This window comes from Pseudomonas sp. FBCC-B1565 (genome assembly GCF_059133265.1).
The window spans coordinates 4,405,904-4,632,548 of sequence record NZ_CP101438.1 but is presented as its reverse complement, the minus strand read 5'-3'; the positions used below and the strand labels follow the sequence as shown (position 1 = coordinate 4,632,548).

General features: G+C 61.3%; 208 protein-coding genes, 12 tRNA genes, 3 rRNA genes and 4 pseudogenes (2 of these 227 cut by a window edge). 119 read left to right on the top strand and 108 right to left on the bottom strand.

The window, feature by feature from the left end; genetic code table 11:
- The 5 genes from lpdA to NL123_RS21350 all read left to right on the top strand — a co-directional run.
- A protein-coding gene (gene lpdA / locus NL123_RS21370) for a dihydrolipoyl dehydrogenase (protein ID WP_058427888.1) crosses the window boundary here: on the top strand, positions 1–108 show its final stretch. It extends 1,329 nt beyond the left edge of the window; 108 of the gene's 1,437 nt are visible here — the last part of the coding sequence; the start codon falls outside the window, past its left edge; the stop codon is at positions 106–108.
- Positions 109–312: 204 nt separating this feature from the next.
- Entirely contained in the window at positions 313–1,479 is a 1,167-nt protein-coding gene (gene sucC, locus NL123_RS21365; RefSeq protein WP_003190011.1) for an ADP-forming succinate--CoA ligase subunit beta, read from the top strand.
- Positions 1,479–2,360, top strand: coding sequence for a succinate--CoA ligase subunit alpha (gene sucD / locus NL123_RS21360; protein WP_003172813.1), 882 nt, complete (start codon positions 1,479–1,481; stop codon positions 2,358–2,360). The genes sucC and sucD overlap by 1 nt, the downstream gene beginning before the upstream one ends.
- Before the next feature lie 417 nt (positions 2,361–2,777).
- A complete protein-coding gene (gene brnQ, locus NL123_RS21355) occupies positions 2,778–4,091 on the top strand; it encodes a branched-chain amino acid transport system II carrier protein (RefSeq protein ID WP_058427887.1) in 1,314 nt (437 codons plus the stop codon).
- A gap of 142 nt (positions 4,092–4,233) precedes the next feature.
- Positions 4,234–4,971: a DUF599 domain-containing protein gene (locus NL123_RS21350; protein ID WP_071489580.1), complete on the top strand. Its 738-nt coding sequence runs from the start codon at positions 4,234–4,236 to the stop codon at positions 4,969–4,971.
- Between the two features lie 90 nt (positions 4,972–5,061).
- Here the strand turns inward: NL123_RS21350 and NL123_RS21345 are convergent, their stop codons facing one another.
- Positions 5,062–5,304 (bottom strand): hypothetical protein, encoded by a 243-nt coding sequence (locus NL123_RS21345; RefSeq protein WP_058427885.1) that lies wholly within the window; start codon positions 5,302–5,304, stop codon positions 5,062–5,064.
- A 156-nt stretch (positions 5,305–5,460) separates the two neighbouring features.
- Between NL123_RS21345 and NL123_RS21340 the strand changes: the two genes are divergently transcribed.
- The 4 genes from NL123_RS21340 to NL123_RS21325 all read left to right on the top strand — a co-directional run bounded on the left by NL123_RS21340 (position 5,461) and on the right by NL123_RS21325 (position 9,169).
- Complete coding sequence (locus tag NL123_RS21340; RefSeq protein WP_494356290.1) at positions 5,461–5,937, top strand: PaaI family thioesterase; 477 nt, start codon at positions 5,461–5,463, stop codon at positions 5,935–5,937.
- Positions 5,934–6,386, top strand: a complete 453-nt coding sequence (locus NL123_RS21335) for a PaaI family thioesterase (protein ID WP_248487262.1) — start codon at positions 5,934–5,936, stop codon at positions 6,384–6,386. The genes NL123_RS21340 and NL123_RS21335 overlap by 4 nt, the downstream gene beginning before the upstream one ends.
- Positions 6,387–6,475: 89 nt before the next feature.
- Positions 6,476–8,380, top strand: coding sequence for a molecular chaperone HtpG (gene htpG / locus NL123_RS21330; protein ID WP_494356289.1), 1,905 nt, complete (start codon positions 6,476–6,478; stop codon positions 8,378–8,380).
- A gap of 66 nt (positions 8,381–8,446) precedes the next feature.
- Complete coding sequence (locus NL123_RS21325; RefSeq protein WP_494356288.1) at positions 8,447–9,169, top strand: dienelactone hydrolase family protein; 723 nt, start codon at positions 8,447–8,449, stop codon at positions 9,167–9,169.
- Between the two features lie 97 nt (positions 9,170–9,266).
- Here the strand turns inward: NL123_RS21325 and NL123_RS21320 are convergent, their stop codons facing one another.
- Positions 9,267–10,133 carry a pirin family protein gene (locus NL123_RS21320; protein WP_494356287.1) on the bottom strand — a complete coding sequence of 289 codons (867 nt, stop codon included), beginning with the start codon at positions 10,131–10,133 and terminating at the stop codon, positions 9,267–9,269.
- A 64-nt stretch (positions 10,134–10,197) separates the two neighbouring features.
- Positions 10,198–10,614: an OsmC family protein gene (locus tag NL123_RS21315; RefSeq protein WP_248487270.1), complete on the bottom strand. Its 417-nt coding sequence runs from the start codon at positions 10,612–10,614 to the stop codon at positions 10,198–10,200.
- A 140-nt stretch (positions 10,615–10,754) separates the two neighbouring features.
- Between NL123_RS21315 and NL123_RS21310 the strand changes: the two genes are divergently transcribed.
- Both NL123_RS21310 and NL123_RS21305 read left to right on the top strand, forming a co-directional pair.
- A complete protein-coding gene (locus NL123_RS21310; RefSeq protein WP_248487272.1) occupies positions 10,755–11,777 on the top strand; it encodes an amidohydrolase family protein in 1,023 nt (340 codons plus the stop codon).
- A gap of 105 nt (positions 11,778–11,882) precedes the next feature.
- Positions 11,883–11,978 (top strand): annotated as a pseudogene (locus NL123_RS21305) (hypothetical protein); the annotation flags it as partial.
- Between the two features lie 179 nt (positions 11,979–12,157).
- Here NL123_RS21305 and fabB read toward each other — a convergent pair.
- From fabB to NL123_RS21280, 5 genes are all read right to left on the bottom strand, one after another.
- Entirely contained in the window at positions 12,158–13,378 is a 1,221-nt protein-coding gene (gene fabB, locus NL123_RS21300) for a beta-ketoacyl-ACP synthase I (RefSeq protein WP_016979549.1), read from the bottom strand.
- Positions 13,379–13,389: 11 nt separating this feature from the next.
- A complete protein-coding gene (gene fabA / locus NL123_RS21295; protein ID WP_010211704.1) occupies positions 13,390–13,905 on the bottom strand; it encodes a 3-hydroxyacyl-[acyl-carrier-protein] dehydratase FabA in 516 nt (171 codons plus the stop codon).
- 249 nt (positions 13,906–14,154) lie between these two features.
- Positions 14,155–16,056 (bottom strand): ATP-binding protein, encoded by a 1,902-nt coding sequence (locus NL123_RS21290; RefSeq protein WP_248487274.1) that lies wholly within the window; start codon positions 16,054–16,056, stop codon positions 14,155–14,157.
- Positions 16,053–16,982, bottom strand: a complete 930-nt coding sequence (locus NL123_RS21285) for an ABC transporter substrate-binding protein (RefSeq protein ID WP_248487276.1) — start codon at positions 16,980–16,982, stop codon at positions 16,053–16,055. The genes NL123_RS21290 and NL123_RS21285 overlap by 4 nt, the downstream gene beginning before the upstream one ends.
- A 1-nt stretch (position 16,983) precedes the next feature.
- On the bottom strand, positions 16,984–19,104 hold the full coding sequence (locus NL123_RS21280) for a TonB-dependent receptor plug domain-containing protein (RefSeq protein WP_494356286.1): 2,121 nt from the start codon (positions 19,102–19,104) through the stop codon (positions 16,984–16,986).
- Between the two features lie 195 nt (positions 19,105–19,299).
- On the opposite strand from NL123_RS21280, the gene NL123_RS21275 reads away from it, so the two are divergent.
- The 9 genes from NL123_RS21275 to NL123_RS21235 all read left to right on the top strand — a co-directional run bounded on the left by NL123_RS21275 (position 19,300) and on the right by NL123_RS21235 (position 27,145).
- A complete protein-coding gene (locus NL123_RS21275; protein ID WP_248487280.1) occupies positions 19,300–20,325 on the top strand; it encodes an NAD(P)H-dependent glycerol-3-phosphate dehydrogenase in 1,026 nt (341 codons plus the stop codon).
- Between the two features lie 10 nt (positions 20,326–20,335).
- Positions 20,336–20,683, top strand: a complete 348-nt coding sequence (locus tag NL123_RS21270) for a DUF4389 domain-containing protein (protein ID WP_248487282.1) — start codon at positions 20,336–20,338, stop codon at positions 20,681–20,683.
- Positions 20,680–21,129 carry a phosphohistidine phosphatase SixA gene (sixA, locus tag NL123_RS21265; protein WP_248487284.1) on the top strand — a complete coding sequence of 150 codons (450 nt, stop codon included), beginning with the start codon at positions 20,680–20,682 and terminating at the stop codon, positions 21,127–21,129. The genes NL123_RS21270 and sixA overlap by 4 nt, the downstream gene beginning before the upstream one ends.
- 85 nt (positions 21,130–21,214) lie before the next feature.
- The gene (locus NL123_RS21260; protein ID WP_494356285.1) at positions 21,215–22,864 is read left to right on the top strand and encodes an AMP-binding protein; all 1,650 of its coding nucleotides are present in this window, start codon (positions 21,215–21,217) and stop codon (positions 22,862–22,864) included.
- Positions 22,865–22,894: 30 nt separating this feature from the next.
- Positions 22,895–23,338 carry a hotdog fold thioesterase gene (locus NL123_RS21255; protein WP_071496211.1) on the top strand — a complete coding sequence of 148 codons (444 nt, stop codon included), beginning with the start codon at positions 22,895–22,897 and terminating at the stop codon, positions 23,336–23,338.
- A 97-nt stretch (positions 23,339–23,435) separates the two neighbouring features.
- Positions 23,436–24,239 (top strand): alpha/beta fold hydrolase, encoded by an 804-nt coding sequence (locus NL123_RS21250; protein ID WP_494356284.1) that lies wholly within the window; start codon positions 23,436–23,438, stop codon positions 24,237–24,239.
- Complete coding sequence (locus NL123_RS21245) at positions 24,236–25,090, top strand: alpha/beta hydrolase (protein ID WP_494356283.1); 855 nt, start codon at positions 24,236–24,238, stop codon at positions 25,088–25,090. The genes NL123_RS21250 and NL123_RS21245 overlap by 4 nt, the downstream gene beginning before the upstream one ends.
- 102 nt (positions 25,091–25,192) lie before the next feature.
- On the top strand, positions 25,193–26,011 hold the full coding sequence (locus NL123_RS21240) for a DUF4892 domain-containing protein (protein WP_494356282.1): 819 nt from the start codon (positions 25,193–25,195) through the stop codon (positions 26,009–26,011).
- 72 nt (positions 26,012–26,083) lie between these two features.
- A complete protein-coding gene (locus NL123_RS21235; RefSeq protein ID WP_310862795.1) occupies positions 26,084–27,145 on the top strand; it encodes an AI-2E family transporter in 1,062 nt (353 codons plus the stop codon).
- Here NL123_RS21235 and NL123_RS21230 read toward each other — a convergent pair.
- Both NL123_RS21230 and NL123_RS21225 read right to left on the bottom strand, forming a co-directional pair.
- The gene (locus NL123_RS21230; protein ID WP_494356281.1) at positions 27,142–28,176 is read right to left on the bottom strand and encodes a sensor histidine kinase; all 1,035 of its coding nucleotides are present in this window, start codon (positions 28,174–28,176) and stop codon (positions 27,142–27,144) included. The genes NL123_RS21235 and NL123_RS21230 overlap by 4 nt on opposite strands.
- The gene (locus tag NL123_RS21225) at positions 28,176–28,943 is read right to left on the bottom strand and encodes a response regulator (protein WP_445764755.1); all 768 of its coding nucleotides are present in this window, start codon (positions 28,941–28,943) and stop codon (positions 28,176–28,178) included. The genes NL123_RS21230 and NL123_RS21225 overlap by 1 nt, the downstream gene beginning before the upstream one ends.
- Positions 28,944–29,199: 256 nt before the next feature.
- On the opposite strand from NL123_RS21225, the gene pyrF reads away from it, so the two are divergent.
- The gene (pyrF, locus tag NL123_RS21220) at positions 29,200–29,898 is read left to right on the top strand and encodes an orotidine-5'-phosphate decarboxylase (protein ID WP_010211681.1); all 699 of its coding nucleotides are present in this window, start codon (positions 29,200–29,202) and stop codon (positions 29,896–29,898) included.
- A 132-nt stretch (positions 29,899–30,030) separates the two neighbouring features.
- Here pyrF and NL123_RS21215 read toward each other — a convergent pair whose 3' ends face one another.
- Positions 30,031–31,038 (bottom strand): NADP-dependent oxidoreductase, encoded by a 1,008-nt coding sequence (locus NL123_RS21215; protein ID WP_494356280.1) that lies wholly within the window; start codon positions 31,036–31,038, stop codon positions 30,031–30,033.
- Positions 31,039–31,263: 225 nt separating this feature from the next.
- Here NL123_RS21215 and NL123_RS21210 point away from each other — a divergent pair, with 225 nt between their 5' ends.
- The 4 genes and pseudogenes from NL123_RS21210 to NL123_RS21195 all read left to right on the top strand — a co-directional run bounded on the left by NL123_RS21210 (position 31,264) and on the right by NL123_RS21195 (position 35,723).
- A complete protein-coding gene (locus NL123_RS21210; protein ID WP_494356279.1) occupies positions 31,264–32,025 on the top strand; it encodes an SDR family oxidoreductase in 762 nt (253 codons plus the stop codon).
- Between the two features lie 203 nt (positions 32,026–32,228).
- Entirely contained in the window at positions 32,229–33,641 is a 1,413-nt protein-coding gene (locus tag NL123_RS21205) for an aminotransferase-like domain-containing protein (RefSeq protein WP_494356278.1), read from the top strand.
- A gap of 114 nt (positions 33,642–33,755) precedes the next feature.
- Positions 33,756–34,817 (top strand): annotated as a pseudogene (locus NL123_RS21200) (HAMP domain-containing protein); the annotation flags it as partial.
- Positions 34,806–35,723, top strand: a complete 918-nt coding sequence (locus tag NL123_RS21195) for a methyl-accepting chemotaxis protein (RefSeq protein ID WP_494358332.1) — start codon at positions 34,806–34,808, stop codon at positions 35,721–35,723. The pseudogene NL123_RS21200 and the gene NL123_RS21195, both read left to right, overlap by 12 nt.
- A gap of 36 nt (positions 35,724–35,759) precedes the next feature.
- Here the strand turns inward: NL123_RS21195 and NL123_RS21190 are convergent, their stop codons facing one another.
- Complete coding sequence (locus NL123_RS21190) at positions 35,760–36,572, bottom strand: alpha/beta fold hydrolase (protein ID WP_494356277.1); 813 nt, start codon at positions 36,570–36,572, stop codon at positions 35,760–35,762.
- 170 nt (positions 36,573–36,742) lie between these two features.
- Entirely contained in the window at positions 36,743–37,513 is a 771-nt protein-coding gene (locus NL123_RS21185; protein WP_058427172.1) for a hypothetical protein, read from the bottom strand.
- 360 nt (positions 37,514–37,873) lie between these two features.
- On the opposite strand from NL123_RS21185, the gene NL123_RS21180 reads away from it, so the two are divergent.
- The 6 genes from NL123_RS21180 (at position 37,874) to NL123_RS21155 (ending at position 38,545) form a co-directional block, all read left to right on the top strand.
- Positions 37,874–37,949: transfer RNA gene (locus tag NL123_RS21180), tRNA-Glu, on the top strand.
- A gap of 3 nt (positions 37,950–37,952) precedes the next feature.
- Positions 37,953–38,028 (top strand) — tRNA-Gly (locus tag NL123_RS21175).
- Between the two features lie 104 nt (positions 38,029–38,132).
- Positions 38,133–38,208: transfer RNA gene (locus tag NL123_RS21170), tRNA-Glu, on the top strand.
- A 3-nt stretch (positions 38,209–38,211) separates the two neighbouring features.
- Positions 38,212–38,287, top strand: a tRNA-Gly gene (locus tag NL123_RS21165).
- A gap of 103 nt (positions 38,288–38,390) precedes the next feature.
- Positions 38,391–38,466: transfer RNA gene (locus NL123_RS21160), tRNA-Glu, on the top strand.
- 3 nt (positions 38,467–38,469) lie between these two features.
- Positions 38,470–38,545, top strand: a tRNA-Gly gene (locus tag NL123_RS21155).
- Positions 38,546–38,634: 89 nt separating this feature from the next.
- Here NL123_RS21155 and NL123_RS21150 read toward each other — a convergent pair.
- Complete coding sequence (locus tag NL123_RS21150) at positions 38,635–39,426, bottom strand: response regulator transcription factor (protein WP_248487306.1); 792 nt, start codon at positions 39,424–39,426, stop codon at positions 38,635–38,637.
- Positions 39,427–39,565: 139 nt separating this feature from the next.
- Between NL123_RS21150 and NL123_RS21145 the strand changes: the two genes are divergently transcribed.
- Both NL123_RS21145 and NL123_RS21140 read left to right on the top strand, forming a co-directional pair.
- Entirely contained in the window at positions 39,566–40,669 is a 1,104-nt protein-coding gene (locus NL123_RS21145; protein ID WP_071496199.1) for a polyamine ABC transporter substrate-binding protein, read from the top strand.
- A gap of 59 nt (positions 40,670–40,728) precedes the next feature.
- A complete protein-coding gene (locus NL123_RS21140) occupies positions 40,729–40,980 on the top strand; it encodes a hypothetical protein (protein ID WP_071496198.1) in 252 nt (83 codons plus the stop codon).
- 11 nt (positions 40,981–40,991) lie between these two features.
- On the opposite strand, the gene pdxR is transcribed toward NL123_RS21140, so the two are convergent.
- A complete protein-coding gene (pdxR, locus tag NL123_RS21135) occupies positions 40,992–42,497 on the bottom strand; it encodes a MocR-like pyridoxine biosynthesis transcription factor PdxR (RefSeq protein WP_494356276.1) in 1,506 nt (501 codons plus the stop codon).
- Positions 42,498–42,575: 78 nt separating this feature from the next.
- Here pdxR and NL123_RS21130 point away from each other — a divergent pair, with 78 nt between their 5' ends.
- Complete coding sequence (locus NL123_RS21130) at positions 42,576–44,237, top strand: M24 family metallopeptidase (RefSeq protein WP_494356275.1); 1,662 nt, start codon at positions 42,576–42,578, stop codon at positions 44,235–44,237.
- Between the two features lie 31 nt (positions 44,238–44,268).
- Here NL123_RS21130 and NL123_RS21125 read toward each other — a convergent pair whose 3' ends face one another.
- The 6 genes from NL123_RS21125 to NL123_RS21100 all read right to left on the bottom strand — a co-directional run bounded on the left by NL123_RS21125 (position 44,269) and on the right by NL123_RS21100 (position 51,482).
- Positions 44,269–46,008 carry a dipeptidase gene (locus tag NL123_RS21125; RefSeq protein WP_494356274.1) on the bottom strand — a complete coding sequence of 580 codons (1,740 nt, stop codon included), beginning with the start codon at positions 46,006–46,008 and terminating at the stop codon, positions 44,269–44,271.
- Between the two features lie 95 nt (positions 46,009–46,103).
- The gene (locus NL123_RS21120) at positions 46,104–47,321 is read right to left on the bottom strand and encodes a phospholipase D-like domain-containing protein (protein WP_494356273.1); all 1,218 of its coding nucleotides are present in this window, start codon (positions 47,319–47,321) and stop codon (positions 46,104–46,106) included.
- 50 nt (positions 47,322–47,371) lie between these two features.
- Positions 47,372–48,019, bottom strand: coding sequence for a MotA/TolQ/ExbB proton channel family protein (locus tag NL123_RS21115; RefSeq protein ID WP_494356272.1), 648 nt, complete (start codon positions 48,017–48,019; stop codon positions 47,372–47,374).
- A 17-nt stretch (positions 48,020–48,036) separates the two neighbouring features.
- Positions 48,037–50,319, bottom strand: coding sequence for a TonB-dependent receptor (locus NL123_RS21110; protein WP_248487316.1), 2,283 nt, complete (start codon positions 50,317–50,319; stop codon positions 48,037–48,039).
- Positions 50,320–50,343: 24 nt separating this feature from the next.
- Positions 50,344–51,072, bottom strand: a complete 729-nt coding sequence (locus NL123_RS21105; RefSeq protein WP_248487317.1) for an energy transducer TonB family protein — start codon at positions 51,070–51,072, stop codon at positions 50,344–50,346.
- A gap of 2 nt (positions 51,073–51,074) precedes the next feature.
- Positions 51,075–51,482, bottom strand: a complete 408-nt coding sequence (locus tag NL123_RS21100) for an ExbD/TolR family protein (RefSeq protein WP_005786670.1) — start codon at positions 51,480–51,482, stop codon at positions 51,075–51,077.
- A gap of 190 nt (positions 51,483–51,672) precedes the next feature.
- Between NL123_RS21100 and NL123_RS21095 the strand changes: the two genes are divergently transcribed.
- Together NL123_RS21095 and NL123_RS21090 are read left to right on the top strand one after the other, a co-directional pair.
- Positions 51,673–52,227 carry a GNAT family N-acetyltransferase gene (locus NL123_RS21095; protein ID WP_248487318.1) on the top strand — a complete coding sequence of 185 codons (555 nt, stop codon included), beginning with the start codon at positions 51,673–51,675 and terminating at the stop codon, positions 52,225–52,227.
- Complete coding sequence (locus NL123_RS21090) at positions 52,224–53,798, top strand: alkaline phosphatase D family protein (RefSeq protein WP_494356271.1); 1,575 nt, start codon at positions 52,224–52,226, stop codon at positions 53,796–53,798. The genes NL123_RS21095 and NL123_RS21090 overlap by 4 nt, the downstream gene beginning before the upstream one ends.
- Before the next feature lie 88 nt (positions 53,799–53,886).
- Here NL123_RS21090 and NL123_RS21085 read toward each other — a convergent pair whose 3' ends face one another.
- Positions 53,887–54,513, bottom strand: a complete 627-nt coding sequence (locus NL123_RS21085) for an alanyl-tRNA editing protein (RefSeq protein WP_248487322.1) — start codon at positions 54,511–54,513, stop codon at positions 53,887–53,889.
- 89 nt (positions 54,514–54,602) lie between these two features.
- Here NL123_RS21085 and NL123_RS21080 point away from each other — a divergent pair, with 89 nt between their 5' ends.
- Positions 54,603–55,547, top strand: a complete 945-nt coding sequence (locus NL123_RS21080; RefSeq protein ID WP_494356270.1) for a LysR family transcriptional regulator — start codon at positions 54,603–54,605, stop codon at positions 55,545–55,547.
- Here the strand turns inward: NL123_RS21080 and NL123_RS21075 are convergent, their stop codons facing one another.
- Both NL123_RS21075 and NL123_RS21070 read right to left on the bottom strand, forming a co-directional pair.
- A complete protein-coding gene (locus NL123_RS21075; protein ID WP_010211653.1) occupies positions 55,548–55,955 on the bottom strand; it encodes a PA2817 family protein in 408 nt (135 codons plus the stop codon). It abuts the gene before it with no gap.
- A 75-nt stretch (positions 55,956–56,030) separates the two neighbouring features.
- Complete coding sequence (locus NL123_RS21070; RefSeq protein WP_494356269.1) at positions 56,031–58,478, bottom strand: acyl-CoA dehydrogenase; 2,448 nt, start codon at positions 58,476–58,478, stop codon at positions 56,031–56,033.
- A gap of 158 nt (positions 58,479–58,636) precedes the next feature.
- On the opposite strand from NL123_RS21070, the gene NL123_RS21065 reads away from it, so the two are divergent.
- The 4 genes from NL123_RS21065 (at position 58,637) to NL123_RS21050 (ending at position 61,814) form a co-directional block, all read left to right on the top strand.
- The gene (locus NL123_RS21065; RefSeq protein WP_093514444.1) at positions 58,637–59,296 is read left to right on the top strand and encodes a transglutaminase-like domain-containing protein; all 660 of its coding nucleotides are present in this window, start codon (positions 58,637–58,639) and stop codon (positions 59,294–59,296) included.
- 57 nt (positions 59,297–59,353) lie between these two features.
- Entirely contained in the window at positions 59,354–59,971 is a 618-nt protein-coding gene (locus tag NL123_RS21060) for a glutathione S-transferase family protein (RefSeq protein WP_494356268.1), read from the top strand.
- A gap of 134 nt (positions 59,972–60,105) precedes the next feature.
- Complete coding sequence (locus NL123_RS21055) at positions 60,106–61,038, top strand: ABC transporter ATP-binding protein (RefSeq protein WP_248487330.1); 933 nt, start codon at positions 60,106–60,108, stop codon at positions 61,036–61,038.
- The gene (locus tag NL123_RS21050; protein ID WP_012723134.1) at positions 61,035–61,814 is read left to right on the top strand and encodes an ABC transporter permease; all 780 of its coding nucleotides are present in this window, start codon (positions 61,035–61,037) and stop codon (positions 61,812–61,814) included. The genes NL123_RS21055 and NL123_RS21050 overlap by 4 nt, the downstream gene beginning before the upstream one ends.
- Before the next feature lie 119 nt (positions 61,815–61,933).
- Here the strand turns inward: NL123_RS21050 and NL123_RS21045 are convergent, their stop codons facing one another.
- Positions 61,934–62,473 carry a TetR/AcrR family transcriptional regulator gene (locus tag NL123_RS21045; RefSeq protein ID WP_248487332.1) on the bottom strand — a complete coding sequence of 180 codons (540 nt, stop codon included), beginning with the start codon at positions 62,471–62,473 and terminating at the stop codon, positions 61,934–61,936.
- A 91-nt stretch (positions 62,474–62,564) separates the two neighbouring features.
- Between NL123_RS21045 and NL123_RS21040 the strand changes: the two genes are divergently transcribed.
- The 4 genes from NL123_RS21040 (at position 62,565) to NL123_RS21025 (ending at position 67,296) form a co-directional block, all read left to right on the top strand.
- Positions 62,565–63,758: an MFS transporter gene (locus NL123_RS21040; RefSeq protein WP_248487334.1), complete on the top strand. Its 1,194-nt coding sequence runs from the start codon at positions 62,565–62,567 to the stop codon at positions 63,756–63,758.
- 44 nt (positions 63,759–63,802) lie between these two features.
- Entirely contained in the window at positions 63,803–64,114 is a 312-nt protein-coding gene (locus NL123_RS21035; protein WP_058427201.1) for a cupin domain-containing protein, read from the top strand.
- Between the two features lie 107 nt (positions 64,115–64,221).
- Positions 64,222–65,370 (top strand): TDT family transporter, encoded by a 1,149-nt coding sequence (locus NL123_RS21030; protein ID WP_071496180.1) that lies wholly within the window; start codon positions 64,222–64,224, stop codon positions 65,368–65,370.
- Positions 65,371–65,427: 57 nt separating this feature from the next.
- On the top strand, positions 65,428–67,296 hold the full coding sequence (locus tag NL123_RS21025; protein ID WP_494356267.1) for an MFS transporter: 1,869 nt from the start codon (positions 65,428–65,430) through the stop codon (positions 67,294–67,296).
- Between the two features lie 109 nt (positions 67,297–67,405).
- Here NL123_RS21025 and sugE read toward each other — a convergent pair whose 3' ends face one another.
- From sugE to rdgC, 3 genes are all read right to left on the bottom strand, one after another.
- Positions 67,406–67,720, bottom strand: coding sequence for a quaternary ammonium compound efflux SMR transporter SugE (sugE, locus tag NL123_RS21020; protein WP_003237114.1), 315 nt, complete (start codon positions 67,718–67,720; stop codon positions 67,406–67,408).
- Positions 67,721–67,825: 105 nt separating this feature from the next.
- Complete coding sequence (locus tag NL123_RS21015; RefSeq protein WP_494356266.1) at positions 67,826–68,791, bottom strand: bile acid:sodium symporter family protein; 966 nt, start codon at positions 68,789–68,791, stop codon at positions 67,826–67,828.
- Between the two features lie 140 nt (positions 68,792–68,931).
- Positions 68,932–69,852 (bottom strand): recombination-associated protein RdgC, encoded by a 921-nt coding sequence (gene rdgC / locus NL123_RS21010; protein ID WP_034103031.1) that lies wholly within the window; start codon positions 69,850–69,852, stop codon positions 68,932–68,934.
- Between the two features lie 159 nt (positions 69,853–70,011).
- On the opposite strand from rdgC, the gene NL123_RS21005 reads away from it, so the two are divergent.
- Positions 70,012–70,087: transfer RNA gene (locus NL123_RS21005), tRNA-Val, on the top strand.
- Between the two features lie 19 nt (positions 70,088–70,106).
- Positions 70,107–70,183 (top strand) — tRNA-Asp (locus NL123_RS21000).
- Positions 70,184–70,356: 173 nt separating this feature from the next.
- On the opposite strand, the pseudogene NL123_RS20995 reads toward NL123_RS21000, so the two are convergent.
- Positions 70,357–70,488: pseudogene (locus tag NL123_RS20995) on the bottom strand (sigma-70 family RNA polymerase sigma factor); the annotation flags it as partial.
- A 201-nt stretch (positions 70,489–70,689) separates the two neighbouring features.
- On the opposite strand from NL123_RS20995, the gene NL123_RS20990 reads away from it, so the two are divergent.
- From NL123_RS20990 to NL123_RS20970, 5 genes are all read left to right on the top strand, one after another.
- A tRNA-Val gene (locus NL123_RS20990) sits at positions 70,690–70,765 on the top strand.
- Between the two features lie 19 nt (positions 70,766–70,784).
- Positions 70,785–70,861 (top strand) — tRNA-Asp (locus NL123_RS20985).
- 304 nt (positions 70,862–71,165) lie between these two features.
- On the top strand, positions 71,166–72,749 hold the full coding sequence (locus NL123_RS20980; RefSeq protein WP_494356265.1) for a BCCT family transporter: 1,584 nt from the start codon (positions 71,166–71,168) through the stop codon (positions 72,747–72,749).
- 27 nt (positions 72,750–72,776) lie between these two features.
- On the top strand, positions 72,777–74,786 hold the full coding sequence (locus tag NL123_RS20975) for a CocE/NonD family hydrolase (RefSeq protein ID WP_494356264.1): 2,010 nt from the start codon (positions 72,777–72,779) through the stop codon (positions 74,784–74,786).
- Positions 74,787–74,869: 83 nt separating this feature from the next.
- A complete protein-coding gene (locus NL123_RS20970; protein WP_248487340.1) occupies positions 74,870–75,805 on the top strand; it encodes a LysR substrate-binding domain-containing protein in 936 nt (311 codons plus the stop codon).
- Between the two features lie 3 nt (positions 75,806–75,808).
- Here the strand turns inward: NL123_RS20970 and NL123_RS20965 are convergent, their stop codons facing one another.
- The 3 genes from NL123_RS20965 to NL123_RS20955 all read right to left on the bottom strand — a co-directional run bounded on the left by NL123_RS20965 (position 75,809) and on the right by NL123_RS20955 (position 79,013).
- Positions 75,809–75,931: a hypothetical protein gene (locus NL123_RS20965; protein ID WP_255337134.1), complete on the bottom strand. Its 123-nt coding sequence runs from the start codon at positions 75,929–75,931 to the stop codon at positions 75,809–75,811.
- A 110-nt stretch (positions 75,932–76,041) separates the two neighbouring features.
- A complete protein-coding gene (locus NL123_RS20960) occupies positions 76,042–77,208 on the bottom strand; it encodes a catalase family protein (protein ID WP_494356263.1) in 1,167 nt (388 codons plus the stop codon).
- Positions 77,205–79,013 carry a di-heme-cytochrome C peroxidase gene (locus tag NL123_RS20955; protein ID WP_494356262.1) on the bottom strand — a complete coding sequence of 603 codons (1,809 nt, stop codon included), beginning with the start codon at positions 79,011–79,013 and terminating at the stop codon, positions 77,205–77,207. Before NL123_RS20955 ends, NL123_RS20960 begins: the two co-directional genes overlap by 4 nt.
- A 258-nt stretch (positions 79,014–79,271) precedes the next feature.
- Here NL123_RS20955 and bamJ point away from each other — a divergent pair, with 258 nt between their 5' ends.
- The 4 genes from bamJ (at position 79,272) to NL123_RS20935 (ending at position 81,672) form a co-directional block, all read left to right on the top strand.
- Positions 79,272–80,003: a BamJ family beta-barrel-assembly machinery protein gene (gene bamJ, locus NL123_RS20950; RefSeq protein ID WP_028615781.1), complete on the top strand. Its 732-nt coding sequence runs from the start codon at positions 79,272–79,274 to the stop codon at positions 80,001–80,003.
- Between the two features lie 408 nt (positions 80,004–80,411).
- On the top strand, positions 80,412–80,870 hold the full coding sequence (locus tag NL123_RS20945) for a YkvA family protein (RefSeq protein WP_248487346.1): 459 nt from the start codon (positions 80,412–80,414) through the stop codon (positions 80,868–80,870).
- A 92-nt stretch (positions 80,871–80,962) separates the two neighbouring features.
- Positions 80,963–81,304: a helix-turn-helix domain-containing protein gene (locus NL123_RS20940; protein WP_248487348.1), complete on the top strand. Its 342-nt coding sequence runs from the start codon at positions 80,963–80,965 to the stop codon at positions 81,302–81,304.
- Positions 81,301–81,672, top strand: a complete 372-nt coding sequence (locus tag NL123_RS20935) for a hypothetical protein (RefSeq protein WP_005786715.1) — start codon at positions 81,301–81,303, stop codon at positions 81,670–81,672. The genes NL123_RS20940 and NL123_RS20935 overlap by 4 nt, the downstream gene beginning before the upstream one ends.
- On the opposite strand, the gene NL123_RS20930 is transcribed toward NL123_RS20935, so the two are convergent.
- Positions 81,669–83,438, bottom strand: coding sequence for a bifunctional diguanylate cyclase/phosphodiesterase (locus NL123_RS20930; RefSeq protein ID WP_248487350.1), 1,770 nt, complete (start codon positions 83,436–83,438; stop codon positions 81,669–81,671). The genes NL123_RS20935 and NL123_RS20930 overlap by 4 nt on opposite strands.
- A gap of 118 nt (positions 83,439–83,556) precedes the next feature.
- On the bottom strand, positions 83,557–85,638 hold the full coding sequence (locus tag NL123_RS20925) for a carboxy terminal-processing peptidase (RefSeq protein ID WP_494356261.1): 2,082 nt from the start codon (positions 85,636–85,638) through the stop codon (positions 83,557–83,559).
- A gap of 138 nt (positions 85,639–85,776) precedes the next feature.
- Here NL123_RS20925 and NL123_RS20920 point away from each other — a divergent pair, with 138 nt between their 5' ends.
- Positions 85,777–86,739, top strand: a complete 963-nt coding sequence (locus NL123_RS20920) for a zinc-binding dehydrogenase (RefSeq protein WP_494356260.1) — start codon at positions 85,777–85,779, stop codon at positions 86,737–86,739.
- Positions 86,740–86,865: 126 nt separating this feature from the next.
- On the opposite strand, the gene NL123_RS20915 is transcribed toward NL123_RS20920, so the two are convergent.
- From NL123_RS20915 to NL123_RS20890, 6 genes are all read right to left on the bottom strand, one after another.
- A complete protein-coding gene (locus NL123_RS20915) occupies positions 86,866–87,519 on the bottom strand; it encodes an HAD family hydrolase (protein WP_494356259.1) in 654 nt (217 codons plus the stop codon).
- Positions 87,520–87,550: 31 nt separating this feature from the next.
- The gene (locus tag NL123_RS20910; RefSeq protein ID WP_494356258.1) at positions 87,551–88,540 is read right to left on the bottom strand and encodes an ABC transporter ATP-binding protein; all 990 of its coding nucleotides are present in this window, start codon (positions 88,538–88,540) and stop codon (positions 87,551–87,553) included.
- Positions 88,537–89,337 (bottom strand): ABC transporter permease, encoded by an 801-nt coding sequence (locus tag NL123_RS20905; protein ID WP_071496161.1) that lies wholly within the window; start codon positions 89,335–89,337, stop codon positions 88,537–88,539. Before NL123_RS20905 ends, NL123_RS20910 begins: the two co-directional genes overlap by 4 nt.
- The gene (locus NL123_RS20900) at positions 89,324–90,160 is read right to left on the bottom strand and encodes an ABC transporter permease (protein WP_494356257.1); all 837 of its coding nucleotides are present in this window, start codon (positions 90,158–90,160) and stop codon (positions 89,324–89,326) included. Before NL123_RS20900 ends, NL123_RS20905 begins: the two co-directional genes overlap by 14 nt.
- Positions 90,157–90,963 carry an alkaline phosphatase family protein gene (locus tag NL123_RS20895; protein WP_248487359.1) on the bottom strand — a complete coding sequence of 269 codons (807 nt, stop codon included), beginning with the start codon at positions 90,961–90,963 and terminating at the stop codon, positions 90,157–90,159. Before NL123_RS20895 ends, NL123_RS20900 begins: the two co-directional genes overlap by 4 nt.
- 126 nt (positions 90,964–91,089) lie before the next feature.
- Complete coding sequence (locus tag NL123_RS20890; protein WP_248487361.1) at positions 91,090–92,166, bottom strand: ABC transporter substrate-binding protein; 1,077 nt, start codon at positions 92,164–92,166, stop codon at positions 91,090–91,092.
- Positions 92,167–92,513: 347 nt separating this feature from the next.
- Here NL123_RS20890 and NL123_RS20885 point away from each other — a divergent pair, with 347 nt between their 5' ends.
- The gene (locus tag NL123_RS20885; protein WP_033900319.1) at positions 92,514–93,239 is read left to right on the top strand and encodes a UTRA domain-containing protein; all 726 of its coding nucleotides are present in this window, start codon (positions 92,514–92,516) and stop codon (positions 93,237–93,239) included.
- On the opposite strand, the gene NL123_RS20880 is transcribed toward NL123_RS20885, so the two are convergent.
- Genes NL123_RS20880 through NL123_RS20845 form a run of 8 tightly spaced genes read right to left on the bottom strand, consistent with a single transcriptional unit; the run spans position 93,220 to position 99,376 of the window.
- Positions 93,220–94,179 (bottom strand): metal ABC transporter substrate-binding protein, encoded by a 960-nt coding sequence (locus NL123_RS20880; RefSeq protein ID WP_494356256.1) that lies wholly within the window; start codon positions 94,177–94,179, stop codon positions 93,220–93,222. The two genes, NL123_RS20885 and NL123_RS20880, sit on opposite strands and share 20 nt — an antisense overlap.
- Positions 94,179–95,078, bottom strand: a complete 900-nt coding sequence (locus NL123_RS20875; protein ID WP_034103083.1) for a metal ABC transporter permease — start codon at positions 95,076–95,078, stop codon at positions 94,179–94,181. Before NL123_RS20875 ends, NL123_RS20880 begins: the two co-directional genes overlap by 1 nt.
- Positions 95,075–95,821 (bottom strand): metal ABC transporter ATP-binding protein, encoded by a 747-nt coding sequence (locus NL123_RS20870; RefSeq protein WP_494356255.1) that lies wholly within the window; start codon positions 95,819–95,821, stop codon positions 95,075–95,077. The genes NL123_RS20875 and NL123_RS20870 overlap by 4 nt, the downstream gene beginning before the upstream one ends.
- A complete protein-coding gene (locus NL123_RS20865) occupies positions 95,818–96,738 on the bottom strand; it encodes a metal ABC transporter substrate-binding protein (RefSeq protein WP_058426941.1) in 921 nt (306 codons plus the stop codon). Before NL123_RS20865 ends, NL123_RS20870 begins: the two co-directional genes overlap by 4 nt.
- Before the next feature lie 19 nt (positions 96,739–96,757).
- On the bottom strand, positions 96,758–97,318 hold the full coding sequence (locus tag NL123_RS20860) for a DUF6162 family protein (protein WP_248487367.1): 561 nt from the start codon (positions 97,316–97,318) through the stop codon (positions 96,758–96,760).
- Positions 97,315–97,644, bottom strand: coding sequence for a hypothetical protein (locus NL123_RS20855; protein WP_494356254.1), 330 nt, complete (start codon positions 97,642–97,644; stop codon positions 97,315–97,317). Before NL123_RS20855 ends, NL123_RS20860 begins: the two co-directional genes overlap by 4 nt.
- Complete coding sequence (locus tag NL123_RS20850) at positions 97,641–98,177, bottom strand: PA2404 family protein (RefSeq protein ID WP_248487369.1); 537 nt, start codon at positions 98,175–98,177, stop codon at positions 97,641–97,643. Before NL123_RS20850 ends, NL123_RS20855 begins: the two co-directional genes overlap by 4 nt.
- Positions 98,174–99,376 carry a PepSY-associated TM helix domain-containing protein gene (locus tag NL123_RS20845; protein WP_248487371.1) on the bottom strand — a complete coding sequence of 401 codons (1,203 nt, stop codon included), beginning with the start codon at positions 99,374–99,376 and terminating at the stop codon, positions 98,174–98,176. The genes NL123_RS20850 and NL123_RS20845 overlap by 4 nt, the downstream gene beginning before the upstream one ends.
- 288 nt (positions 99,377–99,664) lie before the next feature.
- On the opposite strand from NL123_RS20845, the gene leuC reads away from it, so the two are divergent.
- Both leuC and leuD read left to right on the top strand, forming a co-directional pair.
- Positions 99,665–101,083, top strand: a complete 1,419-nt coding sequence (leuC, locus tag NL123_RS20840) for a 3-isopropylmalate dehydratase large subunit (protein WP_248487373.1) — start codon at positions 99,665–99,667, stop codon at positions 101,081–101,083.
- On the top strand, positions 101,080–101,694 hold the full coding sequence (gene leuD / locus NL123_RS20835; protein WP_248487375.1) for a 3-isopropylmalate dehydratase small subunit: 615 nt from the start codon (positions 101,080–101,082) through the stop codon (positions 101,692–101,694). Before leuC ends, leuD begins: the two co-directional genes overlap by 4 nt.
- 126 nt (positions 101,695–101,820) lie before the next feature.
- On the opposite strand, the gene NL123_RS20830 is transcribed toward leuD, so the two are convergent.
- The 5 genes from NL123_RS20830 to soxR form a co-directional block, all read right to left on the bottom strand.
- Positions 101,821–102,735: a LysR substrate-binding domain-containing protein gene (locus tag NL123_RS20830; RefSeq protein ID WP_205347691.1), complete on the bottom strand. Its 915-nt coding sequence runs from the start codon at positions 102,733–102,735 to the stop codon at positions 101,821–101,823.
- Positions 102,736–102,813: 78 nt separating this feature from the next.
- On the bottom strand, positions 102,814–104,118 hold the full coding sequence (locus NL123_RS20825) for a dicarboxylate/amino acid:cation symporter (RefSeq protein ID WP_494356253.1): 1,305 nt from the start codon (positions 104,116–104,118) through the stop codon (positions 102,814–102,816).
- A 100-nt stretch (positions 104,119–104,218) separates the two neighbouring features.
- Positions 104,219–105,094, bottom strand: coding sequence for an alpha/beta fold hydrolase (locus NL123_RS20820; RefSeq protein ID WP_494356252.1), 876 nt, complete (start codon positions 105,092–105,094; stop codon positions 104,219–104,221).
- 126 nt (positions 105,095–105,220) lie between these two features.
- Complete coding sequence (locus NL123_RS20815) at positions 105,221–105,682, bottom strand: VOC family protein (protein WP_248487382.1); 462 nt, start codon at positions 105,680–105,682, stop codon at positions 105,221–105,223.
- 97 nt (positions 105,683–105,779) lie between these two features.
- On the bottom strand, positions 105,780–106,229 hold the full coding sequence (gene soxR, locus NL123_RS20810; protein WP_248487384.1) for a redox-sensitive transcriptional activator SoxR: 450 nt from the start codon (positions 106,227–106,229) through the stop codon (positions 105,780–105,782).
- A 99-nt stretch (positions 106,230–106,328) separates the two neighbouring features.
- Between soxR and NL123_RS20805 the strand changes: the two genes are divergently transcribed.
- On the top strand, positions 106,329–106,694 hold the full coding sequence (locus NL123_RS20805) for an antibiotic biosynthesis monooxygenase (RefSeq protein WP_494356251.1): 366 nt from the start codon (positions 106,329–106,331) through the stop codon (positions 106,692–106,694).
- Here NL123_RS20805 and NL123_RS20800 read toward each other — a convergent pair.
- From NL123_RS20800 to msuE, 4 genes are read right to left on the bottom strand one after another with little or no spacing between them, the layout of a single operon-like run.
- A complete protein-coding gene (locus NL123_RS20800; protein ID WP_248487386.1) occupies positions 106,683–107,786 on the bottom strand; it encodes a sigma-54 interaction domain-containing protein in 1,104 nt (367 codons plus the stop codon). The two genes, NL123_RS20805 and NL123_RS20800, sit on opposite strands and share 12 nt — an antisense overlap.
- Positions 107,787–107,797: 11 nt before the next feature.
- Positions 107,798–108,985: an acyl-CoA dehydrogenase family protein gene (locus NL123_RS20795; protein WP_494356250.1), complete on the bottom strand. Its 1,188-nt coding sequence runs from the start codon at positions 108,983–108,985 to the stop codon at positions 107,798–107,800.
- A 19-nt stretch (positions 108,986–109,004) separates the two neighbouring features.
- Positions 109,005–110,144: an FMNH2-dependent alkanesulfonate monooxygenase gene (ssuD, locus tag NL123_RS20790; protein WP_494356249.1), complete on the bottom strand. Its 1,140-nt coding sequence runs from the start codon at positions 110,142–110,144 to the stop codon at positions 109,005–109,007.
- Between the two features lie 9 nt (positions 110,145–110,153).
- A complete protein-coding gene (gene msuE, locus NL123_RS20785) occupies positions 110,154–110,717 on the bottom strand; it encodes an FMN reductase (RefSeq protein ID WP_058426944.1) in 564 nt (187 codons plus the stop codon).
- A 401-nt stretch (positions 110,718–111,118) separates the two neighbouring features.
- Here msuE and NL123_RS20780 point away from each other — a divergent pair, with 401 nt between their 5' ends.
- The 3 genes from NL123_RS20780 (at position 111,119) to NL123_RS20770 (ending at position 114,641) form a co-directional block, all read left to right on the top strand.
- Positions 111,119–111,388, top strand: coding sequence for a hypothetical protein (locus tag NL123_RS20780; protein WP_028615811.1), 270 nt, complete (start codon positions 111,119–111,121; stop codon positions 111,386–111,388).
- Positions 111,389–111,622: 234 nt separating this feature from the next.
- Entirely contained in the window at positions 111,623–112,783 is a 1,161-nt protein-coding gene (locus NL123_RS20775; RefSeq protein WP_494356248.1) for a cysteine desulfurase family protein, read from the top strand.
- A 49-nt stretch (positions 112,784–112,832) separates the two neighbouring features.
- Positions 112,833–114,641, top strand: coding sequence for an aminopeptidase P family protein (locus NL123_RS20770; RefSeq protein WP_248487390.1), 1,809 nt, complete (start codon positions 112,833–112,835; stop codon positions 114,639–114,641).
- A 46-nt stretch (positions 114,642–114,687) separates the two neighbouring features.
- Here the strand turns inward: NL123_RS20770 and NL123_RS20765 are convergent, their stop codons facing one another.
- The 4 genes from NL123_RS20765 to rhtA form a co-directional block, all read right to left on the bottom strand.
- Positions 114,688–115,278: a 2-hydroxychromene-2-carboxylate isomerase gene (locus tag NL123_RS20765; RefSeq protein WP_248487392.1), complete on the bottom strand. Its 591-nt coding sequence runs from the start codon at positions 115,276–115,278 to the stop codon at positions 114,688–114,690.
- 36 nt (positions 115,279–115,314) lie between these two features.
- Complete coding sequence (locus NL123_RS20760; RefSeq protein ID WP_248487394.1) at positions 115,315–116,046, bottom strand: SDR family oxidoreductase; 732 nt, start codon at positions 116,044–116,046, stop codon at positions 115,315–115,317.
- Positions 116,047–116,155: 109 nt separating this feature from the next.
- Positions 116,156–116,437 (bottom strand): hypothetical protein, encoded by a 282-nt coding sequence (locus NL123_RS20755; protein WP_248487396.1) that lies wholly within the window; start codon positions 116,435–116,437, stop codon positions 116,156–116,158.
- 164 nt (positions 116,438–116,601) lie between these two features.
- Entirely contained in the window at positions 116,602–117,489 is an 888-nt protein-coding gene (gene rhtA, locus NL123_RS20750) for a threonine/homoserine exporter RhtA (protein ID WP_494356247.1), read from the bottom strand.
- A gap of 697 nt (positions 117,490–118,186) precedes the next feature.
- Here rhtA and NL123_RS20745 point away from each other — a divergent pair.
- The 6 genes from NL123_RS20745 (at position 118,187) to mrdA (ending at position 125,509) form a co-directional block, all read left to right on the top strand.
- Positions 118,187–119,723, top strand: a 16S ribosomal RNA gene (locus tag NL123_RS20745).
- A gap of 82 nt (positions 119,724–119,805) precedes the next feature.
- Positions 119,806–119,882: transfer RNA gene (locus NL123_RS20740), tRNA-Ile, on the top strand.
- 30 nt (positions 119,883–119,912) lie between these two features.
- Positions 119,913–119,988: transfer RNA gene (locus NL123_RS20735), tRNA-Ala, on the top strand.
- A gap of 249 nt (positions 119,989–120,237) precedes the next feature.
- Positions 120,238–123,129: ribosomal RNA gene (locus tag NL123_RS20730) — 23S ribosomal RNA — on the top strand.
- A 155-nt stretch (positions 123,130–123,284) separates the two neighbouring features.
- A 5S ribosomal RNA gene (gene rrf, locus NL123_RS20725) occupies positions 123,285–123,400 on the top strand.
- The 16S, 23S and 5S rRNA genes sit together here with 2 tRNA genes alongside, the layout of an rRNA operon.
- Before the next feature lie 216 nt (positions 123,401–123,616).
- The gene (mrdA, locus tag NL123_RS20720; RefSeq protein WP_494356246.1) at positions 123,617–125,509 is read left to right on the top strand and encodes a penicillin-binding protein 2; all 1,893 of its coding nucleotides are present in this window, start codon (positions 123,617–123,619) and stop codon (positions 125,507–125,509) included.
- On the opposite strand, the gene NL123_RS20715 is transcribed toward mrdA, so the two are convergent.
- The gene (locus tag NL123_RS20715) at positions 125,510–125,911 is read right to left on the bottom strand and encodes a GFA family protein (protein ID WP_248487402.1); all 402 of its coding nucleotides are present in this window, start codon (positions 125,909–125,911) and stop codon (positions 125,510–125,512) included. It lies immediately after the preceding gene.
- A gap of 97 nt (positions 125,912–126,008) precedes the next feature.
- Here NL123_RS20715 and NL123_RS20710 point away from each other — a divergent pair, with 97 nt between their 5' ends.
- On the top strand, positions 126,009–126,476 hold the full coding sequence (locus tag NL123_RS20710) for an SRPBCC family protein (protein WP_248487404.1): 468 nt from the start codon (positions 126,009–126,011) through the stop codon (positions 126,474–126,476).
- A gap of 44 nt (positions 126,477–126,520) precedes the next feature.
- On the opposite strand, the gene NL123_RS20705 is transcribed toward NL123_RS20710, so the two are convergent.
- Both NL123_RS20705 and NL123_RS20700 read right to left on the bottom strand, forming a co-directional pair.
- Entirely contained in the window at positions 126,521–127,108 is a 588-nt protein-coding gene (locus tag NL123_RS20705; protein ID WP_494356245.1) for a hypothetical protein, read from the bottom strand.
- An 87-nt stretch (positions 127,109–127,195) separates the two neighbouring features.
- Positions 127,196–129,406, bottom strand: a complete 2,211-nt coding sequence (locus NL123_RS20700; protein ID WP_494356244.1) for a TonB-dependent receptor — start codon at positions 129,404–129,406, stop codon at positions 127,196–127,198.
- A gap of 198 nt (positions 129,407–129,604) precedes the next feature.
- Here NL123_RS20700 and NL123_RS20695 point away from each other — a divergent pair, with 198 nt between their 5' ends.
- The 4 genes from NL123_RS20695 to NL123_RS20680 all read left to right on the top strand — a co-directional run bounded on the left by NL123_RS20695 (position 129,605) and on the right by NL123_RS20680 (position 133,996).
- The gene (locus NL123_RS20695) at positions 129,605–131,962 is read left to right on the top strand and encodes a DNA polymerase II (RefSeq protein WP_494356243.1); all 2,358 of its coding nucleotides are present in this window, start codon (positions 129,605–129,607) and stop codon (positions 131,960–131,962) included.
- Positions 131,963–132,032: 70 nt separating this feature from the next.
- Positions 132,033–132,611, top strand: coding sequence for a GNAT family N-acetyltransferase (locus NL123_RS20690; RefSeq protein WP_248487412.1), 579 nt, complete (start codon positions 132,033–132,035; stop codon positions 132,609–132,611).
- Positions 132,612–132,623: 12 nt separating this feature from the next.
- Positions 132,624–133,256: a glutathione S-transferase N-terminal domain-containing protein gene (locus tag NL123_RS20685; RefSeq protein ID WP_248487413.1), complete on the top strand. Its 633-nt coding sequence runs from the start codon at positions 132,624–132,626 to the stop codon at positions 133,254–133,256.
- A 164-nt stretch (positions 133,257–133,420) separates the two neighbouring features.
- On the top strand, positions 133,421–133,996 hold the full coding sequence (locus NL123_RS20680; RefSeq protein WP_248487415.1) for a DUF4174 domain-containing protein: 576 nt from the start codon (positions 133,421–133,423) through the stop codon (positions 133,994–133,996).
- A 26-nt stretch (positions 133,997–134,022) separates the two neighbouring features.
- On the opposite strand, the gene NL123_RS20675 is transcribed toward NL123_RS20680, so the two are convergent.
- The 15 genes from NL123_RS20675 to NL123_RS20605 form a co-directional block, all read right to left on the bottom strand.
- Positions 134,023–135,048, bottom strand: a complete 1,026-nt coding sequence (locus tag NL123_RS20675) for an acyltransferase family protein (RefSeq protein ID WP_248488190.1) — start codon at positions 135,046–135,048, stop codon at positions 134,023–134,025.
- Between the two features lie 61 nt (positions 135,049–135,109).
- Positions 135,110–136,519, bottom strand: coding sequence for a murein biosynthesis integral membrane protein MurJ (murJ, locus tag NL123_RS20670; RefSeq protein ID WP_494356242.1), 1,410 nt, complete (start codon positions 136,517–136,519; stop codon positions 135,110–135,112).
- Complete coding sequence (locus NL123_RS20665; protein ID WP_494358331.1) at positions 136,519–137,946, bottom strand: O-antigen ligase family protein; 1,428 nt, start codon at positions 137,944–137,946, stop codon at positions 136,519–136,521. The genes murJ and NL123_RS20665 overlap by 1 nt, the downstream gene beginning before the upstream one ends.
- Before the next feature lie 2 nt (positions 137,947–137,948).
- Entirely contained in the window at positions 137,949–139,052 is a 1,104-nt protein-coding gene (locus tag NL123_RS20660) for a glycosyltransferase family 4 protein (RefSeq protein WP_248487419.1), read from the bottom strand.
- Positions 139,043–140,260: a glycosyltransferase family 4 protein gene (locus NL123_RS20655; protein ID WP_248487420.1), complete on the bottom strand. Its 1,218-nt coding sequence runs from the start codon at positions 140,258–140,260 to the stop codon at positions 139,043–139,045. Before NL123_RS20655 ends, NL123_RS20660 begins: the two co-directional genes overlap by 10 nt.
- An 8-nt stretch (positions 140,261–140,268) precedes the next feature.
- A complete protein-coding gene (locus NL123_RS20650) occupies positions 140,269–141,597 on the bottom strand; it encodes a GH39 family glycosyl hydrolase (RefSeq protein WP_248487422.1) in 1,329 nt (442 codons plus the stop codon).
- Positions 141,587–142,777, bottom strand: coding sequence for a glycosyltransferase (locus NL123_RS20645; protein ID WP_494356241.1), 1,191 nt, complete (start codon positions 142,775–142,777; stop codon positions 141,587–141,589). The genes NL123_RS20650 and NL123_RS20645 overlap by 11 nt, the downstream gene beginning before the upstream one ends.
- On the bottom strand, positions 142,777–144,768 hold the full coding sequence (locus NL123_RS20640; RefSeq protein WP_248487427.1) for a GumC family protein: 1,992 nt from the start codon (positions 144,766–144,768) through the stop codon (positions 142,777–142,779). Before NL123_RS20640 ends, NL123_RS20645 begins: the two co-directional genes overlap by 1 nt.
- A 15-nt stretch (positions 144,769–144,783) precedes the next feature.
- A complete protein-coding gene (locus tag NL123_RS20635) occupies positions 144,784–145,560 on the bottom strand; it encodes a polysaccharide biosynthesis/export family protein (RefSeq protein WP_248487429.1) in 777 nt (258 codons plus the stop codon).
- A gap of 29 nt (positions 145,561–145,589) precedes the next feature.
- Complete coding sequence (locus NL123_RS20630) at positions 145,590–146,501, bottom strand: glycosyltransferase family 2 protein (protein WP_248487431.1); 912 nt, start codon at positions 146,499–146,501, stop codon at positions 145,590–145,592.
- A gap of 1 nt (position 146,502) precedes the next feature.
- Positions 146,503–147,963 carry a mannose-1-phosphate guanylyltransferase/mannose-6-phosphate isomerase gene (locus tag NL123_RS20625; protein WP_071495168.1) on the bottom strand — a complete coding sequence of 487 codons (1,461 nt, stop codon included), beginning with the start codon at positions 147,961–147,963 and terminating at the stop codon, positions 146,503–146,505.
- Positions 147,963–149,402: an undecaprenyl-phosphate glucose phosphotransferase gene (locus NL123_RS20620; protein WP_248487434.1), complete on the bottom strand. Its 1,440-nt coding sequence runs from the start codon at positions 149,400–149,402 to the stop codon at positions 147,963–147,965. Before NL123_RS20620 ends, NL123_RS20625 begins: the two co-directional genes overlap by 1 nt.
- A gap of 431 nt (positions 149,403–149,833) precedes the next feature.
- The gene (locus NL123_RS20615) at positions 149,834–152,317 is read right to left on the bottom strand and encodes a TonB-dependent siderophore receptor (protein ID WP_494356240.1); all 2,484 of its coding nucleotides are present in this window, start codon (positions 152,315–152,317) and stop codon (positions 149,834–149,836) included.
- Between the two features lie 106 nt (positions 152,318–152,423).
- On the bottom strand, positions 152,424–153,374 hold the full coding sequence (locus tag NL123_RS20610) for a FecR domain-containing protein (RefSeq protein WP_494356239.1): 951 nt from the start codon (positions 153,372–153,374) through the stop codon (positions 152,424–152,426).
- Positions 153,361–153,876 (bottom strand): sigma-70 family RNA polymerase sigma factor, encoded by a 516-nt coding sequence (locus NL123_RS20605; RefSeq protein WP_071489720.1) that lies wholly within the window; start codon positions 153,874–153,876, stop codon positions 153,361–153,363. Before NL123_RS20605 ends, NL123_RS20610 begins: the two co-directional genes overlap by 14 nt.
- Before the next feature lie 160 nt (positions 153,877–154,036).
- On the opposite strand from NL123_RS20605, the gene NL123_RS20600 reads away from it, so the two are divergent.
- Entirely contained in the window at positions 154,037–154,666 is a 630-nt protein-coding gene (locus NL123_RS20600) for a LysE family translocator (protein ID WP_494356238.1), read from the top strand.
- 168 nt (positions 154,667–154,834) lie between these two features.
- On the opposite strand, the gene inhA is transcribed toward NL123_RS20600, so the two are convergent.
- The gene (inhA, locus tag NL123_RS20595; protein ID WP_248487443.1) at positions 154,835–155,515 is read right to left on the bottom strand and encodes an isonitrile hydratase; all 681 of its coding nucleotides are present in this window, start codon (positions 155,513–155,515) and stop codon (positions 154,835–154,837) included.
- Between the two features lie 90 nt (positions 155,516–155,605).
- On the opposite strand from inhA, the gene NL123_RS20590 reads away from it, so the two are divergent.
- The gene (locus NL123_RS20590) at positions 155,606–156,610 is read left to right on the top strand and encodes a GlxA family transcriptional regulator (RefSeq protein WP_494356237.1); all 1,005 of its coding nucleotides are present in this window, start codon (positions 155,606–155,608) and stop codon (positions 156,608–156,610) included.
- Here the strand turns inward: NL123_RS20590 and NL123_RS20585 are convergent.
- The 5 genes from NL123_RS20585 to NL123_RS20565 form a co-directional block, all read right to left on the bottom strand.
- The gene (locus tag NL123_RS20585) at positions 156,544–157,458 is read right to left on the bottom strand and encodes an alpha/beta fold hydrolase (RefSeq protein WP_494356236.1); all 915 of its coding nucleotides are present in this window, start codon (positions 157,456–157,458) and stop codon (positions 156,544–156,546) included. The two genes, NL123_RS20590 and NL123_RS20585, sit on opposite strands and share 67 nt — an antisense overlap.
- Positions 157,459–157,536: 78 nt before the next feature.
- On the bottom strand, positions 157,537–158,097 hold the full coding sequence (locus NL123_RS20580; protein ID WP_494356235.1) for a GNAT family N-acetyltransferase: 561 nt from the start codon (positions 158,095–158,097) through the stop codon (positions 157,537–157,539).
- Positions 158,094–158,567, bottom strand: coding sequence for a cysteine hydrolase family protein (locus tag NL123_RS20575; RefSeq protein WP_071495158.1), 474 nt, complete (start codon positions 158,565–158,567; stop codon positions 158,094–158,096). Before NL123_RS20575 ends, NL123_RS20580 begins: the two co-directional genes overlap by 4 nt.
- Positions 158,568–158,616: 49 nt before the next feature.
- Complete coding sequence (locus tag NL123_RS20570) at positions 158,617–160,443, bottom strand: glycoside hydrolase family 15 protein (protein WP_494356234.1); 1,827 nt, start codon at positions 160,441–160,443, stop codon at positions 158,617–158,619.
- A complete protein-coding gene (locus tag NL123_RS20565) occupies positions 160,436–161,236 on the bottom strand; it encodes an SDR family oxidoreductase (RefSeq protein ID WP_248487455.1) in 801 nt (266 codons plus the stop codon). The genes NL123_RS20570 and NL123_RS20565 overlap by 8 nt, the downstream gene beginning before the upstream one ends.
- A 253-nt stretch (positions 161,237–161,489) precedes the next feature.
- Here NL123_RS20565 and NL123_RS20560 point away from each other — a divergent pair, with 253 nt between their 5' ends.
- The 16 genes from NL123_RS20560 to NL123_RS20485 all read left to right on the top strand — a co-directional run bounded on the left by NL123_RS20560 (position 161,490) and on the right by NL123_RS20485 (position 176,191).
- Positions 161,490–162,194: an HAD family hydrolase gene (locus NL123_RS20560; RefSeq protein ID WP_494356233.1), complete on the top strand. Its 705-nt coding sequence runs from the start codon at positions 161,490–161,492 to the stop codon at positions 162,192–162,194.
- Between the two features lie 25 nt (positions 162,195–162,219).
- Complete coding sequence (locus tag NL123_RS20555; protein ID WP_248487458.1) at positions 162,220–163,443, top strand: transaldolase family protein; 1,224 nt, start codon at positions 162,220–162,222, stop codon at positions 163,441–163,443.
- Positions 163,440–164,168 (top strand): sulfotransferase-like domain-containing protein, encoded by a 729-nt coding sequence (locus NL123_RS20550; protein ID WP_494356232.1) that lies wholly within the window; start codon positions 163,440–163,442, stop codon positions 164,166–164,168. Before NL123_RS20555 ends, NL123_RS20550 begins: the two co-directional genes overlap by 4 nt.
- Before the next feature lie 10 nt (positions 164,169–164,178).
- Complete coding sequence (locus tag NL123_RS20545; RefSeq protein WP_494356231.1) at positions 164,179–164,904, top strand: SDR family oxidoreductase; 726 nt, start codon at positions 164,179–164,181, stop codon at positions 164,902–164,904.
- Positions 164,901–166,037: a Rossmann-fold NAD(P)-binding domain-containing protein gene (locus NL123_RS20540; RefSeq protein ID WP_248487466.1), complete on the top strand. Its 1,137-nt coding sequence runs from the start codon at positions 164,901–164,903 to the stop codon at positions 166,035–166,037. The genes NL123_RS20545 and NL123_RS20540 overlap by 4 nt, the downstream gene beginning before the upstream one ends.
- Positions 166,038–166,044: 7 nt before the next feature.
- Positions 166,045–166,815 carry a class I SAM-dependent methyltransferase gene (locus NL123_RS20535; RefSeq protein ID WP_248487468.1) on the top strand — a complete coding sequence of 257 codons (771 nt, stop codon included), beginning with the start codon at positions 166,045–166,047 and terminating at the stop codon, positions 166,813–166,815.
- 9 nt (positions 166,816–166,824) lie between these two features.
- Positions 166,825–168,054: an MFS transporter gene (locus tag NL123_RS20530; protein ID WP_494356230.1), complete on the top strand. Its 1,230-nt coding sequence runs from the start codon at positions 166,825–166,827 to the stop codon at positions 168,052–168,054.
- Positions 168,051–168,656: an adenylyl-sulfate kinase gene (gene cysC, locus NL123_RS20525; RefSeq protein WP_248487473.1), complete on the top strand. Its 606-nt coding sequence runs from the start codon at positions 168,051–168,053 to the stop codon at positions 168,654–168,656. The genes NL123_RS20530 and cysC overlap by 4 nt, the downstream gene beginning before the upstream one ends.
- Before the next feature lie 107 nt (positions 168,657–168,763).
- Entirely contained in the window at positions 168,764–169,414 is a 651-nt protein-coding gene (locus NL123_RS20520) for a CGNR zinc finger domain-containing protein (RefSeq protein ID WP_248487475.1), read from the top strand.
- Between the two features lie 78 nt (positions 169,415–169,492).
- Positions 169,493–169,993: a sigma-70 family RNA polymerase sigma factor gene (locus tag NL123_RS20515; RefSeq protein ID WP_494356229.1), complete on the top strand. Its 501-nt coding sequence runs from the start codon at positions 169,493–169,495 to the stop codon at positions 169,991–169,993.
- Positions 169,994–170,019: 26 nt separating this feature from the next.
- On the top strand, positions 170,020–170,973 hold the full coding sequence (locus tag NL123_RS20510; protein ID WP_494356228.1) for a FecR family protein: 954 nt from the start codon (positions 170,020–170,022) through the stop codon (positions 170,971–170,973).
- A gap of 97 nt (positions 170,974–171,070) precedes the next feature.
- Positions 171,071–173,476: a TonB-dependent siderophore receptor gene (locus NL123_RS20505; protein WP_248487480.1), complete on the top strand. Its 2,406-nt coding sequence runs from the start codon at positions 171,071–171,073 to the stop codon at positions 173,474–173,476.
- A 199-nt stretch (positions 173,477–173,675) separates the two neighbouring features.
- Entirely contained in the window at positions 173,676–174,605 is a 930-nt protein-coding gene (locus NL123_RS20500; RefSeq protein WP_494356227.1) for a type III secretion effector protein, read from the top strand.
- 333 nt (positions 174,606–174,938) lie between these two features.
- On the top strand, positions 174,939–175,106 hold the full coding sequence (locus NL123_RS20495) for a type III secretion effector protein (RefSeq protein ID WP_248487482.1): 168 nt from the start codon (positions 174,939–174,941) through the stop codon (positions 175,104–175,106).
- Between the two features lie 324 nt (positions 175,107–175,430).
- Positions 175,431–175,631, top strand: a complete 201-nt coding sequence (locus NL123_RS20490) for a hypothetical protein (protein WP_248487484.1) — start codon at positions 175,431–175,433, stop codon at positions 175,629–175,631.
- The gene (locus NL123_RS20485; protein WP_494356226.1) at positions 175,628–176,191 is read left to right on the top strand and encodes a type III secretion effector protein; all 564 of its coding nucleotides are present in this window, start codon (positions 175,628–175,630) and stop codon (positions 176,189–176,191) included. The genes NL123_RS20490 and NL123_RS20485 overlap by 4 nt, the downstream gene beginning before the upstream one ends.
- 2 nt (positions 176,192–176,193) lie before the next feature.
- On the opposite strand, the gene NL123_RS20480 is transcribed toward NL123_RS20485, so the two are convergent.
- Positions 176,194–177,345: an MFS transporter gene (locus NL123_RS20480; protein ID WP_494356225.1), complete on the bottom strand. Its 1,152-nt coding sequence runs from the start codon at positions 177,343–177,345 to the stop codon at positions 176,194–176,196.
- Between the two features lie 353 nt (positions 177,346–177,698).
- Here NL123_RS20480 and NL123_RS20475 point away from each other — a divergent pair, with 353 nt between their 5' ends.
- The 5 genes from NL123_RS20475 (at position 177,699) to NL123_RS20455 (ending at position 184,766) form a co-directional block, all read left to right on the top strand.
- Positions 177,699–178,685 (top strand): diaminopimelate epimerase, encoded by a 987-nt coding sequence (locus tag NL123_RS20475; protein WP_248487488.1) that lies wholly within the window; start codon positions 177,699–177,701, stop codon positions 178,683–178,685.
- Between the two features lie 307 nt (positions 178,686–178,992).
- Positions 178,993–181,008, top strand: a complete 2,016-nt coding sequence (locus tag NL123_RS20470) for a type VI secretion system Vgr family protein (protein ID WP_494356224.1) — start codon at positions 178,993–178,995, stop codon at positions 181,006–181,008.
- Complete coding sequence (locus tag NL123_RS20465) at positions 181,008–181,844, top strand: DUF4123 domain-containing protein (protein ID WP_494356223.1); 837 nt, start codon at positions 181,008–181,010, stop codon at positions 181,842–181,844. Before NL123_RS20470 ends, NL123_RS20465 begins: the two co-directional genes overlap by 1 nt.
- Positions 181,837–182,601 carry a hypothetical protein gene (locus NL123_RS20460; RefSeq protein WP_248487495.1) on the top strand — a complete coding sequence of 255 codons (765 nt, stop codon included), beginning with the start codon at positions 181,837–181,839 and terminating at the stop codon, positions 182,599–182,601. Before NL123_RS20465 ends, NL123_RS20460 begins: the two co-directional genes overlap by 8 nt.
- A 14-nt stretch (positions 182,602–182,615) precedes the next feature.
- Positions 182,616–184,766: a lipase family protein gene (locus NL123_RS20455; protein WP_494356222.1), complete on the top strand. Its 2,151-nt coding sequence runs from the start codon at positions 182,616–182,618 to the stop codon at positions 184,764–184,766.
- An 8-nt stretch (positions 184,767–184,774) separates the two neighbouring features.
- On the opposite strand, the gene codA is transcribed toward NL123_RS20455, so the two are convergent.
- From codA to NL123_RS20425, 6 genes are all read right to left on the bottom strand, one after another.
- Positions 184,775–186,010, bottom strand: a complete 1,236-nt coding sequence (gene codA, locus NL123_RS20450; protein WP_248487499.1) for a cytosine deaminase — start codon at positions 186,008–186,010, stop codon at positions 184,775–184,777.
- A gap of 27 nt (positions 186,011–186,037) precedes the next feature.
- Positions 186,038–187,243, bottom strand: coding sequence for a PucR family transcriptional regulator (locus tag NL123_RS20445; RefSeq protein WP_494356221.1), 1,206 nt, complete (start codon positions 187,241–187,243; stop codon positions 186,038–186,040).
- Complete coding sequence (gene codB / locus NL123_RS20440; protein ID WP_494356220.1) at positions 187,240–188,508, bottom strand: cytosine permease; 1,269 nt, start codon at positions 188,506–188,508, stop codon at positions 187,240–187,242. Before codB ends, NL123_RS20445 begins: the two co-directional genes overlap by 4 nt.
- A 191-nt stretch (positions 188,509–188,699) precedes the next feature.
- Positions 188,700–189,323 (bottom strand): NUDIX hydrolase, encoded by a 624-nt coding sequence (locus NL123_RS20435; RefSeq protein WP_494356219.1) that lies wholly within the window; start codon positions 189,321–189,323, stop codon positions 188,700–188,702.
- A gap of 95 nt (positions 189,324–189,418) precedes the next feature.
- Entirely contained in the window at positions 189,419–189,775 is a 357-nt protein-coding gene (queD, locus tag NL123_RS20430) for a 6-carboxytetrahydropterin synthase QueD (protein WP_003190259.1), read from the bottom strand.
- A gap of 579 nt (positions 189,776–190,354) precedes the next feature.
- Positions 190,355–191,434 carry a patatin-like phospholipase domain-containing protein gene (locus NL123_RS20425; RefSeq protein ID WP_494356218.1) on the bottom strand — a complete coding sequence of 360 codons (1,080 nt, stop codon included), beginning with the start codon at positions 191,432–191,434 and terminating at the stop codon, positions 190,355–190,357.
- A 158-nt stretch (positions 191,435–191,592) separates the two neighbouring features.
- Here NL123_RS20425 and NL123_RS20420 point away from each other — a divergent pair, with 158 nt between their 5' ends.
- The 4 genes from NL123_RS20420 to NL123_RS20405 are packed head-to-tail and all read left to right on the top strand — an operon-like array spanning position 191,593 to position 194,232.
- Positions 191,593–191,895, top strand: a complete 303-nt coding sequence (locus tag NL123_RS20420) for a PepSY domain-containing protein (protein WP_248487510.1) — start codon at positions 191,593–191,595, stop codon at positions 191,893–191,895.
- Positions 191,895–192,206 carry a PepSY domain-containing protein gene (locus NL123_RS20415; protein WP_071489688.1) on the top strand — a complete coding sequence of 104 codons (312 nt, stop codon included), beginning with the start codon at positions 191,895–191,897 and terminating at the stop codon, positions 192,204–192,206. The genes NL123_RS20420 and NL123_RS20415 overlap by 1 nt, the downstream gene beginning before the upstream one ends.
- Entirely contained in the window at positions 192,206–192,874 is a 669-nt protein-coding gene (locus NL123_RS20410) for a response regulator transcription factor (RefSeq protein ID WP_494356217.1), read from the top strand. The genes NL123_RS20415 and NL123_RS20410 overlap by 1 nt, the downstream gene beginning before the upstream one ends.
- Positions 192,871–194,232: a sensor histidine kinase gene (locus tag NL123_RS20405; protein WP_494356216.1), complete on the top strand. Its 1,362-nt coding sequence runs from the start codon at positions 192,871–192,873 to the stop codon at positions 194,230–194,232. Before NL123_RS20410 ends, NL123_RS20405 begins: the two co-directional genes overlap by 4 nt.
- A gap of 51 nt (positions 194,233–194,283) precedes the next feature.
- Here NL123_RS20405 and NL123_RS20400 read toward each other — a convergent pair whose 3' ends face one another.
- The gene (locus tag NL123_RS20400) at positions 194,284–196,431 is read right to left on the bottom strand and encodes a methyl-accepting chemotaxis protein (protein ID WP_494356215.1); all 2,148 of its coding nucleotides are present in this window, start codon (positions 196,429–196,431) and stop codon (positions 194,284–194,286) included.
- Between the two features lie 239 nt (positions 196,432–196,670).
- On the opposite strand from NL123_RS20400, the gene NL123_RS20395 reads away from it, so the two are divergent.
- The gene (locus tag NL123_RS20395) at positions 196,671–197,990 is read left to right on the top strand and encodes a Na+/H+ antiporter family protein (RefSeq protein WP_494358330.1); all 1,320 of its coding nucleotides are present in this window, start codon (positions 196,671–196,673) and stop codon (positions 197,988–197,990) included.
- A gap of 112 nt (positions 197,991–198,102) precedes the next feature.
- Positions 198,103–199,782: a methyl-accepting chemotaxis protein CtpM gene (gene ctpM, locus NL123_RS20390; protein WP_494356214.1), complete on the top strand. Its 1,680-nt coding sequence runs from the start codon at positions 198,103–198,105 to the stop codon at positions 199,780–199,782.
- A 34-nt stretch (positions 199,783–199,816) separates the two neighbouring features.
- On the opposite strand, the gene flgE is transcribed toward ctpM, so the two are convergent.
- The gene (flgE, locus tag NL123_RS20385; RefSeq protein ID WP_248487519.1) at positions 199,817–201,127 is read right to left on the bottom strand and encodes a flagellar hook protein FlgE; all 1,311 of its coding nucleotides are present in this window, start codon (positions 201,125–201,127) and stop codon (positions 199,817–199,819) included.
- Positions 201,128–201,256: 129 nt separating this feature from the next.
- Complete coding sequence (gene trhP / locus NL123_RS20380; RefSeq protein WP_494356213.1) at positions 201,257–202,570, bottom strand: prephenate-dependent tRNA uridine(34) hydroxylase TrhP; 1,314 nt, start codon at positions 202,568–202,570, stop codon at positions 201,257–201,259.
- Positions 202,571–202,771: 201 nt separating this feature from the next.
- Between trhP and NL123_RS20375 the strand changes: the two genes are divergently transcribed.
- Together NL123_RS20375 and NL123_RS20370 are read left to right on the top strand one after the other, a co-directional pair.
- A complete protein-coding gene (locus NL123_RS20375; protein WP_494356212.1) occupies positions 202,772–203,977 on the top strand; it encodes a cytochrome c biogenesis protein DipZ in 1,206 nt (401 codons plus the stop codon).
- Positions 203,978–204,080: 103 nt separating this feature from the next.
- Complete coding sequence (locus tag NL123_RS20370; RefSeq protein ID WP_494356211.1) at positions 204,081–205,148, top strand: AI-2E family transporter; 1,068 nt, start codon at positions 204,081–204,083, stop codon at positions 205,146–205,148.
- A gap of 3 nt (positions 205,149–205,151) precedes the next feature.
- On the opposite strand, the gene NL123_RS20365 is transcribed toward NL123_RS20370, so the two are convergent.
- The 3 genes from NL123_RS20365 to NL123_RS20355 form a co-directional block, all read right to left on the bottom strand.
- Entirely contained in the window at positions 205,152–205,334 is a 183-nt protein-coding gene (locus NL123_RS20365; RefSeq protein WP_248487524.1) for a hypothetical protein, read from the bottom strand.
- A gap of 91 nt (positions 205,335–205,425) precedes the next feature.
- Complete coding sequence (locus tag NL123_RS20360; protein WP_010211349.1) at positions 205,426–205,620, bottom strand: hypothetical protein; 195 nt, start codon at positions 205,618–205,620, stop codon at positions 205,426–205,428.
- A gap of 225 nt (positions 205,621–205,845) precedes the next feature.
- Positions 205,846–206,220, bottom strand: coding sequence for a hypothetical protein (locus NL123_RS20355; RefSeq protein WP_016980060.1), 375 nt, complete (start codon positions 206,218–206,220; stop codon positions 205,846–205,848).
- Positions 206,221–206,376: 156 nt separating this feature from the next.
- Here NL123_RS20355 and NL123_RS20350 point away from each other — a divergent pair, with 156 nt between their 5' ends.
- Positions 206,377–207,195, top strand: a complete 819-nt coding sequence (locus NL123_RS20350) for a shikimate 5-dehydrogenase (RefSeq protein ID WP_248487525.1) — start codon at positions 206,377–206,379, stop codon at positions 207,193–207,195.
- A gap of 118 nt (positions 207,196–207,313) precedes the next feature.
- Here NL123_RS20350 and NL123_RS20345 read toward each other — a convergent pair whose 3' ends face one another.
- Positions 207,314–207,967 (bottom strand): YceH family protein, encoded by a 654-nt coding sequence (locus NL123_RS20345; protein ID WP_248487526.1) that lies wholly within the window; start codon positions 207,965–207,967, stop codon positions 207,314–207,316.
- Positions 207,968–208,083: 116 nt separating this feature from the next.
- Here NL123_RS20345 and NL123_RS20340 point away from each other — a divergent pair, with 116 nt between their 5' ends.
- A complete protein-coding gene (locus tag NL123_RS20340; RefSeq protein ID WP_248487527.1) occupies positions 208,084–208,593 on the top strand; it encodes a DUF1993 domain-containing protein in 510 nt (169 codons plus the stop codon).
- A 62-nt stretch (positions 208,594–208,655) separates the two neighbouring features.
- On the opposite strand, the gene sstT is transcribed toward NL123_RS20340, so the two are convergent.
- Positions 208,656–209,876 (bottom strand): serine/threonine transporter SstT, encoded by a 1,221-nt coding sequence (gene sstT, locus NL123_RS20335; protein ID WP_248487528.1) that lies wholly within the window; start codon positions 209,874–209,876, stop codon positions 208,656–208,658.
- 239 nt (positions 209,877–210,115) lie between these two features.
- Here sstT and NL123_RS20330 point away from each other — a divergent pair, with 239 nt between their 5' ends.
- Complete coding sequence (locus NL123_RS20330) at positions 210,116–211,273, top strand: MFS transporter (RefSeq protein WP_248487529.1); 1,158 nt, start codon at positions 210,116–210,118, stop codon at positions 211,271–211,273.
- 4 nt (positions 211,274–211,277) lie between these two features.
- Here NL123_RS20330 and nhaR read toward each other — a convergent pair whose 3' ends face one another.
- A complete protein-coding gene (gene nhaR / locus NL123_RS20325) occupies positions 211,278–212,180 on the bottom strand; it encodes a transcriptional activator NhaR (protein ID WP_494356210.1) in 903 nt (300 codons plus the stop codon).
- Between the two features lie 134 nt (positions 212,181–212,314).
- On the opposite strand from nhaR, the gene NL123_RS20320 reads away from it, so the two are divergent.
- The 4 genes from NL123_RS20320 (at position 212,315) to mnmH (ending at position 215,578) form a co-directional block, all read left to right on the top strand.
- A complete protein-coding gene (locus NL123_RS20320; RefSeq protein WP_248487533.1) occupies positions 212,315–212,566 on the top strand; it encodes a hypothetical protein in 252 nt (83 codons plus the stop codon).
- Between the two features lie 27 nt (positions 212,567–212,593).
- The gene (locus NL123_RS20315; RefSeq protein WP_058425591.1) at positions 212,594–213,346 is read left to right on the top strand and encodes a TerC family protein; all 753 of its coding nucleotides are present in this window, start codon (positions 212,594–212,596) and stop codon (positions 213,344–213,346) included.
- 94 nt (positions 213,347–213,440) lie between these two features.
- Complete coding sequence (gene selD / locus NL123_RS20310) at positions 213,441–214,475, top strand: selenide, water dikinase SelD (protein ID WP_494356209.1); 1,035 nt, start codon at positions 213,441–213,443, stop codon at positions 214,473–214,475.
- A complete protein-coding gene (gene mnmH, locus NL123_RS20305; RefSeq protein ID WP_494356208.1) occupies positions 214,475–215,578 on the top strand; it encodes a tRNA 2-selenouridine(34) synthase MnmH in 1,104 nt (367 codons plus the stop codon). Before selD ends, mnmH begins: the two co-directional genes overlap by 1 nt.
- Here the strand turns inward: mnmH and NL123_RS20300 are convergent.
- Together NL123_RS20300 and NL123_RS20295 are read right to left on the bottom strand one after the other, a co-directional pair.
- A complete protein-coding gene (locus NL123_RS20300) occupies positions 215,568–216,623 on the bottom strand; it encodes a permease (RefSeq protein WP_248487539.1) in 1,056 nt (351 codons plus the stop codon). The two genes, mnmH and NL123_RS20300, sit on opposite strands and share 11 nt — an antisense overlap.
- Positions 216,624–216,667: 44 nt before the next feature.
- Entirely contained in the window at positions 216,668–217,369 is a 702-nt protein-coding gene (locus tag NL123_RS20295; protein WP_058425588.1) for a hypothetical protein, read from the bottom strand.
- Between the two features lie 256 nt (positions 217,370–217,625).
- Here NL123_RS20295 and NL123_RS20290 point away from each other — a divergent pair, with 256 nt between their 5' ends.
- The 4 genes from NL123_RS20290 to NL123_RS20275 all read left to right on the top strand — a co-directional run bounded on the left by NL123_RS20290 (position 217,626) and on the right by NL123_RS20275 (position 221,493).
- Positions 217,626–218,324 carry a glutathione S-transferase N-terminal domain-containing protein gene (locus NL123_RS20290; RefSeq protein WP_058425587.1) on the top strand — a complete coding sequence of 233 codons (699 nt, stop codon included), beginning with the start codon at positions 217,626–217,628 and terminating at the stop codon, positions 218,322–218,324.
- Positions 218,325–218,327: 3 nt separating this feature from the next.
- Positions 218,328–219,170 carry a PhzF family phenazine biosynthesis protein gene (locus tag NL123_RS20285; protein WP_494356207.1) on the top strand — a complete coding sequence of 281 codons (843 nt, stop codon included), beginning with the start codon at positions 218,328–218,330 and terminating at the stop codon, positions 219,168–219,170.
- Between the two features lie 117 nt (positions 219,171–219,287).
- A complete protein-coding gene (gene hemB, locus NL123_RS20280) occupies positions 219,288–220,262 on the top strand; it encodes a porphobilinogen synthase (protein ID WP_071495098.1) in 975 nt (324 codons plus the stop codon).
- Between the two features lie 145 nt (positions 220,263–220,407).
- Complete coding sequence (locus NL123_RS20275) at positions 220,408–221,493, top strand: DUF1615 domain-containing protein (protein ID WP_494356206.1); 1,086 nt, start codon at positions 220,408–220,410, stop codon at positions 221,491–221,493.
- Here NL123_RS20275 and NL123_RS20270 read toward each other — a convergent pair whose 3' ends face one another.
- Positions 221,494–222,279: a DUF4349 domain-containing protein gene (locus NL123_RS20270; RefSeq protein WP_248487545.1), complete on the bottom strand. Its 786-nt coding sequence runs from the start codon at positions 222,277–222,279 to the stop codon at positions 221,494–221,496.
- Between the two features lie 102 nt (positions 222,280–222,381).
- Between NL123_RS20270 and NL123_RS20265 the strand changes: the two are divergent.
- Positions 222,382–222,495 (top strand): annotated as a pseudogene (locus NL123_RS20265) (PaaI family thioesterase); the annotation flags it as partial.
- 145 nt (positions 222,496–222,640) lie between these two features.
- Here the strand turns inward: NL123_RS20265 and NL123_RS20260 are convergent.
- The 3 genes from NL123_RS20260 to NL123_RS20250 are packed head-to-tail and all read right to left on the bottom strand — an operon-like array spanning position 222,641 to position 225,226.
- Positions 222,641–223,822 carry an acetyl-CoA C-acetyltransferase gene (locus NL123_RS20260; RefSeq protein WP_494356205.1) on the bottom strand — a complete coding sequence of 394 codons (1,182 nt, stop codon included), beginning with the start codon at positions 223,820–223,822 and terminating at the stop codon, positions 222,641–222,643.
- An 11-nt stretch (positions 223,823–223,833) separates the two neighbouring features.
- On the bottom strand, positions 223,834–224,493 hold the full coding sequence (locus NL123_RS20255; protein ID WP_010211320.1) for a CoA transferase subunit B: 660 nt from the start codon (positions 224,491–224,493) through the stop codon (positions 223,834–223,836).
- A 34-nt stretch (positions 224,494–224,527) separates the two neighbouring features.
- The gene (locus NL123_RS20250; protein WP_058425579.1) at positions 224,528–225,226 is read right to left on the bottom strand and encodes a CoA transferase subunit A; all 699 of its coding nucleotides are present in this window, start codon (positions 225,224–225,226) and stop codon (positions 224,528–224,530) included.
- A 133-nt stretch (positions 225,227–225,359) separates the two neighbouring features.
- Between NL123_RS20250 and NL123_RS20245 the strand changes: the two genes are divergently transcribed.
- Complete coding sequence (locus tag NL123_RS20245; protein ID WP_248487551.1) at positions 225,360–226,262, top strand: LysR family transcriptional regulator; 903 nt, start codon at positions 225,360–225,362, stop codon at positions 226,260–226,262.
- Positions 226,263–226,326: 64 nt separating this feature from the next.
- Here NL123_RS20245 and NL123_RS20240 read toward each other — a convergent pair whose 3' ends face one another.
- Positions 226,327–226,645, bottom strand: partial view of a hypothetical protein gene (locus tag NL123_RS20240; RefSeq protein WP_025854475.1) — the 3' portion only. The gene runs 11 nt beyond the window's last position; 319 of the gene's 330 nt are visible here — the last part of the coding sequence; its start codon lies off the right edge, out of view — the gene reads right to left on this strand; its stop codon occupies positions 226,327–226,329.

Here is a 226,645-nt window from a genome sequence, read left to right as displayed (position 1 = left end):
CTGGGCATGATGGTCTTCTCCCATCCGACCCTGTCCGAAGCGTTGCACGAAGCTGCGTTGGCAGTGAATGGCGGCGCCATCCACATCGCCAACCGCAAGAAGCGCTAAGCGAGATAATAAGAAACCACGGCGGAGTTGCCCGTCGTGAGCCTTGCGCGCAAGACTCACCGCGGAATATCCGCTGGACGCAGCCTTGCGCAGCTTTACGGGCCTTGAGCCCCGCAAGTTGCGCAAGCAGCAGTCACAGGTGGCGCGGCACTCATAATGAGCGCAGCGCCGAATGCGCAGTACCTAACGAAGACGGTAAAAAGCATGAATCTTCACGAGTATCAGGGTAAGCAGCTGTTCGCTGAATACGGCCTGCCAGTTTCCAAGGGCTACGCAGTAGACACCCCGGAAGCAGCAGCAGAAGCTTGCGACAAGATCGGCGGCAGCGAGTGGGTTGTCAAAGCCCAGGTCCACGCCGGTGGTCGCGGTAAAGCGGGCGGCGTTAAGCTGGTTCGCAGCAAAGAAGACGCCAAGGCCTTCGCACAGCAGTGGCTGGGCAAGCGTCTGGTGACTTACCAGACTGATGCCAATGGCCAGCCAGTCACCAAGATCCTGGTTGAATCGTGCACTGATATCGCTAAAGAGCTGTACCTGGGCGCTGTCGTTGACCGTTCGAGCCGTCGCATCGTGTTCATGGCTTCCACCGAAGGTGGCGTGGACATCGAGAAGATCGCTCACGAAACCCCAGAAAAAATTCTGAAAGCCACTATCGACCCACTGGTTGGCGCTCAGCCATTCCAGGGTCGCGAGCTGGCTTTCCAGCTGGGCCTGGAAGGCAAGCAAGTTGCCCAGTTCGCCAAGATCTTCGTGGGTCTGGCCAAACTGTTCCAGGATCACGATCTGGCCCTGCTGGAAGTGAACCCGCTGGTGATCAAGGCTGACGGCGATCTGCACTGCCTGGACGCCAAGATCAACATCGACGCCAACGCGATGTACCGTCAGCCTAAGCTGAAGACTTTCCACGATCCGTCGCAAGACGATCCGCGCGAAGCGCACGCTGCCAAGTTCGAACTGAACTACGTAGCCCTGGAAGGCAACATCGGCTGCATGGTCAACGGTGCCGGCCTGGCCATGGGTACCATGGACATCGTCAACCTGCATGGCGGCAAACCAGCCAACTTCCTCGACGTGGGCGGTGGTGCTACCAAAGAACGCGTAACCGAAGCGTTCAAGATCATCCTGTCCGACTCCAACGTCGCTGCAGTACTGGTCAACATCTTCGGCGGCATCGTTCGTTGCGACATGATTGCCGAAGGCATCATCGGTGCAGTGAAAGAAGTCGGCGTTAAAATCCCGGTTGTTGTTCGCCTTGAAGGTAACAACGCTGAACTGGGCGCTAAAGTACTGGCAGAAAGCGGTTTGAACATCATCGCGGCTACCAGCCTGACCGACGCTGCTCAACAAGTTGTCAAAGCTGCGGAGGGCAAATAATGAGCGTCCTGATCAATAAAGACACCAAAGTTATCTGCCAGGGTATTACCGGTTCGCAAGGTAGTTTCCACACCCAGCAAGCCATCGAATACGGCACCAAGATGGTTGGCGGCGTAACTCCGGGCAAAGGCGGCACCGAGCACCTGGGCCTGCCAGTGTTCAACACCGTGAAAGACGCTGTAGCTGCCACTGGCGCCACCGCCAGCGTGATCTACGTTCCAGCTCCTTTCTGCAAGGACTCCATCCTGGAAGCGGCATTCGGCGGCATCAAGCTGATCGTCTGCATCACCGAAGGCATTCCTACCCTGGACATGCTGGACGCTAAAGTTAAGTGCGACGAGCTGGGCGTAGTCCTGATCGGCCCTAACTGCCCAGGCGTGATCACTCCAGGCGAATGCAAGATCGGCATCATGCCAGGTCACATTCACTTGCCAGGTAAAGTCGGTATCGTTTCCCGTTCCGGCACCCTGACCTACGAAGCTGTTAAGCAAACTACTGACGCCGGTTTCGGTCAGTCGACTTGCGTCGGCATCGGCGGTGACCCGATCCCAGGCTCCAACTTCATCGACATCCTGAAGCTGTTCCAGGAAGACCCGAAGACCGAAGCGATCGTGATGATCGGTGAGATCGGCGGTTCGGCTGAAGAAGAAGCGGCTGCCTACATCAAGGCACACGTGACCAAGCCGGTTGTTTCCTACATCGCTGGTGTGACTGCCCCTGCGGGCAAGCGCATGGGCCATGCTGGCGCAATCATCTCTGGCGGCAAAGGCACTGCAGACGAGAAATTCGCTGCGCTGCAAGACGCGGGCGTTAAAACCGTGCGTTCGCTGGCAGACATCGGCAAGGCCCTGGCCGAGCTGACCGGTTGGGCTGTCAAGTAAGCCTCGCGCTTAGCTGACGCTTCACCACACAAAGGTCACCTTCGGGTGGCCTTTGTGCTTTCCGGGGTTTAATAAAGATCAAAATGTGGGAGGGGGCTTGCCCCCAATGGCAGTGGGTCCGTCAATAAATACAGTGACTGACACGCCGCCATCGGGGGCAAGCCCCCTCCCACATTTGCCTGTATTGCCAAATTAGGTATGAAAATGCGACATGCAGATGTCGCTTATCGGACAGTCCGCCCCGCAACAGTGCGTTCGTCAGCCAATTTCTGTACCCTAGCCGCCTCTTTATGCGTGCGCATCCCAAAAGGAAGCCCCGCGCTAGACCGGTCGGCTCCCATAAGGGCCGGCAGCATTTCCCTCATCCATAGGGAATCCCTCTCTAAATTCCGATTCAGTAGTGTGGTATTTCCTCAAATGAAAGTGTTGAAAAGCCAGGACATCCTGGCGCTGGGCTTTATGACTTTTGCCCTGTTCGTGGGCGCCGGCAACATCATCTTCCCGCCTATCGTTGGTTTGCAGTCCGGGCCTCATGTCTGGATGGCAGCGTTGGGCTTCCTGATCACCGCCGTGGGTTTGCCGGTGGTCACCGTGATCGCCCTGGCCAAGGTCGGTGGTGGCATGGACGCGTTGAGCAGCCCGATCGGCAAGATCGCCGGTGGCCTGCTGGCGGCGGCGGCGTATCTGGCGGTAGGGCCGCTGTTCGCTACCCCGCGTACCGCGACCGTGTCCTTCGAAGTGGGCCTGGCGCCGCTGACCGGCGAGAGCCCGCTGGCGCTGTTCCTCTACAGCTCGGTGTACTTCCTGGTGGTGTTCTTTGTCTCCCTGTACCCAGGTCGGCTGCTGGACACCGTGGGTCGCTTCCTGGCGCCGCTGAAGATCATCGCCCTGGCCATCCTCGGCATCGCCGCGTTTGCCTTGCCGGCCGGTGACGTGGGCGTCGCTACCCCGGAATATGTGGCCGCACCGTTTTCCCAAGGCTTTATCCAGGGTTACCTGACCATGGATACCCTGGGCGCGCTGGTGTTCGGCATCGTGATCGTCAACGCGATTCGCTCCCGTGGCGTCGAGTCGCCGAAGCTGATCACCCGTTACGCCATCATTGCGGGCCTGATTGCCGGCGTGGGCCTGGCCCTGGTGTACTTCAGCCTGTTCCGCCTGGGTTCGGGCAGCCATGCCGTGGCTGCCGGTGCCACAAACGGTGCTGCGGTGCTGCACGCCTATGTGCAACACACCTTTGGCTCCCTGGGCAGCGGCTTCCTGGCCGTGCTGATTTCCCTGGCGTGCCTGGTGACTGCGGTGGGCCTGACCTGTGCCTGCGCCGAGTACTTCAGCAAAATCCTGCCGCTGTCCTACAAGACCCTGGTGGTGATCCTGGCGCTGTTCTCGTTGTTCGTGTCGAACCTGGGCCTGACCAAGCTGATTGCCTTCTCGATCCCGGTGCTGACCGCGATCTACCCGCCGTGCATCGTGCTGGTGGCGCTGAGCTTCTGCAAAGACTTCTGGCAGGAGCAGGGCCGCATCGTTGGTCCGGTGATGCTGGTGTCGTTCATCTTTGGCTGCATCGATGCGCTCAAGGGCGCTGGCTTGGCGGGTTGGATGCCTTCGCCCCTGGCGAACCTGCCGTTGAGCGACCAGGGCCTGGCCTGGCTGGTGCCGTCGGTGATGACGCTGGTCGTGGCGTTCGGGGTTGATCGGATGCTCGGCAAGCGCAGCGAAGCTATCGCATAAACCCATGTTTCCCGCTGTACTGAAATGCCCCGTATCAATCGATATGGGGCTTTTTTTATGGGTGAACGGCAGTGTCTTTTTCTGTGCACTTACGTCGAACTGACGCAAAAGCGTTTCAGCCCTCTTTCTGCAAAGGACCCGCATGTCGTTCATCGAAACCAATCAGATCCACCTGCTTGCCGCCCTGTGGTTCGCCCTTTGCTGGGGCGGCTATACCCGATACGCCATTTGGAAGGCTCGTGACACTGCATGCCTCGCCAGCGTGCTGCACCTGTACCGCGAAGACTGGATGCGCCGCATGCTGCTGCGCGACAACCGCATCGCCGACGCCAGTGTGATCGGCAACCTCGAGCGCAACGCTTCGTTCTTTGCCTCCAGCACGCTGATCATCCTCGCCGGCATTCTCACGGTGTTGGGTGCTTCAGAGCGGGCGGTGTCGTTGCTGGCGGACATACCGATGGTGCAACAAGCATCCCAAGGCATGTCGGAGATCAAGCTGCTGTGCCTGGCGCTGGTGTTCGTCTATGCGTTCTTTACGTTCAGTTGGTGCATGCGTCAGTACAACTTCGCGGCGGTGCTGGTCGGCTCGGCGCCGATGATCGGCGAGCGGGATGTGTCGGAGCAGGAGCGCAAGGCATTTGCTCTGCGTGCGGCGCGAGTCATCTCCATGGCGGCCAACCAGTTCAACTTTGGCCTGCGCTCTTATTACTTCGGCATGACCATGCTGGCGTGGTTTGTCAGCCCCTGGCTATTCATGTTGATGAGCGCCGGGGTGGTGTTGGTGCTGTATCGGCGGGAGTTTCATTCCGACGTGCTGCAAGTGATGGTGTTTACCCAGACGGATACACCGCCGTCGGAACCGGTTAAAGAAGCAGTTTGATCAACCCTTCAAGTAAAAACACCAGGCAAAGTAAAGCCCGCTATCTAAGCGGGCTTCCTTTTTACAGCGAAGCTGTTACAAGCCGCGGTCTCAAGAACCGGTAGCAGGTGCTGCTTCTTTTGCGGCGGCTTGGTTCGATTCAGCCTGAGCTTTGGCAGCTTCGGCGTTTTCTTTCGCAGCGTCGTTCACTTTATCCTGAGCCTTGGCCATATCTTTCTGAGCTTGCTCAGAATGGGCTGCAGCGTCTTGGGCTTTGTCTTCGGATTTCTTGTCGCAGGCAGCCAGACCGAGGGCAGCGGCCAGCATCATGGAAATAGCTAAAGTCTTGCGCATGGGTGTTTCTCCTTATTGAAGATATCTACTGGCCTTTCGAGCATGGCGGTTCGGCATTAGTTCCTTTTATTCGGTAGATATATAAATCGCTGACTAACAGGAACTTTTGCCCTGCCGCCCATTCTGCGGATCAACACTAATAAGAGTTTGGAACGAATGAGCGAAAATCCCCTGTTAGAGCGTGCGAAGCGCTTTGTATCGGCCTTGCGCCACTGTCAGGTGCTGGGCATTACCGCTCATCAGGCCAGCGAGGAGGGCATCACGCTGATCATGCCGTATGCGCCCCATCTGGTCGGCGATCCCCAATCCGGGGTGATTCACGGTGGCGCGCTGACCTCCCTGATGGACACCGCCTGCGGCATGGCCACCCTGTGCGTATTGCCGGAGTTCGAGGTTTGTCCGACCCTCGACCTGCGCGTCGACTACATGCATCCCGCTACCCCACACAAACCGGTGTACGGCTTCGCCCAATGCTACAGGGTGACCACCGACGTGATCTTCACCCGAGGCTTCGCCTACCAGGATGACCCGCAGCAACCCATCGCCCATGTCGTCGGTACATTCATGCGCATGGGCAAACGCCTCAAGGGCGCACAAGGACTGGGCAGCACGATCAAGGGAGAGCAGGCATGACGCACCGATTCAAGACCCGCCTGGAGCAGGCCCACGGGCGCGGCGATTACGCAGCGCTGCTCAACCTGATCCCCTATGCCAAGTTGATCGGCATCGAATGCACCCGGCTGGGAGATGAGCTGCTGTTTCGCCTGCCGGCCAACAAGGACAATATTGGTAACCCGATATTGCCGGCGCTGCACGGCGGGGTGATCGCGGGTTTCATGGAACTGTCGGCGGCGCTGCACCTGCTGGTGTTCACCGGCGCACCGGGCATCCCGAAAATCATCGACTTTTCCCTGGATTACCTGCGCGCCGGTCAATTTCGCGACACCTACGCCAAATGCCAGGTCTGGCGCCAGGGCCGGCGGGTGGCGAACGTGGCGATCACCGCCTGGCAGAGCACGGCGGCAGAGCCCATCGCCACGGCCCGCGCGCATTTTAAGATCGAGGAACCAGGCCACCCTTGAAATCCTGCTCTTAGCCCCCAACTTTGATGACAACCCGCCGCCAACCCTCTAGGGCGCGGCCACTGCCATCCAATTGGAGTTTGATGACCATGAGTGTGGAAACTCAAAAGGAAACCCTGGGCTTCCAGACCGAGGTGAAGCAACTGCTGCACCTCATGATCCATTCGCTGTATTCCAACAAGGAAATCTTCCTTCGCGAATTGATCTCGAACGCCTCTGACGCTGTCGACAAATTACGTTTCGAAGCCCTGTCCAAGCCTGAGTTGCTGGAAGGTGGCGCCGAACTGAAAATTCGTGTGAGCTTCGACAAGGACGCCAAGACCGTCACGATCGAAGACAACGGTATCGGCATGAGCCGTGACGATGCGATCGCCCACCTGGGCACCATCGCCAAGTCCGGCACCGCCGATTTCATGAAAAACCTCTCGGGCGACCAGAAGAAAGATTCGCACCTGATCGGTCAATTCGGCGTGGGCTTCTATTCGGCCTTTATCGTTGCCGACCAGGTTGAAGTGTTCAGCCGCCGTGCCGGCCTCGACGCCAGCGAAGGCGTGCACTGGTCTTCCAAAGGCGAGGGCGAATTCGAAATCGCCACCGTCGACAAGGCTGACCGTGGCACCCGTATCGTGCTGCACCTGAAGTCCGGTGAAGACGAATTCGCCGATGGCTGGCGCCTGCGCAACATCGTCAAGAAATACTCCGACCACATCGCCCTGCCGATTGAGCTGCCGAAAGAACAAGCGGCTGCCGAAGGCGAAGAAGCCCCGGCCCAGGAATGGGAAGTGGTCAACCGCGCCAGCGCGCTGTGGACCCGTCCGCGTACCGAGATCAAGGACGAGGAATACCAGGAGTTCTACAAGCACATCGGTCATGACTACGAAAACCCACTGAGCTGGAGCCACAACAAGGTCGAAGGCAAGCTGGAATACAGCTCGCTGCTCTACGTGCCTGCCCGTGCTCCGTTCGACCTGTACCAGCGTGAAGCGCCAAAAGGCCTGAAACTCTACGTACAGCGCGTGTTCGTGATGGACCAGGCGGAATCGTTCCTGCCGCTGTACCTGCGCTTCATCAAGGGTGTGGTCGACTCCAACGACCTGTCGCTGAACGTGTCGCGGGAAATCCTGCAGAAAGACCCGATCATCGATTCCATGAAGTCGGCGCTGACCAAGCGCGTGCTCGACATGCTGGAAAAACTGGCGAAGAACGAGCCTGAGCAATACAAGGGCTTCTGGAAAAACTTCGGCCAGGTCATGAAAGAAGGCCCGGCGGAAGATTTCGCCAACAAGGAAAAAATCGCCGGCCTGCTGCGTTTTGCCTCGACGCATGAAGAGGGTGGCGAGCAGGTGGTTTCTCTGGCCGAGTACCTGGCCCGCGCCAAGGAAGGTCAGGACAAGATCTACTACCTCACCGGCGAAACCTACGCCCAGGTCAAGAACAGCCCGCACCTGGAAGTCTTCCGCAAGAAAGGCATTGAAGTGCTGCTGCTGACCGACCGTATCGATGAGTGGCTGATGAGCTACCTCAACGAGTTCGACGGCAAATCCTTCGTCGACGTGGCCCGTGGTGACCTGGACCTGGGTAACCTGGACTCCGAAGAAGAGAAGAAAGAAGCCGAAGAAGTCGCCAAGTCCAAAGAAGGCCTGGTCGAGCGGATCAAGGCGTCCCTGGGCGAGGCTGTCAGCGAAGTGCGCGTGTCGCACCGCCTGACCGACTCCCCGGCGATCCTGGCCATTGGCGAGCAGGACCTGGGCATGCAGATGCGCCAGATCCTCGAAGCCAGCGGGCAGAAGGTTCCGGACTCCAAGCCGATCTTCGAATTCAACCCGGCTCACCCGCTGATCGAGAAACTCGACGGTGAGCAGAGCGAAGAGCGGTTTGGCGACCTGTCGCACATCCTCTTCGACCAGGCGGCCCTGGCCGCCGGCGACAGCCTGAAAGACCCGGCCGCCTATGTGCGCCGCCTGAACAAGCTGTTGGTTGAACTGTCGGTTTGACCCTGCTGTAGAAAAACCCGCTTCGGCGGGTTTTTTCGTTCTAACGCACCTCAACTGGAGTAAATGATGAGCCAAGTCACTGTACGTTCCGTGGTCTATCAGATTGATGGCCAGTCTTATGAAAGCCGCCTCGCGTTCGACGCCAATCATAAGGGCCCGTTGCCGGGGTTGTTGATGGCGCCGAACTGGATGGGTGTGAGTGCGGGGGCCGAAGAGATCGCCAAAAGTGTGGCCGGCAAGGGCTACGTGGTACTGATCGCCGACCTGTACGGGCAGACCGTACGCCCGTCGAATGGCGATGAAGCCGGCGCTGCGATGATGCCGCTGAAGAATGACAACCCCAAGCTGCTCAAACTCATGCAAGCGGCGTTTGAGCAACTGCAGGGCCAGGCCGAGGTAGATACCTCGAAGCTTGCGACCTTCGGCTTCTGCTTTGGCGGTTTCTGCTCGCTGGAGCTGGCACGTACCGGTGCACCGTTGAAGGCGGCCGTCTCGTTCCACGGCACCATCGACACCCAGAACCCGGACGGCGCCAAGCACGTCAAGGGTTCAGTATTGGTCCTGCACGGTGCTTCCGACCCATTGGTGCCGAAGGCGCAACTGCCGGCATTCGAAGATGAAATGAACGCGGCTGGCGTGGATTGGCAATTGCTGAGCTACGGCGGCGCGGTGCATTCCTTCACCGACCCGCATGCGAATGTGCCGGGCAAGATGATGTACGACGCCAAGACCGCCAAGCGGGCGTTCCAGTCGATGCATAACTTGTTGGATGAAGTGTTCAAGGGCTGACTCTTCAGCGCCTGTCCGGGCCTAATCGGGGGCAAGCCCCCTCCCACACTTGGATGCAATCACTGATCAAATGTGGGAGGGGGCTTGCCCCCGATGGCTATCTCAATGGCAACTCAATTCTTTCAGTTTCACCCGGCACCCTCGGCCAATCCCCGGCCGCCCAGCGTTGCCTGGCCTGCTCGATCACCGCCGGGTCACTCGCGACAAAATTCCAATTGATCCGCCGTGGCCCATCCAGCGGCGCGCCGCCAAACACCACCAAGTGGCAATCACTGTCCGCAAACAACGTCATCTCCTGCCCGGCCGGCAATACCACCAGGCTGTGGACTTCAAGCGCCTCGCCGTCCAACTGGGCGTCACCCTCCAGCACATACACCGCCCGTTCCTCATGCTCATCAGGCAACAGCAGGGTTGTAGCCGTCTGCATCCGCACCTCGGCATACAAGGTGGGCGACAGTACCGGCACCGGTGACTTGAGGCAGAACCCGTTGCCCGCGATCAGGCGTATCTGCACGCCCAGGTTGTCACTCACCGGCAGGCTCGCCGCCGGGTGATGGCTGTAATGCCCCGGCCCCGTCTCGTGGTCTTTGGGTGACGCCAACCATACTTGCAGCCCATGCAGGCTGAACCCGCTGGCCTTGAGCGCCTCGGGTGTGCGTTCGACGTGGGCAATCGCGCTGCCGGCGGTCATCCAGCTCACATCACCCACCTGCACCACCTGGTCCGAGCCCAGGCTGTCCTTGTGCTGCAATGCGCCCTCAAACAGATACGTGAGGGTCGACAGCCCGATATGCGGGTGTTGGCGGATATTCATGCCGTGACCCGGCGCGTAGCGGGTCAGCAGCATATGGTCGAAAAACACAAAAGGCCCGACGCTGCGGCATTCCCGCGACGGCAGCGGGCGCAGGATCGGTTGGCCTTCGACGTCTTCGGGGCGAGGGCGGATCACGGTGAGGGTGGTCATGGTGCGTCCCAGTCTGAGCGGGTTGGATGCTGCTGAGCATAACCCGCTCCACGGGAGGTTGCCGCTATTGGCTGAAGGCGCCTTCCGACAGTTTGGTGTCGATGCTGATCTCGGCGGTGGTCATCAGCTTGTGCACCGGGCAGCGATCTGCCACGCGGTGCAGCTCATCGCGCTGTTCGTCGGTGAGCACGCCCTTGAGGGTGAGCTTGACGTTGAGTGTGTATTTGCCCTTTTGCTCTTCGGCGGCGTCATGGGTGACCTCCACGGTCACGCCGGTGAGGGGGATACCTTTTTTCTGGGCGTAGAGCTTGAGGGTCAGGGCTTTGCACGAGGCCAGGGCGGCGTCGAAGTAGTCATGGGGGGAGGGCGCCGAATCGTCGCCGCCGAGGCTCTTGGGCAGGTCGGTGAACAACTCATGGTTGTCGATGTTGAGGCTGTGGCGAAAGTTGTCCTGGTTCAGGGTGTTTACGGTAACAGGCATGGCAAACCTCACAGGGTGGCAGGATGAAGGTCATGCAGTTATAGAGCATGCTGGCACTTCGATGTTCCGCGTTTTTTGCCGGATGAACCCTGGCAAGGCGTTCAAGGTCTACCCGTATCAGCCCCTATCGAGGTGTTACCGTGCCCTGGACTCGCCTGACCCTTGCCCTGTTGTTCGCCTCCGGCAGCCTTGCCGCGCAGGCCCGCGACTATGCCTACAGCGATGCGCACCTGCATTACGTGGACTTCTTCCAGGAAACTGCAGGCATGGACAAGCTGCTCAAGGCCATGGCCGACAATCGCATCGAACACGTGATGATTTCCGGTATTCCGGTCGCGAAGAAATGGCACGAGGACGAACCCAAGCGCCCGCGCTATTACGCCGGTGACGACGCCGATGCCTATTGGTACAGCGCCACCGACGTGATCGTGGCCGCAGCGGTCAACAAACTGACCCCTGAGCAGCGCGAGCATTTTCATCCGTTCCTGTCCGGCTTCAACCCCAACGACAAGAACTCGGACGCCCATATCCAGCGCATGCTCGATCTCAACCCAGGCCTGTGGCAGGGCATCGGCGAGGTTTTTACCCGTCATGACGACCTCACGGCCATCACCGCCGGCGACACACCACGGGCCAATAACGAAGCCATGACCCGCATTTATCACCTGGCGGCGGAAAATGACCTGCCGGTGATGCTGCACTCCAATATCACCTCCAAGCGCGAGCGCAACCCGCTGTACCTGGCTGAAGTCGAAGAGCCACTGCGCAACCACCCACACACCCGTTTTATCTGGGCCCATGGCGGCACCAGCAAGGAAATCCACCGTCACCAGGTGCAGATGGACTTTTTGCTGCCCACCTTGAGCCGCATGCTGGAGGCGTACCCCAACCTGTACATCGACCTGTCCTGGAGCATGCTTACGCCGTATTTGCTGGATGATAGAGGCCATCCTCGTCCGGAGTGGATAACGCTGGTGGAGCGTTTCCCGGAGCGGTTCATGCTGGGCTCGGACGTCGTCGGGCGTTTCAACAAGCTGGGTAAGGAAATGCGTCGCTTCGAGCCTTTCCTCGATGCACTGCCTGAGGACGTTGCGCACAAAGTGGCACGCGACAATTTCCTGGCCATCCTGCCTAAAGCCCATCGCGATGGGGCGCCACGCTGATATCGCGTTTTGATCTTACGCAAACCCCAGATTGCGCCGATACCTTTCAATAGCCAGCTGCAATTGGATGCAGCGCTGGTTATTGCCAGCGCATCGGAGCAGTAGACGTCGACAGGGGCGAACCAGAGCAGTGCGGCGAGCCAGGAGTTGTCGCGGTTGGCGGTGGACCTGAACACGATGGTGGCGCGGTTTTCGGTGTAGGGGCGGGCGCCGAGGCGGCGCTATCGGGGGCAAGCCCCCTCCCACCTTTGATTTGTGAGTGCATTCAAAATGTGGGAGGGGGCTTGCCCCCGATGAGGCCCTCCCAGCCACTAAAAAATCCAGCCCATAAAAAAGCCCCGAACCAGTCGGGGCTTTTTAATGCGGTCAAGCTACAGGTCTTACTGACCCTGCCAGCGTTTCAGCACCAGGGTGGCGTTGGTGCCACCGAAGCCGAAGCTGTTGCTCATCACGGTGTCGATTTTTGCATTCTCAACGGTCTTGGTCAGGATCGGCATATCAGCCACAACCGGATCAATCTCATCGATGTTGGCGGAGCCGGCCATGAAGTTGCCTTCCATCATCAGCAGGCAGTAGATCGCTTCGTGAACGCCAGCGGCGCCCAGGGAGTGACCGGACAGGCTCTTGGTAGAGCTGATGGCCGGGGCCTTGTCGCCGAATACCGCACGCACGCCTTCCATTTCCTTGGCATCGCCGACCGGAGTCGAGGTGCCGTGGGTGTTCAGGTAGTCGATTGGGGTGTCCACGGTGGACATGGCCATCTGCATGCAACGGATGGCGCCTTCACCGCTTGGGGCAACCATGTCGTAGCCGTCGGAGGTCGCGCCGTAGCCGACGATTTCCGCGTAGATCTTGGCGCCACGGGCCAGAGCGTGCTCCAGCTCCTCGACCACCACCATGCCGCCACCGCCGGCAATGACGAAACCGTCACGCTTGGCGTCGTAGGCGCGGGAGGCCTTTTCCGGGGTTTCGTTGTACTGGGTGGACAGTGCACCCATGGCGTCGAACAGGAACGACTGGCTCCAATGCTCTTCTTCACCGCCGCCGGCGAACACGATGTCCTGCTTGCCCAGCTGGATCTGCTCCACGGCAGTCCCGATGCAGTGAGCACTGGTGGCGCATGCGGAGGAGATCGAGTAGTTCACGCCCTTGATCTGGAACGGCGTGGCCAGACAGGCCGAAACGGTGCTGCCCATGGTCCGTGTGACACGGTACGGGCCAACGCGCTTCACGCCTTTTTCGCGCAGGATGTCCAGCGCTTCCATCTGGTTGAGGGTCGATGCGCCGCCGGAGCCGGCGATCAGGCCGGTGCGTACGTTCGATACCTGGTCTTCGCTCAGGCCGGAGTCGGCGATCGCGTCTTTCATCGCCAGGTAGGCGTAGGCGGCAGCGTGGCCGACGAAGCGATAGATCTTGCGATCGATCAGTTCTTCGAGGGGCAGGTCGATGGAGCCGGAAACCTGGCTACGCAGACCCATTTCGGCATATTCCGGGTTGAAGCGGATGCCAGGGCGACTTGCACGCAGGTTAGCGGTGACGGTCTCTTTGTCATTGCCCAGGCAAGAAACAATGCCCAGACCAGTGATAACGACGCGGCGCATGCGGATAACCCTTAAAAGTTGTCAGTGGAAGTGAATACGCCGACCCGAAGGCCTTCGGCAGTATAGATCTCGCGACCGTCGACGCTCACCGAACCATCGGCGATGGCCAGGTTCAGCTTGCCCTTGAGGACGCGCTTGATCTGAATGTTGTAGGTGACTTTCTTGGCGGTCGGCAGGACCTGGCCAAAGAACTTCACTTCGCCCGAACCCAGGGCGCGACCGCGACCCGGCAGGCCTTGCCAGCCCAGGAAGAAACCGACCAGCTGCCACATGGCGTCAAGGCCCAGGCAGCCCGGCATCACAGGGTCGCCTTCGAAATGGCAGGCGAAGAACCACAGGTCCGGGGTGATATCCAGCTCGGCGACCAATTCACCTTTGCCGTACTTGCCACCCTCTTCGCTGATATGGGTGATGCGATCCACCATCAGCATGTTCGGGGCGGGCAGTTGCGCGTTACCTGGGCCGAACAGCTCACCGCGACTGCAGCGCAGCAGGTCTTCCCGAGTAAAGGCGTTTTGTTTGGTCATGCGAGCTCCTCAATAATCCCATGCGGCAGGGTAGGGCAAATCTTCCCGAACCGAATGAAGCGTTCATGCCTCATGTCGGCAGCCTACACGTAGACTATTGCGTTGTAGTGAAAGTCACAGCGGCAAGGCACTGAATGTACACTTGTTCACTGAAATTTTAAACCGGGCCTGTTTATAGGCCCGTTCGGGTGCCTAAGACTGCCGCACTTTCGTCTTTCACGCCAGTCGGAGTTGGCTGATGGCGCGGCGCTATTGCACCCAGCGCTGCAGGATTTGCTGCAAATCCGTGCGTTTGAACGGCTTGGCCAGGTAATCGTTCATTCCGGCTGCCAGGCAGGCTTCACGGTCGCCCTGCAACGCGTTGGCAGTCAGGGCGATGATCGGCAGGTCGGCGCAGCCGGGCAGTTGGCGGATCTTGCGGGTGGCCTCGTAGCCGTCGATCAGCGGCAGCCGGCAATCCATCAGGATCGCGGTGAAAATCAGGCTCTCGGCACTGCGGATCGCCTCGGCACCGTCGGTGGCCAGGCTCACTTCAAAGCCGAGGCTGCGCAACATGGCTTCGACCACGGTGCGGTTGACCGGGTTGTCCTCTACCAGCAATACATGGCGGCCATCGCCGGCGTTGGCTTTGCCGTCGGCGCCTTGCGCGATGGCCGGTACGCTCTGCTGGTCGATGGCCAGGGGAATTTCCAGGGTAAATACCGAGCCGCGGCCTTCTTCACTTTGCGCGCGCAGGGTGCCGCCCATGCGTTCGGCCAGGGTACGGGCGATGGGCAGGCCCAGGCCGGTGCCGCCGTAACGTCTTGAAATGGAACTGTCGGCCTGCTGGAACGCATCGAACATCAACTCCAGGCGTTCGGCGGAAATCCCGATGCCGCTGTCGCGCACGGTGCAGGTGAACCACACCAGTTCATGGTCGAGGGTCTGCCAATGGGGTTCGACGCTGACGCTGCCCTGCTCGGTGAACTTCAGCGCGTTGCCGATCAGGTTCACCAGGATCTGGCGGATTCGCGTCGGATCGCCCTGCACGCGCAAAGCGTCCAACCCTGGTGGAATCGACAGTTTCAACGCCAACCCGCGCTGCTGGGCGCTGTGCTGGAACGCCTGGGCGCAGCTGTTGATCAGGTCCGCCAGGTTGAACGGAATATGCTCCAGCTCCAGGGCCGCGCGTTCGATGCGCGAGAAGTCGAGGATGTCGTTGATGACCTTGAGCAAGTGCTCGGTGGATTCGGAGGCCAGCGCCGCGTACTCGGTCTGCTCCTCGGTCATCTCGGTGGTTTCCAGCAATTGCAACATGCCCAGCACGCCGTTCATGGGCGTGCGCAGCTCATGGCTCATCATAGCCAGGAAATCCGACTTGGCGTTGTTGGCGCGCTCGGCCTCTTCGCGGGTCTGGATCAACTGGGCCATGGCCTGCTGCTGTTCGCGGCTGGCCTGGTTGAGGCCTTCGGCCAGGTTATTGATGTGTCGCGACAGGTCGCCCAATTCCGAGTCGTCCACGATCGGCAACGGCGTCTTGTAGTCACCTTGCTGGATGGCTTTTACGGCGTGGCCCATGGCGCTGATCGGCTGCGACAGGCTGGCGGCCAGGCGTCGGGCGAGCAGGAAGGTAAACAGCAGGGCGAACAGCGCCAGGATGCCGGCCTTGAACAGGATCTCCTGCTGGCGCTGGCTGAATGCGTCGTTGGACATGCCGACGATCACCCGGCCCAGGTAGTCGGCCCGCGGTGCTTTGGGTTCGTTGAGGTTGTCCTGGAAAAAATCATTGCCCAACTGGATGTGTTGCAGGCGAATCGGTGCCTGGAACACTTTCACCGACAGCGAACGGTCGTGTTTTTCCGACGGTTGCTCGACATACACCAGGATGTTCTCGCTGCTGTCCTGGATCTCCAGGAACCGCACATGGGGCGTAGCGAGCGTGGCGCGCAGCAGGCTGTCGAGCACTTCGTTGTTGCCGGAGATCACCCCGTACTCGGTGGCGGGCGCCAGTTGGTTGGCGATCAACTGGCCGGTGTGGTCCAGTTCCTGGCGCAAGTCCTGGATCCGCACGAAGGTGAAAAAGCTGATCAACAGCAACGTCAGCAACAGCGCCGGGCCCAGGGTGATGAGCTGGGTGCGGGTGTTGATGTCCCAACGACGGCGCAAGGTCATGGGCGTTTTTCTCCTTCGGCCAAGCGGATCGCGACGCCGGCTTCGTCCACCTGTTCGATCCCCAGTGAGCGCGCGACTTGCGGGTTGCCCACGACTTTGAAGTGTTCCGGGTACAGCGAGCGCGGCCAGTTGGCCGGCGGGTGGTCGAGCAGACGGTCTAGCACGGCCAGCCAGTCGGCCTGGTCGCTGTAGGTACTGGCCAGGCTGCCGGCCCGCACAAAGCCTGCATTCGGGCCCACCAGCGGCAATTGCTGGGCATAGCTGCTCAGCAACAGGTTCTTCGCGGTTTTCGGGTTGTACAACTGCGGGTCATCGAGGCCGAGCAGCACGTCACTGTTCCTGAACAGGTTTTGCAGCGGGCGGCTGTCATTAATGTTGTCCCAGAGCTGTGGCACGATTTCCAGGCCGAGCGGTGTGGCGTGTTGGCGCAGTTCGGGCAGCAGGAACTCACTGTCGGCGCCATACAGCACGCCGATGCGCCGCGCCTGGGGCAGGATGGCGGCGATCAGGCGCAGTTGGCGCTCCAGCGGTGGGTCGCTCCACAGTAGGCTGATGTGCGGGTGAGGTGTGCTGCCCAGGCGTTGATGGGCCTGTAACCGACTGATACGCAGCACCAGGGTCGGCGGGCCCTGGGTTTCCTGCAGGCGCCAGTCGAGGCCGGGCAGGTCGAGCAGGATCAGGCGTGTGTTGGCCGGCAGTCGACCAGGGGCTGGCAAGTTTTTGAGTGGTGTGAAGGTGACGCGGTCTTCGGGGCGTTGCTGGGCCAGGGCTTGGGCGAAGGCCTGCACGCCGACGCCGTCTTCGGCGGCGGTCAACAGGATCTCGGCACTCCAGGCCGGCGCGGCAAACAGCAGGCACGCGAGCAGCAGAATGCGTCGCCAGAGCGTGTGGATAAAAAAGCAGGTCATCCGTGACGAGTCGCCCATGTCAGAACTCTAGCTCCGCGCTGAAGTAGAGCACATGGCGATGGTCATAATTGTTATCGGCCCAGGTGGTGGGCTGGTGATCAAGGCGTTGTTGCAACATGCCGGCCAGCTCCACGTTGGCTTTGCCCAGGGCAATGCGCTTGGCCACCCGCAGGTCGACCCGTTCGAAGCGATATTGGTTGAGTGCGTCATCGCCGTAGTAGAACAACGCGCTGGACCAGCCTTGGCCCCATTCGCGCAACCAACCGGCAGAGCCACTGTTGCGCGCGGTCTGTGCTTTGTCCCGCGGGTTGCTGCTGGTGGCATCGACGTAAGCATAGGTCAGCCGCAGGCGGTCGGCGTTGCTCACGCGCCAGTCGAACTGGGATTCGGCGCCGGTGAAGCGTGCGCTGTTGGCGTTGCTGGCAATGTACTGGTTATTGCGCAGCGGCGAACTGATCATGTCGGTGATTTCGTCGTAGAACAGTTTCACGTCCATGTTCAGCCCGATGTCGGCAAAGAAGCCGTTGTACCCCAATTCCCGCGACTTCATCATCTCTTTATCGAGGTTGCCCGGCCCCCGCGTCTTTACGAAGTATTGCCCGGTGGTCTGACCGTAGGCCGGGGAGCTGAGGTTGGTGACGCGATAACTCCAGTTGACGTTGTTCTCGAACATGTCCGGCGAGCGGATGGCTTCGGAGTACACCGCGCGCAAGCCATGGCGCGGGTTGATCAGGTAGTTGACCGCCACCCGTGGCGTGAGCGAGTTGCCGCTCAGGTGCGTGTCCTCATACATGGCGCCGCCTTGCAGCAGCCAATGTTCGCTGGCGCGCCATTCCAACTGGCCGAACAGGCGCCAAGTGGTGTCGTCCAGGGTGCCGTTGAAGTAGGTGTCGGAGTCGGCACGGTCGTAGCGGTAATTCATGCCGCTGACCAGGCGCAGGCTGTCGGAGAGGCTGAGGGTATCCTGGATTTCCAGATCGTAGCGGCTTTCGCGGGTGCTCTGGTCGATGTCTCCGCACACGCTCTGGTTGGCGCCGTTACGCCATTGGTCCAGCACCTGGTTGGCCAGCGCTTGCTCGGCGGCGCTGCCCGGTGGCGCGGTGCCTTGGCTGTAGGTGTCCATGTGCCGGGCCAGCAGTTCGGCGTAGTTGGGGTTCATCTGCCACAGTTGGGTCAATTCCGGGCTGAACGACACTTTGGCGTCGCAGGCCTTCCAGATTTGGCGGCGGTCCCACTGCTGGGCCGAGCCCTGGATGTACAGGCTGTGCTCGGGGTTGAAATCAAAATTCCAGCGCAGCGAGCCGGCGTAGTCCTTGGCCGTGACGTCGGAGTTGTTGCCACCTTCGGTAATCCCGGCGAATACCGGGCTGTAGGTATACGGACGTTGGTTGGTGCCTTCCTTCGCATCCAGTTGCCAGTCGATGCTCTGCTGCGCGTTCAACGTCTGGCTAACTGCCAGGCTGAAGCGGTTGAGGCGCCGCCCGTCGCGGCGGTCGGCGCCAGCGGCGTCGCTGTCGAAGCCATCGTCCTGCTGGCCGGACAGCGACAGGCGCAAATCGCCGGTTTCCCAGCCGACGCCCTGGCTGGCATAGAAGTCGTTGATGCCACGTTCGCCACGCACCACCTTGACCCGCGTACCGTGGCTGTTGGCGGGCGAGCGCGTGAGGATGTTGACCACCGCCATCAAGGCATTGGCGCCGTAGCTGACGGTGTTGGGGCCGCGGAACACTTCGATGCGCTCGATATCTTCCATGGCCACCGGAATGTCGCTCCAGTCCACGGTGGCCAGGCCCGCACGGTACACCGAGCGGCCGTCGATCAGCACCTGCATGCGCCGCGCATCGCTGGCGCTGGTGCCGTGGTAGTTCACCGCCGCCTGGTTGCCGGAGGTGTAGCCGACCATCATCCCCGGCACCAGGCGCAGCAACTCGCTGATATTCCGCGCGCCGCTGGCCTTGATCAGCTCGCTGTCGATCACGGTCATGCTGCCGGGCACGGCGGCGGCCGATTGCTTGAGGCGTGTGGCGGTCAACACCTGGGGCAACGGCTGGCTGTCGAGGAACAGGTCGTCGGCCATGACAGGCGCACTGCACAGCAGCATCAACCACAGAGATGAACGGGGAGGAGGGCCCAAATACACGGCACGGCCTTGATAATTACGGATAGCCGCCCATGTTAACTGAGGTGGGGCCATTTGCCAGTCGCAGGACTTGCAATTACTTCATGTAAGTGTGGCATTTTCCGACAAGCGCACGAATTGATACGGGGGCTGGCCGCCGGCGGGTCGGCCCGTATAATGCCGCCATCGCCACTGGTATGGATTAACGGATTGCATATGACTGAACAGCGCCCTATCGCGGTCCTGGGAGGCGGAAGTTTTGGTACCGCCGTGGCTAACCTGCTGGCCGAGAATGGTCACGCTGTGCGCCAGTGGATGCGCGATCCCGAACAGGCCGAGGCCATTCGGGTGCACCGGGAAAATCCGCGTTACCTCAAAGGCATCAAGATTCATCCGGCGGTCGAGCCGGTCACTGACCTGCTGGAAACCCTCACGGCCTGCGACCTGTGCTTCGTCGCGCTGCCGTCCAGCGCCTTGCGCTCGGTGCTGGCGCCCCACGCCGAACGCCTGGCGGGCAAGCTGCTGGTCAGCCTGACCAAGGGCATCGAGGCGCAGACCTTCAAGCTGATGAGCGAAATCCTCGAAGAGATCGCCCCCCAGGCGCGTATTGGCGTGCTGTCCGGGCCGAACCTGGCGCGGGAAGTGGCCGAGCACGCACTGACCGCCACCGTAGTCGCCAGTGAAGACGAAGAACTCTGCGAACGGGTCCAGGCCGTGTTGCACGGTCGTACCTTCCGGGTCTACGCCAGCAGCGACCGCTTTGGCGTCGAGCTGGGCGGTGCGCTGAAAAACGTCTACGCGATCATCGCCGGCATGGCCGTGGCGCTGGGCATGGGCGAGAACACCAAAAGCATGTTGATCACCCGCGCCCTGGCCGAGATGACCCGCTTTGCGGTGAACCAGGGCGCCAACCCGATGACCTTCCTCGGGCTGGCGGGCGTGGGCGACCTGATCGTCACGTGCTCCTCGCCGAAAAGTCGCAACTATCAAGTCGGGTTCGCCCTGGGCCAGGGCCTGAGCCTTGAGGATGCAGTCACGCGCCTGGGCGAAGTGGCCGAGGGCGTCAATACCCTCAAGGTGCTCAAGGCCAAGGCCCAGGAAGCTGGCGTGTACATGCCGTTGGTCGCCGGGCTGCACGCGATCCTGTTTGAAGGGCGCACCTTGAACCAGGTCATCGAGTTGCTGATGCGCGCCGAGCCCAAGACCGATGTCGACTTTATTTCCACCAGTGGTTTCAACTGAGGAACGCGTCATGAACGATCCGAAAGCAGCCCCCAAGTACGAATCCATTGCCCTGCGCATCCTGTGGATGCTGGTGTTTGCCCTGGTTTGGCAAGTGGCGCAGTTCCTGCTCGGCGCGCTGGTGGTGGTGCAACTGATCTACCGCCTGGTCTACGGCGCCCCGAACCTGGGCCTGATGAACTTCGGCGACAGCCTCAGCCAGTTCCTGGCGCAGATCGGCCGTTTCGGCAGCTTCCATACCGAGCAAAAGCCGTGGCCGTTTGCTGACTGGCCGACCCCGCTTGCGCCTGAGGGCGAAGCCGCCCACAGCGTGCCGCCGGCACCGCACCCGGTGCGTGATGAAGAGCCGAAACTGTGAAGTTGTGGATACTGCGCCACGGCGAGGCCGAAGGGCATGCGCGCACCGATGCCGAACGCAACCTCACCGAGCACGGCCGTGGCGAAGTGTTGCGCAGTGCTGCGCACCTGATCGGCCAGCCCCTCAGCGCGATCATCGCCAGCCCTTACGTACGGGCGCAGCAGACCGCGCACCTGGTGCGTGATGCGTTGGGCTTCGAGCCGGAGATCCGCACGGTGCCGTGGCTGACCCCCGATGGCAACCCGTTGAAGGTGCTGGAAAAACTCGACACCGACGACAATGTGCTGCTGGTCAGCCATCAGCCTCTGGTCGGCAGCCTGATCAGCTTCCTGCAGCACGGCCACCAGCGCCAGCCGCAGCCGATGTACACCGCTAGCCTGGCGGAACTAGAGGGGGATTTCCCGCTGGCGGGGCTGATGAGCCTGGTCAGCGTGAAGAATCCGTAGGCTTTATCGCTGCTTTGTGTGTGCTATATAGTCAACCAAGCAAGTGCTTGGTTGGCTATCGTCGGACCACAAAGGAGCGCGTCCCATGCCCGTCGCATTTCGATTGCCGTTGCAGGTGTTTTTCGAACGTGAAGCGCGGCACCCGCGCCAGACGTTTCTGGTGCAGCCCGTTGGCGGCGGCGAGGTGCAACGCCTCACTTGGGGCGAAGCCGGCCATCAGGCCCGGTGCGCCGCGCACTGGCTGCGCGCCCGCGAGCTGCCCCCAGGCTCGCACATTGCCCTGATCTCGAAAAACTGCGCGCACTGGATCATTGCCGACCTGGCGATCTGGATGGCCGGGCATGTCTCGGTGCCGCTGTATCCCAACCTCACTGCCGACTCCGTGGCCCATGTGCTCAGCCATTCCGAGGCGGCGCTGACGTTTATCGGCAAGCTAGACGACTGGCCCGCCATGGCGCCCGGCGTGCCGTTCGATGTCCCGACCATCAGCTTGCCGCTGTGCCCAACCGGCGCGTTCGATTTCAGTTGGGCCGACCTGCAAGCCTGCTCGCCGATCCAGGACGACCCGCTGCCGGCCGCTACGGACCTGGCCACCATCATCTACACCTCCGGTACCACCGGCCTGCCCAAGGGCGTGATGCACAGCTTCGGCGCGCTGGGGTTTGCCGCCACTCGTGGCACCGAGTTGTTCGGGTTGGGGGAGGGCGACCGCCTGTTGTCCTACCTGCCGCTGTGCCATGTGGCCGAGCGCATGTTTGTGGAAATGGCGGCGATCTACACCGGGCAGACGGTGTTTTTCGCCGAAAGCCTGGAGACGTTTCTGACCGACCTGCGCAGGGCGCGGCCGACCGCGCTGTTTGGCGTACCGCGTATCTGGACCAAATTCCAGATGGGCGTCTACGCCAAAATCCCGGAAAAACGCCTCGATACCCTGCTGCGCCTGCCCTTCATCGGCAAGCGCGTGGGCCGCAAGGTGCTCGCCGGCCTGGGCCTGGATGCGTTGCGCATCGCGCTGTCCGGGGCGGCGCCGGTGCCCGAGGCGCTGCTGCGCTGGTATCAACGCCTGGGCCTGGACGTGCTTGAGGTGTATGGCATGACCGAGAGTTGCGGTTACTCCCATGTGTGTCGCCCCGGCCAGCAGACCCTCGGCTGGATCGGCCTGCCGTGCCCCGGTGTTGAGGTGCGCATCGATCCTGCGGGCGAAGTGCAAGTGCGCAGCGGTGCGACCATGCTCGGCTACTACAAGGACCCGCTGAAAACCGCCGAGACGATCACCGCCGACGGCTTCCTGCGCACCGGTGACAAGGGCGAGCAGGCTGCCGACGGCCGGCTGCGCCTGACCGGGCGCCTCAAGGAGATCTTCAAGACCAGCAAAGGCAAGTACGTGGCCCCGGCGCCGATTGAGAACCGCCTGGCCGAACATGCGCGCATCGAACAGGTGTGCGTGGTGGGCGATGGCCTGACCGCACCGATGGGGCTGTGCGTGTTGTCGGCAATCAGCGAGGACCCGCATGCGCTGCGCAGCAGCCTTGAACGCTGGCTGGAGCAGGTCAATCAAGCATTGGACAAGCATGAACGCCTGCGCCATCTAGTGGTAGTGAAAGACAACTGGGCGGTGGAAAACGGCTTCTTGACCCCGACGCTCAAGATCAAACGCAACATTATCGAATCGACCTACGGTGAACATTTCCAGAGGTGGAGCGAGCGTTCCGAAACCGTTCTGTGGCAGGATTAGGGCCATCATAAAACCAACAAGGACATCCGTATGAGCCTGTGGCGCACGCAACCGAACATCGACCAACTCAATGCGATCCAGAAAAACACCATTGGTGAACTGCTGGATATCCGTTTTGAACGCTTCGACGACGAATCGCTGACCGCCAGCATGGTGGTCGACCATCGTACCCACCAGCCCTACGGCTTGTTGCATGGCGGCGCATCGGTGGTCCTCGCCGAGAGCGTCGGCTCCATGGCCGCCTACCTGTGTATCGATGCGAGCAAGTTCTATTGCGTGGGCCTGGAGATCAATGCCAACCACCTGCGCGGCGTGCGCAGCGGGCGGGTGACGGCAGTGGCCAGGGCGATCCATATCGGCCGCACCACCCAGGTGTGGGACATTCGCCTGACCAGCGACGACGGCAAGGCCAATTGCGTGTCGCGCCTGACCATGGCGGTGGTGCCGCTGGGCGAGAACCCGCCGGCGCGATAGGCGTGGCGTGAGTGTCATCATTCCTGGCAGTTACAGTCATTGCTGTGGCGGTCGGGGCTGGTGACAATCAATCTCTGTTTTTGTCGATGGATCCGGTATGTCGCAGCATGTGTTTTTCGCCCACGCCAATGGTTTCCCCTCGGCCACCTACGGCAAGCTGTTTGCCGCCCTGGCCCCGGAATATGCAGTGGCGCACTTGCCGCAGCACGGTCACGACCCCAGGTTTCCGGTGGACGATAACTGGCAGAACCTGGTGGATGAGCTGATCCACCACTTGGAGCAGCAGCCGGAACCGGTGTGGGGCGTGGGGCATTCCCTCGGTGGCGTGTTGCATCTGCACGCGGCCATGCGTTGCCCGCAGTTGTACCGTGGGGTGGTCATGCTCGATTCGCCGGTGCTGACCCGCGCCGACCGCTGGGTGATCCGCGCGGCCAAGCGCTTCGGTTTTATCGACCGCCTGACCCCGGCCGGCCGCACCCTGGGCCGACGCGAGGAGTTCAGCGACCTGGAAGCGGCGCGCCGTTACTTCGCCGGCAAGACCCTGTTTCGTGGCTTTGATCCCGAATGCTTCGATGCCTACCTGCAACATGGCCTGCAGCAAGTGGGCGATCGCTTGCGCCTGCGCTTCGACCCTGCCACCGAAATCAGCATCTACCGGGGCGTGCCCCACACCAGTCCCGGCCAGGTGCGCCAGATGAAGGTGCCGTTGGCGGTGGTGCGCGGCCGCCAGAGCCGGGTGGTGATGCGTCACCACGCCAGCGGCGTCTGTCGCCTGCCCCTGGGCGAAATGCTCACCATGCCCGGCGGCCACATGTTCCCTCTTGAACGCCCCCAGGACACCGCGACCTTGATCAAGAGCCTGTTTTCCCGCTGGGAAGCCCGCGAGCGCAGTTGCGCATGAGCACACCGGTCGAAGAAGTGCGCCTGCGCCTGCCGCACATCGAATTGGCAGCCCATCTGTTTGGTCCCGAGGATGGTTTGCCGGTGATCGCGCTGCATGGATGGCTGGACAACGCCAACAGCTTTGCGCGGCTGGCGCCGAAACTTCAGGGTTTGCGCATCGTTGCACTGGACATGGCCGGGCATGGGCATTCGGCGCATCGTCCTATCGGCGCCGGTTACGCCTTGTGGGATTACGTGTACGACGTGCTGCAAGTCGCCGAGCAACTGGGATGGAAACGTTTTGCATTACTTGGCCACTCCCTCGGCGCCATCGTTTCCCTGGTGCTGGCCGGTGCGCTGCCGGAACGGGTGACGCACCTCGGATTGATCGACGGGGTGATCCCGCCGACCGCCAGCGCTGACAACGCCGCCGAGCGGCTGGGCATGGCGTTGCAGGCGCAATTGAATCTGCAGGACAAGCGCAAGCCGGTCTACAACAGCCTGGACCGAGCGGTCGAGGCGCGCATGAAAGGCGTGGTGGCGGTCAGTCGCGAAGCCGCCGAACTGCTGGCCCAGCGCGGTCTGATGCCGGTGCCGGGCGGTTACACCTGGCGCAGCGACAGCCGCCTGACCCTGGCTTCGCCGATGCGTCTGACCGATGAGCAGGCGATGGCCTTCGTGCGGCGTGTGGGTTGTCCTACGCAGTTGGTGGTGGCCGCAGACGGCATGTTGGCGAAACATTCCGAATTGCTTTCCCAGCTACCCTTTACCGTCACCACGCTGCCGGGCGGCCATCATTTACACCTGAATGACGAGCCTGGCGCGGTCCTTGTTGCAGACTGTTTCAATCGGTTCTTCTGCGCGCCTTGACTTGGGGCGGTCAACTGCCGAGGCTGGGCGGATTGAAAGGGAGTCAACCATGAACTACTTCAACACCGCTGTGACCTCCGATGGCCAGGGCTCGTTGATCTTATGAGCGTGCGTAACGGATGTATCCGTATCCTGGGCTTGAGCCTTCTGAGCCCACTGGTATTTGCCGCCGACGTACCGGGTAGCCAGGACTTGCCCACCGTGGCCCGCCAGGTCGACGCGCAAATCGTCGACTACCGTCCCGCCGAAGAAAAAGAACGCATCTACCCCATGGGCGCCATCCGCAAGATCAGCGGCCAGTTGCGCTATGAAGGCCAGGCCACCGCGCGGGGCCAAGCCACTGCCATCACCTATGAATTACCTGCCGAACACAGCTCCAGTGCCGCATTCACCGCGACGCGCGAAGCGCTGCAGGCGAAGGGCGCGCAGTTGCTGTTCTGGTGCCAGGCCCGAGATTGCGGCGAAAGCAGCCTGTGGGCCAATGAAGTGTTCGGCAACGCCAAGTTGGTCGGTGCCGACGGCCAGCAGGAATACCTGCTGTTGCGCCTGGCAGCCCCCCAGGAAAACTCGCTGGTGGCGCTGTATGGCATCACCCGTGGCAACCGCCGCGCCTATCTGCACGTGGAGCAACTGGACGCCAACGCGCCGCTGGCCGACCTGCTGCCCACCTCCGCAACACTGCTGCGTGAGTTGAAAAGCACCGGCGAGCTGGACTTTCCCGCACTGGGCGGTGAGCCTGACGACACTTGGCTGACCCTGATTTCCCGTGGCTTGAACCTTGATACCACCTTGCGCGTCAGCCTTACCGGCCCGAACGCCGAAGCCTGGCGCCAGGCCCTGGTCGACAACGGTGTACGCGCCGCGCGCATGGAAATCGGCTCCGCTGAAACCAAAGGCCTGCACCTGCATCTGATACGCTGACCGTTACAAGGCGAACGGACCCGTGCCGTTCGCCTAAGCTCTCTTCCTACAGCCTTCTTCTAGAGATACTCCATGCTCAATAACGATCGCCTACTGGTGCAAATCCTGCTGCTGGTGCTGTTCGGTGCCAGCTTCTGGGTGATGGCGCCATTCTGGTCGGCGCTGTTCTGGGGCGCGGTACTGGCCTTTGCCAGTTGGCCGTTGATGGTCCTGCTCACCCGCTGGCTGGGTGGGCGCGAATCCTTGGCCGCTGGCATCCTGACGTTGGGTTGGATGCTGCTGGTGGCGCTGCCCCTGGTGTGGCTGGGGTTCAACCTCGCGGACCACGTGCGCGATGCGACGGCGTTGATCAAGGATATCCAGGTCGACGGCTTGCCGGAGGCGCCTGCCTGGCTAGGCTCGATCCCGTTGGTCGGCGAGCGGCTGGTGGCGATGTGGGACAGCATCGACCAGCAGGGCGCAGCCTTGATGGTCAGCATCAAGCCCTACCTGGGGCAGGTCGGCAATTGGTTGCTGGCGCGCAGTGCGCAAATCGGCGGTGGGATTCTAGAACTGACCCTGAGCCTGGTCTTCGTGTTCTTTTTCTACCGGGACGGGCCGCGCCTGGCGATGTTTGTTCACCGCCTGCTGGAGCGCTTGATCGGCGATCGCGCGGGCTACTACATCGAACTGGTGGCCGGCACCGTGCAGCGCGTGGTCAACGGCGTGATCGGCACGGCCGCCGCCCAGGCCTTGTTGGCGCTGATCGGTTTCCTGATCGCCGGGGTGCCGGGTGCGCTGGTGCTGGGCATCGTCACCTTCCTGCTCAGCCTGATTCCCATGGGGCCGCCACTGGTGTGGATCCCGGCCACGGCCTGGCTGGCCTGGAAGGGCGATTACACCTACGCGGTGTTCCTCGGCGTGTGGGGCACGTTCATCATCAGTGGCGTGGACAACGTGCTCAAGCCTTACCTGATCAGCCGCGGCGGCAACCTGCCGTTGGTCATTGTGCTGCTCGGGGTGTTCGGCGGCTTGATTGCCTTTGGTTTCATCGGCCTGTTTATCGGCCCGACCCTGCTGGCGGTGGCCTACAGCCTGTTGATGGATTGGAGTGCGACCCAGGCCCAGGGGCGGCGGGAAGACAAGCCGCTCTAGACGCGTGGCAACCACATCACGGCTGTCAAACCACCCCCGGGGGTTTCTTCCAGGTGCAACCGACCGCCGAGGCGTTCCGCCGCTTCCTTGGAAATCGTCATGCCCAGGCCGACCCCGCCGGAGTTGCGGTTGCGTGAGCCTTCCAGGCGATAGAACGGTTCGAACACCGCCTCGCGCTGGTCGGCGGCAATCCCGGGGCCATGGTCGATCACCCGGATGACCAGCGCTTCGCGGCTGTCCGCCAGTTCGATGCGTGCCGAGCCGGCGTAGCGCAGGGCGTTGTCGATCAGGTTGTTGAGGCATGATCGCAACGCCATCGGTTGCACTTGCAGCGGTGCGCAGGTCCCGCCGAACTGCACATCGGCGCCCTGGTCCTGGGCGTTTTCGCTCATGGACTCGACCAGCGCCTGCACGTCCAGCCAATGCCGGGTTTCGCTGGTGCGTTGTTCGTGCAGGTAGCTCAGGGTCGCGTCGAGCATGCCGATCATGTCGTCCAGGTCCTGGCGCATCTGGCCTTGCAGCCGGGTCTCTTCGATCTGTTCCAGGCGCAGCTTCAGGCGTGACAACGGGGTGCGCAGGTCATGGGAGACGGCCCCGAGCATGCGCGCGCGTTGGCTGACTTGCTCGCGGATGCGTCGCTGCATCAGGTTAAAGGTCGACGCCGCTTGCTGTGCCTCACGCGGGCCAGATTCATCGAGGGGCGGGCTGTCGAGGTCCAGGCTCAGGCGCTCGGCGGCTTCACTCAGGCGCTGGATCGGCCGGCTCAGCAGCTTGGCGCCGTACCAGGCTGCGATGATCAACGAGATGAACTGGAACGTCAGTGGCACCACCGGGCCACCAAACCACGGTCGCTTGTGCCTGGGCAGGTGTTTCATCGTGCCGTCCGGCTGCTCGACAAAGGTCTCTTGAGGCGGCGGTGGAGGTGGGCCGTAATAGCGAAACCAGGAAATGGCCAGCACATGAGCCAGCACAATTGCCACCAGCAACACGCCAAACAGTCGACCGAACAGCGTGTTGAAGGCGTTGCGCATCAGCCGATGTCCCGGGCGTCGAACAGGTAGCCTTCACCCCGCACGGTCTTGATCAATTGAGGGGCCTTGGGGTCATCCCCGAGTTTTTGCCGCAGGCGCGACACCAGCAAGTCGATGCTGCGATCAAAGGCTTCGATGGAGCGGCCACGGGCGGCATCCAGCAGTTGTTCGCGGCTCAACACCCGGCGCGGACGCTCGATGAACACCCACAGCAGGCGGAATTCCGCATTGGACAGCGGCACCACCAGGCCATCGTCGGCCACCAATTGGCGCAGCACACTGTTGAGGCGCCAGTTGTCGAAGCGGATATTGGCGCGCTGTTCGGTACGGTCGTCACGCACACGGCGCAGGATGGTCTGGATGCGTGCTACCAGCTCACGAGGCTCGAACGGCTTGGACATATAGTCGTCGGCGCCCAGTTCCAGGCCGATGATGCGGTCGGTGGGTTCGCAGCGAGCGGTGAGCATCAGGATCGGGATATCCGATTCCGCACGCAACCAGCGGCACAGCGACAGGCCGTCTTCGCCCGGCAGCATCAGGTCGAGCACCACCACGTCGAAGGTTTCGGCCTGCATGGCCTGGCGCATCGCCGTACCGTCGGTCACTCCGCTGGCGAGAATGCCGAAGCGGGCCAGGTAGTCGATCAGCAGTTCACGGATCGGCACGTCGTCGTCAACGATCAGCGCGCGGGTGTTCCAGCGTTTGTCGTCGGCGATCACCGCGCCTTTTTGCTCGTCGTTCATAGAGACGGAAGGGGTATGCATCATGCGATCATCTGCCTGGTTGTTGCGGTCAGCATAGGCGCCCAGCCCCATGGCTGGAAGTGCTGGTCGGTGGGTCGTGCGAGCGAGGCTAGCCGTGGGGCGTGTTGGGGGCATGTCGTGAATGTATCAGCTTTGAAATAATTACCTGAAATGCCCACCCGATGGCGCTTGGTCAGTATTTACCGATCATCGGATCCCGCAACGCCGTCGCTTGCGCTACAATCCGCGCCGATTTCGACTTGCCTGAGAGCCCATTCCAATGTCCGTCTGCCAGACTCCTATCATCGTCGCCCTGGATTACCCCACTCGTGACGCCGCACTGAAGCTGGCTGACCAGTTGGACCCGAAGCTGTGCCGGGTCAAGGTCGGCAAGGAACTGTTCACCAGTTGCGCGGCGGAAATCGTCGGTACGCTGCGTGACAAAGGTTTTGAAGTATTCCTCGACCTGAAATTCCACGATATTCCGAACACCACCGCGATGGCGGTCAAGGCCGCCGCCGAAATGGGCGTGTGGATGGTCAACGTGCACTGCTCCGGCGGCCTGCGCATGATGAGTGCCTGCCGTGAAGTGCTGGAACAGCGCAGCGGCCCTAAACCTCTGCTGATTGGTGTGACCGTGCTCACCAGCATGGAGCGCGAAGACCTGGCCGGTATCGGCCTGGACATCGAGCCCCAGGAGCAGGTACTGCGCCTGGCCGCCCTGGCGCAAAAAGCCGGCCTGGATGGCCTGGTGTGTTCGGCGCTGGAAGCCCAGGCCCTGAAAACCGCGCACCCGTCGCTGCAACTGGTGACCCCAGGCATTCGTCCGGCGGGCAGTGCCCAGGATGACCAGCGCCGTATCCTGACCCCGCGCCAGGCGTTGGATGCAGGTTCCGATTACCTGGTGATCGGTCGCCCGATCAGCCAGGCGGCCGATCCGGCCAAGGCATTGGCGGCAGTCGTCGCTGAGATTGCCTGACACTTGAAAGCGAACACAGTAAAAAATGTGGGAGGGGGCTTGCCCCCGATGACGATTGCTCAGCCAAAAATGTAGTGTCTGACCCACCGCTATCGGGGGCAAGCCCCCTCCCACATTTTGCTCTGCGGTGTGTCAGCTGACCTTGAGCACCAACTTCCCGAAGTTCTCACCGTTGAACAACTTCATCAGCGTTTCCGGGAACGTCTCCAGCCCCTCCACGATATCTTCCTTGCTCTTGAGCTTGCCCTGGGCCATCCAGCCGGCCATTTCCTGCCCGGCAGCGGCAAAGCCTGCGGCGTGATCCATCACCACAAACCCTTCCATGCGCGCGCGATTGACCAGCAATGACAAGTAGTTGGCCGGACCTTTCACGGCTTCCTTGTTGTTGTACTGGCTGATGGCGCCGCAGATCACTACGCGCGCCTTCAATGCCAGGCGGCTGAGCACGGCGTCGAGGATATCGCCGCCGACGTTATCGAAATACACATCCACGCCCTTGGGGCACTCGCGCTTGAGTGCGGCAGGCACGTCTTCGCTTTTGTAATCGATAGCGGCATCGAAGCCCAGTTCATCTACCAGGAACTTGCACTTGTCGGCGCCGCCGGCAATGCCCACCACACGGCAGCCTTTGAGCTTGGCGATCTGCCCGGCAATGCTGCCCACGGCACCGGCCGCGCCGGAGATCACCACGGTTTCGCCAGCCTTCGGCGCACCGGTGTCCAGCAGTGCGAAGTAGGCGGTCATGCCGGTCATGCCGAGTGCCGACAGGTAACGGGGCAGGGGCGCCAGTTTCGGATCGACCTTGTAGAAACCCCGCGGCTCGCCCAGAAAGTAATCCTGCACGCCCAGGGCGCCGTTGACGTAGTCCCCGACTGCGAATGCCGGGTTGTGCGAGGCAATCACTTTGCCCACGCCCAGGGCGCGCATTACTTCACCGATACCGACCGGCGGGATATAGGACTTGCCTTCATTCATCCAGCCGCGCATGGCGGGGTCGAGGGACAGGTATTCATTGCGCACCAGCACCTGGCCGTCCTGGGGCGTGCCCACCGGGACTTCCTGATAGGTGAAGGTGTCCCGGGTGGCCGCGCCGACCGGGCGCTTGGCGAGCAGGAATTGGCGGTTGGTCTGGGCGGTCATGGCAGCGACTCTTCTGGAAATGAACCTGAAGTGATAGACCCTGAACGGGCCGGGAGCAAGGTTCACCGAGCGTGCGAATGCCGGTCGATAGGTGTTGCTGATAGTCAGGTGGCGCCTCTTATCACTGTGATGCATGCAGCTTCAACCGGCCTTTTGATAGTGCTGACGCGCCTGGCGCTGCGTTGGCTAGACTCGATCCACGACTTTCCCTCACAGGACATCCTCATGAGCATGACGTTTTCCGGCCAGGTCGCCCTGGTGACCGGCGCTGCCGCCGGTATCGGCCGCGCTACCGCACTCGCGTTCGCCGCCGAAGGGTTGAAGGTGGTGGTCGCTGACCTGGACGTTGCGGGCGGCGAAGGCACCGTCGCACTGATCCACCAGGCTGGCGGCGAAGCGCTGTTCGTGCGCTGCAACGTCACGCTGGAAGCGGATGTGCAGCAATTGATGGCCCAGACCCTCGCCGCCTATGGCCGCCTGGACTACGCCTTCAATAATGCCGGGATCGAGATCGAGAAGGGCAAGCTGGCGGATGGGACCCTGGACGAGTTTGACGCCATCATGGGCGTCAACGTCAAAGGCGTGTGGTTGTGCATGAAGCATCAATTGCCACTGCTGTTGGCCCGGGGCGGTGGGGCGATCGTCAACACCGCGTCGGTCGCGGGGCTGGGCGCGGCGCCGAAGATGAGCATTTATGCCGCGTCCAAGCATGCGGTGATCGGCCTGACCAAGTCGGCGGCCATTGAGTATGCGAAGAAGAACATTCGCGTCAATGCGGTCTGCCCGGCCGTGATCGATACCGATATGTTCCGGCGTGCCTATGAAGCCGACCCGCGCAAGGCCGAATTTGCCGCCGCCATGCACCCGGTCGGGCGCATCGGCAAGGTCGAGGAAATCGCCAGCGCGGTGCTGTACCTGTGCAGCGATGGTGCGGCCTTTACTACCGGTCACGCCTTGGCAGTGGACGGTGGCGCGACGGCTATCTAGGACCGCAGGTCGCCCTCCATTCGAAAAGGTCATGGAGGGTGTGAGGTTTTTCCATAGCTGGCACGGTGCCTTGTCAGAATGTGTATCAGTAGGTAAATAACTTAATAAAATCAATACTTTAATAAGAATTGGCGAGCGGCCGACGTGGGCTTCCGTGCTTAACTGTCTCGGGTTGAATTACAGACAGTTGAAGTGAGTGGCGCATGGATTTAGGGATCGATCGACAAGCCCTTGTACCGGTGGTGCAGCAAATCATCAGCGCGGTGGCGCAATGGATTCGCACGAGTGGGGCGAGCCCTGGTACACGCTTACCCTCCGTTCGCCAGGTGGCTCTCGATAACCTGCTCAGCCAGTCCAGTGTGATCGAGGCATTCGAGCGGTTGGTCGCCCAGGGCCTGCTGGTTTCGAAACAGGGCTCGGGTTTCAGCGTGGCCCAGCCACCGACCGTGCACGAAAGCCAGTGGTACGAAGGTGCCGAGCGGGATTGGGGCGCCTTCGCGGATACCCCGTTGGGTGAGCTGAAACTGGGTTGCGGCTGGCTGCCGGATGCCTGGCGCGAAAGCGATGACATCAGCTACGCGATTCGCGAAGTCACCCGCTGCGACACGGCTGCGCTGTTCAACTACAGCACCCCATTGGGGCTCCCGGCGTTGCGCGAGCAATTGCTCAAGCGCCTGACCCAGGCGCACATCCCCAGCCACCTTGACGGCATCCTCACCACGGCGGGCGCCAGCCATGCACAGGACCTGCTGATACGCACCTTACTCAAGGCCGGTGATTGCGTGGTGGTCGAAACGCCGGGGTACGGCAACCTTTATCGGCAACTGGCATTCCATGGTGTGCAACTGCTGCAGGTGCCACGCACCCGTGGCGGGCCGGACATCCCGGCGCTTGAAGCCTTGCTTCAGCGTTATCGGCCCAAGTGCCTGTTCATCCACAGCCTGTATCACAACCCCACCGGTTCAAGCCTGAGTCGCACCGTGGCGGAGCGTGTGTTGGAGCTGGCGCACCGCGAGAACTTTTTGATTATCGAGGAGGACGTGTTCGGTGATCTGCAACACGCCAGTTGCACGCGACTCTCGGCGTTACCCCACGGTGACCGGGTGATCTACGTCGCAAGCTTTTCCAAGACCCTGAGCAGCGCCTTGCGCGTGGGCTATCTCAGCGCCAGCACGGCGATCATCGCGCAATTGGCCAGCCTCAAGACTTTGACCGGCTTCGGCACTTCGCGGTTTGCCGAGGCCGTGGTGGCGACACTGCTGGCAAATGGCACCTATCGCAAGTGGGTACAGCGTCTGCGCAAGCGGCTGAGTGCGCAAATGGCCGCGACCTTGCAGGTGCTGGAGGATGAGGAGTGGGAGGTGTTCGCCAACCCTGCCGGCGGGATGTTCGTGTGGGCGCGGCCAGGGGTGGGGGATCGGTCGCGGTTGCAGGCGTGTGCCCGGCGGCTGGGGGTTTTGTTGTCGCCGGGGGCACTGTTCAGTCCAACGGATGAGCCCAGTGAGTGGCTGCGAATCAATGTGGCCTATGCTGCTGATCAACGGGCACTGGCGTTATTCCGCGCCATGGGACCTGCCAGATCGACCTCGACCATTCTGAAAACGACGGGCGTGTAGCTTTTTGCCATTATTGTGGCGCCAACGACTTGTGTTCGGTGCCTTGTGGTTGCCAATCTCGCTTGTGTAAACCGGGCTTGATGGCATCTGCCATTGCAAGAGGATGCAAGTGCAATGATTTCGGCCGTGCAACGACGCTTCGCCAACCTCGGTATGGCAAAAAAACTGGGCTTGGGCTTCACCCTGGTATTGCTGCTGACCGCCCTGGTCGCGGCGATCGGCGTGTGGTCCCTGCAAACTGTTGGTCAGCGCTTCGAAGGCCTCAAGGCCATGTCGTCGCTCAACAGCGGCTTGCTCAGGGTACGCCTGATCGAGCAGGACTACGCGTTGCATGCCGACCCCAAGGCCGTCGACGCCCTGCATGAAAGTGTCGATGCCTTGGCCGCCCTCGCGGCGAGCCTCAAGGCCCAGTCGGCGGCCAACGTGCCGGTCATGACCGATGTCGAACAGGCCCTGGCCGCCTACCGCAAGGCGTTCGATGAGTTTGTCGAGCTGACCCAGACCAAGGACTTGGCGTTGGAAATGGCAAGTTGGTCAGTGTCCAGCGTGGCCAATAACCTCGATGTGTTGCAGGCCGGGCTGGCTGACGACGGTGCCTATGGCCTCAAGGAAAGCCAGGGCAAGGAGGGCGCCGAGTTTATCGAGCAGGCGGGACAGGTCAGCCAGGTTTCACGGCTGATGCTGCAAGCCATGAACGAAGCCCACGTACGTCTGGACCAGAGCCGCAAGGTGGACGCTGATGACGCCGAGCAAGGCAAGATCGAGCAGGCCGACCAGGCGCTGGCCCAGGTTGAAACACTGAAAACCGCGGTCAAGGACCCCGGTTACCAGACGGTGTTGAATGAGGTCTCCGGGCATATTGCTTCGTTCAGTGAAAAACTCGGTGAATACACCGGCCTGCTGGCCCAGGAGAAGGTGGTCTACAAGCAGTTGCGTGATCGCGCCGAGCAAGTGGTCAGCCGGGTCAACCAGGCTTACGACACCGAAGACCTGTCGATGCAGGCGCAGCTTAAGAAAAGCGCGATGCTGATCATCGGCTCTTCGGCCTTGGCGCTGTTGGTGGGGTTGATTGCGGCCTGGGTGATTACCCGCCTGATCGTCGCGCCGCTGCGCAGCGTGATTGCGGTCGCCCAGCAGATTGCTGCCGGCGATTTGAGTGGGCGCATGGACGTCAGTCGCCGCGATGAAATCGGCCAACTGATGCATGCGATGCAGCAGATGGGCAATGGTCTGAGCCAGATGGTCAGCGGCCTGCAGGCCGGTATCGAGCAACTGGCCAGCTCGGCGCATTCGTTGTCCAGTGTCACCGAACAAACCAATGTCGAAGTCAGTAGCCAGAAAGAAGAAACCGAACAGGTTGCCACGGCGATGAACCAGATGACCGCTACCGTGCACGACGTGGCGCGCAACGCCGAAGAAGCCGCGCAAGCCGCACAGACGGCGGACGACAAAGTCGACAGTGGCCAGCGGGTGGTGCGCCAGAGTTTGCAGCGTATTGAATTGCTGGCCACCTCCAGCACCAGTGCCAGCGCCAGCATCGAGAGCCTGAGCGCCGAGATCCAGAACATCGGCACTGTGTTGAGTGTGATCAAAAGCGTGGCCGAACAGACCAATCTGCTGGCCCTCAACGCGGCCATCGAGGCCGCCCGCGCTGGTGAGCAGGGCCGTGGTTTCGCGGTGGTGGCGGATGAAGTGCGGGCGTTGGCCAAGCGCACCCAGCAATCGACCGAAGAAATCGAGCGGCTGGTGAGTACCTTGCGCAACGCGGCGCAATCCTCGGTGCAGCAGATCCAGCAAAGCGGCGAACTAGTGAAGCTGGCGGTGAGCGATGCCCTGGAAACCGAGAGCGCCCTGGGCAGCATCGCGGTGGCGGTGTCACTGATCCAGCAGATGAACCAGCAGATTGCCGCGGCGGCCGAGGAGCAAAGCTCGGTGGCCGAGGAGATCAACCGCAGTGTCACCAGTATCCGCGCCAGTGCCGATCAGTCGGCGCTGAGCATGCAGGGCAACGCCGCATCGAGCATTCAGCTGGCGCAGCTGGGCGCGGAACTCAAGGGGATGGTCGGGCACTTCCGCCTGTGATCGCAGCGTTCATGCGGCGATCACAGGGGAGGGCGGTCAGGCGTTGTTGGCGAGGAAGGTCAGCAGGGCTTCGTTGACGAAGTCCGGGTTTTCCCTGGCGCTGATATGCCCGGCTTGCGGGATCAGGATCAGGCTGCAGCCGATCAGGTCGGCCATTTCCTCGGACTCGGCAGGCGGGCGCGGTTTGTCCTGTTCGCCGCACATCACCAGGGTGGTATCGGCGTCCAGCTTCGGCAACTGCTCCAGCACATCCTCGCGACTGAAGATCAAGCGACCCAGGGGCACGATGCTCTGCAGCAGGCGCTCCTTGGAGTAGCCCTGCAATTGCTGGCGGAAATCCTGATACAGCGCGGATTCGCGGTCGATACCCGGGCGGAAGAAGATCGGCGCGACCACGTCCAGCAACGGCTCAGGGATAGCGCCGGCGTCTTCGATCATCTTGAACAGCGAGAAATAGTATTGGCGCGTGGCCTCGGGCTCGGCACCCAGGTAGGTGTCCATCAGCACCAGGCTATTGATGCGCTGCGGCGCCAGCAACGCCAGGCGTGCGCCCCACATGCCGCCGACCGAGAGGCCGACCAGGTTGATCTGTGGAATATCCAACTGGTCCAGCAGGGCCAGGGCCTGGCGCGCGAGGTCGTCGAGGGAGTGGGTTGGCGCGGGCAACGGGCCGGATTCGCCGTGGCCCCATAGCTCGGGCACGATCACCCGGTACTGTTGCGACAGGGCTTCGATCTGCGGCGCCCACATGTCGCGGTCCCACAGGTAGCTCGAGCCCAGCAGGACGACGGGGCCGGAACCCTGGTCGACGTAGTGCAGCGGTTGTCCATCAATGACGGCGACAGGCATAGCGGGCCTCTGACTTCATGGAGTGAGGGGCACTTTTTTACGCTAGTCGGGGGCGGGGGGATAGATGCAAAGTGATGGCATCTTGGGAGGCGGCGAGGTTGTTTGTACTGACCTGGCTTTGATGACTGTGGTGAGCGGGCTCACCACAGGCCAGTCTTCAAGCCAGCGAATCAGTCGTAGATGACTTTCTTCTTCCACTCGGCGTCGGCGTCGACCACTTTGAGGCCTTCGGTCAGTTCGTTGACTTCGTCTTCAGCCGGCTTGCTGTTGGTCAGCACCGTGGAGTTGGCGCGCCCCAGTTGGGCTTCCAGGTGTTGCAGCTGTGCGCTGTAGATCACCGGCTCCGGCTGTTTGCGCAGGTATTGCACGCCACGTTCGAATGCCAGTCGCGCCTGGCCCGGCTGGCCTTGTTGCAGGGCGTGCTGGCCGAGGTTGTTGAAGAACTCGATATGCAGCAACACCAGGATATGGCGGATCTCGCGGATCCAGTGCTTGGCCTCGTTGGCCGGCAGGAAACCATCCTGGGCCGCACGGGTGACCTGGCCGTGCAGGGCTTCGAGCAGGAAACGCACATCCTTGGCCTTGGCTTCGGTCTGGATCGGCGCGGGCGGGTTGTTCACCGGGATCGATTCGCCCTGGGCCACCAGCGTATTCAACTCGGTGATGCGGGCCTTGAGCGGCGCGCTGCCTTTATTCATGTTCAGCAGGCGCTGGTTGACGTTGAGTTCCAGGCGGGTCAGCAACAGCTTGAGCGCCGGGGTCATCAACTGGCCGGGGAAGGTCTCGGTGATTTCACCGCAACGGCGCAGGCGATCGTTAAGCTCGATCTCGGTGCGCTTCTTTTCCAGCTTGTTGTTTTCCACCACGTGGTTCATGTAGCCAATGGCGATCAGTATTGCGATCCCGGCTATTACCAGCAGGGTGATCATGAGTGGTGTCACCGGTGTGACCTCTTTATAGGGTTTACAGTGGAGTGTAGTGACTGGGCCATCCGGCGGATAGAACTGATCGACCAGTTGCCCGGGTAGTTTGCTTCTATATGGATAGGCGCTCCCTGTATGGATGCACATTGCCATCATTTGCTGGAGCGAACTATAGCGTCTTGTCGGGCGCCAGAATATAGGCGTCAAGGCCCGGACGTGCACAATCCCCCCATGAGCCCGAAAAGCTGGGGGAAGTCATTGATTTTAATAAATTTATCCTTGGGGGTTGACGATCTTTCAATCCGTCCATAGAATGCGCGCCACTTAACGCGTAAAGCACACAGCAAAACGCGGTTAAGCAGTGAATGTTGTACGTGTGTCCCCTTCGTCTAGTGGCCTAGGACACCGCCCTTTCACGGCGGTAACAGGGGTTCGAGTCCCCTAGGGGACGCCATTTGCGGGAATAGCTCAGTTGGTAGAGCACGACCTTGCCAAGGTCGGGGTCGCGAGTTCGAGTCTCGTTTCCCGCTCCAAGTTTAAGCAGTGTGGCTCTCGGGCGGCACTGAGTGAAACCAGGGCATGATCTTCGGATCTATCCCCTGGACACTGAAATACACACCATGTGTTTCAGTTGTGTGTCCCCTTCGTCTAGTGGCCTAGGACACCGCCCTTTCACGGCGGTAACAGGGGTTCGAGTCCCCTAGGGGACGCCATTTGCGGGAATAGCTCAGTTGGTAGAGCACGACCTTGCCAAGGTCGGGGTCGCGAGTTCGAGTCTCGTTTCCCGCTCCAATTTAAGCAGTGTGGCCCTTGGGCGGCACTGAGTGAAACCAGGGCATGATCTTCGGATCTAACCTCTGGACACTGAAATACACACCATGTGTTTCAGTTGTGTGTCCCCTTCGTCTAGTGGCCTAGGACACCGCCCTTTCACGGCGGTAACAGGGGTTCGAGTCCCCTAGGGGACGCCATTTGCGGGAATAGCTCAGTTGGTAGAGCACGACCTTGCCAAGGTCGGGGTCGCGAGTTCGAGTCTCGTTTCCCGCTCCATATTCAACAAAAACGCCGATCAGCGATGATCGGCGTTTTTGTTTGTGTGCGATTTGTGCAGAGCCGCCGCAGGCCCGCTGCGGCAGCGTTCACTGCGTCGTCAGGGCCTCCTGCGCCGGCATGAAAAAACGCGCAAACAACTCGGATTGAGACTTGATGTTCAATTTGTTGTAGAGGTTGCGACGGTGAACTTTGATGGTCTCTGCCGACAGGTTCAGCTTGCCGGCGATTTCTTTGTTGGAAAAACCGCTCAACAGCAACTTGAGCACATCTTTTTCGCGCGCCGTGATTTGCGTGCCCAGTTGCACGATGGCCTCTGACCAGGGTGGCGGTTCGTCCTGGCTTTTTTCCGCATCGGTCTCAAAGCACATGCGCTGATGCATCAACGCCATTACCCATGGCTTGATGATGTCCAGGGTCGCGATCTGCTGCGGGCTGTAGCGCACGTTGCTGCCAAATGAAATGCACAGCGTTCTGTCGGCGTCGAGTTGTACGTTGTACTGCACCTCATCCACGCTGATGTACTGGGCGAAATACTGGTGGTAATACTCGGTGGTCAGGAAGTGCTCCGGCGCGATGTCGGACAGATGAAAAAAGCCGCTCTGCGGGTTTTCGCGGTTGGCAATGTAGAACGGGTCGAGCAGGTACAGCCCTTTTACATAGCGCTGGGTCAACGCGTCCACTTCGTCCGCATCGGCGACCTCAGTCACGCTGACCACCCGTACCTGCTGGTCGCTGAAGATCAGCACGACCCAGTTGTCGATCTGGACGTATTCCTTTAACACACGAACCAGTGAGCTCCAGAACGCCGGGCGGTTCAGTTGCATGATCAGCGTCCCGGCCGACCGATGCCAGGCAAGGTTGTGAAGGTCGAGCGACATGTACTACCCCTTTAGGGTTAGGCATTCATGGGGCGGGGCTAAGTACTTCTAGGTATTTACTAATCGGACGTGCCGAGTATATTCACCCCTCAGCGGATGAAGGCCATGATGGCCTGTCGTTTTTGACAAGGATAGCGATATGAGTCAACCCCCTTTGCGCGCCATGTTCATGGCGGCGCTGGTCTGTGTGGGCGCGAGCGCGCCGGTCTTGGCGGCCGAGCCCCGGGTCAACCTGTACAACTGGTTCGGGCTGATCGCCCCGGAAACACCCAAGGAATTCGAGCAGAAAACCGGCACCCGCATGCACATGGATGCCTTCGACAGTGCCGAGATCATGCAGAGCAAGGTCATGGCCGGGCGTACCGGGTATGACGTGGTCGTCGCTACTTCGAATGTCTTGCCCAGCCTGATCAAGGCCGGCGTACTGGCGCCGCTGGACCGCTCTCAACTGAGCAATTTCTCGCATATCGACCCAGAAATGCTGGCGCTGCTTTCCGCCAATGACCCGGGTAACCGCTACGCCGTGCCCTACCTGTGGGGCACCACCGGCATTGGTTACGACGTGGACAAGGTCAAGGCCGCCCTGGGTGAGAATGCCCCGGTGGACAGCTGGGACCTGATCTTCAAGGAAGAGAACATCAGCAAGCTCAAGTCGTGTGGCGTGGCGATGCTCGACTCCCCGAGTGAAATCATCTCGATCGCCTTGCATTACCTCGGGCTGCCCAGCAACAGCCAGAACCCTGAGGATTACCAGAAAGCCCAGGCGCTGCTGCTGAAGATCCGCCCTTACGTCCTCTACTTTGATTCATCCCGAACGGATGCGGACTTTGCCGATGGCAACATCTGTGTGGTGGTGGGCTGGGCGAGCGGGGCGCTGACGGCACAGGCCATCAATGAAAAAAACAACACCGGGCGCAAGATTGCCTACAGCCTGCCGCGTGAGGGCGGGTTGGTGTGGTCGGAAAACTTCGTGCTGCTCAAGGATGCGCCGCATGCCAAGCAAGGTCTGGCGTTTATCAACTACATGCTTGAGCCGCAAGTGATTGCCAAGAGTTCCAACCACACGCTGTACCCCAACGCCAACAAGGATGCCACCGAGCTGGTCGAACAGAAGTTGCGCGACAACCCCTGGATTTATCCATCCAAAGAGACCATTGCCACACTGGTTCCCCTTGAACCGCTGCCCTTGAAGTTGGAGCGAATCCGCACGCGTGTGTGGACCAAAGTGAAGAGCGGCACGTGACCGGCTGAATGACCAGGCATGTCGGGCGGTTGCAGGCGTGCCGTTGAAGGAGATCAATCATGGGCCAAGCCGAATATCAGCGCGACGTGAAGTCGGACGATGACGAGGCGTACACGGAAATCGAAGAACAGATCGGCCACTGTACGCCCGAACAAGCCTGGGCCATGTATTACGTCTCGACGGGCATGGTGCGTGAGTACATTACACGGGCGGTGATGGAGCATATTGGCCGGGGCAACCGGGCGCTGCTGCTGGAGTTCCCGGAACTGGCCCGGGCCGAAGAGAAATCCCGCTTCCTGCTGCCGCTCTAACCGCATGCCGATCAGTGATGATCGGCATTTTTGTATGTGCGCGGGTTTGCCGCTTTGGCCAGGCGCACCGTGGCCTCACGGATTTCTGCCTGATTGAGTGAGGCAAAGCCCAGGCGCAGCGCGTTTTCCGGCTGGTCCATCGGTGAAAACTGCCGACCACTGCGTACGACCAGCCCATGCTCCAATGCGGTTGCCACCATCTGCTCGACGTTTATCCGATCTTCAAAACGCACCCACAGCGCCAGCCCGCCTTCGGGTTCGCGCACCCTGATCCGATCACCGAATGCCGCATGCAGGCAGCCCTGCAAGACTTCGCGGCGGGCGCGGTATTCCTTGGATACGCGGCGCAGGTGTTTCTTCAATTCACCCGCGTTGATCAGGTCCGCGAGCATCTTCTGCGCCACCGCGTCAGCATCGCCCAGCATCAACGCGGCGTTGCCGTGCAGGGCTTCAATGACCGGTGTGGGCGCCACCACATAGCTGCAGCGAAACGTGGAACCGAGCGCCTTGGACAACGAGCCGACATAGAGCACATGGCGCTGCGAACGGTCACTGGCCAGCGGCAGGTAGGGTCGCCCGTTGAAGTGATATTCGTGGTCGTAATCTTCTTCGATGATGCAGAAGTCATGTAGAGCCGCCAATGCCAGCAGCTGTTGTCGCCGCGCCGCGTGCAGGCTCACGGTGGTGGGGAATTGGTGGTGTGGTGTCAGATAGATCATCCGCACCTTGTGCTCGCGACACAGGTGATCGATCTGGTCGGTGCGGCAGCCTTCGTCGTCGACGTCCACCGTGACCAGTTGCGCACCCAGCTTGCGGAAAATCTCCCACGCCGGCGGGTAGCTCAGGCGTTCCACCAGCACCACGTCGCCAGGCTTGAGCAGCAGGCTGGCGCTCAGGTACAGCGACATCTGGGTGCCTTGGGTCAGGCAGATATTCTCGGCGCTGACCGTCAGCCCACGGTTGTTGCTCAGCATTTCGGCCAGGGCACAGCGCAACTCATAGCCGGTGCCCTCACTGCCATAGCGCACCGTATTAGAGGCGAAGCTGTTGCGCAGGGCATTACGGTAGTAGCGGTGCAGCACGGCTTGGGGCAGCAGGCGGTGGTCACTGGTACCGTTGTCGAAAAACAGTGCGCCATGCCGATGCTGCAGCGCCGTCACCTGGGCGTTCTGAGTGAAGTACGGAGCGTTCGCCTGCGCCAGGATGGGCGGTGCAAACGACTGCTGCACGCGGGCAGGCGGATGCTTGGGTGCCAATTGCGCATTGACGAAGGTCCCACGTCGCGGCTCGCTGACCAGCCAGCCTTTGGTCATGGCTTCTTCGTAGGCCAGGATCACGGTCTTGCGGTTGACGTCGAGCAACTGTGCCATTTCCCGCGTGCCTGGCAGCAAGGTGCCGGGCGGCAAGCGACCTTCGACGATTGCCGTCACCAAGCCTTCGGCGATCTTGCGATAGGACGCCTGGCTGGCGTTCTCGTCCAGCTTGAGCAGCGGTCGCCATTTACGCATCTGGACCATCTGAAGTATCCAAAACTGGAGGTTTTAATGGGCCTAGTCTAGCGCAACAATCAAGCCTCACTCACCCCCGAGGTTGTTATGCACACACGTCATGTCATCGAACTGTCCCCCTCGGGGAAAACCTTTGCGGCCGGTGACGAACTGTTGCTGGATGCGATGCTTGCCAGCGGTCTGTCGGTGCCGTTCTCCTGCCGGCGCGGTGCCTGTGGGTCGTGCAAGGTGGTCGTGGCCGAAGGGGAGTACCGGGCCAAGACCCTTGCGCCGGACGCACCGGCGCCATGCTATCCATTGGCCGCCAATGAAATGCTGTTATGCCAGAGTCATGCCTGCGGCGACATGCGCCTGGAAATTCCTGGCTGGTCGCTGGATACGCCGACGCTGGTGGTCGAGGCACAGGTCGTGAGCAAGCGCGCGCTGGCTCCAGACATCGTTGAGCTGGTGCTGATGCCGGACATGCCATTGGCGGCACGGGAGGGCCAGTACCTCAAGTTCCGTCTGGTCGACGGCGACTCGCGGTGCTTCTCGATCGCCAACCTGCCGGCCGACGACGATGGGCGCCTGGTCTTCCACATTCGCCGGGTCAGCGGCGGGTTGTTTTCCGAGGTCCTCCTGGACGACTTGCACGCTGGCGATCTGGTGCAACTGGAGGGGCCTTTTGGTGCCTGCACCTGGCAGGACCATGACGATGCGCCCGTGGTCCTGTTCGCCACGGGCACTGGCTACGCCGGCATCAAGCCGATCCTGCTGAGCGCCTTGAAGTGCAATGTCGAGGTGACGTTGTACTGGGGTGGCGCGCAGCCGGCGGACTTTTACGACCGTGCGTTCCTGGACCAGTCAGTCATCGACCATCCGCGTTTTCACTGGCACCCGGTGCTGGCGTCGCAGGGGCGGGTGCAGGAGGTTGCGCTGGGCCACGGGCATCACTGGGATGCCGCCCAGGTGTATGCGTGCGGCAATGGTGCAATGATCCGCCAGGTCCGCGAGCAGTGCCTCGACGCGGGCGTGCCGGCTCACCGGTTTGTCGCCGAAGCCTTTGTGCCCAGCGGTGGCGCAGGTGCGCAAGCGCCTTCACCCGCGTTCGACCCGATCTGGGAAAAGGTCGGCCCCCGTTACTCGTTTGATGGCATGCTGGCGGCCCGTGACCAATCCATCCGCGCCCTGGCGGCCATTGCCAGCCGGCTGCGGGTGGGCATGACTACCGGCGAAGCCCTCGACATGGCCGCCGCACAACTGCAGGCGATGGGCGCATCACACACCTGGCACCCGACCTATATCCGCTTTGGCGCCGACACGGTCCGCCCACCCCGCGAAGGGATCGACCGCCAGCGCAGGCTGCGCGCCAGCGATATCGTCGTGATTGACCTGGGCCCGGTGTGGGACGGCTACGAGGGCGACTATGGCGATACCTTTGTGTTCGGTGACGCGCCGCTGCACCTGGCGTGCACGACCGCGCTGCACGAAGTGTTCGACGAGACCCGCGACGCCTGGTTGCGAGGCCTCACCGGTCGCGAACTGTATGACTTCGCCGAGCAGAGCGCCGTGGCAAAAGGCTGGAGGCTGGCGCGCAATCTCGCAGGGCATCGCCTCGCGGACTTCCCCCACGCGTTGTTCGAGAACAAGGAGTTGGCGGATCTGGACATCCCGCCGAGTGAAATGGCCTGGGTGCTGGAAATCCAGCTGTGCCATCCCACGGAACCGGTCGGTGGATTTTTCGAGGATATGTTGATGCTGCAAGCCTGAAGAGCCCGCCATTGCGGCGGGCTCCTTAACATCAGAGCTTCGGCAGTTGGCCGATACGGCCCATCATTTCGGTGACGATCTGCAGGTCGAGCAGGAACTGGTCGACGGTCTTGAACTCGCCGTCGGTGTGCCCGGTGTACTTCACTTCCGGGCGCGCCAGGCCGAATTGCACGCCGTTGGGCAGTTCATGCACCGAGGTTGCGCCGGCTGAGGTGCCGAACTTGTGCTCCATGCCGAGGTTTTCCGTGGCGACTGCCAGCAAGGCCTTGACCCACTCACCTTCCGGATTGCGGTACATCGGCTCGGCCACCGAGTAGGTGAAGCCCACCTTGACCTTGGTTTTCTTGTCCCAGGCGCTCAGTTTGTCGGCGATTTCGGCCTTGAGTTTCTCTGGCGACTTGCCCTTCGGCACCCGCAGGTTCACCGCCAGCTTGAAGGCTTTGTCATCCAGGCCGACAAAGGTCAGCGAAGTGGTCAGCGGCCCCATGAACTCATCGGAGAAGCCCACGCCCAACTTGCCGCCCAGGTAGTCCAGGCCCCAGTTGTCGGCTGCATACCGCGCCGCATCGGTGATGTGGTTGTGCTTGAGGGCGATCTTGCCGTCGACGCCGTGGATCAGCTCCAGCATGCGCGCCACCGGGTTGACCCCGGACTCCGGCTCGGAGGAGTGAGCGGACACGCCGGTGACGGTCAGCTTGACGTCTTTGCCGTCGACCTTGGCGGCCACTGCAAAATCGCCGCCGTTGCGCTTGGCGTATTCGCTGCCGGCCTTTTGCAGGCTGGCGGCCAACTCGGCAGGTTTGTCGCTGACGAAGGTCGCCACCGACGCCGACGGAATCTGGTTGGTAGCCATGCCGCCGGTCATCGCGATGATTTCCGCGCCTTTGCCTTCACCCTTGCGCCGTGGGAACGTCGCCATCACCGTGCCGTAGCCTTTCTCGGCGATCACCACCGGATAACCGCCATCCAGCGCGAGGTTGTACTGCGGTGTCGGGTTCTTTTCGAAGTAGTAGGGGATCGCGTCGCCGGAGGTCTCTTCGGTGGTGTCGACCAGCAGCTTGAAATTGCGCGCCAGTGGCAGCTTTTCTTCCTTGATCACCTTCATGGCATACATCGCCACGACGATGCCGTTCTTGTCATCTTCGGTGCCACGACCGTACATGCGGTCGCCGATCAGCGTGACCTTGAACGGGTCGAGTTTGGTGCCATCTTTGAGCACCCAATTTTCCGGCGTCACCGGCACCACATCGGCGTGGGCGTGGATACCGACGACTTCGTCGCCACTGCCTTCCAGGGAAATCTCGTACACGCGGTTGTCGACGTTGCGGAAGTTCAGGTTGAAGGCCTTGGCCAGGTCCTGGAGCTTGCCGGCGATCTTGATGAATTCCGGGTTCTTGTACTGCGGCAGGCCGTCGACGTTGAAGGTCGGGATTTCCACCAGTTCGCGCAGGGTTTCGAGGGCGGCTTTGCCGTACTTCACCCGAGTGTAGATGCCCAGCAGGCGATTGATTTCGTTCTGCTGGTCGGCGCTCAGGGGTTTGTTGTCGAGGAAGGCATTGATTGCCGGGCCGACGTCGCTGGTCTTGCCCAGGTCGCCTTTAGCCAGCGCGCCGAGGAAACCGCGAAAATCGGTGACGGACGTTTCGTTGAAGTTCTTGAGAATCGCCGTGCTTTGCTCGGGCGTGATGTTGGCGAAGGCGGGGCAGGTAACCGCCGACAGGCTCGCCGCAAACAGGGTGGCAGCCGCCAATTGCTTGAGTGGAAAGTGCATGGAGAGACGCATTCCTTTGCAGGTAGTGAGTAGGAGGTTTCTGATCGATCTGTCAGAAACATTTCCACACACTACCATTAGTCAGGTGCCTCCGGTCAATGCTGGCCAGGATGGGGCTCGGGGTACTCCTCAGTCACATCCAAGGCTCTGGCGTAGGGCCCATCCCACAACTGCTCATGCAATTGCCCGACACGCTTGGCCATCGCTTCGTTGTGCATCACCACTTCCAGGTTGCGCGAATTATCCAGGTAGCCACCCAGCCAATTGCTGGTGCCGACCCACGCGACCTGGCCGTCGATCTCCATGGTCTTGCTGTGGATCACCCGCGCATACGGGATAAAGCCTTGTTTGGCCTCGGGCAGCGTCACGATCTTGATCTGCACATTGGGCAGCACGGCCAGGCTCTTGAGGTAGGGCAGTTCCAGCTTGTCGGTGTTCCAGTTGGACACCATCAGCTTGATCGACACCCCACGCGCCGCCGCAGCGCGTACGGCGTTGTCGATCACCGCGTAGTACGGGCGCGTTCTATCCGGGCCGTAGGACAACGGCGCGTAGTCCAGCAATTGCACGCGCACTTCCTGCTTGGCTTCGCTCAACAGGCGCGGCAGCTCCAGCTGTGAGTCGCCCACGCCGGGCGGGTTGTAGCGCTGCGGGCTGGCGACCAGGTAGTTGCCGGTGCGCGGTGCCTCCTTGCCAGCAACGGGCAGCGGCACCGGCTGGTTGTCGGTCAAGGCCTGCTGGGCGTTCCAGTCCTGGTCAAAGATGGCCTGCACTTGGCCCACGACCGTTGCATCGGTGATACGCAGCCCGGTTTCGTGAATGTGTTCCAGCGAGCGCCAATCGAAATTCTGGCTGCCGACAAACGCCTGCTTGCCATCCACCACCAGGTATTTGGCGTGGATGATCCCGCCACTCACACGGGCGTAGGGCAAGACGCGAAAGGTCAGGTTGGGGATCGCGCGCAGGCGTTCCAGGGTGGAGGCCTCCGACAACTTGATGCCTTTTTCTTCGAGCAAAAAGCGAATCTTCACACCGCGTTTGCCGGCGGCTTCCAGGCGCTCGATCACGCGGTCCATCACCGAACCGGGGTGATCGGCGGCGTAGAACTGGCCGATATCGATGCGGCTTTTGGCGCCGTCGAACAGCTCGCTCCAGACCGGGCCGGGCTGGCGCAGGTCGTCGGTGTCGAGGGCGCTGTCCACCGGTACGGTGTGCACCAGTTCAAACCCCGGAATCGAAAAGTCCGCCTGGGTCAGCGGACTGAGGAGCAAGCCGGCAAGGCCGGCGATACGCAATTTCAAGGAGGCGGACATAACACTCTCTTCACTGATGTAGTGAGCGGGCAAGCCCGCTCACCACAGGTTTATGCGGTGCGGCTGTGCAGTGGCGTCGGTACCAAGTGCGGCACTTCATTCTGCACGCGGGCACCGGTGGCAGCGCGGATCAGCAGGATCTTCAGCTGGTCGTTGATGCGCTCCAGGCTGTCCTGGAAGAAGTTGTGGAACACCACGCAGAACAGCGCGATGGCGATCCCCAGGCCGGTGGCGAACAGGGCCGTGCCGATGCCGCCGGAGATCTGCCCTGGGTCGGACACGCCCGCCGTCGCCAGCGCCTTGAAGGTGTCGATGATGCCGAGGATGGTGCCCAGCAAGCCCAGCAGCGGCGCGGCGGTGGTGATGGTTTCGATGATCCACAGGCTGCGGGCCAGCGGCGCGCGGGTGGTCAGGTACTGGGTCTCGATGACGTCATCCAGGTCCTTGCGCGAACCTTGCGAGGCTTTCTGTGCCAGCACCGGCAAGACCATGCTCAGCGGCAGGCTGTCACGACGGCTCAGGCTTTCCGGCAGGTCGCGTTCGCTGTGCACGTTGGCGCCGAGCACCTCGGTCAGCGCGCGGGCCTGGCGGCGTACATACGCGAAGTAAATCCCGCGCTCGATGGTGATGAAGATCGCGATGGCCATCGCGGCATACATCACATAGAAGGTGATGTCGTGGAGCAGGTTCATGTCCATGTTCACTTACCTCGCAATTAGAAATTGGCTTCCAGGGAAACCGTCACGGTGCGTTCCAGGCCCACGATGTAGGCCGGGTCGCCGTCGCGGAAACCGCCGTAGGTGGCCGCGTTGGTCTTGGTGGTGTACACGCCGTCCAGGTACTTCTTGTCGAACAGGTTGTCGACGTTCAGGCGCAGGGTCGCGTCCTTGACCACTTTCTTGTCCACTGGCAGGTAGATACCGGCGCCGGCGTTGAATACGGTGCGCCCGGAGATCGCTTCGTCGTTGGTCAGGTCGCCGTAGAGCTTGCTGGTGTACTTGCCGCCGAAAGTGCCGTAGAAGCGGCCGTCGTCGTAGCCGATGTTGGCGGCCAGCATGTTTTTCGGCACGTTGGCGAACTGCTTGCCGCTGGTGGGCAATACGATCGCTTTGCCGGCGTTGTACACGGTCAGGTCGTCTTGCTGCTCGGCCTTGGTGTAGGTGTAGGAGGTGTAGTAGTTGAAGTGATTGGGCAGCAGGCCGCTCCACTCCAGTTCCAGGCCGCTGTTGTTGACGGAGCCGGCGTTGATGTCGGCGAAGTCGCCGTTGATATCGCGCGACGACACCTGGCGATCCTTGAACTGCATGTAGAACAAGGTGGCGGCCACGGTCATGTCTTCATCGGTGTAGCGCCAGCCCAGTTCGTGGTTCCAGCTGGTTTCCGGCTTGGCGTCGATGGAGCCTGCGCCCTTGTCGTACAGCACGTAGTTCTGCGGGATGCGCATGTTGCGCGACAGGCTGTAGAACACCTGGTCGCGTTCATCCACCTGGTATTTGAGGCCGGCGTTGGGCAGCAGTTTGTTGTAGGTCTGGTTACGTTTTTCTGCTTGCTCGGTGAGGCTGCCATGGTTGGTGCCGTCACGCTTGACGTTCATATAGGCCAGGCCGCCGATCAGGGTCCAGTCCGAGTTGATGTACCAGGTGTCCTGGGCCCAGACCTTCTGCGCCGGGGTGATGGTGAAGCGGTCGCGGCCCTGGATGGTGTTGCCATTGGCATCCACCACCGCCTCGTTGGAGTCCGGCCAGGTATCGACCGGCTTGCCATTGGCCTTGAGCGGAATGAACGGCTGGGTCTGGCTCTGGCGCGCGCGTTCGTACCAGTAGCCCACTTGCACGCTGTGATCGCCCAGGTCCCAGTTCAGTTTGGTGGTGATGCCCGGACGCCAGGTCTGGGTGCGCGAAGGGCGGTAGTACACGCCGCTGTTCGGGGTGCCGTCGGCGTTGTATTGGGCGCCGGTGGGCAGGTTGCCCAGGTCGAACACGCCGCCCTGGTTCGAGCCGCGGTTGAGGGCATAGCTGGACGAGCCGACGCCGCTGCCGTTACCCCAGTAGTAGTACGGGATCACCGACAGCGCGAGGTTGTCGGCCAGTTTGAACTGGGTGTTGAGCACGGCGGTGAACGTCTGGAACGGGTTCTGCGCCAGGGCGTAATAACTGTTGTACTTGCCGTTGCTACCCACGGTGGGCGTGGCGGGGTAAGGGTCGTACTTGCGGCCGTTCTGCTGGAACTGCGCCTTGGTCAGTTGGCTGTAACTGTTGTTGTCCTGCTCATGGTACTTGAGGATCAGGTTGGCGGTGTTGCCATCGCCGGCATCGAAGAAGCTGTTCCACTCGACTTTGTCCGCACGCACGGCGCCCGAACCGCGCCACATCTGGCCTTCGGTGTGGGAGGCCGACAGCCAGTTGCTCAGGCCGTTGATCTCGCCGGTGTTGAGGCGGGCGAAGGTCTTGCGGGTGGCGTTGCTGCCCATGACCTGTTTGACGAACGCACCGGTTTCCTTGGTCGGTCGGATGGTCACGATGCCGATGTTGCCGCCGCTGGAGCCGATGTGCGGGCCGTCGGCTTCCGAGGAACCCTGGGTGACGAAGATCTGGTCGATGTTTTCCGGGTCGCCCAGCAGGTTGGAGTACAGCGCGTAGTTGCCGGAATCGTTGATCGGCATGCCGTCCACCGACATCCCCACCTGGTCGGAGTTGAGGCCGCGCATGGTGAAGCGAAAGCCCGACAGGCCGGTGTTGTCTTCGCTGGAAATGTTCAAGCCCGGGGTGTACTTGAGCTTGTCCACCGCGTTGCCGGTGGCGGTCTGTTTATCCAGCGCTTCCTTGGTCACGGTGGAGCGGCCCTTGATGCTTTCTTCCTGCACCATGTAGCCGCCACCTGCCGTGGCCTTGCCCTGAACCCCAATAGTCCCGACGTCACTGTCGCGGGTGTCGGCCATGACCATTCCATGGCCCATGCTTGCGGCAACAAGTGCCAGATGAATCCGTGTGAACCTCATCTCTGTCGTCCTGGTGTCGGGTGCTTATTGCACGCTGTAGTTGAAGGTGGCGGTGAAGCGCTGCTCATTGCGGCCCCCGAAGGCTTGCTCGGGGAACGGCTTGACTTGCTTGATGCGACGCAAGCTGTTGGTGGCGGCCCGGTTGAGCAACATGCTCGAGGCCTGGGTTTGCAAGCCGGAGTCGAGGACCCGACCCTGGCGGTCGACCAGCAGCCAGATCACCACTTCGCCGCTCGGGCGTTCGAGGGAAGCCTGGCGTCCGGTGGGGTACTGCTTGTAGGTGTCCAACTCGTTGCGCAACCCCTTGAGGTAACCGCCTTCCAGCGCTTGGCCGTCGACCTTGGGCGGGGCGGGCGGCGCGGGTGTCGGTGCTGCCTGGGCCACAGGTGCCGGTGCCGGTTTGGCGGCGACCGGAGGTGGTGTCGGTACTGGCGTTGGCTTGGCCACCACGGGCTTGGGCACAGGTTTTGGCTTGGGCTCAGGCTTGGGTTTTGGCTGCGGCTTGGGCGGTGGCGGTGGCGGGGCTGGCTCGGCCTCTTCATCCTCGATCACCGGCGGTGGCGGCTCTTGTTCCACCACCGGTTCCGGGATCACTTCCGGCTCCGGCTCGACCAACGCCAGCTCGACGGCGGACTCGTCATACACCGGTTCGACCTTCAAGGTCTGGGACTGGATACCCAGTGCAATCAGCACCAGGGCGATCAGGGCCGGGACACTGCCCAGCAGCTGACGCGCACGAAACAATACGTACATGATCAGGACTTACGCGTGGCAATGGACACGGAGGTAAAGCCACCCAGACGCAGGGTGTCCATCACCTCCACCAGGCGCGAAACCTCGACGCCTTTGTCGCTGTTAACGATGATGGTCGACTTGGTGTCAGGCTTTTCGGCTGCCTTCAACGCCGGCACCAGCGCATCGACCGTGAGGTCCTTGCCATCCAGCTGCAACTGGCCTTCCAGGCCCAGGGTCAGGATGAATTTGTTCTGTGGCTTGAGCTGCTGCGAACTGCTGGCGCTCGGCAGCTGGGTCTTCATGCCGAGGGCCGGAATCACGTTCAGGCTCACGAGTACGAAAAACACCAGGAGGAACATCATCACGTCGATCATGGGGATCAGTTCGATGTGCGCCTTGCGTTTTTTCGGTTCGTCCCAGGTTCTCATTCCGCTACCCCGTTATTGAATTAGGGGCGACACGCTAACAACCAAAAATGACCGATTGGTTAACTTTAATTGACGGTTTTAGGGCTCTAGGACGCGTCTTTCAGATGACTCTTGAGTCATTTTTGTGACGTAACAGAATTGAAACCCGGCAGGGGCATTCTCAAAAACTTTACATCGAGGGCCCCCAGAGATGAGTAGCGAATTGCCATGTCTTTCCACCCCGCGGCTTCTATTGAGAGCACTGGAAAAGCACCAGGCCGAGACGTTGTGCACCCTCGCCAACGGGCCGAAGATCGCCGATAACACGGCGAGTATTCCGTCGCCCTATACCCTGCAAACGGCGCAGGATTTTATCGACGGCATGCAGGAGAAATTTCGCTCTGTGGGGTTGCTGAGCCTGGGCGTGCATGTGCGCGACAGCGGCGAACTGATCGGCATCGCCAGCCTGCGCATCAATGCGGCTCATCACTATGGACACCTTGGCGGCTGGACGGCGGCGGATGCACGCAACCTGGGGTATGCGACCGAGGCCGCGACCGCGTTGATGGACTACGGCTTTGGCGAACTTGGCCTGCACCGTGTGGGCAGCCAGTGTTTCAGTCGCAACAAGGAGTCGGCGCGGGTCATGGAGAAAATCGGCCTGCAGTACGAAGGCTGCATGCGTGGGGCGTTTCTCAAGAATGGGGTGCATGAAGACATGCTGGTGTTCGCCACCCTGCGTGAGGATTGGGAGTTTCGGCTGTGAGCGGCGACGTTGATCACGGTCGGCGCCGGGTCCTCGCCGGGCTGGCCGTTGCCACCACCTTTTCGATTCTCAGCCCGTTTGCGCGCAGTGCCGGGGTGGACTACCCGTTCACCTTGGGCGTGGCCTCCGGCGATCCATTGCCCGACGGGTTTGTGATCTGGACGCGCCTGGCGCCGCTGTTCAATGCCGCCGATGGCCGGGGTGGCTTGAGCCGCCCGGTGCCGGTGCGCTGGCGAGTCGCCCGCGATGCGGCGATGACCCGCGTGGTGCGCCAGGGCGAGGTCATCGCCACTGAGCGCTGGGGGCATTCGGTGCATGTGGAGGTGGCGGGCCTGGAGCCGGGCAGGCCGTACTGGTACCAGTTCGAAGGGCTCGGCGCGCAAAGCCCGGTGGGGCAGTCGCGCACGGCTCCGGCGGTGCATGCCATGGTGTCGGCACGCTTGGGGTTTGTCTCGTGCTCCCATTGGGAACGTGGCTATTTCAGTGCGTATCGCCACCTGGCGCAGGAGCAACCCGACCTGGTGTTTTTTCTCGGGGACTACATCTACGACAGTTCCTACGCGGCGGATTCCGGCAAGATCATTCGCCCCCATGGCAGCGGCAATGCCGTCAGCCTGAGCGACTACCGCAACCGTTATGCCTTGTACAAAACCGATCCGGATCTACAGGCCCTGCACGCTGCCGCACCGAGCGTGGCGACCTGGGACGATCACGAAGTGCAGAACGACTACGCCAACCGCTGGTCCCAGGACCCGAAGATCCCGGTGGGGCAATTTCTGCAGCAGCGGGCCGCGGCCTACCAGGCGTTTTACGAGCACATGCCACTGCGTGCCAGCAGCTTGCCGAAAGGGCCGGACATGCGCATTTATCGACGCATGGACTACGGTCGATTGGCGCGTTTCCATGTGCTGGACGGCCGACAGTACCGCTCCGAACAACCGTGCATTCTGGCGAATGGCAGTCACCAGGGGCATATCGCCGATAACCTCTGTCATGACTTGCGCGACCCAGGTCGCACCCTGCTCGGGTGGCAACAAGAAGCCTGGCTGGACCAGGGCTTTGCCCAGTCGACGGCGCAGTGGAACATCATTGCCCAGGACTTGCTGGTGGCGCCGTTGACCCAGCGCGACCTGACCAACCACAAACCGGGGCGCTGGACCGATGGTTGGGATGGCTACATGGCCAACCGTTCACGGATGCTGGCTTCCCTCGAGCGCAACCGGGTCAACAATCCAGTGTTCTGGGGCGGCGATATTCATTCGTTCTGGGTGACGGACTTGCATGCCGATGGCAACAACCCGGACTCGCCGGTGGTCGCCACGGAGTTCGTCGGTTCGTCGGTGACGTCTGACGGGCCGCCGTTTGAGGCGTTCAGCAAGATCCTGCCGCTTAACCCCCATGTGAAATTCTTTGACAGTCGTCAGCGAGGGTATGTGTCGGTGGAGGTGGAGGAGGGCAGGATGCTCACGCACTTGCGCGTGATTACCGACCCGCGTGATCCGGCGGCCACCGTGTCGACGCTGAAGTCGTTTGTGGTGGAGTCGGGGCGGGCGGGGGCGATAGCGGTGTAGGGAAGCGTTTGTGCTGGCTAGCCGGCTTTCTGTGGTGAGCGGGCTTGTTGTGGCAAGCCCGCTCACCACAAGGGTAAATGCGGCTGGTTCAAGCGATTTCGTAGCGTACCGACAATGCGCCCTTTTTCTCCGACAACGCCAGGATGGTGACCTGGCCCAGTTCACCCAAGGTCTGCACATGAGTGCCCCCACAGGCATAAGCAGGCAATTCGCCAAAGCCGACCTGGCGGGTGCCGTCTTCCAGGTTCATATGGCGAGGGTAGTCTGCGGCGATCCATTGGTTGACCTGTTGCTGGATCGTCTCGGCTTCCATGGCTCGCGCCGCTTCACCACGGATAAAGGTGATCTTGCCTTCGCCCGGCCAGTGATGAGCCTTGATCGGCATCCAGCCCAGGCTCTCGCCCACGTTGCCGATCAAGTGCCCGGCGGAATGCAGCCGGGTATGCAACGCCCGGCGCTGTTCATCGACCCGCGCGATGACGGGACCCGGCTCCAGCGGGCGGTCGACGTAGTGCACCATGCGATCGGCCTCTTGGATAACGCGCAGCACAGTGCTCTCGCCGAGCCAGCCGGTATCGAAGGGTTGCCCGCCGCCCTGTGGATGAAAAATCGTCGACTGCAGGATGACCGCGAACTGGTCCTCATGGGGCGTGCAACTCAGCACCTCCAGTTCGGCAGTCAGGTGGTCGTGGGTGAAAAACAGGCGTTCGGTCATGATCTACATCCGCATCAGGGTTCTGCGGGCAGTATAAATAGTGCGCGGATGGGTGATAATCCGCTCAGTTATCAATGGACCTGTGCACCATGAGCATCAATCTACCGTTGCCGCTGCTGGGCGAGATGGCGATTTTCGTCAAAGTGGTGGAAACCGGCAGCTTCTCCCAAGCCGCCCGGCAACTGGGCGCTTCACCGTCCTCGGTGAGCCGCAGCATCTCGCGTCTGGAAAAGGCCCTGGCCACGCGCTTGTTGCAACGCACCACGCGCAAATTGCGCCTGAGCGAAGGCGGGGAAGAGGTGTTCAAGCGCTGCCAAGAGATGGTCAACGCGGCGCGTTCGGTGATGGAGATCAGCGGCCAGTTCACCCACGAGGCCGAAGGGCTGGTGCGGGTCAGCGTGCCCAAGGCCGTGGGGCGGTTTGTGGTACACCCGCATATGCCGGAGTTCCTGCGGCGTTATCCCAAGGTGGATGTGCAGTTGATCCTGGAGGATCGGCAGGTGGACCTGATCGATGACAACGTCGACTTGAGCATCCGCATCACCGACAGCCCGCCGCCGGGGCTGGTCGGCCGGCAGTTATTGCCTATCGAGCATTTGTTGTGCGCGACGCCGCAGTACCTGGCCGAGCATGGAGTACCGGGCCATCCCCATGATCTGTTGGAACACAGTTGTATCTACCTGGGGGAAACGCCAGGGGACTCGCGCTGGAAATTCCGCCAGGCGGGCAAGGCGGTGACAGTGGCGGTGCGCGGCCGGTATGCAGCGAACCACACCGGCGCGCGGCTGGATGCAGTGTTGCAGGATGTGGGGATTGGCAGCCTGCCGTACTTTACGGCGCGCCATGCGCTGGAGGAGGGGCGGTTGGTGCAGGTGTTGCCGGCCTGGGACTTTATTGCGTCCTACCATGGCGAGGCGTGGTTGCTGCATTCGCCCACGCGCTATCTGCCGCCGAAGTTGCGGGTGTTTATTGATTATCTAGTGGCGTGCATGGCGAAGGAGCCGACATTGCGACGGCCCATTCCGGATCGCTGATCAGTGCTTGCTCTGGTCGTCGGGCATGGCCAGCAGCTGTTTTTCCTGGTTCCAGTCGAACGGTTCGTCATTCTGTTCGGCTTCAAAACGGCGCTCTTCCAGGGCCTGGTACAGGTCCAGTTCTTCATCGGGCATGAAGTGCAGGCAGTCACCGCCAAAGAACCACAGCAGGTCGCGTGGCACCAGGTGGGCGATCTGTGGGTAGCGCAGGATGACCTGGCTCATCAGGTCCTGGCCCAGGTACTGGCTTTCGATCGGGTCGATCGGCAGCAGGGCGCGCAGTTCGTCGAAACGCTCCAGGAACAGGGAGTGGCTTTCCTCGGGCACCTGTTCGGCTTCGCCGACGGCAACCAGGATGCTGCGCAAGTGGTCGAGCAAGACGAGATGATCGGCAACGACGTTGGACACGAGATAAGTCCTCTAAAGCAAAAACGGGCGCGAGAGTATATAGCTCTCGCGCCCGCATTTATATGACCGCTCGCCTCAGCGGACTTTACCCTCAGCCTGGGTCAGCTCTTCCTTGCTGAAGTCATCCACGTCGATCACCTTGCGCCGCGCCGCTTCGGCGTCACGCAGGGTCTGCGCTTCAGCCGGTTGCAGCACGCCGGCGTGCAGTGCCGCATCAATGGCATGCTCGCCGGCAGCAGGTTTGACCTGGCCACTCTTGAGCGCGGTGTGCAGTTTCTTTTGCAGCGGATGGCTGGCGCCCAGCAGGTCGTAGGCATGTTGCAGGGCACCCACCGGGTCTTCCGCCGATTGCGGGCGGTAGCAGCCGGCCAGCAATTCTTCCAGGGTCGGGTCGCCTTTGGCACGGCCGATCACGGCGGCGACTTCGGCGTCCAGCGCATCGGACGGGCCGGTATGGCGACGCCCGAACGGGAACACGATCACCCGCAGCAGGCAACCCAGCACCTTGTTCGGGAAGTTGCTCAGCAGCTCATCCAGTGCGCGCTCCGATTCGCCCAGGCTTTCTTCCATGGCCCAGGCGAACAGCGGTTCGAGGTGGTCCGGCGAATCCAGGTCGTGGTAACGCTTGAGTGCGGCCGATGCCAGGTACATATGGCTCAGTACATCACCCAGGCGTGCCGACAGGCGTTCACGACGTTTCAACTCGCCACCCAGCAGCATCATGCTCAGGTCGGCCAGCAGTGCGAACGCGGCGGCCTGGCGGTTGAGTGCGCGGAAATAACCCTGGCTCAAACGGTTGCCTGGCGCTTTTTCGAAATGGCCGACGCCGAGGTTGAGCACCAGGGCGCTGGCGGCGTTGCTCACGGCAAAACCGATGTGTTGCATCAGCAGGCCGTCGAACTCCTTTAACGCCTGGTCATGGTCTTCGCGACCGGCCAGGGCCATTTCCTTGAGCACGAACGGGTGGCAGCGGATCGCGCCCTGGCCGAAGATCATCAGGTTGCGCGACAGGATATTCGCGCCTTCCACGGTGATGAAGATCGGCGCGCCTTGCCAGTTGCGGCCCAGGTAGTTGTTCGGGCCCATGATGATGCCCTTGCCGCCGTGCACGTCCATGGCGTGGCTGATGCACTCGCGGCCGCGCTCGGTGAGGTGGTACTTGAGGATCGCCGACAGCACCGAGGGTTTTTCCCCCAGGTCCACGGCATTCGCGGTAAGCATGCGCGCGCTGTCCATCAGCCAGGCGTTGCCGCCGATGCGGGCGAGGGCCTCCTGGATGCCTTCGAAGGCCGACAGTGGCACGTTGAATTGCTCACGCACCTGAGCGTACTGGCCGGTGACCAGGCTGGTGAACTTGGCCGCGCCGGTGCCGACCGCCGGCAGGGAAATCGAACGACCCACGGAGAGGCAGTTCATCAGCATCATCCAGCCCTTGCCGAGCATCTCCTGGCCGCCGATCAGGAATTCCAGGGGTATGAACACGTCCTTGCCGGAGTTGGGACCGTTCATGAACGCGGCGCCCAGGGGCAGGTGGCGGCGGCCGATTTCTACACCGGGGGTATCGGTGGGGATCAGCGCCAAACTGATGCCCAGGTCTTCTTCGTCACCCAGCAGGTGGTCCGGGTCATGGGCTTTGAAGGCCAGCCCGAGCAGGGTCGCGACCGGGCCAAGGGTGATGTAGCGTTTTTCCCAGTTCAGGCGCAGGCCGAGGGTTTCCTGGCCTTCCCATTCACCTTTGCAGATCACGCCGGTGTCGGGCATCGCGCCAGCATCGGAGCCGGCCAGCGGGCCAGTCAACGCGAAGCACGGGATATCATCGCCACGCGCCAGGCGCGGCAGGTAGTAGTTGCGTTGTTCTTCGGTGCCATAGTGCAACAGCAGCTCGGCCGGGCCGAGGGAGTTGGGCACCATCACGGTGGAGGCCAGGTCGCCGCTGCGGGTGGCGAGCTTCATTGCGACCTGGGAATGGGCATAGGCAGAGAAGCCCTTGCCGCCATATTCCTTGGGAATGATCAGGGCGAAGAAACCGTGGGTCTTGATGTGCTCCCAGGCGGCGGGCGGCAGGTCCATGGCCTGGCCGATTTCCCAGTCGCTGACCATGGCGCAGAGTTCTTCGGTGGGGCCGTCGATAAAGGCCTGTTCTTCTTCGGTCAGTTGTGCCTTGGGGTAGGCCAGCAACTTGTCCCAGTCGGGGCGACCGCTGAACAGCTCGCCGTCCCACCACACGGTGCCGGCGTCGATGGCGTCGCGCTCGGTCTCGGACATCGGCGGCAGGACTTTCTGGAACCAATTGAACAGTGGCTTGGTGAAGTATTGGCGGCGCAGGTCAGGCAACAGCAGGGGCGCGGCCACCACGGCGATCAACACCCAGAAGATCAGCAGCAGCCAACCCGGTGCGTGGCCCCAGGCGCCCATCGCCAGCAGGTAGACGGCGACCACGCCCAGGGCGGGCAGGGGGGCGACGCGGCGGTGTGCGAGGTAGGCAATGCCGACCACCAGCACCAGTATCCACAACAACAGCATATTCAATCCTCCGTGAAACCAGGGGCGAAACCACCAGGGAGCTTAGTCGGCATCCGAACAAGCGGGGTGATCAGGGTGTAACGAGATTTGGCCGATTCGTCGTTATCGCCGTGGCAGACCTGTCGTTAAACTCCAGGCTTCCTTCGGAGATAAAGCTCATGGATACGTACCTGAGTCCCAGCCGCTTCATCGATAGTGACCACCCCGCGGTGGTGGAGTTCGCCGAAAAACACCGCGGAACCCACGCGGCTCCAAGTGACCAGGCAGTCAGCCTTTACTACGCCGTGCGTGAGGCGATTCGCTACAACCCCTACACCTTCAGCCGTGACCCAGACACCTTGAGTGCCAGCTTCGCGTTGAGCACCGGCGAAAGCTATTGCGTGCCCAAGGCCACCTTGCTCGCGGCCTGTGCCCGGCACTGCGGCATCCCGGCGCGCATCGGCCTGGCGGATGTACGCAATCATTTGTCGACGCCGCGCCTGATCGCCTTGCTCAAGAGCGATGTGTTCGCCATGCACGGTTACACCGAGCTTTACCTGAACCATCGCTGGGTCAAGGCCACGCCCGCATTCAACCAGCAGCTGTGCGATCTCTTCGATGTGCCGCCGCTGGACTTCGATGGCATTCATGACAGCGTCTTTCATGCGTTCAACCGCCAGGGCCTGCGCTCAATGGAGTATGTGGTCGACCATGGGCAATTTCCCGACGTGCCCGAGGCGTTTTTCTTCGCGCATATCCAGCAGTGTTACCCCCACCTGTTTGCCGAGGAAATGCCGCCCCTGCTGGGTGATATGCAGAGCGATTTGAGCCGCGCGTGAACCGGCGTATGCTGCTGCCTTCATCAAGCCATGTTCATCAACAATAAAGGCGCGGTCATGCTGAAGATCTGGGGTCGTAAAAATTCATCAAACGTCAGGAAGGCACTGTGGTGCGCCGAGGAACTCGGCCTGGACTATGAAGCAATTGATGCGGGCGGGGCTTTTGGCGTGGTCGACACGCCTCAGTACCGGGCGCTGAATCCCAATGGTCGGGTGCCGATGATCGAAGATGGTGACTTTGTGCTGTGGGAGTCCAACACCATCGTGCGCTATCTCTGCGCCAAGCACGCCTCCAGCTGGTACCCCAGCGACCTGAAGGCCCGCGCCAACGCGGAAAAGTGGATGGACTGGACCACCTCCACCTTCGCCGAACCGTTCAAGATCGTGTTCTGGGGCGTGTTGCGCACCCCGGCGGAAAAACAGAACTGGGACAACATCCACGCCGGCCGCCAGGCCTGCATCGATGTGCTCAAAACCGTTGATGAAGCCCTGGCCACGCAGCCGTATCTGTCGGGCAGCGAGATCGGCATGGGCGATATCCCCTTGGGCAGCTTTATCTACGCCTGGTTTGAAATGCCCATCGAACGGCCTGCAATGCCCCATCTGGAGGCCTGGTACCAGCGCCTGCAACAACGCCCGGCCTACCGCAAAGCGGTCATGACCGCGTTGACTTAATACCCACTATTAATACAGGTGACTGTACTTGTGCGGCGCGGGCAAGCACCATGCTTGTCATGCGCCGCCGTTGAACTACCTGGGCTGCGCCCTCATCTACTCTTTCTATTCCCTTCTTTGGTGCGTATTCCGATATGAGTTCCGCTCTGTCCATCCGGCAGCTAACCAAAACCTACGGCAACGGTTTCCAGGCCCTGAGTGGTATCGATCTGGACGTTGCCGAAGGTGACTTCTTCGCCTTGCTCGGCCCCAACGGTGCCGGCAAATCCACCACCATCGGTATCCTCTCCACCCTGGTCAACAAGACCAGCGGCTCGGTGAATATCTTCGGCCATGACCTGGACAAATCCCCGGCGGCGCTCAAGCGTTCCATCGGCGTGGTGCCTCAGGAATTCAACTTCAACCAGTTCGAAAAGACCTTCGACATCGTGGTGACCCAGGCGGGCTACTACGGCATCCCGGCGAAAATCGCCAAGGAACGTGCCGAGCAGTACCTGACCCAGCTGGGCCTGTGGGACAAGCGCGATGTGCCTTCGCGTTCACTCTCTGGTGGCATGAAGCGTCGCCTGATGATCGCCCGCGCGCTGGTGCATGAACCACGCCTGCTGATCCTCGATGAGCCCACCGCGGGCGTGGACATCGAGCTGCGCCGCTCGATGTGGACCTTCCTCACCGAGCTGAACGAGAAGGGCATCACCATCATCCTCACCACCCACTACCTGGAAGAGGCTGAGCAACTGTGCCGCAACATCGGCATCATCGACCACGGCACCATCGTCGAGAACACCAGCATGCGCAACCTGCTGGGCCAGTTGCATGTGGAAACCTTCCTGCTGGACTTGAAGAACAACCTGTCGGCGCCGCCGCAATTGCTCGGCTACCCGAGCCGCCTGGTGGACAGCCATACCCTGGAAGTGCAGGTGGACAAGGCCATGGGCATCACCGCGCTGTTCACCCAGTTGGCGACTCAGAACATTGAAGTGCTGAGCCTGCGCAATAAAACCAATCGCCTTGAGGAGCTGTTCGTGTCCCTGGTGGAGAAAAATCTGTCGAAGGTGGCGGTATGAGTTCCGAACTGCAACCCAACCTCGTCGCGCTGCAAACCATCGTCTACCGCGAAGTGAAGCGCTTTACCCGGATCTGGCCGCAGACCCTGCTGCCGCCGGCGATCACCATGGTCCTGTACTTCGTGATCTTCGGTAACCTGATCGGCCGGCAGATCGGCGACATGGGTGGCTTCACCTACATGGAGTACATCGTGCCGGGCCTGATCATGATGTCGGTGATCACCAACTCCTACGGCAACGTGGTCTCGAGTTTCTTCGGCAGCAAGTTCCAGCGTTCCATCGAGGAACTGATGGTGTCGCCGGTGTCGCCCCATACCATCCTGATCGGCTACACCCTGGGCGGTGTACTGCGTGGTCTGATGGTGGGCGTGATCGTGACGCTGCTGTCGCTGTTCTTCACCCACCTGCAGGTGCATCACCTTGGGGTCACCATTTTGGTGGTGGTACTGACGGCGACGATCTTCTCGCTGCTGGGCTTTATCAACGCGGTGTTTGCACGCAACTTCGATGATATTTCGATCATCCCGACCTTCGTGCTCACGCCGCTGACCTACCTGGGCGGGGTGTTCTACTCCATCACCTTGCTGCCGCCGTTCTGGCAGACCGTGTCGCTGGCCAACCCGGTGCTGCACATGGTTAACGCCTTCCGCTACGGCATTTTGGGTGTGTCGGATATCAAGATCAGCGTGGCGATCACGTTCATGTTGGTGGCGACTGTAGTGCTGTACATCGGTTGTGCGAAGCTGCTGGTGAGCGGTCGCGGGATGCGTACGTAAACGCGGGCAAAAATGTGGGAGGGGGCTTGCCCCCGATAGCAGTGGATCAGTCAGTGCATGGTTGACTGAGAGAACGCTATCGGGGGCAAGCCCCCTCCCACATTTGTATTGGCGTAACGTCAGGAATTGAGTGCCAGTTCGATCAGCCCGTGCAGCTCGTCAACCGTCAGCGGCGCGGTCGAGAACAAAATGCGAAACACCGTCGGCGCTGCGATCAGGTTGATCAGATGGTCCACGCTCGGTGGCATCTCGTCCGGATAGCGATCGACAATCGCCTGAAACTGCCCGCTCAGAATGCTCACGCAATACCCCGGCGTGATCATGCACTGCAGGTCGCGCATCATGTTGCGGCCCGGTTCCGAACTCATTTCATCCAGGTATTGCTCGGCCCAGGCCTGCAGGTCGCCGCGCAGGCTGCCGGTGTTGGCCGGCTCGCTGTCGGGGCGCATGCGCGCCAGCGCCACGTCCGCCAATAGCACGGACAGATCGCCCCAGCGCCGGTAAATGGTGGAGGGCGTGACGCCCGCACGCGCCGCAATCATCGGCACGGTAACGCTGGAGCGCTCATGGGCTTCCAGCAGTTCGCGCACAGCGTTGTGCACTGATTCTTGGACCCGGGCACTGCGGCCCCCCGGGCGAAGGCCTTCTTTAATCGCCATGCTGGTGACCTTAACACAAAGAATTTGCTTTAAGCGCTGGCCGGTAGCACACTCTGCAAAAGCAAAATATTAGCTTTAGCGGAGCGTGCGTATGTCCAGTCCTGTTTCCCATCGTTCCAGCCTGGTGTTCCTTGCGGTCACTTTGCTGACGTTTCTCGCGGCCTCCAGTGCGCCAACGCCGTTGTACCACCTGTATCAGGAGGGCCTGCATTTTTCGGCAGGCATGCTCACGATGATCTTCGGGGTCTATGCCTTGAGCCTGCTGGCGGCGCTGTTGACCGTCGGCTCATTGTCGGACCACCTGGGGCGCAAGCCGGTGATTTTTGCTGCGCTGCTTCTGAATATGTTGGCGATGTTGCTGTTTATCAATGAAGGCAGCGTGGCCTGGTTGATTGCCGCCCGTACCCTGCAAGGGTTTGCCACCGGCATGGCCACTGCCGTGCTGGGTGCAGCATTGCTCGACACCGACCGCCAGCAAGGCCCACTGGTCAACAGCGTGGCACCGCTTTTGGGCATGGCCTGCGGGGCGATGGGCAGCAGTCTGCTGGTGGAGTTCGCGCCATTGCCGACCCAGTTGATCTACTGGACGCTGCTGGCCTTGATGCTGTTGCAGGCCCTCTACGTATGGCGTTTGCCGGAGACAGTGAGCCGCATCCCCGGCGCACTGGCGTCGCTGCGCCCGACGTTGCACGTACCGCCCCAGGCGCGCCGGGCGTTGTGGCTGTCGTTGCCGGTGGATATCGCCGTCTGGGCAATGGGCGGGTTCTATTTATCCCTTGCGCCATCGTTGGTGCGTGCGGCCACCGGCTCCACCTCCAACCTGATCGGTGGCGGCCTGGTGGCCGTGCTGACCCTGAGCGGCGCGCTGATGATCTTTACCCTGCGCAATCGTGCGGCCGACAAGGTGCTGCGTCTGGGCGCCGGCTTGCTCGCCATCGGCGTGACGCTGATCCTCACCGCCGTGCACAGCGCCAGCCTGCCACTGTTCTTCATCGCCACCCTTATCGCCGGCAGCGGCTTTGGTGCGGGCTTTCTCGGCGCCTTGCGCAGTGTGGTGCCACTGGCCTTGCCCCATGAACGTGCCGGGCTGATGTCGGCGTTCTATGTGCTGAGCTACCTGGCGTTCTGCTTGCCTTCGTTGTTGGCGGGCAACCTGATTCGCAGCTTTGGCCTGATCGCCACCACCGACGGCTACGGCGCAGTCCTCATCCTGCTGGCCCTCGGTGCGTTGGTTGCGTTGCTGCTGCAGGATTCGGCGCGGGTGAGGGCGACGACCGGCGGCTGATGGGTAATAATCGGTGCCCGTATTCGCCTGATCGAGATTCAAGTATGAAGATCATCCGCAGCAAGGACTTCACCGGCAGTCGCGCTTGGGAGGCGCTGGATATTGCCAACATGAATGGCATCACCACGCGTCTGCATTGGACCGACCAGCCGTACCGCTGGCACATCAATGACGGTGAAGAGGTATTTGTGGTGCTGGATGGTCGCGTGCAGATGCACTACCGCGACAATGGCTTCGAACAGGTGGCGGAGCTGGAGGTCGGCGACATCTTCTACGCCAGTGTCGGTACCGAGCACGTGGCCCATCCCCAAGGCCCGGCGCGCATTCTGGTGATCGAATGCGAAGGCAGCGTTTGACGCTATATCGGCAAAACAGATAACAGTTAGAGATATTACCCGTTATATAGATATTCGATCAGGTTCTATGATGGCCTCAACCTCATACGAGAAAGAGGAGCGTCATCATGCCCTGCTCGAATACCCTCAGCTACAAACCCTTCAGTCACCTGGCCCGTCCACGGGAAGTGATTCGCCAGTTCACCCCCAACTGGTTTGCCGCGACCATGGGCACCGGCGTGCTGGCGCTGGCCCTGGCGCAACTGCCGGTCAACCTGCCAGGTTTGCACGCCATCGCCGAAGCGCTGTGGTTTTTTACCATCGGCCTGTTTGTGTTGTTCAGCGTGCTGTATGCGGCCCGTTGGGTGATGTTCTTCCACGAGGCGCGGCGGATCTTCGGGCACTCCACGGTGTCGATGTTCTTCGGCACCATCCCCATGGGCCTTGCGACGATTCTCAATGGCTTGCTGCTGTTCGGGTTGCCGCGTTGGGGCAGCGATGTGATACCGCTGGCCGAGGCCTTGTGGTGGCTGGACGTGGCCATGGCCCTGGCCTGTGGTGTGCTCATCCCGTTCATGATGTTCACCCGCCAGGAACACAGCATCGACCAGATGACCGCCGTGTGGCTGTTGCCCGTGGTCGCCGCCGAAGTCGCCGCCGCCAGCGGTGGCCTGCTGGCACCGCACCTGGCAGACGCGCATTCGCAACTGGTGATGCTGGTGACCAGCTACGTGCTGTGGGCGTTTTCGCTGCCGGTGGCGTTCAGCATCCTGACCATCCTGATGCTGCGCATGGCGTTGCACAAACTGCCCCACGCCAATATGGCCGCGTCGAGCTGGCTGGCCCTGGGGCCTATCGGCACCGGTGCACTGGGCATGTTGCTGCTGGGCGGCGATGCGCCGGCGATCTTCGCGGCCAATGGCTTGCCGGGCGTGGGTGACATGGCCAACGGCCTGGGGCTGGTGGCCGGTATCACGCTGTGGGGCTTTGGCCTTTGGTGGATGCTGATCGCCGTGTTGATCACCTTGCGCTACTTGCGCGCGGGCATCCCGTTCAACCTGGGCTGGTGGGGCTTCACCTTTCCGTTGGGGGTGTATGCGCTGGCCACTTTGAAGTTGGCGAGCCTGTTGCACCTGGGTTTCTTCAGCGTATTCGGCAGTGTGTTGGTGGTGGCGTTGGCGCTGATGTGGCTGATCGTTGCCAGGCGCACGGTGCAGGGCGCCTATAAAGGTGAGCTTTTTGTTTCGCCATGCATTGCGGGACTAGGGAATAAGTAAGCGGAGTTCGGTAAAGTCGTGGCCTGATAACTATTAGGCCACGCAGGAACACGGACGATGAGCCACCCCTCGCAATTCACCTTGCTGCGCACACGGCGTTTCCTGCCGTTTTTCATCACCCAGTTGCTGGGCGCGTTCAACGACAACATCTTCAAGCAATCGCTGATCCTCGCCATTCTCTACAAGCTCACCATCGACGGCGACCGTTCCATCTGGGTCAACCTCTGTGCCTTGCTGTTTATCCTGCCATTCTTTCTGTTCTCGGCGCTGGCCGGGCAGTTTGGCGAGAAATTCAACAAGGACGCGTTGATCCGCGCGATCAAGATCGGCGAGATCGTGATCATGGCGGTGGGTGCCACCGGCTTCCTGACCAACCATCTGGAATTGATGCTGCTGGCACTGTTTGCCATGGGCACCCACTCGGCGCTGTTCGGGCCGGTGAAGTATTCGATCATGCCCCAGGCCCTGCATGAAGATGAGCTGGTGGGCGGCAACGGCCTGGTGGAAATGGGCACGTTCCTGGCGATCCTGGCCGGCACCATTGGCGCCGGGATCATGATGTCGTCCACCCATTACGCGCCGGTGGTGGCCGTGGCGATTGTTGGCGTGGCGGTGTTGGGTTACCTGGCCAGTCGCAGTATTCCGCGGGCGGCGGCGTCGACCCCGGGGCTGCGCCTGAACTGGAATATCTTCAGCGAGTCCTGGGCCACCCTGCGCCTGGGCCTGGGGCAGACGCCGGCCGTGTCGCGTTCCATTGTCGGTAACTCGTGGTTCTGGTTTGTCGGTGCGATCTACCTCACGCAGATCCCGGCCTACGCCAAGGAATGGTTGTACGGCGACGAGACCGTGGTGACGTTGATCCTCACCGTGTTCTCGGTCGGCATCGCACTGGGCTCGATGCTTTGCGAAAAGCTGTCCGGGCGCAAGGTGGAAATCGGCCTGGTGCCGTTCGGTTCATTCGGCCTGACCGTATTCGGCCTGTTGCTGTGGTGGCACTCCGGCGGCTTCCCACAGAACGTGCAGGCCAACGACTGGCTCGCCGTGCTCAGCTATGGCCAGGCCTGGTGGGTGTTGTTGGATATCCTTGGCCTGGGTGTCTTCGGCGGCTTCTATATCGTGCCGCTGTATGCGTTGATCCAGTCGCGCACCGCCGAGAACGAACGTGCGCGCGTCATCGCGGCCAACAACATTCTCAACGCGCTGTTCATGGTGGTCTCGGCGATCGTATCGATCCTGCTGCTGAGCGTGGCCAAGCTGTCGATTCCCGAGCTGTTCCTGGTGGTGTCGTTGCTCAACGTCGCGGTCAACGCCTACATCTTCAAGATCGTCCCCGAGTTCACCATGCGTTTCATGATCTGGCTGCTCAGCCATTCCATGTACCGTGTGGAGCACCGCAACCTGGAGGCGATTCCGGATGAAGGCGCGGCGTTGCTGGTGTGCAACCATGTGTCGTTTGTCGATGCGCTGTTGATCGGCGGCGCGGTGCGTCGGCCGATTCGCTTTGTCACGTACTACAAGATCTACCGCTTGCCGGTGCTCAACTTTATCTTCCGTACCGCCGGGGCGATTCCGATTGCGGGGCGTCACGAAGATATTCAGATCTATGAAAAGGCCTTCACACGCATTGCGCAGTACCTGAAGGAAGGGGAATTGGTGTGCATCTTCCCCGAAGGCAAGTTGACCGCCGATGGCGAGATGAACGAATTCCGCGGTGGCGTGACGCGCATTCTGGAAGAGACGGCGGTGCCGGTGATTCCGATGGCGTTGCAGGGGTTGTGGGGGAGTTTCTTCAGCCGCGATCCGAACAAGGGGTTCTTTCATCGGATCTGGTCGCGGGTGGTGTTGGTGGCGGGTGGCCCGGTGGAGGAGCCGACGCCTGCGAGGTTGCAGGAGGTGGTAGCTGGGTTGCGGGGGAGTGTCAGGTAGTTTTGGGTTTGGCTGTACCGGCCCTATCGGGGGCAAGCCCCCTCCCACATTTTGACTGTGTTCACAAATCAAAGGTGGGAGGGGGCTTGCCCCCGATGACGGTAGTGGCTCAGGTGCTGATCTTGAGGCCAATCAGCCCGCAGATGATCAACGCCACACTGGCCAGCCGAAACAACGCCATGGACTCGCCAAACAGGATAATCCCCGCAATCACGGTGCCCACAGCCCCCACGCCGGTCCAGATCGCATAGGCGGTGCCCAGCGGCAGTTCCTTCATGGCCAGACCCAGCAGACCGAGGCTGATGGCCATGGCAGCAATCGTCAAGGCGGTGGGCAGCGGCTTGCTGAAACCGTCGGTGTACTTCAGGCCGACGGCCCAGCCGACTTCGAATAACCCGGCAAAAAACAGAATGATCCAGGACATGATGACCTCCTAACGATAGGTGGGGTCGTCCCCGGATTAGGCGCTTGAAGCGTCGCGAGGTCGTCCCCGCGAAGCTCGGTAGAGTGCCGAAAAGTACCCGGCTGATCAAGTTTGCGGCGTGTACTCCAGGGCGCGACGGTCTTCCTTCTCGCTCATGCGGCGAAAGTAGGTCGACAGCAATGCCCCGGAAATATTGTGCCAGACGCTGAACAGTGCACTCGGCACCGCCGCCAACGGTGAAAAGTGCGCACTGGCCAGCGCGGCACCCAGCCCGGAGTTCTGCATGCCCACTTCCAACGCCAGCGACTTGCGCTGTGCCAAAGGCAGCTTGAACACGCGGCCGGTGAAGTAGCCCAGCAGGTAGCCGAAACTGTTGTGCAGCATCACCACGGCCATGATCAACAGGCCCGATTCGGCGATCTTCGCCTGACTGGCAGCAACCACCGCCGCGACGATAATCACGATGCTCACCACCGACACCAGTGGCAATACATCCACCGCATGGCGGACCCGATCACCGAGCACGCGTTGCGCCAGTACGCCGAGCACGATCGGCAACAGCACCACCTGCAGGATCGACCAGAACAACTCCATGAACGACACCGGCAGCCAGGCCGATGCCAGCAGCCAGATCAGCGCCGGGGTGAGCAGTGGGGCGAGGAGGGTGGTGACGGCGGCGATGGCCACCGACAACGCCAGGTCACCGCGGGCCAGCCAGGTCATCACGTTGGACGACGTACCGCTCGGGCAGCAACCGACCAGGATCACGCCGACGGCAATTTCCGGCGGCAGGTGGAAGGCCTGGCACAGCAGCCACGCCACACCCGGCATGATCACAAAGTGCGCGACCACGCCCAGGGCCACGCGCCAGGGATGGCGGGCGACCTCGGCGAAGTCGTCGAGTTTGAGGGTCAGCCCCATGCCGAACATCACCAGGCCCAGCAGGGGCACGATGGCGCTTTTCAGGCCGATGAACCAGCCCGGTTCCAGGAAGGCGACGACGGCGAAAATCAACACCCAATAGGCGAAGGTGTTGCCGACGAAGCGGCTCAAGGCGGCGAGTGCGCGCATGGGGGGTGTCCTTTGTTGTTGGATTGAATCAAATGTGGGAGGGGGCTTGCTCCCGATTGCAGTCTGTCAGTCATAGGTGTTTTAACTGACAGAACGCTATCGGGGGCAAGCCCCCTCCCACATTTTGAATGTCACATGGCTTAGATGCCCTGCGGGGTTTCTTCGCCACCGAGTGCTTCAACCAGCGCCGGGATGAAATCGCCGAACGTCAGCATCATCAGGGTGAAGCTCGCGTCCAGTTGGCCCAGGGCTTCTTCACCGCCGTCCTGTTCCGCCTGGTCTTGCAGCAGGTCTTCGAACTTCAGGCGCTTGACCGTCATCTTGTCGTCGAGCATGAAGGACAACTTGTCCTGCCAGGCCAGGGACAGTTGGGTCACGACTTTGCCGGTGGTCAGGTGCAGCTGGATCTCTTCGCCGGTCAGGTCCTGGCGCTTGCAGCGCACGATGCCGCCGTCTTCGTGGGTGTCGCGCAGTTCGCATTCGTCGAGGACGAAGAAGTCATCGGCCGGCTTCTGGGTGGTGACCCAGTCGGTCATGATCGCGGTTGGCGCGGTTTTTACCGTGAGCGGTCGCACCGGCAGGGTGCCGATCACTTCGCGCAGGGTGGACAGCAGGTCTTCGGCGCGTTTCGGGCTGGCGGAGTTGACCAGGATCAGCCCCTGTTTCGGCGCGATGGCGGCGAAGGTCGACGAACGACGGATAAAGGCGCGGGGCAGGAACGCCTGGATGATTTCATCCTTGATCTGGTCGCGTTCCTTCTTGTAGACCTTGCGCATTTGCTCGGCCTCAATCTCTTCGACTTTCTCTTTAAGTGCGTCACGCACCACGCTGCCCGGCAGGATGCGTTCTTCCTTGCGCGCGGCGATCAGCAGGAAGTCACCGCTGACGTGAACCAGGGGAGCGTCTTCACCTTTACCAAACGGCGCGACGAAACCATAAGTGGTCAACTCCTGGCTGGCACAAGGGCGCGCCAGCTTGGTGGCCATGGCCGCTTCCAACGCCTCGGCATCAACAGGCAGATCTTGGGTCAGGCGATAGATAAGCAGGTTCTTGAACCACATGGGGTGAGTCTCTCCTTTATACAAAGGGGGGCATTATTCTCTTGATAACGTCCCAGGCCAACCCTGCCTAAGCCATTGGAAGCTATCAAAAAAAAGATTTAAGAAAGTGCTTGCCAGACTTAAGGTCGCTCCGTAGAATGCGCGCCACACCGAAACGAAGGGTGATTAGCTCAGCTGGGAGAGCGTCTGCCTTACAAGCAGAATGTCGGCGGTTCGATCCCGTCATCACCCACCATTCGCTTCATGTGTTACGCGCAGCGGTAGTTCAGTCGGTTAGAATACCGGCCTGTCACGCCGGGGGTCGCGGGTTCGAGTCCCGTCCGCTGCGCCATATTCGGTAACCTGGAACACTGAACGCCAGGTAACCACAGGAAGCCCGCTCATCGAGCGGGCTTTTTGCTGTCCAGGGTTTGTAAAACCGAAAAAAACGCCGCCGATCATTTCCGATGATCGGCGGCGTTTTTTTATTGGGTGATCAGAAATCCCAGCGGGTGCTGACCATGAAGTTGCCTGCGCCAGGTCGGCGGCATTCTGGCGGCAGCCCAGTTTGCGTCGCAGCCAGGTGAGCAGCCAGCCATGATGCTCGCTGTAGAGCTGGGTAATTTCCCGTTGGAATGGCGGTTCACCCACAGACATAGGCGTGGCTCAGGCGTTATTGAGAATAGTTTTTAATTGTGCGGTCTAGCCGCCGGTAAACGCAATAGATTCGCGTTTGAGGACACAGAAGCCCGTTTTTGCTGGGTTTTGTCATTGGCGAGAAAATATTTCAAATAAAGTGCATTTAAATCAAGACATTGCGGATTTTTGGTGTATGATGCCGCCCACACCGAAAGTGAAGGGTGATTAGCTCAGCTGGGAGAGCGTCTGCCTTACAAGCAGAATGTCGGCGGTTCGATCCCGTCATCACCCACCATTCGCTTCAAGTGTTACGCGCAGCGGTAGTTCAGTCGGTTAGAATACCGGCCTGTCACGCCGGGGGTCGCGGGTTCGAGTCCCGTCCGCTGCGCCATATTCGGTCACCTGGAACACTGAACGCCAGGTCACCCCAGGAAGCCCGCTCATTGAGCGGGCTTTTTTTCGTCCGCGATTTGACCTCCCTTGCCTTGACGTTGTGCACTGCCTCTTCGCCCTGAACTGTGCTGGTTCGTCATGACGTGAGGGAATACCCCCATGCACATTGGTCGATTGCACCCCTTGCCGCTTAAACGTTTATCTATAGCCACGCGAAGACTTCCAGGCGAGTCATCGGCAGCAGGACGCTGCGGTGCCCGCTCTCCAACACAAAAAATAGTCTGCAAGGGGAATGGCTCTAGATGAAATATCCACTGCGTCCGTTGGTGTTCTGGCCAACTTTCCTGATCCTGCTGGCGGCGGTGATCGCCAGCTACGTTGACCTGAATGCGTTCCTGGCGATCAGCAAACAGCTCAACAACCTGATCCTGAAAAACTTTTCCTGGCTGTTCAGCGCCGGCTCGTTTGCCATGGTCGTGCTGACCGCCATCGTCTACTTCTCCGCGCTGGGCAAGGTGCGTATCGGCGGTGAAGACGCGCAACCGTTGCTGAGTAAATGGCGCTGGTTCATGGTGGCACTGTGCACCACCCTCGCGGTAGGCGTGCTGTTCTGGACCACCGCCGAACCGCTCTACCACCTGTACGGCCCGCCCACCAGCTTGCCAATCGAGGCCGGCAGCGCGGCGGCGAAGAGCTTCGCCATGTCGACGATGTTCCTGCACTGGACCATCACCCCCTACGCGATCTACCTGGTGCCCTCGCTGGTGTTTGCCCTGGTGTTCTACAACCGCCGCAGCAATTTTTCCATCGGCGCCATGCTTGAACCGTTGCTCGGCGAAGCACGGGTCCGGCGCTATGCCGGGCTGATCGACACCCTGGCGATGTTCGCCCTGGTCGCCGGTATGGCCTCGTCCCTGGGCACCGGCGCGCTGACCCTGGCCGGTGGCCTGGCCCAGTACATCGGCGGTGAAACCACGCCGTTCCGCCTGGCCATCATCATTGCAATCATCGTCATCACCTTTGTCGCCTCGGCCGCCAGTGGCCTGCAAAAAGGCATTGTGATGCTGTCTTCGTTCAATACCTGGATCATGCTGGCCCTGGGGCTGTTCGTGCTGTTGTGCGGGCCGACCTTGTACATGTTCAGCCTCGGCGTCGAATCCCTCGGCGTCTACCTCGACACCTTCTTCAGCCGCAGCCTGTTCACCGGCGCTGCCAGTGGCGACACCTGGCCGCACAGTTGGACGGTGTTCTACTGGTCGGTGTGGTTTGCCTGGGCGCCGGTGAGTGCGCTGTTCCTCGGCAAGATCGGCCGGGGCTATACCGTGCGCGAATTCATCCACATCAACATGCTCTACCCGGCGTTGTTCACGGCCGTGTGGATCTGCATTTTCTCCGGCACCAGCCTGTATTTCGATGCGCTGGGCGACGGCAGCCTCAACCGTGTGCTCAACGAGCAGGGCGTGGAGCACGTGCTGTACCAGATGTTCCAGCAATTGCCGGCCAGCGGCCTGATGATCGCGTTCCTGCTGTTCGTGGCGTTCATCTCCTTTGTCACCGCGGCAGACTCCAGCACCGACGTGATCGCCAACCTGTGCAGCAAGGACGTGACCGCCGATTCCGACCTCGATGGCAACCCGCTGTTGAAGATTGTCTGGGGCCTGATCATCGGTACGGTGTCGTGGGTGATGGTCGCGTTTGTCGGCGTGGACGGGGTGAAGATGCTCTCTAACCTCGGCGGTTTGCCGGGCATGATCCTGGTGTTGCTGGCCAGTACCTCACTGATCTTCTGGTTGAAAAACCCCGCATTGCTGGATGTGAAACGCCTTCAGCGGACACCTGAGACGGAACTGCGTGGCGCCAGCCCGCTGCCGGATTTCGCCCGCTGATCGATTGAACCGCTGTTGGAGTTACTGATGGAAATCGTCACTGAGTTTACTTACACCGTGCGCGAGATCGAGCACTGCCTGATCCCTTTGAAGGACGGCACCCAACTGGCCGCCCGCATCTGGCTGCCGCAAGTCGCCGACCCGCAGACCTTCCCGGCGATCCTGGAATACCTGCCGTACCGCAAGCGCGATGGCACCGCCGTGCGTGATGCGCTGACCCACCCGTGGATGGCGGGGCAAGGCTATGTGTGTGTACGCGTCGACATGCGTGGCAATGGTGAATCCCAGGGCCTGATGGCCGATGAATACCTGTTGCAGGAACAGGAGGACGCCCTCGAAGTGATCGACTGGCTGTGCCGGCAGCCATGGTGCGACGGCAATGTCGGCATGATGGGCATCTCCTGGGGAGGCTTCAACGGCCTGCAAGTCGCGGCACGCCAGCCCGAGGCGCTGAAGGCGATCATCACGCTGTGTTCCACCGATGACCGCTTTGCCGATGACATCCACTACAAGGGCGGCAACCTGCTGATGGAGAACTTCGGTTGGGCCGCCACCATGCTCAACTTCAGCGCGGCGGTGCCTGACCCTTTGCTGGTCGGCGATGACTGGAAAGATCTCTGGCAACAACGCCTGGACGCCATGCCGTTGCTCGCCGAAACCTGGCTGCAGCACCAGACCCGCGATGACTACTGGCGCCATGGCTCGGTGTGCGAGGACTATGCGCAGATCAAGGCCGCCGTGTATGCGGTCGGCGGTTGGGGCGACGCCTACCGCAATACCGTATCGCGCTTGATGGAAAACCTGCCAGGGCCGAAGAAGGCCATGATCGGCCCGTGGATTCACAAATACCCGCACTTCGCCGTGCCCAATCCAGCCATCGGCTTTCTGCAGGAGGCCAAGCGTTGGTGGGATCACTGGCTCAAAGGTGTGGATAACGGCGTGATGGATGACGCGGCGTGCACCTTTTACCTACAGGATATTCTGCCCCCGAGGGGCAGTTATGCCGAACGGCCGGGCATCTGGGTACAGACCGCCGGCTGGCCGGACCCCCAGGTGCAATGGACTGATTTCAGCCTTGGCGAACATGGCCTGACTCCTGGGGCACAGCCCTTGGTCACACCGCGCAGCATTTGCTCGCCGCTGACCACGGGCCTGCACCAGGGCGAATACTGCGCCATCTGGTTTGGCCCCGATGGCCCGACGGATCAGCGCCGCGATGATGCCCACTCGCTGTGCTTCGATTCCCAAGCGCTGACCGAGCCGTTGGCGTTGTTGGGCGATGCCCGTCTCACGCTGCGCCTGGCGAGTGACACGGCCTGCGGCCAATTGGTCGCCAGGCTGAATGCCGTGGCACCGGACGGGCAGGTGACGCAGATCAGTTATGGCGTGCTCAATCTCACGCTGCGTGAAGACTTCTCTTGCGTAACACCTGTAGTCCCGGGGGAACCGATGGAGGTACATCTAAACCTCGACCACATCGGCCTGCGCTTGCCGGCCGGTTACCGCCTGCGTCTGGCCCTGAGCACCGCCAGTTTCCCGTTGCTGTGGCCAAGCCGCGAGCTGACAACCCTGACCTTGCTGGCGACCCTGCAAAGCCTGCAATTGCCGGTGTTCACCGGCGCTGCGGTGGACTGCCCGTTCGAGGCGCCGCAATCGGCGACGCCAGTGGCGATGGAAGTCCTACGCGCCGCGGCGCCGAAACGCACCCTGATCGAAGATGTGGGCAGTGGCGAAGTCTGCGTGAAGATCGAAGACGACCTGGGCGCGGTGCGTTTTACCGATCACGGCTTGTCGGTCGACCAGCGTTGCACCGAGCAATACCGCACCTTGCCTTGGGACCCGCTGTCGACGCGGGCGGATATCGAATGGCATTACCGCGTCGGCCGTGACCAGTGGGCCGTGGAGGTGGAGAGCCACTTGAGCGTGCATGCCGATGCCGAGTGGTTCTACATCGAAGGGGAGCAGACAGCCTGGGAAAACGGCCAGTTGGAACATCGTCGGCAATGGAGCAAGCGCGTGGCGAGGGTCGCGCTGTAAGCAGGCAACTGGCAGGATGCTTGCCATCGTGATCGCTGCGGGCCTGGGGCAACCCGGGCTCGTCATTGCCAATGGAACTGCTCATGTCGCGTCGAAACGTCGATCTTCCACCGCTCAACTGCTTGCAGACGTTCGAAGCGGCTGCCCGCCATTTGAGCTTTACCCAGGCGGCTAATGAACTGAACCTGACCCAGAGCGCGGTCAGCCGTCAGGTCAAGCGCCTCGAAGAGGACTTGGCCCGCCCATTGTTTTATCGCCTGGCCCAGGGCCTGAGCCTGACGCCCGCCGGTGTGCGTTACTTCCGCACCATCCAGCGCCTACTGCGCGAACTGGATCGCGAATCCGCCGAGCTGCGCCGGCGTGGCGCCGACCGCCAGTTGACCCTGGCCAGCACGCCCACTATCAGCACGATCTGGCTCGCCGGCCTGTTGCCACAATTCCAGCGCGAACACCCGGACCTGGATATCCGAATCCTGTGCAGCGAAAGCCCCAGCCATCTGGACGTCAGTGAATATGACCTGGGCCTTTTCTATCACCTGGATGAACTGGCCGCGCCCCACGGCCTCGAGCTCTCGCCGGTGTTCGACAGCGAGCAGGTCATCACTGTGTGCAGCCCGGCCTACCTCGAACACCACGGCCCGATTCGCGATATACACCATTTGCTGCACGCTCACACCTTGCTGATCGTGGAGGATCACTACCACGATTGGCTGACCTGGGCCGACTGGTTCACCGACGCCGGTGCCGACTATTACACCCCGCGCCACGCGTTGCGGACCAACAGCTATCAACTGCTGATGCAGTCGGCGGTGATGGGGCACGGCATCGCACTGGGCTGGAAGAGTCTGTTGGAGGACGACCTGGCTTCCGGGCGCCTGCAAATGGCCTTGCCCCATACCATGCACAGCCGCGGCCGCCTGCATCTGATGCAACCCCACCACCGCAACCCACCGTCGGCCGCGCGCAGTTTTCGCCAATGGTTACTGGCCAAGACCGCCGCGGCGGAGTCAGCTGGCTGAAGCTCAACGCTGGCCGGTTTTTTTCTTCCGGTTCTGACGCGTCGCCAAGTGCTCGAAACAAAAAGACGCGGTGCCGAACACCGCAATCAGGGTGAGTACGAGCATGCCGAGGGTTGAGCTTTCCACGGTGTTTTCCTACGGGTGATGGAGTAGGTCTTCACGGTAGAGGCGGGGAGAGAGTGGCTCAATAGACCCGACGCAATCCTTACGCCGCCGGGTCCATTGTTACGCACTTTTTACGGGGCGTTGCGGCTGTGGCGGTAATCGCTGACCGCTTCATACACCGCCTTGCGCAAGCGGTTGATGCCGCCGATAGGGCGATGTTCCGCTACGCCGAACCAGGGGTTGAACGACTGGTTGTCGCACGCCAGGTTCTGCTCGGGGGTATCGAAGTCCTGCGCCGGGATACGCACCTTGGCCACGGTTTCGTAGGGCGCATCGCTTTCCTTCCACTCGATGCTGGTGTCTTCGATCGGCATGAATTTCTGCGGGTTCTGCCGCTGGATCTGCAGCACGAAACACGCAGGCACGCGATCGGTGGACAACTGCTGGCTCAAGGCGCTGCGCAGGAAATTCGGCAGGTCCTGGTTCTGTTTGGGCAGTTGATATTCCGGGCAGCTCTGCGGGTCGGGGGTCACGCGGAACTTGGCGTTGGCCGTGCCGAACTTGTAGGGCGAGACCGAAAAGTAGGTGGTCTGTGTCGGGCTCGCCGGTGCTGGCGCCAGGGTCGCCAGGGCGATGAACAAGTGACGCACCTGCCAGGTGCGCGGGTCGACCTTGGGGAAGAACGCCAGGACTTTCTTGCCATCCGCCTGGGCGCCGATGTTCTGTGCGTACTCCGCCACATCACTGACAAAGAAGTTCGGGTGGCTGAACATCACGAAGTCCTGTTCGGTGCGGGTCTGCTGGTCGGCCAGCAGTTGCTTGCCCGGCACGTCCAACAGCTTGAGGGCCATGCCCCGTGCATCGCGGATGCTGTCGAACTGCGGGTACGCGTTGCCGTTGGACAGCCGCATCAGCGCCTGCCAGGTCTTGCCCGGCTCGGCGAACACGCCCTGGCGCAGCGCCGGATCGAGGTCGGCCATTACGCTGACTTCGGCCTTCACGCAGCCGTGGGCCTTGGCGTGGGCGTCGCGCAGGTAACGCGTGCCTTCGCGGTGTTGGTCGACGATGCGCACCGCCGTCTGGATGATTCCTTGGGTCATCGCCGCTTCGCCGGGCGGAATCTGTTCGTTTGGCGACACCGGCCCGCTGTGCTGCCAGGCATACCAGGCGGTGGCACCCAGCCAGACGAGCAGGCCGAGGCCCACCAGCCAAAGCAAGGTCTTGCCCAGAAACGCACCGATGCGCAGCCACAGGCGGGCGAGCAGGGAAGGTCGGTCGTAGGGGGATCGAATCATCATGGCAGTTGTTGCTCCAGCGGGCCGCCCAGCACTTTGAGGTATTCCAGCAGCGCCCAGCGTTCCTGCGGTAGCAGGCCACGGCCGATCACGCCCTTGCCACGACTGCCGGCACGGAATTCATGTCCGCTGTTGTGGTTGCCGGTGATTTTGGTATCGAACAGGAACGCATTCTTGAACGCCGCCGTCTCGAAACCGAGATGACGCGGGTCGTAGTTGAAGGTGCCTTTATAGAAGGTGGTGCTGCGCTCGTCCTGAGGCGAGAGTAACTGATAGATCGTCGGCACCGAGCCGTTGTGCAGGAACGGCGGCGTAGCCCACACGCCGGCGAGCGGCCGTGCCTTGTAGGCGCGCAGCTCGCGCACGCCGATGGGCAAGCCGTATCCATCCAGGCGCGGACGCTCGGCCGGGGTCACGCCGGCGGCACGGTAGGCGTGCTCTTCGACAAAGGCGGTGACGTAGGCGAGGCCCTTGGCCACGGACATTTTTTTCAGGTCCAGCGGTTCGGTCGGCGTCGGGTGCAGCTCGACGTTGAGTTTGGCCAGTTCCGCCGGGTCCCATTGCAGGGCGCTGAGGTCGTAGCGTTGGTCAGCAATGTTGCTGGCGGTGCCCGGGTCGGTGCCGATGTAGTCCACCGGCAGCATTTTCAACTGTTGCACCGGGCGGCCGTTTTCCTGGGTGACACTGGGCACATGGCAGCCGGCGCAGTTTTCCGCGAACAGTGCACGGCCCTGCGCGGCGAGGGGCTTGTCGATGGCGCCGAACAGGTCCTCGGGCCAGGTCGGCGGCTTGAGGCGTTGCAGGGTTTCTTCGATCAGGTTGAGGTCACGCACGCGGACGCTGGACGGGTAACGCGCATCGCCCTGGAGCGGCTGGCCGGCGGCGTCGAAAAAGCTCAGTGTGGCGCCGACACCCAGGGCCTCACCGATATTGCGCGCCATGGGTTGCTGGGCCGAGCCGTTCCATTGCACCCAGTCGAAGGTCCAGATATCCCACAACTGCGGGTAGTCCACCGGCGCGTTGGCGACGCGATAATTGTCCGGGGAAATCGCATCGCCAAAGCTGGCGTTGGCGATACGGCCAAATGCGTCGGTGCGGCCGGGGCCTTCTTCGGTGGGATAGAGGCCGCGATGAGTGTCGTTCCAGGCCACCTTGAGGAATTGGTTCAGCGATTGCTTGAAGTCCTGGCGCAGTTGTTTTTGCTCGGTGTCGTAGCGATCGCCGAGCACTTGGCGGGCAAAACGCTCGAACTTCCACGGGTTGTAGTAGGTGGCGGCGAGGCTGGCGACCAACGCCTGGCCGAAACTGCCGCCGCGCAGGGTCGGAACGCTGGAGGGCAGTACATGCTGGGCCGAACCGCCGTCGATGCGCAGGGCCTGGCCTTTGAAGTGCAGCTCGCCGGTATGGCAGGCGGCGCAGGTGATATCCAGGTATTCAACGTTGCTGCCGGCGTTTTTATGCCGGGCGAAACCCACTGGCAAGTTGCCGGGGTTCTGCGTGGTGGGCACCTGCTTGGGGTCGACCAGGAAACCGAAGCGTGCCAGGTAGTCGGGCGTGGCAAAACGTCGCTCGGAAAACGGCAGTTCGAGGGCGGTGAACCAGTCGTAGTGCAGGCCTTTTACTTGCGTGCCTTGGGGCGTGAAGTAATAGGTCTGGCGATCGGTGGCGCTCCATTGGTCCTGGTAGTGCACCTGCTCCACAGGCACGTAGTCCGGCAGCTTGGGGTTGATGGTGTAATAGAGCACCACGCCCAGCACCAGGGCCAGCAGGGTGAATATCAGGAGTAAAACACGGGTAAAAATGCGCAAGATGGCTATCCTTGTCTCGGCCTTGTCGAGTGGTCGCGTTGTTATGCCACTACACCACAGGGGCGGCAAGTGGCCATGAGCCTGGTAGTAGGCGGTCCCACGATCCGTCGCGGGCCTGCATCATGAATGAAAATGCTTTTAAACACGTGAACTTATCGGAAGTTTCCTGCTCACATGCCGGTAGCCATTGGTCGTGGCCGCCTGATAAGCTCGCGACTTTATTCGAATGCCCTTTTGGCGCATGAACAAGGAAATAGCATGAAACAGCATCGGTTGGCGGCGGCGGTGGCCCTGGTTAGCCTGGTACTTGCGGGTTGTGATTCGCAGACCAGCGTAGAGCTGAAAACCCCGGCGCAGAAAGCTTCCTACGGTATCGGCCTGAACATGGGCAAGAGCCTTGCCCAAGAAGGCATGGATGACCTGGATTCCAAAGCTGTAGCCCAGGGCATCGAAGATGCCGTTGGCAAGAAAGAGCAGAAGCTCAAAGACGACGAACTGGTTGAAGCGTTTGCCGCACTGCAGAAGCGTGCTGAAGAACGCATGACCAAGATGAGCGAAGAGTCGGCAGCCGCCGGCAAGAAATTCCTCGAAGACAACGCCAAGAAGGACGGCGTCGTCACCACCGCTTCCGGTCTGCAGTACAAGATCGTGAAGAAGGCCGATGGCGCCCAGCCCAAGCCAACCGACGTGGTGACTGTTCACTACACCGGCAAGCTCACCAACGGCACCACCTTTGACAGCTCCGTGGATCGCGGCAGCCCGATTGACCTGCCGGTCAGCGGTGTGATCCCGGGTTGGGTCGAAGGCCTGCAACTGATGCACGTGGGCGAGAAGGTCGAGTTGTACATTCCTTCCGACCTGGCCTACGGCGCACAGAGCCCGAGCCCGGCGATTCCAGCCAACTCCGTGCTGGTCTTCGACCTGGAGCTGCTGGCCATCAAGGACCCAGCCAAGGCTGACGCGCCTGCTGCACCAGCCGCCAAGAAGTAATCGGCGCCTGAACACACAACGCCCCGTCTCGACGGGGCGTTGTTGTTTCTGGGGCCAGCAGGCACCTGAATGTGGGAGGGGGCTTGCCCCCGATTGCGGTAGATCAGTCACTTATGCTGTGGCTGAACCATTGCCATCGGGGGCAAGCCCCCTCCCACATTAGAGCTTGGCGAATTCAAACGAACGTCTGCAGCCGGTTACAGTCTGATATAAGACTCGAGTACGGGTAGCCGCACATCAACGCCAAGTCAATGAAATCTTGGGTTTTTTTTCAGTGCGCAAAAAACGCCCGATCTGACTGCAAGCCTTGTACTACGTGGCTTTCAGCCCGGAAAATAGGCTCTGTTCACAAGGTTATCCACAATTTGTGTGGATAACCTTTTATGTCGCCTGGAACTGGAGTGACGAATGAAACCACCCTTCAATTTCACCCGTTTCCTGCCCATGGCCGCACGTCTCCTGGGTCGCGGGCGCTTGCCCACGCTGTTGTTTGCGGTCGCCGCCAAAGGCTCGAGCCAAGGCAACCGCCTGGGCAAGCTCAAGGATGATCTCAAGTTGCTCCAGGCCCTGTGCCTGGCTTACTGGCGCGGTGAGTACCGGGCCATCAGCCCCAAGGCGCTGATCTCGGTGGTGGCGGGGCTGATGTATTTCCTCAGCCCGATTGATGCGATCCCCGACTTTATCCCGGTGTTCGGCATGCTCGATGACATTGCTGTGCTGGCATGGGTCATGAAGACCCTGGACGGTGAACTGAGCGCGTTTCGCGCCTGGCGAGAGGCCCAGCGCCCGGAAAAGCTCGCCGTGGTTGAGCGCCTGCCTGCGACGCCCTCGCTGCTGGCCCAGGAAAACCCGCAAAAAAACCCATGACTTGGCTATCCCCTGCGACCTTTGTGGCTGTTAGGATTACACTCCTAAGGAAAGAGCTTACTTAGTAAGTGCAGTTATCCTACGGGGCAGTCATGGATATTCAGATAATTTCACGTAATGGCGAACCCGAATATGCGGTGTTGCCATGGGATCAGTACCAGGCGCTGCTAAAAGCTGCCGGTCAGCAACAGACTACGCTACCTCCTTCCTCATCGACTGCCCAAGCCGCCCCTGCACAGGACCTGCGCCCGCTCGCCGACCTGCGCGGCTTGCGCGAAGCCAAGGGTCTGGCGATCGAGACCCTGGCCCGCACCGTGGGCATCAGCCCGTCATATCTTGGATTGATTGAAAGTGGTGAACGCCAGCCGGATGCCGCGATCCGCCGCAGCCTGGCCTGGGAATTGGGCGTTGCAGGTTGGAGGGATGAATCTTGAGCCTACGTATCAGCCGTCAACACTGGGATGGATTACTCAACGAACTGGACCAGGCGCGCCGTCAGCGCCATTTGCTGACTTACCGTGCGCTGCTGGAGCGCCTGCAATTTCCCACCCCGGCCATGCAGACCCTGGCCGCCGCCCTGGAACACCTGGCGGCGCTGGACGCCAAGGCCGAGCAGCCATTGCGCAGCTCGCTGGTGATCAGCCAGGGTGCCAGCCGTTTGCCGCGTACCGGTTTCTTCGAGTGCGTGGAGCGCCTGGGGCGTTTCAGCGGGCCGTCCGATGGCGTGGCCGCCGCCTCCTGGCACGCGTCGGAAGTGGTGCGGGTGTTTGAATACGAGTATCCCGAGTCCGCCGAGGCCTAAAGCGCCTGGGAGAGTGCGTCCATGCTGTCGATCACATGGATGCTGTAGCCGGCCATATCCTTGGCATGGTGCTTGGCCTGCGACGCCAACTCCGCCAACTGGCTGGCATCGAGTTGTCCACAGGCCTGTGGATATAAATGCACCACGCCGATGGACAGCGACAGCAGTGCAAACTCCTGGCGCACGCCCTGGCGGTTCAACGCCACGAAACAGCCGGCCTCCAGATGCTCGGCGCGGTAGAAGCGCCGGCATTGGGTATGGAAGTCATCCAGCAGTTGGTTGAGCCGCTTGCGCCAGTCCTGCGGGCCGAGCACCAGCAAAAAGTCATCGCCGCCGATATGCCCGACAAAGTCGCGGCTGGGATCGACGCGGTCGTTCAGGCACTGCGCCAGGCACAGCAACACCTCATCGCCACGCCCATAGCCGTAGATATCGTTGAACGGCTTGAAGCTGTCGATATCCACGTAACAGATCACCGACTCGCGCTGTTGTTGCAGCAGGCGTGTGAGGCACTGCTGGATCGGCACGTTGCCGGGCAGCAGGGTCAGTGGATTGGCGTAGCGCGCCTGCTGGATCTTCAGCTCGGTGATCAGCTTGAGCACATCGATCACCCGGCCCAGGCCCAGGTAATCGCCATTGAGGGTGATGATGAAATCTTCTTCGATGCGTTGCCGCGCACGGCTGGTGAGCAGGCGGCTGACCTGTTGCAGCGACTGGCTCAACTCCACCGCGAGGAAGTCGGTGCTCATCAAGCGGCTGATGGGCTTGCGCGCAAACAGGTCGGTGGCGAACGGCTTGAGCAGCGCATCCGACAGCGAATGCCGGTGCACGATACCGACCGGGTGGCCACGCCCGTCCAGCACTGCCAGGGAGTTGAGGTTGGCCTGGCGGCGGAACGCTTCGAGCACCTGGGCAGTGGCGGTGTCCTGGTCCACTGCCGGCTGTTCGCTGAGCAGGGCGCTGAGGTCGCTGCCTTCCTCGTTCAGCGCCACGTTGGCGCTGTCGGGCTTGGGCAGCATCAGCCGCGCTTCCTGCGGCGGTTGCTCCTGTGGACGGCACAGCAGGTAGCCTTGGACCAGGTCTACGCCCATCTCTGTCAGCACCGCCAACTCTTCGGGCAACTCGATGCCTTCGGCGATCACCTGGGCGCGTGACGCCTTGGCGATCTGCAGGATGGAGCCGACAAACTCGCGCTTGAGCGCATCCTGATGGATGCCGTCGATAAAGTGTCGGTCGATCTTCACGTAATCCGGGCGCAGCTCCGACCACAAGCGCAGGCTGGAATAGCCGGCACCGAGGTCATCCAGGGCAATCGAGAACCCCATGTTGCGGTAGTGGTGCAGGGCGGTTTGCAACAGGTCGATATCATTGGTGGGGGTTTGTTCGGTGAGCTCGATCACCACCTGGCTCGGTGGGATGCCGTAGTCATGCAGCAGTTGCAGGGTGCGCCCCGGTTGGTGCGCGGTTTCCATCAGCGATTGCGGCGAGACGTTGAGGAACAGCTTGCCCGGCAGCTTCTGCTCGCTGAAGCGTCGACACGCGCTTTCGCGGCAGGCCATTTCCAGTTCGCTGAGGCGTCCGGCCTGGCCGGCCACGGAGAACAAGGCGACGGGAGAGTGCAGCGGGCTGTTGGACGGGCCGCGGCTGAGGGCTTCGTAGCCGAGAATACGCCGTTCAGACAGGCAAATGATCGGTTGGAACAGGCTGTGCAAACTGCCTTGAGCCAGGATAGAGCCCAGTGCATTCAGCTGTTCGGTCATGGTCATGGCGATCTCGATCGAAAAAAAAGGACCGCAGGCTTGAAACCTGCGGTCCTTCATTTCACGACAGAATGATGTCTATATGATGACACTCCAGGGAGCGATCACATTAAATCGCCATCATTTACTGCTTGGCCACCTGCTTGCTGATCTTCAGGTAGTCCAGCAGGATCCGGCCGGTCTCGGCCAGGTAAGCGTCGTCTTCCGGCTTGGTTTTTTCCGCTTCGGCCGGCAGCGCGTCTTCGTCTTCTTTCTTCAGCTCCTTGAGTGGATCCTCACCCTTGGCCTTGCGGCGGATGTTTTCCAGTACGAGTTGCTTGTTTTCGATGTCGGCGTGCTGCGCGCGGCGGTCCACTTCGTTGAGGCTGACGGTTTTTTCTTCCATCAGCTTCTTGGCCAGGGCCAGCTTGTCGCGGATGAACACGAACTCGGCATCCTTGGCGGAGCGGGTGTCGTGGTCAGCTTTCAACTGTGCCAGGAACGGTTTGAACGGATCCGACGCCGGCTTGATCGCAGGGCGGATGGTGTCCCACGGCATGGCTTCCGGCAGGGCGCTTTCGCCGATTTCCTTGGTGTCGATGATCGACGGGAAATCGATGTCCGGCAGTACGCCCTGGTGCTGGGTGCTCTGCCCGGAAACCCGGTAGAACTTGGCCAGGGTCAGTTTCAGCTCGCCATGGTTCAGCGGCTGGATGGTCTGCACGGTGCCCTTGCCGAAGGTCTGGCCACCGATGATCAAGGCGCGGTGGTAGTCCTGCATGGCACCGGCAAAAATCTCCGAAGCCGAGGCCGAGAGGCGGTTGACCAGCAAGGCCATCGGGCCTTTGTAGAAGGCGCCCGGGTTCTCGTCTTCCAGCACGTCGACACGGCCGTCAGCGTTGCGGACCAACACGGTCGGGCCTTTGTCGATAAACAGGCTGGTCAGCTCGGTCGCTTCCTGCAGGGAGCCGCCGCCGTTGTTGCGCAGGTCGATGACCACGCCGTCGACTTTTTCCTTCTGCAGTTCGGTGAGGATTTTCTTCACGTCGCGGGTGGTGGACTTGTAGTCCGGGTCGCCGGCACGGAAGGCCTTGAAGTCCAGGTAGAAGGCCGGAATCTCAATCACGCCCAGCTTGTAGTCCTTGCCATCCTGCTTGAGGTTGAGGACTTTCTTCTGCACGGCCTGGTCTTCGAGCTTCACCGCTTCACGGGTGATGGACACGATCTTGCTGGTCTGGTCGTTCGGTGCATTGGTGTGCGGAATCACTTCCAGGCGCACCACGCTGCCTTTCGGCCCACGGATCAGCTTGACCACTTCGTCCAGGCGCCAACCGACCACGTCGACCATCTCTTTGTCGCCCTGGGCCACGCCGATGATCTTGTCGGCCGGAGCGACCTGCTTGGTCTTGTCGGCCGGGCCTGCCGGTACCAGGCGCACGATCTTGACCTGATCATTGTCGCTTTGCAGGACGGCACCGATGCCTTCCAGCGACAGACTCATGTTGATATCAAAATTTTCCGCGTTATCTGGCGACAGATAATTGGTGTGCGGGTCGTAGGACATCGCGAAGGTGTTGATGTAGGCCTGGAAGATATCTTCGGCACGGGTCTGGTCCAGGCGCGCCAACTGATTCTTGTAGCGCTTGGTCAACAGCTCCTGGATGGCCTTGGGCTCTTTGCCGGCGATCTTCAGGCGCAGCACTTCGTCCTTGACGCGTTTGCGCCACAGGTCGTCAAGCGCGGCGGTGCTGGTCAGCCAAGGCGCGTCCTTGCGGTCCACCAGAAGGTTTTCCTTCTGGGTGAAGTCGAGCTTGTCGACGCCTTTGTCCAGCTCACCCAGGGCGAAGTCCAGACGCGCTTTGACGCGGTCCAGGTAACGCTTGTAGATGGTGAACGCGGGCTGCAGGTCGCCGCTCTTGAGGAAGTCGTCGAACTGGGTCTTCCACTTGTCGAACTCAGCGATATCGCTGGCCAGGAAGTAGCTGCGCGACGGATCCAGCAGCTTGAGGTAGCTGTCGTAGATGATCACCGAGCGAGCGTCGTCCAGCGGCGGCTTGCTGTAGTGATGACGCTTGAGCAACTCGACGACGTTAAGGCTGGCAATCACCTCATCGCGATCAGGTTGAAGATTGTCCCAGCTGTTGGCTGCGAACGTATTGGTCGACATCGACGCGAAGCCGAGACCAATGAATAGAGCGAGGGCGGTGCTGGGGAACAGATGCTTCATGCTGATTCGACGCGGGGGCAATTGATAACGCATATTAGGCCGTCTTTGAGGGAGCCGGTTCCATATGGTCCGGTCGCATAATGCAAAAAGCCCGGCGATACAGCTACGGGCTCAGTCCAGACTCACTATGGAGGCACTGTGAAAGCATTGCAAGGCGTTGACGGTCATGTGGAGTGGTTGGAAGAACCCAGTCCTACTTGCGATGTAGGGCAAGTTCGTATTCGTGTGGCGGCAGCGGGCCTCAATCGCGCCGATTTATTACAGCGTGCGGGGCTCTATCCGCCGCCACCGGGTGCCAGCCACGTGCTGGGCCTGGAGTGTTCCGGGGTGATCAGCGAAGTGGGTGCCGGTTCTTCCTGGCAAGTCGGTGACCGGGTTTGCGCACTGCTCGCCGGTGGCGGCATGGCCGAAGAAGTAGTGGTGGATGCGCGGCATGTGCTGCCGGTACCGGAAGGATTGTCGCTGATTGAAGCCGCGGCATTGCCTGAGGTGTACAGCACGGCGTGGCTCAATCTGTTTCAGTTGGCGGGCCTCAAGCCTGGCGAAAAAGTGTTGCTGCATGCCGGCGCCAGTGGCGTTGGCTCGGCGGCGATTCAACTGTGCAAGGCGTTTGGCAGTCCGTGCTGGGTCAGCGTTGGCTCGGCTGAGCGCCTGGCGTACTGCGAGGCACTGGGCGCACAAGGCGGCGTGGTGCGTACCGATGGCATCGAGGGGCTGCGGGATTTCGGGCCGTTCGATGTGATCCTCGACCCGGTCGGCGGCAACTATGCAGCGCTGGACCTTAAGCTGCTGGCCCTTGATGGTCGTTGGGTGTTGATCGGCTTGATGGGCGGGCGTGACGCGCAACTGGACCTGGCCCAGGTACTGGGCAAGCGCATTCAGTTGCTGGGCTCGACCTTGCGCAGCCGCAGTGATCAGTTCAAGGCCGACCTGTTCAGCGACTTGAGCCAGCATGTGTGGCCGCTGTTTGTTGAAGGGCGGCTGAGCCCGCAGTTGGCCAGGACCTTTGCGATCAAGGATGCCGAAGCGGCGTTTGCCGAGCTTGCGACCAACCGGATTTCCGGGAAGTTGGTGTTGGTGATTGACGAAAGCCTGAGCTGAATTGTAATGCGTTTAATAATGTGGGAGGGGGCTTGCCCCCGATGACAGTGGGACAGTGAAGAATTCTTCATCTGACACACTGTCATCGGGGGCAAGCCCCCTCCCACATTTTTGATCTCGGCTCAATCAGACCCAGTGATGGATCGGCCAGCCGGCCTTTTCGGCATGCTCGCGCAACACCGGATCCGGGTTCACTACCTGTGGATGTTCCACCTTCAGCAACAACGGCAAATCATTGCGCGAGTCCGAGTAGAAATACGCACCGTCCAGCGTTTCACCTTCCTGCTCCAGCCACTCCAGCAAGCGGGTGATCTTGCCTTCACGGTAGGTCAATACACCCTCGGTATGGCCGCTGTACACGCCGTGCTTCACTTCAAGGTTGATGCCCAACACCTCATCAATGCCTATCCGCGCCGCAATCGGCGTAACCAGGTGTGTGCCGGAGGCAGAGATCACCAGGATCCGGTCGCCATTCGCACGGTGGCGGGCGATGGTCTTGGTGGCGTCGCTGTAGATCAGCGGTTCGATCACGTCCTCGACCCACGGCTCCACCAGGTGTTCGATTTCCTCCGGTGTGCGGCCGATCATCGGTTCGAGGCTGAAAGCCATGAAGTCTTCCATCTTCAACTGGCCCTGGCTGTAGGCGTCCATCAGCTCGTCGTTCCTGCGCATGAACGACTCAGGGTCGACCCAGCCCAGGCTGCCCATTTGCTTGCTCCACAGGGTGGCGCAGTCGCCGTGGATCAGTGTGTCGTCCAGATCAAAAATTACCAATGCCATCCGTCATGCTCTCTCAATAAATCGTCGCTGCTCAGGCTACTTCACACAGGGCGCTGGGGTCGATGGAAAGTGCCAGGCGTTGCCCGTCCGGGTGCAGGTCGTCGGCCGAGCGGTTGAGTACGTCTACCACCAGTTCCACGCCACGTGCTTCGATGCGGTAGCGGATCACGTTGCCCAGCAGGCTGTGGCTGCGCACCAGGGCATCCAACTCACCATTGCGGCTCAGCTCGATGGCCTCCGGGCGAATGGCGATGCGGCTGTTGATCGGGCGTTGCAGCAACTGGGTGGCCTTGTCGGCATCCAGCAGGTTGTAGTTGCCGATGAACCCGGCGGCGAACACGTCCACCGGCGCGGTGTAGAGAGTCTCGGCATCGCCGCTCTGCACGATCTTGCCCTGGTTCATCAGGAAGATCCGGTCGGACATGGTCAGGGCTTCTTCCTGGTCATGGGTCACGAAGATCGTGGTCAACCCCAGCTCGCGCTGGATCTGGCGGATCTGCTCGCGCAGGTGCTTGCGAATCCGTGCGTCCAGTGCCGACAGCGGCTCATCCAGCAGCAACAGGCGCGGGCGCGTGACCAGGGAGCGGGCGAGGGCCACGCGCTGGCACTGGCCGCCGGACATCTGGTGCGGGTAGCGGCCGGCGAGGTCCTTGAGTTCCACCAGTTGCAGCACTTCCTGCACGCGCTTGTGGCTGTCGTCGGCGTTGACCTTCTGCATGCGCAGGCCGAAGACGACGTTCTGTTCCACGGTCATGTTGGGGAACAGCGCATAGCTCTGGAACACCATGCCGATATGGCGTTTCTGCGGGCTCAGCGGGACGATGTCCTGCCCATCCAGCAGGATTTTGCCACTGTCGACCGAGGTCAGCCCGGCGATGCAGCGCAGCAGTGTGGACTTGCCGCACCCGGACGGGCCGAGCAGGGTGACGAATTCGCCCTTGGCGATTTCGCAGTTGATATCACTGAACACCGGGGTGCCGGCGTAGCCTTTCTGCAGGTGTTGGACGCTGACGAAGCTCATTGGCTTTTGTCCTTGTTCAAGATATTGGCGGCCCAGGTCAGCACCAGCACAAAGAAGAAGTAGGAAATCACGACGGCACTGGTGAAGTGGCCGCTGCTGTTGCGCATGTTGTTCAGGTACACCTGCAGGGTTTCGTAGCGGGTGCCCACGAGGATGTTGGCGAACACGAACTCGCCGAACAGGAACGAGAACGACAGCAACAGCGCCACCATCAAGCCTTTGCGCAAGTTCGGCAGCACCACCAGGATCGCCGCCTGCCAGGTGCTGGCGCCGAGTAGTTGGGAGGCGTCCATCAGGTCGCGCAGGTTGATCGCTTGCAAGTTGTTGGTGATCGCCCGGTACATGAACGGCAGCGCGACGGTGAAGTAGCAGCCGATCAGAATCCACGGCGTGCCCACCATCGCAAAGGGCCCGGAGCCATACAGTTGCAGCAGGCCCACCGACGACACCACCGGTGGTACCGCGAAGGGCAGCAGGATCAGGATGTTCATCAGCGCATCGAGCTTGGGGAAGTGGTAATGCACCACGAACAACAGCGGCAAAATCAGCACCACCGACAGCACCAGCGCACCCACGCACACCAGCAGCGATTGCCCGAAGGCCATCAGGAAGCGCGGGTCGCTCCACAGCTGCACGTACCATTTCACCGTGAAACCAGCTGGCAGGATTGTTGCCGACCAACTGCTGGCGATGGAGTAGACGAAGGTGCCCACCAACGGCAGCACCAGGATTGCAAATAACAGCCACACCACCACGCGGTGGTAGAGGGAGGCCGGGCCGGCTTCAGCGCGAGACATGGTAGCTCCTCTTGAGCAGCAGTTGATGGACCACGGTGACCACGGTCATCAGCGCCACCAGCACCACGGCCAGGGCGCTGGCCAGGTTCGGGTCGAGGGACACGTCACCGGAGACCAGGCCCGCGATGCGGATCGGTAGCACGTTGAAGTTGCCGGTGGTCAGCGCATACACCGTGGCGTAGGCGCCAAGGGCGTTGGCCAGCAGGATCACGAAGGTGCCGAGCAGGGCCGGAGTGAGCACCGGCAGGCCGATATGCCGCCAGAACTGCCAGCCGTTCGCGCCCAGCAGCGACGCCGACTCGCGCCAATCTTCACGCAGCGCATCGAAGGCCGGGTACAGCAGCAGTACACCGAGGGGAATCTGGAAGTAGGTATAGAGGATGATCAGGCCGGTCTTGGAGTACAGGTTGAAGTCCTGAATGATCCCGGCCTGCTTGAGCATGATCGTAATGCTGCCGTTGAAGCCCAACAGGATGATGAAGGCGAAGGCGAGGGGCACGCCGGCAAAGTTGCTGGTCATGTTGGCAAAGGCAGTGACGAAGTTGCGCAGTGGCGAATCTACCCGGCGCAACGAGTAGCTCCCCAGCGTGGCAATGATGATGCCGAACACGCTGGAGTAGAAGCTGATCTCCAAACTGAGCTGAATGGCTTGCAGGTAGAACTTCGAGCTGAAGATGCGCGTGAAGTTTTCCAGGCCCCAGCCAGCCTCTTCGGTTTGCAGACTGTTGATCAGTACCCACACCAGCGGGGCGATTTCGAACACGATAAAGAACAGCGCGAAAGGTACCAGGCACAGCAGCGCTAGCCATTTGCCTCGGATCATTTCAACAGCTCCCGGCATACAGGTTTGTCGTGGGGTACGCCCAGCAGCTCACAGACGGTGCCGCACAGCTCAGTCTGTTTCGGTGCGGCGCGGGTGTCCAGGCTGAACGCAGCGCCCAGCACAAACAGCGGCACTTCGCGTTCTTCGGGGAGCAGGCCATTGTGGGAGCGGTCGTTGTTCATGCCGTGGTCGGCGGTGACCAGCACCTGGTAGCCGGCATCGAGCCAGGTGTGCAGGTAGTCGGCCAGGATGATATCGGCCGAGCGTGCGCTGTTGCGGTACTGCGGAGTGTCGAGGCCGTGCTTGTGGCCGGCGTCGTCGATGTTCATCGGATGCACCACCAGGAAGTTCGGCGCGTGCCTGAGGCGCAGGCTTTCGGCGTCGGCGAACAGGTGGGAGTCCGGGTAGTGGTCATTCCAGTAGAAATGCCCGTGCTGGATCGCCAGCGCCGTGTCGTCGGTATGACGGTCGCGGGCGGCGAGGAAGGGCGTGCGGTTATACAACTCGCTGACCCAGTGATAAGCCGCCGCTGCCGTGGTCAGGCCGGCGTCGGTGGCGTAATGGAAAATGCTGCGCTGGTTGGACAGGCGCGAGACGTTGTTGTGGACGATACCGCTCTGGATTGGGGGTACGCCGGTGAGGATGCATTCATACAGCGGGCGGGACAGGGCGGGCAGTTCACATTCCAGTTTGTACAGGGCTGCGCGTCCTGCGCCGACATAGGCCTGCAAGTGCCCCATGGCGTGCCGCGCAACCTCGAAGTTCAGGCCGTCGAGCACGACAAGGATGACATTGTGCTTCATGGGGGGAGGCGCTCCGCAACGATGGACTTGACTCAATATTCCTGGTGCATCTGGGTTCAAGTGTGGGAGGGGGCTTGCCCCCTCCCACATTGGATCTCCAGTGGAGTCCAGTGTGAGGTGGCAGGCTTACTTCATCTCTACGATGACTTGCTCGTTCCACAACTGAGGCAGCTTCTTGGACGTGGCTTCCCAGGCATCGGCATCCTTGATCGGCTGCGGGTTGGCCTTGGTGTACTGCTCGCCCGGAATCAGGTTCTTGGCGATCTCGGCCGGCAGTTTCAGGTCGGTTTCAGCGCGGATCGGACGCGCATTGCCTTTGGCCAGGTTGAGTTGGCCGGCGTCGCTGAAGATGTACTCGCGGGTCAGCTTGGCGGCGTTCGGGTGTTTGGCGTATTTGTTGATGATGGTGGTGTAGCCGGATTTCACCGAGCCGTCCGATGGGATCAGCACTACGTAGTCATCCGGGTTGGCCATCTTGGCCTTGTAGCTCAGGCCGTTGAAGTCCCAGACCACGCCCACTTCGACTTCGCCTTTTTCCATGGTGGCGATGGTCGGGTTGGACAGCGAGAGACGGCCTTGCTGGGCGATCTTGGTGAAGAATTGCAGGCCAGGGGCGATGTTCTTTTCGTCACCTTTATTGGCAATGGCGGCCGCCAGCACGCCATTGGCCGCTTGCGCCGCGGTGCTCACGTCGCCAATGGAAACTTTGTATTTGCCTTTTTGCAGGTCAGCCCAGCTGGTGGGCACGTCAGAACCGTGCAGCAGTTTCTTGTTGACGATAAACGCGATGGTGCCGGTGTAGGCCAAGGCCCAGTGACCGTCCTTGTCCTTGGCCCAATCCGGGACCTGGGCCCAGGTGGACGGTTTGTACGGCAGGGTGACGTCCTGCTTCACCGCAATCGGACCGAACGCCGCGCCCACGTCGCCGATATCGGCACTGGCGTTGTCTTTCTCAGCCTTGAACTTGGCGATTTCCTGGGCCGAGCTCATGTCGGTGTCAATGTGCTTGAGGCCGTAGGTCTTGGCCAGGTCTTCCCAGGTGCCTTTCCAGTTGGCCCAGTCATCGGGCATGCCGACGCTGTTGACAGCGCCTTCTGCCTTGGCGGCAGCTTCCAGGGTTTTTAGATCGGTATCAGCGGCCATGGCGGCGGTGCACATGGCAATGGTCGAGCCTAACAGTGATGCCAGGAAAAGCTGTTTCATCCGAAGCTCCTTTGGGCGTTTTCAACGCGGCGGTTGTTTCTGCGGTGTTGTTGGTCTAGGTCAGAGCAATACCTGAGCCAATCTAGGCTCGATGGATGACAGTTTCATGTCGATGTCGTTTTTAAATCGCTGATGTCGCTCGTCGCAGAGTGAGCGTAGACCATGCTCAAGCGCCCGCAGGGATTGGACTTGGCCGATGTATTGCAGGGTGTGCTGCGACGGATGCACACGGACTGTCATCTGTCGGTCATCTGTAATACCTAGGCTGGCACTCAACCGTGCAAGCCCCTTTACGCAGCGGTTTGTGCACCTTGTCGGTGCTGGTCTAGTCCAGATAGGTAACGTTGATGCGTGATGAGGCAATCAAGGCGGTGACATCCATCGGCCTGGCGCTGCAAGAGCAGATCGACCACGGCCTGTTGCCGCCTGCCAGCAAACTGCCCGCCGAGCGCAAGCTCAGCGAGTTGTTCGGTACCACTCGGATTACGGTGCGGGAAGCCTTGTTACAACTGGAAGCCCAGGGCCAGATCTATCGCGAGGAACGGCGCGGCTGGTTTGTCTCGCCGCCACGGCTGGCCTACAACCTGATGCAGCGCAGTCACTTTCACGCGATGGTCAGCGACCAGGGGCGGGTGGCTTCCACCGAGGTCATCTCCGCGCGGCTGCAACCGGCGTCGGCGGCGGTGTGTGCGTGGCTGCAGTTGCCGGCGCTGTCGAGCGTGATCCAGATTTGCCGTGGCCGGCGAATCGATGGGCGCCTGGTGTTGTATGTGGAGCACTACCTGAACCCGCAGTATTTTCCTGGGATCCTGGCGTGTGATCTGAATCAGTCGATGACCGAGTTGTATGCGCGCAAGTACGACCTGCACTACGGGCGGGTGCGTTTCGAGATCGTGCCGACGTCACTGCCGGTGGAGGCCGCCGCGGCGTTGCGCGTGTCGGTGGGCAGCCCGGGCTTGCGTATCGCCCGGGTCAACTATGACCAGCATCAGCGGTTGATCGACTGCGACCTGGAGTTCTGGCGGCATGATGCGATTCATGTTGGCGTGGATGTTATGGGGTCAGCGCCTTGATCACCTGATCCACATTGTTCTCCAGCTCCGCCACCGGTTCCGCACCGTCCACATTCAGCACCAGCAGCTTGGCGCCACTTGCAGTCACCGCCGCCGTCACCGCCTCGCTCGGCTGGCGATGATGCAGCACCACCGCCACATCGTTGTCCTTCAGCTCGGCCGTGAGCTTCTGTAACGCCTCGGGCGTCCAGTCGGCATCCGGCCGCGCATCGGTGCTGAGCACTTCCAGGTTCAAACTGCTGATCAGATAAGCAAAGTGATCACTCAGGCTGACCACGCTCAGGTTGTCCGCCTTGGCCAGGCGCGCTTCGCTGTCGGCGGTGAGTTTGAGCAGGCGCTGCTTGAGGGCGGCAAGGTTGGCGTCGATTTTCGGCTTGGCATCCGGGGCCAGGCGGCCCAGGTCGGCGGCCAGTACATCGGCCATGCGCCCCATATTGTTGCTCGACTGCCACGGCTGGCTGTTCAGGCCATCGGCAACGCCCGGCTGTACGGCGATGCCGGGCAAGCCACCATCTACCGGGCGGGCGGCGTCGACTTCGACGATGCGGATATTGCTGCGCCGCGCCACCGGGTACAGCGGGTCATCGGCCCACAATGAGCGCAGGCCGATGGCGGCGTCGGCGTCCAGCGCCAATTTGCTCAGGGCCGGCGCGCCACGCCCGGTGAAGTAGGACACCTGGCGTGAACCCGGCAAGTTGGCCGGCGCGGCGCGCTCAAGCTGTACGTTGGTGCCTTTGAGCAGCACCTCGGCCAGGCCGTAGGTAATCGGCAGCGAAGCGAGGATCTTCACCTGTTTTACCGAAGTGGCCTTGCTCAGTGCGGCGTGGCCCAATCCCTGATGGATCTTGAGAGGCTTGGGCTCTAACCCGTCGACCGCCAGGGCCGAAGTGCTGATGAAACATGTGATGGCCAGAGCCAATGGACGAAGTACAGGATGCATTATCCAAGATTCCCTTTGAGGCTGGGCACCGTGCCGCGCGCGATGGCGGCCAGGGCGAAGGCGATACCGGCGACCAGGATGATGGCGGCGCCGGACGGCACGGGCAGGTCGAAGATGATCGGCAGCAGGATCCCGCACAGGGTGCTGACTGTGGCAATGGCGACCGAGACCCAGAAGAAGCCCTTGAGCGACTGGCTCAACAGCCGCGCCGCAGCCGCCGGAATCACCAACAGCGCCCCCACCAGGATCGCACCGATGACCTTGACCGCCGCGACGGTGATCAGCGTCACCAGGATCACGAACAGGTAGTCCAGGGTTTTCACGGCGACGCCGCGTACCGCCGCCAGTTGCGGATTGAAACTGGCCAGCATGATGCGGTTGTACAGCGGCAGCGCCAGGGCCATCACCAGCGAACCGACAATCGCCAGCACCAGCAGGTCGTTGCCGTTGACCGTCAATACCGAGCCAAACAGCACGTTCTCGAGGATGTGCACGTTGATCTTGCCCGCCAGGATCAGCAACAGGCTCGCACCCAATGCCAGTGACACTGACAGGAACACCCCGATCAAGGTATCCGGCGCCAGGCCCGTACGGTTGCGCAGGTAGTTGAGCAGGATGCCGAACAGCAGACAGTAGCCGAACAGCGCGCCATATGGCCCAGTGTAGGGTTCACCGAGCAGAATCCCGACCGCCACGCCGGTCAACGCAGCGTGGCCAACGGCTTCGGAGAAAAACGCGAAGCGCTTGACCACCACCAGCGTGCCCAGGCCGCCCAGCACCGGGCCGATCAGCAAGCCTGCAAGTAGGGCGTTGACCACAAAACCGTAGGCCAGCGCCTCCGGCAGATAGCCGGAAGAGGCCCAGCCCTGGACCATCAAGCGAAAAGCTTCATAACTCATTGCGCCGGGCTCCGAGGATGGGTGGAGAACAGGGTCAGCAGACGATCCGGGGTCAGCGCCTCCTTGGGCGTGGCGTCGAACAGCACGCGGCGGTTCAGGCCGGTGACGCGGTCGGCCAGGCGGCCCACGGCCTCCAGGTCATGCTCGATCCACAGCACGGTGATCCCGGCCAGGCGCCAGTCATTGAGCAGGCGCTCGAACACCTGGATACCGGCTTCGTCTAAGGCCGACATCGGCTCATCCAGCACCAGCAGGTGCGGCGCCGGGATCAGCCCCTGGGCCAGCAACACACGCTGGCGTTCACCACCGGACAGCGCGCCCATGCGTCGCTTGCGTTTGTCCTGCATGCCGACGCGTTCCAGCGCGTCGCCAATCGCACCGGCGTAATGCTTGGACAGGCCCAGGAACGCTGGGCGCCGCTGACACATGGCGGCCATGAAATCATCCACGGTCATCGGCAAGCCCCGGTCGAACTCCAGGGCCTGGGGCACATACCCGATGGTGCCGGGCGCGGCCGGCCAATGCAGGCTCAGCCGACCCTGATGGGGTGTTTGCCCGAGCAGGGTCTTGATCAGCGAGCTTTTACCGCCGCCGTTGGGGCCGACCAGCGCATGGATGCTGCCCGGCTGTACCTGGAAACTCACGGTATCGAGGATCACCGTGCGACCCAGGGTCAGCGATACCTGGTCGAACTCAAGCGTCGGGCCGACGCTGACCGCCTTCAGCTGTTGCGCCGCCGTCATGCCCCGGACTCCTGAATTGCCCGGACCACGGTGTTGAGGTTGCCGGTCATCTCTACTTCGTATTTCTCGGCGCTGTATTCGCCGTAGGAAATATGCGACAGCGGGTACAGCTTGACCCCGGACTCACGCTGGATGGTGTCGACGTAGGTGGAGGGGAAGTCCATCTCCGAGAAGATCACCTTCACGTCCAGGGCGCGCAGTTCGTCGATGGTTTTCTTCAACTGGCTGGGGCTGGGCTCGATGCCGTGGGCCGGTTCGACCACGGCGGTGACTTCCAGGCCGAACTCGCGCAACAGGTAGTCGTAGGCCGCGTGCACGGTGGCCACGCGCAGGTCCGGGTTGGGCGCGCTGGTCAACTTGGCCAGGGCATCGGCGCGCATCTGGCGCAGGCGCTTGCCGTAGGCGCGGGCGTTCTGGGTGTAGGTCTTGGCGTTGTCCGGGTCGAGCTTGCCCAGTTCGCGGGCGATATTGTTGACCTGGGCAATCGATGCGCTGATCGACAGGAAGGTATGCGGGTTGACCACCTTGCCCGCGCCGCGTGCGGCGTTGCCGGTGGCGGCCAGCAACGGCACATTGGCGTTGGCTTCGATCACCGGGATGTCCGGACGCTCGCTGGTGGCGATCATGCGGTCGGCGAAATCGTCATGGCCGACGCCGTTGAGCACGATCACGTCCAGGGTGCCGATGCGCTTGATGTCTTCGGCGCGTGGCTCGTAGGCATGGGGGTTGAAGCCGGCCGGAATCAGCGGCACCACCTCGGCCTTGTCGCCGACGATATTGGCCACGTAGCTGTAATAAGGGTGCAGGGTGATGCCGATTCGCAGGCGTTTGGCGGCTTCGGCATTGGCCAGAGGGGCGAGCATCAGGCTGAACAGGCCAACCAGCAACAGGCGCAACAGGGGCGATGAAATAGACATGGGCAATCGGTCTTCTCGTTCAGTGACGGTGCTGGCGGGTGACGCCGGCATCGAATTGCGCAACCACCTGCTGCCAGCCGGCTGCGATCAGCGCCTGGTCAGAGAGGTCGGAGGGAGCGGCGAGGTTGGCCTGGCGATTGAGCCAGATGTCCGGCTCGACACCGTGCACGCGCATCAGCAGTGAACCGCTGGTCGCCGGCGCCTGGCTCACACCCAGGTAGGCCGAAGGCTCCAGCAATTGCCAGCGGTGATCGCCACGGCTGACCGAACTGGCATCCTGGGCAAAGGGAGCGAAGCCTTCTTCGGCCAGTTGCGCCGGGCTGGGCAGCGCGCTTTGCTCCTGCTGCAACAGTTGGATCTCATCCAGGGTCACCCGCAGGTCGGCATAAATGCCTTGCTCGGCGGCGCTCAGGTCGCGGCGGGCGTCCAATTGGTGGCTCGGTATTGCCGCCACCTCCTGGGATTCACCGTGCAGCGCGACCACCGAGCCGGCCACCGCGAGGATGATCAGGCACAACAGCAGCACGTAGAGGGTTTCGTGACCGGCACCGGCGGGGCGTACAACCTGTGTGGTACTCATTGCGGCTGGATATCCGCTTGGTCGATTTCCACCACATGGCCGGGACCGGCATCAAACAGCACGTAGAACTCGGCGGACGGTTTCTTGAAGGTCAGGGTCGAGTCCTGACCGAGTTTGCCGGGCACCAGGATGGTTTCGTCATAGCCGATCACGTCCAGGGTCACGCCGGGTGCACCACTGCCGTCGGAGAAGCCGCCTTTGCATTGGATCTGCTCGCCGGGGATCTCCTTGCACTCGCACATCGGGTTGTGGGCGAGCGCGACGGTGCTGAAGCCGGCACCTATCAACAGGACGCCACAGGCGCGGGTCAATCGCATCAAATTCATGGTTTAACTCCTTGCTTGTTCAGCCAGGCAATCGTGGCAGGCGAGGCCTGGCTCAACGGGATGGAACCCTGGTGCATGCTGCCGTCCCAGCCTTCCATGGTCACCCACAGTTCGGCGTCGACGGGCGTGCGTTCCGGGATCGGCAGGCCGGCGCCCATGCGGTACGGCGTGCCGAAGAAGATCACCCCGGCAGCCCGCAGGCTGCGCGGCTTGCCGATGCGCAGGTAGGTGGCCTTGACCTGGTCGGCACAGCTGTCGCACAGGGCGGCGTTGAAGAACTTCATCGGGCCGGCCGGGTCGGGACGCGGGCCTTCATTGCGAAACTCGGCAAGCTTCAGGCTCCACGGGCCGACCTGCACGTCGCCAGCCACTCGCTCGCCGATACCGGTGTCGCCGCGAAACAGTGCCGCATCGGCAAAGTACTTGGGCATGAAGCCCAGCGGCACCAGCAACAGCAGCACGTTGATATGGAAACGCCATTTCAGCCAGAACGCCCGCAGAGGCGATGGCTTTGCCGCAGCGACCTTGCTCATGAGTTGGCCTCCGAGGTTTCTGCCTGCCGGGCGGGGAGGGAAACCGGTTTGTGTTGAGCCTTGGCTTCACGCTTGAAGGCATTGAGGGTGGCCAAAGCGGTGCGCTTGGTCCAGATCAGCAGGCCGCTCAACACCATCATGCTCATGATCAGGCCGAAGAATGCCCAGATCAGCTTGATCCAGATCCCGCCGAAGTCGCCGGTGTGCAGCGGGCGCATGGATTCGGTGACGAACTCCAGCTTCGAGCGGTCGGACAGCAGGTGCGCCGCTGCCACTTCACCGTCGTAGGGGTTGATCTGTGCGGTCTGGAACATCAACGGGTACCAGCCCCGCCCGCCGATCTGCAGGTGGCTGTAGGCATTCAGGGGCAGGCTGATGAAACTCGCCTCCAGGCCAGGAATGCGCTGGGTGGCGATCTTGATCGCCTCGTCCACCGGAATCATGGGGGCCGGCACGCCAGGCGCGGACATCGGCACTTTCTCCCGGGCAATCACGGGGATGACCGGTTCAGTGGAAATCGAAATCTGGTTGTCGCCCAAAATCGCGCGGATCAGGAACCAGATGCCGGTGACCGAGATCACCGCAATGAACCAGATCGACCAGATCCCGCTCAAGCGGTGGAAGTCCCCCCAGAAAATCCGCGCGCCGTGGCGGATCCGCAGGGTCGGGCGCAGGAAGCCTTTCCAGAACCGCTTGTACACCACCAGCCCGGTGACCAGCGACGCCAGCAGCGGGATGCCGAGTGCCGACACCAGGTACCAGCCCCAGCTGTAGCCATTGGTGAAGGGCACCAGCCACCAGCCATGCAGGGCGCGGGTGAATTGCTGGAAGTTGAAGGACGGGCTGATGCCCTGGATCGCCCCGGTGTACGGGTTGACGTAGACCTCCACCGAACGCCCGTCGGGGTAGCTGAGGTCGACGCTCAAGGCAAAGTGCGACTCGTCGGGGCGGCTGATCGACTGCACGTACACCTGGGGTTCATCGCGCTTGATGGCGGCAATCACCTGGTCATAGCTCAGCGGTTCGGCATCGTCCGAGGGCTTGCTCGCACGGATATCCGGGTTGGCCAGCCAGACGATCTCCTGGCTGACCACCGCCAGGGTGCCAGTGACGCAGACAATCAGTACAAAGAACCAGATAGGCAATGCCAGCCAGCTATGTACGAGAAACCAGAGTTTGGAGCGTGACTTCTTCGACATGTGAATGAGGGTCTTGATCGGAGGGGGGCAATGGAGGCCCGGAAAAGGCCAGTCGTAGCTTTTGCTGACGCGACGGGCTGTATCTAAGTTAAGACGGATGAGAATGAGAAATCCCTAAGGCGGATATGAAAGAAAATGTTTCAGGTTCACATTCAGGGCGCTTTTTCGCCTTGATCGAACACGAAACATGTTCCAAGCCATCACCCAGGCGCCATTGATGGGGCGGGGCGGCTGCGTAGGATGGGCGCATACCGTTGAGCGAGCGCCTACAAAAGTGAGTTTAGAAAGATGACTGCCCGAACCCTCTACGACAAACACATCGATTCCCACACGGTGTGCCCCCTGGATGACCAGGGCCATGTGCTGCTTTATATCGACCGCCAGGTGATCAACGAATACACCAGCCCCCAGGCCTTCAGCGGCTTGCGTGAGGCCGGGCGTAACGTGTGGCGCCCAGGCACGGCGCTGGCCGTGGTCGACCATGTGAACCCCACCACGCCCAAGCGCATCGCGGCGATGCCCGACGCAGGCGGGGCGCGGCAAGTGTCCTACCTGGCGGAGAACTGCCGGGACTTCGGCATCGAGCTGCTGGACATCCTCGACAAACGCCAGGGCATCGAACACGTGATCGCCCCGGAGCAGGGCTTTATCCTGCCGGGCATGGTGATCGCCGCCGGTGACAGCCACACCACCACCTACGGTGCCCTCGGCGCCTTCGGTTTTGGCATCGGCACTTCGGAGATCGAACACCTGCTGGCGTCGCAGACGCTGGTCTACAAGCGTCTGAAGACGATGCGCGTGAGCGTGGACGGCGATCTGGCACCCGGCCTGACGTCCAAGGATGTGATCATGGCGCTGATCGGCAAGATCGGCGCTTCCGGTGCCACTGGCTATGCCATCGAGTTTTGTGGTTCCACTATCGATGTGCTGAGCGTCGAGGCGCGCATGACCATCTGCAACATGGCGGTGGAGGCGGGCGCGCGGGGTGCGTTCATGGCGCCGGACGAAAAAGTCTTCGCCTACCTCAAGGGCAAGCCGCGTGCACCACAAGGCGAGCTGTGGGACCAGGCGCTGGTAGGTTGGCGCCAACTGCACTCGGACGCCGATGCGGTGTTCGACCAGGAAGTGCACCTCGACGCCACCACTCTGGAACCCATGGTCACCTGGGGCACCAGCCCCGACCAGGCCGCGCCCATCGGCGCCCGCGTGCCCGACCCGCAGGATGTCAGCGACCTGATCCTACGCCAGGACATGCGCCGCGCCCTCAACTACATGGGCCTGGAAGCCGGTATGCCGCTGAGCGAGATCGTCATCAGCCATGCTTTCATCGGCTCCTGCACCAACGCCCGCATCGAAGACCTGCGCGACGCCGCCAGCGTGGTGCGCGGCAAGCGCGTGGCTGAACACGTGCGGGCGATGATCGTGCCGGGCTCCACCGAAGTGCGTGACCAGGCCGAAGCCGAAGGCCTGGCGGCGATTTTTATCGATGCCGGCTTTGAATGGCGCCAGTCGGGTTGCTCGATGTGCCTGGCCATGAACGACGACGTGCTCGCCCCCGGCGACCGCTGCGCGTCCAGCACCAACCGCAACTTCGAAGGCCGCCAGGGCGCGGGTGCACGCACCCACCTGATGAGCCCGGCGATGGTCGCCGCCGCTGCGATTACCGGCCGCCTTACTGATATCCGCCACTTTGGAGCGCGCCCATGAGCCTGCAACCCTTCACCCTGGTCACCGGCAAGGCCGCGCCGATGCTGGCGGCCAACATCGATACCGATGTGATCATGCCCAAACAGTTTCTCAAGGGCATCGACCGCAGCGGCCTGGACCGCGGACTGTTCTTCGACCTGCGTTTCTTGGCGTCCGGCGAGCCCAACCCCGAGTTCGTGCTGAACCAGCCGGCCTGGCAGGGCGCGAGTTTCATGGTGGTCGGGCCGAACTTCGGCTGCGGTTCCAGCCGAGAACACGCGGTATGGGGCTTGAAGCAGATGGGCATCCGCGCATTGATCGGCAGCAGCTTTGCCGGAATTTTCTATGACAATTGCCAGCGCAACGGGGTGTTGTTGATCACCTTGGACGAGGCGGTGTTGCAGCAGCTGGGCAAGACCGTCAGCCAGGCGGACCAGGCGCAGATCAGTGTCGACCTTGAAGCCCAGCAGATCCATTTGGCGGATGGCCAGGTGATCCCGTTCCAGATCGATACCCTGCGCAAGACTGCGTTGTTGCAGGGCCTGGATGCCATCGGCAGCACCTTGCAGCGCAGTGACGAGATCAAGGCCTTCGAACGCCGGCACCTGCAAGCCAACCCCTGGCTCACCTGACATACTTAGGCCTAAATGTGGGAGGGGGCTTGCCCCCGATGGCGATGGGTCAGTCAACTTCTGAGTGACTGACACTCTGCAATCGGGGGCAAGCCCCCTCCCACATGTTTATCCGGATCATACCGCTTAGATTGAGAGCCCCTTGAAGTGCTCCTGCAAAAACTCCACGCAGGCCCGCAGCTTTCCGGAATACGCCAACCGTGTCGGGTACACCGCCCACACGTTGGCGCTCTGGGTATAACCGTGCAGTATCTGCACGAGCTTGCCTTGCTCCAGCAGCGGCTTAACATCCCACATCGAGCGCAGCAGCACCCCGCGCCCATCCAATGCCCACTGCAACACAATCTCGCCATTGTTCGATGACAGCGGCCCACGCACGCGCACGCTTTCCTGGGTGCCGTCGCGCTCCAGGTTCCAGATGCCAAACGCGTTATCACGCTCCTTGAGCACCAGGCAGTCGTGCTGCTCCAGGTCGCTCAACTGTTGCGGTGTGCCGCGTCGCTCCAGATAAGCCGGGGCGGCGCACAGTACGCGGCGGTTGCTCACCAGGCGGCGGCCGATGTGCTGGCCAGGGATGTCGTCACCCACGCGGATCTCCAGGTCGAAGCCTTCGCTGACGATATCCACCACGCGGTCGAATAGGTCCAGGCGGATTTCCAGGTCCGGGTATTGCTCTGCCAGTAACGACAGGGCGGGCGCCACATGGTTGCGACCGAAGCCGAAGCTGCTGCACAAATGCAGGTGGCCGCGCGGGCTGTCATGGGCGTCGGAGAGCTCATCGCAGAGATGCTGGAAGTCTTCGAGGATGCGCACGGCCCAGCGCTGCACCCGTTCACCGTCTTCGGTCAGGGCGATGCGCCGGCTGGTGCGATGCAACAGGCGGGTGGCCAGGGTGGTTTCGAGGATCTGGATGCGCTTGCTGACATACGCCGGCGACAAGCCCAGCTCATCAGCGGCGGCAGCGAAGCCGGCCTTGCGGATCACGGTCAGGAACACCCGCAGGTCTTCGGGTAGGGGCACGGTATCTTTCTTGTTAGTCATCGCAAACAGGGCTGGCGGCATGAGCCGCCAGAATAGCACCGGTTGAGCGCGCCTTCCGGCACGCCCAGGTGTTGTCGATTATTCGGCGGCGACCTTGGCTTGAGCAGCCGCCCGAGCATCGCGGCCGCGCTTGAGAGCGATGGGCGCCATTTTTTCGCGGTCCAGTTCACCCTCCCAGGCGGCTACCACCAGGGCAGCCACGGCGTTGCCGATGATATTGGTCAGCGAGCGGCACTCGGCCATGAAACGGTCGATGCCGAGGATCAGCACCATCGCCGGCACCGGTACGGTCGGCACCACCGCCAGGCTGGCGGCCAATGCCACGAACCCTGCGCCAACCACTGCGCCTGCACCCTTGGACGTGAGCATGGCCACCGCCAGCAAGGTCAACTGTTGCTCAAGCGGCAGATCAATATTGGTGGCCTGGGCCAGGAACAGCACCGCCAGGGTCATATAGATGTTGGTGCCGTCCAGGTTGAAGGTGTAGCCGGTCGGCACCACGATGCCCACCACGCCTTTGGAGGCGCCCAGGCTTTCGAGTTTCTGGATCAACTGCGGCAACGCCGATTCCGACGAACTGGTGCCCAGCACGATCAACAGTTCCGACTTGATGTAGCCCATCAACTTGAAAATGCTGAACCCGGCGTAGCGGGCAATGCTGCCCAGCACCACCGCCACAAAGAAAAACGCGGTGATATAGAAGGTGCCCACCAGCTTCAGCAGCGGCAGCAACGAACCCACCCCGTATTTGCCGATGGTGAACGCGATGGCGCCAAAGGCCCCGATCGGCGCCACTCGGCTGATGATGCCAACGATGCGGAAGAACACCTCGCTGGCCTGGTTGACCACACCCACCAGTGGCCGGCCCTTTTCACCGACCATCACCAGGCCCACACCAAACAGTACGGAGACGAACAGTACCGGCAGGATTTCGCCCTTGGAGAACGCATCGAAGAAGGTTGCGGGGATCACGTGCAACAGGAATCCGGTGATGCCTTCGCCATGTTCGGCCTGGCCGACGAAGTTGGCGATGGCCGAACTGTCGAGGGTCTTCACATCGATATTGAAGCCCACGCCCGGATGCAACAGGTGCGCGGCGAGCATGCCGATCAACAAGGCGATGGTCGAGACTATTTCAAAGTACAGCAGCGCCTTGCCGCCGACCCGGCCCACCTGCTTCACGTCGTGCATGCTGGTGATGCCAGACACCACCGTGCAAAAGATGATCGGGCCGATGATCATCTTGATCAGCTTGATAAAACCGTCGCCAAGGGGCTTGAGGTCGATGCCGATCTGCGGCCATTGATGGCCGATCAACACACCCAATGCGATAGCGATCAGCACCTGGATATACAGGGTTCCCAGCAGTTTTCTGATTATCATTGTTATTATCTCGAGACGTTGTTTTGGGCAAAGCGAACCCGTCGCAGGCCATTGGCAGCCTGTGAGGCGGGCGGATCAGTTCACGGGGTGACGCAGTTGCTCAGCGAAGGAAGGTCAGGACTTCGCCCAGCAGCAACTCAGGGGCTTCTTCAGCAATGTAATGGCCGGCCGGCAGGGCCTTGCCACGCACGTCAGTGGCGACTTTCTGCCATTCCTTGAGCGGCTCGAAGCAGCGCCCGACAGTGCCTTCGGCGCCCCACATCACCAGCAACGGCAGGTTCAGGTGATTGCCGGCGTCGATGTCCGCCTGGTCGTGCTCCAGGTCGATACCGGCGGCAGCCCGGTAGTCCTCGCAGATGCCCGTGGCGGCGCCCGGCAGTTTCAGGCAGCGCAGGTATTCGGCGAAGGCTTCCTGGGTGAACGGCTTGAGCCCGGCACTGCGACTGCCCATCACGCTGCGCAGGTACAGTTCAGGGTTGCTTTCGATCAAGGCTTCCGGCAACGGTGCCGGACGGATCAGGAAGAACCAGTGCCAGTAGGCGCGGGCGAAGGCTTCGTTGGTCTGTGCGTACATGGACAGAGTGGGGGCAATGTCCAGCAGGACCATGCGTTGCACGGCGGCCGGGTGGTCCAGCGCCAGGCGGTGGGCCACGCGGGCGCCACGGTCGTGGGCCAGCACCGAGAACGTGTCGAAGCCCAGCGCCTGCATCAGCTCGACGCCGTCCCGGGCCATTTCCCGTTTCGAGTAATTGGTATGGTGGTCATTGGCCGGTGGCTTGCTGCTGTCGCCATAGCCGCGCAGGTCGGCGGCCACCACGGTGAAGTGTTCAGCCAGTTGCTCGGCGATTTTGTGCCAGATGACGTGGGTTTGCGGATGCCCGTGCAGCAGGAGCAGACCGGGACCTGTACCACCTTTGCGGTAGCTGATGTCCACGCCGTTGACGTGGTACTGGTCTTTATGGAATCCGGCGAACATGGAATGACTCCTCTTTGTAATTGCTTGCATCCTGGAATCACGCGGCGTTCGGGGCAAGGGCAAAAACGTGGAGGGGGTGTTCATGAAGTGTGATGCAGGAGCGGGCTGGCTCGCTCCTGCAAAGGGTCAGCCCTGTTTGAACATGGCCTCGGCGCGTTCGCGGATCTGTGCTTCGGTCAGGTCTTCCTTGTGGGTGGCCAGGAACCACACATGGCCGAATGGATCCTTCAACGTGCCGGAGCGGTCGCCGTAGAACTGGTCCTTGGGTTCGGAGATCGGTGTGCCCCCGGCTGCGATGGCTTGTTTGTACCGGGCGTCGACGTCATCTACATACACATGTATACCGACGCTGGTGTGGCCATCGCGTGGGCTGCCGAACGCGCTTTCATCGCAGGGTGAACCGAGCATGATCGGTGAGTCGCCGATGCGCAGCTCGGCGTGGCCGACCTTGCCGTCGGGCATGTCCAGGCGCATGGCTTCGATGGCGCCAAAGGCTTTCTTGTAGAACTCGATGGCTTCGGCGGCTTTTTCGACACCCAGGTAGGGCGTGATGCTGTGGAAGCCCTCGGGAATAGGTTTAACGCTCATATCGTTCTCCTTGATTGTGGTTGTGGAGGGACGGTCTTTTCACTATAGGCCACGTATCGCGTGGCCTGCGGGCAGCCGACGAGGTGTCGGGGGCGCATCATGCATGGGGTGTCGGTTCCAACAACTGTGCCCCTGGCCCGCGTTCACCGAGCTGGTCATCCTGATTGCGCAACGGGCACGCTTCCAGCGACAAACACCCACAACCAATACAGCCATTGAGCTTGTCGCGCAGCAACGTCAGCTTGTTGATGCGCTCATCCAGGTCTTGCCGCCACAGCGCGGACAAACGCTGCCAATCCTGGGCGTTGGGCGTGCGCCCCTCCGGCAATGTCTGCAAGGCTTCGCCAATCGTTGCCAGCGGAATCCCCAGGCGCTGGGCGATCTTGATCACCACCACGCGCCGCAGCACGTCCCGTGGGTAACGCCGCTGATTACCGGCATTGCGATTGCTCTTGATCAGCCCCTTGGTCTCGTAGAAGTGCAGCGCGGTGACCGCCACACCACTGCGGGCGGCCAGTTGGCCGACGGTGAGTGCCTTGTTGAGCATAAAAACTCCAGATAAGTGCTTGACCTTGACTTAACTAGAGGTTTTAGCCTGCGTGACATCGAATCGCAAGATTCTGCCTACAGAGAAAGGGGAGTGTTCATGCAGGTATCTGAGAAAAATCGCGGCTTCACTCAATTGATCGAGTTTCAGATCGAGCCGCAGCAACAATCTGCCCTGGTGTCAGCCCTGAGCCTTCAGAGCGAACGCCTGGCCCAAGGCCATGGCGGCTTTATCAATGCCAGTGTGCAGGTCAGCGATGACGGACGGCGGGTGCTCAATTACCTGCAATGGCACTCGCGGGAAGATGGCGAGGCGGCCTTCCAGTGTTTTGAGCACGGCGAGGAAGATTTCTGGACATTGATTCGCGCCCACCAGGCCACGGCCGTGACCTTCGGTTCGTTCCAGGTGCTGCGCAGTTTCGAGCGCAGCCACGACAACGCGTTGCACTGCCGGCTAAATGGATAGGTGCAGCATGCGCTCACCTTGCACGTTTTCGCCGGGGCGGCGCTTGTTCACCGCCAGTTCGCCGATCTTGATCAGGCGCGTACGTGTGACGTTGCGGCTCAGGCCGAGCAGGCTGGCGGTGTGCACCTGGTTGTAGTGGCTGAAACGATAGGCGGCCCGTAGCAGGGCATCTTCGACTTTTTCATGCAGGGCGCCGGCCTGTTCTTCGAACAGCTTCTGGAAGGCCCGCGCTAGCAACGCCTCGGCACTGTTGTCGCTGCCGTGCTGGCTGTCGTCCTGGCGCTCGATGCGCATGTTCGACAGGCGCAGATCGTCGCGCTCGATCACGCCGTTACGGCAGATCAACAGGGTATGGTGGATCACGTTTTCCAACTCGCGGATGTTGCCCGGCCAACTGTAGCTTTTAAGCTTGTGCTCAGCCTCGCGGCTGATGGTGATCGGGCCGTAACCCAGGCGCTGGCTGTAGGCTTCGATAAAGTGCCGGGTCAGCGGCAGGATATCGCCGGGGCGCTCGCGCAGCGGGCTGAGTTCCAGGCTGACCACGTCGAGGCGGTAGTAGAGGTCTTCGCGGAAATGCCCGGCGTTGATGGCTTTTTCCAATTGCACGTTGGTCGCAGCCAATACGCGCACATCAATCGGAATGCTCTTGCGCGAACCCAGGCGTACGACTTCGCGCTCCTGCAGGACCCGCAGCAGTTTGACCTGGATCGCCATCGGCAAATCGCCGATCTCGTCAAGGAACAAGGTGCCGCCGTCGGCCTCCTCGAACCAGCCGGCCTTGGCGCTGAGGGCACCGGTAAAGGCGCCTTTCTCATGGCCGAACAGTTCGGCCTCCACCAGCGACTCGGAGAACGCCCCGCAGTTGACCGCTACGAACGGCCGGTTGCGCCGTGCGCTGAGGTTGTGGATGTGGCGTGCCACCAGCTCTTTACCGGTCCCGGTCTCGCCGATGATCAGCACGCTGGCTTCGCTGGGCGCCACTTGCTGGATGTGATCGAGCAGTGCCTGGGATTTCGGGTCTTCGAAGACCTGGGCCGTGGCGCGGATCGACGTCGCGAGGGCAGGTGAGGGCGGTAGGGTCAAAAGCTGCATGGGCACCTCTCTTAGGAATAGAACGTCGGAATCGGCAAGGAGTGGTTCAATGCCCAGTCCCCCAGTTCGTGGAGTTTGTAGTCCACCGGGTCGTGCAGGGTTTGCGTGCGCAGGTTGCGCCAGTGACGGTCCAGGCGCAGTGACGCATGGGTGGAGCGCGCACCGGTGACTTCGAACAGGCGGCTGCACAATTCCAGGCCCTGCTGGGTGGCGGCGACCTTGGCGGTGGCGATGGCAATCGCCAGTTGGCCGCGCTCGTGCTCGCTGAGGTTCGGGCCTTTGGCCCAGGCTTGGTCGAGCAGGTCGGCGGCACGTTCTACCAGCAGGCGCACGCCTTCCAGGGCGACCCAGAATTCGCCGTAGTGGTGCAGCACGTATGGGTCCTGGCGCACGTCTTCGGCTGAGGATTTATGCCAGGCGCGGGTTTCGGTCAGCGTGTAGTTGCGGGCTTCTTCGAAAGCACCTTCGGCAATGCCGAGAAACATGTGCGTGAAGGTCAGTTGGGCAATCAACGGGCGCAGGCAGGCGAAGGGCGTGCTCAGCGGGCCCGGATCGAGCAGCAGCTCGGATTCTTCGACGCGCACACGTTCGAAACTGGCGCTGCCGCTGTCGGTCTGGCGCTGGCCGATGTTGTTCCAGTCGTTGTGCAAGGTGATGCCGCTGCGCCCGCTGGGGATCGCGGCGATCAGCAGTTTGCCACCGGCGGTTTCGTCCACCGCCGAGGCGATCAGCATTTCCGAGTCGCTGGCGCCGGAGCAGAAGCTCTTTTTGCCGGAGAACTCGCGCCAGCCGCTGAAATCCTTGACCACGGTGCGCGTGTCCAGCGGGTTGAGGGCGTTGCCCCAGAACCAGTTTTTGCGCGCGGTCTGTTCGAACCAGGGTTGCCATTGGTCCGGGCGCGAAAACAGGCGCACGGTGGCGAGCATCAGGTGGTGAAAGCCGAAGACATGGGCGATGGAACTGTCGACCTTGGCGAATTCGCGCACGATACCCAGGGTGTCGCTCCAGCGTGCGCCGAGGCCACCGTATTGGGTGGGAATGCTCAGGGCCAGCAGGCCGCTCTGGCGCAAGGCGTCGCGTTCAGCCTTGGGCGTGCCGCCGCGTTCGTCGCGTTCGACGGCGGTGAGGGCGAATTCGGCGGCCAGCAGTCTGGCGGTCTGCAAGGGGGACGGCAGGACGCTGTGGGGGTTGGCGGTCACACGGTGTTCCTCATTGATCTCAAGCTTTGGTCGGCAACACATCGTTGGCAATCATTTCGCCAAACGGTCCCGTGAGGTTGGTGATGCCGTGGCCGGCAAGGCTGGCGTAAGGTTCCGGCAGCAGCGGGAATACCAGCTCGGCGAAGCGATAGGCTTCTTCCAGGTGCGGGTAGCCGGAGAAAATGAAGCTCTCGATCCCCAAGTCCGCATATTCCTTGATGCGTTCGGCCACTTGTTGCGGGTTGCCCACCAACGCGGTGCCGGCCCCGCCACGCACCAGGCCGACGCCGGCCCACAGGTTGGGGGCGATTTCCAGGTTGTCGCGGCGCCCGTCGTGCAGGGCGGCCATGCGGCGTTGGCCTTCGGAATCAAAGCGCGAAAAGGATTTTTGCGCGGCGGCGATGGTTTCGTCGCTGATGTGCTCGATCAACGTGTCGGCGGCTTTCCAGGCGTCTTCTTCGGTCTCGCGCACGATCACATGCAGGCGGATGCCGAACTTCACGGTGCGCCCGTGGCGGGCAGCGCGTTCACGCACATCCGCAAGTTTTTCCGCGACAGCCGCGGGTGGTTCGCCCCAGGTCAGGTACACGTCCACCTGCTCGGCGGCGAGGTCGTGGGCGGCGTCGGAAGAACCACCGAAGTACAGCGGCGGGTAAGGCTTCTGCACCGGTGGGTAAAGCGCCTTGGCGTTCTGTACGCGCAGGTGTTTGCCTTCGAAATCCACCGATTCGCCCTGCAACACGCGACGCCAGATGCGTAGGAATTCGTCGGAGACTTCGTAGCGCTCGGTGTGGTCGAGGAAGCTGCCGTCACCACGGTTTTCGTCGGGGTCGCCGCCGGTCACCACGTTGATCAGCAGGCGGCCATTGGACAGGCGATCGAGGGTCGCCGCCATGCGCGCCGAGACAGTCGGCGAAATGATGCCCGGGCGAATTGCCACCAGGTAACGCAGGCGTTCGGTCAGCGGCACCAGCGCTGAGGCGATGACCCAGGAGTCTTCGCACGAGCGTCCGGTAGGAATCAGCACGCCGTGGTAGCCCAGGCTGTCAGCCGCCTGGGCGACTTGTTTCAGATAATTGAGGGTGACCGGCCGCGCACCTTGGGTGGTGCCCAGGTAATGACCGTCGCCGTGTGTGGGCAGAAACCAGAAAACATCCATGACCAATCCTTAAGCGATTTTCAGCAGAGAGGGGGAGTGCGCGGCAAACAAAGGCGCTGCGCGTTCTGCCGCCAGTTGAATACGGGCTTTCAGCAATTCGCTGGTTATCTGGTAGTCGGTGAAGTCGGCTTCGGTGGCGTACACACCGATCGGCAGGGTCAGGGCTTGGAAGAAGCTGAACAGCGGGCGCAGTTGATGATCGAGGACCAGCGCGTGGCGTTCGCTGCCGCCGGTTGCCGCCAGAAGCACGGGTGTATTGATCAGCGCATTGAGGCCGACCAGGTCGAACAGATGCTTGAGCAGTCCTGGGTAGGAGCCGCGATAGACCGGTGCGGCGACGATCAGCAAATCGGCCTGTTCGATGGCCAACAGTTGCGCTTCGACTTCTGCCGGCAGTTCATCACGGGACAGCGCACCACCCAGCGGCCTGGCGATATCGCCCAGCTCGATCAGGGTGGCCTGGATCGGCAGCAAGGTCGCCAACTCAGCCAGCACCGCCTGGGTCAACACCAGGGTACGGGACGGGCGCCAGGTTCCGCCGGAGAGGGCAACGACATTCAGGGGACGGGTCATGAACAGTTCCTTTTTCAACAGTGGTTCATAGCAGGTGGAGTGCAACCGCTTGAGCAAGAGCTGTACCAACGGGTGCAGGCCTTGATTGACGTGGGTTGCAGGCTCACTGCTGAAAAATGCCGGTGTTGGCTGCCTGGTGATTTGTTGATTGGCTGTTGCCAGGGCAACAGTTGCGTGGGCAACAGTGCCAGGGCGGTGTAGCACCCGTTATAGAGGGTTGTATTTATTCCGTAAATGAACGTATTTCCATATTTATAGATCATAAAGAAATATAAAAGGCACTGCTATCGAAGGTGCCTTGGCGGTTGATAGCAACTATCAAGGCAGGTGATTTTTCACCGTGAAAGGGCGGGAGTAGCCTGTGTTCATTGACTCGAAACCTCCTTTGCAGGGCCACCGCCATGAACCGATTCCTCGCTGTTTCCTTATTGATTGTCAGCTCAGTCCTTGCCGGATGTGCGACCCATCCTTCGCCTGAATTGCGTCCCTACACCGCGGAAGAAACCAAACAGTTGGCCCTGGAGGCATTGAGCCGTCGTGGTTTGTCGTTTGACGAATATCAACAGCAGCGTGCCGCACTGACCGGCCAGCCACAGAAACCCTTCGGATTTGATCGCCAGGGCGAAATGAACGCCGAACGCAGCGTGACCCTGCATGGTCGTCCCAGTTGAATCCGCGCCCAGCGGCAAAAAAGCCCGAGGTTATCCACAAGGATCCTCGGGCTTTTTGTTTTCCATGGGGCGACTTCAGCCTGTTAAGCTGAATTTCAGGAGCGTTCCTACGCACATTTACATAAAGTGGTCCTTCTTTAATGGCATGTGATCGGTTAAACCTGACGACCTCTGTCCCGGTCCGTGCCCCTGAGACGCTGCTCTCGGGAACCTGCTCTGCGAGTTTCTAACGTCATGAATAAACGTCCGTTGTATTTCGACTACGCCGCCACCACCCCGGTGGATGAGCGGGTCATCCAGGTGATGGTCGAGTGTCTGGGCTTCAATGCCAATTTCGGTAACCCCGCGTCCAGTTCCCACGCGTTCGGCCAGGCGGCCCGGCAAACGGTTGAACAGGCGCGTCGCCAGGTGGCCGAACTGGTCGGTGCCAACCCCGAACAAATCGTCTGGACCTCCGGTGCCACCGAGTCCAACAACCTTGCGATCAAGGGCGTGGCCCAGGCGCGGGGCGTGGCGGGTGGGCATATCATCACCAGCCAGATCGAACACAAGGCCACCCTGGATACCGCGCGACAATTGCAGGAAGCCGGTGTGGCTGTGACCTACCTGGTGCCGGACGCCGATGGCTTGATCAGCGCCGAGGCCGTCAGCGAAGCCTTGCGTGAGGACACCTTCCTGGTGTCGCTGATGCTGGTGAACAACGAACTGGGCACCCTCAACGATATCCCCGCCATCGGTGCCCGCGTGCGTGAACACGGCGCGTTGTTGCATGTGGATGCGGCGCAGGGTGCGGGTAAGGTGGCGATCGATCTGGCGCAGTGGCCGGTGGATCTGATGTCGTTTTCCGCGCACAAACTGTATGGCCCCAAAGGTATCGGCGCGTTGTATGTCGGGCCACGGGCGCAGCAGAAAGTCCTGGCGCAGATTCACGGCGGCGGCCACGAAGGTGGCTTGCGTTCCGGCACCCTGGCGACCCATCAGATTGCTGGCATGGGCACCGCGTTCGCCTTGGCGGCGGCGTCTTTCGCTGAAGAAAAGGCGGTGATCGTGGCTCTGCGCCAGCGCCTGCTTGACCAGTTGGATTCGGTGGCTGGTGTGCGCCTCAATGGCAGCGCTACACAGCGTATTCCACATACCCTGAGCCTCACGTTCAGTGAAGGCGAATTCAACGCCGCTGCGTTGAGTGCAGGGATCGCGTTTTCTGCGACCTCGGCCTGCAATTCGGCCAGCAATGCACCGTCCCATGTGCTGCTCGCCCTGGGCCATGATGCGCGTAGCGCCAGCCGCACCATCCGCTTGAGCCTCGGCCGGTTTACCACCGAGCAGGATATCGACCAGGCGGTACAACTGATCAAGGCGGCCCTCGCCAGTGCACCGGCGTTCTGGGCGGTCTGATTCATCTATCGCAACACATAATAATTATTCGTGGTTAGCAGGAGACACAATGAGTACGCAGCCCTTGACCCATGGAACGGTTCCCCAGCGCCTGGCGCATACCCGTGAACTGATGAGCCGCGAGGGCATTCACGCCCTGCTGGTGCCGTCGGCCGACCCGCACTTGTCCGAGTACTTGCCGGGTTACTGGCAGGGGCGGCAGTGGCTGTCGGGGTTTCATGGCTCGGTGGGAACGCTGATTGTCACTGCGGATTTCGCCGGTGTGTGGGCCGATAGCCGTTACTGGGAACAGGCGACCAAGGAACTCAAGGGCAGCGGCATCGAATTGGTGAAGCTGCAGCCGGGCCAACCCGGCCCGCTGGAGTGGCTGGCCGAGCAAACGCCGGAAGGTGGCGTGGTGGCGGTGGATGGTGCGGTCATGGCCGTGGCTTCGGCGCGTACCCTGGGCGGTAAGTTGGCGGAGCGCGGCGCGCGCTTGCGTACCGATATCGACCTGCTCGATGAAGTCTGGCAAGACCGTCCGGCATTGCCGAACCAGCCGATCTATCAACACCTGCCACCGCAGGCTACTGTCAGCCGTACTGAAAAACTCGCTTCGCTGCGTGCTGCCTTGAAAGAGAAGGGCGCCGACTGGCATTTCATCGCGACCCTGGATGACATTGCCTGGCTGTTCAACCTGCGTGGTGGTGACGTTTCGTTCAACCCGGTGTTTGTGTCCTTTGCGTTGATCGATCAACAACAGGCCACTCTGTTTGTGGCGCTGAGCAAAGTCGACGCCGAATTGCGGGCTGTGCTGGGGCAGGATGGCGTGACCCTGCGCGACTACAGCGAGGTTGCGGGTGCATTGCGCGCGGTGCCGGCGGGCGCCAGTTTGCAGGTCGACCCGGCGCGCGTTACCGCGGGTTTGCTGGAGAATCTCGATGCCGGCGTCAAGCTGGTCGAAGGCCTCAACCCGACCACATTGGCCAAGTCCCGCAAGAGCCTGGCCGACGCGGAACATATCCGTCAAGCCATGGAACAGGATGGCGCAGCGCTGTGTGAATTCTTCGCGTGGCTGGACAGTGCGCTGGGCCGTGAACGCATCACCGAATTGACCATCGACGAACACTTGACCGCTGCGCGTACCCGCCGCCCTGGTTATGTGTCGTTGAGTTTCAACACCATTGCGGCCTACAACGCCAATGGCGCGATGCCGCATTACCACGCCACTGAAGAAGAACACGCATTGATCGAAGGCGATGGCCTGCTGCTGATCGATTCGGGTGGCCAATACCTGGGCGGCACTACGGACATTACGCGGATGGTGCCGATCGGCACGCCGAGTGACGAGCAGAAGCGTGACTGTACCCGGGTGCTCAAGGGCGTGATTGCCTTGTCCCGTGCCCATTTTCCGAAAGGGATCCTGTCACCGCTGCTGGATGCGATTGCCCGCGCGCCGATCTGGGCGGAAGGCGTGGACTACGGTCACGGTACTGGCCACGGTGTAGGTTATTTCCTCAATGTGCATGAAGGTCCGCAAGTGATTGCCTACCAGGCGGCCACTGCGCCGCAAACGGCGATGCAGCCAGGGATGATCACCTCCATTGAACCGGGGACTTACCGTCCGGGGCGTTGGGGCGTGCGGATCGAGAACCTGGTGTTGAACCGTGAAGCGGGCAAGACCGAGTTCGGTGAGTTTCTCAAGTTCGAAACCCTGACCTTATGCCCGATCGACACGCGCTGCCTGGAGCCATCGTTGCTCACGGCCGACGAGCGCCAGTGGTTCAACGCTTACCACGCTGAGGTGCGCACGCGTTTGAGCCCATTGCTCAGTGGTGCAGCGCTGGAGTGGTTGCAGGTACGCACTGCGGCTATCTGATTACCTGCTAGGCAGTAACGTGCCAGGGCGTTTTGGCCATCAAGCTCTAACTCAACGCTTCGCGCACAAATTCCAGACGGTCCTGACCGAAGAACAGCTGGTTGCCTACAAACATACTGGGGGCACCGAACACGCCGCGTTGAACGGCCTGTTCGGTGTTGTCCTTCAGGGCAGTCTTAACGGTTTCGTCATTGGCCAAATTCAGGATTTCATTGGCGGCAAATCCGTATTCAGTGAGTACGGCAGCCAGGACGGCGGGGTCTCCCAGGTGACGGCCTTCGACCCAAAAGGCATGGAACAGGCAATCAACGAAGTCCAGGAAACGTTCAGGCTGGTGTAATTGGATGCCGGTGACCGCTCGCATCAACACCAGCGTATTGATGGGGAAGTGCGTGTTGAACCGGAGCGGTACGTTGTAGCGCCGGGCGTAACGCGCCAGGTCATCAAGCATGTAGCGACCCTTTGCAGGAACGGTGATTGGAGAGGCGTTACCGGTGGCCTTGAACACGCCGCCCAATAACATGGGTTTATACACAAGCTGTGTATCGGTTGCCGTGCACAATGCCGGTAGCTGGGTGTAGGCCAGGTAGGTGGCGGGGCTGCCCAGGTCAAAGAAGAATTCCAGGGTTTTACTCATGGTCGATGCTCGCTGCTTATTGTTATAGGGGCGTGCTTACCAGGGTTCATTCCAGGGGCGCAGGTCCAGTTCAAAGGTCCAGGCATCGCGTGGCTGGCTGTGGAGGTGCCAATAGTTATCGGCGATATGCTCAGGGTTGAGGATGCCGTCCTGGTCCTTGAGTGCGTATTTCTGCGGGAAGTTGTCGCGAATGAAGTCAGTGTCAATGGCGCCATCGACCACGACATGGGCGACATGGATGTTCCTGGGCCCCAGCTCCCGCGCCATGCTTTGCGCGAGCGCCCGAATGCCGTGCTTGGCCCCGGCGAATGCAGCAAAACCTGCGCCGCCGCGCAACCCTGCGGTGGCGCCCGTGAACAGGATGGTGCCTCGATTACGCGTGACCATCCGCCTTGCCACTTCGCGTGCATTTAGGAAGCCGGAGAAGCAGGCCATTTCCCAGATCTTGAAATACTTGAGCGCAGTTTCTTCCAGGATGCTGCACGGCACATTGGCGCCGATATTGAATACAAAGGCTTCGATCGGGCCCAGCTCGGTTTCGATCTGTTCGATCAGCGCGATGACGTCTTCTTCTTTACGCGCATCGCAGGCAAACCCATGGGCTTCACCGCCAGCGGCGTGAATACTCTCGATAAGGGGCTGCAACTTATCGGCGCTGCGGCGGGTGACACAGGCCACGTAGCCTTCGCGGGCAAAGCGTTTGGCAATGGCGCCGCCGGTTGCATCACCCGCGCCCACTACTAATACGATTTTTTTGTTGTGCGTCATGGGACCTCCCTCGGCTCGATGATCGAGCAAGAGTTTAGACGCCGTGTGGTGAAGGGTAGGGTTTGTATCTGGATTTAATAGGAGCAGTCAGAGATGACTGCTCAGGCGATTACTTGCAGATAACGATCATGCTGCGGCTGGTGTAGCCGGCAGGGTTGAGGCCGAAGGGGTAGTCCCCAGGCTCCTCGGAGTTGTCACCGGACTTTGCGATTACTCGGTAGCCCTTGGCGCCACAGGCGTTGGTCGCACTGGTGTAGCACTGCTCCCAGGAAGAGGACAAGCCGGAACAGTTGATATGCAGCCCTTTTTTGCCACGTTTCACTTCTGTCTTGGTGGTCGCGGCACAACCAGCAACGGCCATGACCATTAACAGTATCAAAATTCGCTTCATTCCTATCCTTAATAGCCGCCTTGCAATGCCAGAGGCCGGCTCTACTCGCTCTCGGGTGTAGCGTTCGCGCTGTCCTTGTCGAAGTTCTCCATGATTGACATTCGTTTGCGGCCTAAACATGGCCTAAATGTGCGGTAAATACCAGAGCTACATTCAAACAGACTTCAATCCGAGGCAACCAAAGGCTTTGGCTCACTGCGCATCGTCACCGTGGCACCTACGGAGGCCAGAATGATGCAAGTGATTGCCAGCCACTGAGCGAGCGATAAGTGCTCGTGCAGGAATAACAGGCCGGAGAGCGCGCCGAAAGCCGGCTCGATGCTCATGAGGGTGCCGAAGGTGCGCGCGGGGAGGCGCGTCAGTGCGACCATTTCCAGGGTGTAAGGCAGGGCGGTGGACAGAATGGCGACGCCGATGGCGATCGGGATTAGCGCGGGAGTCAGCAATGCGCTACCAGCATGGACGATGCCAATAGGCGCAACAAACAATGCGGCGATCATCACCCCAAGGGCGGCGGTCTGGACCCCGTTGTCATTCCCTGCTTTCTGGCCATATAGAATGTAGAGCGCCCAGCACACGCCTGCTCCCAGCGCGTAGGCTGCCCCCAGCAAGTCGATACCGCCGCTGGCCTCGCCCATCGGGATCAACAAGAGAAGGCCGATGATGGCGAGGGCAATCCACAGGAAGTCGACCGCGCGCCGAGAGGCGTAGATGGCCACCGCGAGGGGGCCGGTGAACTCCAGGGCGACCGCAATCCCCAGGGGCACGCTGCGCAATGACATATAGAAGAGAAAGTTCATGCCACCCAACGCCATCCCGTAGACGATGACGGTGCGTAAGGACTTGGAGGTCAGGTTGGCGCGCCACGGGCGTAACAGCAGCAGCATGATCACGCTGGCGAAAATCAAGCGCAGGGTTGTGGTGCCTTGTGCGCCAACGATAGGGAACATGCTCTTGGCCAGCGAGGCGCCGGACTGGATGGAGGCCATGGCGATCAACAGCAGGCCGACAGGGAACAGTGTCGAGGCCAGTCTGCGGGGGGAGGTGGTCATTGGGGTATTCGTCCGAAGTCATATATAGAGAAGCAAGGGCGCTATGATGCTCAACTGTTTAGTGTTGAGCAATATATTGCTCAACTATCCTTTTTAATGCGTCATACAGGGCGAATTTTGAGCGTTTCCGGTTCTTTGATAGAAAAAGCAAATTAAGGGTTGACGGCAGATTCTGGAAGTCTATAATTCGCCCCACTTCCGGCGCAGTCGAAACGGAAAACTCCTTGGTAAACAAAGAGTTACGCAGAATTCGACAGCGACTTGCTTCAGTTCATCGAAGCCCAGAAGGAGTTGGTAGAGCAGTGTTGTCTGGCTCTATTAACGTTTCGATCCTCTCGGTCGAAAGCGGAGAAAAAGAGGTGTTGACAGCAGCGTGTAACGCTGTAGAATTCGCCTCCCGCTAACGAGAGATCGGAAGCGCAAGTGGTTGAAGTTGTTGAAGAAATCTTCGAAAACTTCTGAAAATAATCACTTGACAGCAAATGAGGCTGCTGTAGAATGCGCGCCTCGGTTGAGACGAAAGATCTTAACCAACCGCTCTTTAACAACTGAATCAAGCAATTCGTGTGGGTGCTTGTGGAGTCAGACTGATAGTCAACAAGATTATCAGCATCACAAGTTACTCCGCGAGAAATCAAAGATGTAACCAACGATTGCTGAGCCAAGTTTAGGGTTTCTTAAAAACCCAAAGATGTTTGAACTGAAGAGTTTGATCATGGCTCAGATTGAACGCTGGCGGCAGGCCTAACACATGCAAGTCGAGCGGTAGAGAGAAGCTTGCTTCTCTTGAGAGCGGCGGACGGGTGAGTAATGCCTAGGAATCTGCCTGGTAGTGGGGGATAACGTTCGGAAACGAACGCTAATACCGCATACGTCCTACGGGAGAAAGCAGGGGACCTTCGGGCCTTGCGCTATCAGATGAGCCTAGGTCGGATTAGCTAGTTGGTGAGGTAATGGCTCACCAAGGCGACGATCCGTAACTGGTCTGAGAGGATGATCAGTCACACTGGAACTGAGACACGGTCCAGACTCCTACGGGAGGCAGCAGTGGGGAATATTGGACAATGGGCGAAAGCCTGATCCAGCCATGCCGCGTGTGTGAAGAAGGTCTTCGGATTGTAAAGCACTTTAAGTTGGGAGGAAGGGCAGTTACCTAATACGTGATTGTTTTGACGTTACCGACAGAATAAGCACCGGCTAACTCTGTGCCAGCAGCCGCGGTAATACAGAGGGTGCAAGCGTTAATCGGAATTACTGGGCGTAAAGCGCGCGTAGGTGGTTTGTTAAGTTGGATGTGAAATCCCCGGGCTCAACCTGGGAACTGCATTCAAAACTGACTGACTAGAGTATGGTAGAGGGTGGTGGAATTTCCTGTGTAGCGGTGAAATGCGTAGATATAGGAAGGAACACCAGTGGCGAAGGCGACCACCTGGACTAATACTGACACTGAGGTGCGAAAGCGTGGGGAGCAAACAGGATTAGATACCCTGGTAGTCCACGCCGTAAACGATGTCAACTAGCCGTTGGAAGCCTTGAGCTTTTAGTGGCGCAGCTAACGCATTAAGTTGACCGCCTGGGGAGTACGGCCGCAAGGTTAAAACTCAAATGAATTGACGGGGGCCCGCACAAGCGGTGGAGCATGTGGTTTAATTCGAAGCAACGCGAAGAACCTTACCAGGCCTTGACATCCAATGAACTTTCTAGAGATAGATTGGTGCCTTCGGGAACATTGAGACAGGTGCTGCATGGCTGTCGTCAGCTCGTGTCGTGAGATGTTGGGTTAAGTCCCGTAACGAGCGCAACCCTTGTCCTTAGTTACCAGCACGTAATGGTGGGCACTCTAAGGAGACTGCCGGTGACAAACCGGAGGAAGGTGGGGATGACGTCAAGTCATCATGGCCCTTACGGCCTGGGCTACACACGTGCTACAATGGTCGGTACAGAGGGTTGCCAAGCCGCGAGGTGGAGCTAATCCCATAAAACCGATCGTAGTCCGGATCGCAGTCTGCAACTCGACTGCGTGAAGTCGGAATCGCTAGTAATCGCGAATCAGAATGTCGCGGTGAATACGTTCCCGGGCCTTGTACACACCGCCCGTCACACCATGGGAGTGGGTTGCACCAGAAGTAGCTAGTCTAACCTTCGGGAGGACGGTTACCACGGTGTGATTCATGACTGGGGTGAAGTCGTAACAAGGTAGCCGTAGGGGAACCTGCGGCTGGATCACCTCCTTAATCGACGACATCAGCTGCTCCATAAGTTCCCACACGAATTGCTTGATTCATTGAAGAAGACGATAAGAAGCAGCCCGAAATTGGGTCTGTAGCTCAGTTGGTTAGAGCGCACCCCTGATAAGGGTGAGGTCGGCAGTTCGAATCTGCCCAGACCCACCAATTTTGTGTGGGAAACGCCTGTAGAAATACGGGGCCATAGCTCAGCTGGGAGAGCGCCTGCCTTGCACGCAGGAGGTCAACGGTTCGATCCCGTTTGGCTCCACCACTACTGCTTCTGAAAGTTTTGAAAGCTTAGAAATGAGCATTCCATCAAGGTGATGGTGAATGTTGATTTCTAGTCTTTGATTAGATCGTTCTTTAAAAATTTGGGTATGTGATAGAAAGATAGACTGAACGTTACTTTCACTGGTAACGGATCAGGCTAAGGTAAAATTTGTGAGTTCTCTTAGTTGAGAAATTCGAATTTTCGGCGAATGTCGTCTTCACAGTATAACCAGATTGCTTGGGGTTATATGGTCAAGTGAAGAAGCGCATACGGTGGATGCCTTGGCAGTCAGAGGCGATGAAAGACGTGGTAGCCTGCGAAAAGCTTCGGGGAGTCGGCAAACAGACTTTGATCCGGAGATGTCTGAATGGGGGAACCCAGCCATCATAAGATGGTTATCTTGTACTGAATACATAGGTGCAAGAGGCGAACCAGGGGAACTGAAACATCTAAGTACCCTGAGGAAAAGAAATCAACCGAGATTCCCTTAGTAGTGGCGAGCGAACGGGGACTAGCCCTTAAGTGGCTTTGAGATTAGCGGAACGCTCTGGAAAGTGCGGCCATAGTGGGTGATAGCCCTGTACGCGAAAATCTCTTAGTCATGAAATCGAGTAGGACGGAGCACGAGAAACTTTGTCTGAATATGGGGGGACCATCCTCCAAGGCTAAATACTACTGACTGACCGATAGTGAACTAGTACCGTGAGGGAAAGGCGAAAAGAACCCCGGAGAGGGGAGTGAAATAGATCCTGAAACCGTATGCGTACAAGCAGTGGGAGCAGACTTTGTTCTGTGACTGCGTACCTTTTGTATAATGGGTCAGCGACTTATTTTCAGTGGCGAGCTTAACCGAATAGGGGAGGCGTAGCGAAAGCGAGTCTTAATAGGGCGTCTAGTCGCTGGGAATAGACCCGAAACCGGGCGATCTATCCATGGGCAGGTTGAAGGTTGGGTAACACTAACTGGAGGACCGAACCGACTACCGTTGAAAAGTTAGCGGATGACCTGTGGATCGGAGTGAAAGGCTAATCAAGCTCGGAGATAGCTGGTTCTCCTCGAAAGCTATTTAGGTAGCGCCTCATGTATCACTGTAGGGGGTAGAGCACTGTTTCGGCTAGGGGGTCATCCCGACTTACCAAACCGATGCAAACTCCGAATACCTACAAGTGCCGAGCATGGGAGACACACGGCGGGTGCTAACGTCCGTCGTGAAAAGGGAAACAACCCAGACCGTCAGCTAAGGTCCCAAAGTTATGGTTAAGTGGGAAACGATGTGGGAAGGCTTAGACAGCTAGGAGGTTGGCTTAGAAGCAGCCACCCTTTAAAGAAAGCGTAATAGCTCACTAGTCGAGTCGGCCTGCGCGGAAGATGTAACGGGGCTCAAACCATACACCGAAGCTACGGGTATCACGTAAGTGATGCGGTAGAGGAGCGTTCTGTAAGCCTGTGAAGGTGAGTTGAGAAGCTTGCTGGAGGTATCAGAAGTGCGAATGCTGACATGAGTAACGACAATGGGTGTGAAAAACACCCACGCCGAAAGACCAAGGTTTCCTGCGCAACGTTAATCGACGCAGGGTTAGTCGGTCCCTAAGGCGAGGCTGAAAAGCGTAGTCGATGGAAAACAGGTTAATATTCCTGTACTTCTGGTTATTGCGATGGAGGGACGGAGAAGGCTAGGCCAGCTTGGCGTTGGTTGTCCAAGTTTAAGGTGGTAGGCTGAGATCTTAGGTAAATCCGGGATCTTAAGGCCGAGAGCTGATGACGAGTTACCTTTTAGGTAACGAAGTGGTTGATGCCATGCTTCCAAGAAAAGCTTCTAAGCTTCAGGTAACCAGGAACCGTACCCCAAACCGACACAGGTGGTTGGGTAGAGAATACCAAGGCGCTTGAGAGAACTCGGGTGAAGGAACTAGGCAAAATGGCACCGTAACTTCGGGAGAAGGTGCGCCGGTGAGGGTGAAGGACTTGCTCCGTAAGCTCATGCCGGTCGAAGATACCAGGCCGCTGCGACTGTTTATTAAAAACACAGCACTCTGCAAACACGAAAGTGGACGTATAGGGTGTGACGCCTGCCCGGTGCCGGAAGGTTAATTGATGGGGTTAGCTAACGCGAAGCTCTTGATCGAAGCCCCGGTAAACGGCGGCCGTAACTATAACGGTCCTAAGGTAGCGAAATTCCTTGTCGGGTAAGTTCCGACCTGCACGAATGGCGTAACGATGGCGGCGCTGTCTCCACCCGAGACTCAGTGAAATTGAAATCGCTGTGAAGATGCAGTGTATCCGCGGCTAGACGGAAAGACCCCGTGAACCTTTACTATAGCTTTGCACTGGACTTTGAATTTGCTTGTGTAGGATAGGTGGGAGGCTTTGAAGCGTGGACGCCAGTTCGCGTGGAGCCATCCTTGAAATACCACCCTGGCAACTTTGAGGTTCTAACTCAGGTCCGTTATCCGGATCGAGGACAGTGTATGGTGGGTAGTTTGACTGGGGCGGTCTCCTCCTAAAGAGTAACGGAGGAGTACGAAGGTGCGCTCAGACCGGTCGGAAATCGGTCGTAGAGTATAAAGGCAAAAGCGCGCTTGACTGCGAGACAGACACGTCGAGCAGGTACGAAAGTAGGTCTTAGTGATCCGGTGGTTCTGTATGGAAGGGCCATCGCTCAACGGATAAAAGGTACTCCGGGGATAACAGGCTGATACCGCCCAAGAGTTCATATCGACGGCGGTGTTTGGCACCTCGATGTCGGCTCATCACATCCTGGGGCTGAAGCCGGTCCCAAGGGTATGGCTGTTCGCCATTTAAAGTGGTACGCGAGCTGGGTTTAGAACGTCGTGAGACAGTTCGGTCCCTATCTGCCGTGGACGTTTGAGATTTGAGAGGGGCTGCTCCTAGTACGAGAGGACCGGAGTGGACGAACCTCTGGTGTTCCGGTTGTCACGCCAGTGGCATTGCCGGGTAGCTATGTTCGGAATAGATAACCGCTGAAAGCATCTAAGCGGGAAACTAGCCTCAAGATGAGATCTCACTGGAACCTTGAGTTCCCTGAAGGGCCGTCGAAGACTACGACGTTGATAGGTTGGGTGTGTAAGCGCTGTGAGGCGTTGAGCTAACCAATACTAATTGCCCGTGAGGCTTGACCATATAACACCCAAGCAATTTGACTACTCTAACGAGCATCAGATTGCGGTGTGTGAAGACGAAATGAACCGAAAGTTCGACGTTCACAAAACACCGAAAGCTGTCACATACCCAATTTGCTGAAGCGAGGCACAGGCCACGACTCAGTACCCGAATTTCTTGACGACCATAGAGCATTGGAACCACCTGATCCCATCCCGAACTCAGTAGTGAAACGATGCATCGCCGATGGTAGTGTGGGGTTTCCCCATGTGAGAGTAGGTCATCGTCAAGATTAAATTCCAGAACCCCTGATTGCTAACGCAGTCAGGGGTTTTGTTTTGGGCGGTCGAAAACTCAAGCGCTACTCATCCTCGATAAATACCGTACCGTTGGGGAAATCGATGCAAAGTGTTTCTGCATTTTTGGTATGGTGCAGCACATTTTCACAGGGATTGATTTTTCACCCGCAGGACGCGGCGTCGACCTTCTTCAACGAGATGCTGTAGAAATGCCTGAACCGATACCCATCAAAGATCACGAAAAAGAAAACCGCCTGGTCAACAAGCGCCTGCTCGCCTGTGCGCTGCTGGTGATTGGCATTTCCTGCGCCCTGGTGGGGCGCATGTACTTCCTGCAGGTCGTGCAGTTCGACTATCACTCCACGATTTCCGAAAACAACCGCGTCCACGTATTACCCATCACGCCGACGCGTGGGCTGATCTACGATCGCAATGGCGTCGTGTTGGCCGACAACCGGCCTAGCTATAACCTGACCATCACCCGAGAGCGCACCACCGACCTCAAGGGGGAGCTGGACGCCATCGTCAGTTTGCTGCATCTGCCCGCCGAGGATCGCGCGGTGTTCGACAAGGCGCTGAAGCAGGCACGCCACCCCTTTGTCCCTGTGACATTGTTTTACGAGCTGACCGAAGAGCAGATCGCGCTGCTGGCGGTGAACGAGTTCCGTCTGCCAGGGGTTGATGTAGAACCTCAGTTCGTTCGCCACTATCCCCTGGGCGCCCACTTTGCGCACTCCATCGGTTACGTGGGACGGATCAACGAGAAAGAATCCAAAGCCCTCGATTCGGTTGAGTACCGCGGCACTCAGTCCATCGGCAAAACCGGCATCGAGCGCTTCTACGAGTCCGAGCTGCATGGTCACGTAGGTTATGAAGAGGTCGAGACCAACGCCCAGGGCCGTGTGCTGCGTGTGCTCAAGCACACCGATCCGATCCCCGGAAAAAACATCGTACTGAGCCTCGACGTCCACCTTCAGGAGGCGGCGGAAGAAGCCTTGGGCGATCGCCGTGGCTCGGTGGTTGCCCTCGACCCACAAACCGGCGAAGTGCTGGCCATGGTCAGCAAACCGAGTTTCGACCCTAACTTGTTCGTCACCGGGATCAGCTTCAAGGAATATGCCGCGCTGCATGACTCCGTCGACCGGCCACTGTTCAACCGCGTCCTGCGCGGGCTCTATGCGCCGGGCTCGACCATCAAACCGGAAGTCGCCATCGCCGGCCTCGACAGTGGTGTCGTCACTGCACAAACCCGTGTGTTCGATCCCGGTTACTACCAACTGCCGGATTTCGACCACAAATACCGCAACTGGAACCACAGCGGCGACGGCTGGGTCGACATGGACGCCGCCATCATGCGCTCCAACGACACCTACTTTTATGACCTGGCCCACAAGCTGGGCATCGATCGCCTGCACGACTACCTGGCTGAATTTGGCCTGGGCCAGAAAGTGTCGCTGGACATGTTTGAAGAGTCAGCCGGCTTGATGCCTTCCCAGGCCTGGAAGCGCGCCACTCGCCGCCAACCCTGGTTCCCAGGCGAGACCGTGATCCTCGGCATCGGCCAGGGCTACATGCAGGTCACACCGCTGCAACTGGCCCAAGCCACCGCCCTGATCGCCAACAAAGGCGTGTGGAACCGACCCCGCTTGGCCAAGACCATTAACGGCGTGCCACCGGTGGATGAAAACCCTATGCCCAATGTGGTCCTCAAGGACCCACGTGATTGGGAGCAGGTCAACCATGGCATGCAATTGGTGATGCACGACCCACGCGGCATCGCCCGCGCTGCCGCACAAGGCGCGCAATACCGCATCGCTGGCAAGAGTGGTACCGCACAGGTGGTCGCGATCAAGCAGGGCGAGCGTTATAACCGTGAAAAGACCCTGGAGCGCCACCGCGACAACGCGTTGTTCGTCGGCTTTGCGCCGGCCGAACACCCGAAAATCGTGATTTCGGTGATGATCGAAAACGGTGAAGCCGGCGGCCGGGTTGCTGGGCCGGTCGTGCGCCAGATCATGGACGCCTGGTTGCTCGACCAGGAAGGTCACTTGAAGCCGCAATATGCGACGCCCGCCAAAGCACCTGGAGACCCGAAGGTTTAATCAGGCTTTCCACTCGTCCCATTGCTCTACGCCTTCATAGGCAAGCCAGGGCACATCATGGGCCGTCCAGATGTGCGTGGTGGGCCTGACGCCCGGATCATCATCCAGCGTCGCTACCCGCACGATGACGTGCGGTTGATGCCCACGTTCTGCCATCAGGTGTGAGCCGCAACGCGAACAGAAATGCCTGAGCTTGCCCGGCGACGATTCGAAAGACGCCAGCAGCTCCACGCCCTGGGTCCAGCGAAAGTGTTCGCGCATCACGCCGGCTGTCGCGACAAATGCCGCTGCATGCACCTTGCGGCAGCTCTCGCAGTGGCAGTGGCTGATCGGCATGTCCAGACGCCTCACCTGGTACCGCACGCCCTTGCAGAAGCAACTTCCATTCAATGGGTCAGTCATAACGTAATTGCCGGTAAGGAAGGGGCCATCATCATTGCTTACAATCCTAGGTTGCGCATTGGTCGATGTCGCCTACTGTCAATGGAGGAGGTGACTTATGCATGTATTGGATCGAATCGAACGGAAAGTCCTGCTCAACGCTTCACGTAGACAGGTGTGGGAAGCCCTCACTGATGCCGAGCAATTCGGCCATTGGTTTGGTATCGCCCTCGAAGGCAAGGCCTTTGTTGCCGGGCAAGCCATCGAGGCACCTATCACCTATCCGGGTTATGAACATGTGATCTGGAAGGCCAGGATCGAACGCATTCTGCCGCAAACGCTGTTCTCTTTCTGGTGGCACCCCTTCGCGGTCGAGGCGGGCGTCGACTACGACCAGGAAACCCCGACACTGGTGGAGTTTACCGTTGAAGACCGTGCACCGGGCATTCTGCTGCGGGTGGTCGAGTCCGGCTTTGACGCGGTGCCCGAAGCACGTCGGCAAAAGGCCTTCAAGATGAACTCACGCGGGTGGGACGAGCAAATGGGCAACATCGAAAACTACCTGAGCCAGGCCCGACAGGCTTGACCCCAGCGGGCACCATGCGTGATGCCCGCCTCTTTGCACCGTACTTAGCTTTCGTGATCGGTGGTGATCTCCAAGGTGTCGGTAAAGGTTACCAGGACACTCTGCCCGACTTTCAGGTCTTTGAGGCCGGCGCGAATCTCCGGTTTCTCCACATTCAACACCTTCGTCGCACCGGCAGGGTTCTCCAGGGTGACCTGGTTTTTCTTCAGGTCGATATGGGTGATCTTCAGTTGCACCTGCACCTGGCGGAAAGCTGCACCGCCTGGGTTGGGATTGTCGGCGGTGGCGCGGATCACGCCGGTTTTTTCGCTGGCATCCGGTGGGCTCTTGTCCACATCGGTGTCCAGCACCGCCGCAACCGAGTGAGTGGTCAGCACCTTGACCTGGTCACCGACCTTGAGGTTGCCCAGGTCCTTGGCGGCATCGGTAAGTTGCACATGCACTTCACGCCCCTCGGCACCGGCCAGCACCACCTGATGTTTGGCCGCATCGACGGCCAATACTTTTGTAGTAACTTCATCGGCTTCCAGGGATTTGGACAGCGGGATATCGACGGCGTGAGCGATCAGGTTGCCGGCGGACAGAAGGGTGGCCAGGGCAATCGCCTGGCGCAGGGAACGGGATAGCTTCATTGAAGGGACTTCCATGTGAGAGGAGCCCTGAGTCTAGTGGTGAGTCAGCGATGCGCAAATTCGCTGACTCACCTTGGTGTAACGCGTTTAGAAGTCCACAGTCGCCGAGAACTTGGCAATACGTGGGTCGCCCTGGCTCAGGAAACCGCCCTGGGCCGATTCCCAGTACTTCGCGTTGGCGACGTTCTCCACGGTGGCGCCGAGGGTGACATCACGCTGGGCCACCTTAAAGTTGTAGCGCGCGCCCACGTCGAAGCGGTTCCACGTCGGCAAGCTCAAGTTGTTGGCGGCGTCGGCGTACTGCCCGCCTGTGCGCAACCAGCGGCCATTGAGGGTTACGCCTTGCAGGCCAGGTACATCCCACTCCACATCGGCGTTGAGCTGGAACGAAGGTACGCCGATTGCGCGGTTACCGTCATTGGCGCCGTTTTGCGTGTCCTTGAGTTCGGTCTTCATCACCGTCACACCTCCCAGCAAACGTAGGCCGCTGAGGGGTTCGCCGAAGACGTTCAGTTCTACGCCTTTGTTGATTTGCTGGCCTTCACGCACATAGCGCGCTGTAGTCGCATCGATGACCTGAACGTAGCCGGCGCCAGGCTGTTCGATACGGTATACACCCAGCGTTGCGCCATAGGTGCCCATGTCCACTTTCACACCCGCTTCGATTTGTTTGGAGCGAGCAGGCGCAAACGCCTGGCCGCCGCCGATGATCGTCCGGTTGCCCGAGTTGACCGGCGACGTCGGGCCTTGCGCCAGGCCTTCGATGCGGTTGGCGTAGAAAGACACGTGTTGCCACGGTTTGAACACCAGGCCGTAGACTGGCGTGGTAATTGACTCGTCATAGTTGGAAGTGCGCGTACCGCTCATGTAGTTGTAAGCCTGTACCACCATCTGCTGGCGGCGCGCGCCCAACGTGACCAACAGACGGTCATCGAAAAAGCCCAGGGTGTCGGACACCGCTGCGCTGCGCACGAATGTTTTGCCTGTAATGGTCGGGTCGCTGAAATCAGTGCCTGGCGTATTGCGCGGGTTGTTCAGGGTGGGCGGAGCGCCGGTCACAGGGTCGTAGATGTTGGTTCGGGTAGCCGTCGACGAGGCGTTGAACACATAGGCATTGCGTGCTTGAGTCCAGATACCGGCCAGGCCAAAGTTGAGTCGATGGCTCAAAGGGCCGGTCTGGAAACTGCCGTTCAACCCGCCCATTAAGCTGCGGTTGTCTTCTTCGTGGGCGATGGTCGAGCGGCTTGCCAGGGCATTACCGCTGTTGTCAGTCAGCGTGACCGACGAGTAGCGCCCCATTTCCCGGGTGTGCTTGGCACCGCCTGCTGCATAGGCCGTCCAGTTGTCGTTCAGGTCATACTCGGCGCGCAGCATCCCCAAGGTGTCTTCGAGGTTGGTGCTGCTCCAGCTCGGCGCGTAGTTGGTGTCGGCCGAAGGCGCATCCGGCACATGGGTGGCCGTGCCCAGGAATACCGAGTTACGCCCGCCATTGATGTGCTGCTTCTGATACACAAAATCACTGGACAGGCGCAACGCATCACCGCGGTAGTCCAGGCCCACGGTGAACAGCTTCGAGCGCTGATTTTCATCATCGATGCCGGTATCGCCTTCGCGCTGGGACAGGTTCACGCGTGCACCAAACTGGTTGTCCTCGCCGAAGCGCTGGCCAATATCCAGATGCTCGCCCACCCGGCCATCGCTGCTGATATCGGTACTGAAGCGACGCAGTGGCAGGTCATCGGCGCGCTTGGGTTGCAGGTTCACACCGCCGCCAATCCCCGAGCCGGTCGGTGTCACACCATTGATGAAAGCATTCGGCCCCTTGAACACTTCCACACGCTCCAGGGCGTCGGTGGACATAATCTGACGCGGCAGGATGCCGTACAGGCCGTTGAAGGACATGTCGTCACCGGCGAGCGGCAGACCTCGGATCATGAACGTCTGTGCCTGGTTGGCATAGCCAGACGCCTGGCGCACCGACGAATCATTAAGCAGTACATCGCCGATCGTTTCGGCCTGCCGGTCGCGAATCAATTTCTCGGTATAGGAGGACATGCTGAACGGCACGTCCATGATGTCCTGGTTACCCAGCACCCCCAACTGAGCGCCACGTGCCACCTGGCCGCCAGCGTATACCGGGGGCAGGGCGCCTGGCGCAGGGGCGTCGGCGCTGATAGTGGTGGCGCCCAGTTCCAGCGTGCCGGTTTCCTGGCTAGCGTGAGCCGAGAGGCTCAGGGAACAGCACAGGGCGAGCAGGGTGGGGCGATACGGCACAGCGAATGGGATACGGGCGGGCATGGTCGATCCTGACGGTGAACCGTCAATGGTGAGGGAAAGGGCAACGATGGTTGCGCTTCCTCACTGCGCGGATACAACCCCGGTGCGAATGATAGTAATTATTATTAACGTCGTGCAACAATTTTGTGAGATTAAGGTCTGCGCGCATCGATGCCGAGTAGAATCACGCCCTGAAAGCGATTCCTGAGGTGCGGTACGGTGGATTTACAGCAGGGTTTTGTCCTGACCCGGCATTGGCGCGATACCCCGGCGGGCACGGAGGTCAGTTTCTGGCTGGCCACCGACCAGGGCCCGAAGTTTATCCGGCTACCCGTGCAGACCTCGGTGATGTTCATCCCCGAAGCCCATCGCAAGCCGCTGGATTGGCTGCTCAAGGGCGAGCGCGATATCGAACTGCGCCCGTTGCAGTTGTGCGATTTCCATCACCGCCCGGTCCTGGGTCTGTACACCCGCCAGCACCGCCAAGCCATGGACGTAGAAAAACGCCTGCGCGCTGCGGGCGTCGACGTGTACGAGGGCGATGTGCGGCCACCCGAGCGCTACATGATGGAGCGCTTCATCACCGCGCCGGTGTGGTTCGGCGGCACCCCCGACGCTACCGGCGCACTCTGCGATGCGCAGATGAAACCCGCGCCCGACTACCGCCCACCGCTGAAGCTGGTGTCCCTCGACATCGAGACCACCGCCCAGGGCGATCTCTACTCCATCGCCCTTGAAGGCTGCGGCGAACGCCAGGTGTACATGCTCGGCCCGCCGAACCAAACCGATGCGGTGGACTTCAAACTCGACTACTGCGACACCCGCGCGCAACTGCTCGAACGCCTCAACGCATGGCTCGCCGAGCACGACCCCGACGCGATCATCGGCTGGAACTTGGTGCAATTCGACCTGCGCGTGCTACACGAACATGCCCAGCGCCTCAACGTGCCGCTGATGCTCGGGCGTGGCGACGAGCCGATGGCCTGGCGCGAACACGGCAGCCGCAACCACTACTTCGCGGCGGCAGCGGGACGCTTGATCATCGATGGCATCGAAGCCCTGCGCTCGGCCACCTGGAGCTTCGAGTCCTTCAGCCTGGAAAACGTCGCGCAAACCCTGCTTGGCGAAGGCAAGGACATCTCCACGCCGTACCAGCGCATGGACGAAATCAACCGCATGTTCGCCGAGGACAAGCCCGCCCTGGCGCGTTACAACCTCAAGGACTGCGAGCTGGTCACGCGGATTTTCGCCAAGACCGAGCTGCTCAAGTTCCTGCTCGAACGCGCCAGCGTCACCGGGCTGCCGGCCGACCGCAACGGCGGCTCCGTCGCCGCATTCACCCATTTGTACCTGCCGTTGATGCATCGCCAGGGCTTCGTCGCGCCTAACCTGGGCGACAAACCACCCCAGGCCAGTCCCGGCGGCTTCGTCATGGACTCACGGCCCGGTCTCTACGAATCGGTGTTGGTGCTCGATTACAAAAGCCTTTACCCGTCGATCATCCGCAGTTTCCTGATCGACCCGGTCGGCCTGATCGAAGGCCTCAAGCACCCCGACGACAGCGAGTCGGTGGAAGGCTTTCGCGGCGCACGGTTTTCCCGCACCCGACATTGCTTGCCGTCCATCGTCGCACGGGTCTCCGAAGGCCGCGAAGTGGCCAAGCGTGAACACAACGCACCGCTGTCCCAGGCCCTGAAAATCATCATGAACGCCTTCTATGGCGTGCTTGGCTCCAGCGGTTGCCGGTTCTTCGATACACGGCTGGCCTCGTCGATCACCATGCGCGGGCACCAGATCATGCGCCAGACCCGCCAACTGGTCGAAGCCCAAGGCTACGAGGTGATCTACGGCGACACCGACTCCACCTTCGTCTGGCTCGGCAAGGCGCATAGTCAAGCGGATGCCGGGCGCATCGGCCAGGCGTTGGTCCAGCACGTCAACGACTGGTGGCGCGAACACCTGCACAATGAATTCGGCCTGCAAAGCGCCCTGGAACTGCAATACGAAACTCATTTCACGCGCTTCCTCATGCCGACCATTCGTGGCGCGGAGGAGGGCAGCAAAAAGCGCTACGCCGGCCTGGTGGTGCGCAGCGATGGCAGCGAGGACATGGTCTACAAGGGCCTGGAAACCGTGCGCAGCGACTGGTCGCCCCTGGCCCGCCGTTTCCAGCAGGAACTCTACCAGCGCATCTTCCATCGCCAGCCGCACCAGGACTACATTCGCGACTACGTGCGCCGCACCCTGAGCGGTGAGTTCGATGAGTTGCTGATCTACCGCAAACGCCTGCGTCGCCGGTTGGACGACTACGAACGTAACGTGCCGCCCCATGTGCGCGCCGCGCGCCTGGCCGATGAGTACAACGACCGCCTGAACCGCCCGTGCCAGTACCAGCGCGGCGGCTGGATCAGCTACGTGATCAGCGTCAACGGCCCCGAGCCGTTGGAGGTGCGACAAGCGCCCATCGATTACGATCACTACGTCACCCGGCAATTACAGCCGGTGGCCGATGCCATCCTGCCGTTTGTGAATGATGATTTCAGCACCTTGGTCGGCGGGCAAATGGGTCTGTTTTAAAACGCTTGATTCGTCCGTGTGCGAGCCTGCACTCTTGGTCACTGACGACCACCCTGACGGCGCAGTCCCCATGACCGAATTTACCCTGACCGGCACCACGGTCGAACTCTTGCCCCTGCAACGGGCACACAAGGCCGCCTTGCTCGAGGCCGCCGCCGATGGCGAATTGTGGAACCTCAAGGTCACCAACGTGCCGGGCCCGGATACGGTCGACAAGTACATCGACACCGCCCTGGCCGGGCGCGATGCCGGTAGCGTGATCCCGTTCACTCTGGTGCGCCGAGACACCGGCCAGGTGGTCGGTAGCACACGGTTCTGGAAGGTCGACCGGGTCAATCGCAAACTGGAAATCGGCCATACCTGGTTGGCGCTGTCCACCCAGAAAAGCGCCATCAACACTGAAGCCAAACTATTGCTGCTGACCTATGCGTTCGAAGTGCTCGACTGCGTGCGGGTGCAATTCACCACCGATGAACTCAACGAAAAGTCCCGCGCCGCGATCCTGCGCCTTGGCGCCGTGCAGGAAGGCATCGTGCGTCACGAACGCATCATGCCCGACGGGCGCAAGCGCAACTCGGTGCGCTTCAGCATCATCGATTCGGAATGGCCGCAGGTAAAAGCCAACCTGCAGGCCAAACTGCAACGCTAGAAGGGAAGGCCCATGTACACGCTCTACGGCATCGACGAATCCGGCTCCTGCATGATCGAAATCGCCCTGCAGCGCTGTGCGGTGCCGTGGCGCCGGGTCGACGCAGCTTCCTGGGCAGAGGGCGAGGGCAGTGACGAGCTGGCCCGCATCAACCCGCTCAAACAGGTGCCCACCCTGGTGACCCCGGACGGCCAGTTGCTGACGGAAAGCGCAGCGATCCTGATCCACCTGGGCCTGGAATTTCCTGCCTCCCACCTGTTGGCCGGCAACCGCGCGCAGATCATTCGCGGCCTGGTGTATATCGCCGCCAATTGTTACTCGGCGATCGGCATCATTGACTACCCGCAACGCTGGCTCGGCAACGTCAATGAAACCGTGCAGGCGCAGCTTGTCACGGGTACCCGACGTTATCTGCACCAGGCCTGGGTGCTCTTTGCCGACCAGTTTGCCGAGCAATTGTTTGCGCCGGACAACACCCCGAATGCACTGGGCCTGATGGCGGCCGCCGTGTCGCGCTGGGACGAAGCACGGGACGCGTTGAACGGCCTGGCGCCAGGCTTTGCCCAGAGCCTGGCGCAGGTGGATGCCGACCCCATCGTCGCGCCCGTATTTGCTCGGCATTGGCCGCAGTGGAAGGTCTCATGATGTTTCCGCAATCAGTGGAAACAATGACAGCCGCAGCCTCCAAACCCTTGCGTAGCGGGCGTCCTGACCTACGCTTTCTTAAAGTGATGTAGGAATCATCCTTGAATTTGACTGTCGCAGACATGAAACTCAAGAACCCTGCATGGAATTCAAAGGAGGTGCGCATGCTCATCCGGTCGCTGACCCTGGCTACCTTGATGGCTTTTACGGGGCCGCTGTTGGCTGCTGATGATATCAACCCGCTCAAGCAGGACTTGGGCAAGGCCCGACCGCTGGTGGTGGTGGAGCTTGATTCCGGCAACGCCACGTTGGCCGAGCTGAAGAAACAGCTGGACGAGCCTGCGACCAAGCAGTCCTTTGAAGAACGCAGCATGGTGTTCTACACCGTGAAGTTCGGCAGCATCGGTGCCGAAGGCGAGAAGTTCGCCAAGGACCCCAAGGACAGCAAGAAACTCACCCCGCCGGAAACCAACGCGCTGATCCGTGCCCTCAAGCTGGGCGCCGGCAGCGGCACCAAAGTGATCCTGGTGGGCAAGGACGGTGAGAAGAAACTCGAGAAGACTGTACCGCCGGATACCCTCGACCTGAAGGCGTTCTTCAGCGCCATCGACCAGATGCCGATGGCCGAGAAAGAAGCCGCCGCCGCTCCGGAGCCTGAACCCGCGGCCCCGGCACCAGCCAAGGGTGCCAAACCTGCCAAACATGGCAGCAAGCCCGCACCGCAACAGCTGGATGACTGAACCCAAGACCCTGTAGGCGTGAGTGCCTACAGGGTTTTTTGTGGTTTGCGCACCGGAAACGGAAAGTAGAAAAACCGCAAAAACGCCACCCGCTTGATCACTTCCCCGATCAACAACGGCACCACCACTGCCACCACAAAACCCATGCAGGCCGCGACAAACGCGTGCAGCCCCAGGCGCTCCAGCAGGTCAACCGTCTTGTGCTGGATCTCGCCGTGGAAGATCAGCAGGATCAACGTGTTCTGGCCAATGTAGGTCATCGCCCGTGTGATAACGGTCGACACCATCAGCACCCGCGCCAGTGACCAGCACGCGTACACGCCGATCACCGCCAGCAGGCTGGTCCACAACCAGTGGTCGTAGCGGCGCTGCGCCAGGTCCATGGTGGAATGGCTGTAGAGGAACACCGCGGCAAACAAGGACAACGAAATCACCAGCGCGAGCAATGATCCCTCGTGCCGCCTCAGCCAGTCGCGCAGCAGGTAGCCGCAGATGAAGTAAGTGCTGCTGATCAGGGTGATTTCCAGGCCGAAGGGCAGGCCGGGCAGTATCCAGGTGTGCCCGCCGACGGTCACCGGTATTTGCCAGAACCACGGCAGCACCCAGATGCCGATCAACAGTTGCACGGCCATCAGCAGGCAACTCACCGGCAGAGACAGCTTCAGGCGCTGGATCAGGCGCAACATGACCCAACTGAACAGGATGGCGACCCAGAAGTGCGGCAGAAACCACAGCGCCTGCCAGGGGATGGTATCCACCGAGGCGTACAACACGCCGCCGACATCCGGCAGCAGAGGTTGGCCGCGCAGTATGTCGCGCACCAGTACGTACACCAGCATGGTGAAGAAAAACGGCTTGAGCAGGCCATCGGCCTTGCGCACGGCCATCTCCACAAACGGCTGTTCGGGTTTGAAGAACACCCCGGAGAGGAAAAAAAACAACGGCAGGATGAACGAGGCGATGATCGGGTACTGCAACTCCAGCGAGTTCGCCACGAACCAACTGTGGCCATACACGATCATCAGGATGCCGATGCCCTTGGCAATGTCCATTTGAATCCAGCGATGCTTCACCTGACCACCCTTCCTCTAAAAACCGCACCCACAGAAAACCTTACGCCTTGCGCCACGGCCTCAGCCACAGCCCCATCCCCAGCAACACCGCCGCGCCGGCCAGGGTGCTCAGCCCCAGTTGCAGCCACACGCCTTCAACCCGAAACAGCGCCAACGCCGCCACGCCCATCAGCACCGCGCTGAGCAGCCAGCTCCGAGCCCAGGGCAGGGCGCCGAGCAATGCCTGGCGCTGCATCAGCAGCAACGCGGTGCAGAGCACTCCGGCCAGCGCAGCCAGCGGAATCCCGGCCAGGCCGAACACAAACGGCAGCACGCCCAGCAACGCCACATTCACCAGGCTGCCGAGCAGTTCACACCGCAATGGCTGGCGCGTATCGCCCGCAGCGTAGGCATAGCGTGCGAGCAAGGCGTTCCAGGCGCCGAACACCAACGGCACGGCAAACCAGGCCAGCAGCAGCGGCAACGGCGAGTCCAGCGATTGTTTGGGCAGCAGCAACGCCACCAGGCTCGGCGCCGCCGCCACCAGGCCGACCCCGGCGGGCAGGGTCAGCACGCTGGCGGTTTCCAGGCCACGCTTGAGCAGGGCCAGGCGCTCATCGCCCTGGCGCCGACTCATCATGCCCAGCAACACCTGGTTGAGGCTCATCAGCGCAATCAGCGGCAGGTTCATCAGCTTGCGCGCCAGGTTGACCCAGGTCACCGCACCTTCCCCCAGCAAGGACGCCACCAGCCGTTCGATCAAGGCCAGGCCCTGGCTGGCGCCGTTGCTCAACAGCAGCGGGCCGATGCGCTGGCCCAACTCCCGCAGGGGCGCCCACGACCGCTGCCAATGCCACGGTCGCCAGCCCTGGCGCCACATCGACGGCAGCAACGCCAACGGCATCAACAGGCTGCCGGCCAGGCAGGCCAGGGCCAATGAGTGAGGTTCAGTGGCAGTGCCGGCGAAGGCGAGGTAGGTCACCGGCGGCAGGTTGAACAGTAACGAGCCCAGGCCCGCCAGTACAAAGCGCTCGCTGGCTTGTAACGGAATGCTGAACAGCGCATGCAGAATCAGCCCCGGCACGCACCAGGCGACAATCTGCAAGTTGCTGCTGGCGAGCGCCGTGGCACTGGCCGCCAGGCCCGGCCCGAGCAGTTGCACCAGCCACGGCGCCAACACGGTCAGCAGCAGGCTGGTGGCCAGCGCGATCAACAGCAACGCCGGGAACAGTACCGCCAGCCAGCCCAGCCGCTCGTCGTCCTTGCGCGCCAGGTACAGCGGCAGCGCCGCCGCACTCAGCACACCGCCGGCCAACGACATGCGCAGCGCCTCCGGCAAGAACAGCGCGATCAGGAACGCATCACTGCGCTCGCCGGCGCCCCAGGCTGCCACCAGCAACCATTCGCGGGCAAAACCCAGGCACAGGCCCAGCAGTGTCGCCAGCGTCAGCCATGCGGCAGAGCCCAGCATCAGCGCTGTACGCCGTCGAGCAGCGATTTGCGCGAGGTTATGCTTTTTACCTGCGGCAGGCGCGCCGGAAACAGACGCCGCGCTTCCAGCACATTAATGCCCACCATCAGCCAGAACAGCGCGACCATCACCACGGCAAAGCTGAAGTAGTGGTCAAACAGGCCGCTGACCAGCGCCGAGAGAATCCCGGCGGTGGTGCCCAGCCACAGCGCGTTGTCCTTGGTCAGGCGGATCGGGCCGTTTTCCGGACGCGCTTCACGCCACCAGCGTACGGTCACCGCCACGAAGAACAGCATGCCGACAATGCCGGTCTTGTAGATGAAGTTCAGCCACAGGTTGGAGATGCCCAGCAAGTGGGTGTCGGGTACGGGCGGGTCGACCTTGAAGCCGATACCGAACGGGTACGCCGCCACCGCCTGCGGAAACATGCGGTACTCGTCGAAACGTACTTCGGTACTGGCGTTGCTCGACGAAAAAATCGTCGCCAGGCGCTCCTGCAACGGCGGATACGCGATCACCAGCGCCACCGTCAGCGCCGCGCCGATCATCAGCAGGCGCCCGGTGTACGGCACCCGGCGCGTGGCCATCCACAGCAGCACCAGCGCCAGGCTGACCATCGCGCCACGGCTACTGGCCAGCAGCAAGGCGGCGGCGCCCAGGCACGCCACGCCCAGGCCCAGTGCACGCTTCCAGCCTTGCTCGGTCATGCCGAAGCAGAACGCCAGGGGCAGCAGCAACGCCATGATCCCGCCGATGGCATTCGGGTGCATCCACGGCGAGCCCATGCGCGACGACATTGCCTCCAGGCCGAATTTGAGCATGTCGAAGTTGCCGTAGTTGAACAGCGCCAGCACCGGTGCAATGCCGGCCCCGGAGCGTGTGCGCACGAACACCGCAATCGACAGCACCAGCATCGCCAGGCTACCCAGCAGCAGGGCGATCACCAGGGATTCACGGTGCTTGCGGTCCACCAGCAACTTGGCGCAGAGGAACAGCGCCGACAGGCTCAGCAACCAGCGCAGCCAGTTGGCCACGCCGCTGGTGTCGGCGTGAATGGTGACCTGGCCGACGATGAACGGGAACACGCTGAACAGCATCAGCCACAACAGCATCTGGTCGGTGGGGCGGCGGGTGAGGCTTGGCGTATCCGGCAGGCGCGCCAGGAAGTTGTGCCACAGCACCGCGCCCCAGGTCAGCGCCAGGATCGCTTCGCTGACGGTACTGCGAATGCCCAGGTTGATCGTGGAATACGGCATGAATGTGGCGACCAGGGCAAACAGCACCAGGCCCCAGAATGGAAAACGCAGGATGGTCACCGCACCGGCCACGCCGATCACGGCGAGGAACGCCTTGGCCGGCGACAACAGCAGGGCGACGGCACCAAACAGCAGGCCGAAGAGGATGGCGACGAGGCTGGGCAGGTTCACGTTCACTTCAGCTCCTCGATCAGTTCGGCCAGGCGCCCGCGATAGGCGCGATGGTTAAAGCGTTCTGCCCACTGCCGGCATTGTTCGGGCGATTCATCGGCGGCCCGCTCGCCGAGGCTGATCATCAGCTGCGTCAGCGCTGGACCATCGGTGGGCGAAAAGCGCGGTGCCGACGGCGGGGTGATTTCATCCAGCGACGTGCCGCTGGCCACTGCCACCGAGGTGCCGACGCTCAGGGCTTCGATCACCGGCAGGCCAAAACCTTCGGCGTAAGACGGTTGCCACAGGCGCGAAGCCTGGCGGTACAGCGCATGCAATTCGGCATCCGACACGCCACTGAGTGCGCGAATGCCCGGCAGGCTGCGCTGGGCTTCGGGCAAATGATCGAGGCTGCCCACCAGCACCAACTCCGGCACGCTGGGGGACTGGCGTCGCGCCTGCTGCCAGGCTTCCACCAGGAACGGCACGTTCTTGCGCAGCTCGCGGGTGCCCACCAGCAACCAATAGCGCTCGGGCAATTGGCGCGGGCCGAGGTCCGCCGCCAGTTCGGTAAAGCCGTCGACCTGATTGGGCAGCACGCGAATCTTGCCCGCGGCCTTGGGAAACAACCGCGCGGTTTCATCGGCGCTGTACTGCGACGGCGTCCACACCCGGTCGGCGCTGTGCACCGCGTAGGTGATCGACAGGCGATCGCTGGTCTTATAGATGAGCGCCTTCAAGCGGTTGGCGTGGTAGTTGTTCAAGGTGATCTGGAACAGGTCATGCAACAGCACCACGGTGCGCAGGCCCTTGGGTTTGGGCGGCAACGGCAGGCCCATGTTGAAGGTGCTGATGTACAGGTCGATGTGGTGCTCGCGCAACGCCCGTGGCAGAAACCCGGCTTCGAAGCGCAGGCGATTCTGCGGCTGGTGCATGGCGGTCTTGGCGCAACCCCAGGCCGGGCAGTGCGCCTGCAAGCGGGTTTCATCGCCCAGGGGCGCCACGGTAAACCGCTCAAGCTCGATGCCGGGCAGACCGCGCAGGGCGCTTTCCAGTGCATACACCTGGCGGCTGATGCCCGATTGCGGCGAGGTGCCGACGGTGCGGTAATCCAGGCCTACACGCATGCGGGCTCCTTTTGATTCTGGGGCGAAAGGGTCGTGTAGACCTTTTCCAGCTGGCTGGCGGCGACGCCCCAGTCATGGGCACGACGCACATAGGCGCGGCCGGCTTCACCCATGGTCGTGGCGGCATCGGGAAATTGCAGCAGGCGCACCACGGCATCCGCCAGGCTCGCAGCGGTCTGCCCGCCGAGGTAATCCAGGCCTTCCACCAGGTCCAATCCCGATACGCCTTGCTCGGTACTTGCCAGCGGCAAGCCGGCGGCCAAGGCTTCCAGTACCTTGAGCTTGGAGCCGCCGCCATGGCGCAACGGCGCCAGGAACACCGAGCAGCTCGATTGCAGGCTCAGCAGGTCGGGCACAAAACCCTGCCACTCGATACGCGGGTCCGGCCAGCGTGCCCGCCAGCTGTCGGGCATGCCGAAGCCGCACACGCTCATGCGTACGTCGGGGCAGCGTTCCCAGACCTGGGGCAGGATCTCATCCAGGGCCCACTCGATGGCATCCACGTTGGGCGCGTATTCGTAGTTGCCGAGGAACAACACGCGGCGGGTGGTTGGGTCAGGGCGGGCGGCGGCGAAGTGATCGCAGTCCACGCCGTTGACCACCACCGACACCGGTTTGCCGGCGATTTTCCCCAGTACCTGTGCGTCGCTGTCGGTTACCGCGATCACCTGGGCGGCCTGACGCATCACGCGGCGTTCCCAGCGGGCATAGCGCCATTGATCGTAGCGAATGAACGGCAGCGACCAGCCCGGCAAACGGTCATACGTGGCGGCGCCAAGGGCCGATTCAACGTTGTGTTCCGTCAGCACAAAGGGTTGGGACTTGCGCGCCAGCACCTCTTCATACGGCTGGAAGCTGTAGCTGTGTTCGATTTGCACCACGTCCCAAGGGTCACCCAGCAACCAATTGAAGGTGTCCTGCAATTCACCCGACAAACCATTCACGCTGGCCAGCAGCGGGTAGGGCGCAAACAGTCCGGCCAACAGGGTCGTCACGCTGCGCAGAGGGCGGCGCGGCAGGATGATCAGTTGTTCGAGAAACGCTTCCAGCACCTGGCGGTCGGTAAGCGACACCGGGTGTTTGTCATGCAGCAGCAGGGTGATCCGGTGCCCGCGCGCGGCGAGGTTGCGCAGCAGATGGAACTGGCGCGTCTTGCCGCCGCTGGTGGCGGGCCAGGGTGAATAGGGCAGGATCCATAAAATGCGCATGGCAGGCCTCAGTCCCATAACAGAATTTGCAGGTTCGACTTGACCGGTACGGTCAGGCCGCTGGTGCCGCTTACCGGGGTTTGTGTGCCGCGCAGCGGGTCGTACAGGGTGGCGCTGGCCAGGCCTGGCAAGTGGGCGTTGCCGCCCTGGGCGGCCCAGAAGAACCACAGCTTGCGCCCGTCGGCGCGGGTCCAACCGATGCTGAACAGGCCGTCGGGCAACTGGTCGGCAACCGGCGGATCGCCCGGCGTGAGCGTCGGCCCACTGACGTCGAGGAAGTTCTTCAAGGCGGTGTAGACGGGCTTGGGGTTGGTGTCGATATCCAGCAAGCCATAGGAGCGGTCACGCACGCTGGCGCGCTGGTCGAGGTCGCTCAGGGTGAACAGGAAGATCTTGTCGAAATCCATCGCACTCATCAGCGCCAGGCGGCGGACCACGTAGTCGGCCTGGGCCTGGAGGGTGATGATGTCCTGGGCGTCCTTGGGCCCCTTGTAGGTTGACCAGCCCCACTCGGTGCTCCACAGCGTGTTCACGCCGCCGTTGCGCAGGGCCTGGTTGAGCTGGGTGGTCTTGGCGATGAAGTCCAGGTTGGCCGGGTCGTTGCCTTCGGGCAATTGGGTGTAGGGGTGATAGGAAATCACGGTATTGAGGCTGGCCACGCCGAGTGCGCCCAAGGCGTCGAACATGGTCTGGCCATTGGGCATTTCGCTGAAGAACGCCATGCCGGCGGCCACTACCGGTTTGCTCGGGTTCACGGCGCGCAAGGCGTTGGTGGTGACGCTCAACAGATTCGCATACCCGGCAGGGTCTGCCGCCGGGCGCCAGAAGCCGATCAGGTTCGGTTCGTTCCAGACTTGCCAGGCCTCGACGCTGGGGTAGCGCTGGGCCAGCATGGCCATGCGATTGGCGAACACGTTGGGGTCTTTCGGCGGGTACTGGTCCGGGTACAACGACAGCGGCGGGGCGCTGCTGATAAAACGCGCCGACCCCACCAGGTAAAACACCGACTTGATCTGGTTCTGCTGCAGCTTGCCCACCAGCTCATCGAGGGTGGCGAGCTTGTATTGGTTCTGCGCGGTTTCCAGCTGATCCCAATGCAGGTCCAGGCGCACCCACTCCAGGCCCAGGGCCTTGAGGCGGTCGATCTGCTTCTGGTAGCGCTCGGGGCTGAACCACAGGAACTGCGCATTCACCCCCAGGAAATCTTTCCACACCACCTCCTTGCTGCCCTTGAGCACATGGCTTTCGGCATCCGCCTGGCGTCCCCACAAGAATGCGGTCAGGCCCAGGGCGGCGACCACCGCGAGGGTGGCGAGGTAGGTGCGTTTACGCGCCATAAGGGGCTCCGCTGATGGCCTGCTCGAAGAGCTGCTTGAATTTCTGCGCGGTCAACGGCCACAACCGTTCGCGGCCAATTTCCCCGGCGCGTTCGGCCCAATCCCGGGCCAGCAGCGGTGTACGTGCCAGCCGCAGCAGTTGTTCGCCGAGCGCGGCCACATCACCCTCGGGGTAGATCGCGCCGTTACCGCTGGCGACTTCCTCGGCAAATGCGCGCGCGTCGGAGGTGATCGCGCCGCGCCCGCAGGCGGTGGCCCAGGACAGTGCGCCACTGGTGCCGCGCTGGCGTCCCAGCAGGCCGAGTTTTTTCGATTCACGGTAGGGCAGCACCATCACGTGGTGCGCCTGGATGGTCTGGGCGATTTCATCCGCCGGCAGGTTCAGGCGCCAGTCGATGGCGTCGGTCAGGCCCAGCTCAGCGATCTGCGCATTTAACTGCTCCAGGTAATTGCCGCCTGCGCCAAATGCCATTTCCGCGGCGGTGCCGCCAGCCAGGGTCAGGCGCACGCGATCGCGCAATTCGGGGGCTTGCTTGAACACATCCGCCAAGGCCTGCACCAGGTCTTCGATGCCTTTGCCCCGGTAGATAAACCCGAAGTACAGCAGGCGCAGCGTGTCGAGGGTGGGTAACGGTACCGCTGGGATCGGCAGGTTGGCATGGTTGATCACCGCGACTTTGCCGGCCGGCAGTTGCATGCGCTGGCTCAGGCAGTCGGCACCCAGGCGGGTGAGGGTCACCAGCCGGGTCAGTCCCTTGGCGACCTGGCGTTCTTCACGCAGGGTCAGTGGGTCGGCCAGCACCACGGCGGCCTGGGGCAAGGGGCTGGGCAGACGTTCCATCAGGTTCAAGGGGAACGGCAGGTGCTCACGGCGCCACACCATGCGTTCCGGGTCATGCACGGTCGCGGTCAGCGGCAACCGGGGGTAAGCCTTGCGCAGTTCACGCAAGGCCAGGAATTCCCCCAGGCGCCCGCCGCCCAGTTCGGCGTGTACCAGGTCGACGGCCTGCCAGTCGAACGCGTCGATGGCCTGCTTGATCGCTTCGCTGTTGCCCGCCACCCCGGCCAACGGTGTCAGCACCGTCACACCGAGGTGTTCCAAGGCCGTGCGGAAATGGTTCGCGTAGTCGGCGATCCCGTTTTTCTCCGGCGGCAAGGGCGCGAGCAAGGCGATTCGCATCAGAACGCCCCCCGGTACTTGCCGATGGTGCGCAGCACTTTGCTCGGCACTTCAAACTTGCGACGGTTGATGATGATGCCGTCCACCTTGCCGAACGCGGTGTTGAGGATCGACAACGCATGCTCCACCACTGGCACGGTACTTTTGCGCGCTTCCACCACCAGCCCGATCAGGTCGGCGCGGCGCAGGTCGACGAACGCCTCGCGGTTGTCCAGCAAGGCCGAAGCATCCAGCAGCACCACCTCACCCGGCGCAGCGGTTTCCAGGCCGCCGACGCGCACGTTGATGCCGTTTTCACTGAGCAATTGGCGCAGTTGCTCGACCACAAAGGTCACCCCTTCGCCATGGCGCGCCGAGGTCAGGCCCAGGGTCACGCCCTGTTCGGCAATGCGCTCGGGCTGCAGCAGGCTGTACAACCGGTAGATGCTCGCATTGAACGCGTTGGTGCTTTGCGCGGTGGAGGTGTCCAGCTCCGGCAGGGTGGTCCACAGCGGCAGGCCGAACTTGCGCTCCACCAGGCCACCGTCGTGAATACGCTGGTCGAGCAGGTAGCACAGGTAGATCACCAGCAGGCCGACCACGATGGCAAACGGGATCGCCAACACCAGCATCACCAGGGTTTTCGGGAAGATGCGGCCTGGGTTCAGGGTGGCTTCTTCGATCACGGCGATGTTGCTGATCTGGCTGTTGTCCAGCTCACGGTCGATGCGCGATTTTTCCAGGTTATCCACGTACAGCGCGTAGTTGCGCTCGGTGGTGTTCAGCTCGCGGGAGAGGCGGGCCAGCTCCGGTTCGATCTCCAGGGCCTGCTTACGTTGCTCCTCCAGGTTCAGCAGTTGTTTCTGCTGTTGCACCAGTTGGGTACGCAGTGCCACGTTGTTGCTGGTTTCATCCAGCAATACGCGCTGCAAGTGGATTTCCAGGGTGTTCGGCGCACGGTTCTCCGAGGCTTGCACCGTGTTGCTCTCGCTGTTGACCTGCATCTGCATGGCCCGGATCGACGCGTCCAGGGCTTTGACCGGCGGCGCGTTGTCGGTGTAGGTGCGCATCATGTCGGCCTTTTCCAGCAGCTTCTGGTTGAGCAGGCGACGCAAGTCCTGCTGCTGCGGGTTCAGGGCGATCTGGCGTACGGTGGTGACTTCCTTGGGCTGGCCCTTGAGCTGGGTGCGCGTGCTCTGGATCGCGCTGTCGGACGAGGCGATCAGTCGCGTCGTGTTGAACGTCTCACCGCGCAGCACGTTGATGCGCTCGGACAAATCCTCCAGGCGGTCGGTGATGCTCGCCGCGCCGATCTCGTTCAGGTGCGTGAGGATCTGCTCCTTGTAGCTCTTGATCTCGGTGGCGCTGTTGGCCACCTGGCCTTCATAGAACGCGTACAGGCTCTTGCGCCCCAGAGCCTCGGTACGTTCGTTGATGTAGGTCTCGACCCAATCCTTGACCACCGCCTGGGCGATTTCCGGGTCGCCCCACTTGAAGCTGATGTCCATCACCGTGGAACCGGCGGCGTGGCTGACTTCGAAGTTCTTCTCCAGGCTGGCGGCCAGGCGTTCCACCGGCGTGGTTTTTTCCACGACACCGACGGTTTCCAGCACCACGCGCAGGCCATCGAACACCGCGCCCACGCCGCTCTTGGCGTAGTACTTGGTGCGCTTCCAGAAACCTTCCGGCGGCGGCGCGTTCTCGATCACTTCCAGGTAGTGCTCGGCCACCGCACGCACGATCGGCCGGCCGGTGAGCAGGCGCTCTTCGTCGACAATCGGGTCGCGCTGGGTACTGGGCATCACCAGCGCCTGGCGGTTGCTGATCTCGATAGGCAAGGTCGAGTCACGCCCCGGCTTCACCAACAGGCGCGCGGTGGACTCGTACTTGGCCGGCAGCAGGAACGCCCCCAGCAGGATGATCACCAGCGCCGCAATCGCCGCCAGTTTGAACTCATGCCGGAAGATGAAGAACAAGCGCAGAAGATCACGAAAAGAACGGATCTCGATCATTGGGATGTCGCTCCTTTAGTTGTTGCCGCCGCTGGTTCGGGTGTAGTTGTAGCCAACCCCGATCGACTTGGTGAACGGGATCAGTTGGTTCATGTAGGTATCCACCCCTTGGATGCGCTCGCCCACGTTGGACTTGGGCACGAACACCACGTCGCCGCGTTGCAGGCGCACGGGTTTGCGCCCGTTGGGGCCGGTCTTGAGCAGTTGGCTGAAGTCCAGGAAGTACGCGCGATAGGCACCCTGGGCGTCTTCGCGCAGCAGGGCGACCATGCTGGCGTTGCCCGCCGGGCTGACCCCGCCGGCCCCGATGATGGCTTGTTCCAGGGTGTTGGCTGTGGCGATCTGCACCGCCGTCGGGTTGTTCACCGCGCCGCCGACGATGATCGAGCCGCTCGGTGCCTGGTTGATGTTCACCGTCACGCGCGGTTCGCGGTAGATGGGCGCGAGCTTGCCGGTCAACTCCGTGGCCAGTTCCGACGGCTGGCGACCGGCGACCTGCACCGGCCCCAGGAACGGGTAGTTGATCTTGCCGTCGGTCTGCACCGTGTATAGCGTCAGCTCATAGATGGTGCTGACGTTGAACGCCGACAGTGTCGGCATCTCGCCGGCATCGCGCACGATGCGCAACTGGTCGCCGATGCGGATGCGTTCCACCGCCGGCGGCAATTGCGCCAGCTGGTCGAGGGCGCGCTTGCCGGCCTCGACGGTGTCACTGTCGGGCGGGACGATGCGTGCCGGCGTGTTGCAGGCGGCCAGGGCCATCATGGCCACGACGAGCAGGGTTCGTTTCATCAAGGGGGACTTCCTGTAGGTCATGATGCTCACCTCCAATAACCGGGAAACATGCTGATGCGCCGCTTGAGGGCGAGGGGGAGGCGACGCTCCAGTTGACCCAGCCGGTAGCCGAGCAGTTTGAACGCACTGCGCACCAGTACTTCGGGAACACGGTGCAGGGCGCCGGCCTTGCGCAAGGCCGCCAGTTCAGCCAGCACGTAGCGTTTGCCTTCGCCACCTGCGTCGCCAAAGGCCTGCTTGATCCATGGCTCGCGGCCGTAGAACACGCCGATGTCGAAGTAGCGGTGAAACTCATCCATGAGTTTGTAATCGTGGGAGTGATGCACCAATGCCGTGGCGGCATAGCGCACCTTGTAGCCATCGAGCAGCATGCGCGCCGCCACGTAGGCGTCCTCGCTGCCGATCACATCGGCCGGGAAACCGCCCACCGCCTCCAGCACGCTGCGCCGGTACACGGAAAACGAGTCGGAACTGAAGCAGGTCTTGATCCCCAGCTCCGGCGCATCGGCCAGGCTTTTGCTGCGGCTGTGTTCGGGGTAGTTGAAGTGCCGCGACTGCGCACCCAGTACTCCGGCGTCGGGGTGCGGCAACTGGCGACCGTAGGCCACGCCGTTGAGCGGGTCCTGCTGCAATTCGGCGAGCAGGTTGGCGAAGGTTTCCGGGGTGGCGGGGATCGCGTCCTGGGTCATCACGATCAGCGCGTCGCCGCCCACCTGTTCGCTGGCCCAGCGCCGGGTGCCGCCGTGGTTGAAGTCACGTGCGTCGATCACCTCGACCCGCGCCCCGAATTCGCGAAAGCGCGCCGCGGTGTCATCGTTGGAGGCGCTGTCCACCACCAGCATCTCGTCAGGTTGCAGGGTTTGCATCTTCAGCGCCGGCAGTAGGCGGCCCAGATGGCTGGAGGCGTTACGGGTCGGGATGATCAGTGAGGTGAGCATGTCATTTCTTCACTTCTGCGGGCGCGCGCCCGTAGATGTCGTCGAAGCGCACAATGTCGTCCTCGCCCAGGTACTCGCCGCTCTGCACCTCGATCATCACCAGGTCGATGATGCCGGGGTTGGTCAGGCGGTGTTTGTGCCCGGCGGGGATGTAGGTGGACTCGTTGGCGTTGATCAGGAATTCACGCTCGCCGTTGGTGATCTGCGCCGCACCGCTGACCACTACCCAGTGTTCGCTGCGGTGGTGATGCATCTGCAACGACAGCGACGCCTGCGGCTTGACCACGATGCGCTTGATCTTGAAGCGGCTGCTTTCCTCCAGCACGGTGTAGGTGCCCCACGGCCGGGTGACGGTGCGGTGCAGGCTGTACGCCGGGTGGTTCTGGCGCTTGAGCTCGGCGACGATGTAGCGCACGTCCTGGCTGCGGTGGGCGTCGGCGATCAGCAGGGCGTCAGGGGTGTCGACGATGATCAGGTCGCGCACGCCCACGGCGCCGAGTACGCGCTTGGGCGAGTCGATGTAGCAGTTGTGCACGTCATGCAGAATCGCTTCGCCATTGACCTGGTTGCCATGGGCGTCGCTGGGGGTGAGCTGGCGCAGGGCTTCCCACGAGCCGATGTCGCTCCAGCCGATGTCACAGGGCACCACGGCGACTTGCCTGGACTTTTCCATCAGCGCCACGTCGATCGACACATCCGGCGCACTGCCGAAGGCGTCCGCGTCCAGCTCGCGCTGGCGTGAGGTCTTGTTCTGCAGATGCTGGCTGTGCTCCAGCGCTGCGCGGGCAGCGTCCAGTACGTCCGGTGCATGGGCGGCGAGTTCGTCCACCAGGGTGCTGGCCTTGAAGCAGAACATGCCGGCGTTCCACAGGTGTTTGCCGCCGTCGAGGTAGCCTTGGGCGGTGGCCAGGTCGGGCTTTTCCACGAAGCGCTTGACCCGGTAGCCGGTGCCCAGCGCCTCGCCCTGTTCGATGTAGCCAAAGCCAGTTTCCGGATGATCCGGCTGAATGCCGAAGGTCACCAGGTAGCCGGCTTCGGCCAGGTCGCGGGCCTGGGTCACGGCCTCGGCGAACGCCACTTCATTGAGGATCAGGTGGTCGGCGGGCATCACCAGCAACTGCGCGTCACCGCCGAAATGTTCCTGCACATGCAACGCCGCCACGGCAATCGCCGCCGCCGTGTTGCGGCCAAACGGCTCCAGCAGCAGGTCCAGGGGCAGGTGGGCCTGGTTGACCAGACGGTAGTCATCCAGGGTGCGGAACAGCAGGTCGCGGTTGGTCACCGTCAACACGCTTTCCACACCCGGCAGCTTGGCTGCGCGCTGGAAGGTTTTCTGCAGCAGGCTCTGGCCGTCGCGCATGCGCATGAACGGCTTGGGCATGTTCTGCCGGGACACCGGCCACAGCCGCGTGCCCGAACCACCGGAAATGATGCAGGGAATTAATCCGTTGAGTGTGTTCATCAATAGACTTCCTTGGTGGAAAGGACGGCCGGTACCGTCATGAAGACGATGTACAGGTCAAACCACACCGACCACTTGGAGATGTACTCCAGGTCGTACTCGACCCGTTTCTGGATCTTGAACAGGGTGTCGGTCTCACCCCGGTAGCCGTTGATCTGCGCCCAGCCGGTGATGCCTGGCTTGACCCGGTGCCGCGAGCTGTATTCGCTGACCGCCACTTCAAACGGAATGCCCGCGGCCTTGGTCGCGGTGGCATGCGGGCGCGGGCCGACCATGGACATGTTGCCCAGCAGCACGTTGAACAGTTGCGGCAGCTCGTCGATGCTGGTCTTGCGGATGATGCGGCCCACGCGGGTGATGCGCGGGTCTTCGCGGGTGGTCTGGCGTTCGGCGGTGAAGTCGCTCTGGTCGGTGTACATCGAGCGGAACTTGAACACGCGGATTTCGTTGTCGTTGTAGCCGTAGCGGTTCTGGCGAAACAGCACCGGGCCTTTGGAATCGAGCTTGATCGCAAGCGCCGTCGCCAGCATCACCGGCGACAGGCACACCAGCGCCAGGCTGGCCAGCAGCAAGTCCTCGCAGCGCTTGATTACCGGCGACCAGCCGCGCAGCGGCAACTGCGAGGTGTTGAACATCAGGATGCCGCCCACGTCGGTAATCTTGCTGTGGCCGTAGCGCAGGGCAGCCATGTCCGGCACCAGCATCACGTTCACCGACAGCTGCCGCAGGCGGTTGACCAAACCATGGATGCGCTGCTCGGCGGCCCAGGGCAGGCAGATCATCACTTGGTTGACCTGTTCGGCGCGGATCAGTTTTTCCAGGTCGCGGGTGTTGCCCAGCAGGGGCAGGTTGCTCAGTTCCTTGGGAATGCGCTCGGTGCGGTCGTCGATGAACCCGACCAGGCCGGAACGGATGTCACCGTTGCGCAGCAGGTGATCGGCGACGTGTACGGCGGTGTCGGTAAAGCCCAGGATCACCGTGCGTTGCAGGAATTTGCCGGCACGCATCAGCTTGCGATACAGGCGCAGCATCAGCAGGCGCTCCAGGCATAACAGCCCCAGGCTGGCGACGTACCAGACCGCCAGGTTGCGCGGGGTCAATTGCGGGAAGAACTGCAGGATCTGGTACATGAACAGCAGGATGCAAAAGGCTGCCGTCCAGGCCTTGATCTTGGTTTTCAGGCGCAGGCGATTGCTGAACAGTTCTTCGGAATAGATGCCCAGGGCCTGGAACAGAATAATGGTGAGGACCGCAAAAAATACCAGCAGGCCCAGGAAGTGGGCACGCAGCTCAGGGGCCATCGGGTCGAGGAAAAGCACCAGGACCAGAGGGGGCAGAATGGCCGTCAGGCCATGGACCAACTTGACGAAAACAACAAAGAACTCAACAAAACCGGCGCGCGTTAAGAACAGGCTGTCGACGGACGACTTCTCTCGCATACAAACATCCCTCATTGCACTCCAGCCTTCACTGTTCGACGGTTTGTTCAATAAGCGCTGGCTTGCTTTAGAACTAGGGTCGAACGACTACGCTGGGTAATACGCAACTAGCCATTCCAAATGCGGCTATCCATTTGACTGGGTTTTGCGGGGTAGTGACTAAAGGAGTGTTCCTTTGATGTGTGTTCAGTCAACGAATTGACAGTGGTGCGGAGGCGGCATGCTAGACAGGTTAATCAGTCTTTTTTGCGGCATTTTATTGACATTCCTTGTCCGAACACTCGGTGATTGGGTGTGTTTTTGAGTGTAGGAACAAATGTCAGATTTTTCCTGCTTAAAGGAAAAACCTTTTTCAAAGCGAGGTAGGAAAGGGGGACAAAGAGGGAGCGGCAGGGCGCACTAAGTGCCCTGCCGCCGGGGCTTTCATCGGCTCAGAAGTTGCCTTTCAAACTCACGGTAAAATTGCGCGGTTCACCGTAGAAGTTACCCCAGGAGGCGGTACCGACCGTGTTGTAATAACTTTTATCGAACAAGTTGTTGCCGTTGAGCGCCACGGTCCAGGTGTCATCGAGGCGATACGCCACGCGCGCGTTCCAGGTGGCGTAACCGGCCTGTTCCAGTTTGATGGTTTGCACGCGGTAGTTGCTGCTCTGGGCATTGACTCCGGCGCCCACGCTCCATTTCGACAGTGCGCCATCGAGCTGGTAGTCACCCCACACGCGCAGCATGTGTCGAGGCACATAGGTGTTGGAGACGCCGCCTTCTTTTGTGCTGTCAATGGTGTTCAGGGATTTGGTCTGGGTGTAGGTGTAGCCGCCGAACAGTTGCAGGCGCTCGAGCACTTCACCGCTGATTTCGGCCTCCACGCCTTGGGCGCGCACCTTGCCTTTATCGGTGTAGCAATAGCCATCGGCAGAGGTCGGGCAGAAGCTGTTGTAGTCGGTTTCGGCGCCGTTTTTCTCGATGGCACGGAACAATGCCAGGGAGCTGTTGAGGCGCCCATCGAACCATTCGCCCTTGATACCCAGCTCGTAGTTGTCGCCGATTTTCGGCTTGAGCGCCGCGCCATCGGCCGTGGCATATGAGCTTTGCGGCTGGAAGATATCGGCGTAGCTGGCGTACACCGAGAGGTGCTCGTTGAGGTCGTAGATCAGTGCGGCGAACGGCGTGACCTCGCCGGTTTCCTTGGTGTGCGCATCTTGCAGGGACCACTCGCCCCAGCCCAGGTTATAGGACTCGCGCCGGTTGTCGTACCAGCTCACGCGACTGCCGACGATGAACATCAACGGCTCGGCCAGGCGCAGGCGCAAGGTGGCATAAGTACCGTATTGGGTGGCGGTTTCCTTGACCGTGCCGCCACGGTACATGTTCGGCCAGAAGGTGCTGTTGGCCGGTTCCGGGAAGTGGTGGTCGGGCTGGTAGATGCTCTGGCGTCTGGGCAGGTTCTGGATCGCATAGACGTCGTCCTGGGTTCCGCGGCTGCCGTTGGCGCCGAGGATCACTTCGTGTTCCAGGCCGAAGGCTTCGAACTTGCCGTCGATATAGGCGTCGAGGCCGTAGTCCCTGTGGTCGTAGTCCATCAGCGCTGCATAGGAGTTGGCCGTCGGCGCCGGGTCGCCATAGTTGATGGTGCCTTCGCTGGCGGCGTATTTGGTGTCTTGCAGGTTGCGGCTGTGCACTGCCGAGACCTTGAGTTTCCAGTCATCGTTGAAGTGGTGGGTGACGTCGGCAAAGAACGTGGTGCGCCGGCTTTGCCAGTCGTTCCAGGATTGGCCAAGGCAGGTCGAGCGGCTGAGGTTGGCGCTTTTGCCGTCGGCGTAGCGCGGCAGGCCACCCCAGCACGGGGAGGCATCGACATCTTCGTAGCTGGCGCCGACGCCCAGGGTCGTGTCAGGTGTGAGGTCAAAATCCAGTGCACCGTAGAACGCCTGGTCCTTGCGCTTGGCGATGTCCATGTAGGACCCGCGATCCTGCTGGCTCACCGCCGCGCGGCCACGCAGCGTGCCGCTGTCATTCAGTGGGCCGCCGGTGTCGAGATCGGCGCGGTAGTTGTCCCAGGTGCCGGCCGACAGCGACAGGCTGGTGGTGGGCTTGGCCTGCGGGCGCTTGCGCACAAAGTTCACCGCGCCGCTGGCGGTGCCGGCCCCCTTGAGCATGCCGGCGGCGCCCTTGAGCACTTCCACCCGGTCATAAATTGCCATGTTCGCACTGAAGCTGTCGGCCTGGACGTAGTCCTTGCCCATGTCCAGGGGCACGCCGTCGTACTGGTACTGGCCGAGCATCTTGAAACCACGGGAGTAGAAATACTTGCCACCCATGGGCGACTCGTAGGAGGTGATGCCGGGCGTGCGCTCCATCACGTCGTCGATGGTGGTGACGTTCTGGTCGTCCATGAATTGGCGGGTCATCACGCTCACCGATTGCGGGGTTTCCCGCAGGCTGTGTTCGCCCTTGCCGATGGTGACCGCACCGGTGGTATAGGAGCCGGTGCCCTCGGTGCTGGCACCCAGGCGTTCGCCGTTGATAAGGGTAGCGCCCAGGCTCAGCGCGCCGGTGGCGGCCACTTGCGGCAATAGCATCCATGTGCTGTTGCCCTGGCGTTGGGCTTCAAGGCCTTGGCCGCGCAGCAATTGCTCAAGCGCTTGCTGAGGATCAAGGCGGCCGCTCAAGCCCGGGCTTGTCTTGCCGGCGACGCTGGTGGCGTCGTAGGACAGGCTGATACCGGCCTGGCGTGCGAACTGATCCAATGCAGCGGCGAGGGCGCCGGCAGCGATGTTCCAGTCACGGGCCTGGGTGGCGCTGGCCGGTGTCTCGGCCATCACGGACAGGGGCAGGGCACTGCTCAGGCAGACGCCGAGCAAGGCCGCCTGCACGGCGCGCTTGAGGGGTGAACGTTGGGAGGGGAACGCTTGCATGACCGCGGGGTGCTCCTGAAGGAAGTGGACAGAACCGGCCTGTTGATCGGCCTTTCCTTACAGGTCGAGCGGCAATGAGAATTCACCTCATTTATTTTTTGAAAGGTTACGCGCGCGCGGAAACCGTCACCCAATAGCGGCTGCGGTACGTGACATCAAGCTTGAGTGATTGCGCGACCAGGCTCAGCACCTGATCGGTGTCGTCCAGTTGATAAGTCCCCGACACCCGCAGCCCGGCCACCGCCTCGCTGCAACGCACCAGGCCGTTGCGATAGCGCGCCAGTTCGGCGAGGAAGTCGTCCAGCCGCATCGCCTGGGCGCTGATCACGCCGTCGCTCCAGGCCCAGGGGTCAAGGCCGTTGCCGACAACCGGACGAATGCCGCTGCGATTGAACAACACCTGCTCGCCAGGCTTGAGTACCTGGCGGGCATTGCCCGCATGGCTGTTGGCAAACACCGCCACTGTGCCCTGTTGCACCGCCAGCTGTGTGCCTTGGGCTTCTTCGCGGACCAGCAGACGCGTGCCAAGGGTGCGCAGGTAGCCGTCGCGGGTCTGTACCCAGAACGGTCGGTGATCGGTGCCGGTGTTGACCAGTATTTCACCCTGGCGCAAACGCACCAGGCGACGCTCTTTATCGAAGGCCGTGTCGAGGGCGCTGGCGCTGTTCAACTGGATCCGGCTGCCATCGTCCAGCGCCACCCAGCGCCGCTCGCCGGTGGCCGTGCGGTAGTCGGCCATCAGTGCAGGCAGTGGCGTGTAGTCGCGGCCGAGCCAGGTCAAACCGGCCGCACCCGCAACCAGGCCGAGCAGTTTCAAGCCTTCACGACGGGAGATGTGTCGGCGCGCGCCGCGCAGGGCGTGCCGGCCGACCTGGGGCGGCAGTTGGCTGAAATCGTCATTCATTGCGGCCACCCGCTGCCACACCAACTGGTGCTCGGCGCTGGTGTGCAGCCAGCGTTCGAACGCGGCGGTGCTGGCGTCGTCGGCCACATTGAAGCGCAGTGTGATCATCCACTGGATGGCCTGGTCCACCAGGCGCGGGTCAGCCTTCGGCATAACGCAAGCGGTAACAGGCATGCAGCGCTTTGGACAAGTCACGCTCCACCGTGGCCTTGGACACACCCAGGCGCAGGGCGATCTGCGCACAGGTCAGGCCGTCCAGTTGCGCCAGCAGGAAGGCTTCGCGCACCCGCGGCTTGAGCTGGTCGAGCAAGCGGTCGATGCGTTCCAGGCTATCGAGAATGAGCAGGCGGGTTTCTTCCGACGGCACTTCGAGTTGCGGAAAATGCGCAAGGCTTTCCAGGTAGGCGCGCTCCAGTTCGCGGCGGCGGTACTGGTCGATCATCAGGCTGCGGGCGATGCTGCTCAGGTAGGCGCGCGGCTGCTGCAAGGTTTGCTGTTTGCGCGCGTTGAGCAGGCGCACGAAGGTTTCCTGGGCCAGGTCGGCGGCGTGTTCACGGCACCCGGTGCGCCGGCTCAACCAGCCGCGCAGCCAGGAATGATGGGCGTGGTAAAGCTGGCCGATGGCGGCGTGGTCCAGTGGGTGATCGCTCGACATGGGCATCCTGGCACAGCTGTCTTAATTGATAATGTTTCGCATTCTAGACGTTGGTCGTGGCCCTTCGCAATTCCCGGCGCGCACTGTATCCAGCACAATTTTTTGTTTGCCGCCGGTGCACCGACTAATCTGCAGGCTTTTCCCGGTGGAAGGCTTGAGCATGATCGACCTGGCGACCCTGGCGGTTTTTTCCGGTGCTGTGCTGCTGTTGCTGTTGTCCCCGGGGCCGAACATGGCCTTTGTGATCAGCCACGGCGTGACCCACGGCTGGCGCGGCGGGATGGCGTCTGCCCTGGGCATTGGCGTGGCCGACGTGCTGCTGACCGCCTTGACTGCCACCGGGGTGACGGCGCTGGTTGCCAGTTGGCCGCCATCCTTTGACGTGATCCGGTATGCGGGTGTGATCTACCTGCTGTGGCTGGTGTTCAAGACCTTGCAGAAAAAACCTCGGCTGGATGCTGGCCCCGTCAGCCGGGTGCCGCTGGGCCGGGTGTTCCTGCAAGCCATGCTCAACAGTTTGCTCAACCCTAAGGCGCTGCTGTTTTTTGTGGTGTTCCTGCCGCAGTTCGTGAGGCCCGAGGCGGGGTCCATCGCTGTGCAGTTGATGGTGCTGGGGGGCGTGTTGACCCTGATTGCGGGCGTGTTTCATCTGTTGCTGGGCATGTTTGGCGGGGCGCTGAGCCGGTTCTTCACCAGGCGCTCAAAAGGCGCCTGGTTGCAGAAATGGGGCCTGGCGATGGTGCTGACAGTGCTGGCGGTGCGCCTGGCGGTGATGTCGCGCCCGGCCTGACTAAATGTGTTTGGCGAGCTTGTTGTGGTGAGCGGGCTTGCCCCGCGTTGGGGCGCGAAGCGGCCCCAAAACCTGGCGCTGTGGAGTGTCTGAAGAAACTCAGTCACCGTTAGGGGGCTGCTACGCAGCCCAACGCGGGGCAAGCCCGCTCACCACAGAGAAAGCGTATCAACCCAACCGCGCCGCCGCCCGAGCAACGATCTCCCCACGCACGCGGCGCGACTCAGCCGTGCGCTTGTTGGCCTCATCCAGCACATGCTTGGGCGCGGTGTCCGGGCGGCCGGCATCGAAGGGTGGCGCCGGTGCGTATTCAATCTGCAGCTGCACCAGTTGCGCGGCTGCTTCGCTGTACAGCTCCGCCGCCAGGGTCAGGGCGAAGTCGATCCCGGCAGTGATGCCGCCACCGGTCAGCAGGTTGCCATCGCGTACAACGCGCTCTTGCACTGGGATGGCGCCGAGCGGGGCGAGCAGGTCGTGGTAGGCCCAGTGGGTCGTTGCCTTGCGCCCGCGCAGCAAACCCGCCGCGCCAAGCACCAGCGAGCCGGTACACACCGAGGTCACGTAGCGTGCGGTCTGGGCCTGAGTCTTGAGAAAGTCCAGGGTCTGCGGGTCTTCCATCAAGGCGCCGACGCCGGAACCGCCGGGTACGCAGATCACATCCAGGCGCGGGCAGTCGGCATAGGTCATGGTCGGGGTGAACGCCAGGCCGGTGCTGGAGGTGACGGGGGCCAGGTCTTTCCATACCAGGTGCAACTTCACGTCCGGCAGGGAACCCAGTACGTCGTAAGGGCCGGTAAGGTCCAGTTGCTGGATGCCGGGGAACAACAGAAAGCCGATCTGCAAGGTCATGAATGAAGCTCCGATAAAGGGGTGGACGGCTTCACTCTAGAGGCCTAGGCTTTGGCGAATACGCCATTAAACCCACGAATCACGCCAATCATGCCTCGAATCGTCCATGTACTCGCTTTCGATAATGCCCAGGTGCTCGATGTCACCGGGCCGCTGCAGGTGTTTGCCTCCACCAATGACCTGGCGCGCCAGCGCGGCGAACCGTTGCCTTACGCCGTTTCGGTGATCGCCGCGCAATCGCAGCCGGTGATGACCTCCGCCGGCCTGGCGCTGGTCGCCGAGCCGCTGCCCGCCGTCGATGCGCCGTGCGACACGCTGGTGATCGCCGGTGGCTGGGGCGTGTACGGCGCCGCCGAAGACCCGGCGCTGGTGGACTGGGTGCGCGAGAAAGCCAGACACACCCGCCGCATGACATCGGTGTGCACCGGCGCTTTCCTGCTGGCCGCCAGCGGCCTGCTCGACGGCTGCCGCGTGGCTACTCACTGGACCCGTTGTGAAGAGCTGGCGCGCAAGTTCCCTGCGCTGACGGTGGAGTCCAACCCGATCTTCATCCAGCAGGGCGCCGTCTGGACCTCCGCTGGTGTCACCGCCGGTATCGACCTGTGCCTGGCGCTGGTGGAAGCAGACCTGGGCCGCGCCGTAGCCCTGGAAGTGGCGCGGCACCTGGTGGTGTTTCTCAAGCGCCCCGGTGGCCAGTCGCAATTCAGCGTGACGCTGTCCCTGCAAAAAGACGACAGCCGCTTCGCCGACCTGCACGCCTGGGTGGCTGAAAACCTCACCCTGGATTTGAACATCCCGACCCTGGCCGCCCAGGCCGGCATGAGCGAGCGTAGCTTTGTACGCCACTATCGCGCCGAAACCGGCCAGACCCCGGCACGTGCCGTCGAGCTCATCCGCGTCGAAACCGCGCGTCGGCAATTGGCCGATAGCACGGCGTCGGTCAAACGCATTGCGGTGCAATGTGGGTTCGGTTGCGAGGAAACCCTGCGTCGCAGCTTTCTGCGCGCCTTGTCGGTGACGCCTCAGGCTTATCGTGAACGTTTTTCGCCGAGCAATTCCAACACCGCGTCCAGTGTGGCCTGCGGCGCTTCCTGAGGGATGTTGTGACCCACGCCTGGCAACACCCGGCGCTGGTAAAACCCGCTGAAATGCTCCACGTCGTCATCCACTTCAGGCGGCGGACCCACGCCATCATCGGCACCGCATAATGAAATGCTCGGCACCGAGATCGCCGGCTGCAACAGCAGGGCTTGCTCGATGGCTTCCAGCGCCGGGTCGCCGGGTGCGTACATGAAGCGGTGACGGTAGGAGTGAATCACCACCTCGACAAAATCCGGGTTATCGAACGATGGCGCGGTCTGCGCATACAGCCCCGGCCCCTCGGCCCAGGACGGCGACCACAGCGACCACAACAGCTTGCACAGTTCGCCCCGGTTGGCGGTCAAGCCGTCCACGCCGCGCTGGGTATGAAAGTAGTACTGGTACCACAAGCGATGCTCCGTCACCGGCGCCCTGGGCTTGCGCGACTTGGCGATGTCCTGGATGTTGTAGCCATCCCCGGTCACCAGCCCGCGCACCCGCTCGGGCCACAACGCCGCGACGATACACGCGGCGCGCCCACCCCAGTCGTACCCGGCCAGCGTGGCCTGCGGGATCGCCAGTGCATCCATGAAATCCAGCAGATCCTTGGCCAGCGCCGCCTGCTGCCCGGAACGCATCACCTGCGCGTTGATAAACCGTGTCGGGCCGTAACCGCGCAGGTAAGGCACCAGCACCCGGTAGCCATGCCCGGCCAATACCGGTGCAATCGCGTCATAGGCACGTGGGTCGTAAGGGAAGCCGTGCAGCAGGATCACCGGGTTGCCGTGGTTGGGGCCATGGGCTTCATAGGCTACATCGAGCATTGACGTGCGTACGTGGAGCAGTGGGGGTGTCATGGTCATGGTTCATCAAATGGCCAGAGATGCTGGAACTCTAGTCGAAAGGTGTGACGGGAAGGGGTGGGTTTTGAGACTGCGAGCTTACTTGTCCAGTCTGGGTTGATACGGCCATTCCCGCGCCAGCAGCCCCAGCACTTCAAGGTCATGTCGTTGGCCGTTCCAGAATCCGGCTTCTCGCAGTTTTCCTTCGGCTTTGAAGCCAAGACGCTCCAGCAAAGCGCGAGACGCGTGGTTATGTGGATGAACCAGTGCTTCCACCCGCTGCAAATGCATCTGCCTGAAACCCCATTCCAGGGTGGTGCGCAGCGCTTCGCTCATCAGACCCTCGCCTCGGAATTGCGGTGCAAGCTCACAGGCCAGCGAGCAACTGTTCCATCCACGGTTCCACTTGAACAAGCCACAGCTGCCGATCAATCGGCCCTGGAACTCCAGCCCCCAGCGAGTCCCGGGATTCGGTTGGGTACGCCATTGGGCAAAGGTCTCGATCAGGCGCTTTGCCTGGGCAATGTCGGTCATCGGGTCAGCGCCGAACCAGCGCATACTGTCGGTATCGCGGTAGATGGCGAACAGCGCTTGGGCATCTTGGGTCACCAACTCCCGCAGTTGCAGGCGTTGAGTGTGCAGGGTAGGAAAGGGGGTCATAAGGTGGCAGCGACCTGGTCTCGATCAACCACGTGCCCAAAGTGATGCCGCCACAAGTCCACCCCCAACTGCCCCGACCGATCCAGCGACGAGCCCATGGTCAGATCGCTGATCAACGTCGGCTGCAACCCGGCATCAAACAACGCAAACCCCGCCGCCAGCACGCAGGTGTCGGTCTGGATACCGCACACCAGCACGCGTTCGGGGGCCAGGCTTTTCAGGTAGGCGACGGTCTCGGGTGTCGGCGCGTAGCCGTGCTTGATGAAGATGCGGTCCGCCGCAATCAGGCTCTGGTCATCCGGTGCCGGTTGCCAGCCAAGTTGCCGGGTGAAGGGGGTGATGCGCTCGTCGTGACGCTCCACGGTGGCGATTGACGGCATGCGGCCCAGCAGGGCATTGATGCCGTCCACCAGCCACGCGGGAGGGTTGAACGAGGGTTGCACATCGATGATCAGCAGTACCTGGCGCATGGTGTTCCTGTCCGTGGCCTGGAGGGCTGCCCATTGTGCACAGGCTATTTCAGGGTTGCCAGGTGGTTTTCTCCCCGCTGAGCTTGCGGTCCAGGAACGTCGCCGCGCTGATCAACGCCAAGTGGCTGAGGGCCTGGGGCGTATTGCCCAGGTGCCGGGCCTGGTTGTCGAACTCTTCAGCGTACAAACCCAGGGGGTTGGCGTAGCGCAGCAGTTGTTCGAATTCCAGGTGGGCTTTTTCCACTTGGCCGGCGCGGGCCAGGCATTCGACGTACCAGAACGAGCAGGCCGCAAACGCACCTTCGGTACCTTGCAGTCCGTCGATCTGGCTGTCGTCGTTGCGGTAGCGGTAGACCATGCCGTCGCGCACCAGGCTTTTCTGGATCGCTTCCAGGGTAGAGAGCCAGCGCGGATCGGTCGCCGCGACAAAGCGCACCAGCGGCATCAGCAGCATCGAACCGTCCAGCGCCGTGCTGCCGATATGCTGCACGAAATGCCCGCGCTCCTCGTTCCAGAAGTTGCTCCAGATGTCGGCGTAGATCGCCTGGCGGGTCTGGTCCCAGCGCGCAAATGGCGCCGGCAGTGAACGCTTGGACGCCAGGCGGATGGCACGGTCCAGCGCTACCCAGCACATCAGTCGCGAATGCAGGAAGTGGTGCTGCTCGCCGCGCATTTCCCAGATACCCACGTCCTGGGTGTTCCAGATTTCGCAGACCTGGTCGGCGACTTCCACGGTGTGCTTCCAGCCTTCGTGGGAGATGGCTTCGCCGTACTTGTTGACCAGGTACACCGCGTCCATCAGTTCACCGTAGATGTCCAACTGGATCTGGTCGAATGCCCCATTGCCGATGCGCACCGGCCTGGCGCCGCCATGGCCTTTGAAGTGGTCCAGCTCGGCTTCCGGCAGTTCCTGGCGACCGTCGATGCCGTAGAGGATATTGATCTTAGTCGGCTGGCCGCAGCAGTCACTGACGCGGCCCTTGAGCCAGCGCATATAGGCGTTGGCCTCGTCGACAAAGCCCAGGCGCATGAAGGCGTAGACGGTGAACGACGCATCGCGGATCCAGGTATAGCGATAGTCCCAGTTGCGCTCTCCGCCGGGGCTTTCCGGCAGGCCGAAGGTGGCGGCGGCGATGATCGCGCCGTGTTTGCGCGACGTCAGCAGCTTGAGCGCCAGGGCCGAGCGGTTGACCATTTCGCGCCAGCGCCCTCGGTAGTTCGATTGCGCGATCCAGCCGCGCCAGAATTTCAAGGTGTGGGCCAGGGCCAGGTCGGTGCAACCGCTGTCCACGCGTTCGTCGTCCTGGCCGCCGAGGACGAACTCGGCACCTTCGTCCTGGTCCAGGGTAAAGCGCGCTATGGCAGCGCCGTCCTCGATCTGCAGCGGATGGCTGGCGGACAGGCGCAGGCCGGGCTGGGCGTCGGCGCTGAAGCATACGGTGCCGTTGTCGAGGCTGGCGTGTGTGGGCGTGCGCGCATAGTCGTGCCGCACGGCGCAGCGCAGATGAATCTCGGCCGTGCCGCTGACCACCCGCACGCGGCGGATCAGCAGCGGCAGGTCGTCGATTTCTTCGCTGATGGCCAGCAGGTCGGTGATCTCCACCACGGCATCGTCGCTGAGCCAGCGGGTTTGCAGGACATTGGTGTCGGGCAGGTAGATCTGCTCGCGACGCGCGTTGGGCAGGTCCGGAGTGAGTTGGAAGATGCCGGCATCGGGGCTGTCCAGCAGCGAACAGAAGACCGACGGGCTGTCGAATTCCGGCCAGCAGAAGAAGTCGATGCTGCCTTTGTCGTTTACCAGTGCCGCACTGCGCATGTCGCCGATGATGCCATGGGCATCGATGGGGCTTTGTTGTTCGCTCTTCAAATCAACCATTGCCACGGAACTCCGGATAAAGGCTCATGCCGCCATCAATAAACAGCGTGCTGCCCACCACATAATCGGAGGCATCACTGGCCAGCCACACCACAGCGTTGGCCACGTCTTCCACATCGCCAACCCGTCCATAGGGAATCAGCTTCAGCAGTTCCTTTTCCGCTGCGCCTTCGGTGGCGGCACGGTTGATGGCGGTGCGGATCGCTCCCGGCGCAATGCCATTGATGCGGATACGCTGTTCGCTGACTTCCTGGGCGAGGGTACGCATCAGCATCTCCACGCCGCCTTTGGACGCCGCGTAGTTCACATGCCCAGCCCAGGGGATCAACTGGTGCACCGAGCTCATGTGGATGATTTTGCCGGCTGCCCGCGATACGCCATCGCGTACGCCTTGGCGGTTGAAGATACGCACGGCGGCACGGGCACACAGGAACTGGCCGGTGAGGTTGACGCCGATCACCGTGTTCCAGTCGTCGAGGCTCATGTCCACCAGGTTGGCGTCCTTCTGCAGGCCGGAGTTGGCCACCAGGATGTCCAGGTGGCCGAAGGCATCCAGGGCCTGGGCAAACAGCCGTTCTACCTCTTCTTCTATTGAGACGTTGGCGCCGATGGCAATCGCTCGGCCCCCCTCGGCGTTGATCTGCTTGGCCAATGCCTCGGCCGGGGCAGCCTGGCTGTTGTAATTCAGCACCACGGCCGCTCCGGCTTGTGCCAGAGCCTTGGCCGCGCCGGCGCCGATTCCGGAACTGGCGCCGGTTACCAGCGCCACTTGTTGCTCCAACGAGATACGCATTGCTCACCGACCTTTATTTCGTGAGTTCAAGTAGCTGACTGACGCTGCGCAAGGGAAGTTCAGCTGTGTGAATTTAGCGACTACAACCATGGTGGAAAATGGAATAACAGAACTATAAAAAATAACCATAAGATACTAAAAAACCGCTTAAAAGCGTTTGACAGGCTTTTTGTCGCCGTGTCTTATAGGCACACCTCAACCCGCTCCGTTGGTAGTTCGGATGTCATCGCGGGGCCACTTAAAAGAGGTGTCTATGTGCCTTTCGGCCGATATAGGGGAGCTACCCGTTCAGGCAAAAACCGCTGCCTTAGTTGGCATGCCGAAGTTAGTGATCTTTGATTGCGACGGTGTACTCGTCCAAAGTGAAGACATCACCCTGTCTGTGTTGATCTCCATGCTTAATGCGCTTGCGCAGGGCAATACAACACTGGATGTGACCTATTTTATCGAACACTTTCGTGGGCGAAGGATCGCGGATTGTTTGCGTGAGGCTGAACAGATTTTAAATGTTCGCTTGGATCATGAGTTTGAACAGTGCTTTCGCAAGCAAGCGCTGGAAGCATTGACACAGGGTTTAACAGCGACGGATGGAATTGTTGAAGTACTGCAAGGCTTGCAGGTTCCTTGTTGTGTTGCCTCCAGCGCACCCCGCAGCAAGATAGAACACTGTTTGCGTATTGCCGGGCTATTTTCTTATTTCGAAGGGCGAATATTCAGTTGTTATGAACTGGGTCGCTGGAAGCCTGATCCGTTGGTGTTTTTGACGGCCTGTGAAACTTACGACATTGCCGTGAGTGAGGCGCTGGTTATTGAAGACAGTGTCACGGGTATTCAGGCGGCCGTCGCTGCCAATATAAAAGTATTGGGTTTTGGTCCACCGCACCGGCATGCACAGTTGGCGGCTGCCGGCGCATTACCGATCGCCGACATGCGCGAAGTACTGGCGATTTTCAATTGACCTTATTACTCAGGGAGGAGGCATTGTGAATACACTGGGTTACCTGGAAAGACTTAAACGCAACGATCAATCTTCAGAGGTATGGTGGGATTCATCGCCCGCTGTCTACCTGCCTTACAAACAGCACTTGCTGGATAAGTACCCGGCGGCCGCAGCTTATATAGATGCGTTGATGCCGGACGATTTCTCCCAACCCAGGGGCCTGTGCAGTGTGACCACCAATCCCCGGTTGGTGACCGCCGTTATCCTTGAAAAGCGCGAATACTGGTCATCGCGCTTAAACCTGGCGAGCCTGTCTCCCAGCCAGTTGCACAAACAGCTGTATAACGAGGTCATCGTCGAAGGGGCGGCGGCTCTCCAGCCGTTGTGGGTTCAATCGGCGCAGGTCGAAGGCTGGATCTCAGCCCAGGTCGACCCTGTGGATGTGCGCTGCACCGAGCGCATGACCGTCAGAGGGCTGGAGCTGCATCGCCTGGCACCGAATGTGATGGTCAAGGTGCCGGGCAGTCTGGAGGGGTTGGTGACCGTCGAGCAACTGGCCGCCCAGGGCGCGTCGATCAATATCACCTTCTGCTTCACGGTTGCGCAGTTCCAGGCCGGCATCCAGGCCATCGAGCGGGGCATGGCGACCGCGCGCAGCAATGGGATCGATACTGCCCACTGCAAGTACGTGATCACCTTCATGATCGGGCGTTTCGCCTGTCAGCCCGAACTCACACTGCAGGCCGCGGAGCGTGGCCTGGCATTCAGCGCCGAGGAGCTGCGCTGGGCCGAGCTGATGATCTACGAGCAGGTCCAGGCGTTGGTGGCGGCCGCGAGCGTGCCGGTCCAAACCCTGCTGTCCAGCATCAAAGTCGATGTGGACGAGCGAGGCAACAAGCATTGCTGGCACCTGGAAAAGACCGGGCATGCGGCAACCTGCTACACGCTGACGCCGGACGTGGTTGAGTTCCTCATCGAGCGCGAAAGCCACGGCAAACCGGTGGTGCCTGCTGCCGGGCCACAGAAACCGCCAGCGTCGACATTCGCCAAGCTGATCCGTATCCCGTACTTCTACGAAGCCTACTTTGTCGACAGCATCGAGCCGTACGACTTTGGCAACCACGAGGCGTTTATCAACGCCTGCAACGAGGCCAACAGCGCTCACCGGCGCCTGGCCGATTACTGCGTTCGGCTCTGCCCGGTGACCAAGCCCTTCAAGCGCGCGCTCAACGCGTTGCTGGCCGCTGAATTCGGGGTGATCGCATGAACCGGATGATCGGGTTATGGGCACACCCACGTTCGCGCTCCACCGTGCTGGAACGTGTGTTTATCGAGCGGGGCGATTTTGAGGTCTTCCACGAGCCGTTTGCGCACATGGCGTTTTCCGAGGACTCGGCGATCCCTTCGGATGAGTGGGATCACAGTTTGCCCACGACGTACCAGGGTATAAAACAGCATCTGTTGACCGCGCGTGAGCGCAGCAACGTGTTTCATAAAGACATGTGCTACCACTGCCTGGATGATTTGAAAGTCGACAGTGGGTTTCTTGCGCAACAGGACAATATCTTTCTTATCCGCGAACCGGCCAGCAGTATTATTTCCCATCATCGGGTGCATCCGGATATGCCGTTGCAGGCCATTGGGCATAAAGCCCTCTACGACATCTTTTGTGTGGTTACAAAGCTCACGGGCAAAGTGCCCTATGTGATTAATGCCGATGATTTGGCTGCCGCACCCGAGCGGGTGATTCGTAAGTTATGCGATTACCTGGGTATTGAGTTTCTGCCGCACGCCATGACGTGGAAGCGCGAGTGCCCGCAACAATGGAAAACCTGGCGTCGTTGGCATGCTGCGGCGGAAAACAGTGAGCGCATTGTGACGCCGGATAAACAACATATTGATATGAACGCCCTTGACCAATACCCGAAGTTAAAAGCGATGTATGAATACCATCGGACTTTCTACGCGCGCATGAACGAATTTTGCCAATAAGGATAGTTGTATGAAGAAGTTGATTGTTACCGGAGCGGCCAACGGCATTGGTCGGGCCACTGTGGACATGGCGATTCAACAGGGTTACTTCGTTATTGGCGCCGACAAGGATGCCGATGGCCTCGATGTGTTACAGCGACTCTACGGCGCTGAAGTGTTCGAAGCGCAGATTGCCGACTTTTCCGATATGGCGGCTATCAAGGGTTTTATTCCAAAACTGTATGAGCGCCATGCAACTATTTATGGACTGGTCAATAACGCCGGGCTTTATCACGGTAAAAGTGTCTACGCCTATTCCGATGAGCAGATCGACGAGATCCTCACCGTCAATCTCAAGGCACTGGTCTATCTGTCCAAGGACTTCGCTGAACGGGAAATGATCCACGAAGCCCCGCGCAGCATCGTCAACATTGCGTCGGTGGCCGGTGAAGTGGGCAGCTGCGATGCCCTCTACGGCGCCACCAAGGCGGCGGTGATCGGCCTGACCAAGGCCAATGCCTGGAACTTTGCGCCGTTCGTGCGGGTAAACGTGGTGTCCCCGGCGCTGATCCATGACACCGCCATCTACGACACTATCCCCGAATACCGTCGCGCCGAGTACGCACGCCAGGAGGTCCTCAAGGACCCGATCCGGCCCAGCGGCGTGGCCGAGGTCATCATGCTGCTGGTCGGCGATGCCATGCGTCACAGCACCGGCAGGGTGATTTCGGTCGACAACGGAGCCTACCCACGGTGAGCCATTCGATGCGCAAGAAAAAACTGCTGCTGGTGGGCGCCGGCAACCTGTGCCTGCAAATCCTCAAGATTCTCGGGCCGAAAAACGCGTTCGAGTTTGTGGTGTTGGGCCGCAACGAAGAAGCGACGATCCGGCTGTGCAACCTGGTGGCACTGTCGTGTGCGCAACTGGGGCAATTCATTGCGATCAAGCCGGTGATTGCCGACCTTACGGACATCGGCAAGGTGACCCAGCTGCTGCGCGAAGAAGCCCCGGACATGCTGGTGAACTGCGCGTCGCTGCAGTCGTGGCGGGTGATTACCGGGTTGCCCAAGCTGTCGTTCGAAAAGCTCGACCAGGCCCAGTTCGGGCCGTGGCTGCCCATGCACCTGACGTTGATGCACTGCCTGATGCAGGCGGTGAAGGCCTCCGGCATCTCGGCCAAAACCGTCAACGCGGCGTTCCCCGATGCGGTCAACCCGATCCTGGCGCACGTCGGCCTGGCTCCCGATATCGGCGTGGGCAATGTGGCCAACCTGATTCCGGCGGTGCGCTTTTCCATCGCCCGTTTGCTCGAATGTGCGCCGGCCGATGTACAGGTGCAGCTGTACGCCCAGCATTACTTCAGCCACTACGTACCGCGTGGTGGCCTGCCACCGCGTGCCAGCTACCGCCTGTTGTATGAAGTGCGCGACCGCCCACAGGCGCCCCGCCTGCCGGCCGAGGCGATTTTTTCTACGGTGAAATCCGAGTTCCGTCGCCTGGGCGGGGTGGACGGGCAGTTCCTTACGGCTTGCTCCGCCGTCACGGTGATCGAAGGGCTGTTTTCAGCCACGCCGGTGCGGGTGCATGCGCCTGGCCCTCTTGGGCTTCCGGGCGGCTATCCCGTGCAACTGCACGAGGGGCGGATCGAGGTGCAGTTCTCCGAGGCCTGCCCACAGGATGAGGCGGTGCGCATCAACAGCATCTGCCAGAGCCAGGACGGCATCGACGAAATCCATTGCGATGGTTCCGTCACCTACAACCCGCAGTGCATGGCCGTCATGCAATCGATGCTGGGGTACTCCAAGCACAGCATGTCCATCGAACAGTCCGCCGAGTTTGCCCATGAGTTGGCGAGCAAGTACCTGTCCTTCAAGAATTCAACCTGGTAGGTGCGTCATGAATCAGATGACCAGAAACAAGCACAACGACGTGGCCAGTTACTCCACGCAGTACTCGACGGAATTTGTCGAACGGTGGGATGAGTTGATCGATTGGGAGAAACGCAAGGCGGGGGAGGGCGGGTTCTTCGAAAACCTGTTGCGAAGCCACGGCGTGCAGTCGGTGATCGACGTCTCGACGGGCAGTGGTTTTCATGCGGTCCAGCTCAAGCAGGCGGGCTTTGAGGTGGTGGCCACCGATGGCAGCAGCACCATGTTGACCAAGGCGCGGGCGAACTTTCGCAAACATGGCCTGGATATCCAGTCCCATTACCGCGACTGGCATTCACTGGACTCGCAGGAGCTGGGGCAATTCGACGCCGTCGTGTGCCTGGGCAGTTCGCTGTGCCATGTGTTTGAAGCCCACAATCGGTTGCGGGTGTTGGCGAAATTCAGGGCCTTGCTCAAGCCGGGTGGGTTGCTGATTGTGGACCAGCGCAATTTCTTCGCCATCCGTGCCGGTAAATTCAAAGCCAGCGGTCATTACTATTACTGCGGTACAAACGCTTCGGTGAGCTTGGGCCAGGTCGATGAACGCCTGTGTGAGTTCATCTATTCCTTCGATGACGCGCAGCAGTACAGGCTGCAGGTTTACCCCCTGTTGCCGGGGGAATTGAAGGGGGAAGTGCTCAAGTCCGGGTTTACCGACCATCAAAGCTACGGTGATTTCGAGCCTGACTACGACATGATGGATTGTGACTTTGTCATCCACACTGCGCGCGCCGAATAGGGAGGCTTGATGAGCACACTCGTACAGAGCAATGCCCGCCCACTGGACAGTGTTGTGCTGGCGGTGGTCCTCACCGGCTTTGTGGCCAGCACCTATGGTTTCGGGGTTTACCTGTTCGCCAACCTGGTGGTGGACATGCGCCGCGACATCGGCTTTGACTACACCACGGTGGGCCTGATCACCGGCGGCGCGCAGATTGGCTTCCTGCTGTTTTCGTCGGTGACCAGTTACATCAGCCGTTTCTTCGAAGGCTGGAAAATCAGCCTGGTGTCGACCGTGATGACGTCCCTGGCGCTGCTGGACCTGAGCGTCAGCGACAGCATCTGGTTGTCGGGTGCCTTGTTGATCCTGCTCGGTGGTTGTTCCGCCTCGGTGTATATCCCGCTGGCGGAAATCGTCACCAAGGGCTTCAGCCCGGGCAATCGCTCGCGGGTCATGGGGCTGATCTCCAGTGGTACCAGCTATGGCGTGTTCATCAATGGCTTGCTGGTGTCGTTCCTGACCTTGAATGGTGGCTGGCGCTCGATCTGGCTCACCGCCGGGCTGATCTCGGTGGCCCTGTGTGTGGTGGCCTGGTTTCTGTTGCGCAACCTGGCCGCAAGCCATGACACCGGGTTTGCCGGCGTGCGCACCGCCGCGCTTGACAGCCAGCAACCCTGGCTCAGCCGCTCGCTGTACCTGACCTGGGCCATCGCGTTTCTCAATGGCATGGCATTGCTGCCGTTCCAGACGTACCTGGCGCCATTTCTGCGCGATGAATTGGGCGTTTCGGTACAAGACGCCGGGTTTATCTGGACCACCATCGGTGCGGTGGGCATGGCCTCGGGCTTTCTGGTGGGGTGGATTGCCGACAAGGTCGGGGTGCGGGCGTCGCTGGCGATGTGTTTCCTGAGCGCGGGGCTGGCCGCCACCCTGGTGTTCAGTTTCAACAACCTTGCGTTGTTCTACCTGGCCGCGTTTTTGTTTGCGTTGGCGTTCTACCCCATCTTCGGGCTGGTCCCCAGTTACATCGGGCAGATCGTGCCGGTCAGCCGGCTGACCCAGGCCTTCGGCATCGCCAACGTGTTGATCGGCCTGGGTGGCGTGTGCGGCAACTTTCTGGGCGGTTTTTCCAAGGACCTGACCGGGTCGTTCTCGACGGTCTACTGGGTGGTTGCGCTGTTGCTGTTCGTGCAATGCGTGATGGTGTTCATGTTGGGTAAACCGCCGGTTGCGGCGAAGGAGGGCGAGCGGCCATGAGTTATTTTCCAGACAGTCCAAGCCAGAACCTGCACGCGTTTGCGTTCAGCTATCGGCGCGCCGGAAACGCGCACAAGCCTGCGGTCATCTGGATGACGGGGATCTCGGCGTCCGGCAAATCGACCATCGCTGATGCGCTGGACATCGCCTTGCAGAAACAGGGGCGGATCACCGCGATCATTGATGGCGACTCGGTGCGTGGCGGGTTGTGCCGGGACCTGGGTTTTACCGACAGCGACCGCGATGAGAATATCCGACGGGTCGCCGAAGTGGCCCGGTTGATGATGGAGGCGGGGCTGGTGGTGATCGTGGCGCTGATTTCACCCTCGTCGGCCAGTCGGCATTACGCCCGTTCGATCATCGGCAATGAGTTTTTTGTGGAAGTGCATGTGGATGCACCCTTGGAAATCGCCGAACAACGTGACCCGAAGGGGCTGTATAAAAAAGCCCGCGCGGGGTTGATCAAGCACTTTACCGGGATCGACTCCCAGTATGACGTGCCGGTGTTTCCGGAAGTGCACTTGAATACCCAGGCGCTGTCAGTGGAGCAGTCGGTCGAGGCGATTCTGGATTGGGTGGGGCACAACGATAGTCGCGGTTAGCCGTCTGTCTTTGCGTCGGCTTTGCGCCGGGGGGACAATGTCTGCAACTTGAAAAAACAAGGTAATCTGCGCCATCGCAGGGAGAACGCGTTTTTTCAGGAGTAGGCATGACACATTTTACGGGCACTGCAAAATCGATCCGTCTGATTGGTGGGGCCCGGGTCTTGGACTTTATCAATACCACCAATGGGCGGCGCCCCGGCACTTCGCTCAAGGTCATTGAAGAACGGCTGACCAGTTTTCAGTTCTTCTTTGAATGGGCCTTGCATGCGTCGTTGATCTCGGCCCAGGAGTTCGATGACTACAAGCCAATGGTGTTTGAGTCATCGATTGCCTATCAACCCAACCTCGACGCGATCATTGCGTTCAGGGAATGCCTGTACGCCGTGTTCTACCCGCTGTCCTTGCAAGCTGCCGCGCCCGACGACGCCTTGCAGCAGATCAACGAGACCTTCCAGCAAGGCGCTGCACGACGGGTGCTGCGGTCTGTCGAGGGCAAGCCTGCCTGGGCGTGGATGGCCTGCACCACGGCGCAGGAGCTCACGGCCATGGTGCTGGGGCGGTTGGCCATCGAGGCCACGCAATTGCTGGTATCCGGTGATCTGCACGCATTGCGCAGTTGCAGCGCTACCGACTGCGACTGGGTGTTCCTCGATATCTCCAAGAACAAGCAGCGCAAATGGTGCCAGATGAGCGTGTGCGGCAGCCGGGAGAAACTCAGCCGGCTCAGACAGGTGGGTGGCAAAACCGCGCATTGAGGGCCTATGGCGAGTAGCAATTGCCCCGCTTAATAGGAAGCATTACTATTCACGTCCCGCCTCCCCAGTGCTCCCGCGATGATCCCTCAGCCGCCCCGCAGAACAGGCTTTTTCGAACACTACGAAGAGTTGATCGGGACCTGGACGCGCCGCCTGAGAAACCGCCAGCAGGCCGAAGACCTGGCCCATGACACCTTTGTGCGGGTGCTTGAGGCAAAATCCTCCGAGGTTGAGCAACCCCGGGCCTATCTGCATCAAACGGCGCGCAATATTGCGGTTGACGCCTTTCGACGCGAAGACCGTCGCGAGGCCATGACCCTGGAAGCCTTTGATCAGCGCTCGCCGCATACGGGCGACCCGGAGCATTTCATGCACGCGATCCAGTTGGCGGACTTTATCGAGCGGGCCTTGGCCGAACTGCCGCTCAATTGCCGCAGGATTTTCATCTGGCAGAAAATCGAGGGCCTTACCCAACAGGAAATCGCCGACCGCCTGGGGCTGTCTAAAAACATGGTGGAAAAGTATATGATCCGCACCCTGCGGCATCTGCGCGACCGCCTGGACGCGATGGCGCCATGATCGCCCGCTCTGAAACAGGATCATCCATGATGGATAACCGTGCCCGAGACGAAGCCGCGCAATGGTTTGTGCGCCTGCAAGACGCCGAGTTGAGTGCTGCCGAACGCCAGCGTTTCGACGCATGGCGCACTGAACATCCCGATCACCAGTACGAATTCGATGTATTGCAGGGCGTGTGGAGTGCTGCTGACTTACTGCCCAAAGCCCGCCTGCAGGCGCTGTGCGAAGCTCCTGTGGAGCGTCCAAAACGCCGTGCCGTCTTGCGTTATGCAGTAGCTGCGAGCGTGATCGCCGTTGCGCTGGGGTTGGGCCTGTTCAGTGGGTTGGATCATCCGAAGCCCTACAGCGCCGAGTTCAGCACGCGCCTGGGTGAACATCGCCAGGTGGCCTTGCCCGACGGTTCGGTGATGGACCTCAACAGCCGCAGCATCGTCAAGGTGCATTACGAAAAAGGTCGGCGTGGCGTCGAGATCAAGCAGGGCGAAGCGATGTTCAGCGTCGAACATGACACCAGCAGGCCTTTTGTCGTGGTGGCCGGCGCAGGGCAGGTGACCGTGACCGGCACGCGATTCGATGTGCGCCGCGATGACGACCAGACCCGAGTCATGGTCGAAGCTGGCACCGTAAAGGTACAAGGCCGCTCGCCTGACAAGGTGGTGACGCTGACGGCGGGCCTGGGCAGCCATGTCGACAACCAGGGACGGGTGGCCGCGGCCTACGCGGTGAACACCGAGGAATTGACCGCTTGGCGCACTGGCAAGCTGGTCTTCAACAACGCTTCGTTGGGCGAAGTGGTCCGGGAAGTCTCGCGTTATCGCGAGCAACCGCTGCGGGTCAGCACGCCGGCCGTGGGCAACCTGCGCCTGACCAGCGTGTTCAAGGCCAACGACACTGACGCCTTGCTCAAGGCCTTGCCGCACATTCTGCCGGTGGCGCTGCGCACCTTGCCGGACGGCAGCCAGGAAATTATTTCACGCTGACATTCAGGTTTTTTTCGAGTTCTTCGTCTTCTCCTGCAACTGCAACTGGTTTGCATTAACAGCCGCACACTCTTGCGATCACAGGACTAGGTTCGACGTGAAAAAACTTGCCGTGAACAACAATAAAATCTCCCGCTGGGCGCCGCTGGCCCTGGCGCTTGCGGTCAGTGCCGCGCTGCCTGTGGCTTACGCCGCCGAGTCTATCCACATCAAGGCCCAGCCCCTGGGTGCAGCGCTGAGCCAGTTGGGCCAGCAGACGTCCCTGCAAGTGTTCTTCAGCCCGGAGCTGGTTGCAGGCAAGCAAGCGCCGGCGGTCGACGGCAACCTCTCCCCCGAACAGGCCCTGCGCCAGTTGCTGCAAGGCAGCGGCCTGGACTACCAGATCGATGCCGGCTCCGTGACCCTGCGCCCGTTGAACAGCGGCACCGGTGAAGCCGGCTCGCCGCTGGAGCTGGGCGCCACCGATATCAAGGTCGTGGGCGACTGGCTCGGCGACGCCAACGCCGAAGTGGTGCAGAACCACCCCGGCGCGCGCACGGTGATCCGCCGCGAAGCCATGGTGGAGCAGGGCGCGATGAACGTCGGCGATGTGCTGCGCCGTGTGCCGGGTGTGCAGGTGCAGGAATCCAACGGCACCGGCGGCAGCGATATTTCCCTCAACGTTGGCGTACGTGGCCTGACGTCGCGCCTGTCGCCACGTTCCACCGTGTTGATCGACGGCGTACCAGCAGCGTTCGCGCCGTACGGTCAACCGCAACTGTCGATGGCACCGATTTCCGCCGGTAACCTGGACAGCATCGACGTGGTGCGCGGTGCCGGTTCCGTACGCTACGGGCCACAGAACGTCGGCGGCGTAATCAACTTCGTGACCCGCGCCATCCCCGAGAAATTCTCCGGTGAGGTCGGCACCACCCTGCAAACCTCCGCCCATGGCGGCTGGAAGCATGTCGACAATGCGTTTATCGGCGGCACTGCCGACAACGGCATCGGCGCCGCCTTGCTGTACTCCGGGGTCAATGGCAACGGTTACCGCAACAGCAACAACTCTAACGACATCGACGACGTGATCTTCAAGACCCACTGGGCGCCGACCGATCAAGACGACTTCTCGCTGAACTTCCACTACTACGACGCCAGCGCCGACATGCCTGGTGGCCTGACGCAGAAGCAGTTCGATGCCAACCCGTACCAATCGGTACGCGACTGGGACAACTTCAGCGGCCGCCGCAAGGACGTGTCCTTCAAATACATCCGCCAGATCGACGACCGTACCCAGGCCGAAGTGCTGACCTATTACTCCGACAGCTTCCGCGGCAGCAACATCGCCAACCGTGATTTGAAGACCCTCGGTTCCTACCCGCGCACCTATTACACCTTCGGCATCGAGCCACGCGTCTCCCATGTGTTCGACGTAGGCCCGAGCACCCAGGAAGTCAGCCTGGGCTATCGCTACCTCAAGGAAGGCATGCACGAGCAGGCGACCAGCCTGAATCTGGTCAACAATGTACCGACGCCGGGCGGACAGAGTGACGGCCACGTCTATCAGGATCGCACCGGGGGCACCGAGGCCAACGCGTTCTACATCGACAACAAGATCGATATCGGCAAGTGGACCGTGACTCCGGGGATCCGTTTCGAAGATATTCGCACCGAATGGCACGACCGCCCGGTGATCGCGCTGAACGGCACCCGTACCCAGGAAAAACGCCGCGAAGTCCACAACAACGAACCGCTGCCGGCATTGAGCGTGATGTACCACGTCTCCGACGCCTGGAAACTGTTCGCCAACTACGAGACTTCGTTTGGCAGCCTGCAATACTTCCAACTGGGCCAGGGCGGCACCGGCGACCAGACCGCCAACGGCCTCAACCCGGAAAAGGCCAAGACCTACGAGGTCGGCACACGCTACAACGACAATGTCTGGGGCGGTGAGCTGACGTTCTTCTACATCGACTTCTCGGATGAGCTGCAATATGTCAGCAACGATGTAGGCTGGACCAACCTCGGCGCCACCAAGCACACCGGTATCGAAGCCTCGGCGCATTACGACCTGTCGAACCTGGACCCGCGCCTGGATGGCCTGACCGCCAATGCCGGCTTCACCTACACCAAGGCCACCTCCGAAGGTGACGTGCCGTTCAAGGGCCGTGACCTGCCGCTGTACTCCCGTGAAGTGGCCACCTTGGGCCTGCGTTACGACGTCAACCGCTGGACCCATAACCTGGATGTGTACGCCCAGTCCGGCCAGCGTGCGCCGGGTACGACCAGCACCTATGTCACCCAGGGCACGGCTGACGGTCAGTACGGTGATATTCCAGGCTACGTCTCGGTCAACGTGCGCAGTGGCTATGACTTTGGCGAGCAGTTGTCCAACCTGAAGCTGGGTGTGGGCGTGAAGAACGTCTTCGACCAACAGCACTACACCCGTTCCAGTGACAACAACGCCGGGTTGTACCTGGGCGAGCCACGCACGTTCTTCGTACAGGCCAGCGTCGGGTTCTGAGTCATCTCGATAGAAAAAGTCGCAGCTCCATTCAGGGCTGCGATTTTTTTTGCCGGTTTCCTACGCGTGCACAGCGTATTTGGCTGTCTTTCGCGGAACTGATTCCGACGCAACCCCCACACATGGGCATACCTGAGGGGCCTCGACGCTACGTTGGAGCGACAGCCTGAAGGTCACGCTCACTGTATTGGAGAAACTCATGTCGGTATCGACTCTCGATGCACCCGCATCTGCATCAAACACGTCCAACCGTGCGCTGGCAGACGCCAAGCCTCAGGCCAAACCTGCCGGCTCGGCGCCTACAGCGCTTTCTTTCAATGACCATGGCAATGCCAGCGTCAGCTTTCACGCCAAAGAGAATAAGTCCGGGCCTGTGTTTGGTAATGCTCAGCCAACCATGGACCGTCACTTTCCGGGTCAGCACAGCGCGTTCATGCCGCTCAGTTTGCTGGATAGGTTGAGAGAATGGATGGCCAGTTTGTTTGCTGGTCACCGACCATCGATGCGTCCGGGTTGTGGTAATCCACCGCCAAGGCCAAATCCTGGCTGGAGCAACCCGCCGCCACGACCGAACCCCACTGTTGGCAAGCCCTGTCCGACCCGACCGTGCGAATCTGATGCTGACTACAGCCTGAAGAGCCGTAAACAGTTGATGGGGCTGATGCGCGACAATTTTCCAGCCTTCCAGGATCCCAGGTACCCGGGTTACCTGAGCGTTGACAGCCTTAAAGCGAAGGCGAATCGGCCGTTGCTCCCTGAGTACGGTCCGAACAAAAAAGAGAACAAGAAAAAGAACCAGGAAACTCTCCTGGCCAGGCAAGTCTTGAAAGATCCGAAACTTATGGATGCCATCTTCCGAAACCCGGTCACAGGCGCACGGGAGCGTCTGGCCAGCCCACAAAGGCTGGACATGCTTGCCAAAAGGGAGGACTACTTCACCTACTACAGCGAAAAGCAATTGCGCCAAGAAGTGCGTGAGCATTGGGGCCGGAATCCGCGGATCGAAGTCCTCCAGAGGTCGGCGAACAGACCGCTGACGGGTGATTCTGATAAGGACCATCAGACCCTACTGGCGCGGGAGCTCCTTTTCCTTCGCAGCGATTTGGTGGCAGAGCTGTTCAAAAAATGACTTCTAAACCAGTCCTGTGGCGCGGTTACTGACGTCTCGCTAATTATCTTTCATGCGCCGCAACAACGGTTGCGGCGCGGTCATCCATCGTGCGTGAACTGTTTGCGCTCAATGCCACTGACCTCCTATCCAACGGCTTTGTTAAAAACGGTCACTCTTCAGCTAACACGTGAGAGCTAACCAATGACTTCAACCTCCTTCAACCGCCCCCCCGTGGGCTGCCAGGGGTTTGCTGGCTCTGGCCATGAGCCGGACCTCCCCGCAGCAGGTAGAGGCATCGCTAAAGAGGATCCTCTGGGCACGCCGTATTCACACGCTGCCGAGACCCGCCGTATGAAGGCCTTCGATGGCCAGGGCAAGTTCCAGGCGCCGGTCGCCGATGACTTTTGCCGCGGCTTGACCGAGTCTGGACTGCACTCGGTGGATGATGCCAAGGCGCCAGGAAGCGTCGGGGTCTTCGATGGCTTGAAGACCTGGTTGCGCAGACAGAGGGGCAATTGATGCCCGGTGTCAGCATCTTTTTACATGCTGTCATTGGTAGTTACCGATCTGACGGAACTGCCGTATGTATTCGGCCACACATCAGGTGCCCGTCTGCCTGGAGTCCATTCAATGATTTCGGTGATCACGGTCGCGCTCACTAAACCGGTGAGGATCTGAAAAAGTTGGAGAAAACGCATGAGTATCGAGGGTGTATCAAGACTCTGCCGGCCGGCCCCGAATGTCGCAAGTGAGCCATCAACCCCGTCACAACCGGCCGCCCAGCCTTACACCAGGAATGCGGTTTATGCTGCGCAGCCGGATGGGGCGCACAGGCCAAGGCTGTTGCGCACAGCGCAACTCGGGCTGAGTCACCGGGCGCTGCAGAATGCGCCCACCGCACGCGCACAGGTCAGCGAACCCGACGCAACATGGACCGACAGGCAACTGGCGCAAGCGTTGGAAAAAGGCTTCGGTTTGCTGCACCCGTTTCTGAAAGAGGGGCGATTGACGTACTCTGCGTTGTGCCGGGTGGCCGCTGAATGATGGGGCAAAGCGATGAGCTGAACAGGGTCATCAACGTCGTCCGCGAACTGCTCAAGCGTCCATCACTGATTGACGCGATCATGAACCGCGACGGTTACATCACGCGAGACAGTCTCATGGCAGCCGCTGCTTTACCGGGTAACAGCTCGCCCAGTGAGTTCAGCCAGGACCCGTTCCATGCCCAAGACAATGACTGCGTAGTACAGGCCTTGAAGAACCTGTTCGAGCAACTGAGGGACCCGACCAAGGACCGCACGTTCCTTTTTGAACCGTATCAGTACCTCGCGATTGAAACGCTCATGAAGGTCATGCAGGACCCCTACGAGGTTGATCATGACGGTGTCCCCATGCTGGAATCTTCTACCGGCATGCCCAAGCCCAAGTACAGCGAACTCTGTGTCTATACCGCGAAGAACATTATCGAGCGCCCGGGGCTGCTGCTTTCACTGGAACGTGTCAACAGCCCGCGACTGTTCGGCCCGCCTCATCATGCAGGCTATCTCAGTAACAAGAGCCTTGATCTCTGGCGGGAGCGGTACAAGGGGCGCAAAGCACGCTGACATTAGACCTTGAGGATTTTGCCGCTGATGGCCACCGCGGCCAGCAGTAGGGCGATCAGCAAAAAGGCGGTACTCAGGCTGCTGCCATGGGCGATAAAGCCGATCACGGCGGGGCCGGCAAGAATACCGGCGTAACCCAAGGTGGTAATGGCCGGCACCGCGATATGTTCCGGCATGACCTTTTGCTTGCCGACGGCGGTGTACAGCACCGGCACAATATTCGAACAGCCGGCACCGACCAGCGCATAGCCCAGCAGTGCGGTTTCCCATGCCGGAAACAAGGTGGCCAGCAACATGCCTGCGGTGGCCAATGCGCCGCCTATCACGATAACGCGCGTGGCGCCCAGGCGTCGCACAATGGCATCGCCGGTCAGGCGTCCAGCCGTCATGGTCAAGGCGAATGCTGCATAACCCAGGCCTGCATAGGCTTCGTCCAGGCCGCGTTCGGCACTCAGAAACACGGCGCTCCAGTCGAGCACCGCGCCTTCGGCCAGAAAAACGATAAAGCACAGGCAGCCGATAAACAGCACCACACCGTGGGGCACGGCAAACGCCGGGCCGGAACTTTCACTGCCATAGGGCAGCAGGTGCGGCGCAGCCTTGAGCAGCGCCGCCAGCGTAATGACGATCACCACCAGGGTCGCCTGCAATGGCGACAGGCCCAGCCCCAGCAAACCCGAGACACCCGCCGCACCGACGATCCCTCCCAGGCTGAACAGCCCATGAAAGCCCGACATCATGGTTTTGCCGCTGGCGCGCTCAACGATCACCGCCTGCAAGTTGACTGTGGAATCCACCGTGCCCAGGCCGGCACCAAACAGGAACAACCCAGCCATCAGCAGCGGAATCGAACTCACCGTCGCCAGCATCGGTAATGCCAGGCAGATCATGATCGTCCCGGCGCTCAATACGCGTCGGCAGCCGAAACGTGAGGCCAATGCACCCGCTGCGGGCATGGCAATGATCGAACCGACACCCAGACACAGCAGCAACAGGCCCAGCGTGCCTTCGCTCAGTCCGGCGCGAGCCTTGGCATACGGCACCAGCGGCGCCCAGGCCGCGATGCCGAAGCCGGCAATGAAGAAAGCGATACGGGTCGACATTTGCTCCAGCCGCCCGGGAACCACGGGCGCTGAGGGGGGGATGGCAGTCATGAAAAATCCTTGGTTTTGCGTTCAACGAACGATGTCCGGCGCGACATCCTTGCACATCAGGCCTTGGCGTGCGAGCCGGGTTCCCTTGGGATTCCGGCTGCCCTGAATTTTATTTTTACAACGTGGAACGCCAGGGCGATTTGCGGCCACATAAGCAGTACCAAGTTTGTAGGAGGCGGTCTGGAAGGTGCGTAATCCCAGCGAGAGCGTTTGAACCCCAGGGTTCTCGCGGTGGATTACCACCTTCCAGGCCGCTTCTGAAAACGCGTCAAGCGGGTGGTATGCAACGCCGGGATCCCCCACAATCGAGCAGCTCCTTTTTACGATCAACACCTGCCTCGGTGGATGACCTCATGACCCTGTTCTACGACGCTCGCGGCAACATCTATGGCGTGGCCAGCCCGGCTTTATTGCGCCGCAAGGGCATTGATGTACCTGAGAGTGCTGAGCGTGCCGCGGTTGCTCGTACCGCCTGGACAGCGTCGGCTATCGCCTCGGAATGCAGCTGGGGCTCGGTGCCGCACCCGGCTGGTGGCAAGGCCCATCGTTGTGATGGCTTGCTGGTGGGGCCGTTCCAGGACGCGCCGCCGTTCGATCTGCTGATCGTAAACACCGACGGTTCCCTGGCCGAGCGCAGCGGTAATGGCTTGACGATTTTCGCCCAGGCTCTCACCGACCAGGGCCTGATGACCGAGGCTTGTGAGTTGCGGGTCCATCACGACAAATCGGATGCGCAATCGCCGGTCGCTACTCGGGTGGAACCCACCGTTCGTGACGATGTTGCAGGGTTCTGGCTTGAGCTGGGGGTACCTGCCTTTGGGCTTGCGGCGGTGGGCGCGCAGGGGGTTGGTCAGGTGTTTCTGGAGGGGACTGAACTGAGCCATGTCACCGAGCTGGCGGCGATCAGCCCACAGTGGGCCGCCAGTCAATTCGTGCGGGTGGGCAACCCCCACTGTGTGACGCTGGTCCAGCAGCTCTCGGCGTTGCCGGATAACGCACAGATGCTGCTGCCAAAGCTGTTCGAGCCCTTGAAGGCGATCGCCTTTGCGCCCCCGGCGGGCGGCGGCCAACCTTGTGGGGCGGGGGTCAACTTGCAATGGGCGGCGCGCCAGCCTGGCAACCAGGTCATAGCGCGGGTGTTCGAGCGCGGTGAGGGGCCGACCGCGTCCTCCGGCACCAGTGCCAGCGCCGTCGCCTGCGCGGCATGGCGTGCGGGCTGGGTCGAGAGCGGTGAAGTTGCAGTGGTGATGCCGGGTGGCGTTGCGCCGGTACGCTTGCACGCCCAGGGCGAGACGCTGCTCGGCGTCAGTCTGTTCGGGACCGCACGGCTGCAGGCCTGAGGTTTTTTAACGGCTGACGCTGTGATTGAGTGTCGGCTGTTTCTTTGTCAGTTAGTTGTGATTAAGAAGGTTAATGTAGGACATTTCTTATTGTTAAGAAGTGGCACATTGACTCGTTTTATTATTTTGTAAAAGACACTTCCAACTTCTTTGTACGAATCTTCTTTTTTATTTTAAAACAGCCGATTTTTTCCCGTAATCGCTAAGCTTTGAGGCGTTCAGGGGGCTTTTTCTCGGCAGCTTATTTGCACACTTAACGAGGCAAAGCATTCTTGCGCGCTCATTAATTTACGGCGGGTAACAACGGATGGTTAACGCGTTTGTTTCGTCACGTTTCAAACTGATTCTTCCTTGCATGGACACCGACTTTCAGGTGCTGGCATTCAAAGGCCGCGAGGTCCTTGATCAGCCTTTTTTCATCCAGGTGCAGGTGGTCAGTGAAAATCCTTCCCTTGACCTTGAGAGGTTGCTCCATCAACCCGCCTACCTGGATTTCGGAATGGGCGAAGGGCTGCATGGCCAGGTTTACGCAATCGGCCGGGACGACCCTGGCCGGCGCATCACGCTCTACCACCTGACCCTGGCACCCCGCCTGGCCTACCTTGCACACCGGCGCGACCAGCGGATCTTCCAGCAACGCAGCGTGCCGCAGATTATCGCGGCGGTGCTTGAGCGGCATGGCATCCTGGCGGGCGCCTACGCATTCGAGCTTGGTCCCGTGGTGTATCCGCCACGCACGTTCTGTGTTCAGTATGCGGAGAGCGACCTGCACTTCATCCAGCGGCTGTGTGAAGAGGAGGGCATTCATTACCATTTTCGTCATAGCGCAGATGCTCATCTGCTGGTATTCGGTGATGACCAGACGGTGTTTCGCCGCTTGCCCCAGCAGCGCTATTGCCCTGCTGGCGGGCCGCAAGCCGCTACGCAGGTGGTCCAGCGTTTTGACGTGCGCCTGGCCACACGCACCCAGAAGACGGTGCGCCGCGATCATGACTTCGAACATCCTTCATTGCAGCTGCACGACTGCGCCGGCCCGGCTCCGGCGCAACCTCTCGAGGACTATCGCTACCCAGCGGGATTCACTGGCCATGCCCGGGGCAAGCGGTTGGCGCGGCGGGGGTTGGAACGTCACCAGCGCGACCGTCTTCGGGCATTGGGCCGCAGTGATCAACCGGCGCTGCGCAGCGGGCATTTCCTTGAATTACACGATCATCCCGATCCGTCCTGCAATGACTTGTGGCTGATCACTTCAGTGCGTCATGAAGGTTATCAGCCGCAGGTGCTGGAGGAGGTGACGCCCACCACTGATGCATTCCAGGGGTATCGCAATCGCTTCACCGCGACGCCTTGGCAAGCGGTGCATCGACCGCCCCTCAAACATCCCAAGCCGACCATCAATGGCAGCCAGACCGCAACCGTGACCGGGCCGCCGGGGGAGGACGTGCATTGTGACGCCTATGGCCGGGTGAAGGTGCGCTTCCACTGGGACCGCCTGGACAAGGCGGATGATAAAAGCAGTTGCTGGGTTCGGGTTGCATCCGGATGGGCCGGTGACGGGTTCGGTGCAACGATCATCCCGCGCGTGGGCATGGAAGTGCTGGTGACCTTCCTTGAAGGTGACCCGGACCAGCCGTTGATCAACGGTTGTCTGCCCAATGCGTCGCATCGGCCCGCCTACCCGTTGCCGCAGCACAAGACCCGCAGTGTCTTGCGCACCCGCAGTACGCTGGGGGGCGAGGGCGCCAACGAGTTGTACCTGGAGGATCGTCGTGGCAAGGAACTCATTTATCTTCGTGCGCAACGGGACCTGGAGCAGCGGGTCGGCCATGACAGTCGGTTGGAAGTGGCGGGGGAGCGACGGGAGGTCATTCGCGGATTGAGCACTGCTCATCTGGAAAGCGAAGAACATCGTCATATCACCGGCGATCGCAAGATCGAGCTCAAGGCGAACGACTACCTCGATGTACAACACGACAGCCGAACGCATGTGGGGCAAACCCTGATCCTGGAGGCCGGGCAGCAGTTTCATCTCAAGTCCGGTGCCAGCCTGGTGATCGACGCCGGGGCGCAACTGAGCCTCAAGGCGGGTGGCGAGCATCTGGTCATCCAGGCCGGCGGCATCTTCAGCAGTCGCCCCATTACACTGGGTGGGGCACCGCCCGTCACCCTGGCGGCGAATGCCTCGGCAGCGGTCGACACACCCAGGATCTCCGTGGTGCAAGGCAGCCTCATGGACTTGGCCAGGCAATTGGGGGCGGATTACTGCCCGGTGTGCGAACGCTGCCGCGAAGGTCAGTGTGAACTGGCAGGGAGGGCCGCTTGATGCCAAGCATGCCAGGCCAGTGGATGGACCAGCAGCAACAGAGGGGACGGTGCCTGTGTTTGATCCTTGAAGGGCAGAACGACGCGCGCACGCCGCTGCTGGAGGTTCGCGACTTGCCGGCGTACCGCAGCGTCTATGCCCAGACCGCCGTGGCGGAGTTGGCGGCCGAAGGCCCGGTGATCGTGCTGCTGGACCAACTGAGTGAACCCGTCTTGCTTGACCTCTTGCAACAACCCGATACGAACTGGGGCTGGCTGGGCAGTTTGCCCAGCGAAGACCTGACGGCAGTGACCCGACACTGGCGTGACAGGCTGCTGGTGGGCCCGGAAGGCGCGCAATCGCTGTACCGCTTCCACGACAACCGTACCCTGGCGCGTGCGCTGGCTCATCTGTGCCAGGACCGCTGGCCGGTATTTCTAGGGCCATTGATCAGCGTGTGCTATTGGCACGAAAGCCACTGGCACACGGCTGACAACCGGGCTCCCGGCGAGTATCCGGTGCCGGATCCCGCGCCCTGGCTGGATACGCCCAACCCAAACGCAGCGGCCATCCTGCACGCCAATATCCTGCGTTACCTGTTGACGGAGCACAGTGAAGACCTGGCGACATTGGTGGAATTCCAGGACCCGCGAATCTGGCTGGCACAGGTACTGGAGCAGGCGCGTGCCTGGCAGTGGCAGGGGGCGGAGCAGCTGGAGTTTCTGGTGGTGCGAAGACTGGAGGAGGCGACTCGGAGCAGTGTTTTGCAGTGGCAGCCAAGGGTCGGGGAAGCGCCTGGGCAGCACTTTGAGCGGGTAGTGGAACAGTGGCGATTGATGGGGGGAAAGCATGAGTAGGCGAAGGTGGGGGGTGTTGATGGTACTGGGGGTACTCGGGCTGACGGGGTGCGGGGGGAAACCGGTGGATCGATTTACGTTGGAGGTGGATTTGCCAGCGGAATTTGAACTTAAAACTGCCGCAAATTATCTGCCTGCTACCGGTGAGACCTGTACGTTGCCGCGACGTCGGGGTAAGCGACCTGAGCGGAAAGTCTTTTTCACGGATTTCAAAGCTGCGGCGAGCAGGGTGAGCTATGAACTGCCGCTGAGTGAAAAAATCGAGGGCTGCCCTTCGGTACTGAGAAGCCTGGAGTTTGAGTTTTATGCGAAGTGGGGCAAACGTGATACGGACGTGGGTGGGAGTTTTGCCGCTATCTCCGTTCGCGACCCCTCGGACGCTGATATACGAGGCATGCCAGTAACGGGTGTTCAGGAGCTACATAAGCAATGTCAGTGGTTGTTCCGCACTGTGGGGCTGCAGCACGCGATCGTCAAGGTTCTTACATGCAGTTCGTCAGGTGCAGCAGTCCCGTTATCCAGACCTGTGCAACGAGATCAGCTATCAGGAAAAACGCTCAGGATGGTGCTGACGATGACCGATGAGGAAGACCCCTATTTTGATAACAACTGGGTCGTTGTTCCCGGTGGATGGAAGCGTTGTAGAGGCAAGGATTTTGAAGATCTGGATGCGTTTTGCAACGGCAATACCACTGACTTCAAACCTATAAAAATGCCGGACGGTCGCATTTGCGATGTCTACCCATCCTGCAAGTAAGCAAGGAGAATCTCATGAAGATGGATGCACGGAAGCAGGCTTTTTTCAGTGACAGCAAACCGGCTTGCTCATTGCGAGGGCATTGGGTGAGTTTTTGTCTGGTCGATGAACTCGGCGTTGGGACGGCGTACGGTGGATTGCCTTACACCGTCCACGACAGTGCAGGGCAACAGTACAAAGGCAGACTGAATGGAGAGGGCTTTGCCAAGTTAGCCAATATTTACTGCGGTCCTGTAATCCTTGTTTTTGACGATCCGTATTCAGGAACAGAACGGTTGTATCAGAGGTTGATGTCGCGCCAGACTTATAAACTTCCAATCACCGAGTTGCAGATTCGTGCTGAGCAAACTCGATTTTCTGCCTCGGATGGTCGGCGTACTGAAAGCAACCCCGCCCAGTTGAAAGCTGACTGTTTCTACCAGGTTGAAGTCCGTGATCTGGTTCGCCATGTTGCCCACTTGCCACCGATTGCCCAGCGCACTCATCAACCTCGACGACACGCATTGAAAATGCTCGCCGACCTAGGGTTTTGGCCGCCCCAATCGACGCTGGTGGGGATCGTGTTGTTCCCCAACCACCATACTGCGCTGGAGGTTCGGCCGCTGCGAGCCTTGCGCCCGTTGTTTTCCAACGAAGACAGCTTTTGTGCCTTGAACCTCTATCAATTGGCATTGATGGCAACCTTGAGCTACTGCAATTTCGGGCAAGAACCCGCTCGAGCACCCACTGAGGAGGTTCGATTTCCTTTCGATCCGAGTGTCGGCCATCTATTCGCTGAAAAACTCTCGGGTTTCCACGAGGCATGGCGGGTTGATGCCGAGCAGCAGCAACGCTTTTATCCCGTCTATGAAGACGTCCCTTACTCCCGACGATTCGAGATCCTGCCCTTCGATCCTGAGTTGTATCCTCAGAACCATCCTGAGCGGGCAGAAGAACAAGAATATCCTTCGCGTTTGCATTTTTTCGACGACGAAAAATTCGGCACTGATACCCAGGCGTTCATCACTCATCACGAAGAGGTGATTCTGATTGCGGTGCGCGGAACGGCCAGCGCTGCTGACGGGTTACGGGACGCTAATGCTCATCAAGTGGTTTTTTTGGAGGGCGTTGGCAAGGTGCATGAAGGTTTCTATCAAGCCTATCAGGCAATGCGCAACTTCATACTCAGCTACCTCAGACAATTTCACACCAACCAACGAATAATCATCTGCGGCCACAGCCTGGGCGGTGCAATTGCCTTGCTCTTGGCAGAAGGCCTGCGTCGGTCGCCGGAGGGCAACTACAACATCCTCCTCTACACCTACGGCGCCCCCCGCGCCGCCGATTCCGAATTCACCGCGGGCGCCTCCACCCTGGTCCACCACCGCATCGTCAACCATAACGACCCTGTCCCCAGCGTCCCCGCCCCGTGGATGAACACCACCGCCAAGCTCTGGGTCCCAGGCGCCGTCACGCTGTTCAGCGCGCCCGCGCCGGGTGGGTTGCTGTTCGCTGCCGGCCTGGTACGTTTCGGTGGCAACCCCTACGAGCACCATGGCGAACAACACCATTTCATGCCGATCACGCTCCCGGATGGCACGCATTCTTCGGTGTTGTGGCAACCCGGCTGTGAGTCCATCCAGGAGGCCGGTTGCAACCGGGCGCTGCAACTCCACGGTGATATGCCTGAACGTGACAACCTGCTCAAGCAGCTGTTCCAGGCCAGCCAGCATTTCATGACCGCCAGCTACATTCCGGCCGCCTGGGCAACACTCCGGCGCTGGCAGCAAACCCAGGAAAGCAACGGGCCCTTGGTAACGCCGAGGGAATTCGAACTGCTCGACCACGCGCTCGAGACCATGCGCCAGCAGTTGCGCAACAAGCGTCGGGAGCTGGCCCGTCTAAGGGCCGCCAACGACCGAGGTTATGAGCACAACGAAGCCTTGAACACCGAAATCGACCGCTTGCACACCAGTCGCGAACGCCTTGCAACCCTGCGTTGGCGCCGTCTGGAAGCCCGTGATGTCTATGGCAGTCATGCCCATGCTGCCCACTTGGCACCGAGCCTCAAGCGCTGGTTCAGCCACCGTGAAAATCGCGAGCTGTCGCAGGTCGCCCGTATCCCTCCCGCTCTGGATAACGACAGGGGGAGGGCGCATACGCTGGATATCGACTCGATCGTCTGACCGAGCTTCTACGCAAACTCCACCTGGGCTGGCCGGCGCGTCATCAACACCTTGCCGTTACGGATCGAGTACAGCGGCAGGCCCTGGCTGCGGATGACCTCGTAGTCGCTGTCCGCCGAGAGGATCAACAGGTTGGCCGGGCGTCCCGGTTCCAGGCCGTAGCGATCACCCAGGGCCATGGCCTTGGCGCTGTTGTCGGTGACCAGGTCGAGCGCGCTTTGCAGGTTGCGGTAGCCGAGCATGTGGCAGATGTGCAAACCGGCTTCGAGCACCCGCAGGATGTTGCCGTTGCCCAGGGGGTACCAGGGATCGACGATGGAGTCCTGACCGAAGCACACATTCATGCCGGCTTCGAGCAGTTCGTTGACGCGAGTGACGCCTCGGCGTTTCGGGAAACTGTCGAAGCGACCTTGCAGGTGAATGCTCTCGGTGGGGCAGGAGACAAAGCTGATACCGGAATGCCCCAACAGGCGAAACAGCTTGGCGCAGTAGGCATTGTCGTAGGAGCCCATGGCGGTGGTGTGGCTGGCGGTGACGCGAGTGCCCATGTCGCGGCTGCGGGCTTCTTCGGCCAGCACTTCGAGAAAGCGCGAGTGTGGGTCGTCGGTTTCGTCGCAGTGCACATCCACCAGGCAGCCGGTGCGTTCGGCTAGGTCCATCAGGAACTTCACCGAACTCACGCCCTGGTCGCGGGTGTATTCAAAGTGGGGGATGCCGCCGATCACATCGGCGCCCAGGCGGATGGCCTCTTCCATCAGTTCGCGCCCGTTGCGGTACGACTCGATGCCTTCCTGGGGGAACGCAACGATCTGCAGGTCAATCAGGTGTGTGCTTTCCTCGCGCACTTCCAGCATGGCCTTGAGCGCGGTGAGGTCCGGGTCGGTGACGTCAACGTGGGTGCGCACATGCTGGATACCGTGGGCGGCCAGGGCCTGTATCGTCTTCTTGGCACGGGTCTTGGTGTCTTCCTGGGTGATGGTGGCCTTGCGCTCGCCCCAGCACTCGATGCCTTCGAACAGGGTGCCGCTCATGTTCCAGCGCGGTTCGCCAGCGGTCAGCGTGGCGTCGAGGTGAATATGGGGTTCGACGAAGGGCGGGGTCACCAGATTGCCGGCGGCATCCAGGTCTCCCGTGCCCAAGGTGGGTACCGTCGATTGCGCGGTGATACTGGCGATCCGGCCATGTTCCAGGTGCAGATCATGCAGGCCTTCACGGTTGCGCAGGCGGGCGTTGATGATGTGCATGGGCAAGCTCCTCTTGGCTAAAAACAATCAGGCAGACAGTCGCCAGATCATCAGCGCAATGCCAATGTCCAGGCGATCATATGAATTATCCAGCGTCAGCCCGCACAGGGCTTCGATGCGCTGGGCACGGTGTGTCAGGGTGTTGCGGTGCACGCCCAGCCGCTGGGCCGCGGCCACCAGGTTACCATTCTCGTGAAACCAGGCTTCCAGGCTCGGCATCAGGTTGGGGCCATGCTGCGCGTCGTGGCGCAGCAAGGGGCCGAGGCGTTCATTGAGGAATTGATCGAGCAGGGCGCGATCACGCACGCCACTGAGCAACTTGAGTACGCCCAATTCGTCGTAAACGCACAGCCCGGCGCGCTCGCTGAAACGCCGCGCGGCCGCCAGTGCCTGGCGTGCTTCATCCTGCGCCTGGGCCAGGCGCGCCGGTGGGTGCGCGGTGGCGCTGAGGCCGATAAACAATTTGAGCGGCGCCAGGCGCAGGTTCAACGGGTTGAGCCAGTTAACCAGTTGCTGGCGGTTGGCCAAGGCGGCGACGGCGTCCGGGGCCGGCAGCAGCAGCGTCCATTGGCCGGCCCGCCCAAGTACCGGCAACCCCGCCGACACCTGACGCAAGCGCCGGCTGATAGCGTCATGCTGCCGCGCCAGTTGTGCCTCGAACGACGCCGCGTTGCCTTGGGCAAACAGCAACTCACTGCCTTCCAACTGCAGTTGCACCACCTGCCAATGCCCAGCCAGTGACAGGCCCAATTGCATGCCTCGATGCAGCAGCAAATCCAGGGATTGGTAGTCGCCGGTCAGCAAACGTTCCAGCACATCGTGCCGCGAGCGACCCAACTGCTCGGACTGGATCAGCGCCGAGCCAATGGCCTGGGTCACCAGCACCATTTTCAGCGAGTAGGGCTGTTCGATCAGCGGCATGCCGGCGGCTTCGGCGGCCTCCAGCAAGTGTTGGGGAATCGCCTGGATGTACGCCAGCCCCGTGAGGATCACCAGCCCGGCCACCTGACGCTCGCAGGCTTCCTCCAGCAGTTGCATCAAGTTGTGTTCGTCGCGGGGGTGGTTGATCCCGGTGACGAACACCAGCTCGCCGCCCAATACCCACTCGGCAATCCCGCTGTTTTCCGCCACGTAGGGCCAGCGTACGGCGTTCTCCAGGCCGGCCGCGCCGGCGCGCAGGCGCATGGATTCCAGGCCCGGCAGGGCTAGCACATCGGCGATGGTCAGGCTCATGCCTGGGCGTCAGCCAAGGGGGCCCGCACGCGTAGCACGGCGGTGAGCGCGATGTAGGTCAGCGACGCGGCAACGATGCCCACCAACGGCGCGACCCAAGGCGAGTTGAACGCCAGCACGGTGCCCACCGCATAGGCCAGCAGCCCTGGCCAGTTGAACGCCGGCAGGCGCGCGTCGGCCAGGCGTGGATAGTGGCCGCGATAGCGGTAGAAGAAGTCCGCCATGATCACCCCGCCAATCGGCGGGATCACCGTGCCCAGCAGAATCAGGTACGGCACCAGCATGTCGTACATACCCAGCAACGCCAGTAGGGTGCCGATCACCGCACCGGCCAGGGTCACGGTCTTGCGGCGTTGGGTGCGCAGCAGATTGCAGCCGGCCACTGCGAAGTTGTAGATGGTGTTGTCCTGGGTGCTCCAGATATTGAGCAGCAACATGGCCATCGCCGCCATGGCAAAACCTTGCAGCAGCAACACTTCGACCACGTCCGGTTGTTGATAGACGATGGCGCCGTAGGCGCCGATCAGCACCATCAAGCCATTGCCGACAAAAAAACCGATCAGGCTAGCCAGCACCGCCACCCTGGCCGAGCGCGAAAAGCGTGTCCAGTTGGTGGCCTGGGTCGCGCCGCTGACAAAGGTGCCAAACACCAGGGTGATTGCCGTGGACAAGTCCAACTCACCGGTGGGCACCACCGCGAGCAGCCCATCCAGGCCGCCGACTTTCACCGTGGCCACCCACATCGACAGAAACAGCAGGATGCCCATGGCCGGAACCGCGATATAGGACAGAATCTCCAGCCCGCGATAACCAATGTACGCCGTGGCACAGAACACCAGGCCAAATACCACCATCAACGCCAGCACGCTGCCCTGGCTGAGTTCGAAATACTTGCCCAGCACCACCGCGGCGGTGGCTGTGCCCCAGGCGTACCAGCCGATCTGGGTGAAGCCGAGGATCAAATCGCTGAGCTTGCTGCCCACTTCGCCAAAGCAGAAACGCCCCATCAACACCGAGTTCAGCCCGCTCTTGAAGGCGATGTAACCCAGGCCTGCGGCGTAGATACCCAACAGCAGGTTACCCAGGGCCACGACGCCGAGCATGTCGGTGAAACTGAACGCCACCCCCAGCTTGCCGCCGGCAAACATGGTCGCGGTAAAAAACGTAAAGCCCAACAGCACCATGGCGGTCGACGCCAGGCCTTTGCGCGCATGCATCGGGACTTCGCTAAGGGGGTAATCGTTGCCCGGTTCTTGCTGCGTCATGTGCCTTGCTCCCTGAATGAGTGACGCAGGCCTATTGCACCGTGCGTGCCAAGCCGGCGGCAGTGACAAGCGCACGATGGGCGCTGTGCACCGTGCACAGTATTTATAGCCAAACAGGGAGGAAGTGCCGCAAGGAGTGGTCGCCGTGCCCAATCGGGCACGAAAGCAGTGCAGCAGTGATACAAATTGGATCAGTCGAACAGCGTGTGGGTGGTCTCGCCACGATGGAAGGCAAAGGCCGCCTCCAGATCACTTTCGATGGTGCGCCCGCGGGACAGCGGCGGCAGCTCATCCAGGCGGAAAAAACCCACTTCGGTGGTCTCGAAGCCTGCCATCGGTGCCGACTGGTCCACTGGCTCGCACAGGAAGTACAGCTTGTAGAAGTCCCGCACGTCCGGGCGATACAAGCCCTTGGCCTTGTGCGTGACGCTGTACAACGCCCGCGCCGTCACCGTCAGCCCGGCTTCCTCGCGAATCTCCTTGACGATGTTTTCCGCCGCCGACAAACCGATATCGGCGTAACCGCCTGGCAACGCCCAGTAGCCATCACTCAACTCGCGCACCAGCAGAACTCGGTCGCCTTCAATCACCGCGCCGCGCACGTCGATCATCGGTGTCGAGTAACGCTGGGCGAAGTCGCTGACCAACCCGGTGATACGTTCCAGGGGCACATTGCCTAGTTGCGCAAGCATGCTGTGGGCAATCTCGGCAATTTCCTCCAGGCGTTCACGCTCGAAATCATCGGTGCAGAAGTGCAGGCCCGTGGAGGCCAATGCCTGCAAGCGTTTGGCCTGGGCCAGCCAGGTGTTTTCCATACATTCCTCATCGGTGTGCGAAGGGCGGGCAGATCGAAGGGTGCAATACCAGGCAAAAAAAACCACCGCGAGGGTGGCTTTTTCCTACCGGAGGCTTATTCGCCGCGATAGATGCAACCGCTGGTGCAGGTCTCGTGGATACGAATCGCACTGAGCTCAGGCAGCAGGGGTTTCAACTCATTCCAGATCCACTTGGCCAGCACTTCGCTGGTGGGGTTTTCCAGGCCGGGGATGTCATTGAGGTAGTTGTGGTCGAGGCGTTCGTAGAGCGGTTTGAAAATCGCCTTGATCTCCGAGAAGTCGCGAATCCAGCCGGTATGGGGATCCAGGTCGCCGCTGAGGTGGATCGCCACCTTGAACGAATGCCCATGCAGGCGCCCGCATTTGTGGCCTTCCGGTACGTGGGGCAGGCGGTGGGCGGATTCGAAAGTAAACTCTTTGAAGATTTCCACGGTATTTTCAGCTCGGTCAGGTATCTGGCAGCCGGCGAGTTTAACAGCTTGATCCCTCGCCGCGCATACCGTCCCTCTGTAGACGTTGGCTTGCTGGCGAAATATGGATTGCATATGGCGGGGGCGCTTGCTCCCGCCAGCGGCCTGACAGCCGGCCGCTATCTGACGGTTACTCCGCGATCCAAGTGTGGGAGGGGGCTTGCCCGCGAAGGCGGCCTGACAGCCGACCAGGACGTTGGATCAGACCGAGTACATATCCGTTGTTTAAGTAACGGCTGCTATTGGTTCCGCCCTTACGGCGGGTCACTTTCGAAAAGCCGGAATGCCGGCCCAGTCGAAAGTAACCAAAGCGCTCTTGCCCCAACACTCGGCACCTCGCCTAGGCTCGGTGTGCCCGTAATCCGACAGTGATTTGGGGGGCCGCCGCCACGCGCCATCCATGGCGCGGGGCGGCTAAACCGGCATCCCTGCCGGTTTACCCCCCAAATCCCTGTCGAATTCCGGCCAGCGTGTTTGACGGGGCGCCTAAGATCAAGAGCGGCTCGCTTCGCATCGTGGTTAGCGATGGGAGGCCCGCGTCTACAGGACCTGTAGTCTCTCGCCCAATCGGCCGTTATCCGCCAGCTCCAGAAACTCGTCTCCCAGCCTTCGGCTCTCGCTCATCGCGGTCTGCCAATACTTGTTGCGGCTCGCGTCGTCGCCCATGAAGCGCTTGAAGTCGCTGCGGTCTGGCAGTTTGCCGTGGGGCAGGCGGGCCAGGTAGTCCCTGGAGGGGGCCAGCAGCAACACATCCTGCAAGCCTTGCTGATTGCTGCGTCGCCACGGCAGGCCTTTGTCGAACCAGCCGGGGATGACCCGGTCGGTGAAGTGCGGGTACAGCACGATGTCATCGCCGTGGTAGGGCAGGTCGAGGTGGTAGTCCAGCAGGCCGCCGTCGCGGTAGGTGCCGGCGCCGGCGCCCGGCAGGTCGCGCACGCCTTGCATCACCATGGGGATCGAACCCGAGGCCAGCAGGGCTTGGCGCAGGTTGCCCAGGTCCAGGGGCAGGAAGCGCGAGGGGAAGTCCTTCAGCGCATGCACCGGCGGCGCCTGGCGCGGGTCGTGGATGATCAGCCGTTCGAAGTGCCGCGACAGCCGCGCGCGGCCGCGCAGGTTATCGGCAATCACCGATGACAGGCCCAGCCCGAGCCGTCCGCGATGGTCGTCGGCCAGCAGGCCGTGGCTTTTGACCACCATGATGTTCAGGCGGTAATTCGGGTTGTCCAGCACCCGTGCATCGCGACCGGCGAGCAAGTCGTCGAGCATGCGTTGGCAGCTCTGGCTGACCTCGGCCATGGTCACGCCTTTGGCAAAGCGCTGTTCGTTGTACAGGCGGCCGAGGTCCAGCAGGCCTTGCACCGGGTCGGGCAGGCACGCGCTGGCAAACCGCCAGGAGCCGATGGAGGCACCGATCAGGGCGCGTTCCCGTGGCGCACGGGGCAGCCAGTCGCCGAACAGCGCCAGGTCCAGGCCCTGGATGCCGAGTGCCTTCGGGCCGCCGGCCGCGCCGGGCAGGATGCCCACCTCGGCAGGCGTGAGGCCTTGTTCACGAATGCGCGCAAAGGCGCGTTTGCCGGCCTTGAGGGTCAGGGCGGGAAACTTGATGTGGATGGCTGTCATACCGGTCTCTGTCCGAGCGAGCGGGGCATTATAGAAAATCTCGTGGAATGTAGGGCAAAGGCCTTGGCGGGAATTGCCATGGTGGCAATTCAGTTTCAGTTAAGTTGCAGGGCGTACGGTGGCCGGCGTAGGAAAACATCCTGTAACGGAGACTTATCATGAAGCGCCTCACCGCGCTGGCCGCCGCCGGTATCATCGCCTTCACGGCGACCCAGGCCCGAGCCGTGGACCCCGACAAACCACTGAAAGTGCCGGCCACTGTTACTATTGTCGCTTTCGATCAACTGGAAGCTACGGCCCTGGCCCTGCATCCCGGTTCGACATTGCTGGACACCGACCTCGACGAGGCCTACGGCAAGTACGTGTATGAGGTCGAGTTGGAAGATGCCCACGGCATCGAATGGGACGTTGAATTGGACGCGCTCACCGGGCAGGTCCTCAAGAATCATCAGGATACGTAATGAAGGTAAATTTACGCGTCGGCAGTCGAGTGGCGCTGGTGCTCTTGGCATTCTGCTCCAGCCTGGCGGCCCGCGACCTCAACCAGGATGAAGCCTTGGCGCTGCGCCAGCAGGGGGTGATCCTGCCGCTTGAGCAATTGTTGCAGCAGGCCATGGCGCGTTACCCCGGCTCGCGCCTGCTGGAGGCCGAGCTGGAGAAGAAACACGGCCAATATGCCTATGAAGTGGAACTGGTGACCACCGAAGGTGTGGTGCGCGAGATCAAGCTGGACGCGCGCACCGGTGTGTTGATCAAAGACGAGGAAGACTGATGCGCCTGCTGCTGGTGGAAGACAACGTACCCTTGGCCGATGAACTGATGGCTGGCCTGCAGCGCCAGGGCTATGCCGTCGATTGGCTGGCCGATGGGCGCGATGCCGTGTATCAGGGCCGCAGCGAGCCCTACGACCTGATCATCCTCGACCTCGGCCTGCCGGGCCTGCCTGGGCTTGAGGTACTGGCCCAATGGCGAGCCGCCGCGTTGGCCGTTCCGGTACTGATTCTCACCGCCCGCGACTCCTGGGCCGAGCGCATCGAAGGGCTCAAGGCCGGCGCCGACGATTACCTGGCCAAACCCTTTCACCCCGAAGAGCTGCACTTGCGCATCCAGGCGTTGTTGCGCCGTTCCCACGGCCAAACCAACCAGCCGACGTTGCAAGCGGCCGGCCTGCACCTGGACGAAGGTCGCCAATGCGTGCTGCGTGACGGCGATGAGATCCAGCTGACCGCCGCCGAATTTCGCCTGTTGCGCTATTTCATGCTGCACCCCGAACAGATCCTGTCGAAAAGCCACCTGGCCGAGCACCTCTACGACGGCGAGACCGAGCGCGACTCCAATGTGCTGGAAGTGCACGTCAACCATCTGCGCCGCAAATTGGGCCGCAGCGTGATCGAGACCCGGCGCGGCCAGGGTTATCGGTTTGGCGCCAGCCCTGCATGAGGTCGATCCAGCGACGCTTGAGCCTGGGGCTGATCAGCGTGATGGTGATCGTCGGCGTGGTGCTGGCCCAGACCAGCCTGTGGTTGTTCGAGGCCGGCTTGCAACGCTACCTGGAAGCCGGCTTGCGCAACGACGCCGAAAACCTGCTGGTGGCGCTGGTGCGTGGGCCCAACGGCGTGCAGCTGGATGAGCAACGCCTGTCGCCAGCCTATCAACGGCCGTTTTCCGGGCATTACTTCCGCATCGATTTTGCCGACGTCCACTGGCGTTCCCGCTCATTGTGGGACCAGGAACTGCCGCGCCTGCCTGAGGCGGGGCTGAAGGGCAACCTGCAACTCGGCCCGGAAGGCCAGCAACTGCTGGTGCTGCGTGCGGACTACAAGCGGTTTGGCCAATCGATTTCCATCAGCGTGGCCCAGGACTACACCCCGGTGCGCGAAAGCTTCCGGCTGATGCGCCAGATCGGCCTGGTGCTGGGGCTGGCGGCACTGCTGTTGGTGTTGATCTTGCAACGGGTGACCGTGCGCCGCGCCTTGCGCCCGCTGGAAACCGCGCGCAACCAGATTGCCCAGTTGCAACAGGGGCAACGCTCGCAACTCGATACCCAGGTGCCCCTGGAACTGGAGCCGCTGGTGGCGCAGATCAACCACCTGCTGGCTCACACCGAAGACAGCCTCAAGCGTTCGCGCAATGCCCTGGGCAACCTCGGCCATGCGCTCAAGACGCCTTTGGCCGTGCTGTTGAGCGCGGCATCGAGCGAGACGCTCAGGCAGCATCCCGAACTGAGCAAACTGCTGCGTGATCAGTTGGAGCAGGTACAGCAACGCCTCAACCGCGAACTCAATCGCGCCCGCCTGGCCGGGGAAACCTTGCCCGGTGCGTTGTTCGACTGTGATAAAGAACTGCCCGGCCTGCTCGCCACCCTGACCATGATCCACGGCGAGCACCTGGGCCTGAGCTACCGCGCCACGCCGGGCCTGCAACTGCCCTGGGACCGCGAAGATCTATTGGAACTGCTCGGCAACCTGTTGGATAACGCCTGCAAATGGGCGGATGCCGACGTGCGCCTGAGCATCACCGAGACGGAGCACCATTACCTGTTGGCGGTGGAGGATGACGGCCCCGGCATTCCTGAAAGCCAGCGAGCCCAGGTGTTCAGCCGTGGCGCACGGCTGGACGAGCAGATCGATGGCCATGGTCTGGGCCTGGGGATCGTGCGGGATATTGTCGAGGTGTGGGGCGGGGTGTTGCAGTTGCAGGCATCTGAACTGGGCGGCTTGAAAGTGCTGATCGAATTGCCCTGTGGGAGGGGGCTTGCCCCCGATGGCGGCATTCCAGTCAAAAAACAGATTGGCTGATACACCGCAATCGGGGGCAGGCTCCCTCCCACATTGGATCGCCTTGCATTTTCAGACGCGGAACTGATCCATCAACCCCTGCTGCTGATTCGCCAGGCTGTTCAACGCCTGGCTCACCCGCGCCGATTCATTCGCCTGCTCGGACAGCGACTCGGTCACATCGCGAATGGTCGCCACGTTGCTGTTGATCTCCTCGGCCACCGCGCTTTGCTCTTCGGCGGCGCTGGCGATCTGCAGGTTCATGTCGCTGATCACCGTTACCGCATCGCCGATCTGGCGCAGGGCGGTCACGGCCTGTCCAACCTGTTCGACGCTGCCCTGGGCCTGGCGGTAGCTGTTGCCCATGGAACCGACCACTTCTTCGGTACCGCTCTGCAACTGCTCGATCACCAGGCGGGTTTCTTCCACCGACTCCTGGGTACGGCGCGCCAGGTTGCGCACTTCATCGGCCACCACCGCAAAGCCACGCCCGGCTTCACCGGCGCGGGCCGCTTCGATGGCGGCGTTGAGTGCCAGCAGGTTGGTCTGTTCGGCGATGCTACGGATCACCTCCAGCACCGAGCCGATCTTCTCACTGTTGGCGGCCAGGCCTTCGACCTGGGTCATGGCCGTGCTCATGTCCGCCGCCAGCTCGCCGATGTTGGTGGTGGTGCGGTCGATCACCGTGAGGCCGTCGCGGGTGGCCTGGTCGGCATCGCGTGCGGCCTGGGCTGCTTGCGCCGCGCTGCGGGCCACGTCCTGGGCGGTGGCGCTCATTTCGTGGGAGGCGGTGGCCACCTGGTCGACCTGGCGGTACTGCTGCTCCATGCCGGCGCTGGTTTGCGTGGCAATCGCGGCGGATTGGTCGGCGGTGCCACGGGCGTCCTGCACCGAGCGTTTGACCTCGGCGATGATCGGTTGCAGCTTGTCGAGGAAACGGTTGAACCAGCCGGCCAGTTGGCCCAACTCGTCCTGTTTGTCGTAGGCCAGGCGCCGGGTCAGGTCGCCTTCGCCGCTGGCGATGTCTTCGAGCATGTGCGCCACGCCGAGGATCGGCCGCGTTACGCTGCGTGCCATCAACCACACCAGGATCAAGCCGACCACGGCGGCCAGCAGGCCCAGGCTCAGTTCCAGCAGGGTGCCCTTGGCATTGTCGGCATCCAGTTGGGTTTTCAGCGCTTCGGCGGGGGCTACCAGGACTTTCTCTGGCACATCCAGCAGCACGCCCCACGGCTTGCCGTCCGGAATCGGTGCGAACGGCGCGAGCACCTTGAGCTGGTGATCGGTGCGCAGGCTGCGAATTTGTGTACTGCCGGTCAGGGCGCTGATCAGCTGCGCGCCGTTGGCGGTGTCGACCTGGTCCAGGCGCTGGCTGAGCTTGCTCGCGTCGGGGCTGTAGCCAGCGAGCAAACCAGTCGGGCTGAGGATGCTGACCTGGGTCTGGCCGTCATACAGCTTGTGGCTGGCCTGCTGGCTCACGGCCTGCAGGCTGTTGAGGTTGATGTCCACCGACAGCGAGGCGATGACTTTGCCGTTGGCCATCAACGGGAAGACAATGCTGGTCATCAGCACGTTTTGTCCGTTGATCTTGTAAAAGTACGGTTCGATTACGCACGGCTTGAGCGTGGTGCGTGGGCAGGTGAACCAGGCGTTGGCTTTTTCCCCGCTGGGGCCGACGCTGGTGTCGAACATGTCGCTTTCCGGCAATGCCATTGACTCCAGCTTGCCGGGCGTCGGCTGCGACCAGTACAGGGCGAAACGCCCCTTGTCGTTACTGCCCAACTCCGCCTGGCCGGCGAACAGTTCATCCTTGCCGTCCAGCGCATTGGCTTCGAATACCAGGGACAAACCAAGCAAGTCCGGGTTGGCCTGCAACGCGGCCCTGACCTGGCGGGTCAGGTCTTCGCGGGTGTCGAAGGCGTCGAGAAAGCGCTTCTCGGCCTGCTCGCGCAGGAACAGCACCTGGCGCGAAAAACCATGGCCGTACTGATAGGCGTCCATGAACTGGCGGCGGATACCCAGCGCTTGCACCTCGCCCTGGGCTTCGATGCGCGCCTGGGCCGCTTCATCCAGCATCTGCATGCTGGAGGCCTTGACCCGTTGCGAACTCTGCTCCATGCGATACAGCGACAGACCCACCAGCAGGGTCACGATTCCCAGCAGGCACAAGCCAGCGAGCAGGGTGATTTTCCATTGAATGGAGAGCTGCCTGAGCGACATCGGTACATCCTTACCTGAAAACACAGAGAGAACCTGTATCGGCGGTTTCAGGTTTTTCTTTATTCAAACGATCGATTTAAACCTGAAAGCGGCGCCGTTTTTTGACATGTGCGCCTGCCTGCTGCAAAGTGCGCGCCCTCTAATAAGACCTCCTCCAAGCCTGCACGCCGGTTGCCACCCAATGGCTGCCCGGGTGCGGGCATGCCTGTTTTTTATGTTTTTTTCTTGAGGTAACCATGATTAACGCAGTCATTGCCGCGGTCGGCACCATGCTGGTGCTCAGCCTGTCCCGCGTGCATGTGGTCATCGCCATCATCGTCGGCGCCCTGGTGGGCGGCCTGACCGGTGGCCTGGGGATCGAAGCCACGCTCAAGGCCTTCAATGGCGGCTTGGGCGGCGGGGCGACGGTGGCGTTGTCCTACGCCTTGCTCGGCGCTTTCGCCGTGGCGATTGCCAAGTCCGGCCTGGCCCACGCGTTGGCCGACAAGGCCCTGCTGCTGGTGGACCGTCAGGAAACCAGCGGTGGCAGCCACGTCAAATGGCTGCTGATCGGCCTGCTGTGGATGGTGGCGATTGCCTCGCAGAACATCTTGCCGATCCACATCGCGTTCATTCCATTGCTGGTGCCGCCATTGCTGTACGTGCTGACCAAGCTGCAACTGGACCGCCGCCTGATCGCCTGTGTGATGACCTTCGGCTTGATCACGCCGTACATGTTCCTGCCGGTGGGCTTCGGCAATATCTTCCTCAACCAGATCCTGCTGGCCAACGTGGCCAAGAGCGGCGTGGATATCAGCCAGGTCAACGTCACTCACGCCATGAGCCTGCCGGCGCTGGGCATGGTCGTCGGCCTGCTGGTGGCGGTGTTCATCAGCTACCGCAAGAAGCGCGTGTACGATCTGGAGAAAATCGAGCGGGTCGAGCAGGTGGCGGTGCAGTACAACCCGCTGACCCTGCTGGTGGCCGGCCTGGCGATTGCCTCGGCGTTCATCATCCAGTTGTGGCTGGACTCGATGATCATCGGCGCGCTGGCCGGGTTCCTGATCTTCTCGGTGTCGGGCATCGTGCGCTGGCGCGACACCGACGACCTGTTCACCGAAGGCATGAAGATGATGGCGATGATCGGCTTCATCATGATCGCCGCCTCGGGTTTTGCCGAAGTGCTCAAGGCCACCGGGGATGTGCGCTCGCTGGTGGAAACCTCGGCGGCCTTCATCGGCCATAGCCGTGGGATAGGGGCGTTGCTGATGCTGCTGGTGGGGCTGCTGGTGACCATGGGCATCGGTTCATCGTTTTCCACCGTGCCGATCCTGGCGGCGATCTTCGTGCCGCTGTGCGTGCAACTGGGGTTCAGCCCCATGGCCATCGTGTGCATCGTCGGCACGGCCGGTGCCTTGGGTGATGCCGGTTCGCCGGCCTCGGACTCGACCCTCGGTCCGACTTCCGGCTTGAACATCGACGGCCAGCACCACCATATCTGGGACACCGTGGTGCCGACCTTCCTGCACTACAACCTTCCGCTGCTGGCATTCGGCTGGCTGGCCGCGATGACCCTCTGACCACTGCCGGCTTGTTGGAGTGAATGGGCTTGCTGTGGCAAGCCCGCTCACTACAGAAACTTCCTATGCGGCCGTTAACCTCTCTAGTCGCCACTAATAAGAGAGAAAACCCATGCGTCTGAGCCTCAAGGCCAAAGTCCTGTCCCTCGCCGTAGTGCCGGTGCTGTTGTTTGCCGTGGTCATCAGCCTGACCACCGTGTGGATCCTGCAGGGCCAGGCGCGCAATGAGGTGGACGAAACCCGTCAGCGCCTGCTCAACGACGCCAAGGCCACCCTGCAAAGCTACGTCGAAGTGGCCATGACCACCATCAAGCCGCTCTACGACGCGGCGGCGCCCGGTGATACCGCGGCGCGCGCCGAGGTGGTCAAGCTGCTGTCCAACACCAGCTACGGCAAGGACGGCTACTTCTTCGGCTACGACTCCGAGACCATCCGCCTGTTCAAGGGCAACAGCCCCGACGGCGTGGGCAAGAGCTTCAAGGATAACCGCGACCCCAACGGCGTGTACGTCAATCGTGACCTGGTCAAGGTCGGCAAGGACGGCACCCATTACCTGCAATACAGCTCGACCCAACCAGGCCAGACCGAACTGGTGCCCAAGATGGGCTACACCGAATACCTGCCCAAGTGGGACATGGTCATCGGTACCTCGGTGAACCTGGACGGCATCGAAGCCCAGGTGGCGGTGGTCGAGGCCAAGGTCGAGAAACGCATGGAAGGCGTGCTGCTGAGCATCCTCGGCGTGGCCGTGGTGGTACTGCTGGTGATCGCTGCCGTGGGCATGCTGCTGGCCAATACCATCCTGCGTCCGCTGCACCTGATGAAAGCCAACCTCGACGACATCGCAGCCGGTGAAGGCGACCTGACCCGCCGCCTGGCCATCACCAGCCAGGACGAGCTGGGTGATCTGGCCGGCGCGTTCAACCGTTTTGTCGACAAGATCCACGGCCTGGTGCGCCAGATCACCGAGATGACAGGCCAACTCACCGGTCTGGTCAGCCAGGTGTCGGACCAGGCCCAGCGCTCCGAACAGGCCATGGAACGCCAGCGCCACGAGACCGACCAGGTCGCCACGGCGATCAACCAGATGTCCTCCGCCGCCCAGGAAGTGGCGCGCAGTGCCCAGGGCGCCTCGGTCGCGGCCCAGCAGACCGACGCTGAAGGTCAGGCCGCCAAGCGCGTAGTGGACGGCAGCATCGCGCAGATCCATGCGCTTGTGAACGACATCCGCAGCAGCGGTGTGTCCCTCGACAGCCTGCAGCAGGACGTGGCCTCCATCGTCAGCGTGCTCAGCGTGATCCGCTCCATTGCCGAACAGACCAACCTGCTCGCGCTCAACGCCGCGATTGAAGCCGCGCGGGCCGGGGAGGCCGGCCGTGGGTTTGCGGTGGTCGCCGACGAAGTGCGCGCCCTGGCCAGCCGCACCCAGACCAGCACCCAGGAAATCCAGGGCATGATCGACCGCCTGCAAAAAGGCACTGAAGCCGCGGTGGACGCCATGCGCCGTTCCAGCGATGCCGGCGACGGCACCTCGGCCCAGGCCAACCAAGCCGGGGCATCGCTGGACACCATGGCGCAGTTGATCGGCACCATCAATTCGATGAACGCCCAGATCGCCAGTGCCGCCGAGGAGCAGACCGCCGTGGCCGAAGAGATCAACCGCAGCGTGCATCAGATTGCCGTGGCGGTGGACAGTGTGGCCGATGAGACCCAACTGGGCGCCCAGACCTCCCGCAGCCTCGCGGACCTGGGTCAGCGCCTGGGGCAGTTGGTCGGCCAGTTCCGGATCTGATCCAGCGGTTGTGCGCCGCGACGCATAGGCGGTGTCACGTCATCTGGATCAGCGTCTTCATGATCGTGCTTTCGGTGGAGATGGTTTTCGCGTTCGCCTGGTAGTTGCTCTGGGCCTTGATCAAGTCGACCAGTTCGTTGGTCAGGTTGACGTTGGAGTTCTCCAGGGCATTGGCCTTGATCGCGCCGAGGGTGCCGGCTTGCGGGGTGTCATAGCCCGGTTGGCCGGAGGCGAACGTCTCTCTCCAGGCGGTGCCGCCGGCCGGTTGCAAGCCTTGTTCGTTGTTGAAGCTGGCCAGGGAAACCTGGCCGACGGCCTTGCTCTGCTGGTTGCTGAAGGTGGCGAACAGCACGCCGTTGCCGTCGATTTTCAGGCCGGTGATCTGGCCGGTGGCATAGCCATCGGTGACCGGCGGGTTACGGTAGCTGGCCGAGTTGTACTGGGTGATGTTGGCCAGGTTGACGGCGATGCCGGTTGGGTTGGCATCCGCACCGTTGGCCTTCCACACGCCGTTGGTCACCGTCCCGGGGACCCAGCCGGTGAGGGTCAGGGTCTTGTCGGATACGCCTGCGGTTACGACGCTGGTGAGCTTGCCCGCGCCGTCAAAGGTCAACGTGGACGGCACCGGTGGCGTGGACGGTGTACCGGTGGGCGCCGAGCCGTTCGGGTTGCGCCCGTCGATCAGGGTGTAGGCGTTCCATTTGTTGCCGTCGGTTTTCACCAGGTACTGCACCATCGGGTGGGCATTGCCCTGGGAGTCATACAGGGTGGTGCTGTACTGGGTGCTGAAGGTGCTGGTGTCGTTCGGGTTGAACGGCTTGGCCACCTGGTCGATCACGGGCATCGACGCATTCAGGTTGCTGGTCGAATCGACTTTGGTCGACGCCTTGGGCGGCAGGCTGGCCAGGTTCAATTGCAGGTCGACCAGGCCACCCTTGGCGATCTTGCCGTTGGCGTCTGCCCCGTAGCCTTGCAGGCGCGAGGTGCCGGTGTTGTTGGTGATGTAGCCGTCCTTGTCGGCCCGGAAGGCGCCGCTGCGGGTGTACTCCAGCGAACCGTCGCTTCTTTTCTGGACGAAGAAGCCGCCGCCCTGGATACCCATGTCCAACGTACCGCCGGTGGTGTTGACGTCACCCTGGGTGAACCGTTGGGACACCGCCGCCAGGTTCACACCGTTGCCGATGCTGTTCTGGCCGGTGCCCAGTCGGGTAGCGGCGTAGATGTCCGCGAATTCCGCACGGGATGCCTTGAAACCGCTGGTCGCGACGTTGGCGATGTTGTTGCCCGTGACGTCCATCTGCTTATTGGCGGCGTGAAGACCGCTAAGGCCAATATTGAAAGACATATCAACTCCTTCTGGTGCCGTTTCTGGTCGAGGCTGGGGAAGGGCTGAGTGTGCGCACCGCGCATGGACGTTCGGGGGAGGCTGTGTGGAGAAAGCATGGAGGCCGGGATTTATTTACCCGGCGCCCCCTCAGAGATCGCGCATCAATAGGCCAAAACGCAGGTCCATTTCGGCCGGAAGTGGCAGGTACACGGTGTGCCCATCTCCCGGCGCGACCTCGATGGCGTCGCCCTTGGCGTTGTGCAGGGTGGCCAGGTCGAAGTGGAAGTTGCCGGTGGGAGTCATCAATTCCAGGTGATTGCCCACGGCGAAGCGGTTCTTCACCTTGACCTCGGCCAGCTCGCCCCGGCGCTCGCCGGTCAGTTCGCCGACGAATTGCTGGCGCTCCGACACCGAGCTGCCGTGCTGGTAGTTCTGGTACTCATCGTGCACATGCCGGCGCAGGAACCCTTCGGTGTAGCCGCGCTGGGCCAGGGATTCGAGGTTGGTCATCAGGCTGCGGTCGAAGGCGCGGCCGGCCACCGCATCGTCGATGGCCTGGCGATACACCTGGGTGGTGCGTGCGCAGTAGAAGTGCGACTTGGTGCGGCCTTCGATCTTCAGCGAGTGCACGCCCATGTGGGTCAGGCGCTCCACGTGGTGCACCGCGCGCAGGTCCTTGGCGTTCATGATGTAGGTGCCGTGCTCGTCTTCGAAGGCCGGCATCTGTTCATCGGGGCGGTTGGCTTCCTGCAACAGAAACACCTGGTCGGTCGGCGCACCAATGCCCAGGGTCGGCTCGCAGTGCTGGACGATATCGCCGGTGGCGTTTTCCACTGCCGGGGTGGCCTGGTATTTCCAGCGACACGCATTGGTGCAGGTGCCCTGGTTGGCATCGCGCTTGTTTATATAGCCCGAGAGCAGGCAGCGCCCGGAATAGGCCATGCACAGGGCGCCGTGCACAAACACTTCCAGCTCCATGGCCGGCACCTGTTGGCGGATTTCATCGATTTCTTCCAGGGACAACTCCCGCGACAGGATCACCCGGCAGATCCCTTGCTGCTGCCAGAACTCGACGCTGGCCCAGTTCACCGTATTGGCCTGTACCGACAGGTGGATGGGCATCTGCGGGAAGTGCCGGCGCACCAGCATGATCAGCCCGGGATCAGACATGATCAACGCGTCCGGACCCATGGTGATCACCGGGGCGAGGTCCTTGAGGAAGGTCTTCAACTTGGCGTTGTGCGGCGCAATGTTCACCACCACGTAGAAACGCTTGCCCAGGGCATGGGCTTCCTGGATGCCGAGGGCCAGGTTGGCGTGGTCGAACTCGTTGTTGCGTACCCGCAGGCTGTAGCGCGGTTGGCCGGCGTACACCGCATCGGCGCCATAGGCGAAGGCGTAGCGCATGTTTTTCAGGGTGCCGGCGGGGGCGAGCAGTTCGGGGGCGAGGATGGAAGGCATGGGCACGGGTCGCAAAAGGTGGCGAAGGTAGCCGAGCGGCGAGGGCGGTTCATTGATCCAAGTCGTGCTTTGCGCATTTTTGTATCGCTGTGTATCGGCAAGGGCTGTGGATACGTATCGATTTATCCGCGCGGTTTTCCGACACAGGCGCGATACCTCGCCCGGTCTTAATGGGCGCCCCGTATCGATAAGGTGATCACCATGCTCTTCGTCGCATTCCTGGGCGGCATCCTGACCGTTCTCAGCCCTTGTATCCTGCCGGTGGTGCCGTTTCTGTTCGCCGGCGTCGACCGCAGTCGCCGTTCGATCCTGTTGACCCTCGGCGGCATGGCGCTGACCTTCGCACTGATTTCCAGCCTGGCGGTGGTCAGCAGCGAATGGGTGATACAGGCCAATAACACAGGCCGTCATGTGGCGCTGATCGTGATGGGGTTGTTTGCACTGTCGCTGATCTCGGCGCGGGTCGGTGGCTGGCTGGCGCAGCCCTTCGTGTTGTTGGGCAACCGTATCGATCCTGACAGCCGTGCGCTGTCGGGTCCGCTCAAGTCGGTCATGATCGGTGTCGCCACAGGCCTGCTGTGGGCGCCCTGCGCGGGGCCGATCCTGGGGGTTATCCTGACCGGCGCGATGCTGCAAGGCGCCAATGCGCAGACCAGCCTGTTACTGGTGGCCTACGGCCTGGGCAGCGCCTTGTCCCTGGGCGCCCTGATCGTTGCCGGGCGCGGCCTGGTCAATCGCCTCAAGGCCTCCATTGCGCTGACCGGTTGGCTGCGCCGTGGGGCAGGGGTGGCGGTACTGGCAGCGGCCGTGGTGATTGCTACCGGTGCTGACAAGATCCTGCTCGCCGGCACTTCGTCCGCAGGCGTTGGCAGCCTGGAAAAAGGGCTGCTGGAAAACGTGCCCAAGGTGTTGGATTACCTGGTGAGCAAGGTCAAGGCCGATCCGCAGGACAATCCACGGGGCGCCATGCCGTCGCTGGGCGGCGCGGTCGAGTGGCTCAATTCAGCTGAACTGACCCGCGAATCCTTGAAAGGCAAGGTGGTGCTGGTGGATTTCTGGACCTACGACTGCATCAACTGCCAGCACACCCTGCCGTACGTGAAGGCCTGGGCGAAAAAGTACGCGCAGGACGGCCTGGTGGTGATCGGCGTGCACACCCCGGAATACGGCTACGAGCGCATCATCGGCAACGTCAAGGACCAGGTGCGCAAGTTGGGTATCACCTACCCGGTGGCGATCGATAACAACTACGCGATCTGGCGCAGCTTCGATAACCAGTACTGGCCCGCCCATTACCTGATCGACGCCAAGGGGCAGGTGCGCTACACGCATTTTGGTGAAGGCCGGTACGAGGCCCAGGAGCAGATGATCCAGACGCTGTTGAATGAGGCCAAGGCCACGCAGTGATAGGGTCTACGCTTGTTCGATAACCAACGGCACTCCCAGGAATCGCTGCGGACTAAGCAACAGGGCCGATACCGGCCCTGTGCTTTTCTGACATGGACCGGACATGAATCAAACCAACCTGCAATTCAAGACCCTGCTGTTGCTGCTGGGCCTGGTGACCATCGCGTTTATCTGGATATTGCTGCCGTTCTACGGCGCGGTGTTCTGGGCAGTGATCCTCGGCATCATCTTTGCCCCGATGCAGCGCCGACTGCAGCAGCGCTTTGGCTGGAACCGCAACTTCACTTCGCTGGCGACCTTGAGCGCCTGCCTGGTCATCGCGATCCTGCCGGTGATCATCACCAGTGCCTTGCTGGTGCAAGAGGGGGCGACGCTCTACAAGAACATCGAGAGCGGCAAGCTGGACGTGGCCGGGTATATCGAGCAGTTCAAGAACGTGTTGCCGCCGTACTTCCAGCACCTGCTGGACCGCTTCGGCATGGGCAACCTGGAGGGCTTGCGCGAGAAGATCGTCAAGAGCGCGATGCAGGGCAGCCAATTCTTTGCGACCCAGGCGTTCAGCTTCGGCCAGGGCACGTTTGATTTCCTGGTGAGTTTTTTCATCATGCTGTACTTGCTGTTCTTTCTGCTGCGCGATGGCCCGGAGCTGGTGCGCAAGGTGCGCACGGCGGTGCCACTGGCCGAGCCGCAGAAGCGGCGGTTGCAGCTCAAGTTCAACCGGGTGGTGCGCGCCACGGTCAAGGGCAATGTGCTGGTGGCGGTGACCCAGGGTGCGCTGGGCGGGCTGATTTTCTGGTTCCTGGACATTCCCAGTGCGTTGCTCTGGGCGGTGCTGATGGCGTTTCTGTCGTTGCTGCCGGCCGTGGGCGCCGGGATTGTGTGGGCCCCGGTGGCCGTGTACTTCCTGCTGAGCGGTGCGATCTGGCAGGGCGTGGTGCTGGGGCTGTTTGGCGTATTTGTGATTGGCCTGGTGGACAACGTGCTGCGCCCGATCCTCGTGGGCAAGGACACCAAGATGCCGGACTACCTGATCCTGATCTCGACCCTGGGCGGCCTGTCGGTGTTTGGCCTCAATGGCTTTGTGATCGGGCCGCTGGTGGCGGCGCTGTTCATGTCCAGTTGGGCGCTGTTCGTGGAGAGCAAGCCGCGAGTCAAACTGCCACTACCCTGAACATCAGGCGTGGAGCTTGAACGTCGAGGTGTGTTGCAGTTGTTTTTCGGCATCGGACAGGGAGGTCAGTGGGCCGCTGATGGCTTCCCCATCGCGTACCAGGTACCAGCAGGCGAGCAGACCCAGCTTGCGAAGCGGGGCGGGGACGGCGCTGCCGATGACGGACATGATTTGTACTGTGGGCATAAAGACCTCCAATCGCTGTTGGGGGCACTTTACGGCGCAGGCTGGCGTAGGAAAAATCAACTGTCTCGATAGTCGACATCGACGCGAGGCGTCAGTCCACGACCTGATCAAGCATGTTCACCACTTCCTGCTCACTGAGCAGCCCCTTGCGCACCAGGTTTTCCGCGAGCAACGCGAGGAACTTGGCGCTGCGGTGGCCTTCCAGGTGCTTGAGTTCCGTGAGGGCGCTGTAGACCTTGCTGGACGTACAGAGGCCGGCGGTGCGGTGCGGGTTTTGCGTGGGCATGGTCAGTCGTCCTTGTTGTTATTGGGTGGACAATCTCGATAGTGGGAGTGTTTCGTGACACAAACATGACAGCGCAAGGCCTGTTCGGGCAAGTAGACATTGGTGTTGATGATGTGCGATTACGCGCTGGGCATTGTCCCCAGAGCGACCTTGACGCCCTGAATCCGGACTTTCCAGGCAAAAAAAGGCCCCGCAATCACGCGAGGCCTGTTTCGAACGATCTGGTTACCAGCCGCGGCCATAGTAACCGTGAGGAGGGCCGTAGTAGCCACGGGGCGGACCGTAATAGCCACGCGGTGGGCCGTAATAGACCGGCGCCGGGCGGTAGTAAACCTGTTGCTGCACATACACCGGCGGTGGCGGTGCGTAATAAACCGGCGGCGGCGCGGCATATACCGGTTGCGGTTGCACATACACCGGCTGCTGCACATAGACCTCACGCGGCTGGCTGGCAACCACGGAGCCCACGACAGCGGCGCCGACTAAAGCACCCAATACGGCCGGGCCACCCCAACCACCACCGTGGGCGGAGGCTTGGCCTGCCATCGCGAGTGCGCCAACCAGCAAGGCGATCTTGGGGATTGTACGAATCATGGTCATTCCTCGGTTAGCCCCAGCGCTTGTGGTCTGCAATCAATAGACTCAAGTAATGTCGCGGGGATACTTTTAAGACAACGTATTTCTGAAAAACAGCACGGCCGCTAGGTAAAGGTTGTGTAAGGTCTGTACCGATTTGCTTACTCAAAGGAGTTACCCATGCAGATGCACCCCAACAAGGACACCCAACTGTGCATGTCGCTGTCGGCGCGCCCTGGGAATTTCGGCCTGCGTTTTCATAACCATCTGTACGAACAGCTGGGCCTGAACTTCTACTATAAAGCCTTCAGCAGCCGGGATTTGCCCGGCGCGATTAGTGGTATCCGGGCGTTGGGCGTACGCGGTTGCGGGGTTTCCATGCCGTTCAAGGAAGCCGCCATTGCCTTGGTGGACGAACTCGACGATTCGGTTCAAGCCATCGACTCCCTGAACACCATCGTCAACACCGACGGGCACCTCAAGGCCTACAACACCGACTACATCGCCATCGAGCAGTTACTCAAGAAGCATGCGGTGCCAAAGGACTCGACCTTCGCCCTGCGTGGCAGCGGCGGCATGGCCAAGGCCGTGGCCAGTGCCTTGCGCGATGGCGGCTACGCCCATGGCGTGATCGTCGCGCGCAACGAGACTGCGGGCCGGGCGCTGGCGCAGAACCTGGGGTATGAATGGCGGGAGGAACTGGGCGACCTGCGCCCGCAGATGCTGATCAACGTGACGCCCATCGGCATGACGGGCGGGCCTGAGGCGGATGCATTGGCATTCGACGCCGATGCAGTGGATTCTGCCGAGACGGTGTTCGACGTGGTGGCGATCCCCGCCGAAACCCCGTTGATCGTGCGTGGACGTGCCCAAGGTAAACGCGTGATTACCGGGCTTGAAGTGATTGCGATCCAGGCGTTGGAGCAGTTTGTGCTCTATACCGGGGTGCGACCGACGCCGGAGCAGTTCGCCAAAGCCGTGGCGTTCGCCCGAACCTGAAGAACCCCGAATATCATATGTGGGAGGGGGCTTGCCCCCGATAGCGGTAGCTCAACAATGAAATTATTGACTGGCACACCGTCATCGGGGGCAAGCCCCCTCCCACATTTTTTCCGCGTTACAGCGGTTCCAATTTGGCCAGCCGCTCTTCCAACAGTGCAATTCGCGCTTCGAGTTCTTCGATGCGTTCGACAGACACGCCACTGACACCCCCGCGCTCCATCGGATTGCCCCGCGCCGCGATGATCGCCTCGATATCCGCCGGATCGCCCAATGCATGGGTATAACGATCTTCACGCTGCCCCGCCTGGCGCGGCACCAGCAACGCCAGCCCCCGCGCAATCAGGCGTTCCAGCTGGTGCACGACCTGCTCGGCATCTTCAAAATCATGCATGCGCCCGCTGCGCGTCAGCAGTTCATTGACGGTTTGCGGCCCGCGTAAAAACAGCAGCCCGGTCAGGATCACCTGGGCCGGCACCAGTTCCAGCGCCTTGTCTACACGGTGTTCCCAGCGGTCGGCACGGCTGCCCATCACCAGGCGGGTGAAACCCTGGCCTTCGAGTGCGCGCAGGCTCTGGCCGACCTGGCCCGGACTCAGGTTCATGACCGGCTCGCGGCTGGTCTTCTGGTTGCAGGCCAGCACCAGGGCGTTGAGGGTCAGGGGGTAGGTTTCCGGGTTGGTCGCCTGTTTTTCGATGAGGCAGCCCAGGATGCGGATTTCCGTGCTGTTCAGGCGCGGCTCAGGGGTGTCGGTGTCGTGCTCGGCGGTCATCGCGCGTTCCCTATGCAGTGGAGGTCCTTAGCCTAAGCCGGAAAAAATAAAAGACAAGCGCCCGGCATGTCTATAATCGCCGCTGGTTCAAACCGTGCCATAACCATGAGACTGCCATGACTATTTCCCTGTACGCCGCCTCCATCCCGGTCTTCAAGCAAATGCTCACCGCCCTGAGCGGTGTATTGACCAAGGCCGAAGCCCACGCCAGCGCCAAGAACATCGAGCCGAACGCCTTGCTGCAAGCGCGCCTGTTCCCGGACATGTTCCAACTGGTGCGCCAGGTGCAGATCGCCGTCGACTTCGCCAAGGGCGTTTCCGCGCGCCTGGCCGAGATCGAAGTGCCTAAGTACGAAGACAGCGAAGTGACCTTCGCCGACCTGCAAGCGCTGATCGCCAAGGTCCTGGCCTTTGTCGACACCATCACCCCTGAGCAGATCGACGGCAAGGAAGGCATCGAGATCATCACTCGCCCAGGCACGCCGAAAGAGAAGCGCTTCAGCGGCCAGGCCTACCTGCTGACCTACGGCCTGCCGCAGTTCTTCTTCCACGTCACCACCGCTTACGCGCTGCTGCGCCATAACGGCGTGGAAGTGGGCAAGCGCGATTACATGGGCGCTTTCTAAGCACGCATAAAAAACCGGGGCGGTTCTTGTAGGAACCGTCCCGGTTTTTTTGTGCGCGACGGTTAAGCCGGCTGTTCTTCCTTGCCCAGGCACGCGGCAGCGGTGAACAACACATCGGTGGACGAGTTAAGCGCGGTTTCCGCCGAATCCTGCAACACACCGATGATGAAACCGACGGCCACCACCTGCATGGCAATCTCGCTGGGGATGCCGAACAGGCTGCACGCCAGCGGAATCAGCAACAACGAACCGCCTGCCACGCCGGAAGCACCGCACGCACAGATGGCCGCAACCACACTGAGCAGCACCGCAGTGGGCAGGTCGACGGCGATGCCCAGGGTGTGCACGGCGGCCAGGGTCAACACGGTGATGGTGATCGCCGCGCCGGCCATGTTGATGGTGGCACCCAGTGGGATCGACACCGAGTAGGTATCTTCATGCAGGCCCAGGCGTTTGCTCAGCGCCAGGTTCACCGGGATATTGGCTGCCGAACTGCGGGTGAAGAACGCGGTAATGCCGCTCTCACGCAGGCACATCAGCACCAGCGGGTAAGGGTTGCGGCGCAGTTTCCAGAACACGATGGCCGGGTTGATCACCAGCGCCACGAACAGCATGCAGCCGATCAGCACCACCAGCAGGTGGGCGTAGCCGAGCAGGGCACCGAAGCCGGAGGTGGCCAGTGTGGAGGCGACCAGGCCGAAAATGCCCAGCGGTGCAAAGCGGATCACCACGCGCACGATCAGGGTCACACCGTTGGACAGGTCTTCCAGCACCGCCCGCGTGGTCGGCGCGGCGTGGCGAATGGCAATGCCCATGCCGATGGCCCACGCCAGGATGCCAATGAAGTTGGCATTCATCAGCGCGCTGATCGGGTTGTCCACCACGCTTAGCAACAGGCTCTGCAACACTTCGCCGATGCCGCCGGGCGCGGTCACCGCTGCGTCATGGGTCGCCAGCACCAGCGAAGAGGGAAACCACATGCTGGCAACCACTGCCACCACGGCGGCGGCAAAGGTGCCCAGCAAATACAGGAACAGGATCGGCTTGATATGGGTTTCCTGGCCATGCTTATGGTTGGCAATGGATGCCATCACCAGCACAAACACCAGGATCGGCGCCACGGCCTTGAGCGCGGAAACAAATACCTTGCCGATAAACCCGGTGGAGCGTGCCACTTCGGGGAGCAGCAGGGCCAACAGGATGCCGGCGATCAGGCCGATGACGATTTGCGTGACCAGGCTGACGCGGGCCAGGCGTTGCAGGAGAGAGGGGGCAGCAGTCATAAACACTTGTCTCTAGTTTTTTTAGGGCGCAGCTACTGACTCGGAAAGGGCTGTAGGACGCGGATCGCGAAGTCTAGCATGCTGTGGGAAAAGTCCTTGGCGGTGCGGCATTGCGTCACCCGCTTGCCCAGGCCTTGGCCAAATCTAGACATACTCTGATAAGATTCTGTTCTCTCATCTTTCCTCTCCGTCAGCGGGCCCTTCGGGTTGTCGTTGATGTCGTCGTTTCTGGAGTTTTCATGTTGTTTCCCATCCTGCTGCTGTCAGCCGCCGGCTTTACCGTGCTGACCACAGAATTCGTGATCGTCGGCCTGTTGCCGTCCATCGCCCGCGACTTGAATGTCAGTGTGTCCCAGGCCGGGCTGCTGGTGACCTTGTTCGCGTTTACCGTGGCGGCGTTTGGTCCGTTTCTGACAGCCTACTGCGCACGCTTCCCACGCAAGCGCCTGTTTATCAGCATCCTGATCCTGTTCGGTGTGGCCAATACCGTGGCGGCCCTGGCACCGAACATCTGGGTGATGGCGCTGGCGCGGTTGATCCCGGCGCTGGGTTTACCGGTGTTCTGGGCCCTGGCCAGCGAAACGGCGGTAGACATCGTCGGCCCCGAATTCGCCGGGCGCGCCATCGAGAAGATCGGCTTTGGTATCGTCTGCGCCACGGTATTCGGCATTCCGGTGGGCACGCTGATTTCAGATATGTTCGGCTGGCGCAGCGCGTTTGCCATCCTCGCGGTGATCGCGCTGGCCAAGGCCTTGCTGCTGTCTATCTACCTGCCGGTGACCCAGCCGAAGAACGATGAAGTGACGTTGCGCGCGCAGTTCAAGATCCTGCGCAACCCGCTGATGCAGGGGCATATCCTGCTGTCGATCCTGGTGTTCAGCGGCATGTTCACGGCGTACACCTACCTGGCGGACATCCTCGAGCGCCTGGCCGGGTTCGACGGCACGCTGGTGGGCTGGTGCCTGATGGGCTTCGGCGCGGTCGGCCTGATCGGCAATTCGCTGGGCGGACGGGCGGTGGATCGCCACCCGTTGATCGCGTCCATGGTGTTCTGTGGGTTCATGATCGCCGGCATGGTCGCGCTGGTGCCGGCGATTCATTCGAGCATCGGCCTGGCGGCGGCGATGGCCGTGTGGGGCGTAACCCAGGCGGCGATGTTCCTGGTCAGCCATGTGCGCCTGATGAAGGCCGCGCCCCATGCGCCAGCGTTTGCTGCGTCGCTGAACATCGCCGGGGCCAACCTGGGCATCGGCCTGGGCGCCATGGTCGGCGGCCATGTGATCGACACCCTCGGCCTGGGCAGCCTGGGCTTTGCGGCGTCCGGGTTTATCCTGGTGTCGATCCTGCTGGCGTTGTGGCTGATGACCGCCAAGCAACCGCTCACCTCCGGCGCCTGAGCCGTCAGGGCAGGGTGGTGAATAGCTCGCGCCGGGCACCTTCGGTAATCGCCACGATGCCGGGGTGCTTGACCTTGCGTTCCACCGAGATCGCGTAGAACGACTCGGTCACGGCCACGGTTTGGCCGATCAGCGCCACGCCGTATTGGCGCACCACCTCGTCGGCAATCACGCTGGGGGCGATAAAGATCCCGCTGCCGGATTGGCCGAATGCCTGCATCAAGGCGCTGTCGTCGAACTCGCCGATGATCTTCGGTTGAATCTGTTGCTCGGCGAACCAGCGCTGCAAACGGCTGCGTACCACGGTTTCCGCGCCCGGAATCAATAGCGGCGCGCCGTGCAGGCACTGCGGGAAATCCCCTCCGTATTCGTCAGCCAGGGCCTGGGTGGCGAAAAAGCTGATGCCACATTCGCCCAACTTCTGGCTGTAGCCCTTGATGTCTAGGTGCGTGGGCATGGGGCTGTCGGAAATCACCAGGTCCAGGCGCTGGATTGCCAGGTCGGCCAACAGGCGTTCGAGTTTGTCTTCGCGGCAGGTAATGCGGATCGGCTCGCTCAACTCCATGGTCGGTGCGATCAGCCGGTAGACGATGGACTTGGGCACCACGTCCGCCACGCCGACGCGGAACAGGATCTGCTGTTCGTCGGGCTGCGCGCGCAGCATCGCCTCCAATTCATTGCCGGTCTGGAACATCTGCTCGGCATAGGGCAGGGCCTGGCGCCCGGCTTCGGTCAGTTCCAGCTGCCGGCCAACGCGCTGAAACAGCGCGATACCGAAGGTTTGCTCCAACAGGCTGATCTGCCCGCTGATGGTCTGGGGCGTGAGGTTCAACTGCTCGCACGCACGCACGATGCTGCCGGTCTTGGCCACCACCCAGAAGTAGTGCAGTTGTCGATAATTGAGCATGCTCGCCATCACATCGTAAAAATCGAAGTATACGCGAGAAAAATACGAATTTTACTGAACTGTTTGCCTGCATAGAATGCCTCGCTATCGCGGGGCCACTATTTGGACCCAAGAGTTCTAACGAGGAAGACATCATGAAACTCAATTCTCTGGGCGCGGCATCCTTGCTTGCGCTTTCATTGGTAGTGGTCAGTGGTTGTGATCAGGTCGAGAAAAGCGCACAGCAGGTGTTGGGCAAGGCCACCGAATCGGCCAAGCAAGCGATCGATGACACCCACAAGGCTGCCGAACAGGCATTGAGTGAAGCGACCAACGGCCTGATCAACCCGCAGAAGAAGGATGATCAGGAAGAGAACGAAACCGAATCGAACAGTAAAGAAGCCTAAATTCCCGCTCAACGTCAGGACTGACCTATGGATTACCTTTTACAACTGGCCGCCAGCCCCACCGCCTGGATTGCCCTGGCAACCTTGATCGTGATGGAGATCGTGCTGGGCATCGATAACCTGATCTTCATCTCGATCCTCACCAACAAGTTGCCAGAAAAGCATCGGGCCAAGGCGCGACGCATCGGTATCAGCATGGCGTTGGTGTTGCGGTTGGGCCTGCTCAGCACCATCGCGTTCATCGTGCAACTGACGGCGCCGGTGTTCGAAGTGTTCGGCCAGGCGTTTTCGTGGAAGGACATGATCCTGATCGCCGGTGGCCTGTTCCTGGTGTGGAAGGCCACTACCGAGATCCATCACAGCATGGACCCGGAGCCTGAAGAGAAGGAAACCAACGCCGGCAACGTCGTGGCCATCGGCTTTGCCGCGGCCATCGGGCAGATCCTGTTGCTCGACCTGGTGTTCTCCATCGACAGCATCATCACCGCCGTGGGCATGACCGAGCACTTGCCGATCATGATCATTGCCGTGGTGACCTCGGTGATCGTGATGCTGGTGGCGGCCGAACCGCTGGCCAAGTTCATCAACGACAACCCGACCGTGGTGATGCTGGCCCTGGGCTTCCTGATCATGATCGGCATGACCCTGATCGCCGAAGGCTTCGGCGCCCATGTACCGAAAGGCTACGTATATGCGGCCATGGCGTTCTCGGCAGCCATCGAATGCTTGAACATTGCCCGGCGTAACCGCCACCAGCGTTTGCTCGCTGCCCGGCAGTAACCGCTGAAACCAAACGGCCGGCTGCGCTCAGATGAGTCCAGCCGGCTTTTTGCTGTCTGTTAGAATTCGCGCACTTGATAGCGTGAGGTCCTACATGAACGAGCCGATTCGTCTTACCCAGTACAGCCACGGCGCGGGGTGTGGCTGCAAGATATCGCCCCAGGTGCTGGAAGTGATCCTTGCCGGCAGCGGCGCACAGAACCTCGACCCCAAGCTGTGGGTGGGCAACGCTTCGCGTGACGATGCGGCGGTCTACGCCATCGACGACGAGCGCGGCGTGGTCTCCACCACCGACTTTTTCATGCCGATTGTCGATGATCCCTTCGATTTCGGGCGGATTGCCGCCACCAATGCCATCAGTGATATCTACGCCATGGGCGGCGATCCGCTGATGGCCATCGCCATTCTGGGCTGGCCGGTGAACGTGCTGGCGCCGGAGATTGCCCGCGAAGTGATCCGTGGCGGCCGTTCGGTGTGCGACGAAGCCGGCATTCCTCTGGCGGGCGGGCATTCCATCGACGCCCCGGAGCCGATCTTCGGCCTGGCCGTGACCGGCATCGTGCAAAAGCGCCATATGAAGCGCAACGACACCGCCACCGCCGGTTGCCGGTTGTATCTCACCAAGCCCATCGGCATCGGCATCCTCACCACCGCCGAGAAGAAGGGCAAATTGCGCGAGGCGGATATCGGCCTGGCCCGCGACTGGATGTGCACCCTGAACAAGCCCGGCAGCCGTTTCGGCAAGTTGGCGGGGGTGACGGCGATGACCGATGTCACCGGTTTCGGCTTGTTGGGCCACCTGGTGGAAATGGCTGACGGCAGCGGCGTGACCGCACGTATCGAATACGCAAAGGTTCCACGGCTGGCCGGGATCGAGGACTACCTGGACCAGGGCTGTATGCCTGGCGGCACTTTGCGCAACTTCGACAGTTATTCGAGCAAGGTGGGACGCTTGCAGGAACTGCACAAACGCGTGCTGTGCGACCCGCAGACCAGCGGCGGCCTGTTGATCGCCGTCATGCCCGAGGGCGATGCCGAATTCCACAGCGTGGCGGCTGAACTGGGCCTGGTCCTGGAACCTATCGGCGAGCTGGTCGAGCGACAGACCCACGCGGTTGAGGTGATTTGATGGCAATCGATATCACCGACTACCGCGACATTTTCCTCAACGACCGGCCGATGATGGATACCCGCGCGCCGATCGAGTTCACCAAGGGCGCGTTCCCGGGGGTGATCAACCTGCCGCTGATGACCGACGACGAACGCCAGCGCGTCGGCACCTGCTACAAGCAGCAGGGCCAGCAGGCCGCCATCGTGCTCGGGCATGAGCTGGTGTCCGGCGCTATCAAGGCCGAGCGTATCGAGCAGTGGGCGCGGTTCGCCCAGGCCCACCCCGAGGGCTACCTCTACTGTTTCCGTGGCGGGCTGCGTTCGCAGATCGTGCAGCAATGGCTCAAGACCGAAGCCGGCATTGAGTATCCCCGTGTCGGCGGCGGCTACAAGGCCATGCGCACCTTTTTGCTGGAGACGGTTGAGCAAGCCTCCATCGAGTGTGACTTCGTGTTGCTCGGCGGTATGACTGGCACCGGCAAGACCGAAGTCCTCGGCCAGTTGCGCAATGCCCTGGACCTGGAAGGCCACGCCAACCATCGTGGCTCCAGCTTCGGCAAGCGCGCCACGGCGCAGCCGTCCAACATCGACTTCGAAAACCGCCTGGCCGTGGACCTGCTGAAAAAGCGTGCCGCAGGTATCGAGCAGTTCGTGGTCGAGGACGAAAGCCGCATGATCGGCAGTTGCGCGCTGCCGCTGGCGTTGCACAAGGGCATGCAGACGTTCCCGATGGTGTGGCTGCAGGACAGCGTAGAGGGGCGGGTCGAGCGCATCCTGCGCGACTATGTGGTGGACCTGTGCGCCGAATTTGTCGAGGTGTTCGGCGATGCCGGCCAGGCGCTGTTCGCCGAGCGCCTGACCCAGAGCCTGGGCAATATCCATAAGCGCCTGGGCGGCGAACGCTTCCAGCGCTTGCAGGCGATCTTGCAGTCGGCTCTGGCGGAGCAGGCCCGCAGCGGTGATGTGCACCTGCATCGCGCCTGGATCGAAGGGCTTCTGCGTGAATATTATGACCCGATGTACGCCTTCCAGCGTGAAAGCAAAGGCGCACGGATCGAGTTCGCAGGGGAGCAGGGCGCCGTGGTGGAATATTTGCGCGAGCGCGCGCTGATCAGAGGATAGCCGCGCCGATCAACCCACACACCACCCCCACCAACATCGTTAAGCCTGCCACCGTCACCAGCACCCGCGCATCGAAGTCCTTGCGCAGCATCAGCAGGGACGGCAGGCTCACGCTCGGCAGGGTCATCAGCAAGGCCACGGCCGGGCCGGTGCCCATGCCCAGGGTCATCATGGTTTGTACGATGGGGATTTCGGCAGCGGTGGGAATCACGAACAACGTGCCGACAATCGCCAGCGGCACCAGCCATACCAGGCTGTTGGCCATGGCGCCGTCGACATGGGGGAATAGCCACACCCGTGCGGCACCCAGGATCAACACGGCCAGGATGTACACCGGGATCGTGCTCCAGAACAACTGCCACAGGGTCCGCAGCCAACGGCCGAGGAACGGCTGGGACTCAACCGCGCTGACCTCGGCCACTGCGCCCAGCGCCGCTTCCGGCACCTGGTCCGGGCGGGCGATACGTTGCGCGATCAGCGACACGCCCACCACCAGCACAATGCCCGCCACCAGCCGCAATGCGGTGAAGCCCCAACCCAGCACAAAGCCCATGAACACCAGGGTCGCCGGGTTCAGCACCGGGTTGGCGATCCAGAACGCGAGTGCCGCGCCCACCGATACCTGCTGCCGACGCATGCCGGCCGCGACCGGAGCCGCGCAGCAACTGCACATCATACCCGGCAGGGCGAACAGCCCGCCGCGTACAGTCGAACCCAGCCCGGCACGGCCGAACAGGCGCAGCAGCCAGTCGCGGGGGATCAGCACTTGCAGGAGGGAGCCCAGGATCACCGCCAGCACGGCAGCCTTCCAGATCGCCAGGAAGTACACCTGGGCATACGCCAGCGCAGCCGCCAGGGGCGAGCTTTGCTGGTCGTTGAGAATCGAGGCGCCAATGCTGTGGTTATCGGCGGCGACGAAGGCCTTGAAGTAATAGGGCGACCACTTCACGTAGTAGAGGCCGACGCAGGCGACCAGCAGGAACAGCGCTGGTTTCCACCAGAACGACCAGCCCCGGTTGGGCTGGGTGGAGGCGAGGTTGGGCATGGTGATGATCCGCAGATGAGTCAATAGCGGCGCATCATACGCCCTCAGCTCTCGGCGCTCACCTGGGTAGGTTGCGGGCAGGTTTCTTCGCCATTGTTCAGGCCCTGCTTGTAGTTGCGGCTCAGCAGCGAGGCCTTGCCGTTGTGCCAGGTCAGTGTCAGCACATACAGCGTGTCGTAGTCGCTGCCGGACCAGTCGTCGGTGATGGTGTGTTTTTCGCCGGACGCTTCGCTCGCCACCTTGTTGATCAGCTCCGGCAGGTAGCCGTGGGACCAGGCGGTGTAGATGATGGAGTTGTGGTACTTGTCTTCGACCAGCTCGTCGGCGAGGGCACTGGTGTCATTCGCGGAAAACTTGATGTTGACCGGCAGGCCGAGCTTGATCGCGCTGGGGCTGATGGTCATCAGCGGGCGAATATAGCTGTAGGAATTGTCCAGCTCGCCTTCCTCCACATTGCGTGTCGGGTTGGCGGCGAAGACGAAATTGGCCTTGCCGAACTTTTCTGGCAAAACCGTGGCCAGGTTCATCGCCCGGTTGAGACCCTGGCAATTGAGCTGGCCCAGGCCACCGGCGGGTTTTTCACCGTGGCGCAGGAAGACCAGGGTTTGCACGCCGTCAACCTGGTCGGCGTTGCTGATCCGTGACTCCAGGCTCAGATCGATAGCGCCGCCGACCAACAATAGCGGCAACAAAATGTAGGAATAGCGTTTCAGTCGTTGTACTAGGCGCAGAGGCTTGATCGTCATTGTAGGTTCGAGTCTTCATGCGTCACGTTAAGGCAGACACGCCTGGCCACGATGACGCCTGGGGCGCCTGCGGTGTTCCCTGTCGAAATAACGAGGTGCCTCCATTCACCGCTTGAGCGCAGTTAAGAGTGCCCAAGGGCGTATTGGTTCGCCCTAACGGGATAATAGCCAGCAGTTGTTGCGTATTGATGACCCATGCAGGACGCTCGCCAGATGACTATCATGGGGGCTTTCAGCACACACATAGGGCTTCCCGATGAACCCACTTGCCGCTTTCCCGATCAATAGCAAATGGCCCGCCCAGCATCCCGAGCGCCTGCAACTGTACTCGCTGCCAACCCCCAACGGGGTAAAAGTGTCGATCATGCTCGAAGAGCTCGGCCTGCCCTATGAAGCGCATAAAGTCAGCTTCGAGACCCAGGACCAGTTGTCTCCCGAGTTCCTGTCGCTGAACCCCAACAACAAGATCCCCGCGATCATTGACCCTAATGGCCCCAGCGGCCAGCCGCTGGCGTTGTTCGAGTCCGGCGCGATCCTGATCTACCTGGCGGAAAAATCCAGCCAGTTGCTCTCCGAGGACCCGGCGACACGTTATGAAACCATTCAATGGCTGATGTTCCAGATGGGCGGCATCGGCCCGATGTTCGGCCAGCTGGGCTTCTTCAACAAATTCGCCGGCAAGGCCTACGAAGACAAGCGCCCGCGTGACCGTTACGCCGCCGAATCCCGGCGCCTGCTCGACGTGCTGGAAAAACGCCTGCTGGGCCGTACCTGGATCATGGGCGACGAGTACAGCATCGCCGACATCGCCACCTTTCCGTGGGTCCGTAACCTGATCGGTTTCTACGAATCCGGTGACATTGTCGGCATTGCCGACTTTCCAAACGTACTGCGCGCGCTGGATGGTTTCGTCGCACGGCCGGCGGTGATCCGTGGCCTTAATATTCCGAGTTGAAGCATGCCGACTTTCGATTTCAAACAGCTGGACGTGTTCAGCCGCGTGCCGCTCAAAGGCAACCCGCTGGCAGTGGTGTTCGCTGCAGACAGCCTCAGCGACCAACAGATGGCGGATTTCGCCAACTGGACCAACCTCAGTGAAACCACGTTCTTGCTGACGCCGCGTGATCCCCGTGCTGACTACCGGGTACGGATTTTCACCACCTTGACGGAGCTGCCTTTTGCCGGGCACCCGACGTTGGGCAGTTGTTATGCCTGGCTGCAGGCAGGGGGTGTTCCCAAGGGTGAGGAGATAATCCAGGAGTGCGAAATCGGCTTGGTGCGTATCCGTCGCCAAGGCGATGAACTGGCATTTATCGCGCCGCCGTTATTGCGCGCCGGTGCCGTGGACGCGCCGTTGCTGGAGCGTGTGCGCCTGGGCTTGGGCCTGGAGCCCGGGGTCATCGTGCGCAGTCAGTGGGTGGACAATGGCGCCGGCTGGCTCGCGGTGATGCTGGCAGACCGCGACCAGGTCCTGGCGTTGCAGCCGGACTATGCGCAACTGTTGGGGCTGGCCGTGGGTGTGATCGGCCCCTGTGACGCCGGGCGCGACGATGTGGACGCGCAATTTGAAGTGCGTGCCTTTATCGCCGGCGACGGCGCCCAGGAAGACCCGGCCACCGGCAGCTTGAACGCCGGCCTTGCGCAATGGTTGCTCAGCGAGGGCCTGGCCCCCGAGCGCTACGTGGTCAGCCAGGGCACGGCTATTGGCCGGGCAGGGCGGATCGGCGTTGAGCGCCAGGGCGATGAAATCTGGATCGGTGGTGCTGTTTCGGTGTGCATCGACGGGCGTGTACAGCTCTAGATCAATAAATTGTTACCGCCCACGCAATACACTATTGGCCCCTCGGCGTTTGTGCTGCCGGGGCCTGGGGGCATAAGCTTTCGGCCCAAAGATTTTCTGCCTTGCGATAGGACCACCATGACCAGCCAGTTCCCCCAAGCCCGTCCACGCCGCCTGCGCCGCTCCCCGGAGCTGCGTGGCCTGTTCCAGGAAACCGAATTCACCCTCAACGACCTGGTGCTACCGATTTTCGTCGAAGAAGAAATCGACGACTTCGTGCCGATCACCAGCATGCCGGGCGTGCAGCGCATCCCTGAGAAGAAACTGGCCGGCGAGATCGAGCGTTATGCCCGTGCCGGCATCAAGTCGGTGATGACCTTCGGTGTGTCCCACCACCTGGACGCCAGCGGCAGCGACACCTGGAAGGAGCGCGGCCTGGTCTCGCGCATGTCGTCGATCATCAAGGATGCCGTGCCGGAAATGATCGTGATGTCCGACACCTGCTTCTGCGAATACACCGACCATGGCCACTGCGGTGTGATGCACGGCGCCCATGTCGATAACGACGCGACGCTGGTTAACCTCGGCAAGCAGGCCGTGGCCGCTGCCCGTGCCGGTGCCGATGTCATTGCCCCTTCGGCGGCGATGGACGGCCAGGTCCAGGCGATCCGCCGTGCCCTGGATGACGCCGGTTTCACCCATATCCCGATCATGGCTTACTCGACCAAATTCGCCTCGGCCCTCTACGGCCCGTTCCGCGAAGCCGGCGGCAGCGCGCTCAAGGGCGACCGCAAGAGCTACCAGATGAACCCGATGAACCGCCGCGAAGCCGTACGTGAATCGCTGCTGGACGAACAGGAAGGCGCGGATGCGCTGATGGTCAAGCCGGCCGGTGCCTACCTCGACATCATCCGTGACATCCGCGAAGCTTCGCGCCTGCCGGTAGCGGCGTACCAGGTGAGCGGCGAATACGCGATGATCAAGTTCGGCGCCCAGGCCGGGGCGATCGATGAGGACCGCGTGGTGCGTGAGACCTTGGGCTCGATCAAGCGCGCGGGTGCGGACTTGATCTTCACCTACTTCGCGATGGACCTGGCGTTGGCGGGGATCTAGAACCATAACAGGTAAAATGTGGGAGGGGGCTTGCCCCCGATTGCGTTGGATCAGTCTACACATACAGTGACTGATACTCCGCCATCGGGGGCAAGCCCCCTCCCACGTCAACCATGCCCGGCCCGTCGTCGCCCAAGGAAGCCCCATGTACTCAAGCCGCCTGATCCTGTGCCTTGCCACTTTGATGGTACTGGCCGGTTGCTCCACCACGCGCAACCCGCAACAGCCGCAGCGCAGCGAGGCCGAGGTGAAAGCGCAGGTCGTGCGCCTGCTGCCGGCCAAGGTGGCTGATCGCGAGGGCTGGGCCCAGGACATCTACACGGCCTTCAACACCCAGAACATCTACCCCAGCACGGAAAACATCTGCGCCGTGCTGGCGGTGACCGAGCAGGAGTCGACCTATCAGGTCGACCCGCCGGTGCCCAACATGGGCAAGATCGCCCAGGACGAAATCCTGCGGCGTGCCGGCAAAGTTCATGTGCCGGCGTTTGTCGTGCGCAGCGCCCTGCAACTGCGCTCACCCAGCAGCAAGACCTACGCCGACCGCCTCAATGCTGCGCGCACGGAGAAGGACCTGAGTGGCATCTTCGATGACTTCATCAGCATGGTGCCCCTGGGCAACACGTTGTTTGGTGGTTTCAACCCGGTGCATACCGCAGGCCCGATGCAGGTGAGTATCGACTTTGCACAGAAACAGGCGCGGGGTTATCCCTACACGGTGGATGGCACAATTCGTCGCGAAGTCTTCACCCGTCGTGGCGGCATGTACTTCGGCATTGCGCACTTGCTGGGTTACCCGGTGAGCTACGACCGGCCGCTGTATCGCTTTGCCGATTTCAATGCCGGTTGGTACGCCAGCCGTAATGCCGCGTTCCAGGCTGCCGTCAGCCGCGTCTCGGGCACCGAACTGGCCCTGGATGGAGATCTGATTCGCTACGGCTCGCTGCTGCCCGGCACCACCGAGTTGGCGGTGCGTTCATTGGGCGCGAAGCTGGACATGCGCAACCCCAGCATCCGTAGCCAGCTGGAGCAGGGCGAGCAACTGAATTTCGAGGAAACCACCCTGTACAAACGCGTGTTTGCCCTGGCCGACAAGGCCGCCGGCAAGCCGATGCCACGGGCCATCCTGCCGGGCATCGTGCTCAAGAGTCCCAAGATCACCCGTAACCTGACCACGGCGTGGTTTGCCCAGCGGGTGGATGAGCGCTATCAGCGCTGCCTGAAGCGCTGATCAGGTGCGGCGTTTGACAAAACGCCGCCACAGACACACCCACAACCACAGCACCGGGAACGCCAGGATCACGAACGGCAGCACATAGCTTGATCGCTCCAACGCGTCGGCGGTGCCGTCGACCAGGTTGTCGCCCAGGTTGCTGAACATCCGGCTGAACCGCGATTGCTGATTTGCCCCGTCAGAGGAGCGGAAATTCAGCGTCACCCGGTTAGTGTCCAGGCGACGTTGCTGGCCGGCAGCAACCTGGGCCAGTTCCTGTAGCTCGTTTTCTATGCCGGCCTGTTCCTTGCTCAAGGCGATCAGGTCACTGACGGTGATGTCCTTGCGCTTGGCCAACTCATCCAGTCGTTGTTGTTGAGCCTGCAGGCGGTCCTGGCGGCGGCGTACGTCGGCGACGGCATCGGCCAGGTCCTCGGCGGTGGTGATGCGCTGGCCGAGTGTGCCGCCTTCAGCCGCCATGGCGACCATCGGTTCGACACCGGTTGGCGCGATGCGCAGGATGATCTGGCCGCCACTGCCGTCTTCGGTGATGCCGAGGATATTGCAGGCGCCAAAGCGCGCGGTTTCGCAGGCTTCGCGGGTGGCCTGCATGCGCGGCGCGAGCAGTGCACCAGGCAGGGCCAGGCTCAGCTCATGCTCGTAGGCCAGTTGCGCGCCCGCGCGGCTTTGTTCGCCGTTGATTACCCGTGCGCGGGACTGATCCTTGGGCGAACAGCCGGCAACGGCCAGCGCTGCCAGCAGGAACAGGAGATAGGGTTTTGGCTTGCCGTCCAGATGGCGCATTGCGGTTCCTTGGCAGGTACGGGGGAATTTGACGGCGATTAAAGCGGGTCTGATGGATTAACGCAAAGCATCGGAGGGGATTTGTGCGGCTGATGGTGATGGCCGTTGCCGTTGATTACAGCAAGCATGACCTTGGATTACTCGGGCGCGGTGCAGGTGGGGGAGAAGGTGGTGGCGCGGGCGAGTGCGGTGTTTGCGGTGCCACAGCCTCAGTGAGGCAGATAAAGAAAAGGCCTGGTTTTCGTGGAACCAGGCCTTTTCTGCGTTGCTCTTTTTTCTAGAGGGCTGCTGCGCAGCCCGACGCGGGGCAAGCCCGCTCGCCACAGCAAGCTAGCTCACCACGGCGAGCCTGCGCCTACCGTCAGGCGCGTTCGAGGGCGAGGGCTACGCCTTGGCCGCCGCCGATGCACAGGGTCGCCAGGCCTTTCTTGGCATCGCGCTTGATCATTTCGTGCAGCAGCGTTACCAGCACGCGGCATCCCGAGGCGCCGATCGGGTGGCCGATGGCGATGGCGCCCCCGTTGACGTTGACCTTGTCGGCGTCCCATTCCAGCTCTTTGCCCACCGCCAGGGATTGCGCGGCGAAGGCTTCGTTGGCTTCGATCAGGTCCAGGTCGCCCAGGCTCCAACCGGCTTTGTCCAGGCAACGGCGGGTGGCCGACACCGGGCCGATGCCCATGATCGCCGGGTCGACGCCGGCGTTGGCGTAGCTGGCAATGCGCGCCAGTACCGGCAGGCCGAGGGCCTTGGCCTTGTCGGCGCTCATCAGCAACACCGCAGCGGCGCCGTCGTTGAGGCTGGAGGCGTTGCCGGCGGTGACGCTGCCGTCTTTCTTGAACGCCGGTTTCAGCTTGCCCAGGGATTCGGCAGTGGTGCCGGCGCGTGGCTGTTCATCCACGGCGAAGGCCACCGGGTCGCCTTTGCGCTGGGGGATCAGGATCGGTGTGATCTCATCGACAAACCGCCCCGCCTCGATAGCGGCAGCGGCTTTCTGCTGGGAGGCAGCGGCGAACGCATCCTGGGCTTCACGGCTGATGCCGTACTTGTCCACCAGGTTCTCGGCAGTGATGCCCATGTGGTAATCGTTGAACGCGTCCCACAGCCCATCGGTGATCATGCTGTCGATCATCTTGGCGTGGCCCATGCGCAAACCGGTGCGCGCGGCGGGTAGCACGTACGGAGCCAGGCTCATGTTTTCCATGCCGCCGGCGATGATTACCTCGGCGTCGCCGCAACGGATGGCCTGGGCGCCCAAGTGCAGGGCCTTGAGGCCCGAGCCGCAGACTTTGTTCAAGGTCAGGCTGGGCACCGCGTGGGGCAGGCCGGCCAGGATCGACGCCTGGCGCGCCGGGTTCTGGCCTGAGCCTGCGGTGAGGACCTGGCCGAGGATCACTTCATCCACTTCGGCCGGGTCGAGGCCGGTCTGCTCCAGCAGGCGACGGATCACGGCGGCGCCCAGTTCCGATGCCGGAATGTTCGCCAGCGAACCCTGGAAGCTGCCCACGGCGGTGCGGGTGGCAGCAACAATCACGACGTCTTGCATGGAATCTGTCCTCACTGGAAGTGCATTTCTGGAACGTGGTCCGGGACGATCAGTTTACCGGCGGTCTTGCTCACTATCTCTTCAACGCTGACGCCAGGTGCGCGTTCCTTGAGGACAAAAGCGCCATTTTCGATTTCCAGGTACGCCAGGTCCGTCAATACGCGCTTGATGCAGTGGGCGCCGGTCAGCGGCAGGCTGCATTGGCTGAGCAGCTTGGACTCACCGTCCTTGGACGCATGGGTCATGATCACGATGATGTTTTCCGCACCGGCCACCAGGTCCATGGCGCCGCCCATGCCTTTGACCAGCTTGCCGGGGATCATCCACGAAGCGATGTTGCCTTGTACGTCGACTTCAAACGCACCGAGCACGGTAAGGTCGACGTGGCCGCCACGAATCATCGCGAACGACTCGGCGGACGAGAAGATCGACGCGCCGATACGGGCGGTGACGGTCTGTTTGCCGGCGTTGATCATGTCGGCATCAATGGTTTCTTCGGTAGGAAAAGGACCCATGCCCAGCAGGCCGTTTTCCGATTGCAGCATCACTTCCATGCCTTCGGGGATGTAGTTGGCCACCAGGGTCGGAATGCCGATGCCGAGGTTGACGTAGAAGCCGTCCTGCATTTCGCGGGCGACGCGTTGAGCCATTTGTTCGCGGGTAAGAGCCATTTTATGTGTCCTTATTGTTCGGGCTGGAGGCGGATTACTTGCGCACGGTGCGCTGTTCGATGCGCTTCTCGAACGTGCCGCAGATGATCCGGTCGACGTAGATGCCAGGGGTGTGGATCTGCGCCGGGTCCAGCTCGCCCGGTTCGACGATTTCTTCGACTTCGACCACGGTGATCTTGCCGGCGGTGGCGGCCAACGGGTTGAAGTTCTGGGCGGTGTGGCGATAGATGACGTTGCCGAAGTGGTCGGCTTTCCAGCCTTTGACGATGGCGAAGTCGCCGGTGATGGATTCTTCCATCAGGTACGGGCGACCGTTGAACTCGCGGGTTTCCTTGCCTTCGGCAACCGGGGTGCCAACGCCGGTGGCGGTGAAGAAGGCCGGGATGCCGGCGCCGCCTGCGCGCATTTTCTCGGCCAGGGTGCCTTGGGGGGTCAGCACCACTTCGATTTCGCCGCTGAGCAGTTGCTTCTCGAACAGGGCGTTTTCACCGACGTAGGAGGCGATCACCTTGCTGATCTGTTTTTGCTCCAGCAGCACGCCCAGGCCAAAGCCGTCGACGCCGCAGTTGTTGGAAACCACGGTAAGGTCGCGGGTGCCTTTGCGCTTGATCTCGGCAATGAGGTTTTCCGGAATGCCGCACAGGCCAAAACCGCCGGAGAGTACGGTCATGCCGTCCTCCAGGCCCGCCAGTGCTTCCTCGTAGGACGCCACGCGTTTATCGAAACCTGCCATATGCACCTCTTTTATTGTTTGTGGGCCAGCCAATGAATCGAGTGTTGCTCCGTCGGATTGATTTGTTAAGTTGTTTTTTAAGGTTGATTGATTTAAAAAACAGCATAGTTGCCTGGCCGTTTGGAGTAGCGTCATGACAGTTAAACAGATGCGCGCGTTTCTCGCCGTGGCCCAGAGCCTGAGTTTCGCCGCCGCCTGCGAGCGCCTGCACCTTTCACAGTCGGCGCTGAGCCTGACCATCAAGGGCCTGGAAGAAGGCCTGGGTGGGCGGCTGTTCAGCCGTAACACACGCAATGTCGCGTTGACGCCCGAAGGTGAATCGCTGCTACCCCTGGCACGCCGGCTCATTGCCGATTGGGACAATGCCGAGGACGAACTGCGCCAGCGCTTTACCCTGCAACGCGGGCGGGTCACGGTGGCGGCGATGCCGTCGTTCGCGGGCAACCTGCTGCCGCCGATCCTGAAGATATTCCGCGCGCGTTACCCTCAGGTGAATGTCACCGTGCACGACCTGATCAACGAACAGGTGCTGGAAATGGTCCGCGACCGCCAGGTGGAGCTGGGCGTGGCGTTCGAGCCTTCAGACGGTTCGTCGCTGGCGTTCACACCGTTGTATCTGGATCGCTTCATTGCCGTGGTGCCCGGGGATTCGCCGTTGATTGAGCTTGATGAAATCGACTGGAAAACCTTGCTGGAGCAGCCGTTCATCACTTTGCAGCGGCCGTCCACGGTGCGGGTGATGTTGGAAGAGCACCTTGGTGCTCTACAGATGAAGCTGCCGGTAGCGCTGGAAAGCCATCAACTGGCGACCGTAGGCAAGATGGTGGCGATGGGGTTGGGTGTCAGTGCCGTCCCTGCATTGTGTGCGCGGCAGATGGAGGAGGCGGGGGCTCATTGCATCACCTTGCGTGATCCGGTGATCGAACGACCGATTGGGGTGCTGACCAAACCCGGTCATGAACTCTCGGCGGCAGCGCAGGTGTTGTTTGATATCTTTTGCGACGAAGCGAAGAAGGGACGATTTCCCGCAGTGTGATAGAGCCGAAATTAAAAAGCCCGCTCGAATGAACAAGCGGGCTTAAGTAGTTAATGCGGTGTTATCAGCAGTATCTATCAATCACTTTAACTTGCGATTGGCCCTTGAGGTTCTGCCATTCGGTATTAAGTGTGTGGAAGACCTGTTCGATAAAGTTGCGATCGGCGGCCGCCTTCTTGCCGACATAACCCTGGCCACGGCGGTACATCTTCAGGCGCGCCGCCAGTTCACGGTTATTGCGGTCAAACTCGGCTTCTTCGGTGTGGGGCGCCAGGCAGTCAATTTGCACTTCGCCCGATTTGCCAATCCACAGGATATGGTCGTCGAGTGTGTCTTTCTGCGCTGCGAACATCTCAGCCAATTCATCGATAGTTGGTTGGTTG

Bases quoted from the DNA above. Each gene is read 5' to 3' on its own strand.
- NL123_RS21040 (WP_248487334.1), top strand. From the start codon at position 62,565: ATGTCCAGTCCTGTTTCCCATCGTTCCAGCCTGGTGTTCCTTGCGGTC.
- mrdA (WP_494356246.1), top strand. From the start codon at position 123,617: ATGCCTGAACCGATACCCATCAAAGATCACGAAAAAGAAAACCGCCTG.
- NL123_RS20625 (WP_071495168.1), bottom strand. From the start codon at position 147,963: ATGAACACACTCAACGGATTAATTCCCTGCATCATTTCCGGTGGTTCG.
- NL123_RS20295 (WP_058425588.1), bottom strand. From the start codon at position 217,369: ATGACGATCAAGCCTCTGCGCCTAGTACAACGACTGAAACGCTATTCC.
- NL123_RS20590 (WP_494356237.1), top strand. From the start codon at position 155,606: ATGCCTCGAATCGTCCATGTACTCGCTTTCGATAATGCCCAGGTGCTC.
- hemB (WP_071495098.1), top strand. From the start codon at position 219,288: ATGACCAGCCAGTTCCCCCAAGCCCGTCCACGCCGCCTGCGCCGCTCC.
- NL123_RS20315 (WP_058425591.1), top strand. From the start codon at position 212,594: ATGGATTACCTTTTACAACTGGCCGCCAGCCCCACCGCCTGGATTGCC.
- codB (WP_494356220.1), bottom strand. From the start codon at position 188,508: ATGACGCAGCAAGAACCGGGCAACGATTACCCCCTTAGCGAAGTCCCG.
- NL123_RS21315 (WP_248487270.1), bottom strand. From the start codon at position 10,614: ATGCCTGTTACCGTAAACACCCTGAACCAGGACAACTTTCGCCACAGC.
- NL123_RS20875 (WP_034103083.1), bottom strand. From the start codon at position 95,078: ATGAGTTATGAAGCTTTTCGCTTGATGGTCCAGGGCTGGGCCTCTTCC.
- NL123_RS20930 (WP_248487350.1), bottom strand. From the start codon at position 83,438: ATGACCATGACCGAACAGCTGAATGCACTGGGCTCTATCCTGGCTCAA.
- NL123_RS20290 (WP_058425587.1), top strand. From the start codon at position 217,626: ATGAACCCACTTGCCGCTTTCCCGATCAATAGCAAATGGCCCGCCCAG.
- NL123_RS21015 (WP_494356266.1), bottom strand. From the start codon at position 68,791: ATGCGCGCACTCGCCGCCTTGAGCCGCTTCGTCGGCAACACCTTCGCC.
- htpG (WP_494356289.1), top strand. From the start codon at position 6,476: ATGAGTGTGGAAACTCAAAAGGAAACCCTGGGCTTCCAGACCGAGGTG.
- NL123_RS21150 (WP_248487306.1), bottom strand. From the start codon at position 39,426: ATGTCGCTCGACCTTCACAACCTTGCCTGGCATCGGTCGGCCGGGACG.
- NL123_RS20515 (WP_494356229.1), top strand. From the start codon at position 169,493: ATGATCCCTCAGCCGCCCCGCAGAACAGGCTTTTTCGAACACTACGAA.
- NL123_RS20915 (WP_494356259.1), bottom strand. From the start codon at position 87,519: ATGGCATTGGTAATTTTTGATCTGGACGACACACTGATCCACGGCGAC.
- pdxR (WP_494356276.1), bottom strand. From the start codon at position 42,497: ATGGTCCAGATGCGTAAATGGCGACCGCTGCTCAAGCTGGACGAGAAC.
- NL123_RS20660 (WP_248487419.1), bottom strand. From the start codon at position 139,052: ATGCGTGTAGGCCTGGATTACCGCACCGTCGGCACCTCGCCGCAATCG.
- NL123_RS20895 (WP_248487359.1), bottom strand. From the start codon at position 90,963: ATGAAGCACAATGTCATCCTTGTCGTGCTCGACGGCCTGAACTTCGAG.
- NL123_RS20815 (WP_248487382.1), bottom strand. From the start codon at position 105,682: ATGAGCGTTAAACCTATTCCCGAGGGCTTCCACAGCATCACGCCCTAC.
- NL123_RS20645 (WP_494356241.1), bottom strand. From the start codon at position 142,777: ATGCGAATCGCCTTGCTCGCGCCCTTGCCGCCGGAGAAAAACGGGATC.
- NL123_RS20285 (WP_494356207.1), top strand. From the start codon at position 218,328: ATGCCGACTTTCGATTTCAAACAGCTGGACGTGTTCAGCCGCGTGCCG.
- flgE (WP_248487519.1), bottom strand. From the start codon at position 201,127: ATGTCTTTCAATATTGGCCTTAGCGGTCTTCACGCCGCCAATAAGCAG.
- NL123_RS20980 (WP_494356265.1), top strand. From the start codon at position 71,166: ATGAAATATCCACTGCGTCCGTTGGTGTTCTGGCCAACTTTCCTGATC.
- NL123_RS21205 (WP_494356278.1), top strand. From the start codon at position 32,229: ATGGATTTAGGGATCGATCGACAAGCCCTTGTACCGGTGGTGCAGCAA.
- NL123_RS20800 (WP_248487386.1), bottom strand. From the start codon at position 107,786: ATGCAGCTTTTGACCCTACCGCCCTCACCTGCCCTCGCGACGTCGATC.
- NL123_RS21145 (WP_071496199.1), top strand. From the start codon at position 39,566: ATGAGTCAACCCCCTTTGCGCGCCATGTTCATGGCGGCGCTGGTCTGT.
- NL123_RS20320 (WP_248487533.1), top strand. From the start codon at position 212,315: ATGAAACTCAATTCTCTGGGCGCGGCATCCTTGCTTGCGCTTTCATTG.
- NL123_RS20780 (WP_028615811.1), top strand. From the start codon at position 111,119: ATGAACCGATTCCTCGCTGTTTCCTTATTGATTGTCAGCTCAGTCCTT.
- NL123_RS20405 (WP_494356216.1), top strand. From the start codon at position 192,871: ATGAGGTCGATCCAGCGACGCTTGAGCCTGGGGCTGATCAGCGTGATG.
- NL123_RS20940 (WP_248487348.1), top strand. From the start codon at position 80,963: ATGGATATTCAGATAATTTCACGTAATGGCGAACCCGAATATGCGGTG.
- NL123_RS20820 (WP_494356252.1), bottom strand. From the start codon at position 105,094: ATGTTCGCCGGATTCCATAAAGACCAGTACCACGTCAACGGCGTGGAC.
- ssuD (WP_494356249.1), bottom strand. From the start codon at position 110,144: ATGGATGTTTTCTGGTTTCTGCCCACACACGGCGACGGTCATTACCTG.
- NL123_RS21250 (WP_494356284.1), top strand. From the start codon at position 23,436: ATGTCGCAGCATGTGTTTTTCGCCCACGCCAATGGTTTCCCCTCGGCC.
- NL123_RS20970 (WP_248487340.1), top strand. From the start codon at position 74,870: ATGTCGCGTCGAAACGTCGATCTTCCACCGCTCAACTGCTTGCAGACG.
- fabB (WP_016979549.1), bottom strand. From the start codon at position 13,378: ATGCGCCGCGTCGTTATCACTGGTCTGGGCATTGTTTCTTGCCTGGGC.
- NL123_RS20855 (WP_494356254.1), bottom strand. From the start codon at position 97,644: ATGAATTTGATGCGATTGACCCGCGCCTGTGGCGTCCTGTTGATAGGT.
- NL123_RS20500 (WP_494356227.1), top strand. From the start codon at position 173,676: ATGTCGGTATCGACTCTCGATGCACCCGCATCTGCATCAAACACGTCC.
- NL123_RS21070 (WP_494356269.1), bottom strand. From the start codon at position 58,478: ATGCTGTTGTTGTGGATACTGGTGCTGGTGGTCGGCATTGCCTACCTC.
- NL123_RS20245 (WP_248487551.1), top strand. From the start codon at position 225,360: ATGACAGTTAAACAGATGCGCGCGTTTCTCGCCGTGGCCCAGAGCCTG.
- NL123_RS20890 (WP_248487361.1), bottom strand. From the start codon at position 92,166: ATGAAACAGCTTTTCCTGGCATCACTGTTAGGCTCGACCATTGCCATG.
- NL123_RS21240 (WP_494356282.1), top strand. From the start codon at position 25,193: ATGAGCGTGCGTAACGGATGTATCCGTATCCTGGGCTTGAGCCTTCTG.
- NL123_RS21025 (WP_494356267.1), top strand. From the start codon at position 65,428: ATGAGCCACCCCTCGCAATTCACCTTGCTGCGCACACGGCGTTTCCTG.
- NL123_RS20610 (WP_494356239.1), bottom strand. From the start codon at position 153,374: ATGCCGAAGGCTGACCCGCGCCTGGTGGACCAGGCCATCCAGTGGATG.
- NL123_RS20605 (WP_071489720.1), bottom strand. From the start codon at position 153,876: ATGTCGAGCGATCACCCACTGGACCACGCCGCCATCGGCCAGCTTTAC.
- NL123_RS20340 (WP_248487527.1), top strand. From the start codon at position 208,084: ATGACTATTTCCCTGTACGCCGCCTCCATCCCGGTCTTCAAGCAAATG.
- NL123_RS20860 (WP_248487367.1), bottom strand. From the start codon at position 97,318: ATGAGTACCACACAGGTTGTACGCCCCGCCGGTGCCGGTCACGAAACC.
- NL123_RS20690 (WP_248487412.1), top strand. From the start codon at position 132,033: ATGACCGAATTTACCCTGACCGGCACCACGGTCGAACTCTTGCCCCTG.
- NL123_RS21055 (WP_248487330.1), top strand. From the start codon at position 60,106: ATGAGTTCCGCTCTGTCCATCCGGCAGCTAACCAAAACCTACGGCAAC.
- NL123_RS21125 (WP_494356274.1), bottom strand. From the start codon at position 46,008: ATGCACTTTCCACTCAAGCAATTGGCGGCTGCCACCCTGTTTGCGGCG.
- pyrF (WP_010211681.1), top strand. From the start codon at position 29,200: ATGTCCGTCTGCCAGACTCCTATCATCGTCGCCCTGGATTACCCCACT.
- NL123_RS21235 (WP_310862795.1), top strand. From the start codon at position 26,084: ATGCTCAATAACGATCGCCTACTGGTGCAAATCCTGCTGCTGGTGCTG.
- NL123_RS20910 (WP_494356258.1), bottom strand. From the start codon at position 88,540: ATGAGCTTCGTCAGCGTCCAACACCTGCAGAAAGGCTACGCCGGCACC.
- NL123_RS20510 (WP_494356228.1), top strand. From the start codon at position 170,020: ATGATGGATAACCGTGCCCGAGACGAAGCCGCGCAATGGTTTGTGCGC.
- NL123_RS21270 (WP_248487282.1), top strand. From the start codon at position 20,336: ATGAACGATCCGAAAGCAGCCCCCAAGTACGAATCCATTGCCCTGCGC.
- NL123_RS21290 (WP_248487274.1), bottom strand. From the start codon at position 16,056: ATGACCTTGCGCCGTCGTTGGGACATCAACACCCGCACCCAGCTCATC.
- rdgC (WP_034103031.1), bottom strand. From the start codon at position 69,852: ATGTGGTTCAAGAACCTGCTTATCTATCGCCTGACCCAAGATCTGCCT.
- NL123_RS20575 (WP_071495158.1), bottom strand. From the start codon at position 158,567: ATGCGCCAGGTACTGCTGATCATCGATGTGCAACCCTCGTTCAACCCT.
- cysC (WP_248487473.1), top strand. From the start codon at position 168,051: ATGAGTTATTTTCCAGACAGTCCAAGCCAGAACCTGCACGCGTTTGCG.
- NL123_RS20470 (WP_494356224.1), top strand. From the start codon at position 178,993: ATGGTTAACGCGTTTGTTTCGTCACGTTTCAAACTGATTCTTCCTTGC.
- NL123_RS20495 (WP_248487482.1), top strand. From the start codon at position 174,939: ATGAAGGCCTTCGATGGCCAGGGCAAGTTCCAGGCGCCGGTCGCCGAT.
- NL123_RS20465 (WP_494356223.1), top strand. From the start codon at position 181,008: ATGCCAAGCATGCCAGGCCAGTGGATGGACCAGCAGCAACAGAGGGGA.
- NL123_RS20250 (WP_058425579.1), bottom strand. From the start codon at position 225,226: ATGGCAGGTTTCGATAAACGCGTGGCGTCCTACGAGGAAGCACTGGCG.
- NL123_RS21275 (WP_248487280.1), top strand. From the start codon at position 19,300: ATGACTGAACAGCGCCCTATCGCGGTCCTGGGAGGCGGAAGTTTTGGT.
- brnQ (WP_058427887.1), top strand. From the start codon at position 2,778: ATGAAAGTGTTGAAAAGCCAGGACATCCTGGCGCTGGGCTTTATGACT.
- NL123_RS21110 (WP_248487316.1), bottom strand. From the start codon at position 50,319: ATGAGGTTCACACGGATTCATCTGGCACTTGTTGCCGCAAGCATGGGC.
- NL123_RS20420 (WP_248487510.1), top strand. From the start codon at position 191,593: ATGAAGCGCCTCACCGCGCTGGCCGCCGCCGGTATCATCGCCTTCACG.
- NL123_RS20475 (WP_248487488.1), top strand. From the start codon at position 177,699: ATGACCCTGTTCTACGACGCTCGCGGCAACATCTATGGCGTGGCCAGC.
- NL123_RS21345 (WP_058427885.1), bottom strand. From the start codon at position 5,304: ATGCGCAAGACTTTAGCTATTTCCATGATGCTGGCCGCTGCCCTCGGT.
- NL123_RS21035 (WP_058427201.1), top strand. From the start codon at position 63,803: ATGAAGATCATCCGCAGCAAGGACTTCACCGGCAGTCGCGCTTGGGAG.
- NL123_RS21050 (WP_012723134.1), top strand. From the start codon at position 61,035: ATGAGTTCCGAACTGCAACCCAACCTCGTCGCGCTGCAAACCATCGTC.
- NL123_RS20925 (WP_494356261.1), bottom strand. From the start codon at position 85,638: ATGAAGCATCTGTTCCCCAGCACCGCCCTCGCTCTATTCATTGGTCTC.
- NL123_RS21115 (WP_494356272.1), bottom strand. From the start codon at position 48,019: ATGGACATGAACCTGCTCCACGACATCACCTTCTATGTGATGTATGCC.
- NL123_RS21350 (WP_071489580.1), top strand. From the start codon at position 4,234: ATGTCGTTCATCGAAACCAATCAGATCCACCTGCTTGCCGCCCTGTGG.
- NL123_RS20885 (WP_033900319.1), top strand. From the start codon at position 92,514: ATGCGTGATGAGGCAATCAAGGCGGTGACATCCATCGGCCTGGCGCTG.
- NL123_RS21215 (WP_494356280.1), bottom strand. From the start codon at position 31,038: ATGACCGCCCAGACCAACCGCCAATTCCTGCTCGCCAAGCGCCCGGTC.
- fabA (WP_010211704.1), bottom strand. From the start codon at position 13,905: ATGACCAAACAAAACGCCTTTACTCGGGAAGACCTGCTGCGCTGCAGT.
- NL123_RS20650 (WP_248487422.1), bottom strand. From the start codon at position 141,597: ATGGCGCGTAAACGCACCTACCTCGCCACCCTCGCGGTGGTCGCCGCC.
- selD (WP_494356209.1), top strand. From the start codon at position 213,441: ATGAACGAGCCGATTCGTCTTACCCAGTACAGCCACGGCGCGGGGTGT.
- NL123_RS21210 (WP_494356279.1), top strand. From the start codon at position 31,264: ATGAGCATGACGTTTTCCGGCCAGGTCGCCCTGGTGACCGGCGCTGCC.
- rhtA (WP_494356247.1), bottom strand. From the start codon at position 117,489: ATGACCACCTCCCCCCGCAGACTGGCCTCGACACTGTTCCCTGTCGGC.
- NL123_RS20460 (WP_248487495.1), top strand. From the start codon at position 181,837: ATGAGTAGGCGAAGGTGGGGGGTGTTGATGGTACTGGGGGTACTCGGG.
- NL123_RS21065 (WP_093514444.1), top strand. From the start codon at position 58,637: ATGGATACGTACCTGAGTCCCAGCCGCTTCATCGATAGTGACCACCCC.
- ctpM (WP_494356214.1), top strand. From the start codon at position 198,103: ATGCGTCTGAGCCTCAAGGCCAAAGTCCTGTCCCTCGCCGTAGTGCCG.
- NL123_RS21045 (WP_248487332.1), bottom strand. From the start codon at position 62,473: ATGGCGATTAAAGAAGGCCTTCGCCCGGGGGGCCGCAGTGCCCGGGTC.
- NL123_RS20585 (WP_494356236.1), bottom strand. From the start codon at position 157,458: ATGACCATGACACCCCCACTGCTCCACGTACGCACGTCAATGCTCGAT.
- sucD (WP_003172813.1), top strand. From the start codon at position 1,479: ATGAGCGTCCTGATCAATAAAGACACCAAAGTTATCTGCCAGGGTATT.
- NL123_RS21230 (WP_494356281.1), bottom strand. From the start codon at position 28,176: ATGCGCAACGCCTTCAACACGCTGTTCGGTCGACTGTTTGGCGTGTTG.
- trhP (WP_494356213.1), bottom strand. From the start codon at position 202,570: ATGCCTTCCATCCTCGCCCCCGAACTGCTCGCCCCCGCCGGCACCCTG.
- NL123_RS21120 (WP_494356273.1), bottom strand. From the start codon at position 47,321: ATGTCCGCCTCCTTGAAATTGCGTATCGCCGGCCTTGCCGGCTTGCTC.
- NL123_RS20535 (WP_248487468.1), top strand. From the start codon at position 166,045: ATGAATCAGATGACCAGAAACAAGCACAACGACGTGGCCAGTTACTCC.
- NL123_RS20400 (WP_494356215.1), bottom strand. From the start codon at position 196,431: ATGTCGCTCAGGCAGCTCTCCATTCAATGGAAAATCACCCTGCTCGCT.
- NL123_RS21335 (WP_248487262.1), top strand. From the start codon at position 5,934: ATGACGCACCGATTCAAGACCCGCCTGGAGCAGGCCCACGGGCGCGGC.
- sucC (WP_003190011.1), top strand. From the start codon at position 313: ATGAATCTTCACGAGTATCAGGGTAAGCAGCTGTTCGCTGAATACGGC.
- NL123_RS20550 (WP_494356232.1), top strand. From the start codon at position 163,440: ATGAACCGGATGATCGGGTTATGGGCACACCCACGTTCGCGCTCCACC.
- NL123_RS20770 (WP_248487390.1), top strand. From the start codon at position 112,833: ATGAGTACGCAGCCCTTGACCCATGGAACGGTTCCCCAGCGCCTGGCG.
- NL123_RS20560 (WP_494356233.1), top strand. From the start codon at position 161,490: ATGTGCCTTTCGGCCGATATAGGGGAGCTACCCGTTCAGGCAAAAACC.
- NL123_RS20520 (WP_248487475.1), top strand. From the start codon at position 168,764: ATGACACATTTTACGGGCACTGCAAAATCGATCCGTCTGATTGGTGGG.
- NL123_RS21105 (WP_248487317.1), bottom strand. From the start codon at position 51,072: ATGTACGTATTGTTTCGTGCGCGTCAGCTGCTGGGCAGTGTCCCGGCC.
- soxR (WP_248487384.1), bottom strand. From the start codon at position 106,229: ATGCTCAACAAGGCACTCACCGTCGGCCAACTGGCCGCCCGCAGTGGT.
- NL123_RS20705 (WP_494356245.1), bottom strand. From the start codon at position 127,108: ATGAAGCTATCCCGTTCCCTGCGCCAGGCGATTGCCCTGGCCACCCTT.
- NL123_RS20270 (WP_248487545.1), bottom strand. From the start codon at position 222,279: ATGCGCCATCTGGACGGCAAGCCAAAACCCTATCTCCTGTTCCTGCTG.
- NL123_RS20715 (WP_248487402.1), bottom strand. From the start codon at position 125,911: ATGACTGACCCATTGAATGGAAGTTGCTTCTGCAAGGGCGTGCGGTAC.
- NL123_RS20355 (WP_016980060.1), bottom strand. From the start codon at position 206,220: ATGACCATGATTCGTACAATCCCCAAGATCGCCTTGCTGGTTGGCGCA.
- NL123_RS20600 (WP_494356238.1), top strand. From the start codon at position 154,037: ATGATCGACCTGGCGACCCTGGCGGTTTTTTCCGGTGCTGTGCTGCTG.
- NL123_RS20360 (WP_010211349.1), bottom strand. From the start codon at position 205,620: ATGCCCACGCAAAACCCGCACCGCACCGCCGGCCTCTGTACGTCCAGC.
- NL123_RS20975 (WP_494356264.1), top strand. From the start codon at position 72,777: ATGGAAATCGTCACTGAGTTTACTTACACCGTGCGCGAGATCGAGCAC.
- NL123_RS20850 (WP_248487369.1), bottom strand. From the start codon at position 98,177: ATGAGCAAGGTCGCTGCGGCAAAGCCATCGCCTCTGCGGGCGTTCTGG.
- NL123_RS21140 (WP_071496198.1), top strand. From the start codon at position 40,729: ATGGGCCAAGCCGAATATCAGCGCGACGTGAAGTCGGACGATGACGAG.
- NL123_RS20300 (WP_248487539.1), bottom strand. From the start codon at position 216,623: ATGCCCAACCTCGCCTCCACCCAGCCCAACCGGGGCTGGTCGTTCTGG.
- NL123_RS20700 (WP_494356244.1), bottom strand. From the start codon at position 129,406: ATGCCCGCCCGTATCCCATTCGCTGTGCCGTATCGCCCCACCCTGCTC.
- NL123_RS20415 (WP_071489688.1), top strand. From the start codon at position 191,895: ATGAAGGTAAATTTACGCGTCGGCAGTCGAGTGGCGCTGGTGCTCTTG.
- NL123_RS20830 (WP_205347691.1), bottom strand. From the start codon at position 102,735: ATGACTAACAAGAAAGATACCGTGCCCCTACCCGAAGACCTGCGGGTG.
- NL123_RS20620 (WP_248487434.1), bottom strand. From the start codon at position 149,402: ATGCGAGAGAAGTCGTCCGTCGACAGCCTGTTCTTAACGCGCGCCGGT.
- NL123_RS20635 (WP_248487429.1), bottom strand. From the start codon at position 145,560: ATGAAACGAACCCTGCTCGTCGTGGCCATGATGGCCCTGGCCGCCTGC.
- NL123_RS20530 (WP_494356230.1), top strand. From the start codon at position 166,825: ATGAGCACACTCGTACAGAGCAATGCCCGCCCACTGGACAGTGTTGTG.
- NL123_RS20455 (WP_494356222.1), top strand. From the start codon at position 182,616: ATGAAGATGGATGCACGGAAGCAGGCTTTTTTCAGTGACAGCAAACCG.
- NL123_RS20675 (WP_248488190.1), bottom strand. From the start codon at position 135,048: ATGGACATTGCCAAGGGCATCGGCATCCTGATGATCGTGTATGGCCAC.
- NL123_RS21245 (WP_494356283.1), top strand. From the start codon at position 24,236: ATGAGCACACCGGTCGAAGAAGTGCGCCTGCGCCTGCCGCACATCGAA.
- NL123_RS20900 (WP_494356257.1), bottom strand. From the start codon at position 90,160: ATGATCCGAGGCAAATGGCTAGCGCTGCTGTGCCTGGTACCTTTCGCG.
- NL123_RS21100 (WP_005786670.1), bottom strand. From the start codon at position 51,482: ATGAGAACCTGGGACGAACCGAAAAAACGCAAGGCGCACATCGAACTG.
- NL123_RS20755 (WP_248487396.1), bottom strand. From the start codon at position 116,437: ATGAAGCGAATTTTGATACTGTTAATGGTCATGGCCGTTGCTGGTTGT.
- NL123_RS20640 (WP_248487427.1), bottom strand. From the start codon at position 144,768: ATGATCGAGATCCGTTCTTTTCGTGATCTTCTGCGCTTGTTCTTCATC.
- NL123_RS20845 (WP_248487371.1), bottom strand. From the start codon at position 99,376: ATGTCGAAGAAGTCACGCTCCAAACTCTGGTTTCTCGTACATAGCTGG.
- NL123_RS21225 (WP_445764755.1), bottom strand. From the start codon at position 28,943: ATGATGCATACCCCTTCCGTCTCTATGAACGACGAGCAAAAAGGCGCG.
- NL123_RS21190 (WP_494356277.1), bottom strand. From the start codon at position 36,572: ATGCCTGTCGCCGTCATTGATGGACAACCGCTGCACTACGTCGACCAG.
- NL123_RS20680 (WP_248487415.1), top strand. From the start codon at position 133,421: ATGCTCATCCGGTCGCTGACCCTGGCTACCTTGATGGCTTTTACGGGG.
- NL123_RS21320 (WP_494356287.1), bottom strand. From the start codon at position 10,133: ATGACCACCCTCACCGTGATCCGCCCTCGCCCCGAAGACGTCGAAGGC.
- NL123_RS20350 (WP_248487525.1), top strand. From the start codon at position 206,377: ATGCAGATGCACCCCAACAAGGACACCCAACTGTGCATGTCGCTGTCG.
- NL123_RS20685 (WP_248487413.1), top strand. From the start codon at position 132,624: ATGTACACGCTCTACGGCATCGACGAATCCGGCTCCTGCATGATCGAA.
- NL123_RS21085 (WP_248487322.1), bottom strand. From the start codon at position 54,513: ATGACCGAACGCCTGTTTTTCACCCACGACCACCTGACTGCCGAACTG.
- NL123_RS20410 (WP_494356217.1), top strand. From the start codon at position 192,206: ATGCGCCTGCTGCTGGTGGAAGACAACGTACCCTTGGCCGATGAACTG.
- leuD (WP_248487375.1), top strand. From the start codon at position 101,080: ATGAGCCTGCAACCCTTCACCCTGGTCACCGGCAAGGCCGCGCCGATG.
- NL123_RS21130 (WP_494356275.1), top strand. From the start codon at position 42,576: ATGCACACACGTCATGTCATCGAACTGTCCCCCTCGGGGAAAACCTTT.
- nhaR (WP_494356210.1), bottom strand. From the start codon at position 212,180: ATGCTCAATTATCGACAACTGCACTACTTCTGGGTGGTGGCCAAGACC.
- NL123_RS20760 (WP_248487394.1), bottom strand. From the start codon at position 116,046: ATGACGCACAACAAAAAAATCGTATTAGTAGTGGGCGCGGGTGATGCA.
- codA (WP_248487499.1), bottom strand. From the start codon at position 186,010: ATGCACATCATCAACGCCCGCCTGCGCAACCGTGAAGGCCTGCATGAT.
- NL123_RS20480 (WP_494356225.1), bottom strand. From the start codon at position 177,345: ATGACTGCCATCCCCCCCTCAGCGCCCGTGGTTCCCGGGCGGCTGGAG.
- NL123_RS20825 (WP_494356253.1), bottom strand. From the start codon at position 104,118: ATGATAATCAGAAAACTGCTGGGAACCCTGTATATCCAGGTGCTGATC.
- NL123_RS20945 (WP_248487346.1), top strand. From the start codon at position 80,412: ATGAAACCACCCTTCAATTTCACCCGTTTCCTGCCCATGGCCGCACGT.
- NL123_RS20275 (WP_494356206.1), top strand. From the start codon at position 220,408: ATGTACTCAAGCCGCCTGATCCTGTGCCTTGCCACTTTGATGGTACTG.
- NL123_RS20570 (WP_494356234.1), bottom strand. From the start codon at position 160,443: ATGGTTGATTTGAAGAGCGAACAACAAAGCCCCATCGATGCCCATGGC.
- NL123_RS21030 (WP_071496180.1), top strand. From the start codon at position 64,222: ATGCCCTGCTCGAATACCCTCAGCTACAAACCCTTCAGTCACCTGGCC.
- NL123_RS21095 (WP_248487318.1), top strand. From the start codon at position 51,673: ATGAGTAGCGAATTGCCATGTCTTTCCACCCCGCGGCTTCTATTGAGA.
- NL123_RS21260 (WP_494356285.1), top strand. From the start codon at position 21,215: ATGCCCGTCGCATTTCGATTGCCGTTGCAGGTGTTTTTCGAACGTGAA.
- sstT (WP_248487528.1), bottom strand. From the start codon at position 209,876: ATGACTGCTGCCCCCTCTCTCCTGCAACGCCTGGCCCGCGTCAGCCTG.
- NL123_RS20960 (WP_494356263.1), bottom strand. From the start codon at position 77,208: ATGATGATTCGATCCCCCTACGACCGACCTTCCCTGCTCGCCCGCCTG.
- murJ (WP_494356242.1), bottom strand. From the start codon at position 136,519: ATGCTGGGCTCTGCCGCATGGCTGACGCTGGCGACACTGCTGGGCCTG.
- NL123_RS20255 (WP_010211320.1), bottom strand. From the start codon at position 224,493: ATGGCTCTTACCCGCGAACAAATGGCTCAACGCGTCGCCCGCGAAATG.
- inhA (WP_248487443.1), bottom strand. From the start codon at position 155,515: ATGACCTTGCAGATCGGCTTTCTGTTGTTCCCCGGCATCCAGCAACTG.
- NL123_RS20375 (WP_494356212.1), top strand. From the start codon at position 202,772: ATGCTCTTCGTCGCATTCCTGGGCGGCATCCTGACCGTTCTCAGCCCT.
- NL123_RS20805 (WP_494356251.1), top strand. From the start codon at position 106,329: ATGCAGGTATCTGAGAAAAATCGCGGCTTCACTCAATTGATCGAGTTT.
- NL123_RS20905 (WP_071496161.1), bottom strand. From the start codon at position 89,337: ATGTCTCGCGCTGAAGCCGGCCCGGCCTCCCTCTACCACCGCGTGGTG.
- NL123_RS21255 (WP_071496211.1), top strand. From the start codon at position 22,895: ATGAGCCTGTGGCGCACGCAACCGAACATCGACCAACTCAATGCGATC.
- NL123_RS20615 (WP_494356240.1), bottom strand. From the start codon at position 152,317: ATGCAAGCGTTCCCCTCCCAACGTTCACCCCTCAAGCGCGCCGTGCAG.
- NL123_RS20260 (WP_494356205.1), bottom strand. From the start codon at position 223,822: ATGCAAGACGTCGTGATTGTTGCTGCCACCCGCACCGCCGTGGGCAGC.
- NL123_RS20580 (WP_494356235.1), bottom strand. From the start codon at position 158,097: ATGACCCCCTTTCCTACCCTGCACACTCAACGCCTGCAACTGCGGGAG.
- sugE (WP_003237114.1), bottom strand. From the start codon at position 67,720: ATGTCCTGGATCATTCTGTTTTTTGCCGGGTTATTCGAAGTCGGCTGG.
- NL123_RS20330 (WP_248487529.1), top strand. From the start codon at position 210,116: ATGTTGTTTCCCATCCTGCTGCTGTCAGCCGCCGGCTTTACCGTGCTG.
- mnmH (WP_494356208.1), top strand. From the start codon at position 214,475: ATGGCAATCGATATCACCGACTACCGCGACATTTTCCTCAACGACCGG.
- NL123_RS20775 (WP_494356248.1), top strand. From the start codon at position 111,623: ATGAATAAACGTCCGTTGTATTTCGACTACGCCGCCACCACCCCGGTG.
- NL123_RS21285 (WP_248487276.1), bottom strand. From the start codon at position 16,982: ATGGGCGACTCGTCACGGATGACCTGCTTTTTTATCCACACGCTCTGG.
- NL123_RS20865 (WP_058426941.1), bottom strand. From the start codon at position 96,738: ATGTCTATTTCATCGCCCCTGTTGCGCCTGTTGCTGGTTGGCCTGTTC.
- NL123_RS20710 (WP_248487404.1), top strand. From the start codon at position 126,009: ATGCATGTATTGGATCGAATCGAACGGAAAGTCCTGCTCAACGCTTCA.
- NL123_RS20365 (WP_248487524.1), bottom strand. From the start codon at position 205,334: ATGCCCACAGTACAAATCATGTCCGTCATCGGCAGCGCCGTCCCCGCC.
- NL123_RS21340 (WP_494356290.1), top strand. From the start codon at position 5,461: ATGAGCGAAAATCCCCTGTTAGAGCGTGCGAAGCGCTTTGTATCGGCC.
- NL123_RS20445 (WP_494356221.1), bottom strand. From the start codon at position 187,243: ATGAGCCTGACCATCGCCGATGTGCTAGCCCTGCCGGGCCTGGAATCC.
- NL123_RS20880 (WP_494356256.1), bottom strand. From the start codon at position 94,179: ATGCATCCTGTACTTCGTCCATTGGCTCTGGCCATCACATGTTTCATC.
- NL123_RS20630 (WP_248487431.1), bottom strand. From the start codon at position 146,501: ATGCTCACCTCACTGATCATCCCGACCCGTAACGCCTCCAGCCATCTG.
- msuE (WP_058426944.1), bottom strand. From the start codon at position 110,717: ATGACCCGTCCCCTGAATGTCGTTGCCCTCTCCGGCGGAACCTGGCGC.
- NL123_RS21080 (WP_494356270.1), top strand. From the start codon at position 54,603: ATGAGCATCAATCTACCGTTGCCGCTGCTGGGCGAGATGGCGATTTTC.
- NL123_RS20565 (WP_248487455.1), bottom strand. From the start codon at position 161,236: ATGCGTATCTCGTTGGAGCAACAAGTGGCGCTGGTAACCGGCGCCAGT.
- NL123_RS20545 (WP_494356231.1), top strand. From the start codon at position 164,179: ATGAAGAAGTTGATTGTTACCGGAGCGGCCAACGGCATTGGTCGGGCC.
- leuC (WP_248487373.1), top strand. From the start codon at position 99,665: ATGACTGCCCGAACCCTCTACGACAAACACATCGATTCCCACACGGTG.
- NL123_RS20485 (WP_494356226.1), top strand. From the start codon at position 175,628: ATGATGGGGCAAAGCGATGAGCTGAACAGGGTCATCAACGTCGTCCGC.
- NL123_RS20345 (WP_248487526.1), bottom strand. From the start codon at position 207,967: ATGACCGCCGAGCACGACACCGACACCCCTGAGCCGCGCCTGAACAGC.
- NL123_RS20425 (WP_494356218.1), bottom strand. From the start codon at position 191,434: ATGACAGCCATCCACATCAAGTTTCCCGCCCTGACCCTCAAGGCCGGC.
- NL123_RS20655 (WP_248487420.1), bottom strand. From the start codon at position 140,260: ATGCGCATTTTATGGATCCTGCCCTATTCACCCTGGCCCGCCACCAGC.
- NL123_RS20370 (WP_494356211.1), top strand. From the start codon at position 204,081: ATGAATCAAACCAACCTGCAATTCAAGACCCTGCTGTTGCTGCTGGGC.
- NL123_RS20765 (WP_248487392.1), bottom strand. From the start codon at position 115,278: ATGAGTAAAACCCTGGAATTCTTCTTTGACCTGGGCAGCCCCGCCACC.
- NL123_RS21325 (WP_494356288.1), top strand. From the start codon at position 8,447: ATGAGCCAAGTCACTGTACGTTCCGTGGTCTATCAGATTGATGGCCAG.
- NL123_RS21060 (WP_494356268.1), top strand. From the start codon at position 59,354: ATGCTGAAGATCTGGGGTCGTAAAAATTCATCAAACGTCAGGAAGGCA.
- NL123_RS21195 (WP_494358332.1), top strand. From the start codon at position 34,806: ATGGACGTCAGTCGCCGCGATGAAATCGGCCAACTGATGCATGCGATG.
- bamJ (WP_028615781.1), top strand. From the start codon at position 79,272: ATGAAACAGCATCGGTTGGCGGCGGCGGTGGCCCTGGTTAGCCTGGTA.
- NL123_RS20435 (WP_494356219.1), bottom strand. From the start codon at position 189,323: ATGGAAAACACCTGGCTGGCCCAGGCCAAACGCTTGCAGGCATTGGCC.
- NL123_RS20870 (WP_494356255.1), bottom strand. From the start codon at position 95,821: ATGACGGCGGCGCAACAGCTGAAGGCGGTCAGCGTCGGCCCGACGCTT.